This window comes from Erythrobacter sp. HKB08 (assembly GCF_004114695.1).
Taxonomy (GTDB): Bacteria; Pseudomonadota; Alphaproteobacteria; order Sphingomonadales; family Sphingomonadaceae; genus Parerythrobacter_A.
On record NZ_CP035310.1, the window covers coordinates 2326800 to 2551424 of the forward strand.

Annotated in this window: 209 protein-coding genes, 1 tRNA gene and 1 other RNA gene (2 of these 211 running past the window's edge); 113 read left to right on the forward strand and 98 right to left on the reverse strand. The window is 64.4% G+C overall.

Annotated elements, in window-relative coordinates; genetic code table 11:
- The 6 genes from EO245_RS11270 to EO245_RS11295 form a co-directional block, all read right to left on the reverse strand.
- Positions 1-316, reverse strand: the beginning of a protein-coding gene (locus EO245_RS11270; protein ID WP_128893018.1) for a TIGR02281 family clan AA aspartic protease. The gene continues 362 nt to the left of window position 1, outside the view; 316 of the gene's 678 nt are visible here — the first part of the coding sequence; it begins with the start codon at positions 314-316; its stop codon lies off the left edge, out of view.
- Between the two features lie 48 nt (positions 317-364).
- A complete protein-coding gene (locus tag EO245_RS11275) occupies positions 365-1321 on the reverse strand; it encodes an NAD(P)/FAD-dependent oxidoreductase (RefSeq protein ID WP_199798651.1) in 957 nt (318 codons plus the stop codon).
- Between the two features lie 31 nt (positions 1322-1352).
- On the reverse strand, positions 1353-2339 hold the full coding sequence (gene egtD / locus EO245_RS11280) for an L-histidine N(alpha)-methyltransferase (RefSeq protein WP_128893019.1): 987 nt from the start codon (positions 2337-2339) through the stop codon (positions 1353-1355).
- Positions 2336-3571, reverse strand: coding sequence for an ergothioneine biosynthesis protein EgtB (egtB, locus tag EO245_RS11285; protein ID WP_128893554.1), 1236 nt, complete (start codon positions 3569-3571; stop codon positions 2336-2338). The genes egtD and egtB overlap by 4 nt, the downstream gene beginning before the upstream one ends.
- 168 nt (positions 3572-3739) lie before the next feature.
- Positions 3740-5116: a class II 3-deoxy-7-phosphoheptulonate synthase gene (locus EO245_RS11290; protein ID WP_128893020.1), complete on the reverse strand. Its 1377-nt coding sequence runs from the start codon at positions 5114-5116 to the stop codon at positions 3740-3742.
- Between the two features lie 111 nt (positions 5117-5227).
- Positions 5228-8209, reverse strand: coding sequence for a pitrilysin family protein (locus EO245_RS11295; protein WP_128893021.1), 2982 nt, complete (start codon positions 8207-8209; stop codon positions 5228-5230).
- 97 nt (positions 8210-8306) lie between these two features.
- Here EO245_RS11295 and EO245_RS11300 point away from each other — a divergent pair, with 97 nt between their 5' ends.
- The 8 genes from EO245_RS11300 to miaB all read left to right on the forward strand — a co-directional run bounded on the left by EO245_RS11300 (position 8307) and on the right by miaB (position 14075).
- Complete coding sequence (locus EO245_RS11300) at positions 8307-8885, forward strand: NifU family protein (RefSeq protein WP_128893022.1); 579 nt, start codon at positions 8307-8309, stop codon at positions 8883-8885.
- Positions 8886-8925: 40 nt separating this feature from the next.
- Positions 8926-9534, forward strand: coding sequence for a malonic semialdehyde reductase (locus EO245_RS11305; protein ID WP_128893023.1), 609 nt, complete (start codon positions 8926-8928; stop codon positions 9532-9534).
- A 76-nt stretch (positions 9535-9610) separates the two neighbouring features.
- Entirely contained in the window at positions 9611-10246 is a 636-nt protein-coding gene (gene tsaB / locus EO245_RS11310; RefSeq protein WP_128893024.1) for a tRNA (adenosine(37)-N6)-threonylcarbamoyltransferase complex dimerization subunit type 1 TsaB, read from the forward strand.
- A complete protein-coding gene (gene rimI, locus EO245_RS11315; protein WP_128893025.1) occupies positions 10243-10683 on the forward strand; it encodes a ribosomal protein S18-alanine N-acetyltransferase in 441 nt (146 codons plus the stop codon). Before tsaB ends, rimI begins: the two co-directional genes overlap by 4 nt.
- Positions 10684-10823: 140 nt before the next feature.
- Positions 10824-11264: a MucR family transcriptional regulator gene (locus EO245_RS11320; RefSeq protein ID WP_128893555.1), complete on the forward strand. Its 441-nt coding sequence runs from the start codon at positions 10824-10826 to the stop codon at positions 11262-11264.
- A 76-nt stretch (positions 11265-11340) separates the two neighbouring features.
- Positions 11341-11775 (forward strand): Fur family transcriptional regulator, encoded by a 435-nt coding sequence (locus EO245_RS11325; protein WP_128893026.1) that lies wholly within the window; start codon positions 11341-11343, stop codon positions 11773-11775.
- Positions 11775-12638 carry a 1-acyl-sn-glycerol-3-phosphate acyltransferase gene (locus tag EO245_RS11330; RefSeq protein WP_128893027.1) on the forward strand — a complete coding sequence of 288 codons (864 nt, stop codon included), beginning with the start codon at positions 11775-11777 and terminating at the stop codon, positions 12636-12638. Before EO245_RS11325 ends, EO245_RS11330 begins: the two co-directional genes overlap by 1 nt.
- A gap of 93 nt (positions 12639-12731) precedes the next feature.
- Positions 12732-14075, forward strand: coding sequence for a tRNA (N6-isopentenyl adenosine(37)-C2)-methylthiotransferase MiaB (miaB, locus tag EO245_RS11335; RefSeq protein WP_128893028.1), 1344 nt, complete (start codon positions 12732-12734; stop codon positions 14073-14075).
- On the opposite strand, the gene EO245_RS11340 is transcribed toward miaB, so the two are convergent.
- The gene (locus EO245_RS11340) at positions 14072-14959 is read right to left on the reverse strand and encodes a hypothetical protein (protein ID WP_128893029.1); all 888 of its coding nucleotides are present in this window, start codon (positions 14957-14959) and stop codon (positions 14072-14074) included. The two genes, miaB and EO245_RS11340, sit on opposite strands and share 4 nt — an antisense overlap.
- 161 nt (positions 14960-15120) lie before the next feature.
- Positions 15121-15726 carry a hypothetical protein gene (locus EO245_RS11345; RefSeq protein ID WP_128893030.1) on the reverse strand — a complete coding sequence of 202 codons (606 nt, stop codon included), beginning with the start codon at positions 15724-15726 and terminating at the stop codon, positions 15121-15123.
- Positions 15727-15880: 154 nt separating this feature from the next.
- Here EO245_RS11345 and EO245_RS11350 point away from each other — a divergent pair, with 154 nt between their 5' ends.
- From EO245_RS11350 to EO245_RS11365, 4 genes are all read left to right on the forward strand, one after another.
- Entirely contained in the window at positions 15881-16909 is a 1029-nt protein-coding gene (locus tag EO245_RS11350; protein ID WP_128893031.1) for a PhoH family protein, read from the forward strand.
- Positions 16910-16915: 6 nt separating this feature from the next.
- Complete coding sequence (gene ybeY / locus EO245_RS11355) at positions 16916-17419, forward strand: rRNA maturation RNase YbeY (RefSeq protein ID WP_128893032.1); 504 nt, start codon at positions 16916-16918, stop codon at positions 17417-17419.
- A gap of 4 nt (positions 17420-17423) precedes the next feature.
- Entirely contained in the window at positions 17424-18347 is a 924-nt protein-coding gene (locus EO245_RS11360; protein WP_128893033.1) for a hemolysin family protein, read from the forward strand.
- A 72-nt stretch (positions 18348-18419) separates the two neighbouring features.
- Positions 18420-19304: a LysR substrate-binding domain-containing protein gene (locus tag EO245_RS11365; protein ID WP_128893034.1), complete on the forward strand. Its 885-nt coding sequence runs from the start codon at positions 18420-18422 to the stop codon at positions 19302-19304.
- Here EO245_RS11365 and EO245_RS11370 read toward each other — a convergent pair.
- Complete coding sequence (locus tag EO245_RS11370) at positions 19301-20203, reverse strand: hypothetical protein (RefSeq protein ID WP_128893035.1); 903 nt, start codon at positions 20201-20203, stop codon at positions 19301-19303. The two genes, EO245_RS11365 and EO245_RS11370, sit on opposite strands and share 4 nt — an antisense overlap.
- Before the next feature lie 20 nt (positions 20204-20223).
- Positions 20224-20688 carry a peptidylprolyl isomerase gene (locus EO245_RS11375; protein WP_128893036.1) on the reverse strand — a complete coding sequence of 155 codons (465 nt, stop codon included), beginning with the start codon at positions 20686-20688 and terminating at the stop codon, positions 20224-20226.
- A 119-nt stretch (positions 20689-20807) separates the two neighbouring features.
- On the opposite strand from EO245_RS11375, the gene mgtE reads away from it, so the two are divergent.
- Genes mgtE through EO245_RS11390 form a run of 3 tightly spaced genes read left to right on the forward strand, consistent with a single transcriptional unit; the run spans position 20808 to position 22982 of the window.
- Complete coding sequence (gene mgtE, locus EO245_RS11380; RefSeq protein WP_370246184.1) at positions 20808-22250, forward strand: magnesium transporter; 1443 nt, start codon at positions 20808-20810, stop codon at positions 22248-22250.
- Between the two features lie 32 nt (positions 22251-22282).
- A complete protein-coding gene (locus tag EO245_RS11385; protein WP_128893038.1) occupies positions 22283-22684 on the forward strand; it encodes a DUF1489 family protein in 402 nt (133 codons plus the stop codon).
- Positions 22685-22736: 52 nt separating this feature from the next.
- The gene (locus EO245_RS11390; protein WP_128893039.1) at positions 22737-22982 is read left to right on the forward strand and encodes a hypothetical protein; all 246 of its coding nucleotides are present in this window, start codon (positions 22737-22739) and stop codon (positions 22980-22982) included.
- On the opposite strand, the gene EO245_RS11395 is transcribed toward EO245_RS11390, so the two are convergent.
- The 4 genes from EO245_RS11395 to EO245_RS11410 are packed head-to-tail and all read right to left on the reverse strand — an operon-like array spanning position 22979 to position 26656.
- Entirely contained in the window at positions 22979-23788 is an 810-nt protein-coding gene (locus tag EO245_RS11395) for an SDR family oxidoreductase (RefSeq protein ID WP_128893040.1), read from the reverse strand. The two genes, EO245_RS11390 and EO245_RS11395, sit on opposite strands and share 4 nt — an antisense overlap.
- Positions 23785-24474: a DsbA family oxidoreductase gene (locus EO245_RS11400; protein WP_234026887.1), complete on the reverse strand. Its 690-nt coding sequence runs from the start codon at positions 24472-24474 to the stop codon at positions 23785-23787. Before EO245_RS11400 ends, EO245_RS11395 begins: the two co-directional genes overlap by 4 nt.
- Positions 24471-25349, reverse strand: a complete 879-nt coding sequence (gene nudC, locus EO245_RS11405; RefSeq protein WP_234026888.1) for an NAD(+) diphosphatase — start codon at positions 25347-25349, stop codon at positions 24471-24473. The genes EO245_RS11400 and nudC overlap by 4 nt, the downstream gene beginning before the upstream one ends.
- 2 nt (positions 25350-25351) lie before the next feature.
- A complete protein-coding gene (locus tag EO245_RS11410; RefSeq protein WP_128893041.1) occupies positions 25352-26656 on the reverse strand; it encodes a serine hydrolase in 1305 nt (434 codons plus the stop codon).
- 105 nt (positions 26657-26761) lie between these two features.
- Here EO245_RS11410 and EO245_RS11415 point away from each other — a divergent pair, with 105 nt between their 5' ends.
- Complete coding sequence (locus tag EO245_RS11415; RefSeq protein WP_128893042.1) at positions 26762-26983, forward strand: hypothetical protein; 222 nt, start codon at positions 26762-26764, stop codon at positions 26981-26983.
- On the opposite strand, the gene EO245_RS11420 is transcribed toward EO245_RS11415, so the two are convergent.
- Entirely contained in the window at positions 26980-28011 is a 1032-nt protein-coding gene (locus EO245_RS11420; protein ID WP_128893043.1) for an A/G-specific adenine glycosylase, read from the reverse strand. The genes EO245_RS11415 and EO245_RS11420 overlap by 4 nt on opposite strands.
- A gap of 29 nt (positions 28012-28040) precedes the next feature.
- On the opposite strand from EO245_RS11420, the gene EO245_RS11425 reads away from it, so the two are divergent.
- The 5 genes from EO245_RS11425 to EO245_RS11445 all read left to right on the forward strand — a co-directional run bounded on the left by EO245_RS11425 (position 28041) and on the right by EO245_RS11445 (position 34436).
- Positions 28041-28709 (forward strand): DUF721 domain-containing protein, encoded by a 669-nt coding sequence (locus EO245_RS11425; protein ID WP_128893044.1) that lies wholly within the window; start codon positions 28041-28043, stop codon positions 28707-28709.
- An 8-nt stretch (positions 28710-28717) separates the two neighbouring features.
- Complete coding sequence (locus EO245_RS11430) at positions 28718-29395, forward strand: thioredoxin domain-containing protein (RefSeq protein WP_164931312.1); 678 nt, start codon at positions 28718-28720, stop codon at positions 29393-29395.
- A gap of 111 nt (positions 29396-29506) precedes the next feature.
- Positions 29507-30253: a thioredoxin domain-containing protein gene (locus EO245_RS11435; RefSeq protein ID WP_128893046.1), complete on the forward strand. Its 747-nt coding sequence runs from the start codon at positions 29507-29509 to the stop codon at positions 30251-30253.
- 30 nt (positions 30254-30283) lie between these two features.
- Positions 30284-33709, forward strand: coding sequence for a chromosome segregation protein SMC (gene smc, locus EO245_RS11440; protein WP_128893047.1), 3426 nt, complete (start codon positions 30284-30286; stop codon positions 33707-33709).
- Positions 33696-34436, forward strand: coding sequence for a class I SAM-dependent methyltransferase (locus EO245_RS11445; protein WP_128893048.1), 741 nt, complete (start codon positions 33696-33698; stop codon positions 34434-34436). Before smc ends, EO245_RS11445 begins: the two co-directional genes overlap by 14 nt.
- On the opposite strand, the gene EO245_RS11450 is transcribed toward EO245_RS11445, so the two are convergent.
- The 5 genes from EO245_RS11450 to rpmF all read right to left on the reverse strand — a co-directional run bounded on the left by EO245_RS11450 (position 34433) and on the right by rpmF (position 37593).
- The gene (locus EO245_RS11450) at positions 34433-34939 is read right to left on the reverse strand and encodes a MerR family transcriptional regulator (RefSeq protein ID WP_128893049.1); all 507 of its coding nucleotides are present in this window, start codon (positions 34937-34939) and stop codon (positions 34433-34435) included. The genes EO245_RS11445 and EO245_RS11450 overlap by 4 nt on opposite strands.
- A gap of 17 nt (positions 34940-34956) precedes the next feature.
- Positions 34957-35256, reverse strand: a complete 300-nt coding sequence (locus EO245_RS11455; protein WP_128893050.1) for an integration host factor subunit alpha — start codon at positions 35254-35256, stop codon at positions 34957-34959.
- 95 nt (positions 35257-35351) lie between these two features.
- Entirely contained in the window at positions 35352-36317 is a 966-nt protein-coding gene (locus tag EO245_RS11460; protein WP_128893051.1) for a beta-ketoacyl-ACP synthase III, read from the reverse strand.
- Positions 36314-37384, reverse strand: coding sequence for a phosphate acyltransferase PlsX (gene plsX, locus EO245_RS11465; RefSeq protein ID WP_128893052.1), 1071 nt, complete (start codon positions 37382-37384; stop codon positions 36314-36316). The genes EO245_RS11460 and plsX overlap by 4 nt, the downstream gene beginning before the upstream one ends.
- A 29-nt stretch (positions 37385-37413) precedes the next feature.
- Positions 37414-37593, reverse strand: a complete 180-nt coding sequence (gene rpmF / locus EO245_RS11470; protein WP_128893053.1) for a 50S ribosomal protein L32 — start codon at positions 37591-37593, stop codon at positions 37414-37416.
- Between the two features lie 216 nt (positions 37594-37809).
- Between rpmF and EO245_RS11475 the strand changes: the two genes are divergently transcribed.
- Positions 37810-38205 (forward strand): MAPEG family protein, encoded by a 396-nt coding sequence (locus EO245_RS11475; RefSeq protein ID WP_128893054.1) that lies wholly within the window; start codon positions 37810-37812, stop codon positions 38203-38205.
- Here the strand turns inward: EO245_RS11475 and EO245_RS11480 are convergent.
- Complete coding sequence (locus EO245_RS11480; protein WP_128893558.1) at positions 38202-38843, reverse strand: MBL fold metallo-hydrolase; 642 nt, start codon at positions 38841-38843, stop codon at positions 38202-38204. The two genes, EO245_RS11475 and EO245_RS11480, sit on opposite strands and share 4 nt — an antisense overlap.
- Before the next feature lie 67 nt (positions 38844-38910).
- Positions 38911-39384: a helix-turn-helix transcriptional regulator gene (locus EO245_RS11485; protein WP_370246156.1), complete on the reverse strand. Its 474-nt coding sequence runs from the start codon at positions 39382-39384 to the stop codon at positions 38911-38913.
- A 314-nt stretch (positions 39385-39698) separates the two neighbouring features.
- On the opposite strand from EO245_RS11485, the gene EO245_RS11490 reads away from it, so the two are divergent.
- A complete protein-coding gene (locus EO245_RS11490; RefSeq protein ID WP_128893056.1) occupies positions 39699-39887 on the forward strand; it encodes a hypothetical protein in 189 nt (62 codons plus the stop codon).
- Complete coding sequence (locus tag EO245_RS11495; RefSeq protein WP_128893057.1) at positions 39877-40242, forward strand: hypothetical protein; 366 nt, start codon at positions 39877-39879, stop codon at positions 40240-40242. Before EO245_RS11490 ends, EO245_RS11495 begins: the two co-directional genes overlap by 11 nt.
- Here EO245_RS11495 and EO245_RS11500 read toward each other — a convergent pair.
- The 3 genes from EO245_RS11500 to EO245_RS11510 all read right to left on the reverse strand — a co-directional run bounded on the left by EO245_RS11500 (position 40239) and on the right by EO245_RS11510 (position 44430).
- Entirely contained in the window at positions 40239-41672 is a 1434-nt protein-coding gene (locus EO245_RS11500; protein WP_128893058.1) for an aldehyde dehydrogenase family protein, read from the reverse strand. The genes EO245_RS11495 and EO245_RS11500 overlap by 4 nt on opposite strands.
- A 25-nt stretch (positions 41673-41697) precedes the next feature.
- Positions 41698-43353, reverse strand: coding sequence for an acetolactate synthase large subunit (locus EO245_RS11505; protein ID WP_199798652.1), 1656 nt, complete (start codon positions 43351-43353; stop codon positions 41698-41700).
- A 138-nt stretch (positions 43354-43491) separates the two neighbouring features.
- Positions 43492-44430: a D-2-hydroxyacid dehydrogenase gene (locus tag EO245_RS11510; RefSeq protein ID WP_128893060.1), complete on the reverse strand. Its 939-nt coding sequence runs from the start codon at positions 44428-44430 to the stop codon at positions 43492-43494.
- 67 nt (positions 44431-44497) lie between these two features.
- On the opposite strand from EO245_RS11510, the gene EO245_RS11515 reads away from it, so the two are divergent.
- On the forward strand, positions 44498-45091 hold the full coding sequence (locus tag EO245_RS11515) for a 2OG-Fe(II) oxygenase (RefSeq protein ID WP_128893061.1): 594 nt from the start codon (positions 44498-44500) through the stop codon (positions 45089-45091).
- Here the strand turns inward: EO245_RS11515 and cysS are convergent.
- From cysS to EO245_RS11560, 9 genes are all read right to left on the reverse strand, one after another.
- Positions 45088-46536 (reverse strand): cysteine--tRNA ligase, encoded by a 1449-nt coding sequence (gene cysS / locus EO245_RS11520; protein WP_128893062.1) that lies wholly within the window; start codon positions 46534-46536, stop codon positions 45088-45090. The genes EO245_RS11515 and cysS overlap by 4 nt on opposite strands.
- A gap of 48 nt (positions 46537-46584) precedes the next feature.
- On the reverse strand, positions 46585-54489 hold the full coding sequence (locus EO245_RS11525) for a hypothetical protein (RefSeq protein ID WP_128893063.1): 7905 nt from the start codon (positions 54487-54489) through the stop codon (positions 46585-46587).
- Between the two features lie 31 nt (positions 54490-54520).
- Entirely contained in the window at positions 54521-56329 is a 1809-nt protein-coding gene (locus EO245_RS11530; RefSeq protein WP_164931313.1) for a ShlB/FhaC/HecB family hemolysin secretion/activation protein, read from the reverse strand.
- A 17-nt stretch (positions 56330-56346) separates the two neighbouring features.
- Positions 56347-59481 (reverse strand): CHAT domain-containing protein, encoded by a 3135-nt coding sequence (locus tag EO245_RS11535; RefSeq protein WP_128893065.1) that lies wholly within the window; start codon positions 59479-59481, stop codon positions 56347-56349.
- A 158-nt stretch (positions 59482-59639) separates the two neighbouring features.
- Complete coding sequence (locus tag EO245_RS11540; protein WP_128893559.1) at positions 59640-60320, reverse strand: nitroreductase; 681 nt, start codon at positions 60318-60320, stop codon at positions 59640-59642.
- Positions 60321-60322: 2 nt separating this feature from the next.
- Positions 60323-60745, reverse strand: a complete 423-nt coding sequence (locus tag EO245_RS11545) for a GNAT family N-acetyltransferase (protein ID WP_164931314.1) — start codon at positions 60743-60745, stop codon at positions 60323-60325.
- Positions 60746-60752: 7 nt separating this feature from the next.
- Positions 60753-62573, reverse strand: a complete 1821-nt coding sequence (cobT, locus tag EO245_RS11550; protein ID WP_128893067.1) for a cobaltochelatase subunit CobT — start codon at positions 62571-62573, stop codon at positions 60753-60755.
- A gap of 9 nt (positions 62574-62582) precedes the next feature.
- Positions 62583-63236, reverse strand: a complete 654-nt coding sequence (gene fsa / locus EO245_RS11555; protein WP_128893068.1) for a fructose-6-phosphate aldolase — start codon at positions 63234-63236, stop codon at positions 62583-62585.
- A gap of 78 nt (positions 63237-63314) precedes the next feature.
- Positions 63315-64007 (reverse strand): DUF4197 domain-containing protein, encoded by a 693-nt coding sequence (locus EO245_RS11560; RefSeq protein WP_128893069.1) that lies wholly within the window; start codon positions 64005-64007, stop codon positions 63315-63317.
- Between the two features lie 57 nt (positions 64008-64064).
- Between EO245_RS11560 and EO245_RS11565 the strand changes: the two genes are divergently transcribed.
- The 4 genes from EO245_RS11565 (at position 64065) to EO245_RS11580 (ending at position 70214) form a co-directional block, all read left to right on the forward strand.
- The gene (locus EO245_RS11565; RefSeq protein WP_128893070.1) at positions 64065-66230 is read left to right on the forward strand and encodes a primosomal protein N'; all 2166 of its coding nucleotides are present in this window, start codon (positions 64065-64067) and stop codon (positions 66228-66230) included.
- Between the two features lie 68 nt (positions 66231-66298).
- Positions 66299-67909, forward strand: coding sequence for a hypothetical protein (locus EO245_RS11570; RefSeq protein WP_128893071.1), 1611 nt, complete (start codon positions 66299-66301; stop codon positions 67907-67909).
- Between the two features lie 86 nt (positions 67910-67995).
- On the forward strand, positions 67996-68631 hold the full coding sequence (locus tag EO245_RS11575) for a glutathione S-transferase family protein (protein ID WP_128893072.1): 636 nt from the start codon (positions 67996-67998) through the stop codon (positions 68629-68631).
- 14 nt (positions 68632-68645) lie between these two features.
- On the forward strand, positions 68646-70214 hold the full coding sequence (locus EO245_RS11580; protein ID WP_128893073.1) for a cryptochrome/photolyase family protein: 1569 nt from the start codon (positions 68646-68648) through the stop codon (positions 70212-70214).
- A gap of 9 nt (positions 70215-70223) precedes the next feature.
- Here EO245_RS11580 and EO245_RS11585 read toward each other — a convergent pair whose 3' ends face one another.
- Both EO245_RS11585 and ada read right to left on the reverse strand, forming a co-directional pair.
- Positions 70224-71126 (reverse strand): CPBP family intramembrane glutamic endopeptidase, encoded by a 903-nt coding sequence (locus EO245_RS11585; protein WP_128893074.1) that lies wholly within the window; start codon positions 71124-71126, stop codon positions 70224-70226.
- A gap of 48 nt (positions 71127-71174) precedes the next feature.
- Positions 71175-72218: a bifunctional DNA-binding transcriptional regulator/O6-methylguanine-DNA methyltransferase Ada gene (ada, locus tag EO245_RS11590; RefSeq protein ID WP_128893075.1), complete on the reverse strand. Its 1044-nt coding sequence runs from the start codon at positions 72216-72218 to the stop codon at positions 71175-71177.
- Positions 72219-72324: 106 nt separating this feature from the next.
- On the opposite strand from ada, the gene EO245_RS11595 reads away from it, so the two are divergent.
- Positions 72325-73914 carry a serine protease gene (locus EO245_RS11595; protein WP_128893076.1) on the forward strand — a complete coding sequence of 530 codons (1590 nt, stop codon included), beginning with the start codon at positions 72325-72327 and terminating at the stop codon, positions 73912-73914.
- A gap of 9 nt (positions 73915-73923) precedes the next feature.
- Here the strand turns inward: EO245_RS11595 and EO245_RS11600 are convergent, their stop codons facing one another.
- The gene (locus tag EO245_RS11600; protein WP_128893077.1) at positions 73924-74751 is read right to left on the reverse strand and encodes a TauD/TfdA family dioxygenase; all 828 of its coding nucleotides are present in this window, start codon (positions 74749-74751) and stop codon (positions 73924-73926) included.
- A gap of 207 nt (positions 74752-74958) precedes the next feature.
- On the opposite strand from EO245_RS11600, the gene EO245_RS11605 reads away from it, so the two are divergent.
- The 5 genes from EO245_RS11605 to EO245_RS11625 are packed head-to-tail and all read left to right on the forward strand — an operon-like array spanning position 74959 to position 79724.
- On the forward strand, positions 74959-75513 hold the full coding sequence (locus tag EO245_RS11605; protein ID WP_128893078.1) for a F0F1 ATP synthase subunit delta: 555 nt from the start codon (positions 74959-74961) through the stop codon (positions 75511-75513).
- A gap of 3 nt (positions 75514-75516) precedes the next feature.
- On the forward strand, positions 75517-77046 hold the full coding sequence (atpA, locus tag EO245_RS11610; protein ID WP_128893560.1) for a F0F1 ATP synthase subunit alpha: 1530 nt from the start codon (positions 75517-75519) through the stop codon (positions 77044-77046).
- Between the two features lie 28 nt (positions 77047-77074).
- A complete protein-coding gene (locus tag EO245_RS11615) occupies positions 77075-77947 on the forward strand; it encodes a F0F1 ATP synthase subunit gamma (RefSeq protein ID WP_128893079.1) in 873 nt (290 codons plus the stop codon).
- Between the two features lie 55 nt (positions 77948-78002).
- Entirely contained in the window at positions 78003-79460 is a 1458-nt protein-coding gene (gene atpD, locus EO245_RS11620; RefSeq protein WP_128893080.1) for a F0F1 ATP synthase subunit beta, read from the forward strand.
- 6 nt (positions 79461-79466) lie between these two features.
- Positions 79467-79724, forward strand: coding sequence for an ATP synthase F1 subunit epsilon (locus EO245_RS11625; protein WP_128893081.1), 258 nt, complete (start codon positions 79467-79469; stop codon positions 79722-79724).
- A 78-nt stretch (positions 79725-79802) separates the two neighbouring features.
- Here EO245_RS11625 and EO245_RS11630 read toward each other — a convergent pair whose 3' ends face one another.
- The gene (locus EO245_RS11630; protein ID WP_128893082.1) at positions 79803-80150 is read right to left on the reverse strand and encodes a PilZ domain-containing protein; all 348 of its coding nucleotides are present in this window, start codon (positions 80148-80150) and stop codon (positions 79803-79805) included.
- A 282-nt stretch (positions 80151-80432) separates the two neighbouring features.
- On the opposite strand from EO245_RS11630, the gene EO245_RS11635 reads away from it, so the two are divergent.
- Positions 80433-80675, forward strand: a complete 243-nt coding sequence (locus EO245_RS11635) for a DUF1153 domain-containing protein (RefSeq protein WP_128893083.1) — start codon at positions 80433-80435, stop codon at positions 80673-80675.
- Positions 80676-80738: 63 nt separating this feature from the next.
- Here the strand turns inward: EO245_RS11635 and EO245_RS11640 are convergent, their stop codons facing one another.
- Entirely contained in the window at positions 80739-80987 is a 249-nt protein-coding gene (locus EO245_RS11640; RefSeq protein WP_370246157.1) for an HNH endonuclease, read from the reverse strand.
- A 100-nt stretch (positions 80988-81087) separates the two neighbouring features.
- On the opposite strand from EO245_RS11640, the gene EO245_RS11645 reads away from it, so the two are divergent.
- A complete protein-coding gene (locus EO245_RS11645; RefSeq protein WP_128893085.1) occupies positions 81088-81798 on the forward strand; it encodes a glutathione S-transferase family protein in 711 nt (236 codons plus the stop codon).
- Between the two features lie 7 nt (positions 81799-81805).
- Here EO245_RS11645 and glmU read toward each other — a convergent pair whose 3' ends face one another.
- Positions 81806-83164 carry a bifunctional UDP-N-acetylglucosamine diphosphorylase/glucosamine-1-phosphate N-acetyltransferase GlmU gene (glmU, locus tag EO245_RS11650; RefSeq protein WP_128893561.1) on the reverse strand — a complete coding sequence of 453 codons (1359 nt, stop codon included), beginning with the start codon at positions 83162-83164 and terminating at the stop codon, positions 81806-81808.
- 60 nt (positions 83165-83224) lie between these two features.
- Here glmU and EO245_RS11655 point away from each other — a divergent pair, with 60 nt between their 5' ends.
- From EO245_RS11655 to EO245_RS11670, 4 genes are all read left to right on the forward strand, one after another.
- Positions 83225-83908 (forward strand): HAD hydrolase-like protein, encoded by a 684-nt coding sequence (locus EO245_RS11655; protein WP_128893086.1) that lies wholly within the window; start codon positions 83225-83227, stop codon positions 83906-83908.
- 130 nt (positions 83909-84038) lie between these two features.
- Positions 84039-84971, forward strand: a complete 933-nt coding sequence (locus tag EO245_RS11660; protein WP_128893087.1) for an SDR family NAD(P)-dependent oxidoreductase — start codon at positions 84039-84041, stop codon at positions 84969-84971.
- 70 nt (positions 84972-85041) lie between these two features.
- On the forward strand, positions 85042-86124 hold the full coding sequence (locus tag EO245_RS11665; RefSeq protein WP_128893088.1) for a hypothetical protein: 1083 nt from the start codon (positions 85042-85044) through the stop codon (positions 86122-86124).
- A 139-nt stretch (positions 86125-86263) separates the two neighbouring features.
- Positions 86264-86947 (forward strand): DUF4328 domain-containing protein, encoded by a 684-nt coding sequence (locus EO245_RS11670; RefSeq protein ID WP_128893089.1) that lies wholly within the window; start codon positions 86264-86266, stop codon positions 86945-86947.
- A gap of 3 nt (positions 86948-86950) precedes the next feature.
- On the opposite strand, the gene EO245_RS11675 is transcribed toward EO245_RS11670, so the two are convergent.
- Genes EO245_RS11675 through EO245_RS11690 form a run of 4 tightly spaced genes read right to left on the reverse strand, consistent with a single transcriptional unit; the run spans position 86951 to position 89949 of the window.
- Positions 86951-87316, reverse strand: a complete 366-nt coding sequence (locus EO245_RS11675) for a DUF2794 domain-containing protein (RefSeq protein ID WP_164931316.1) — start codon at positions 87314-87316, stop codon at positions 86951-86953.
- On the reverse strand, positions 87316-88017 hold the full coding sequence (epsC, locus tag EO245_RS11680; RefSeq protein ID WP_128893090.1) for a serine O-acetyltransferase EpsC: 702 nt from the start codon (positions 88015-88017) through the stop codon (positions 87316-87318). Before epsC ends, EO245_RS11675 begins: the two co-directional genes overlap by 1 nt.
- Before the next feature lie 26 nt (positions 88018-88043).
- Complete coding sequence (locus EO245_RS11685) at positions 88044-88655, reverse strand: ATPase (RefSeq protein WP_128893091.1); 612 nt, start codon at positions 88653-88655, stop codon at positions 88044-88046.
- A gap of 10 nt (positions 88656-88665) precedes the next feature.
- Complete coding sequence (locus EO245_RS11690; RefSeq protein WP_234026889.1) at positions 88666-89949, reverse strand: heavy-metal-associated domain-containing protein; 1284 nt, start codon at positions 89947-89949, stop codon at positions 88666-88668.
- Positions 89950-90020: 71 nt separating this feature from the next.
- On the opposite strand from EO245_RS11690, the gene purM reads away from it, so the two are divergent.
- Genes purM through EO245_RS11705 form a run of 3 tightly spaced genes read left to right on the forward strand, consistent with a single transcriptional unit; the run spans position 90021 to position 92655 of the window.
- The gene (gene purM / locus EO245_RS11695; protein ID WP_128893092.1) at positions 90021-91124 is read left to right on the forward strand and encodes a phosphoribosylformylglycinamidine cyclo-ligase; all 1104 of its coding nucleotides are present in this window, start codon (positions 90021-90023) and stop codon (positions 91122-91124) included.
- Positions 91117-92082: a phosphoribosylglycinamide formyltransferase gene (purN, locus tag EO245_RS11700; RefSeq protein ID WP_128893093.1), complete on the forward strand. Its 966-nt coding sequence runs from the start codon at positions 91117-91119 to the stop codon at positions 92080-92082. The genes purM and purN overlap by 8 nt, the downstream gene beginning before the upstream one ends.
- Positions 92083-92097: 15 nt before the next feature.
- Complete coding sequence (locus tag EO245_RS11705) at positions 92098-92655, forward strand: hypothetical protein (protein ID WP_128893094.1); 558 nt, start codon at positions 92098-92100, stop codon at positions 92653-92655.
- A gap of 25 nt (positions 92656-92680) precedes the next feature.
- Here EO245_RS11705 and EO245_RS11710 read toward each other — a convergent pair whose 3' ends face one another.
- The 7 genes from EO245_RS11710 to EO245_RS11740 all read right to left on the reverse strand — a co-directional run bounded on the left by EO245_RS11710 (position 92681) and on the right by EO245_RS11740 (position 96656).
- Complete coding sequence (locus tag EO245_RS11710; protein WP_164931317.1) at positions 92681-93055, reverse strand: nuclear transport factor 2 family protein; 375 nt, start codon at positions 93053-93055, stop codon at positions 92681-92683.
- A gap of 33 nt (positions 93056-93088) precedes the next feature.
- The gene (locus EO245_RS11715) at positions 93089-93478 is read right to left on the reverse strand and encodes a nuclear transport factor 2 family protein (RefSeq protein ID WP_128893096.1); all 390 of its coding nucleotides are present in this window, start codon (positions 93476-93478) and stop codon (positions 93089-93091) included.
- A 65-nt stretch (positions 93479-93543) separates the two neighbouring features.
- Entirely contained in the window at positions 93544-93966 is a 423-nt protein-coding gene (gene ndk / locus EO245_RS11720) for a nucleoside-diphosphate kinase (RefSeq protein WP_128893097.1), read from the reverse strand.
- Between the two features lie 74 nt (positions 93967-94040).
- Complete coding sequence (locus EO245_RS11725; RefSeq protein ID WP_128893098.1) at positions 94041-94541, reverse strand: hypothetical protein; 501 nt, start codon at positions 94539-94541, stop codon at positions 94041-94043.
- Between the two features lie 55 nt (positions 94542-94596).
- Complete coding sequence (locus tag EO245_RS11730; RefSeq protein WP_128893099.1) at positions 94597-95025, reverse strand: DNA polymerase III subunit chi; 429 nt, start codon at positions 95023-95025, stop codon at positions 94597-94599.
- Positions 95022-95168, reverse strand: coding sequence for a DUF2256 domain-containing protein (locus EO245_RS11735; protein ID WP_128893564.1), 147 nt, complete (start codon positions 95166-95168; stop codon positions 95022-95024). Before EO245_RS11735 ends, EO245_RS11730 begins: the two co-directional genes overlap by 4 nt.
- A gap of 30 nt (positions 95169-95198) precedes the next feature.
- On the reverse strand, positions 95199-96656 hold the full coding sequence (locus EO245_RS11740) for a leucyl aminopeptidase (protein ID WP_128893100.1): 1458 nt from the start codon (positions 96654-96656) through the stop codon (positions 95199-95201).
- Positions 96657-96789: 133 nt separating this feature from the next.
- Between EO245_RS11740 and EO245_RS11745 the strand changes: the two genes are divergently transcribed.
- From EO245_RS11745 to rsmA, 4 genes are all read left to right on the forward strand, one after another.
- The gene (locus tag EO245_RS11745; RefSeq protein WP_234026890.1) at positions 96790-99033 is read left to right on the forward strand and encodes an LPS-assembly protein LptD; all 2244 of its coding nucleotides are present in this window, start codon (positions 96790-96792) and stop codon (positions 99031-99033) included.
- 125 nt (positions 99034-99158) lie between these two features.
- Complete coding sequence (locus EO245_RS11750; RefSeq protein ID WP_199798653.1) at positions 99159-100553, forward strand: peptidylprolyl isomerase; 1395 nt, start codon at positions 99159-99161, stop codon at positions 100551-100553.
- Positions 100550-101581, forward strand: a complete 1032-nt coding sequence (gene pdxA, locus EO245_RS11755) for a 4-hydroxythreonine-4-phosphate dehydrogenase PdxA (protein WP_234026891.1) — start codon at positions 100550-100552, stop codon at positions 101579-101581. The genes EO245_RS11750 and pdxA overlap by 4 nt, the downstream gene beginning before the upstream one ends.
- Positions 101574-102395 carry a 16S rRNA (adenine(1518)-N(6)/adenine(1519)-N(6))-dimethyltransferase RsmA gene (gene rsmA, locus EO245_RS11760; RefSeq protein WP_128893103.1) on the forward strand — a complete coding sequence of 274 codons (822 nt, stop codon included), beginning with the start codon at positions 101574-101576 and terminating at the stop codon, positions 102393-102395. Before pdxA ends, rsmA begins: the two co-directional genes overlap by 8 nt.
- Here the strand turns inward: rsmA and EO245_RS11765 are convergent.
- From EO245_RS11765 to EO245_RS11775, 3 genes are all read right to left on the reverse strand, one after another.
- Positions 102388-103185, reverse strand: coding sequence for a DUF2189 domain-containing protein (locus tag EO245_RS11765; protein ID WP_128893104.1), 798 nt, complete (start codon positions 103183-103185; stop codon positions 102388-102390). The two genes, rsmA and EO245_RS11765, sit on opposite strands and share 8 nt — an antisense overlap.
- A gap of 54 nt (positions 103186-103239) precedes the next feature.
- Positions 103240-103770: a hypothetical protein gene (locus EO245_RS11770; protein WP_128893105.1), complete on the reverse strand. Its 531-nt coding sequence runs from the start codon at positions 103768-103770 to the stop codon at positions 103240-103242.
- A gap of 76 nt (positions 103771-103846) precedes the next feature.
- A complete protein-coding gene (locus EO245_RS11775) occupies positions 103847-105946 on the reverse strand; it encodes a malate synthase G (protein WP_128893106.1) in 2100 nt (699 codons plus the stop codon).
- 175 nt (positions 105947-106121) lie between these two features.
- Here EO245_RS11775 and EO245_RS11780 point away from each other — a divergent pair, with 175 nt between their 5' ends.
- From EO245_RS11780 to EO245_RS11795, 4 genes are all read left to right on the forward strand, one after another.
- Positions 106122-107330, forward strand: coding sequence for a hydrolase (locus EO245_RS11780; RefSeq protein ID WP_128893107.1), 1209 nt, complete (start codon positions 106122-106124; stop codon positions 107328-107330).
- Entirely contained in the window at positions 107327-108343 is a 1017-nt protein-coding gene (locus tag EO245_RS11785) for an arginine N-succinyltransferase (RefSeq protein ID WP_128893108.1), read from the forward strand. The genes EO245_RS11780 and EO245_RS11785 overlap by 4 nt, the downstream gene beginning before the upstream one ends.
- Positions 108340-109593 carry an N-succinylarginine dihydrolase gene (locus EO245_RS11790; RefSeq protein WP_128893109.1) on the forward strand — a complete coding sequence of 418 codons (1254 nt, stop codon included), beginning with the start codon at positions 108340-108342 and terminating at the stop codon, positions 109591-109593. The genes EO245_RS11785 and EO245_RS11790 overlap by 4 nt, the downstream gene beginning before the upstream one ends.
- Positions 109594-109712: 119 nt before the next feature.
- On the forward strand, positions 109713-109958 hold the full coding sequence (locus EO245_RS11795) for a hypothetical protein (protein WP_128893110.1): 246 nt from the start codon (positions 109713-109715) through the stop codon (positions 109956-109958).
- Positions 109959-110110: 152 nt separating this feature from the next.
- On the opposite strand, the gene ssrA is transcribed toward EO245_RS11795, so the two are convergent.
- Positions 110111-110456: a transfer-messenger RNA gene (gene ssrA / locus EO245_RS11800) on the reverse strand.
- A gap of 12 nt (positions 110457-110468) precedes the next feature.
- Positions 110469-110933, reverse strand: coding sequence for a large conductance mechanosensitive channel protein MscL (gene mscL, locus EO245_RS11805; protein WP_128893111.1), 465 nt, complete (start codon positions 110931-110933; stop codon positions 110469-110471).
- A 167-nt stretch (positions 110934-111100) separates the two neighbouring features.
- Between mscL and EO245_RS11810 the strand changes: the two genes are divergently transcribed.
- Genes EO245_RS11810 through EO245_RS11830 form a run of 5 tightly spaced genes read left to right on the forward strand, consistent with a single transcriptional unit; the run spans position 111101 to position 114630 of the window.
- Positions 111101-111724 (forward strand): LemA family protein, encoded by a 624-nt coding sequence (locus tag EO245_RS11810; protein ID WP_128893112.1) that lies wholly within the window; start codon positions 111101-111103, stop codon positions 111722-111724.
- A 53-nt stretch (positions 111725-111777) separates the two neighbouring features.
- Entirely contained in the window at positions 111778-112608 is an 831-nt protein-coding gene (locus EO245_RS11815) for a YgcG family protein (RefSeq protein ID WP_128893113.1), read from the forward strand.
- Positions 112609-113286: a TPM domain-containing protein gene (locus EO245_RS11820; RefSeq protein ID WP_128893114.1), complete on the forward strand. Its 678-nt coding sequence runs from the start codon at positions 112609-112611 to the stop codon at positions 113284-113286.
- An 11-nt stretch (positions 113287-113297) separates the two neighbouring features.
- Positions 113298-113843, forward strand: coding sequence for an NUDIX hydrolase (locus EO245_RS11825; RefSeq protein ID WP_128893115.1), 546 nt, complete (start codon positions 113298-113300; stop codon positions 113841-113843).
- Positions 113844-113847: 4 nt separating this feature from the next.
- On the forward strand, positions 113848-114630 hold the full coding sequence (locus EO245_RS11830) for an SDR family oxidoreductase (RefSeq protein ID WP_128893116.1): 783 nt from the start codon (positions 113848-113850) through the stop codon (positions 114628-114630).
- 110 nt (positions 114631-114740) lie between these two features.
- On the opposite strand, the gene EO245_RS11835 is transcribed toward EO245_RS11830, so the two are convergent.
- From EO245_RS11835 to EO245_RS11840, 3 genes are read right to left on the reverse strand one after another with little or no spacing between them, the layout of a single operon-like run.
- Positions 114741-114956, reverse strand: a complete 216-nt coding sequence (locus EO245_RS11835) for a PspC domain-containing protein (RefSeq protein ID WP_128893117.1) — start codon at positions 114954-114956, stop codon at positions 114741-114743.
- Complete coding sequence (locus tag EO245_RS13550; protein WP_255416942.1) at positions 114953-115084, reverse strand: hypothetical protein; 132 nt, start codon at positions 115082-115084, stop codon at positions 114953-114955. The genes EO245_RS11835 and EO245_RS13550 overlap by 4 nt, the downstream gene beginning before the upstream one ends.
- 38 nt (positions 115085-115122) lie before the next feature.
- Positions 115123-115254 carry a recombination protein F gene (locus tag EO245_RS11840; protein WP_128893118.1) on the reverse strand — a complete coding sequence of 44 codons (132 nt, stop codon included), beginning with the start codon at positions 115252-115254 and terminating at the stop codon, positions 115123-115125.
- Between the two features lie 230 nt (positions 115255-115484).
- Here EO245_RS11840 and recF point away from each other — a divergent pair, with 230 nt between their 5' ends.
- Entirely contained in the window at positions 115485-116570 is a 1086-nt protein-coding gene (gene recF / locus EO245_RS11845; RefSeq protein WP_128893119.1) for a DNA replication/repair protein RecF, read from the forward strand.
- On the opposite strand, the gene EO245_RS11850 is transcribed toward recF, so the two are convergent.
- Positions 116571-117260: an arylesterase gene (locus EO245_RS11850; RefSeq protein ID WP_128893120.1), complete on the reverse strand. Its 690-nt coding sequence runs from the start codon at positions 117258-117260 to the stop codon at positions 116571-116573. It lies immediately after the preceding gene.
- Positions 117261-117307: 47 nt separating this feature from the next.
- Here EO245_RS11850 and EO245_RS11855 point away from each other — a divergent pair, with 47 nt between their 5' ends.
- Together EO245_RS11855 and EO245_RS11860 are read left to right on the forward strand one after the other, a co-directional pair.
- Positions 117308-117997 (forward strand): ABC transporter ATP-binding protein, encoded by a 690-nt coding sequence (locus EO245_RS11855; RefSeq protein WP_128893121.1) that lies wholly within the window; start codon positions 117308-117310, stop codon positions 117995-117997.
- A complete protein-coding gene (locus EO245_RS11860; protein ID WP_128893122.1) occupies positions 117994-120513 on the forward strand; it encodes an ABC transporter permease in 2520 nt (839 codons plus the stop codon). Before EO245_RS11855 ends, EO245_RS11860 begins: the two co-directional genes overlap by 4 nt.
- 4 nt (positions 120514-120517) lie before the next feature.
- On the opposite strand, the gene EO245_RS11865 is transcribed toward EO245_RS11860, so the two are convergent.
- The 5 genes from EO245_RS11865 to EO245_RS11885 form a co-directional block, all read right to left on the reverse strand.
- A complete protein-coding gene (locus EO245_RS11865; protein ID WP_128893123.1) occupies positions 120518-120940 on the reverse strand; it encodes a DUF805 domain-containing protein in 423 nt (140 codons plus the stop codon).
- A gap of 91 nt (positions 120941-121031) precedes the next feature.
- A complete protein-coding gene (locus EO245_RS11870; RefSeq protein ID WP_164931319.1) occupies positions 121032-121502 on the reverse strand; it encodes a DUF805 domain-containing protein in 471 nt (156 codons plus the stop codon).
- A 58-nt stretch (positions 121503-121560) separates the two neighbouring features.
- A complete protein-coding gene (locus EO245_RS11875; RefSeq protein WP_128893125.1) occupies positions 121561-122037 on the reverse strand; it encodes an RDD family protein in 477 nt (158 codons plus the stop codon).
- 128 nt (positions 122038-122165) lie between these two features.
- Positions 122166-122615 carry an RDD family protein gene (locus EO245_RS11880; RefSeq protein WP_128893126.1) on the reverse strand — a complete coding sequence of 150 codons (450 nt, stop codon included), beginning with the start codon at positions 122613-122615 and terminating at the stop codon, positions 122166-122168.
- 115 nt (positions 122616-122730) lie between these two features.
- A complete protein-coding gene (locus tag EO245_RS11885) occupies positions 122731-125394 on the reverse strand; it encodes a TonB-dependent receptor (RefSeq protein ID WP_128893127.1) in 2664 nt (887 codons plus the stop codon).
- A 245-nt stretch (positions 125395-125639) separates the two neighbouring features.
- Here EO245_RS11885 and typA point away from each other — a divergent pair, with 245 nt between their 5' ends.
- Positions 125640-127460, forward strand: coding sequence for a translational GTPase TypA (typA, locus tag EO245_RS11890; protein ID WP_128893128.1), 1821 nt, complete (start codon positions 125640-125642; stop codon positions 127458-127460).
- Positions 127461-127546: 86 nt separating this feature from the next.
- Positions 127547-127918, forward strand: coding sequence for a response regulator (locus EO245_RS11895; protein ID WP_128893129.1), 372 nt, complete (start codon positions 127547-127549; stop codon positions 127916-127918).
- Here the strand turns inward: EO245_RS11895 and EO245_RS11900 are convergent.
- Together EO245_RS11900 and EO245_RS13565 are read right to left on the reverse strand one after the other, a co-directional pair.
- The gene (locus EO245_RS11900) at positions 127906-131319 is read right to left on the reverse strand and encodes a CheR family methyltransferase (protein ID WP_128893130.1); all 3414 of its coding nucleotides are present in this window, start codon (positions 131317-131319) and stop codon (positions 127906-127908) included. The two genes, EO245_RS11895 and EO245_RS11900, sit on opposite strands and share 13 nt — an antisense overlap.
- Positions 131320-131336: 17 nt before the next feature.
- Positions 131337-132026, reverse strand: coding sequence for a PAS domain-containing protein (locus tag EO245_RS13565; protein WP_128893131.1), 690 nt, complete (start codon positions 132024-132026; stop codon positions 131337-131339).
- Here EO245_RS13565 and putP point away from each other — a divergent pair.
- The 4 genes from putP (at position 132002) to EO245_RS11925 (ending at position 136382) form a co-directional block, all read left to right on the forward strand.
- Positions 132002-133471 (forward strand): sodium/proline symporter PutP, encoded by a 1470-nt coding sequence (gene putP / locus EO245_RS11910; RefSeq protein ID WP_128893132.1) that lies wholly within the window; start codon positions 132002-132004, stop codon positions 133469-133471. The two genes, EO245_RS13565 and putP, sit on opposite strands and share 25 nt — an antisense overlap.
- A gap of 10 nt (positions 133472-133481) precedes the next feature.
- Positions 133482-135272 carry a gamma-glutamyltransferase gene (gene ggt / locus EO245_RS11915; protein WP_128893133.1) on the forward strand — a complete coding sequence of 597 codons (1791 nt, stop codon included), beginning with the start codon at positions 133482-133484 and terminating at the stop codon, positions 135270-135272.
- A 12-nt stretch (positions 135273-135284) separates the two neighbouring features.
- Positions 135285-135653 carry a VOC family protein gene (locus EO245_RS11920; protein ID WP_128893134.1) on the forward strand — a complete coding sequence of 123 codons (369 nt, stop codon included), beginning with the start codon at positions 135285-135287 and terminating at the stop codon, positions 135651-135653.
- Positions 135654-135719: 66 nt separating this feature from the next.
- Positions 135720-136382 carry an extensin family protein gene (locus EO245_RS11925; RefSeq protein WP_128893135.1) on the forward strand — a complete coding sequence of 221 codons (663 nt, stop codon included), beginning with the start codon at positions 135720-135722 and terminating at the stop codon, positions 136380-136382.
- On the opposite strand, the gene EO245_RS11930 is transcribed toward EO245_RS11925, so the two are convergent.
- The 6 genes from EO245_RS11930 to EO245_RS11955 all read right to left on the reverse strand — a co-directional run bounded on the left by EO245_RS11930 (position 136379) and on the right by EO245_RS11955 (position 142006).
- The gene (locus EO245_RS11930) at positions 136379-136999 is read right to left on the reverse strand and encodes a response regulator transcription factor (protein ID WP_128893136.1); all 621 of its coding nucleotides are present in this window, start codon (positions 136997-136999) and stop codon (positions 136379-136381) included. The genes EO245_RS11925 and EO245_RS11930 overlap by 4 nt on opposite strands.
- A gap of 164 nt (positions 137000-137163) precedes the next feature.
- Positions 137164-137907, reverse strand: a complete 744-nt coding sequence (locus tag EO245_RS11935) for a proteasome-type protease (RefSeq protein ID WP_128893137.1) — start codon at positions 137905-137907, stop codon at positions 137164-137166.
- A gap of 52 nt (positions 137908-137959) precedes the next feature.
- A complete protein-coding gene (locus tag EO245_RS11940; RefSeq protein WP_128893138.1) occupies positions 137960-138775 on the reverse strand; it encodes a transglutaminase family protein in 816 nt (271 codons plus the stop codon).
- Between the two features lie 3 nt (positions 138776-138778).
- A complete protein-coding gene (locus tag EO245_RS11945; protein WP_128893139.1) occupies positions 138779-139723 on the reverse strand; it encodes an alpha-E domain-containing protein in 945 nt (314 codons plus the stop codon).
- A gap of 16 nt (positions 139724-139739) precedes the next feature.
- Complete coding sequence (locus EO245_RS11950) at positions 139740-141167, reverse strand: circularly permuted type 2 ATP-grasp protein (protein WP_128893140.1); 1428 nt, start codon at positions 141165-141167, stop codon at positions 139740-139742.
- Between the two features lie 65 nt (positions 141168-141232).
- Complete coding sequence (locus EO245_RS11955) at positions 141233-142006, reverse strand: alpha/beta fold hydrolase (protein ID WP_128893141.1); 774 nt, start codon at positions 142004-142006, stop codon at positions 141233-141235.
- Positions 142007-142113: 107 nt separating this feature from the next.
- Between EO245_RS11955 and uvrB the strand changes: the two genes are divergently transcribed.
- Together uvrB and EO245_RS11965 are read left to right on the forward strand one after the other, a co-directional pair.
- Positions 142114-144309 carry an excinuclease ABC subunit UvrB gene (uvrB, locus tag EO245_RS11960; protein ID WP_128893142.1) on the forward strand — a complete coding sequence of 732 codons (2196 nt, stop codon included), beginning with the start codon at positions 142114-142116 and terminating at the stop codon, positions 144307-144309.
- A gap of 101 nt (positions 144310-144410) precedes the next feature.
- Entirely contained in the window at positions 144411-144935 is a 525-nt protein-coding gene (locus tag EO245_RS11965; protein ID WP_128893143.1) for a hypothetical protein, read from the forward strand.
- Here the strand turns inward: EO245_RS11965 and EO245_RS11970 are convergent.
- Together EO245_RS11970 and EO245_RS11975 are read right to left on the reverse strand one after the other, a co-directional pair.
- On the reverse strand, positions 144862-146973 hold the full coding sequence (locus EO245_RS11970; RefSeq protein ID WP_128893144.1) for a protein-disulfide reductase DsbD: 2112 nt from the start codon (positions 146971-146973) through the stop codon (positions 144862-144864). The two genes, EO245_RS11965 and EO245_RS11970, sit on opposite strands and share 74 nt — an antisense overlap.
- 49 nt (positions 146974-147022) lie before the next feature.
- Positions 147023-148162, reverse strand: a complete 1140-nt coding sequence (locus tag EO245_RS11975; protein ID WP_164931320.1) for a nucleotidyltransferase family protein — start codon at positions 148160-148162, stop codon at positions 147023-147025.
- Positions 148163-148298: 136 nt separating this feature from the next.
- Here EO245_RS11975 and EO245_RS11980 point away from each other — a divergent pair, with 136 nt between their 5' ends.
- The 8 genes from EO245_RS11980 (at position 148299) to EO245_RS12005 (ending at position 154721) form a co-directional block, all read left to right on the forward strand.
- The gene (locus EO245_RS11980) at positions 148299-149117 is read left to right on the forward strand and encodes a sulfotransferase (RefSeq protein WP_128893146.1); all 819 of its coding nucleotides are present in this window, start codon (positions 148299-148301) and stop codon (positions 149115-149117) included.
- A 43-nt stretch (positions 149118-149160) separates the two neighbouring features.
- Entirely contained in the window at positions 149161-149760 is a 600-nt protein-coding gene (locus EO245_RS11985) for an aspartyl/asparaginyl beta-hydroxylase domain-containing protein (RefSeq protein WP_128893147.1), read from the forward strand.
- Positions 149747-150673, forward strand: coding sequence for a hypothetical protein (locus EO245_RS13415; protein WP_164931321.1), 927 nt, complete (start codon positions 149747-149749; stop codon positions 150671-150673). The genes EO245_RS11985 and EO245_RS13415 overlap by 14 nt, the downstream gene beginning before the upstream one ends.
- Positions 150670-151527 (forward strand): sulfotransferase domain-containing protein, encoded by an 858-nt coding sequence (locus EO245_RS13420; protein WP_164931322.1) that lies wholly within the window; start codon positions 150670-150672, stop codon positions 151525-151527. The genes EO245_RS13415 and EO245_RS13420 overlap by 4 nt, the downstream gene beginning before the upstream one ends.
- Before the next feature lie 52 nt (positions 151528-151579).
- Positions 151580-151867, forward strand: coding sequence for a PqqD family protein (locus EO245_RS11995; protein WP_164931323.1), 288 nt, complete (start codon positions 151580-151582; stop codon positions 151865-151867).
- Positions 151868-151960: 93 nt separating this feature from the next.
- On the forward strand, positions 151961-152092 hold the full coding sequence (locus EO245_RS13555) for a hypothetical protein (RefSeq protein WP_255416943.1): 132 nt from the start codon (positions 151961-151963) through the stop codon (positions 152090-152092).
- A gap of 118 nt (positions 152093-152210) precedes the next feature.
- On the forward strand, positions 152211-153839 hold the full coding sequence (locus tag EO245_RS12000; RefSeq protein WP_234027015.1) for an asparagine synthetase B: 1629 nt from the start codon (positions 152211-152213) through the stop codon (positions 153837-153839).
- A 3-nt stretch (positions 153840-153842) separates the two neighbouring features.
- Complete coding sequence (locus tag EO245_RS12005; RefSeq protein ID WP_128893151.1) at positions 153843-154721, forward strand: glycosyltransferase; 879 nt, start codon at positions 153843-153845, stop codon at positions 154719-154721.
- Here the strand turns inward: EO245_RS12005 and EO245_RS12010 are convergent.
- A complete protein-coding gene (locus EO245_RS12010; RefSeq protein ID WP_128893152.1) occupies positions 154718-157936 on the reverse strand; it encodes an FG-GAP-like repeat-containing protein in 3219 nt (1072 codons plus the stop codon). The two genes, EO245_RS12005 and EO245_RS12010, sit on opposite strands and share 4 nt — an antisense overlap.
- 145 nt (positions 157937-158081) lie before the next feature.
- On the opposite strand from EO245_RS12010, the gene EO245_RS12015 reads away from it, so the two are divergent.
- On the forward strand, positions 158082-159296 hold the full coding sequence (locus tag EO245_RS12015; RefSeq protein ID WP_128893153.1) for an FAD-dependent monooxygenase: 1215 nt from the start codon (positions 158082-158084) through the stop codon (positions 159294-159296).
- 14 nt (positions 159297-159310) lie between these two features.
- Here EO245_RS12015 and EO245_RS12020 read toward each other — a convergent pair whose 3' ends face one another.
- The 3 genes from EO245_RS12020 to hemC are packed head-to-tail and all read right to left on the reverse strand — an operon-like array spanning position 159311 to position 161899.
- Positions 159311-160243, reverse strand: coding sequence for a hypothetical protein (locus EO245_RS12020; RefSeq protein ID WP_128893154.1), 933 nt, complete (start codon positions 160241-160243; stop codon positions 159311-159313).
- Positions 160244-160289: 46 nt separating this feature from the next.
- Positions 160290-160976: a uroporphyrinogen-III synthase gene (locus EO245_RS12025; RefSeq protein WP_128893155.1), complete on the reverse strand. Its 687-nt coding sequence runs from the start codon at positions 160974-160976 to the stop codon at positions 160290-160292.
- Positions 160973-161899, reverse strand: coding sequence for a hydroxymethylbilane synthase (gene hemC / locus EO245_RS12030; RefSeq protein WP_128893156.1), 927 nt, complete (start codon positions 161897-161899; stop codon positions 160973-160975). The genes EO245_RS12025 and hemC overlap by 4 nt, the downstream gene beginning before the upstream one ends.
- A gap of 43 nt (positions 161900-161942) precedes the next feature.
- Between hemC and tsaD the strand changes: the two genes are divergently transcribed.
- From tsaD to EO245_RS12090, 12 genes are all read left to right on the forward strand, one after another.
- Positions 161943-162977: a tRNA (adenosine(37)-N6)-threonylcarbamoyltransferase complex transferase subunit TsaD gene (tsaD, locus tag EO245_RS12035; protein WP_128893157.1), complete on the forward strand. Its 1035-nt coding sequence runs from the start codon at positions 161943-161945 to the stop codon at positions 162975-162977.
- An 11-nt stretch (positions 162978-162988) separates the two neighbouring features.
- Entirely contained in the window at positions 162989-163966 is a 978-nt protein-coding gene (locus tag EO245_RS12040) for an NAD(P)H-dependent glycerol-3-phosphate dehydrogenase (protein WP_128893158.1), read from the forward strand.
- Positions 163967-163973: 7 nt separating this feature from the next.
- A complete protein-coding gene (locus EO245_RS12045) occupies positions 163974-165464 on the forward strand; it encodes a lipopolysaccharide biosynthesis protein (RefSeq protein ID WP_128893159.1) in 1491 nt (496 codons plus the stop codon).
- Between the two features lie 88 nt (positions 165465-165552).
- Entirely contained in the window at positions 165553-167280 is a 1728-nt protein-coding gene (locus tag EO245_RS12050) for a VWA domain-containing protein (RefSeq protein WP_128893160.1), read from the forward strand.
- 55 nt (positions 167281-167335) lie between these two features.
- A complete protein-coding gene (locus EO245_RS12055; protein WP_128893161.1) occupies positions 167336-168079 on the forward strand; it encodes an OmpA family protein in 744 nt (247 codons plus the stop codon).
- 112 nt (positions 168080-168191) lie between these two features.
- Positions 168192-168683 carry a hypothetical protein gene (locus EO245_RS12060; protein WP_128893162.1) on the forward strand — a complete coding sequence of 164 codons (492 nt, stop codon included), beginning with the start codon at positions 168192-168194 and terminating at the stop codon, positions 168681-168683.
- Between the two features lie 69 nt (positions 168684-168752).
- The gene (locus EO245_RS12065) at positions 168753-169106 is read left to right on the forward strand and encodes a response regulator (protein ID WP_128893163.1); all 354 of its coding nucleotides are present in this window, start codon (positions 168753-168755) and stop codon (positions 169104-169106) included.
- Between the two features lie 98 nt (positions 169107-169204).
- Positions 169205-171142, forward strand: coding sequence for an acetate--CoA ligase (gene acs / locus EO245_RS12070; RefSeq protein ID WP_128893164.1), 1938 nt, complete (start codon positions 169205-169207; stop codon positions 171140-171142).
- Between the two features lie 10 nt (positions 171143-171152).
- Entirely contained in the window at positions 171153-171596 is a 444-nt protein-coding gene (locus tag EO245_RS12075; RefSeq protein WP_164931324.1) for a lasso peptide biosynthesis B2 protein, read from the forward strand.
- 74 nt (positions 171597-171670) lie between these two features.
- A complete protein-coding gene (locus EO245_RS12080) occupies positions 171671-172846 on the forward strand; it encodes an acyl-CoA dehydrogenase (RefSeq protein ID WP_128893566.1) in 1176 nt (391 codons plus the stop codon).
- Complete coding sequence (maiA, locus tag EO245_RS12085; protein ID WP_128893166.1) at positions 172846-173493, forward strand: maleylacetoacetate isomerase; 648 nt, start codon at positions 172846-172848, stop codon at positions 173491-173493. The genes EO245_RS12080 and maiA overlap by 1 nt, the downstream gene beginning before the upstream one ends.
- Complete coding sequence (locus tag EO245_RS12090) at positions 173490-174500, forward strand: fumarylacetoacetate hydrolase family protein (protein WP_128893167.1); 1011 nt, start codon at positions 173490-173492, stop codon at positions 174498-174500. The genes maiA and EO245_RS12090 overlap by 4 nt, the downstream gene beginning before the upstream one ends.
- Positions 174501-174568: 68 nt before the next feature.
- Here the strand turns inward: EO245_RS12090 and EO245_RS12095 are convergent, their stop codons facing one another.
- Positions 174569-175237 (reverse strand): OmpW family protein, encoded by a 669-nt coding sequence (locus EO245_RS12095; RefSeq protein ID WP_128893168.1) that lies wholly within the window; start codon positions 175235-175237, stop codon positions 174569-174571.
- 163 nt (positions 175238-175400) lie between these two features.
- Between EO245_RS12095 and EO245_RS12100 the strand changes: the two genes are divergently transcribed.
- Genes EO245_RS12100 through hemN form a run of 11 tightly spaced genes read left to right on the forward strand, consistent with a single transcriptional unit; the run spans position 175401 to position 185463 of the window.
- Complete coding sequence (locus EO245_RS12100; RefSeq protein WP_128893169.1) at positions 175401-176189, forward strand: helix-turn-helix domain-containing protein; 789 nt, start codon at positions 175401-175403, stop codon at positions 176187-176189.
- Positions 176189-177838, forward strand: a complete 1650-nt coding sequence (ccoN, locus tag EO245_RS12105) for a cytochrome-c oxidase, cbb3-type subunit I (RefSeq protein WP_128893170.1) — start codon at positions 176189-176191, stop codon at positions 177836-177838. The genes EO245_RS12100 and ccoN overlap by 1 nt, the downstream gene beginning before the upstream one ends.
- A 24-nt stretch (positions 177839-177862) precedes the next feature.
- Positions 177863-178609, forward strand: coding sequence for a cytochrome-c oxidase, cbb3-type subunit II (gene ccoO / locus EO245_RS12110; protein WP_128893171.1), 747 nt, complete (start codon positions 177863-177865; stop codon positions 178607-178609).
- Complete coding sequence (locus EO245_RS12115; RefSeq protein ID WP_128893172.1) at positions 178606-178770, forward strand: cbb3-type cytochrome c oxidase subunit 3; 165 nt, start codon at positions 178606-178608, stop codon at positions 178768-178770. The genes ccoO and EO245_RS12115 overlap by 4 nt, the downstream gene beginning before the upstream one ends.
- A complete protein-coding gene (gene ccoP / locus EO245_RS12120; RefSeq protein ID WP_128893173.1) occupies positions 178760-179695 on the forward strand; it encodes a cytochrome-c oxidase, cbb3-type subunit III in 936 nt (311 codons plus the stop codon). The genes EO245_RS12115 and ccoP overlap by 11 nt, the downstream gene beginning before the upstream one ends.
- Positions 179682-181199, forward strand: a complete 1518-nt coding sequence (gene ccoG, locus EO245_RS12125; RefSeq protein WP_128893174.1) for a cytochrome c oxidase accessory protein CcoG — start codon at positions 179682-179684, stop codon at positions 181197-181199. Before ccoP ends, ccoG begins: the two co-directional genes overlap by 14 nt.
- Entirely contained in the window at positions 181196-181645 is a 450-nt protein-coding gene (locus tag EO245_RS12130; RefSeq protein ID WP_234026892.1) for a FixH family protein, read from the forward strand. Before ccoG ends, EO245_RS12130 begins: the two co-directional genes overlap by 4 nt.
- On the forward strand, positions 181642-183765 hold the full coding sequence (locus EO245_RS12135) for a heavy metal translocating P-type ATPase (RefSeq protein ID WP_255416944.1): 2124 nt from the start codon (positions 181642-181644) through the stop codon (positions 183763-183765). Before EO245_RS12130 ends, EO245_RS12135 begins: the two co-directional genes overlap by 4 nt.
- Positions 183762-183914 (forward strand): cbb3-type cytochrome oxidase assembly protein CcoS, encoded by a 153-nt coding sequence (gene ccoS, locus EO245_RS12140; RefSeq protein WP_128893176.1) that lies wholly within the window; start codon positions 183762-183764, stop codon positions 183912-183914. The genes EO245_RS12135 and ccoS overlap by 4 nt, the downstream gene beginning before the upstream one ends.
- The gene (locus EO245_RS12145; protein WP_128893177.1) at positions 183911-184141 is read left to right on the forward strand and encodes a hypothetical protein; all 231 of its coding nucleotides are present in this window, start codon (positions 183911-183913) and stop codon (positions 184139-184141) included. The genes ccoS and EO245_RS12145 overlap by 4 nt, the downstream gene beginning before the upstream one ends.
- An 8-nt stretch (positions 184142-184149) precedes the next feature.
- On the forward strand, positions 184150-185463 hold the full coding sequence (gene hemN / locus EO245_RS12150) for an oxygen-independent coproporphyrinogen III oxidase (RefSeq protein ID WP_128893178.1): 1314 nt from the start codon (positions 184150-184152) through the stop codon (positions 185461-185463).
- A gap of 75 nt (positions 185464-185538) precedes the next feature.
- Here the strand turns inward: hemN and EO245_RS12155 are convergent, their stop codons facing one another.
- On the reverse strand, positions 185539-185889 hold the full coding sequence (locus EO245_RS12155; protein ID WP_128893179.1) for a hypothetical protein: 351 nt from the start codon (positions 185887-185889) through the stop codon (positions 185539-185541).
- A 327-nt stretch (positions 185890-186216) separates the two neighbouring features.
- On the opposite strand from EO245_RS12155, the gene EO245_RS12160 reads away from it, so the two are divergent.
- Entirely contained in the window at positions 186217-187800 is a 1584-nt protein-coding gene (locus EO245_RS12160; RefSeq protein ID WP_128893180.1) for a hypothetical protein, read from the forward strand.
- Positions 187801-187913: 113 nt separating this feature from the next.
- Positions 187914-190601 (forward strand): TonB-dependent receptor domain-containing protein, encoded by a 2688-nt coding sequence (locus EO245_RS12165; RefSeq protein WP_128893181.1) that lies wholly within the window; start codon positions 187914-187916, stop codon positions 190599-190601.
- 82 nt (positions 190602-190683) lie between these two features.
- On the opposite strand, the gene EO245_RS12170 is transcribed toward EO245_RS12165, so the two are convergent.
- Both EO245_RS12170 and EO245_RS12175 read right to left on the reverse strand, forming a co-directional pair.
- On the reverse strand, positions 190684-191358 hold the full coding sequence (locus tag EO245_RS12170; protein ID WP_128893182.1) for a response regulator transcription factor: 675 nt from the start codon (positions 191356-191358) through the stop codon (positions 190684-190686).
- A 163-nt stretch (positions 191359-191521) separates the two neighbouring features.
- The gene (locus EO245_RS12175; protein WP_128893183.1) at positions 191522-194491 is read right to left on the reverse strand and encodes a TonB-dependent receptor domain-containing protein; all 2970 of its coding nucleotides are present in this window, start codon (positions 194489-194491) and stop codon (positions 191522-191524) included.
- 295 nt (positions 194492-194786) lie between these two features.
- On the opposite strand from EO245_RS12175, the gene EO245_RS12180 reads away from it, so the two are divergent.
- Positions 194787-196460, forward strand: coding sequence for a carboxylesterase/lipase family protein (locus EO245_RS12180; protein ID WP_234026893.1), 1674 nt, complete (start codon positions 194787-194789; stop codon positions 196458-196460).
- A gap of 6 nt (positions 196461-196466) precedes the next feature.
- Here the strand turns inward: EO245_RS12180 and EO245_RS12185 are convergent, their stop codons facing one another.
- The 3 genes from EO245_RS12185 to EO245_RS12195 form a co-directional block, all read right to left on the reverse strand.
- Positions 196467-197759: an MFS transporter gene (locus tag EO245_RS12185; protein WP_128893184.1), complete on the reverse strand. Its 1293-nt coding sequence runs from the start codon at positions 197757-197759 to the stop codon at positions 196467-196469.
- Between the two features lie 77 nt (positions 197760-197836).
- The gene (locus EO245_RS12190; protein WP_128893185.1) at positions 197837-199873 is read right to left on the reverse strand and encodes a 3-hydroxyacyl-CoA dehydrogenase NAD-binding domain-containing protein; all 2037 of its coding nucleotides are present in this window, start codon (positions 199871-199873) and stop codon (positions 197837-197839) included.
- A gap of 11 nt (positions 199874-199884) precedes the next feature.
- Positions 199885-201120 (reverse strand): serine hydrolase, encoded by a 1236-nt coding sequence (locus EO245_RS12195; protein WP_128893186.1) that lies wholly within the window; start codon positions 201118-201120, stop codon positions 199885-199887.
- Positions 201121-201311: 191 nt separating this feature from the next.
- On the opposite strand from EO245_RS12195, the gene EO245_RS12200 reads away from it, so the two are divergent.
- Positions 201312-203075, forward strand: a complete 1764-nt coding sequence (locus EO245_RS12200; protein WP_128893187.1) for a class I adenylate-forming enzyme family protein — start codon at positions 201312-201314, stop codon at positions 203073-203075.
- Between the two features lie 25 nt (positions 203076-203100).
- Entirely contained in the window at positions 203101-204336 is a 1236-nt protein-coding gene (locus EO245_RS12205; RefSeq protein WP_128893188.1) for a TetR/AcrR family transcriptional regulator, read from the forward strand.
- Between the two features lies 1 nt (position 204337).
- Here EO245_RS12205 and EO245_RS12210 read toward each other — a convergent pair whose 3' ends face one another.
- From EO245_RS12210 to EO245_RS12235, 6 genes are all read right to left on the reverse strand, one after another.
- On the reverse strand, positions 204338-205510 hold the full coding sequence (locus EO245_RS12210; RefSeq protein WP_234026894.1) for an MFS transporter: 1173 nt from the start codon (positions 205508-205510) through the stop codon (positions 204338-204340).
- 131 nt (positions 205511-205641) lie between these two features.
- Positions 205642-206712: an acyl-CoA dehydrogenase family protein gene (locus tag EO245_RS12215; protein ID WP_128893190.1), complete on the reverse strand. Its 1071-nt coding sequence runs from the start codon at positions 206710-206712 to the stop codon at positions 205642-205644.
- A gap of 15 nt (positions 206713-206727) precedes the next feature.
- Positions 206728-207939, reverse strand: a complete 1212-nt coding sequence (locus EO245_RS12220) for an acyl-CoA dehydrogenase family protein (RefSeq protein ID WP_128893191.1) — start codon at positions 207937-207939, stop codon at positions 206728-206730.
- A 12-nt stretch (positions 207940-207951) separates the two neighbouring features.
- Positions 207952-209478 carry an MFS transporter gene (locus EO245_RS12225; RefSeq protein ID WP_128893192.1) on the reverse strand — a complete coding sequence of 509 codons (1527 nt, stop codon included), beginning with the start codon at positions 209476-209478 and terminating at the stop codon, positions 207952-207954.
- Positions 209475-210779, reverse strand: coding sequence for an acyl-CoA dehydrogenase family protein (locus EO245_RS12230; RefSeq protein ID WP_128893193.1), 1305 nt, complete (start codon positions 210777-210779; stop codon positions 209475-209477). The genes EO245_RS12225 and EO245_RS12230 overlap by 4 nt, the downstream gene beginning before the upstream one ends.
- A gap of 146 nt (positions 210780-210925) precedes the next feature.
- Positions 210926-211366, reverse strand: coding sequence for a hypothetical protein (locus EO245_RS12235; protein WP_128893194.1), 441 nt, complete (start codon positions 211364-211366; stop codon positions 210926-210928).
- A gap of 141 nt (positions 211367-211507) precedes the next feature.
- On the opposite strand from EO245_RS12235, the gene EO245_RS12240 reads away from it, so the two are divergent.
- Genes EO245_RS12240 through EO245_RS12260 form a run of 5 tightly spaced genes read left to right on the forward strand, consistent with a single transcriptional unit; the run spans position 211508 to position 216625 of the window.
- Entirely contained in the window at positions 211508-212998 is a 1491-nt protein-coding gene (locus EO245_RS12240; protein WP_128893195.1) for a hypothetical protein, read from the forward strand.
- Positions 212999-213049: 51 nt separating this feature from the next.
- Complete coding sequence (locus EO245_RS12245; protein WP_128893196.1) at positions 213050-213433, forward strand: hypothetical protein; 384 nt, start codon at positions 213050-213052, stop codon at positions 213431-213433.
- Between the two features lie 2 nt (positions 213434-213435).
- Positions 213436-213888, forward strand: coding sequence for a hypothetical protein (locus tag EO245_RS12250; protein ID WP_128893197.1), 453 nt, complete (start codon positions 213436-213438; stop codon positions 213886-213888).
- Between the two features lie 33 nt (positions 213889-213921).
- Positions 213922-215256 (forward strand): serine hydrolase, encoded by a 1335-nt coding sequence (locus EO245_RS12255; protein WP_128893569.1) that lies wholly within the window; start codon positions 213922-213924, stop codon positions 215254-215256.
- 10 nt (positions 215257-215266) lie between these two features.
- Positions 215267-216625: a mechanosensitive ion channel family protein gene (locus EO245_RS12260; protein ID WP_164931325.1), complete on the forward strand. Its 1359-nt coding sequence runs from the start codon at positions 215267-215269 to the stop codon at positions 216623-216625.
- Positions 216626-216648: 23 nt separating this feature from the next.
- Here EO245_RS12260 and EO245_RS12265 read toward each other — a convergent pair whose 3' ends face one another.
- Positions 216649-218265, reverse strand: coding sequence for an NAD(P)/FAD-dependent oxidoreductase (locus EO245_RS12265; protein ID WP_128893199.1), 1617 nt, complete (start codon positions 218263-218265; stop codon positions 216649-216651).
- Positions 218262-219449 carry an aromatic ring-hydroxylating dioxygenase subunit alpha gene (locus EO245_RS12270; RefSeq protein ID WP_128893200.1) on the reverse strand — a complete coding sequence of 396 codons (1188 nt, stop codon included), beginning with the start codon at positions 219447-219449 and terminating at the stop codon, positions 218262-218264. The genes EO245_RS12265 and EO245_RS12270 overlap by 4 nt, the downstream gene beginning before the upstream one ends.
- 36 nt (positions 219450-219485) lie before the next feature.
- Between EO245_RS12270 and EO245_RS12275 the strand changes: the two genes are divergently transcribed.
- Entirely contained in the window at positions 219486-220085 is a 600-nt protein-coding gene (locus tag EO245_RS12275; RefSeq protein ID WP_128893201.1) for a TetR family transcriptional regulator C-terminal domain-containing protein, read from the forward strand.
- Here EO245_RS12275 and EO245_RS12280 read toward each other — a convergent pair.
- The 3 genes from EO245_RS12280 to EO245_RS12290 form a co-directional block, all read right to left on the reverse strand.
- Entirely contained in the window at positions 220065-221384 is a 1320-nt protein-coding gene (locus EO245_RS12280; RefSeq protein ID WP_255416945.1) for an APC family permease, read from the reverse strand. The genes EO245_RS12275 and EO245_RS12280 overlap by 21 nt on opposite strands.
- A 191-nt stretch (positions 221385-221575) precedes the next feature.
- Positions 221576-222346 carry an SDR family NAD(P)-dependent oxidoreductase gene (locus EO245_RS12285; RefSeq protein WP_234026895.1) on the reverse strand — a complete coding sequence of 257 codons (771 nt, stop codon included), beginning with the start codon at positions 222344-222346 and terminating at the stop codon, positions 221576-221578.
- A 272-nt stretch (positions 222347-222618) separates the two neighbouring features.
- Positions 222619-222708, reverse strand: a tRNA-Ser gene (locus EO245_RS12290).
- A 158-nt stretch (positions 222709-222866) separates the two neighbouring features.
- On the opposite strand from EO245_RS12290, the gene hspQ reads away from it, so the two are divergent.
- A complete protein-coding gene (hspQ, locus tag EO245_RS12295; protein ID WP_128893203.1) occupies positions 222867-223247 on the forward strand; it encodes a heat shock protein HspQ in 381 nt (126 codons plus the stop codon).
- A 16-nt stretch (positions 223248-223263) separates the two neighbouring features.
- Here hspQ and EO245_RS12300 read toward each other — a convergent pair whose 3' ends face one another.
- On the reverse strand, positions 223264-224169 hold the full coding sequence (locus EO245_RS12300; protein ID WP_234026896.1) for an ABC transporter permease: 906 nt from the start codon (positions 224167-224169) through the stop codon (positions 223264-223266).
- Between the two features lie 85 nt (positions 224170-224254).
- Between EO245_RS12300 and EO245_RS12305 the strand changes: the two genes are divergently transcribed.
- Positions 224255-224625, forward strand: the 5' portion of a protein-coding gene (locus EO245_RS12305) for a GcrA family cell cycle regulator (protein WP_128893204.1). Its footprint extends 319 nt past the window's final position; only the first 371 of its 690 coding nucleotides appear in the window; it begins with the start codon at positions 224255-224257; its stop codon lies off the right edge, out of view.

The following is a 224625-nucleotide window of genomic DNA, read 5'->3' on the forward strand; positions in this document are numbered from 1 at the left end:
AGAAATGCCCGTCGCGCGCCATCGGGATGCGCGTTTCCCCGCCCTCGACCACCTGTTCGGGCAGGCCAACCTGCGGAACGGCCATTTCGAGGCGCGGGTCGAAGCGCGACAGTTGCAGCACGACGAGGATCAGGATGCCGCCGAGCACCATAGTGCTCGCACCGCGGATGAAGCGGCCGAACGCCATGTCGCGCCCGGCCATGATCGCACCGACCCAGCCGACGAGGACTGCGGCAATCGTGGCGATCAGCAGGCCCGATCGCGGCACTTCCGCGATGACGCCCGAGACGGCCTCGATGATCTGCGATTCATCCATGCAGGCAATATAGGGAGCGGCCCCCTGCCCGTCCATGAACCGCACGCATCAGCGAGTGCCGAGGATGGCCCGCGCGAGCGAAAGGCCCGATTTGAAGGCGCCCTCGACCCGCGCCTGCACCAGCCAGTCGCCGCATACGCCGAGGCGCTCGCCTGCATCCCACAGGCACGGCGCATCGCCGACCGGATCGGCCTGCGCATAGCGCCAGCGGTGGGCGGCAAGGTGATCGGGCTCCACCGGCGCGATACCCGCGAACTCGAAGAAGTCTGCAAGGACGAGCCGCGCGGCTTCCTCCTGCTCGCATTCGAGGATTTCGCGCGAGCGGTCGGGCGAGGCATGCACGACCCAGCTCTCGCTGCCATCGCGCCCCGGTTTTGCGCCGTTGCGCGCGGCCCAGCCGATCGGTCCGGTCTTGCTGCGCAGCGTGTCGCTTTCGATCGCGAGCGCTTGCGGGAAGTGCGCCATGATCGCCCAGCACGGGTCCGACTGCGATCCGGCGGCGAGCGTAGCGTGATGAGGCGCGGCGCTCTCCAGCAGCACGGCGGCCTGCTCGGCAGGGATGGCGCAGATGATGGTCCGCGCGTGCAGCACGTCGCTCTCCGTATGCAGGGTCCAGTCATTATCGCCGCGTTCGATCCTCTCGATGCGCGTGCCCCATTGGACGTCGAGGTCGTCCGCCATCGCCCTGATCGGCGCGTTCATGCCCGGCGTGCCGACCCAGGCCTCGTCCCCGGCGGCCGGCCAGCGCGCGACGACGCCCGCCTGCTCCCAAGCCTCGACCGCCGCGAGAAAATCGGGATCACGCGCGGTGAAGTATTGCGCGCCGTGATCGAAGCGCAGGGTCTCGCCGCCCACTTCCGCGCGACGTGTCGCCATGCGTCCGCCGGGCCCGCGTCCCTTGTCGAAGACCACGGGCGCATGTCCGGCGCAGGCGAGTTCGGTTGCACAGGCGAGGCCGGCCATGCCGCCGCCGATGATGGCAATGTCTATCGATTTTCCGTCCATGCCGCGCCAACGCGCGCGCAAAGGGAAGGTTTCAGGGCGCGCTGCGCGGAATGGTCGCCTCGGCCAGGATGAGCGAGAACAGCCCCCTGTTGTCAAGCCAGCGCTCTACCGGGGTCCAGCCCCCGGCGAGCAGCAGAGCATTCCCGCTGCGCTTGCCGAACTTGTGGCTGTTCTCCGTGTGGATCGTCTCGCCCGCCTCCATCGTGAAGCTGCGTCCGGCGACCTCGAACGCGATATCTTCGAGAGCTACGAGATGCATTTCGATGCGCGCGAAGTCGTCGTTCCAGCGCGCCTCGTGGCGCAGTTTCTCGACCGGGATAGTACCGTCGAGCTCGCGATTGATCCGCCGCGCGAGGTTGAGATTGAACTCGGCGGTCACGCCTTTCGCATCGTCATACGCCGCTTCGAGCACGGCGCGGTCCTTGATCAGGTCCATGCCGATCAGCAGCATCGAACCCTCGCCCAGCGTCTCGCGCATGGTGCGCAGCAGGTCGACCGCGGTGCGCGGAACCATGTTGCCGATGGTCGAGCCGGGGAAGAAGCCGAGCTTGGGCATGTCCGCCACTTCCGACGGCAATTCGACCCGGCGCATGAAATCCGCCTCGACCGGATGGACCGGCAGGCCCGGAAACTTGGCGGAGAGGTCGGCTGCCGCCGAGCGAAGGAAGTCGCCCGAAATGTCGAGCGGGACATAAGCCGCAGGCTCGATGCATTTCAGCAGCAGCGGCGTCTTGACCGAGGATCCGCTGCCGAATTCGACCACCGCGCGGCCACGGCCGATGGCGCTCGCAAAATCGGCGCAGCGATCGCGCAGGATCTCTGTCTCGGCGCGGGTCGGGTAATATTCCTCCACCTGCGTAATGTCCTCGAACAGCTGCGACCCGGCATCGTCGTAGAGCCAGCGTGCGGGGATCGCTTTCTGCGGCTCGGACAGCCCTTCCAGCACGTCGGCGCGGAAGGCCCGGTCGACACCGTCGGCATCGAGGTCGACAAGGGCGAGACCCTTCTTGGAATTCATCGAATATCCTTCGCGAGCCGCAGTCCGGTGAACTGCCAGCGCTGGTGGGGGTAGAAGAAATTGCGGTAGCTCGGGCGCGAATGGCCGCGCACGGTCGAGCAGCTTGCGCCGCGCAGGACGAACTGCCCGCTCATGAACTTGCCGTTGTATTCGCCCACCGCGCCCTCGGCGATCCGGAAGCGAGGGTACGGCAGGTAGGCCGAGCGGGTGAATTGCCAGCAATCGCCGAACAGCCCTCCGCCGCCTTCGGGCAGCAGGTGGAGCGTGTCGGCCAGCTGGTTGCCGCCGGCCGGATCGTGCGCGGGTTCGGGGCTGTCGCCCTGTCCGCGCGCGACGGCTTCCCATTCGAATTCGGTCGGCAGGCGCATACCCGCCCAGCTCGCATAGGCATCGGCCTCGAAATAGGAGATGTGGGTGACCGGCGCGTGCGGATCGCGCTCTACCCAGCCGTAGTGGCTGAACTGCTCGCCCTCGTGCCAGTAGAGCGGCGCCGAGATGCCCTCGCGCTGGACCCAGGTCCAGCCGTCGGACAGCCAGTGGCGCGGTTCGCTATAGCCGCCATCGTCGATGAATTCCTGCCACTCGCCATTGGTCACCAGCCGGTCGGCGAGCGCGAAAGGCTCGAGCAGCACGCGGTGGCGCGGACCTTCGTTGTCGTAGGCAAAGCCCTCGCCCGAATGGCCGATCATGGCGATGCCGCCGGGATGCTCGTGCCAGCCCAAGGCGCGCCCGTGCGAGGCGCTTGCAACCCGCTCCTCGAACATCGCCGGGCCGAGCGGGTTCTGGAAGAGGGCGTGCTTGATATCGGTCAGCAGCAGTTCCTGGTGCTGCTGTTCGTGCGCAATGCCGAGCTCGATCAGTTCGGCAAGCGCGGGATCGTCCAGCAGCGCTTCCATCGCATCGTCCACCACGGCGCGCCATTCAAGAATCGCATCGACGGTGGGACGCGAAAGCATCCCGCGTGAGAAGCGGGCAATGCGCGATCCTTCCGCCTCGTAATAGCTGTTGAACAGGAACGGCCACTGCTCGTCATGCAGCGCGTAACCGCCCGCATGGTCGCGCAGCAGGAAAGTCTCGAAGAACCAGTTGGTATGGCCGAGGTGCCATTTCGCGGGCGATGCGTCCTCCATCGACTGGATGGTCGCATCGGCATCCGACAGCGGCGCAAGCAGCGCTTCGGTCAGCGCACGCGTCGCGCGATAGCGATCGGCAAGCGAGCCGCCGCGCGGCATCGGCAATTCGGCAGTGGCAGTCGGCACGCTCGATCTCCCTGTCGCGTCCGGCCACGCCAACATGGCGTAATCACAAGTCTTTTTAAAGACCCGCTACCGGAAACGGTCCCAGGAGAATGATACGCGGCCCGGCAGGCGCGGTTCCGCGCCGCCCTGCCTGCGCAATCGTCAGGCGGCCTGTGCCTGCTGCTCCTTCGCTGCGAGTTGCAGCATTTCGGCGATGGCGAAGGCCAGCTCGATCGACTGCGCGGCGTTGAGGCGCGGGTCGCAATGGGTGTGATAGCGATCGCCCAGCGCGTCGTGGCTGATCGCCACCGCGCCGCCGACGCATTCGGTCACGTCCTGCCCGGTCATTTCGAGGTGGATGCCGCCCGGATGCGTGCCTTCCGCGCGGTGTACGTCGAAGAAGCCGCGCACCTCGTTCATGATCCGATCGAAGGGACGAGTCTTGTAGCCGGAATTCGACTTGATCACGTTGCCGTGCATCGGGTCGCAGCTCCACACCACCGGGTGGCCTTCGCGGGTCACGGCGCGAACCAGCGGCGGCAGGCCCTGTTCGACCTTGTCGTCGCCGAAGCGCGCGATCAGCGTGATCCGCCCCGCTTCGCGCGAAGGGTTGAGCGTGTCGAGCAGCTTGAGCAGCACGTCGGGATCGAGGCTCGGCCCGCATTTCACGCCGAGCGGATTGATGATGCCGCGCGCGAATTCGATATGCGCGCTGCCTTCAAAGCGGGTGCGGTCGCCGATCCAGATCATGTGGCCGCTGGTATCGACCCACTGCCCGCTGTTGAGCGAATCCTCGCGGGTCAGCGCCTGCTCGTAAGGAAGCAGCAGCCCTTCGTGGCTGGTGTAGAAGCTCGTGCCCTGCAATTGCGGGACGGTCGCCGGATCGACGCCGCACGCTTCCATGAAGTCGAGCGCTTCGCTGATACGGTCGGCGGTTTCCGCGAACTTGTCCGCCCACGGCGAACGGCCCATGAAGTCGAGCGTCCACTGGTGCACCTGGCGCAGGTTCGCATAGCCGCCGCCGGCGAAGGCGCGCAGCAGGTTGAGCGTCGCGGCAGCCTGCGAATAGGCCTTCACCATCCGCTCCGGATCGTTGCGGCGCTGCGCCGGATCGAACTCGATGCCGTTCACATTGTCGCCGAAGTAGCTCGGCAGCGTTACATCGCCCTGCGTTTCGGTGTCCGAGCTGCGCGGCTTGGCGAACTGGCCGGCCATGCGCCCGACCTTCACCACCGGCAGCTTGCCCGCGAAGGTCAGCACGACGGCCATCTGCAGGATGACGCGGAAGGTGTCGCGGATGTTGTTCGGGTGGAATTCGGCGAAGCTTTCCGCGCAGTCGCCGCCCTGCAGCAGGAACGCCTTGCCCGCCGCGACTTCGGCGAGGTCGCGCTTCAGCGCGCGCGCTTCGCCTGCGAAGACCAGCGGCGGATAGGAGGCAAGCGTCGCTTCCGCAGCGGCCAGCGCCGCCGCATCGTCATAGGACGGCAGGTGCCGTGCCTCGAACGATTTCCAGCTATCGGGTTGCCAATTATTTGCCACGTCTTCGCCTTAACTTGTCTGCGGGGCGCGCAGATACGCCCTCATGGGTAGAAGAGCAAACGCCGCGCCTGCGCGCAAGGACAGGAATGGTTCGGTCGCGCCAAGCGTGGCTTAGCGCCCGAGCAGCCCGTCCACACCGCCCGTCGGCTGCGATGCGAGCTCCTGCCCCTGCGGGATGACCGCGATCTTGAGCCCCTCGCCGCTGCCGAAATAGCGTTCCGCGAGAGCCCGCATCCTTTCCGGCGTGGTCCGGGTATAGTCGCCGAGCAGCGTGCGCACGGCAGGCACGCGGCGCGGATCGTCGGTCGAACCTTCCAGCTGGTAGAGCCAGAAAGTATTGCCGGTCGATGCGCGGCGGATCGCCTGGTCGAGCGGGCTGGTCACGCGCGCCAGCTCGTCCGCTCCGGGCGGGTTCGTGGCGAGATCGCGCGCGATCGCCTCGGCCGCCTCGAAGAAGATCGGCACGTCCTTGGGCTGCAGCTGCGCGATGGCGGTGATCGAGCCGCCCGCCTCGATCTCGGTCGGCCAGCGCGAGCCCACCTGCGGCGAATAGCTCGCCCCCGCCCGTTCGCGCATCGCGTCGATCAGGCGGTTGTTGAACAGGTTCACGAGGATTTCGAGCTGGCGGGATTCCTGCACGCGGGCGAAGCCGCCACCGGTCTCCCATGCCACGACGGCTGCCGCCTGGTTGTCGTCACCGCGATGGGTGAGGATGACCGGCTCGCCCGTCTCGTCGGGGAAGCTCGGCACCTTCGCTGCCATGTCCGCAGGAATTTCGACGCGCGGCGGAAGCGCGCCGATGGTGCGCTTGAGCGCTTTGAGCGCCTCTTCCTTGTCGAACTCGCCGAAGATCAGCACTTCGACATCGCCCTGCGCGAGCAGCGGCTCCCACACTTCGCGGAAACCTTCGGGTGTCGCCGCCTCGATTTCGGCCAGCGACGGCGCGGCGAAACGGCGGTCGCGGTCGTTGAGGATGAATTCGAGGTCGCGGCCGAGCACGCCGCCCGGGCTCGTTTCCATGCTTTCATAGCTCAGGCGCTGGGCAGCCTTGCCGCGCAGCACCGGATTGGGATCCCAGCCCGGCATCGCAAGCTTGCCTGCAAACAGGTAGAGCTGGTCGGCAAGGTCGGCAGCGCGCGTCTGGGCGGACAGGGTGAAGACGGCATCGTCAATCCCGAATTCGAGACCCATGCGCCGACCGGTGGTGATCCGGTCTAGCTCTTCCTGCCCCAGTTCGCCGATGCCCGAACTGACCAGCGCCTGCTGGCCGAGCGCGATATAGACGGCATCGTCCTGCTCGAATGCGCGGTAGCCTGCGCCGAAGCGCATCTTGACCGCCACGCGGCCCGGTTCGGCATCGTTCGACCACAGGATCGCGCTGGCGCCGTTGGAAAACTCGACCCGCTCGATACCCGGATCGATTTCCGGCAGGCCGATCGACTGGCGCGAGACGACCTCGCCCGGCTCGCCGATCGGCGGGAGCTCGTCGAAGGAAATGGACTTGGCGGCCAGCCGCGCATTGGGATCGGCGGCGACTTCGCTCGCGAGCGCCAGCTTGAGATCGCCCGCTTCCGCCTCGCCGATGGCCGGCGTGACGTAGAAGCCGCGCGTCACCTCGCCCTCGAACAGGCCCTTGGTGCGCTCGAACACGGCTTCCGGCGTGATCTTGGCGGTCATCCCGCGGAACACCTCGAGCACGGTTTCCGGCGCAGCGACGGTCTCGCGAATGTCGACCGCGTTGACGATGTCGTCGGCGAGGCGCGAACCCGCCTGGACGGCGCGCTGTTCGACACTGCTGACGAAGATCGCTTCGAACTCGGCAACTTCGCGGTCGATCTCTTCCTGCGTCGGCGGGGTCGCGAGCGCATCGGCGATCACTCCGCGCACGTCGCGCATGGCAGTTTGCCAGTCGTTGTCGAGCGGCGCGAAGGAAACGAAGGTCGCATCGGCCGAGCGGCTCACGTCGTCCTGCTGGACCTGTGCGTAGAGGAACGAGCCCCCGGCGCGCGCACGCGCTTCGAGGCGGCGGTTGATGATCGCCTGGGCAAGCGAATCCATCAGCAGGCCCTCGTTATAAACGATGGTGTCCTGCACCTGCCGCCACGGGCGCATGATGGCATAGGTCATTGTGCGCGGCAGGTCGGGTTCGACCACGACGACCGTCTCGCCCACCGGCGGGTCGCCTGCGGCACCTACCGGTGCGACCGGATCACCGAAATCGGGAGCCGGTACCGGCTCGCCCTTGCCTTGCCAGTCGCCGAAATACTTCTCGACCAGCGAGGCAAAGATCGTCGGCGGGGCATCGCCTGCGACGACGATCACGGTGTTTTCAGGGCGATACCAGCGTTCGTGGAATGCCTGCATCGCTTCCGCACTTGCGCCGAGCAGCGTTTCCTCGCGCCCGATCGGCAGGCGCGATGCAAGGCGCTGGCCGGCGAACAGCGTCTCGCGCGATTTCTCCGCGACCCGCAGCGGCGCGCCGCCGCGCTCGCGCTTTTCGGCGAGCACGATGGGGACTTCCGCCTTGAGGTTGGCTTCCGAGAGGACCGGTTCGCGGATCATGCCCGAAAGCAACTTGAAGCTTTCCTCCAGCGATTCCGGCGTCGCGCCGGGCAGGTCGAGCTTGTAGACCGTGTGCGTCGGGCTGGTTTCGGCATTGGTGTCGCTGCCGAAGGTCGCGCCGAGACGCTGCCACGTCGGGATCGCCTCCGAAACGCCGAGATACTTGCTCTCGCGGAAAGACAGGTGCTCGAGGAGATGCGCGAAGCCCTGCTCGCTGTCCGTTTCGTGGAGCGAGCCGGCATCGATGCGGATACGGATCGAGACCTGTCCCGGCGGCACGCCATTGTCGCGCACGGCATAGCGCAGCCCGTTGTCCATCTCGCCGAACAGCCATTCGCGGTCGCGCGGGACATCGCTGCCCTCGTAGATCCACGGCGTTTCCTCGCCCGTCTGCAGCGCCTTGGGCGCGGGCAGCGGCTCGGCCTGCTGCGTGGGAAGCGGGGCAACGTTCTGCGCCTGCAGGCTGGTGGCGAGCAGGGTGATTGCGGCGAAAGCGGAAATACGCCGGATGGCGCGCGGTTTGACTGTCATGGGGCAAATATAGTGCGCCGAGGTCTGAAGGGATAGTGAATGCCACAAAAGCAATGCGCGCTTGCCCCTCCGCCCCGCGCTACCTAGATGCGCTGCCATGTTCATCGAGACCGAAACCACCCCGAACCCCGCCGCGCTCAAATTCCTGCCCGGCCGCCAGGTCATGCCCTCGGGCACGCGCGAATTCGCGACCCCCGAAGATGGCGAGGCGAGCCCGCTGGCGCAGGCGATTTTCGATACCGGCGAAGTGGTCAACGTCTTCTTCGGCGGTGATTTCGTCAGCGTGACTGCCGCACCGGGCGTTAGCTGGACCGACCTCAAGCCGCAGGTCGTCGCTATCCTGCTCGACCATTTCGTATCCGAGGCCCCGCTGTTCGCCGGTGGCACCGCCGCAGGCATTTCCGTTCCGGCCGAAGACGATCTGATGGTCGAGGAAAACCCGGACGATGCGGATATCGTCGCGCAGATCAACGAACTGCTCGAAACCCGCGTGCGCCCGGCAGTCGCGGGCGACGGCGGCGATATCGCCTATCGCGGCTTCAAGGACGGCATCGTCTACCTGACGCTCCAGGGCGCATGCTCGGGCTGCCCCTCCTCCACCGCGACGCTCAAGCACGGCATCGAAGGCCTGCTGAAACATTATGTGCCCGAGGTCGTTGAAGTCCGCGCAGCCTGAATTTCCCGCTTCGACTTCAACACCCAGACAAGGGACCCACATGACCAAGCAATTCCACGACACCGTCCTGTCGGCCGACGCACTCGACCAGATTTTCCGCGAAGCGCGCAGCTACAACGACTGGCTCGACAAGGAAGTGTCGGACGACCAGATCCGCCAGATCTACGAATTGCTCAAGATGGCCCCGACCTCCGCCAACATGCAGCCTGCGCGCATCGTGTGGGTGAAATCGGACGAGGCGAAGGCGAAGCTCCTCGACTGCGTGTCGGAAGGCAATCACGACAAGGTGAAGGCCGCGCCGGTCACCGCGATCATCGGCTACGACATCGACTTCCACGAGGAGCTGCCCTGGCTCTTCCCGCACACCGATGCGAAAAGCTGGTTCGAGGGCGACGAGGAAGGCCGCAAGGAAGGCGCGTTTCGCAATTCCTCGCTGCAGGGTGCCTACCTGATGCTCGCCGCCCGCTCCATCGGCCTCGACTGCGGTCCGATGTCGGGCTTCGACAACGAAAAGGTCGACAAGGTCTTCTTCGGCGACCAGCCGCGCCACCGGAGCAACTTCATCTGCTCGATCGGCTACGGCGATGTCGAAAGCATTTTCGAGCGCAGCCCGCGGCCCGACTTCGAAAAGTTCAACCGCATCGCCTGACCCGTCTTGAACCGCTCGCGGGCCGATGGCATCGCGAGCGGCATGACTAGGTCACGCCCTGCAGGAACGCGCTGACATGCGCACGCTCGCGATAGATTGCGCGACGGAGGCCTGTTCGGTCGCCCTGTTCGAGGACGGCAGGCTGCTGGCCAACCGTCACGAAGTGCTCGGGCGCGGTCATGCCGAGCGGCTGGTCCCGATGATTGCCGAATTGCCCGAGAAGGGACGCGCCGACCGAATCCTCGTCTCGCGCGGCCCCGGCAGCTTTACCGGCGTGCGAATCGGTATCGCCACTGCGAGGGCGCTGGCTTTCGCATGGAAGGCCGAGTGCCTCGGCTACCCCACCCTCGCCCTTGTCGCGGCGCAGAGCTGGCAGCCCCAGCCGCGCCCGGTCACCGTGTGCATGCACGGCGGGCACGGCGAATGGTTCGTGCAGAATTTCGGCGCGGACATGCTGCCCGAGGACACGGTCTCCTCGCTGGCTCCGGAAGCGGCGAGAGAAGCTTGCCGGCACAAGGCCATCGCGGGCAACCGCGCGGACCAGCTCGCCGCGCTGTTCGGCGAAGGGTCGGACCGCATAGCGATCGACATGCTTCCCGACGCGCGTCATTCGCACTTGCTGCGCGATGAGCATCTTACGACAGAGGTCGGCGCGATTTACGGCCGAGCGCCGGACGCGAAGCCGGCGGCTGCTGCAGGACAGGCGCGATGATCGACGATCTAGACCGGATCATGGCGATCATGGAAACCGCCTTCGACCCGCAATGGGGGGAGGCATGGACCCGCGCCCAGGTGGCAGGCTCGCTCTCGCTTCCCACCACCTATTACTACTTCGTGCGGGCAAACGAAGAAGAAGAACCGGTCGGCTTCGCCCTGGTAAGGGCCGCACCCGGCGAAGAAGAACTCCTGCTTATAGCCGTCCAGCCGGAATTTCGCGGCGCAGGATTGGCGAAGCGATTGCTCGAACAATTTACCGAAGCAGCACGAGAGCGCGGGGCGGAGCGTATTTTCTTGGAAATGCGGGAAAACAACCCGGCAGAGAAACTTTATCGCACCTTCGGGTTCGAAACCATTGGTCGGCGACCGAAGTATTACTCAAAACCCGACGGTAGCAGGATCGACGCAATTACCTTCGGACTCTGTATTTAAAGTAAATATTTTCCTACGACTTATCCACTTCAGGCAAAAGCGATGCCGGTTGCCCCTTGCAACTGTTGTATAAATGCGTCATGGATGGGACCCATGGGGGACTAGAAAAATCTGGCCTCCATTTGGATGAGGACACCGCTATGGAAAATATCGAACACGATATGGCGGAAACGCTTATTACATTGACGTCGGATATTGTCGCTGCGCACGTCAGCAACAATGACGTCGATGTAGACGCGGTTCCGTCACTGATTACCAATGTGTACGAAGCGCTTTCGGGTCTCGGGAAGGGCCAGAAAGAAGAAGAGGATCCGCCTGAACCGGCCGTTTCTATTCGCGCCTCGATCAAGCCGGACTACATCGTCTGTCTCGAAGACGGCAAGAAGCTGAAAATGCTCAAGCGCTATCTCCGGACCAATTACGACATGAGCCCGGAAGAATATCGCGCGCGTTGGAACCTGCCCGCCGACTACCCGATGGTGGCACCCAACTACGCCGAGAAGCGTCGCGAACTCGCGAAGAAGATCGGCCTGGGCCGCAAGCCCGGCCAGAAACGCGGACGTCGCAAGAAGGCCGCATAAATAGCTTCGCTTCAACTTGAGAAGAACGCCCCGCGCCTCTAAGGCAGCGGGGCGTTTTCATTTTGCGAGGATCATCTTGGAACAGCGGATCGACCTGGAACAGCTTTGTGCCGAGCGTGGCCTGCGGATTACCGAGCAGCGCCGCGTAATCGCGAAAGTCCTGTCCGAAAGCGACGATCACCCGGATGTGGAGATGCTCCACGAACGTGCATCCAAGATCGATCCGAAGATCTCGATCGCGACGGTCTATCGCACCGTCCGCCTGTTCGAGGAGGCCGGCATTCTCGACCGCCACGATTTCGGCGACGGCCGCGCCCGCTACGAAGCGGCACCCGAGGCGCATCACGACCACCTTATCGACGTCGAAAGCGGCAATGTCGTCGAATTCGTCGATCCCGAACTCGAAGCATTGCAGAAGCAGATCGCCGAGAAGCTCGGCTATCGCCTCGTCGACCACCGGATGGAGCTTTACGGCGTGAAGCTCGACCGGAAGAGCGACAAGAACGGCTGATGTCGCCCGAACTGCGCGAGGCGGCAGCGCGCGGTGAACTCACCCCGCTCACCTTTACCGAGAGGCTGCGCTTCTTCGTCCGCGTGCTCGGGCTGATCGGCCTGCTGGTCGTCTTCGTCCCGCTGCATTACCTCTACCGCGTCTTCGCCTACGGCTCGCCCTTCCCGATGCTGTTCCTGCGCTATGCCGGACGCATCGCCGGAGCGCGCGTGACCAAGATCGGCGTGCCGCTGCGCAAGGACGTGTTCTTCATCGCCAACCACATTTCGTGGATCGACATTCTGACACTGGCAGGCGCGAGCGGAACGGCCTTTGTCGCCAAGCACGAATTGTCGCAGGTCCCCGTGATCAACTGGCTGTGCAGACTCAACCGCACGGTCTTCGTGAAGCGCGAGAACCGCCTTGGCGTCGCCGAGCAGATCAATGCCCTGCGCGAGGCGCTCGACGACAATTGGTCGGTCACCGTCTTCCCCGAAGGCACGACGACCGACGGCCAGTCGCTCCTGCCGTTCAAGACCAGCATGCTGAGCGTGCTCGAACCGCCGCCCAAGGACGTGCTCGTCCAGCCGGTGCTGATCGACTACGGCGAGGTGGGCGAGGAACTGGGCTGGATCGGCGATGAAAGCGGCCTCAACAATGCGCGCCGCGTGCTTGGTCGCAAGGGCACGTTCGAGTTGAAGCTGCATTTCCTCGAGCCGTTCAGCCCGGAAGAATTCGTCGGCCGCAAGGCTATAGGTGCACGCGCCCGTGCCGCGATCGAAGCGGCCCTGCTCACCGCGCTCGGCAAGCCGCTGCGCGAGTTCAAGCACGATGTCGTGCCGGTGCGCTACGCCGCGCCCAAGGGGCCGACCCCGATCGAGTAGTCGAACGCGGACGTTCCCGCCTCGTCGCGACTGGTTCACCATTCAACCGCCGCGTTGAAATGCGCCCACGATTGGCCTAAAGGCGCGAGCCTCATGAAACCGACCGCATCCCCCAAGACCTACCGGGTCAAGAGCTTCGGCTGCCAGATGAACGTCTATGACGGCGAGCGCATGGCCGAACTGCTTGCCGAAAAGGGCATCACGCCCGCTCCCGAAGGCGAGGATGCGGACCTCGTCGTGCTCAACACCTGCCACATCCGCGAAAAGGCGGCGGAGAAGGTCTATTCCGACATCGGCCGGCTGGTGAAGGCGGGCGACGAGCGCGGGCAGAAGCCGCTGATCGCCGTCGCAGGCTGCGTCGCACAGGCCGAGGGCGAGGAAATCATGGCGCGCGCGCCGGCAGTGTCGATGGTCGTCGGCCCGCAAGCCTACCACCGCCTGCCCGACATGCTCGACAAGGCGGTGCGCGGCGAGCGCGCGACCGATACCGACATGCCGCCGATCGCGAAGTTCGACGCCCTGCCGGAGCGTCGCAAGATCGGCCCTACCGCATTCCTCACCGTGCAGGAAGGGTGCGACAAGTTCTGCACCTATTGCGTGGTGCCCTACACCCGCGGCGCGGAAATCTCGCGTCCCTTCAGCGACCTCGTGACCGAAGCGCACAAGCTGGTCGAAGCGGGCGCGCGCGAGATCACCCTGCTGGGCCAGAACGTCAGCGCATGGAGCGGCGAGAACGAGACCGGTCACACGGTCGGCCTTGCCGGGCTTATCCGCACGCTCGCCAGGATCGATGGGCTGGAGCGAATTCGCTACACTACTTCGCACCCGGCCGACATGGACGACGACCTGATCGCCGCCCATGGCGATACGCCCAAGCTGATGCCCTATCTCCACTTGCCGGTGCAGTCGGGCAACGACCGCGTGCTGAGGGCGATGAACCGCAGTCACACGGCGGAAAGCTATCTCCGCCTGCTCGAACGCTTCCGCGCTGCGCGGCCCGACCTCGCGCTATCGGGAGACTTCATCGTCGGCTTCCCGGGCGAGACCGAGGCGGAGTTCGAGGATACGCTGAAGATCGTCGACGAGGTCCGCTACGCACAGGCATTCAGCTTCAAGTATTCGCCCCGCCCCGGCACGCCCGCCGCCTCGATGGACGGCCAGGTCGCGAAAGAGGTGATGGACGAGCGCCTGCAGCGCCTGCAGGCCGCGCTCAACCGCGACCAGCTTGCCTTCAACGAGGCGAGTGTCGGGAAGACCTGCACCGTGCTGGTCGAGCGCAAGGGCAAGCACCCGGGCCAGTGGCTCGGGAAGACGCCGTGGCTGCAGAGTGCATGGTTCGAAGCCGACGTCGCGATCGGCGACCTGGTCGAAGTCGAACTGCTCGAAGCCGGGCCGAACTCGCTGGCCGCCCGGCTGCGCGAGCCCGTTACCGCCTAGTCCTCGGAAATTTCGGGGACTTCTTCGGCATATTTGTAGCGGCGCACCGCGGCGGAGATGATTTCTCCGTCGAGGCTGTTCGCCGGAAGCTCGTAGAGCGCGGCAAGATAGGACCGGTCGAATTCGGTCAGCCCTTCAGGCGCGAAGCCGGGGCCGAAAAGCTCGAGGATCGTCGGGACGCCAGCCGGATTGCTCGAAATCTCGTCGGTCGTCGAAGCGAGGATGCGCACCGTCGCGTAATCGGCCAGCTGGCGGAAGGTCTTTTCCTTCAGCTCGCCGGTCTCGACCAGCACCACCGCACCCGCCATGTCGACCCGCAGCTGGTTGCGCCGCGAGGCCTTCTCGACCCGGTTGATGAGATCGTTGATCGAACCGCCCGGACGCGATCCGGGGATCGAGGTGCCGTCGATGTTTCGCACATCGAACAGGTGCCATGCGCGTACCGCGCTCGAACCTTTGTAGATCCGGTCGATCTGGTAATCGAGCAGCCCTTCGAAGAGCCACTTTTCGTCCTTGCGCAGCTTGTCGACCGTGCTGTCGACGCCGTTGAGCACGCCGACGAATGCATTGGGGCTGCACCCTTCCTCCGCCACGTCCACGCCGCGGATGAGGGAAATGTTCTCAGCGATACGGTCCTCGACCAGTTCCGCCATCTCGGCGGGCATGCCCGACACCTTGACGCAGACCGGCGCATTGAAACGAGCGACCGGCTTGCCGGCCCGCGAAGGACGCACGACTGCCCGGCCAAGCGCTTCGACCGCCGGCGGGTCGATCTTGCCGGTCACGACGATCGCCTCTTCGGTCTCGGGTTCGGCATCCTGTGCCGCAACGGTGAACGGAGTGGCGAGAAGCGCGACGGCTGCCAGCGATTTCAGTGATTTCATAGACATGCGACGACCCAAGGGAATTGGCGCGGCATAACAAGCCGCGTCCGACCTAAGACAAAATGCGTTCGACGAACGGTGTAGCAGCGGGAATATTGCGCCTTGCTGACACCGCCCGGCAGTGAATTCTTCAGCGAGCGAGCAAGTTGCGACGGCTCGACTTATTCCGCGGGCGTATCCTTCGGCTCTTCCTCGGGCGTGGCGACGCTGAAGACAGGTTCTTCCGAAATCAGCACCTCGCCGCCTGCGTCGACCATCTCGGCCGGAGCGACCGTGGGGTTCGAGGGATAGGCCTCGCCATCGAAGGCCAGCTTCGCGATGCCGGAAACGCCGCCCCCGCCGCCGATTTCGACGGTCAGGTCTTTCCAGCCGCCAGTTTCGCTTTCGAGCACGGTGATCGGCGTGCGCGAGACCGAGATATCGCCGACCTTGCGCCACATCGGCCCGGCCGGGGTCAGCACCAGCGTATTGCACCCGCCGCTTCCGCACAGCATCGGCGAGACGACGTGGACGATCGCTTCCTGCGCTCCGTCACCGTCAAGATCGTAGAGCGCGAGGGCGTAGCGCAGTTCGCCCATGTCGGGATATTCCTGCAGGAGGAAGTGACGGATGTCCTCTTCCGCCGCGGCAAACTCGGCGGTTCGCTCCGCATCGGCTGCCGCAACCGTTTCGGCCACATCGTCGGCGGCGCTATCCGCGGCCGGTTCTGCAGTGTCTCCGCAAGCCACCAGACCGAGTACTGCCAGAGATACGAACACGTGCTTCATCACCATACTCCCGCTTTATTTACCGCGATTTGCCGATGCTATGTCGAAGCCGGATGCGTTACAAGCGAATGACTATCCACCGCCTTGATGGGCACCCTTTCTTGCTTCCGGCGCGTTCTGTCCTAGATTCCGACTCGCAACACGAAGGAGCTGCATGGGACGCAAACCCACTCGCGCAACGCCGGCGCTCAGTCCGCCGCCCTCCCCGACCAGGGAAATCCGCCGCGCGCAACTCGACATGAGTTTCGAGGACCAATCGCTCCTCGTCCCCCTGTTCGGCGAGTTCGACGCCAATCTCGTGCAGGTCGAAAACCGCCTCGGTGTCTTCATATCCGCACGCGGCGACAAGCTGCACATCGAAGGGCCGGAAGATTCCGTCGCACGGGCACGCGACGTGCTCCAGACGATGTATGACCGGCTCGCCATGGGGCAGGATCTCGATGCGGGCGCGATAGAATCGCTCATTGCCATGTCGAACGAGCCGACCTTGGACGGCATCGTTACCGGCGAGCCCGAGACGCCCCCGATCATGATCCGCACGCGGCGCAAGACCATCGTGCCGCGCAGCGCGACGCAGGCGAGCTACATGCGCCAGCTCAGCCGCGACGACATCATCTTCGCGCTCGGCCCGGCGGGCACCGGCAAGACCTATGTCGCGGTCGCCCAGGCGGTCAGCCAGCTGATCACGGGCAGCGTGCAGCGTCTCATCCTCAGCCGCCCTGCGGTCGAGGCGGGCGAGCGGCTCGGCTTCCTGCCCGGCGACATGAAGGAGAAGGTCGATCCCTATCTCCGCCCGCTCTACGACGCGCTCTACGACTGCATGCCGCCCGAACAGGTCGATCGCCGGATCGCCAGCGGCGAGATCGAGATCGCGCCCATCGCCTTCATGCGCGGCCGCACGCTGGCCGACGCCTTCGTCATCCTCGACGAGGCGCAGAACACCACGCGCGAGCAGATGAAGATGTTCCTCACCCGCTTCGGCCAGAACAGCCGGATGGTGGTGTGCGGCGACCCCAAGCAGGTCGACATCCCGGGCGGCAACAGCCAGTCGGGCCTCGCCGATGCCGTCGGAAGGCTCGAAGGCGTCGACGGAATCGCCGTCACCCGCTTCACCGCCGCCGACGTGGTCCGCCACCCGATCGTGGGACGGATCGTCGAAGCTTACGAGGGCAAGGCGGAGTAGGCCTTTTTGGAACTCGACATCGCCATCGAAGACTGGCCTTCCGGTGATTGGGAGGCCCTTGCCGAGCGTGCCGCACAGGCGGCGAGCGAGGTCGAGCCGCTGCTCGCCAACGCGCGCCTTTCCGCCAGCATGCTGTTCACCACCGACGAGGAGGTGCACGCGCTCAACCGCGAATGGCGCGGGCGCGACAAGCCGACGAATGTCCTGTCCTTCCCGATGCTTGAGCGCGAAAGCTTGCAGGTTCTCGAAGAGGATGGCCCGCCCGAAATGCTCGGCGATATCGCCCTGGCGCATGAAACCTGCGCCCGCGAGGCGGCCGAGAAAGGCATCGCGCTGGATCAGCACGCAACCCACCTAATCGTTCACGGCCTGCTCCATCTCGCCGGGCACGACCACGTCGATTCCGACGAACAGGCCGAAGCAATGGAGGCGCTCGAAATCAGGGCGCTTGCAAAACTGGGTATCCCGGACCCATATGGGGACCGCGACCTTCAGGAGGAACCACACTAGGGCCATGCCCGACACCGACCAGACCGCCGGAGAGGCGGAGAGTAGCAGCGGCCTGCTGGGCGCTGTCAGACGACTTCTCGATCCGCGGGGGCACGAACGCTCGCTGCGCGAACAGCTCGAAGACGCAATCGACGAGCACGAGGACGAGAACCCCGAAAGCGAGGAAACGCCGAACGGCAATGGCGACCTGTCGCCGGTCGAGCGGCAGATGCTGCGCAACCTGCTGCATTTCAGCGAGCACGATGCCGACGACGTCGCGATCCCGCGCGGGGAAATCGTCGCGGTGGAAGCGAGCGTCAGCTGGGACCAGCTGGTCGAGACTTTCTCCGAAAACGGTCATTCGCGCATGCCGGTCTACCGCGACCAGCTCGACGACGTGATCGGCATGATCCACATCAAGGACGTCTTCACCTTCCTCGCGAACGGCAAGGAACCGCCGGCCGACTGGACGGTGCTGATGCGCCAGCCGCTTTACGTGCCGCAGGCGCGCGGCGCGCTCGACGTGCTGGCCGACATGCGCTCGCGCCGCACCCACCTCGCCATCGTGCTCGACGAGTTTTCCGGGACCGACGGGATTATCACCATCGAGGACCTCGTCGAGGAAATCGTCGGCGAGATCGAGGACGAGCATGACGACCTGCCCGAAGAACTGATCTCGCCCATCGGCGAAGGCATGTGGGACTGCGATGCCCGCGCCGAGCTCGACGATGTGGCCGAACGGATCGACCCGCGCCTCGCCGAAGTCGAGGAATCGGTCGATACGCTGGGCGGCCTGACTTTCGTGCTCGCCGAACAGATTCCGCCGATCGGAACGGTGGTCGAACACCCCAGCGGATGGCGGATCGAGGTCCTTTCTGCGGACAAGACCCGGGTAAAAAGGCTCCGTTTGCACGAGCCGGTTGCATCCAACGAGGCAATTGGCGAGTAGCTTCCCTACCCGCTTCGATTTTTTGCAACCATCCGGCGGGACGGGCGTTGTGCCCGAAACGAGAGGATTGTCATGGCTACCCGTCGTCTTCCGCCCCTCCGCGCGCTGGAAGCTTTCATGCGAACCGTCCGCCTCGGCTCCGCCCGCGCGGCGGCCGAAGAGCTCGGGCTGAGCCCGTCGGCCCTGTCGCGCCGGATTGCCAATCTCGAAGAGTTCACCGGCAAGAAGCTGTTCACCCGCGCCAAGCAGTCGATGCGCCTGACCGACGAAGGCCAGGCATTCCACGACGCTGTCGCGCCGCATCTCGAAGCGCTGGCGACCGCGATCGAGAACCAGTCGGAGAATCTCTCGCTGCTGCGGCTGCGTCTCGGCGTGCTGCCGCTGTTCGGCAGCCAGCGCCTGTTCCCGCGCCTGTCCGAACTGCGCGAGCGGCATCCGCTGCTGCATATCGATATCGATACCGGCCCGCATCTCGAAGACCGTGTCGGCGACACGCTCGATGCCGCGATCATCCTGTCACGCGGCCCGTCTAGCGGCGTGCATGCCGTGCGGCTCGACCACAACATGGTCCGCGCGATCTGCAATACGGCAACGGCAGAAAAGCTCGGCGACACGCCGGACAAGGACAATCTCGGCAAGCAGACCTTCCTGATCCACAACGAGCTTCCGGAAAGCTTCCAGGCATGGAAGCGCGAACTGGGCCTCGAACAGCTCGAACCGGCTGCGATCGACCATTACGATTCAGGCCAGCTGATGCTCGAAGCGGCTGCGCAAGGCCTCGGCATCGCGATCATGCATGACGACCACATGAAGCGCGCTGCCGACAGCCGTCTCGCGACGCTCTACGATGCGGAAGTCGAAAGCCCCTATAGCTACTGGTTCGTATGCAAGCCGCAGGCGCTCGAAGCGCGCCCGGTACGCCTCTTCCACGACTGGCTGGTGCGCGCCGGGCTCTAGCTTTTTACGCGCGGTGAGTGGGTGCAAACCGCGCCGCGCTCGCCGCCGAGACCGGGGTGCGCCTTGTCGGGCGCGCCGCATTCGACCTCGGGCTTTGCGATCGCATTGGGCGCGACGAGTGCCAGCGCCTCGGCGTCCTCGTAAGCGGCAATCCAGGTCAGGCAGTCGGCGAGGCTGCGGATACCGTGCTTCTCGCCCGCCCCTGCGCTCGGACGGCAATTGATGATGACGCTGTCGGCGGCCGACGCAGTGCTGTAGCGCCGCAGGATGCGCAGGAATTCGCCATATTCGGCGATTGCCATGCGGTTTTCCGCATTCGTCGCAGGATCGCCCTGGAACAGCGGCGAGGTGTTGAAGGCGTAGGAGCGAACGCTCGCATCCTCGATCGACAATTGCGTCGCCAGCGCCCCGCCGAGCGAATGGCCGGTCAACTCGATCGGCACGTCCTCTTGTCCCGCCCGCGCAAGCTCCCCGCGTTCGACCGCCAGCACCTTGCGCGCCAGTTCGATCTGGCTGGTGCCGAAAGAACCCGAGAAGATGTCCTTGCGCGAACCGAAGTCGGTCCCGCGAAAGGCGATGATCCGGGCGAGCAGCTTGCCCTTGCGCCCGCCGTCCATCTCGAAATGATCATAGACGTGGTATGCGAGGCCGGTTTCCTCGTCGTTGGCATTCTCGCGCCGCTCGAAACCCGGCGGCAGTTCGGTGTACGTATCCTCGTCGTCATACGCGTTGCTCGAAAGCATGGCGTAGGGATAGGCGACGACGGCCGCCTCGCGCACGAAATCGCACCACCCGCCCGGCTCGGTCATGCACGGGCTGCGGCTTTGCGAAATATCGGGAATGGGGGTGATGCAGCCGCCCAGCGAAAGGGCAAGGGCGGCTGCAGCAAGGCGCTTCATCGTGCGTGAAGCCGTTTCGCTCAGGAAACGGTTGCCTTGGTGATCGTGCCCGGGTTTGCCGGCGGCTCGCCCTTGGGCAGCGCGTCGACATGCTCCATGCCGCTCTCGACCTGGCCCCAGACGGTGTATTGGCCGTCGAGGAAGTGGGCATCGTCGAAGCAGATGAAGAACTGGCTGTTGGCGCTGTCGGGAACCTGGGTGCGGGCCATCGAGCAGGTGCCGCGGCTATGCGGTTCTGCGTTGAATTCGGCCTTGAGGTCCGGCTTGTCGCTGCCGCCCATGCCGGTGCCGGTCGGATCGCCGCCCTGCGCCATGAAGCCCGGGATCACGCGGTGGAAAACAACGCCGTCGTAAAAGCCTTCCTTGGCGAGCGTCGTGATGCGCTCGACATGGCCCGGCGCGAGGTCCGGGCGCAGCTTGATGACGACATCGCCGCCCTTTCCGTCTCCGCAATCGAGGGTGAGGGTCAGCTTGCTGTCAGCCATGAAATCAATCTCCTGTTGAATATGCGCCCCCGTATAGGGATTGCGCCGTCAAAGTCACCCCGCAGCGCGTCTGGCGGCTTGCTTTTCGACGTGGCCGCCCTAGAGCGGCGTTCATGGGGATGGACACGCGCCAGGACGAAGAACTGATGCTGGCCGATGCGCCGGCTGACGAAGGCGTTCGCCCCGACGACCGCATCGACGACGAGCGTCTCGACGAGGAAAACACCCTCAAGGCAGACTTCGTCCGTCAGGTGCGCGATGCCCTCGACGATGGCGACGACGGCGCGGTCTACGACCTCGTCGAACCACTCCACCCGGCCGATATCGCCGACCTCGTCGAATTGTTCGAGCGCGACGACCGCGCGCGCTTCGCCGCGGCGATAACCGACCTGATGAGCTCGGAAGTGATTGCCGAGCTCAACGACTTCGTGCGCGAGGACATGATGGAGGCGCTGCCCGCAGACGCAGTCGCCGCCATCGCCGAACAGCTCGAAACCGACGACGCCGTCCAGCTGATCGAAGACCTCGACGAGCCGGACCAGCAGGCGGTCCTCGCCGAGCTCGACGACGAAGACCGCGTCGCGATCGAAAGCGCGCTCGCCTATCCCGAAGAAACCGCCGGCCGCCTGATGAGCCGCGAGTTCGTCGCGGTGCCGGAACACCTAACGGTCGGCGACCTGATCGACTACCTGCGCGAACGCGGCGATGTCGGCAGCGAGTTCTTCGAAGTCTTCGTGGTCGACCACAAGCATCACCCGGTCGGCACCTGCGCGCTCGCATGGATCCTCACGACGCCGCGCAACATCGCGCTGACCGACGTGATGAAGCGCGACCAGACCCTGATCCCGGTCATGCTCGACCAGGAAGAGGTCGCGCTGATGTTCCAGAAATACGGCCTGATCTCCGCCGCCGTAGTGGACGAAAGCGGCCGTCTCGTCGGGCAGATGACAGTGGACGACGTGGTCCACATCATTTCCGAAGAGGCGCAGGAAGACGCCATGCTCCTGTCCGGTGCGGGCGAAGGCGACATCAACGAGCCGATCCGCGAGGCCTATGGCGCGCGCGTTCGCTGGTTGATCGCCAACCTCGGCACCGCGCTGGTCGGCAGTGCCATCATCGCCATGTTCGGCGCCGCGATCGAGAAACTCGTGGCTCTCGCCGTGCTCATGCCGATCGTCGCGAGCATCGGCGGCAATGCCGGCACGCAGACCATGGCGGTCGCCGTGCGCGCAATCGCGATGAACCAGCTGACCGAGGCGAACACGACCCGCATCCTGTGGCGCGAACTGCGCGTCGCGGTGCTCAACGGCGCGACCGTCGCCGTGCTGATCGGCATCGGCACCGCATTGGTCTTCACCCCCATGCTCGGCGCAGTGATCGCGCTGGCGATGATCATCAACATCGTTACCGCAGGGCTTGCCGGCGTGCTCGTCCCGGTGATCTTCGAGCGGCTGAAGCAGGACCCGGCGGTCGCGAGCAGCGTGTTCGTGACCATGATCACCGACTCGATGGGCTTCTTCGCCTTCCTCGGCCTCGCAGTCGCGGCCGGCCTCGCGGGTTGAGCCATTCGCGATAATCCCTATGTCTCTCGCCGATGGCCGAGAGACGCCCCCTCAATCTGACCAAGATCGCTTTCGGCGCGCGGAGCTATGGCGATATCGAGAACTGGTATGCCGCCCGGCGCAGCCCGCACCTGACGACGCGCTATCGCCCGACGCGGTGGAAGGAATGCATCGGCGGTTCGCTGTTCTGGATACACCAGCACAATCTCGTCGCGCGCAGCCCGATCCTCGGTTTCAGCGAGACGGCCGACGGGCGCTGGTCGATCGACCTCGAACCGCGCCTCATCCGCGTGATGCCCGTCCCCAAGCGCGCCCACCAGGGCTGGCGCTATCTCAAGGGCGAACCGCCGCGCGACCTCGAGGACGGCGAGGATATCGGCGACGTCATGCCGGGGCGTCTTGCGGGCAAGTTGCAGAAATTGGGGCTGATTTAGCCGGAACAAGCAGGGTGCCCTGCCCGTTTCTCCTGATGAAAGGAGATTGTTTATGCCCGAGCGTCAATCGCTCCACCCCGACAACGAACTGATCGAGGAACTGACCGAGGAAAAGACCCCCTCGTTCCAGGGTTCCGCCGATGGCGAGGTCAATCGCCGCGTCGGCAAGCGCGCCGAACTCAACGCCGCGACGAACCCCGACAATCGCGAGCCGACCGTCGGCTCCGACAATCCTGAACAGGATGCGATGAAGGGTCCCAAGACCATGCTCGCAATCAAGCAGGGCGAAGCGAACTAGCCTTCCGCTTTCTGCAATGCGGCGATCACCGTCCGCACATCATGCGCGTCGTCGCCCTCGTGGCGCGGCGCGTATTTTTCGTAGGAAGCCATCAATTCGCCGATCCGCTCCGCAATGCGAACGGCGTTGTAGGAGTGGCTGACCACGAACCGTTCACGCGCTAGGATCTGTGGAACGACGATCTTCGCATAGTCGCCGACTTCCATGCCGAACTGCATGAAGCGTTCCGGGCCGAGCGGAGTGAACACCCAGCCGGGAATGATGAGGCCCGCGTGGACATGGTCCGGCAGGTCGCAGCGCAGCGCCTCGGTCAGTCCGAGAACCGCGTGCTTGGCAGCGATATAGGCGGGCGAGCCGTCCATCGCGCAGAAGAAGCTATTTTCGCTGCCCGTGTTGTAGATCGCGCTCGGGCCGTCCTGTTCGACCAATCGTTTCGCGAAGGCGCGGCAGCCGTTCCAGACGCCCCAGAAATTGATATCGAAATGCGCGCGAGCGTCTTCTGCGGACATCTCCCATACGGGGCCGCGCGGCCCGCCGACACCGGCATTGTTGAGGACCAGGTCGACCTGTCCGAATTGCTCGAATGCCTGATCGGCCAGTGCTTCGACTGCCTCGCTGTCCGACACATCGACACGCCGGATCGTCGCGCTTTCGCCCAGCGCCTTTGCAGCTTCGGCCAGAGCGTCTTCGTTGCGATCTGCGATCAGCAACGGGATACCGCGACCGGCAAGCTCTTTGGCGATGGCAAGGCCGATCCCGCTTGCGCCGCCGGTGACGACGGCATTGCGGGGCGACCAGTCGCTCAAGCCGCCGTCCTCTCGGCCACGCGGCGCAGCACGTTGACGTAGCTTTCCGGGGGCTGCGCGCCGGGAATCATGAACTTCTCCTCGATCACCATCGCGGGCACGCCCATGATGTTGTTCTCCCGCGCGACGAACTGGTCGAGCCGCACACGCTCGGCGATCGCCTCGTCCTCGAAAGCCTCGACCGCCTGTGCAGGGTCGATCCCGATTTCCCCGGCAATGGCGAGAAGTTCATCCTGCTCCCCGATCGGGCGGCGATCGTTGAAATGCGCCTTGAACAGCGCGAGTTTCAGCTCGGTCTGCTTCTCCGCCCCGTGCTTCGCGTGGACCCAGGCGAGCAGCCGGTGCGCGTCGAAGGTGTTCCACATCATTGCCGCCGGTGCGGGTTCCTCGCCCTCGTAATCGAGCGAAACCTTCGCCGCTTTGGCCGCCATGCGCATCTGGCCCTGCACGCCCTTCGATTCCTCGATCGTGCGGCCATACTTGCGCGCGATGTGCGCGGTGCGCTCCTCACCCTCGGCGGGCATGTCGGGATTGAGTTCGAAAGCGTGCCAGCGGATGTCCGCCTCGATCTCGCCCTCGAGCTCGGCAAGGCCCTGCTGCAAATTGCCCCAGCCGACGAGGCACCAGGGACACATCACGTCGGACCAGATGTCGATCGAGAGTTTGCGCGGCATAGCGTCGGTCATTGTTCCAGCCACCAGTTTAGCAAATGGTTTGCGATTGCCTGCTTCGGCGGCGTGTTCATCGGAGCGTCGGGCGCGCCTTCCATCGAGGCCCGCACCTCGTCGCGGGTGAACCAGCGCGCGTCGGCCAGCTCGGTTTCGTCGAGCGTGATTTCCGGGGCAATGGCATAGGCATGGCAGCCGAGCATCAATTGCGAGGGGAACGGCCACGGCTGGCTCGCGATGTAACGCGCATCGCGCACGGTTATCCCGACTTCCTCCAGCACTTCGCGCGCCACGCCCTCCTCGATGCTCTCGCCCGGTTCGACGAAACCGGCCAGCGCGGAATAGGCGCGTTCGGGCCAGCCCTTGCCCCGTCCGAGGAGCAGCTTGCCGTCATGCTCCACCAGCATGATCGTAACCGGGTCGGTGCGCGGGAAATGCTGCGTGCCACAGGCAGTGCAATTGCGCTGCCAGCCGCCCTTGGCGATCTGCGTCCCGCTGCCGCACTGGGCGCAGAACCGGTGCCGCGCGTGCCAGTCGGTAATGCTGCGCGCTTCGCCATAGATCGCGAGATCGTCGGGCGCGAGTGCCTGCATCAGGCCCCACAGCCGCGGGTTCGCCATGCGCGGGCTGGCATCGCCCTGCGGCGGAACGGCGGCAAAGCAGGGCTTGCCGTCATCCAGGCCTAGGAACACCAGCTCGGCATCTTCCGGCGCATCGGCCAGCGTGCCCCAGACCAGGCCGTTGGTGTCGTCGAGTTCGGGCATCAGTCCCTCGAGCTTGAGGAACTTCGCCCGCCAGTTCATCATCCCGGCAAGCGCATCGGGATCGGCACGCAGGTTGTCCGCGCGGTCGAGCCGCGATCCGGTGAAAGCGAGCGGAGCTTTCCCCGCCATGCTCAACCCTCGGCCCTGAGGGCGAGATCCTTCATCACGATATCGGGGAAGCCCCGCTGGATGGGATAGGCATCGGACGGCATGTATTGCGTGTAATTGGCTGCGCGCAGCCCGCTCGCCATGTCGATGAAACCGGCGGTGCCTGCCGCGCCGCCCCAGCCGAATGCAGTGCCCTGCACGCGGCCGCCCGCGCCGAACAGCTGGCCCTCGACCCATGTGCCCTTGAGATCGGCACCTTCGGGCAGCAGGTTGGAGGTCGCCATTTTCACGGCCGCTTCACCCATGACGCGGTTGCCGTCGATCATCCCCTTGCCAACCAGCATGCGCAGGAAGCGGTCGTAGTCGTTCGGGCTGGAGACGAGACCCGCCCCGCCGAAGGGGAAGCCCGGCTCGTCGAGGTAGATCGAGCTTGCCGCCGGATCGATCGGGAACAGCGTGCCGTTGACCACGCCGTAGTTGGTCGTGAAGCGCGAAACTTCGCTTTCCGGCACGCGGAACCAGGTGCTCTCCATCCCGCAGGGCTTGAACAGGCGCTCGTGCAGGAACTTGTCGAACGGCATGCCCGAGGCGACCTCGATCACGCGGCCAAGCACGTCGAGACCGACCGAGTAGCTCCATTTAGTGCCCGGCTGGTAGACCAGCGGCATGGAAGCGATGCCGTCGGCGAACTTCTCGAGGCTGTCGGTCGGCGTGCCGCGGCCCATGCCGGGGATCGGGATGCGGCTGACCTGTCCGGGGATCAGGCCCTTTTCCTCGTAAGCCTTCTGGATCGGGCCACGCTGGATAATGCCGTAGCCGAGGCCCGCCGTGTGCGTCATCAGCATGCGCGCGGTGATTTGCGTCTTCGCCGGCTCGAGGTTTTCCGGACCGATGCTGCCGTCGTATTCCTTCTGGACCATCATCTCGCCGAAAGCCGGGATGAAGTCGGCGATCGGCTGGTCGAGGCCGAGCTTGCCGTCTTCGACCAGCATCATGGCGGCCACGCCGGTGATGGGCTTGGTCTGCGAATAGATGCGATAGAGGCTATCGCCATCCGCAGCAGTCGCCCCGCCCTTGGCCAGCGTGCCACGCGCGATCACGTCGGCATTGTTCTGCCCGAAGCCCATGATCGCGACCATGTTGGCGACCTTGCCGCTCGAAACATATTCCTCGACCGTCGACATCACATTCGGCCAGTGGCCCGCATGGGCAAATGCCGCACGGCCGAACGGGAGCGAGGAAAGCGCCGCGCCTGCGCCCAGCATCGCGGTCCCGCGCAGGAGAGTGCGCCGCGAAAGCACGGGGTCGGTGAAGCTGCGATAAGCCATGTCAGGTCCTCTTTCGAAATCTTGTTTGCGCATCGTGTGCTTCATGAGCCGGAGCGGGTCAATCACCTGCTTGAATGCTCGTTGTGTATTACCCATATAAGACACATGCTGAACATTCTTTCCTTCCTGATCGGCCTCGTCGCCCTGATCCTCGCCATCCCATCCGCCATCCCGCTGCTCGGCTGGGGCAACTGGATCGTCCTGCCCATCGCCGTGCTCGGCGCTGGCATCGGGGCGCTCTCGTCCAGCAACGGCGGGCGCAACTTCTGCTTCTTCGTATTCATCGTGGCGGTGATCCGTCTGTGGATCGGCGGCGGGCTGCTTTAACCGGCAGCGAGGACGAGCCGGGCTGCCTTGGCAAACAGGGTCGGTAGCCCGGCCTCCTCGATTCTTTCGAGCGGCCACCATTCGCCTTCGACAGCCGGGTCGGCGCCTTCGGTTCTGAGGACCGAGAGCTCCAGGTCGAAATGGGTGAAGGAGTGGCGCACCAGCCCCGCATTCTCCCAGTCCCCCTCGACCGGACGCGATGCCGAGCCATCTCCCTTCGCGCTCCAGCCATCGTCGGGTAGCGACCGCATCCCGCCGAGCATCCCGGTTCCGGGCCTTTTGACCAGCCACACGGCGTTATCCCGCTCGATCCAGTAGGCTTCGCCCCTGCGTAGCGGCTTCGCCTTCTTCGGCGGTTTGACCGGATAGCGCGCGGAATCGCCCTCTGCCCGCGCATCGCAATCGTTCGCGAGCGGGCACAGCAGGCACTTCGGGTCCCGAGCTGTGCAGATCGAGGAACCGAGGTCCATCATCGCCTGTGCGAAATCGCCTGCGCGTTCGTGCGGCGTGATGAGTTCCGCTTTCTCGCGGATCGCCTTGCGCGCCTTGGGTAGCGGCTCGGAAATGGCGAACAATCGCGCGACCACCCGCTCGACATTGGCATCGACCACCACGGCCCGTTCACCGAAAGCGATCGCGGCGATCGCGGCGGCAGTATAGGCGCCGAGGCCCGGTAGCTCGCGCAGCTCTGCCTCGGTGCGCGGGAAGCTGCCACGCTCCGCCAGCACTTTTGCAGCCTTCACCAGGTTGCGCGCCCGCGAGTAATATCCGAGGCCGGCCCAGGCAGCCATCACCTCCTCCTCCGGCGCGGCGGCGAGTGCGTGCACGTCCACCCAGGTCGAAGTGAACTTCGCGAAATAGGGCTTCACCGCCGCGACCGTGGTCTGCTGGAGCATTACTTCCGACAGCCACACGTGATAGGGATCGGGCGCCGGATCGCCGGGCTGCGCACGCCAGGGCAGGTCGCGCGCATGGCGGTCGTACCAGTCGAGGAGATCGCGGGAGATGTCGGCAGCGCTGGCAGTCACGCCGCGCCTATGGCATGGGCTTTGGCGCAATGGAACGGGACGCAGACCAGAAGAAGGGCTCCAAGGCCTCAAGTAGCGAAGCGGTAGGCCGCGAGAAACAACGCAAGGCCTCAAGCAGCGAAGCGGTAGGCCGCGAGAAACAAAGCAACGCCTCAAGTAGCGAAGCGGTAGGCCGCGAAAAACAACGCAAGGCCTCCTCGAAGGTCAGGCCCTATGAGCGGCCGCGCGGCGGGGCTGCGAAGCCGATTTCGGAACTCATGCCGCAGATCGGGCGAACCGCCTTCCGTCGCTTCGGTTTCGTCCAGTCGAGCGTGGTCACCCGCTGGCCCGAAATCGTCGGCGAGACCCACGCGATGGTCTGCTCGCCCGAAGCCATCCGCTTCCCGCCCGGCGAGAAGTCGGAAGGCATCCTCCAGCTTGTCGTGACCCCGGCCCATGCGCCGCTCATCCAGCACATCATCCCGGAGATTATCGAGCGGGTGAACCGCTTCTTCGGCTACAACGCCGTCTCGCGGGTCAAGATACGGCAAGGCGCGGTTAAGAAGCCAAGTGCTGAAAAGCCCAAGGCGCCTCCCTCGCTCATGCCGATACCGATGGAATTGGGGGACAGCTTGCGCGATATAGGCGACCCGGAACTGCGCACCGTGCTCGAATCGCTCGCGCGCAGCCTTGGTGGGAAAGAAGACGAGAAGGAATGACTCGGTCGATGAAACGCCTGCGTACGCTGAAGATTGCCACCATGATGGCGGCGGCGACTTTCGGAATCGCCTCCAGCTCGCCGTGGCACGCGACGATTTCGCAAAGCGACCGCGCGACCACGGTCGGCAACCCGGAAGCCGAGGTCCGGCTGACGAGCTTCGTCAGCTACACTTGCCCGCATTGCGCGACCTTCACCATCCAGGGCGAACCGGCACTGCAGCTCGCCTATATCGGCTCCGGCAAGCTGAAGATGGAAGTGCGCCCGGTGATCCGCAACCCGATCGACCTCGTGGCGACCATGCTCGTCCAGTGCGGCGATACGGACAAGTTCGTGCGCAACCACACCATGTTCATGACCACGCAGCGCAGCTGGCTGCCGATCGCCCAGCGCGCGACGCAGGTGCAGGTCGCCCGTTGGATGGTCGCCGACAAATCCGCCGCACGGCGCGCCATCGCCAACGACTTCGGATTCTACGGCCTGATGGAATCGCGCGGCTACACTCGCCCGACGATCGATCGCTGCCTTGCCGACCAGGCGCTCGCCGACCGGCTGGAGGCGAATTCGCAGGCCGATTTCGAGCAATTCGGCGTCCGCAGCACGCCCAGCTTCGCTATCGACGGCGAACGGCTAGACGGCGTGCACGGCTGGCCCGAGCTCGAAACAGCCTTGAAAACGCGTTTCTAGGCCACAAGCCTAGGGAGAAGCTGTGGAAAGCCTCCCAAATGGCTCCGCCTCTCCTTCACCACCCCCGGATCATCCGATAGCTTCGAACAATTGACCCAAGGATCAGGATTCATGACGACACTGCGCCGCATTGCCTTCACCGCCCTCGCCGCTCCCCTCGCCCTCGCGCTCGCCGCATGTGGCTCGAACGGGGAAGACGAAGTTGCCGAAGGCGATCCGATCGATCCGATCGCCGCGCCCGAAGGCACGCAGTGGACCGACACGGTCACGATCACCGAATACGACGGCTACATGCTCGGTAACCCCGATGCGCCGATCAAGGTCGTCGAATATGCCTCGCTCACCTGCCCGGCCTGTGCGGCCTTCGCCGCGAACGGCGCGGAACAGCTGAAGAGCGAATATGTCAATTCGGGCCGCGTCAGCTTCGAACTGCGCAACCAGATCCACGGCCCGCACGACCTCGCGCTGGCGACGCTGGCACGCTGCGGCACGAAGGAAGCCTTCCACCCGCTGGCCGACCAGGTGTGGACGAACCTCGAAAGCGTGCTGACCCCGATTATCGAGAACAGCGGCGCGGTCGAACAGGCGCTGACGCTGCCGCCCGAACAGCGGCTGGTGCAGGTCGCGCAGATCGGCAACTACTTCGATTTCTTCGCCGCTCGCGGGCTCAGCGCCGACCAGGCGCGCCAGTGCCTTGCCGACGAGGCCGCCTACACCAAGATCGCAGAGAACTCCGCGAACCAGTCGCGTGAGTTCGGGGTCGAAGGGACGCCGACCTTCTTCATCAACGGCAGGAAGGTCGATGCGAATAGCTGGACCTCGATCGAGCCGCTGATCCAGGCCGCTGGCGCCCGGTAAGCCGGGCGCGGAGGGGGAACGGGACCGGCGATGCTCATCAAGAAGCTCAAGTTAAGCGGCTTCAAGAGCTTCGTCGAACCTGCCGAACTGCGCATCGAACCGGGCCTGACGGGCGTCGTCGGGCCTAACGGTTGCGGCAAGTCCAACCTGCTCGAGGCAATCCGCTGGGTGATGGGCGAGAACTCGCCCAAGTCCATGCGCTCGGGCGGGATGGAAGACGTGATCTTCGCAGGGACCGAACAGCGCCCGCCGCGCGATTTTGCCGAAGTCGTCCTCCATGCAGAGGACGACTACGGCGAGGAACTGAACGTCACTCGCAGGATCGAACGCGGTGCGGGCAGCGCCTACCGCGTCAACGGGAACGACGTGCGGGCGAAGGACGTCGCGCTGACCTTTGCCGATGCCGCGACCGGTGCGCACAGCCCCGCACTCGTCAGCCAGGGCAAGATCGCACAGGTCATTGCGGCAAAGCCGGTCGAGCGGCGCCAGATGCTTGAGGAAGCAGCCGGCATCGCCGGCCTCCATGTTCGCCGCAAGGACGCCGAGAGCAAGCTGCGCCAGACCGAGGCGAACCTGGCCCGGCTCGAAGACCTCATGGCGGGGCTAGATAGCCAGATGGCCTCGTTGCGCCGCCAGGCGAAGCAGGCGGAACGCTACACCAAGCTCACCGAACAGATCACCACGGCCGAGGCGCGGCTGCTGTTTGCCCGATGGCGCGATGCCGCCGCCGCTGCCGAAGCCGCGCGCGCCGAAGCCAAGCAGGCCGAAGACGCGGTTACTAAGGCCAAGCAGGCGAGCGACGAGGCGCAGAAGGCCCAGCACGCCGCCGCGAAGGCGCTCGCCGACGCACGCGAGGAAATGCAGGACCGGCGTGACGATTCGACCGCGCACGGCCACCGCATGGCGGCGCTCACCAGCCAGCTCGAAGCCGCCGAACAGCGCCTTGCCGACCTCGACCGCCAGAAACAGCGTCTCGAGGAAGATCGCGGCGAGGCGGACCGGCTGACCAAGGATGCGGCCGAGGCGCTTGCTCGCCTCGAACGCGAGCTTTCCGCCAACGCCAGGACCCTCGAGGCGGACGAGCAGCGCCGCCCTGCCCTTGCCGCGGCCGTAGAGGATGCCGAACGCGCCAGCCGCGCTGCCGAACTGGCGCTGGCCAAGGCAACCGCGGATCATGCGGGCGTCGAGGCCGAGTGGCGCGTCGCCGAGGCAGAGATTTCGCAAGCCGACACCCGCCTCCAAAGGCTCGACGCCGAAAAGGCGCGGCTCGCGAACCAGCGCGAGGAACTGTCGGCGCAGGGCGATCCCGAAAAGCGCGTCGAGGAGGCGCGGCGAGCCAGCGAGGATGCGGGCAAGGCTCTCGGCGAAATCCGCGAGAAACTTGCTTCGATGCAGGCGAAGAAGTCCGACCTGCAGGCTGCACGCGACGAGGCCGGCGATGCGCTCGCCACCGCCCGCGCCGAGCTTGCCGGTGTCGAACGCGAATACCAGGCGCTGGTCCGCGACCGCGATGCGCGCGAGAAGCAGCGCGCCGCGCGGCAAGGCAAGCCGGTCGCACTCGACGAGCTTCGCGCCGAGCCGGGTTACGAGCGCGCGCTAGCCGCCGTCCTCGGCCGCGATGGCAAGACGCCGCTCGGCGCTCCCGAAGGCGATGCGGAAGGACGCTACTGGACCGGGAGCCAGGCGCCCTCGCCCGTGTCCGACAGCCTTGCCGACCATGTGACCGCCTGCCCCTCGCAATTGGCCGCGCGCCTCGCGCTGGTCCATGTCGCCGAAAGCGACGATGGGCGTACGCTCGCGCCGGGCGAATGGCTCGTTACGAAGGCAGGCCACCTGCGCCGGTGGGACGGCTTCGTGGCACGCGGCGAAGGGGCTGCCGAAGCGGCGCGGCTCGAAGCGGAGAACCGCCTCGCCCAGCTGGAGAAGCAACTGCCCGCCCTGCGCGATGCCGCAAAGGCCGCCGAAAAGCGCCAGTCCTCGGCCCAAGAAGACCTGTCGCAGCTCCAGCGCGACCTCGTCGCGATCGAGCGCGGCGTATCCGAGGCATCGGAGGCCGAACGCCTTGCCTTGCGCGAACTCGACCAGGCCGAAGCTGCGCGCGAGCGCCTTGCCGCCCGTCTCGAGGAACTGGCCCGCTCGGAACAGGACCTCGCCGAACAGCGCAAGCAAGCGGAGGCAGACAAGCAGTCGGCGATCGAAAAGCGCGATGCCCTGCCCGACCCGGAAGCCGGTCGCGCCTCGCTCGAAGCCACACAGGCGAAGAACGATGCCGCGCGCTCGGCCATGCAGGCGGCAACCGCGAACCTCGCCGGACACGACCAGGCGCTCGCCGTGGCACGCGAACGCGTCGCCGCGCAGCGCAGCGACAAGGCGAACTGGGAAGCGCGCTCGAGCGAGGCGGCCCGCCGCCTGTCGGACATGGCCCGCCGGTTCGAGGAAATCGAGGAAGAGCGCGCCGTCTTCGCGGCCAAGCCGGAAGGTCTGATGCGCGAGATCGAACAGGGCGACACCGTGCGCGAGAGGCTCGGCAAGGAACTTGCCGCCGCCGAAGCGGTGGTCGCGCAGGCGCAGCAGGCCTCGGACGCGGCCGACCGCGCATTTGGCGAAGCCAACGAGGCGCTGGCCACTGCGCGCGAGAGCCGCGCAGGGCTCGCCGCCCGGGCCGAGAACGAGGAAGCGCGCCGCAGCGAGATGGCCCGCGTTTCGGGCGAGCGTTTCCAGTGCCCGCCGCCGATGCTGGCCGAGAAATTCGCATTCGACCCCGAAACGATCCGCAATGCGGGCCTCGAGGGCGAGGAGCTGGAAAAGCTCAACGCCAGCCGCGAGCGGATCGGACCGGTCAACCTCGTCGCAGCCGAAGAGCTGTCGCGGATCGAGGAAGAACACGGCTCCAGCGCCGCCGAGCAAGCCGAACTTGCCGAAGCGGTCAACCGGCTGCGCGGCAGCATCGGCAGCCTCAATCGCGAAGGCCGCGAGCGGCTGAAAGCGGCTTTCGAGCAGGTCAACGAACACTTCCAGCGCCTGTTCAAGCAGCTCTTCCAGGGCGGCCAGGCGCATCTCGCGCTGATCGATAGCGACGACGTGCTCGAAGCCGGGCTTGAGATTTTCGCCCAGCCGCCGGGCAAGCGCCTCCAGTCGCTGACGCTGCTGTCGGGCGGCGAACAGGCACTGACCGCCATCGCGCTGATCTTCGCGCTGTTCCTCACCAACCCGGCGCCGATCTGCGTGCTCGACGAGGTCGACGCGCCGCTCGACGATGCCAATATCGACCGTTTCTGCGACCTGCTCGACGCGATGACGCGCGAGACCAGCACCCGCTACCTGATTGTCACACACAATGCAGTGACGATGAGCCGCATGCACCGGCTGTTCGGCGTGACCATGATCGAGAAGGGCGTCAGCCGCCTCGTCAGCGTCGACCTGGGTGCGGCGGAGGAACTGCTTGCCGCCGAGTGACGTCCCGCAGGACATTTACGATCCTGCCTATGTGAAAGGCGTGTTCGACCGGTGTTCGGGAAAATACATCGCCTTTTCCTACGTCTGTTCGATGGGCTTTACCGAGCGTTGGCGCAGGCAATGCGTTGCCATGCTCGATCTGCCCGATGGCCCGGTGAGCGGCTACGACCTGATGGCAGGAACCGGGGAAGCGTGGCCGCACCTGCTCGAACGTTTCCCGCAGGTCGATTCCATCGTCGCGGTCGATATCTCCTCGGGCATGCACAAGCGCGCTGTGGAGCGCCTCCACGCCATGCGGGCGGAGAAGATCGAATTCATCGAAGACGATGTGCTCGAAAGCAGGCTGCCAGCCGACAGCGCCGACTTCGTCCTGTCGACATTCGGCATCAAGACATTCGACCGCAGCCAGCACGCGCGTCTCGCCGCGCTTACCGCTCGTGTTCTGAAGCCGGGTGGGCAGTTCGCCTATATCGAGGCTTCCGATCCGAAAGGCTGGATCCTTCGCCCGCTTTACCTGCTGCACCTCAAATTCGTGCTGCCGCTGGTCGAGAGATTGTTCCTGCAAGGCGCGCGGGATTTTTCGATGATCGGCACTTACAGCACCAATTTCGGCGATGCGCGCGGCTTTGCGGAGGATCTCGCGGCGCAAGGCCTCGAAGTCGAGTTCCGGCGGTTCTTTTTTGGGTGCGCCAGCGGGGTTTGCGGCCGCAAGCCTGCCGGCGATTAGCTTTCGAGCGCTGCGGCCAGTTTCGCGCGGATGTCCTTCAGCTTCGCGACGACTTCGGGTGACGACGTGTCGGCGTCTGCTGCGTCACGCGTATCGGCAACCGAAGTGGCCGGTTCGCTCGGTTTGCCGAAGAAATCGGACAGTCCGCCGTCTTGTGCGACCGGCGCATCGACCACCGGGGCCGGGGCCGGTTCCACAGGCTCTTTCGCCTGCGTTACGGGAGCTGCGTCGGTAACTGCGTCGGCGCTGCCGTCCTCGATGACCTGGCGCGCGCCTTTCAGCGTGTAGCCTTGCCGATTGACCAGCCGGTCGATCGTTTCGACGAGTTCGACGTCTTCGGAACGATAGTAGCGCCGTCCGCCGCTGCGCTTGAGCGGCTGGAGCATAGGGAACTGCTGCTCCCAATAGCGCAGCACATGGGTCTTGATATCGAGCGCCTTGCTGACTTCCCCGATGGTGCGCAGCGCACCGTCGTCCTTACCGTCGTCGAACTCCGCGCTCATCTATGTCCCCTCGGCAATCAGCCCTTGGCGATTTTTTCCTTGAGGAGCTGACTAGCACGGAACGTCATCACCCGGCGCGGGGTAATCGGGACTTCTACACCGGTTTTCGGGTTGCGGCCGATGCGCTCCTTCTTGTCGCGCAGGACGAAACTGCCGAATCCGGAAATCTTGACGTTCTCGCCGCCTTCGAGCGCATTGCCCATGTGGTCGAGAATCGACTCGACCAGATCGAGCGACTCGGCGCGCGAAAAGCCCATTTTTCTATTGATGGTTTCGGCCAGATCCGCGCGGGTCAGCGTACTCATCGAACGCGTCATGTTCCCACTCCCTTTCGACGCGACCCGAAAGATGAGGCAAGCCTATCAAAATTTGTCTAATTTGCAATGGGATGGCGGCTTTTCACCAACAATTGCTAGATTCGGGCGAGCGAAGCCCCCCAGGTGAAGCCGCCGCCCATGGCTTCGAACATCACCAGATCGCCGCGCTTGATGCGCCCGTCGCGCATGCCGGCATCGAATGCGAGGGGTACCGAAGCGGCCGAAGTGTTGGCGTGCCGGTCGACCGTGACGATGACCTTTTCCGCCGGCAGCCCGAGCTTGCGAGCGGTTGCATCGAGGATGCGGGCATTGGCCTGGTGCGGAACGACCCAGTCAATATCGGCCGGCTCCATGCCCACCGCATCGAGCGTTTCGCCGAGAACATCTGCAAGGTTTACAACGGCATGACGGAAGACCTCGCGGCCCTTCATGCGCAGCTTGCCGACCGTCCCGGTAGTCGAAGGACCGCCGTCGACATAGAGCAATTCCTTGTGCTCCCCGTCGGCGTGCAGCCTGGTTGCGAGGATGCCGGGTCCGTCCTCTTCGCAGTCCTGCGCCTCGAGAACGATAGCGCCCGCACCGTCGCCGAACAGGACGCATGTGGTCCGGTCGTCCCAGTCGAGGATGCGGCTGAAGGTTTCCGCGCCGATCACCAGCGCCTTTTTCGCCATGCCGGTGCGAAGCATCGAATCGGCAGTACCCAGCGCGTAGAGGAAGCCCGAGCACACCGCATGGACATCGAAAGCGATGCCGCCGCGGCAACCCAGCGCCTTCTGCACCTGAGTCGCGCTTGCGGGGAAAGTGTGGTCGGGCGTTGCCGTGGCCAGGATGATGAGGTCGATATCGGCCGCCTCGATACCCGCCATCGCCAGCGCGTTGCGTGCCGCAGCGGTAGCGAGCGTCGAGGTCGTCTCACCCTCGCCCGCGATATAGCGCTGGCGGATACCCGTGCGCTCGACGATCCATTCGTCGCTGGTGTCGATTTGCTCGGCAAGCTCGGCGTTGGTTACCGCGCGCTCCGGCAGGGCCGAGCCGCTTCCGCGAATGACCGAGCGGATCACGCGCTTGCCCCGGCCTCTTCACCGGCGTCTGCAGACGCTGCGGCGACGGCCTTCTGGAGCTCTTCCATATCGGCAGTGATGCGCTGGGTCAGTTCGTTTTCGAGCAGGCGGGCCGCGACGGCAACGGCATTGGCGACACCGGCGGCATTCGCGCTGCCGTGGCTCTTCACGACGACCCCGTTGAGGCCGAGGAAGACCGCGCCATTGTGATTGTTCGGGTCGAGATGGTGCTTCAGCAGCTCTGTCGCCGGGCGCGACACGAGGAAGCCGATCTTCGAGCGCAGCGAGCTGGTGAAGGCGCTGCGCAGCAGGTCGGTCACGAAGCGCGCCGTGCCCTCGATCGCTTTCAGCGCGATATTGCCCGAAAAGCCGTCCGTTACAACAACGTCGACTTCACCGCGGTTGATCTTGTCGCTCTCGACGAAGCCGTCGAAGCGCATTTCGAGGCCGGTCGCTTCCTGCAGCTGGGCCGCTGCATCGCGCAGCGCCTCGGTACCCTTGATTTCCTCGGTACCGATGTTGAGCAGGCGCACGCGCGGACGGTCGAAACCTGTCAGGATGCGCGAATAGGCCGCGCCCATGATCGCGAACTGGACGAGGTTGCGCGCATCGGCCTCGGTATTGGCGCCGAGGTCGAGCATGATGACATCGTGTTCCTCGAGCGTCGGCATGACCGCGGCGAGCGCGGGCCGGTCGATCCCGGGCATGGTGCGCAGCGCGAGCTTGCTCATCGCCATCAGCGCGCCGGTATTGCCAGCGCTGACCGCGGCACCGGCATCGCCCTGCTTCACCGCGTTGACGGCAAGGCCCATCGACGTCGTCTTGGCACGGCGGATCGCGCGGCTCGGCAGCTCGTCGCCGCCGATCACGTCGTCGCAATGCAGGATTTCGGAAGCCCCGCGCATGTTGGGATGATCGTCGAGCGCCTTCTTGATGCGCGTCTCGTCACCAACGAGCAGGAACTTGAATCGATCATGGCGCCGCCGGGCTTCGGCAGCGCCATCGATCATGACGCGCACACCTTCATCACCGCCCATCGCATCGACAGCGATACGCGGCAGGCTCATGCGCTTAATCTCCGTTTATCGGCTGACGGTCAGAGACCGACGGCGATGACTTCGCGGCCGTTATAGTGACCGCAGTGCGGGCACAGATTGTGCGGGCGCTTGAGTTCGCCGCAGTTCGAGCACTCGTGGAATGCTTCCGGCTTCAGCGAATCGTGTGCACGGCGGTTGCCGCGACGGTGAGGCGTAACTTTTCTCTTAGGGACAGCCATTGCGGCACCTGTTCCTTAAATCGATCAACTCGTTGCGTAAGCCGCCCTAGGCGAAGCCTGACCGGCGCACAAGGGCGCGCGACATGATGGCTCGACCATGACGGTGAAGGCGCGCGCTATAGCGATTTCTCGCGTGCATGCAAGCCTTCCTCGAAGCCGATTGCCTCCTACCGCGCCGTGGCTTAGCACATGCGCCACCAACCGGGGGAGGAATTCATGCTGCTACCAGTAACGCTCTGCGCCGCCGCAGCGGCCGCGATCATCAACATCTGGCTGTCGATCCGCGTCGGCCAGTATCGCCAGAAGTACAAGGTGATTCACGGCGACGACGGTGGCGGCCCGCTGACCCGCCGGATGCGCGCACAGCTCAACTTCGTCGAGAACACCGCCTTCGTGCTGGTCCTCGTCGCGGCGATCGAGATTTCCGGCAAGGGCGGCGACTGGTGGCTCGCCGCGGTGGCCGGCATCTACATGCTCGCCCGCGTCGCGCACGGTATCGGCATGGATGCGGAGACCGGCACGAAACCGCGCATGTTCGGCGTGTTGGTGACGATGCTCACGCAGCTCGGCCTAGCGGTCGTTGCAGTACTGATCGCCGCGCGAGTGCTCTAGCTTAGCGCGTAGTCGCTCACGAAGGCGTTGGTCTTGCGCTCCTGGCCGAAGGTGCTGACCGGGCCGTGGCCGGGAATGAAGGTGATGTCCTCGCCCAGCGGCCAGAGCTTCTTCGTGATCGAATCGATCAGGTCCTGGTGATTGCCCATAGGGAAGTCGGTGCGCCCGATGCTCCCCTGGAACAGCACGTCGCCGACGATGGCGAACTTGCTCGGCCCATGGACGAAGACCACGTGGCCGGGCGTATGGCCCGGGCAATGGATCACGTCGAGTTCGAGCTCGCCGACGGTGACCTTGTCGCCGTCCTCCAGCCAGCGGTCGGGCTCGAACACCTGCCCGTTCACGCCGTAGCGCGCACCGTCCTCGTCGAGGCGCGAGATCCAGAAGCGGTCGGCCTCGTGCGGCCCCTCGATCGGTACGCCGAGTTCCTTGGCGAGGATGCCGCTTTCACCGCAGTGGTCGATATGACCGTGGGTGATGAGGATCTTCTCGATCTCCACCCCGGCCTTCTCGATCCCGGCGCGCAGCTTGGGCAGGTCGCCGCCCGGATCGATCAGCGCGCCCTTCATCGTCTTGGTGCACCAGATCAACGAGCAGTTCTGCTGCAACGGCGTCACCGGAAGGATGGCGGCTTTCATGGCGGGCTGTTTCGGCGTGTCGGTCATGGAGCGTGATGTGGCTTCTCGCGGCGGACAGTGCAAGGCGTCAAAGCCGTCCGCTCTTCCAAACGACGCGGCCGACGATCTCTATATCCTGTGCGTTCACTTCGAGCGGCGGATAAGCGAGGTTCTGGCTGAGCAGCGAGTAACGCCCCCCACCCTGCGCGGCGACACGTTTGACGAGCAGCGTGTCCTCCAGACGCACGACATGGATCCCGTCGCGGAAGGGCTGCGGCGAATGATCGACCAGCACCTCGTCGCCGGCGCGTAGCAGCGGCTCCATCGAATCGCCTTCGACCGTGATCGCCGACAGGTGCGAGCCGTCGAGGCCCTGTTCGCGCAGCCAGCGCTGCGAGAAGCGGAAGTTGTCGAACGGGCGCTCCTCCCCGCCGAACGCACCCGGCCCGGCAGATGCCGAGAGCGACAGGCGCGGCACGTCGACCCAGCCGCTGTCCAACGGCACTTTCCCGGGCGCCGTATAGGATTTTTCCTCCGGCCCGCCGAGTTCCGATTCGGGCACACCGAAGAAATCCGCGAGGACGCGGCGATCGCGCTCTTCCAGCTTCCTCGGACTGCCTTTCTTGATAAACTGTTGGAGATATGTTGGATTTCTGCCGATCATCTCGGACAGGCGGGCGAGGCTACTGCCCCTCTCCTGGGTCAATTCAAGCAAGCGGTCACGTGGGTTCGACATAGGGTCCTCATCGTCGATTTTTTCCTATGTAACCGATGTATTTTTCCTAGACAAGTAGGATTTCTCCCATCACGACTCGGGTCATCGGGCGACTCGGACAGCATTCGGGACGCCCGCCATTCCAGCAAAAAGGGAGTCGCATGCTCATCCGATCGATCGAGAAATTCCTGCGCCAAACGGGAATGCCGGCCACCAAGTTTGGCCGCCTCGCCACCCACGATCCACGGTTCGTCCTCGACCTGCGCAATGGCCGCATCCCGCGCGCCGGGACGCAGGCACGGGTCGGGACTTTCATGGACAGCTACCGGGGAGAGCACCATGTCGGCTGAAGCGCTGGTTTCCGTCCCCAAAGCCCCGGCCCGCCCGCGTCGCCGTACCGCGGCCGACCGCCTGCGCTGCGCGATACTGCAGCTTGCAGGCGGGCGCGGCGAGGTCATGCAGCATGACGAGCGCAGCTGGGCGAGCGTCACCTTCAGCGGCTCGCGCCATGCGCTGCGACTGGTGTTCGAGGGAGAAGAGGCCGTGGAAGCGGGCGAGGCGTTGGTGGCCGCCCTGCCCGACCACGAATTCACCCTGCCCGGTCACCTGGTCGCCGATGCGACGATTAGCGCCGTCGAGCACACGCTCGTGCCCGAGCCGCGCATGCTGGTGGAATGCGAAGTGCTGCTGCTCGAAGAGGCCTAGGTCCGCCTGACGACGAGATTCCGGATTTCGGTCATGTCTTCCATGGCAAAGCGAATACCCTCGCGGCCGATTCCGGAATCTTTCACTCCGCCGTACGGCATGTTGTCCACGCGGTAGCTCGGCACGTCGTTGATCACGATGCCGCCGACTTCGAGCCGGTCCCATGCATCGAACATCTTGAAAAGGTCGCGGGTGAAGATCCCCGCCTGAAGGCCGAACATCGAGCGGTTCACCTCGTCGAGCGCATCGTCGAAGTCGGAGAACTTCTGCAGGATCGCGAGCGGCCCGAATGCCTCCTCGTTTAGCGCGGCAGCATCGCGGTGGACGTTCTCCAGCAGCGTCGCCTCGAGCATATTGCCCTCGCGCTTGCCGCCGCACAGCAGGCTCGCCCCGCCCTCGACCGCCTCGTCGATCCAGCCCTTCAGGCGCTTCGCTTCGCCTTCGGAAATCATCGGACCGATGAAGGTGTCGCGGTTCTTCGGATCGCCGGCCACGAGCGACTTGGTCTTCTCGACCAGCATCTCCTTGAAGCGGTCGTAGACGCTTTCGTGGATGATGATCCGCTGCACCCCGATGCAGCTTTGGCCCGATTGGTAGAACGCGCCGAAGATGACCCGCTCCAGCGCGTCATCGAGATCGGCATCCTGGTCGATGATCACCGCGGCGTTGCCGCCGAGTTCGAGGACGATCTTCTTCTTCCCGCAGCGCGCCTTCAGGTCCCAGCCCACGCCCGGCGAACCGGTGAAGCTCAGCAGTTTCAGCCGCTCGTCGACGGTGAACAGGTCGGCCCCGTCGCGGCTTGCAGGCAGGACCGAGAAGGCACCCTTTGGCATATCCGTCTCGGCCAGGATTTCGCCCATGATGATCGTGCCGAGCGGGGTCTTGGACGCAGGCTTGATGATGAACGGGCAACCGACCGCAATCGCCGGCGCTATCTTGTGCGCGGCAAGGTTGAGCGGGAAGTTGAACGGCGAGATGAAGCTGCACGGCCCGATCGGATAGCGCTTCCAGATCGCCTGGTAGCCCTTCGCGCGCTCGGAAATGTCGAGCGGCATCGCCTCGCCATACATGCGTACCGATTCTTCGGCCGCAATGCGGAAGGTGTCGATCAGACGGGTGACCTCCCCCTCGCTGTCCTTGATCGGCTTGCCCGCCTCGACGCACAGCGCATAACTGAGCTCGTCGAAGCGCTCCTCGAACCGGTCGACACAGTGCTGCAGTACCGCCTGCCGCTCATAGCTCGCCATGCGCGCCATCGGTTCGGTCGCCTCGACCGCGCCGACGATCGCCTGGTCGATGATGTCGGGCGTGGCGAGCGCGGTGCGGAACGCGACCTCGTTGGTGAACTTGTCGGTCACTTCGAGATCGGTGTTCGGCTGCGCGGCCTCGTTGTTCAGGTAGAGCGGGTACGTGTCCTTGAGCTTGACCATTTGTGTCTCCGTTTCCTGAACAAGCTCAGAGCTTTGCGCTCAGTTCCTTGATTTCGTGATTGAGGATGCTGTCGTTCTCCGAATAGTCGACCGGGCAGTCGATCAGGTGCACCCCGTCGGTGGAAAGGCAGGTCGCCAGCACTTCCTTCAGGTGGTCGGCGCTTTCGACCCGGTGCCCCTTGGCGCCATAGCTTTCGGCATATTGCACGAAATCCGGGTTGCCGTAGGTCAGGCCCCAGTCCTTGAAGCCCATGTTCGCCTGCTTCCAGCGGATCATCCCGTAGGCATCGTCGCGCAGGATCAGCACGGTGACGTTGAGGCCGAGGCGCACCGCGGTTTCCATCTCCTGGCTGTTCATCATGAAACCGCCGTCGCCGCAGATCGCCATGACCTTGCGCTCGGGATAGAGCATCGCGCTCATCATCGCGCTCGGCAGGCCCGCGCCCATCGTCGCCAGCGCATTGTCGAGCAGCACGGTGTTCGGAAGGTAGGCGGTGTAATTGCGCGCGAACCAGATCTTGTAGACCCCGTTGTCGAGGCAGATGATCCCGTCTTCCGGCATCGCGCCGCGCACCTGCTGGACGAGATGCGGCGGGAAGATCGGGAAGCGGGCATCGTCCATCAGCGGCTGCGCATGCTTTTCTTCCGCGCGGCGATACTCGAGCATGTGGTCGAACTCCCACTTGCCCTGCTTCACGATGTCTTCCTTTATCTGCCAGATGGCATTGGCGATGTCGCCGATGACCTCAATCTGCGGGAAATAGACCGGGTCGACCTCTGCCGTTCGGTTCGAGATATGGACCACGGTCGCGCCGTTCGGCTTCATGAAGAAGGGCGGCTTTTCGATCACGTCATGGCCGATGTTGAGGATGCAGTCGGAATCCTCGATCGCGCGGTGGCAGAAATCGCCCGCCGACAGCGCCGCGCATCCGAGGAACAGCGGGTGGCGTTCGTCGAGCACGCCCTTGCCCATCTGCGTCGTGACGAAGGGAATGCCGGTCTTCTCGATGAACTGGTAGAGCATGCGCCCGGTCATCTTGCGGTTCGCGCCCGCGCCGATGACGAGGACCGGCGACTTCGCCTTCTCCAGCGCCTCGACAGCCAGCCGGACGGCTTTCGGCTCGGCAGAGGGACGGCGCGCCACCGAGCGCGGGATCGGCTCGGCATCGGTCATTTCCTCGGCGATATCCTCGGGGAATTCGAGATGGACCGCGCCGGGCTTTTCCTCTTCGGCAAGGCGGAAGGCCTCGCGCACGCGGCTCGGGATATTGTCGCCCGCATGCAGCTGGTAGGCGTATTTCGTGATCGGTCCCATCATGTCGACCACGTCGAGGATCTGGAAGCGGCCCTGCTTCGATTTCTTGATCGGCTTCTGGCCGGTGATCATCATCATCGGCATGCCGCCGAGCTGGGCATAGGCGCCTGCGGTAACGAAGTTCGTCGCGCCCGGGCCGAGCGTCGCGATGCACACGCCGGTCTTGCCGGTGTGCCGCCCGTAGGTCGCCGCCATAAAGCCCGCGCCCTGTTCGTGCCGGGTCAGGATCAGTTCGATCTTGTCGGAATTCGAGAGGCTTTCGAGGAAGTCGAGGTTCTCCTCGCCGGGCACGCCGAAAATATACTCGACGCCCTCTGCCTCGAGGCACTCGATAAACAGGTCTGATGCTTTTTTCTTGTCGGCCATCGCCAGTCCCCCCTCGTGGGCAGCGTGCTGGAGCTGCCCTGCTTCGTCAGGCGCGACCGTCGACGGCTCGGTTTCCCTGCCGCTCTATATGCTTGGCCTAACAAATGAGGGGCGCGGAGTCACCGCCTTTGATGGCGGTCAGTAGCCCCGCCGGGGATCGAACACCGGATGCAATTCGCCGCCTTCGAGATAGGCCTTGAGATTGGTGACGAAGCGCTCTGCCGAGCGGCGGAACATCGAGTTCTGCGCACGGCCCGACAGGTGCATGGTGATATGCGCGTTCTCGAGGCCCCACAGCGGGTGCTCGGAAGGCAGTGGTTCCGGCTCGGTCACGTCGAGCAGCGCGCCGCCGATGGCCTTCGCTTCCAGCGCCGACACCAGCGCCGGCTGATCGACCACCGCGCCGCGCGCGACATTCACCAGCACCGCGCTGTCCTTCATCGCGGCGAGTTCGTCGGCGCCAATCATTGCGTCGGTTTCCGGCGTCGCAGGCACGGCGAGGATGACCCAGTCGAACTCGCCGAGGCGCGTACGCCATTCGTCCGGGCCGAGCGCACCGTCGGCTGCAGAGCGCCGGACCGGCACGACCTCCACCCCGAAGGCTTCGAGGCGCGGCTTCACCTGCTGGCCGATCGCACCATAGCCGAGCAGCAGCGCGCGCGTGCCGGGCAGTTCGATCTTGCCGGGACTGTCGAGCAGCCATTCCTTGCGGTCCTGCGCGCGCACGACTTCGCGGTAGTTTTTGGCGTATGCGAGGATCATCATCGCGACATATTCGGCGATGGCGATGGCATTGATCCCCGCGCCGTTGGTGATCAGCACCTTGCGTTCGAGCAGCAGGTCGAGCGGCAGGAAATCGAGCCCGGCATAGATGGAATTGAGCCACTTGAGATTCTCGGCCCGCTTCACCGCCTCGATCATCGGCCCTTTCTGGTCGAGGTCGAACCAGCCGATTTCCGCCTGCGGGGCAAGCTCGTGCAGCTCGTCGACCGAGCTGTAGAACCTAGCGTCGACACCTTCGGGCAGGTGCGGTTCGAGAAGCGGGCGAACGAGTGCGCTCAATACGGCTGTCGGCATGTCTGTCTGTGTCCTCTCTTTGCGCGCCACTTGACCGAATGCATGGCGCGACCGCAAGGCTAAAACCATGCTGCCGCGCTATTCGATCATCGACGGCTTCCTCGGCGAAAGCGCTGCGGGCGAATTGCTGGAGCTTGCCCTGGCGAGCGAACATGCTGCCGAGCCGGCTGCCGTGACTGCGAAGTCAGGATATGCGATCGACGCCTCGTATCGCAGTGCGCTTTCGCTCCCGATCGACTTGACCGAAAATGCGAGCCCCTTCCGCGAGGCGATCGACCGCAGGATGCGCGAGATATTCGATAGTGTCGGTATTCGCGCGTTCGAAAACCCGGTGTTCGAACTCGAATGCGTCGCGCACCGCGACGGCGGCAAGTTCGCCGAGCATATCGACACGCTGACGGACAGTTCTCGCGGCAAGAGCGACCGTATCGTCAGTGCGGTCTACTACTTCCACCGCGAACCGCGCGGCTTCACCGGCGGCCAGCTTGCCCTCCACGGGATAGGCTCGAAGGAGCGCGTGAAGATCGAGCCCGTCCACGACCGGCTGGCAATCTTCCCGTCCTTCGCCCCGCACGAGGTCAGGCCGGTTTCGGTCCCCGGCAACGCCTTCGCCGACGCGCGCTTCTCGATCAATTGCTGGATCAGGCGCCCCCGCGCCTAGCCCAGCTTCCACTCCCAGCCGAGCGGGTCGCCGTCCATTACCTCGACGCCCTTGGCGGAGAGCTCGTCGCGGATGGCGTCGCTGGTGGCGAAGTCCTTTGCCATGCGCGCTTCCTTGCGGCGCAGCAGCTCGGCTTCGATTTCTTCCTCGGTAATCTGCGCGTTTTTCGGACGAATACGCAGGTCCTTGCGCGAAAGGCCGAACAGGTCGAGGCCGAGGACGCTGTCCATCCGTTCGATAGCCGCGCGCTTGATGCCGGCATCGACCTTCTTGACCGCGAGCGCGTCTTCCAGTGCGGTCAGCGCGATCGGCGTGTTGAGATCATCGGCCATCGCATCGGCGAATTTCTCGAGCGCCGGTGCGAACTTGGGATGGTCGGTTTTCGGGGCGGCTGGCGCATGCAGACGCTCGACCGCCATGACAATGCGCTTGAGGCGGGTCAGCGCGGCTTCGAGCCCGTCCCACGAGAACTCCAGCTCGCTACGGTAATGCGCCTGCAGGCACATCATGCGGTAGGCGAGCGGGTGGTAGCCCTTGTCGATCAGCAGCTGGAGGCGAAGGAACTCGCCCGCGCTCTTCGACATCTTCCCCGATCGTTCGACGAGGAAGTTGTTGTGCATCCAGATCTTCGCGCCTGAATGCGTCGCCACGTCCAGCCCGCCACAGCCGCAGAACGCCTGGTTCTGGGCGATTTCGTTCGGGTGGTGAATCTCGCGGTGATCGATCCCGCCGGTGTGGATGTCGAACGGGAAGCCGAGCAGCTTCTCGCCCATGACCGAGCATTCGAGGTGCCAGCCGGGTGCGCCCTTGCCCCACGGGCTGTCCCATTCCATTTGCCGCTTCTCGCCCGCCGGGGTCTTGCGCCAGATGGCGAAGTCGGCGGCGTTGCGCTTGCCTTCGACATCGCCGATGCGGCTTTCACCCTCGTCGGTTTGCGCACGCGCCAGCCGCCCGTAATCCTCGACCGTCGAGACGTCGAAATAGAGCCCGCTTTCAAGCTCGTAGCAATGCTTGTCGGCAATGCTCTTCGCGAACTCGATCATCTCGTCGATGTAATCGGTCGCGACCGACCACTTGGCCGGCTCGCGGATGTTGAGCGCCTTCACGTCGGCCCAGTAAGCCTCGGTATAGTGGCGCGCGATGTCCCAGATCGATTGCGCCTTCTGCGCCGCCATCTTCTCCATCTTGTCCTCGCCCGCATCGGCATCGTCGGTCAGGTGGCCGACATCGGTGATGTTGATGATGTGGGTGAGCTTGTAGCCCTTCCAGCTCAGCGTACGGCCGAGGATATCGGCGAAGACATAGGCACGCATGTTGCCGATATGCGGGTAGTTGTAGACCGTCGGCCCGCAGGTATAGACGCGCGCCTCGCCGGGATGGACGGGCTCGAACGTCTCGAGACTGCGGGTCAGGCTGTTGAACAGCTTGAGAGGCGTATCACTCATGGCTGCGCGCCTTGCACATGGCCGGGGTGAGCGGTCAAGCGGGCAATGCTATTCGGACGGCCCGGTTTCGCAGGGTTCGCCGTCGGCAGGATCGCACTCCGGCTCGAAACTCCACAGGTCCTCGTTGCCTGCCCCCGTCACCGGTTCGTCGATCAGCGGATCGTCGGCAGTCAGCGGGTTTTCGCGCAATTCGACCAGCATGGTGTCGAAGAAGCCCTGCCCCGACTTGTCGTTGCCGTCGGGCTTGCCGTTCTCGCGGTCGATTTCCTCGCGGGTCGGGAAGTCGTTGTCGTCGGTGATGATGCTGATGACGCAGAGCGACGGGCGCGCGATGAGGCAGCCGTTGATCGTCGAGCGGCCCGATGCGGTCACGTCGTCGAGATTGACCAGCTCCAGCGCGTCGATCCCCGTCTGGCCCGCGACGATGCCGTTGATCACGATATCGATCACGGGACCGAACACGAACACCTCGTCGGCAACGAAACCGCGGCGATCGTCGAAGGCAATGCCGTCGCCCGTGTTCTGGATAAACAGCGCATTGTCGACGCTGAAGCCGATCGTCCCGGCCTGAAAGAAGCCGTCGGGGCGGGAATTGCCCTCGCTGTCGCCGAGCCTCAGGTTGATCTGGTCGAGCGAGGCGCCGGCGATGTCGCTTCGGGCGCTGCTGCTGATCGCCTCGATCTGGAAGGCGCTCATGTCGAGGACCCCGGTGAAGGCGGAGTTGGCATCGAACAGGCCGATGTTGCCGGACAGGAAATCGACCGTGATGAGGTTCGATGCACCGATGAAGACGCCCGTATCGGACGTGGCATCCGATACGCCGAGGCTGCCGATCACATCGATGTCGCCGCCGATGATCGAAAGCGTTCCGGACTGCCCGATATTGCCGTCGGTCGCGCTCGTGCCCGCGCCTGCGATGACCGAAAGATCGTCGATGGTGACGAAGCCGTCGAGGTCGCCTGCATCGACGGTCACATCCCCGCCGGAGAAGATGCGGGAGAATTCGTCGCCGTCGAGCTCGTAGCCCGAACTGCCTCCGCTCCCGCCGAGCGTGACGTCGCTCGCAAGCGGGAGAAGGGTGATTGCGTCCGTCCGGTCGCTTTCGCCCAGCGCGCCGGCCGAACCGATGGTGATGTCCGAGGAGATCACGTCGATCAGGACGCCGCTTGCGAGTGCCTGCAATTCGACCAGGCCGCCTGCATCGATCTGCAGATTGCCGGCCACACTGACGAGGCTGTTCACGACGACGTCCACCGCAGCACCGATCAGGATGTTGCCGCCGCTGGTGGTCACCTGCTGCGTACCCTGGAAGCCCGATGGCGGGGCGGAGTCCAGCGTGAGGACGTCGTTGACGAATGTGCTGCCACCCGTGCTCACGAGACGGATATCGCCCGGTGCGCTTGCCCCCTGCACGTCGAGATTACCGCTCGTCTCGATATCGATGGTCGAAACGCTCGCGTCCGCCGTGACGGCAAGGTCATGCGTCGAGCGCAGGAATATGCTCTCGCCAAAGACCTGCAGCACGTCGTCGAGCAGGATATCGGTCGCGACCGAGACCGGGCCGGCGCTGGAAGTGAGGAAGCCGGCCCCGCTGGTCAGCGTGCCGATATCGATGCCCTGGTCGCCCGAGATCGAGACGAATTGCGGGCCTCCCGTCCCGGTCACGACATCAGCCACGGTCACCGTGCCGCCCGAGGTCACGTCCACGAAATTCCCCGCATCGAGCGTCGTCGCATCGACATCGCCCGTGGTGAAGATCGAAATCGCATCGCCCGCGACCACATCGACCATCGCGATGCTTCCGTTGATCGAGAACAGGAAGACATTGGTCCCCGCATCGATCCCGCCTGTGCCGGTAATTGCGCCGTCGGCGAAGATGTCGACAATTCCGTCTGTGCCGATGTTGTCGAAGGTGAAAGTGCCACCGCTGCTTGCACTGAAATTGCCGAGAACGTCGACCAGCGCGACCGCGATGTCGCCTGCCGCGCTCAGCGCCAGGCTGTTGCCCGGCACCGAAGTCGCGCCGACCAGCGTGTCGCCCGATAGCGTGATGCTGCCGTCGCTCGCGGTCATGCTGCTTGCGCCGTCACCCGCGGTGGTCGTGCCGCCGGAAATATTGCCGTTGCCCTGCCGCGTGTTGGGCGTGATCTGCGCGAGCAAGGTGATCGTCTCGCCCGCTGACAGGCTGACATAGTCGATCTGGCTGCCGGTCACATCGACCAGCCCCCCGGCCGAGGAATTGCCGAGATCGACGATGTCGTCGACCGAAATCACGATATCGCCGCCGGTGATGATCGAATTGAGCCCGGTCGTGAAATCGTCGCCGCCGGTTGCGAAAAGGCTGCCGGTCGCCTCGAGATGATCGACCGTAATGCTGTCCAGCGCGGAAAGCGTGACGTCGCCGTCCGCGATCAGGTTGAGCACATCGAGCGTGCCCGCATCGGCTGCAATATCGACGTCTCCGCCCGACAGCACTTCGTCCACCACGAGCACGCCGGACTGGAGCGAAACGTCCCCGGCCGCGTCCACCTGGACCCCGGTCATCAGGCCGCCAGCACTGAATTCGGCGGTGGAGCCAACAAGGTTGGCATCCTCCGCCGCGAACACGATCGAGCCAAGCTGGCCAGCAAGTGCCGGATCGAGGACGAGCGAGAAGGTATCGATCCCCGCGCCGCTGGTGCTCGCGGTATCGAACGAAACCGCGCCGCTGGCATCGATGGTGATGTCGTCGCCAGCGCCAAGGTCGCCCAGCGTCACGTCGCCGAGTGCGGCGACCGCGATATCCTCGCCGGCTGCCAGCGTTCCGCTGGAGGAGACATTGCCAGCGGCCAGCAGGGCGATGCTCGCAGCGCTCGGCACGCCTGCGCCGGTCGCTGCCGATCCGATCGACAGGTCGCGTCCGGCAGAGAGCAGGATGTCGCCGCCATCGGTCGTAACGGCTCCCACGACGATGTCGCCGGTCGCCCCGCCCGCGATCAGGCTGATACCCGCGCCCACGCCGGTGGTCGTCACGTCGCCGGGGCCGACATTGGCGCCGATCACGCCGTCCGCCGTCCGCAAGGCGATGCCGCTTGCCGACAGGAGGCTGTCGAACAGGATATCCGTCCCGCTCAGCAGGCTGATGATATTGGCCGACCCGTCGCCGATCGCAATGGAGGAGCCGGTGATCGAAAGGGTCCCGCCCGCGTCGAGGTCGCCGCCGGTCACCGCATCTCCCGCGATCAGCGTAATGTCACCGCCCGCGATCAGGTCGAGAAGATCGATGGTCGAAAGGGAATCGGCGTCGATATTGCCGCTCGCATCGATCGTCCCGAAGACGACCGAACCGCCGTCGAGCTGAACATTGGTCGCAGTGTCCGCGAAATCGAGCTGCGCAAGGCCGCCCGCGCTCAAATTGATGTCGGTCCCCGGAACCACCACCGTCCCGAGGATGATGTCGCCGCCCGCCGACACGTTGAAATTGCCGGTACCGACCGACACGGCGTCGACCACCATGCTGCCGGGCAGCGAGAAGAAGCCTTCCGGCGCGCCGCCTGCGCCCGCTGCACTGGTGATTTCGCCGCCTGCAGTGATCGAGGTGGCGAAGACGTCCTGCCCGACCGTAATCCCGACATCGCCGGTGCTCGCGATATCGGCAGTGCCAAGCAGGCTGCCGGCCGCGTCGATCACCACCAGCCCGCTCGAAATCGCCGCGTCGAACAGGTTCACATCGCCCGCGAGGCTCGTCGCGCTGAACAGGTTCGCCGCGTTGAGCGTCGTCGCGATGCCGTTGGTGCCCATGACGATATCGTCGCGGGTGGTGATCAGGATCTCGTTCGCATCGACCGTGCCCTGCTCGATGATGAGCTGGATCGTGTCATTGTTGCTCGCCTGGCCGATCTCGATGATGTTGTCCGCGACGATATTGCCGACGCAGATATTGCCTTCGAGGCAGGAGGCGGAGAGCAGCCCCGCATCGTCCGACTGTGCGAGGCCGGCATTGGGCGCATCGTTGATGTCGAGCGCGATCGAGCTGGCGATGAAGCTGCCGTCGAGGCCGTCGATCGCGTTCGCCTCGGCAATGATCGCGCTGCCCGTCGCATCGAGCGTTCCATCGACGACCAGCGAGGCGATCGGCGTCGCGGGAACCGAAATGAGGAGCGGAGCAAGCGCGCCGGCCTGCAGGTCGAGCACGGCGGAAGCGTTGAAGGGATCGGCCGGATTGGGCGCAATCGCCGGATTACGCGCCGCGATCAGCGTCGCGCCGGTTTCGACGATGATGTCGTCGCCGGTCTGGACCAGCAGGTATTCGTCCGCAGCGGTGGTCGAGCCGGTGGCAAAGACCGCGTTCCCACCCGAACGGACTTCGATGGCGGCAAAGCTGTCGACCGTGCCCGTAATGGTCGCCACGGCGGTATCGTAACTGCCCGAAAGAGCCGACTGGAAGCCTGCATCGATGAAGATGCCCGCCCCGTTGAACGGCCCCTGCGGACCGGTGGCGATGGCATCGCGGATAGTGACGTTTCCGGCGGCCTGGGCAACGATCTGCGCTTCTGCGCGAAGGTCATCGGCGTCGATATTGCCGCCCGAGATCAGGAATATCTCGCCAGCTGAGACGATGGCGCCGGGCTGGAGATCGATATTGCCGCTCGCATTGGCGAATAGCGTGAGGCCAGTATCGACCGATTCCAGCCCTGCACCATTATTGGTGTGGGTGGCTACGATGTTGCCGCCAGCGGTTAGGTTCGCGGAACCGCCAACGACGAACTGCCCGTCGCCGTCGAAATCGAACACGATGTCCCCGCCGACATTGGCGCTCGCATTGTTGAGGACGGTGATCGGGCCGGAACTGCTCTCGATGGTCAGCGACGGAGTGCCCGGCGTGGTCAGCGTGCCGGTCGCGTTGACGATCAGGTCGACCATGGTGATCAGGCCCGCAGGGTCCGCCGAGCCGTCGACGATGGTGATCGAGCCGCCAGCCGTCGAGCCGACGACCGTGCCGCCGCCCGCAAGCCCCGATGCGTTGATCGTGACGGTGCCGAGGGTCAGCACACCCGGACTGCCGTCGAGCGTCTGGATAAGCGGGGTGCCGCCATTACCTGCGCCGCCATTGCCGTCGGGTGCGCGGCCGAGATCGCCGCCCTGGCCGCCGAACCCGCCGAACCCGTTTGCATCGAGCTCGACGATCGGGGCGATTATGGTCCCGCCCGTCGCGATGATGGTCGGCGAGCCGCCGGTACCCGAACCGCCATCGCCCCCGAGCCCGGTGAACCCGCCGAGATCGATGCTGGTCCCGCCGCCAACGCCTCCGGTCCCGCCCGATCCGGTGGCTCCAAGCACGAAATTCAGGTCCGCCGTGGGAAGCAGGGTCACGGTCGCGCCGCTGCCGACCTCGATGCTAGTCGTGCCGCCGAAGCCGTCGCCGCCTGCGCCGCCATTGCCCGCCACGCCGCCAGCGGCATTGCCTGCGCCGTTGCCGGCCGCTCCGCCGAACCCGTTCGCGCTGAGCACCATGGTCTGCGGATCGACCGAGAAAGTCGCACCCGGTCCCGAGATTGCGAGGGCTGCCGTGCCGCCCGTTCCCGATCCGCCAGCACCGCCGTCGCCGCTCGCCAAGGTCGCATCGCCTGCACCGCCGTCCGTGCCCGCACCGCCGACCCCGTCAGCCTCGATGAAGATATCGGCAATTGCGCCGAGCAGCGGCCCGGTCCCCTGAACCTCGAACCGCGCAGAGCCCGCAGTGGCATTGCCGCCCGCGCCGCCATTGCCGAATTGCCCTGCAAGCCCGCCCGTTCCGCCGGTCGCATTCGCGGAAATCGACAGGTCGACGAGGTTCGGCAGGTCCACCGTGCTGACGAAGCTGATGTCACCGCCCGTCGCACTACCGCCCGCCTGGCCGGACTGTCCTGCCACGCCGTCGCCGCCGTCGCCGCCAGAGGCATTGGCCGCAAGGTCGATCAATGTCGCAGCCAGCGATGCGTTGTTGGTGAAGTCGATCGATCCCGCCTGCGCATCATAGCTCTCGCCCGCATTGGCGAGGAAGCCGTCGGTCGCACTTGCCGAGACATCGATCTGGATATCCGACGAAGCGACGATCCCGTCGGCGAAGTTGAGCACGATCGAGCCGCCGAACGCATCATTGCCTGTCTCGGGCAATGCACCTTCACCGTTGGGGTCGATCGCCGCATCGGCCGAAGCGTCGAGCGAAATCGATCCGCCGACGAAGACGCGGCTGTTCGCGCCGGTCACGTTGAAAGTGATGTCGCCGGCCGTCGCAGTTCCCGACTGGGCGAGACCGAATCCCGACTGCGCACCAGCGTTGACGACGAAATTGTTGGTCGCCACGATCTCGCCGCCCTGCGACACGTCGATATTGACCGTCCCGCCGACACCGTCGCCGCCAATGCCGCCCGCATTCAAGTCGCTTGCGCCGACACCCCGCGCCGACACCGTAAGTGTGCCGTTCACCAGCAACCCGCTGACGGCGCTGTCGTTGTCGCGCCCTGCATCGTCGACCGTGATGTTGACCGTCCCGCCGACACCGTTCGCCCCCGCGCCGAGCAGCATGGAACCGAAAGCGATGATGCTTGCCCCGCCGGTCGCCGCGACGTCGAGCGACTGTTCGCCGATGGCGATGAAATCGACCGGGTTGTTGAGGCTGCCGATCGCCAGAGTGCTGTTCTGGCCGTCGACCTTGAGCGAAAGACCGCCGCTCGCCTGCGCTACGCCGAGGGAATCGATCTGCGTGTTGCCGAACTCGATATTGCCCGTCGCATCAGCACCGTTGCTCTCGGCAGAGAGAATGACGACACCGTTCAGCACATTGGCCGCCGTCGGTTCGTCGTATCCGATGTTGCCGCCGACCAGCATGGTGATGAAATCGTCCTTGCCGACCGCGTTCATCGATATGGCGCGCAGCGTGTCAGTCGCCCCGCTCGGGCCGGAGGTCGTGCCGGTGTGGACGATACCGTTGGCATCTTCCGTGCCGACGGTGACGGTCATGTCGAACAGCGTGCCCGACACCGTCAGCTGGCCCTGCTCGGCCGCCGTATAGCTGATGTTGCCGTTCGCCCGGACCGTTCCCGCCTGCTCGATGCGCGGTGCCCACATGGCGACGTAGTTTTCGGCATCGATCGTCGCGCCGGTGCCAATCAGGATCGAGCTGTCCGGCTGCGACACGCCGAGGAAATTGAGCTGCGTCCCCGCGCTGTCGATCTGCGCGATGTCGCTCGTCGTGAGGACAAGGCTGCCGACATTGAACGCGGCGTTGTCGGTCAACAGGATGCCGCCCGGGCTGTAGAACCACACCGTCCCGCCGATCGGCCCCGCATCGACGAGGCGGCTGGTCACCGTCCCTTCGAACGCGATGCCGCGATATTCGCCGAAGGTGTCGGGCGCGGAGAAAATCCGGTTGAGGATCGTGTACTCGCCCTGCAGCCCGACGAATTCGAGCTCGGTACCCGCAGGCAGGAAATTGACCCAGCTGTCGGTCGTCGCGAGGGTATCGGTGTCGAAGGTCGTCCAGTTGACCACCGCTTCCTGCGTATTGACCTGGACCTGGTCCTTGGTCGCACTGCGACTGAAAGTCACGTTCCCGGCAACGACCGTGGGGGTGCCCTGCGCCGAAACGGTGCCGTCCTGACGAGCCGCCACGACCGGCGCTGCATCGAGCGTAACGACACTACCGGCCGAGCTGGCCATGATCTGGTGCTGGTCCCCGCTCGGGGCGCTGGGCGGCAAGCCACCGGGCTGCGGCACACCGGGAGCGCCGGAAGGCGGGAGGCTCGGCTGGCCGACGGGAATCGCAGGCTCGAGCATCATCGGTGCAGCGCGCTCGCCGACCTGCGCGTGGGCGGGCGATGCGGTGAAGGCCGCTGCGGCGACGACCGCCGCCAGTGCCGACGAGGTGCCCAGCAGCGATCGCTTGAAGCTGCTTCCAGCCGTTCTGCCCGCCTGTGAGACCGTCGTCATCATATTCTCCCTTCGCGCAGCATCGCCGGTCCCGTCAGCGGGACCACGGTGCGAGCTGCACTGTGAGGTTGATCAGGAACCGAACGTCGCCGCGCTCGAACTGAAATGGGGACCGCTCGAGCGGCACCGCGCCGAGCGCTTCGATGTAGACCCGGTTGCCGATATTCGCCCTCAGGCCGCCGCCGGCTGAGCTGATCGTCTGCGGATCGCCTGCGATGTTCTTGCTGCTCACCGCCATGACGTCGAAGAAGGCGAAGGGTTGGAAGGCATTGCCGCCCGGCGTTTGCGGAATGAGCGAGCCGTAGGCGACCTCGACGCTGCCGCCATATCCGCTGTCGCCGATGACCGAGCCCGGATCGAAGCCGCGCCCGGCCGTGTAGTTGCCGCCCGAAACCTGCTCGAAACTGAGCAGTGCGTCGGGCGAATACTGGAAGCGCGGCGCGAGCGTGAAAGCCAGCAGAGGGTTCGGCCGGTAGTCGAGCCGTGCTTCGCCGCGGATCAGGAAGCCGGTCGGATCGCCATCGAGCCGCGAGATCGGATTGCGCGAAGGATCGGCGCAGGCGATGAAGAAATCGCCGCACGGCTTGCTCGCGCCCAGCAAGTCGATCCCCTGCCGCACTTCGAGCGCGCCGGCAAAACCGAACCTAGGCTCAAGGCCGGAATAACCGCCCGCCCCGCCGATGCTCGCCTCGTCGACCTTGTTGTATTCGAGCCGCGCGAAGACCACGCGCAGGTCGTCCTCGCTCAGCGGGACTCCGGCGAAATCGGTCTGCTGCTCGATCAGGTCGAAACCGAATGTGCCGAGGAGGCTCGAGGCCTGCGAGCGCGCGAACGGATAGCGGGCATAGGCGGTTGCGATGAAGGTCTCGGATTCGAAGGCATTCGGCCCCGGCACATCGGGCTGCGACCAGGCGGCGGTTACGCCTGCGCCAAGGGTCAGCCCCTCGCCGCCGACCCTGAACTCGTGGCTGCCCTGGATAACGACCTGCTCGCTCGGATTGGCGGTCGCATATCCGCTGATCACGGTCTGGTCGCCCATGCCGGTCAGCCCGTTGAACTGCATACGGAGCAACCCGCCGAAGCGCCCGACGGCCTTGGAACCGTAGTTCTGGATGTTGGCATCCGCGACGAACGGCGTGTGGGTGACGTTGAAAATGCCGACGACATCGCCCGGCTGCGCCCCGGCCGCGCGGTCGGCAGGCTGGAGGACCATCCGCACGTCGAGCCCGGGAATGTCGCGCGCGAGCAGCAGGTAGCGCTCGGCATCGTCGATCCGGAAGACCGGCTGGCCGGTCAGCTTGTCGATATAGCGCTGGAGATGCCGCGCCGACTTGCCCGCTTCGCCGCGGACCTGCACTTCGGTCAGGCGGGCGAGAATGGCATCGAAGCGGACGACCCCGTCCTCGATCTGCTGGACCGGGACCTGCACCGCGGCGAGATAACCCGCATCGCGCAGCAGGCGCGCCGCATTGTCGCGAATGTCGCAAATCGCGCCAACCTGCAGCTCCTGCCCGATCAGGTCGGAATAGGCAGGCGCGACGATTGCGGGGTCTACCGCCTCGAGGCCGGTGAACTGCGCACCGGCGAAAGTGAAACGGACATCGGCGAACTGCTCGCTCGCCAAGGGGCACGGTGCACGTTGGGCCTCGCCCTCGACCACGACTGCCTCGCCCTGCGCGGTGAGCCGGTCTTCGAGCCGCTCGCGCTGGATTTCCTCGCGCGTGGTCGGCGCCGGCTGGGCCTGCGCCTGCGCGAGCGCAGGGTAGAATGCGGCGGCGACAAGAAGTGACGCGGCAAATGCCTTTCGCCCATTGTGGAGCATCGTGCTGGGTCCAGTTCTCATCTGCTCGCTTGTCCTGGTCATTGTGCGAGCACCGCCTCTCCGTCCGCATTGCCTGCCGCAGCGGCGTCGGCCGTCTGGGCGGGCCCGCGCGATAGTAGCAGCCGTGTCGCATCGCCGATGATTGCGAAGCCGCCCCAGTAGTAGGGGTGCGAAGTCACCGCATCGTCCATCAGCAGCTGCTGCGACTGGCGCAGCGCGGTGCCTACATCGGCCTGGCGCGCACGGCTGAACATGCCGGTCATCAGGCGCTCGGTCGCTTCGTAGTCGTCCGGCGCGGGCCAGTGGCTCGCCATGACCGAGCGGCTGCCAGCGCCGACGAAGCTGCGCACCAGCCCGTCGAGCGAGGTGCCGCCGCCGGTTGTAAGGCCCGCCGCCCGGGTTGCCTCGATGCTCGCCTCGCCCGCCGTGTCGCAGGCCGAGAGGATCACGATGTCCGCATCGAGATCGAGGTCGAAGATTTCCTCGAAAGTGAGGAGCCCGTCGGACTCGCCTTCTCCGAAAGACGTCAGCAGCGCGGGCCGTGCCGGGCATTCGGGACGCGGCGGCGCGACGAGGCCGTGGGTCGCGAAATGCAGCACGCGGAACTCGTCGAGATCGTCCTTCTGCTTGACCACCGTGTCGGAGAAACGCTGGCCGGTGATGATCTCGCTCTGCCCCTCGCCCACGATCTGTCGCGCCACGACCAGCTCGTCGTCGTCGATCGGCTGGTTCCACAATTGCGCGTTCCAGCCGCAATCGTCGCTGCCGTCGACATAGGCCGCACGGATGCTCGAACCGCGCGTATCGCCGATCGGCGCGTTCTCGCCCATGCCGAGATATTCGCGGCCCGCACTGGACCCGCCGACACGCCGTGCATCGACGAAGGACTGGGCGGAGACGGCCGTGCTGACGATCCGGTCGCGCCCGAACCAGGCGATGCCGCGGAAGTCGAACGGATCGCCCCCCGCCTCGACCCGCGCATTGTAGGTCGCGATGGAGCCGTCGTCGGTCACGAGGATGTCGAGCGGCAGCCGCAGCAGCGCACCGTCGGGTTCGAATATCAGGTGATCGACCCCGGCCAGTTCGGCTGCCAGTGGCTCGAACAGCACGCCGTAAAGCTCGCGCGCATAGTCGAGGTCGTAGGGATAGGTGTTGTACTGCCCACCCTCGTAGAGCGAGATCGAGGCGCGCAGCATGTCGACGAGGAAATCGAGATCCGCCTCCGTCGCATCGAGCTTGAAAGCACGCGCGGTATCGCGATCGGTGAAGAACATGAACGCGTCGCCGCCGATGAGCGAGAGGCGCGCATAGCCTTCGCCCGGGCGCAGCGCCTCGCGAAAGGCCGACAGTTCGAGCGCGCGCGGGGCGACGACGCGGTATTGCGGGAAATCGTTGAGCCGCACCTGCGTCTGCTGCTGCAATTGCTCGAGCCGGTCGATCTGCGCGGCAAGCTCTTCCTGCTGCTGCATGGTCGCCGCCGCCTGCTCTGCGCGGGCGAGGCGATTGTAGCGGATGCGCAGCCGCTCGATATCGCGCCCGAGGTCGAGCGACTGGCGGAACAGCCGCGCGCCTTCGTCCGAATTGGCACTCAATTCGCGCGCGAGGACGGCCTGCGTTTCCGCGACACCGGGGCGCAGCAGCACCTGCAGGGCGCGGAACAACTCGGACGCGGCCTGCGGATCGCCATCCACCTGCTCGGCGAGCTTCTCGTAATAGGGATTGAGCTGGTTGGCGAAGCCGAGGACCGCGTTCCGCTTGCCGACCGAGCGGTCGATCACGTCGCGATAGAGCGCCATCGCCTCCGCTTCGCGCCCCTGCCTCAGGAGGAAGGCAGCCAGCCGCGCCTCCGCACTGCTGACCGCGCGGCGCTCGGGATACTGGATTTCGAGGATTTCGAGCCCGTTGCGCAGCAGCGTTTCCGCCGTGCCCGTGTCGCCCCTTTGCTCTGCGAGAATGGCGAGTTCGCCCAGCACCTGCGCACGCATCCGGGCGATCGAGGTCACCCGCCCGTCGCGCACCGCGATGGCGCGGGAATAGGCATCGAGGAAATCGCGCCGCGCGCCTTCCGCATCGCCGAGGATGCGCTTGCCCGTGCCGCGCAATTGCAGCGCCTGCGCATCGATAATCTCCGCCCGCTCCTCGGGCGTCAGCTTCAGCTCGTCGACGAAGCCGAGCAGCTGCGCCGAACCGCCCGTCCGGTTGAGCCGCGAGGACAGCGGGACGGTGATCTGGAGACCACCTTCCAGTTCGTCCATGCCCGCACTCGATGCCGCAAGATCGCGGCTTACGCGGTCGACGGCCTCGAAATAGAAACCCTGGTTGAGGAGATGGAAAGCCTCGAAATTGCGCTGCAGCCGCCCCGCCACCGGATCGCCCGCGGTCAGTTCCTTCGCCTGCGAGAATAGCCGGTTCGCCTCGGAAAACTGGCCGAGATTGCTCTTCTGGAGCGCGCGGTTGATGAGGAACTCGCCGGGATTGATCGTTGCGTCGGCCTCGGCCTCGAGGCGCTCCTGCAAGGTTTCGAAATAGGCGGCAGCCTCGGCATATTCCCCGCCTAAGTTGCGGCGATAGCCTTCCCATAGGGCCTGCTCGGGCTCGAGCGTGCCGGCCTGCACCCGGGCGAAGGATAGCGGATCGACGACCGAAGTGGTCGCAATGTCGATCGTCCCCTCGGCAATGCGGTTGTCGACGACCGATTGCAGCGTGAGCAGCGTCGCATCGTCATAAACCGAGAAGCCGCGAGCGACATAGCGCATGCCGTCCGTGTCGAGCGTGAAGACGGAGTAGGTCAGGCCCGATGCGGTGTGGCGGCACTCCGCGCGGCGCAGCCCGCTCAGCCCGGCGCGGCTGGCGGAGGTAGCTGCCGGGCATTCGGCGACATCCTCGCTTGCCGAGGCAGCGAGCGTGACCGGATCGGAGACGGGCGTGCGATAAGCGAACACTTCCGCCACCGGACGGTTGGAATCGCGGCACACGACTGCCCAGCGGCGATCGAACATGGTCTGCTTGGATGGATTGTCGACGCTGCGATCCTGCACCTGGCACAGGACGCCGTTGGTATCGCCGATCGGGAAGCTGTCGCGCACGAGCACGTCCTGCCCCTGCCCCAGAGCGGTCTGCGGCAATGCCGTACCCGCCAGTAGTAATGCCGTGATTGCCGCGCCAGCTCGCATGACGAAGGCTTCCCTCCCCTCCGAACAGGGCCGGGAGAAGTCCCCGCCCTATCCATGCGACCTGATTTTCCTGTTCTTTTCTTCGGCGACCCTAGCGAGTGGCGCGAGTCGCCACTAGGAAATTTTGGACATTCGCCGAAATTCGGCAAATCAATGGGTTAACCGTCCGAAAAGCCTTCCCAGCGGACAACTTCGTCGAGGCTCGCGCGGGCCACGTCGAAGGTGTTGACCGGTGCATCCGGGTCGCGGTGACCGATTGCCATGCCGCAGAAGAAGGTGTGGTCGTCGGGAATGTCGACCACTTCGCGCACCTGCGGGCTGTAGGCGGCCCAAGCCTCCTGCGCGCAGCTGTCGAGCCCTTCCTCGCGCAGCAGCAGCATGATCGTCTGCAGCCACATGCCGATGTCGGACCACTGCGGCGGGCCCATGTATTTGGGCGTGTGGACCAGCATCAGCACCGGCGCACCGAAGGCGCGGAAGTTGTTGGCGAACCACATCAGCCGCTTCGCCTTGTCCTCGCGCGCAATGCCGAGTGCCTTGTACATATCCTCGCCGATACCGAAGCGGCGATCCTCGTAGATGCCATCGAGCTCGGGCGGATAGATGTGATACTCCGGCTTCATCGCCGCGCGGCCCTTGGGAAACTCCTGCGCGACCCGGTCGAACAACGCCTGCATCGGCTCGCCCGTGAGCATGATCGCGTTCCAAGGCTGGACATTGCCGCCCGAAGGCGAACGCTGTGCCTTCTCCAGCACGCGGGTAAGCACCTCGCGATCGACCGGCTGGTCGGTGAATGCGCGGACGGAACGGCGGGTCTGGACGGCTTCGGTTACGTTCATACTCATTCCCATTCGAAAACGACCACACCGCGCTCGGAGTGACCGGAAAAGCTGCGATAAAAGGCTTTCGCCTGTTCGTCATCGCCTTCGGCAGCGAGCCAGACGGGCCATAGTCCCTCCGCCTTGCCGAAATCGATGACGGTTTGCATCAGCCGGGTTGCGACACCTTTGCGGCGGTGGTCGGCATGCGTAGCCAGTTCATTCACGAAGAGGTGCGGGTTCTTGTCCGGATGCAGGATCTTGCTGGCGCTGACGAAGCCAATCGGCTGGACATCCTTGAAAGCGAACCAGATGAATTCGCGGTCACTCGAGAGGAAGTCTTGCGACTGATCGAGTTTCGGCGGGAAATCGAAAAGGCCTTCTGCCGACATCAGCAAGGCGAGATCGTCCGCCTGAAGCATCCTGATATCGAAACGATCGATCAATTGTGGATCACTCCACCTCGAAAAGTGCGGCCAGCTGCTCGATGATCGTGCCGCCCAATTGCTCGACATCCATGATCGTCACCGAGCGCTTGTAGTAGCGGGTCACGTCGTGGCCGATGCCGATGGCGGCGAGCTGTACCGGCGAGGCTTTCTCGATCCACTCGATCACGCGGCGCAGGTGCTGTTCGAGGTAGCCGGCGTTGTTCACGCTGAGCGTGCTGTCGTCGACCGGCGCGCCGTCGGAGATGACCATCAGGATGCGGCGGTCTTCCGAGCGGGCGAGCAGGCGCTCGTGCGCCCAGAGCAGCGCCTCGCCGTCGATGTTTTCCTTAAGCAGCCCCTCGCGCATCATCAGGCCGAGGTTGCGGCGCGCGCGGCGCCACGGTTCGTCGGCCTTCTTGTAGACGATGTGGCGCAAATCGTTGAGGCGGCCCGGATGCGGCGGCTTGCCATCGGCGAGCCAGGCCTCGCGGCTCTGCCCGCCCTTCCATGCGCGGGTGGTGAAGCCAAGGATCTCGGTCTTCACGCCGCAACGCTCCAGCGTGCGGGCGAGGATATCGGCACTGATCGCGGCGATGCTGATCGGGCGGCCACGCATCGAGCCGGAATTGTCGATCAGCAGGGTGACGATCGTGTCCTTGAACTCGGTATCGCGCTCGACCTTGTAGCTCAGCGAATGGCCCGGGCTGATGACCACGCGGGCGAGGCGCGCCGCGTCGAGCATGCCTTCTTCCTGGTCGAAATCCCAGCTGCGGTTCTGCTGCGCCATGAGGCGGCGCTGCAGGCGGTTGGCGAGCTTGGTGACGACCGATTGCAGGCCGGTCAGCTGGCTGTCGAGATAGGCGCGCAGCCGGTCCAGCTCCTCGCTGTCACACAGCTCGGGCGCTTCGATTACCTCGTCGAAGCGGTCGGTGAAATACTTGTATTCGAAGTCGTTCGGAATGTCGGTCCACGGGCGGTTCGGGCGGACCGGCAGCATGCCGTCGTCGCCTTCCTCGCCGACCTCGCCGTCGGACATTTCATCGGAGGATTCGAGCTCGGTCTCGGCCTCGCCGTCGCTCTCGCCTTCCTCCATCTCGCCGGCCATTTCGGTGGCCTGCGGATCGCCCTGGGCGCTGTCCTCGTCCTGGTCGTCCTCGTCCTGCTGTTCCTCGCCCTCGTCCTCGTCGCCGTCATCATCGTCCGATGCGCCGTCTTCCTCGGGGCGGGTGAGCTCGAGATGCTGCAACATGTCGAGCGCAAGCGACTGGAAAGCCTCCTGGTTGTCGATCGACAGGGCGAGCGCTTCGAAGTCGCCGCCGGTGCGCGCCTCGATGAACTCGCGCACCATGTCGACGCCCGCGCGGGCCTTTGCCGGGATTTCCGCACCAGTCAGCTCCTCGCGCAGCATCAGGCCGAGCGCGCTCTGCAGCGGCACCTCGTTCTCGCCCTGCGCGCGGCTGATCGGATCGGACGCGGTACGCAGTTCGACCGCGGCATCAAGGTTCTCGCGCATGCCGCTGAAATTGTTCGCCCCGAGCGCTTCGTAGCGAACCTGCTCGATCGCATCGTACACCGCCCGCGCGACCGGCTCTGCCGGGGCATTGCGGACATGCAGCGCTTCGTTGTGATGGCGCAGCTTGAGGGCGAAGCTGTCGGCAAACCCGCGCGCCTCGCTCGCCTGTTCGGGTGGCAGGCTGCGGCCCGGCAGCGGCACGCGGAAGTTCTTGCCCGAAGCGCTGGGCGCATCGGCGCTCCACGCGACCTCGACTTCCGGCTCACGCGAAATGGCGCGCGCCGTACCGGTCAGCGCGCGCTTGAAGCGGTCGAGGGGAGTTTCGTCGGCCAAGTCGCTAGATCAGATAATGCTCTGCCCGGTCGCTTCCCAGTCCTTGAGGAAGCCCTCGATGCCCTTGTCGGTCAGCACGTGGTTGAACAGCTGCTTGATGACCTTGGGCGGCGCGGTCATCACGTCGGCACCGATCAGCGCGCTTTCGAGCACATGCGTCGTATGGCGCACCGAAGCGACGAGGATTTCGGTCTCGAATAGGTAGTTGTCGTAGATCTGGCGAATGTCGCGGATGAGGTCCATGCCGTTGGTGCCGTTGTCGTCGTGACGGCCGACGAAAGGCGAGATGAAGGTCGCGCCCGCCTTCGCTGCGAGCAGCGCCTGGTTCGCGCTGAAGCACAGGGTCACATTGACCATGGTGCCATCGTCGGTCAGCGCCTTGCAGGTCTTGAGGCCGTCGATCGTCAGCGGAACCTTGATGCAGACGTTGTCCGCGATCTTGCGCAGGACTTCGGCCTCTTTCATCATCGTCTCATGATCGAGCGCGACGACTTCCGCGCTGACCGGACCATCGGTGATGCCGCAGATTTCCTTCGTCACTTCCATGAAGTCGCGGCCCGACTTCGCGATGAGCGAGGGGTTGGTGGTAACGCCGTCGAGCAGGCCGGTCGCGGCCAGTTCCTTGATGTCGTCGATTTCGGCGGTGTCGGCGAAGAATTTCATCGGTTGCGGTCTCCGGAAGAATGCGATTCCCCGGTGCTCTAACGAAGCGTGGGCGCAGCCGCTAGCCCCGCCTGTGCACTAGAGGCGCGAGCCGACCCCGAAGACGCCGATAATCAGCGGGTCGTTGGTCGCGCGCGGATTGCGGCGGATTTCCGCTTCCTCGAAGCCGATCTCGGTCCAGATCGCATCGTTGATCGAGTTCGAGAAGCGGGTCGCGACGCCCGGCACGTCGACACCGGAGAGGCGCGCGATGGCATCGCCGATGACCGGGTCGCGCGCGATGCGGATCGCATCGCCCAGTTCGGGGACCATGGCTTCGACCAGCGTATTGCCCATCTCGCCGCGCAGGAACGCGGTCGCAGCGGTCGGGCCGCCGTTCACCAGTCGCTCGGCCGCTTCGAAACCGACGACGCGCACGGCATCGGCGACCAGGGGTGCCGCTCGCTCCGCACCTTCGATGGCGAGATCGGCGAAGGCATCTTCAAGCCGCGACTTGAACAGGGTCGAAGTGAGGATCGAGGCGAGGATATCACCGCGCGTGCCGAGGATATTGCCGAGCCCGATGCGCCCGACCTGGTCGTCCCAATAGCCGCCGGGCGCGGTAAGGCGGGCGAAAGCGCGCTCGCTCGAAAGCAGGAGCAGCCGGCGAATGGCATCGGTCAGGCCGTAACCGGGAAGTCCCGCACACCCCGACAACAGGATCGCGCCGGTTGCGGCGCTGCCGCCGAGGAATGCGCGGCGTCCGATCGCATTGCTGAAATTATCGGTCATTGAAGGCTCTCCTTGCTTGCGACACAGACGCGCAAAACCCCATATTGATCCGCGAACATGAACCGCGTCCGTCTCCTTGTCTTCAACGCAGCACTCGGCCCGCTTGACTATCGTGTCCCTGACGGCATGACGGTCGAGCCGGGCTCGGTCGTCGTTGCGCCGCTCGGGCCGCGGCAGATCATCGGCATCGTCTGGGAGGAAGAACGCCTGCCTACCGAACCGGTGCCCGACAGCAAGCTGCGCCCGCTGCTCGAGGTGCTCCCCGTGCCGCCGATCAGGTCCGAACTGCGCCGCCTGATCGAATGGACTGCGGACTATTACTGCGCACCGCTGACCGCAGTTGCGCGCATGGTCATCTCCTCCGGCGGGGCGCTGCGCGGGCCGGCTACCATTACCGAGTACCGGTTGTCGGGCGGGATGCCGGAGCGCATGACGCCCAAGCGCGAACTGGCGATGGCTGCGCTCGAAGGGGAACAAGCGACCATTCGCGAGCTTGCAGAGATCGCGGGCGTATCGGACGCGGTGCTGCGCGGGCTGGTCAACCAGGGCGCGCTGGAGCCGGTGGTGGTCGACTGCGACCGCCCCTACCCCCGCGCCAATGCGGGCCACGCGACAGTCGACCTCAGCGAAGAACAGCAGGCGGTATCCGCCCGTCTGGTCGAGGCGGTCGAGGCGGAGGAGTTCGCGCCCTTCCTGCTCGACGGGGTGACCGGCTCGGGCAAGACCGAAACCTATTTCGAGCCGATGGCAGCTGCGCTCAGGGCCGACCGGCAGGTGCTCGTCCTGCTGCCTGAAATCGCGCTGACGGAGAATTTCCTGCGCCGTTTCGAAGAGCGTTTCGGCGCGCCGCCGATCGTGTGGCATTCCTCGCTGAAATCGACCGAGCGTCGCCGTGCGTGGCGCGCGATTGCGAGCGGCGAGGCGCAGGTCGTGGTCGGCGCGCGCTCGGCGCTGTTCCTGCCCTATGCCAATCTCGGCCTGATCGTCGTCGACGAGGCGCACGAGATCAGCTTCAAGCAGGACGACGGCGTGCGCTACAATGCGCGCGATGTTGCAGTCATGCGCGCCCGGTTCGAGAAGATCCCCGTCGTCCTCGCCAGTGCGACGCCGGCGCTCGAAAGCCTACAAATGGCCGAGAGCGGTATCTACGAAAAGCTCGACCTGCCGAGCCGCTACGGCGGGGCGACGCTGCCGGAAATACGCCTGCTCAACCTGACCGAGGAACCGCCAGAAAAAGGCCGCTGGCTCGCGCCCGAACTCGCGCGCGAACTCTTCGCCCGTCTCGAACGGGGCGAGCAGTCGCTGCTGTTCCTCAACCGCCGGGGCTATGCGCCGCTGACCTTGTGCCGCAACTGCGGCTACCGCTTCGAATGCTCCAACTGCAGCGCGTGGCTGGTCGAACACCGCTTCAGCCAGCGCCTCGCCTGCCACCATTGCGGCCACGAAGAGCGCGTCCCCGAAGCGTGCCCGGAATGCGCCGAGCCCGATTGCCTCGTCGCCTGCGGACCCGGCGTCGAGCGGATTGCGGACGAGGTGGCAGAGATCATGCCCGAAGCGCGCGTCGCCGTGGTCACCTCCGACACGCTCAACAGCCCGGAAAAAGCGGCCGCATTCGTCGCGCAGGCGGAAGCGAAGGCGATCGACGTGATCGTCGGCACCCAGCTCGTGACCAAGGGTTTCCACTTCCCCGAGCTGACACTGGTCGGCGTGGTCGATGCGGACCTCGGCCTCGAGGGCGGCGACCTGCGCGCGGCAGAGCGCACGTACCAGCAGGTCGCACAAGTCGCCGGTCGCGCGGGACGCGGGGCGAAGCCCGGCACGGTCCTCATCCAGACCCGCCATCCCGATGCACCGGTGATCGAGGCGCTGGCGGCAGGCGACCGCGACGCCTTTTACGAGGCGGAAACCGAAGCCCGGCGTCATGCAGGCGCGCCGCCGTTCGGTCGCTGGGCGGCGATCATCGTCTCGAGCGAAGACGAGAACGAGGCGCGCGAGGCCGCCCGCATGATCGGCGGCACCCAGCCCCGGGTGAAGGACATCGCGATCCTCGGCCCGGCGCCTGCTCCGATGTCGCTCTTGCGCGGGCGCTACCGCTACCGGCTGCTGATAAACGCACGCCGCAGCGCACAGGTGCAGGACGTGATCCGCGACTGGCTCGGCAAGCTCGAATTCCCGCGCGGCGTGCGCGTGAGCGTCGATATCGATCCCTACAGTTTCGTTTGAGGCGCTCGCCTCTTGAAATATTGCCCCGTCTTTGCGAGCATTTCGGCCGAATCGTAGGGGTCGAAATCATGAATTCAATTCGCAGACTATTTTCCGCACTTGCGGCAGCGCTCACGCTCGTCGCAATGCCTGCCAGTGCGCAGGAGTGGTATCGGGCGGATACCGACAATTTCATTATCCTGAGCAGTGGCAGCGAAGAGAATATTCGCGAATGGGCACTGAAGCTGGAACGCTTCGATGCGCTCATGCGGCTGCGCTACCGTATCCCGAGCGATCCGTCGCCCAACCGGCTGACGGTCTACGTCCTCGGCGATTCCCGCGACGTGATGGAATCGCTGACCGGCGGCAAGCAGGGTTCGGTCGCCGGCTACTATTCGAGCCAGCTCGACGGCAGCTACGCGGTCACGCAGCGCACCATCGCGCGGCGCGGCGAGCTGAGCGGCCAGGAAGTGCTGTTTCACGAATACGGCCACCACTTCATGTATCGCTATTTCCCCTTCGCCTATCCGGGCTGGTACCGTGAAGGTTTCGCGGAATATTACGCGACCACCGAGTTCGACGAAGATGGCAACTGGAACTACGGCAAGCCGCCGATCTATCGCGGCAGCACGCTGACCGGCATCGACCGCCAGATCTCCTTCAAGAAGATGCTGACGACGCCGCAGGCCGAGCTGGACGACTTCGAGTCCTACCAGGTCTACACCCGCGGTTGGCTGCTCGTTCACATGCTGCATTCCGATCCGGAGCGCGGCCGCCAGCTGAACGACTTCCTGATCCGCGTCGGCAATGGCGAAGATCGCAAGGCGGCAGCCGAGGCAGCCTTCGGCGACCTCGACGAACTCGACCGTGAAGCGCGCCGCTACATGGGCAAGAGCCCGACCTACATCCGTGGCCGCGAGCCGATCGAATACACGGGTCGTTTCGACGTCGTGAAGCTGGATTCGATCGATTCCCGTTTTGAGGAACTGCGTCTCGCCAACCGTCGCACCCGCTTCCGCGAGGAAACGCGCGACAAGCTGCGCGCGCTTGCCGAGGAAGCACCGGGCCGCATCCACATCTGGAACGAGCTGGCGGATGCCGAACACATGGTCGCGCATAGCGAACAGTGGAAGGAATCGCGCCGTGCGGCCCGCGCTGTCGATCGCAACGTGAAGAACGAGGACATCGAACGCGGTCCGGTCAATCTCAACGCGGCCATCGCAGCAGTCGACCGGGCGCTCGAGATCGATCCGGAAAACTACCGTGCGAACGCGCTCAAGGCCGAGTTCTTGATGGATGTCGCACGCGACAACGACCAGCCGAGCCTGTGGGCGGAAGGCCGCGCGCATGCGATCACCGCCAACCGCGTGCGTCCGGACGATCCCTTCCCGCTCTCGCTGTTCTACGACAGCTATGCCGAGGCGGGTGAAGAGATCCCGGATATGGCGCGCTCCGCCCTCGCCCGTGCATTCGAACTCGCGCCGGAATCGGAAGAGCTGCGCGTCGACTACGCGCTCGACCTTGCCCTTCAGGGTAGGACCGACACGGCCGTCGACGTCGTCGAATTCCTGCTCGCTTCGCCGCACAGCGAAGATCGCGGCAAGCTCGCGCTGCAGCAGATCGAGGCGATCAAGAACGGCGCAACCTTCCTCGAAGCCAGCGAAATGAAGCTGGACGACGAGGAAGAGGAAGACGCGTAACAGCGAACACCTCTTAAACGGGGATGACGAGAGGGGGTATGGCGGCTAGCTGTACCCCCTCTTTCCATTAATGGAGTTGTCTCGTCATGCTCACCGTCCACCACCTTCGCCTGTCGCAGTCCGAACGCATCGTCTGGCTGTGCGAGGAAATGGGCATCGAGTACGACCTCAAGCTCTACAACCGGCGGACCGACAACAACCTCGCGCCCGACGAGTACAAGGCGCTCCACCCGATGGGCATCGCACCGGTCATCACCGATGGCGATTTCGTGCTCGGCGAAAGCGGCGCGATCATCGACTGGATCGTCGCGAAATACGGCGATCATGGCCTGGTCCCGGGCAAGGACCATCCCGACTTTGCCGATCACCTCTTCTTCTACCACTGGGCCAACGCGACCTTCATGACCAACGGCATGATGGCACTCGTCGCGAGCCGGATGGTGGAAGGCGGCGAAATGCCCCCCTTCGTCGCGGATCGCATGGCGAAGAGCTGGGCGATCGTCGAGCAGCGCCTTGGCGAGGCCGAGTATTTCGGCGGCTCGCAGCTCACTACGGCAGACATCATGATGGGCTTCCAGCTGACCACCAGCCGCGCGATGAGCGGCATGGGCATCGAGGGCATGCCGAACCTGCAGGCCTATCTCAGACGCATCGGCGAGCGCCCGGCCTACCAGCGCGCCATGGCCAAGGCGGAACCGGGCATGGAGCCTAAGCTCGACTAGTGCGTTGGAGGCGCATGGCCTCCAGCGACAACCCGATCCTCGCCCCCATTCTCGGCGACCAGCTGACCCGCACGCTCGCGAGCCTGCGCGGCCGGGCCAAGGACGACACCGTCATCCTGATGATGGAGGTGTGGGACGAGGCGACCTACGTCAAACACCACAAGCAAAAGATCGTGCTGATCTTCTCGGCCATGCGGCATTTCGCGAGTGAATTGCGCGATGCCGGCTGGACGGTCGACTACATCCAGCTTGGTGACGAGGACAATTCCGGCAGCTTCACCGGCGAAGTTGCTCGCGCCGTCGAACGCCACGATCCGCGCGCGATCCACGTGGTCGAGGCAGGCGAATGGCGCGTGCAGCAGGCGATCGACGAGTGGCCCGACAAGTTCGACTGCGAAGTCGAAATCCTGCCCGACGACCGCTTCCTGTGCTCGAAGGCCGAGTTCCGCGACTGGGCACAGGATCGCAAGACGCTGCGGATGGAGAACTTCTACCGCGAGATGCGCAAGAAGACCGGCCTGCTGATGGACGACGGCAAGCCCGAAGGCGGGGAGTGGAACTACGACAGCGAGAACCGCAAGCCGCCCAAGGAAGGGCTCGAAGCGCCCGAGCGCCCGCTGTTCGAACCGGACGAAATCACGCGCGAGGTCATCGAACTGGTCGAGAGCCGCTTCGGCGACCACTTCGGCAGCCTCGACAATTTCGGCTGGCCCGTCACCCGTGACGAGGCGGAGAAGGCAGCCGATGCATTCTTTGCCGAGCGGATCGAGAAGTTCGGTCCCTACCAGGACGCGATGGTCCACGGTCAGGACGACCTGTTCCACTCGATGCTCTCGACCAGCATCAATCTCGGCCTGCTCGACCCGCTGGAGCTGTGTGAGCGTGCGGAGCAGGCCTATAAGGACGGCAAGGCACCAATCAATTCGGTCGAGGGTTTCATCCGCCAGCTGATCGGCTGGCGCGAATATGTTCGCGGGTTCTACTGGCATTTCATGCCGGGGCTGGAGAGCGACAACAAGCTTAACGCCCAGCGCGGCCTGCCCGAGTTCTACTGGACCGGCGAAACCGACATGCGCTGCCTCGCCGACTGCATCCGCTCGACCCGCGACAATGCCCACGCGCATCACATCCAGCGGCTCATGGTTCTCGGCAATTTCGCGCTGCTTGCGGGCATCAATCCGCGCGAGGTGCAGGACTGGTATCTCGTCGTCTATGCCGATGCCTACCAGTGGGTCGAACTACCCAATGTGAGCGCGATGATCCTCTATGCCGACGGCGGCAAGCTCGCGACCAAGCCCTATGCGGCGAGCGGCAACTACATCAACAAGATGAGCAATTACTGCGGCGACTGCGTGTACTCGGTAAGCAAGAAGACCGGCGAAGGCGCCTGCCCGTTCAACGCGCTCTACTGGCACTTCATGGACCGTCACCGCGACCGGCTGGAATCGAACCACCGCATCGGGCGGATCTATTCGACCTGGGACCGGATGGACGAGGCCAAGAAGCAGGAATATCGCGACAGCGCCGAAGCGTTCCTCGACACGCTCACTCCGGCAGATTCGAGCTGGGCGCGGACTGACTGACCGAGCAGGTCAGGCCTGCGCCTGCTTCGACCACATCGGCGTGATCCACTTGCCTTCCTTGCGGGCCTGCCAGACCATCCAGACACCTGCAGTCGTCGCAACGACCAGCGCGATGACCGAAGCCTCGAGCCCGAATGCGCCGCCCGACAGCCAGTCCGGCCCGCTCAGCCGCGCATCGACCAGCCCTTGGAAGCTGTAGCCCGATACCGGCACGCCCCAGATGAAGCCCTGCGTTACGTTCCAGCCCGCGTGGATACCCACGGCGAGCCACAGCGAGCGGGTCAGCATGTATGCGCCGCCAAGCAGGATGCCTGCCTCGATCGCAATGGCGATGGAGGAAAACAGCGTCGCATTGTCGTTCGCGGCATGGCCGAAACCGAACAGCAGCGAGCTGATTGCCAGCGCGACCCAGCTCCCGGCGAATTCCTCGAGCCAGCGGAAGATGATGCCGCGCAGCAGCAGTTCCTCGATCAGCCCGGCCGAAACGCCGGTCAGCATGACGATCTGCACGAAGTCGGAGAAGCCGCCCTGTCCGGTCACGCGGTAGGCCCCGGCAACCGCGGCGATGCCGACCACGGTGGTGAAAATGGCAGCCCCGACACCGAAGCCCAGCGCCGTATCGGTCAGAGAGCCTGCGACCGGCAGATCGTCCTGCTTGCGCCGCCCGAGCCGCCGGATGACGAGCTTGTAGATCGCAATCGCGGCAGCGACCGTCACGACGGTGCGGATAGTCACGTCGATATTCGGGTCGAGCGTTTCGGGAAGCAGGCTCAGCGACACCCCACACAGCGCGAGAACGCCAAGCAGCAGCACGGTTGCGACCACCATCGCGGTCAGCGGGAATTCCCATACCTTGCGCCACAATGGTCGCTTCGCTGCGGTTGTGGCTGCGGTTGCGATTTCGTCGGTCATTGCCCCTCCATTGTCAGCTGCGGGAGAGGCCGCAATTCGCGAGCCGTGTCAATCGGCTTTGGCGCGTTCCCTGCGCAGCAATTCGGCTTTGATATCGCTGCCGTAGGCGTAGCCGCCGATGGAACCGTCGCTGCGCACCACGCGGTGGCAGGGAATGAGCACAGCGACATTGTTCGCGCCGTTCGCGCTGCCGGCTGCGCGGGTCGCCTTGGGCTTGCCGACTGCGGCGGCGAGCTGCGCGTAGGAGCGGGTCTCCCCCGCCGGGATTTCGCGCAGTGCCTGCCACACGGCTTCCTGGAACGCGGTGCCCTTCACATCGAGCGGGATGTCCTGTCCGGTGCCCGGCTGCTCGACCGCATCGACCACACGCTGGAGCAGCGAGGAAAACGCCTCGCCGCCCTCGACCAGTTCGGCATTGGGAAAACGTGCGCGAAGCTCGGCCTCGTCCTCGTCGAACGAGAGGCGGCACACGCCCTTCTCTGTCGCCGCGACCAGCATCGCGCCGATCGAGGTGTCGACGACCGCCCAGTGGATCGTCACCCCGGCCCCGCCCTTGCTCCAAGCAGAAGCGCTCATCCCCTGGTCCTTTCGCTGGTCATAGAAACGCGAGGGCGCCGAATAGCCCGCCTCGTAGATTGCGCCGGCCACGCTCTCGCCCTTGCTCAGCGCCTTGCCCGCCCGCTCGCGCCGCAGCGCGCGCTGGTAGGCGGCAGGAGAGAGGCCGACGGCGCGTTTGAAGACCCGCTGGAAATGCGCCGCGGAATAGCCGGTCAGCGCCGCCAGCTTGTCGAGCGAGACGCCCTCCTCGCTCCGCTGGAGCAGGGCGAGTGCATCGCGCACCGCGCATTCCTCGCGCGATTGCTGGTCCGGGGCGCAGCGCTTGCAGGCGCGCAAGCCCGCCGCCTCGGCTGCATCACAGTCCGCATAGAAGCGCACGTTCTCGCGCTTGGGAGCACGCGCCGGGCAGCTCGGGCGGCAATAGATTCCGGTCGAATGGACGCCGGTCACGAACACCCCGTCGAACCGCCGGTCCTTGGCGAGCGCGATCTGCCAGCGCTGGTCGTCGGTCAGTGGGTTTGCCGTGTCCGTCATCGTCTTGCTCCCGAGCCCGTGTCAGTCAGCCCCGTCTAATGCAAACCTTATGGTGCCGCGTCCCGAAGCTTGCGGTCAATGTCGCAAGCGGCATAGAACACCGCCGATGGTTCGCATTCTCTCTGCGCTGCTGGCGCTTCTCGCCCTTTCCCTGCCGCTCACCGCCAAGGCGGACCCGGCGGATATCGACGCGGCTGCGCGCGGCGTCGTGCGCGTCGTCATCATCGGCTCCGATGGCGACGAAGTCTATCCGATCAGCCACGGCAGCGGCTTCGCGGTCACGCCGACCAAGATCGTCACCAACGCCCATGTCGTGCGCGAAGCCTTGCAGGACGACACGCTGCGCATCGGCGTCGTCCCGAGCGAGGGCGACGATGCGACCTATGCCCGCCCGATCTCCGTCAGCCCCAAGAACGACCTCGCCCTGATCGAGATCACCGGCGACCTGCGCCTCCCGCCGCTGACCCTGTCGAGCAACGGTAATGGCGACAGCGGCGAAGTGTCGGCTGTCGGCTACCCTATGAATGTCGACCGGGCGCAGGGCCTCGATATCGAGGACATCTTCAATTCGCAGCCGCCGGTGAAGTCGCGCGGCTTCCTGTCGGGACGCAGGCCCAGCCGCCAGTTCGACACCATCCTCCACACCGCCCCGATCGCGCGCGGCAATTCGGGCGGCCCGCTGCTCGACGGATGCGGCCGGGTGCTCGGGGTCAACAGCTTCGGCGCGGATTCGGGCGGGTCGGACGCGGAGTTCTTCTTCGCCGTCTCGATGCGCGAGGTCATTCCCTTCCTCAATGCGAACGAGGTCGATGCGCGGGTGAACGAACTGCCGTGCCGCAGCCTTGCCGACCTCGACGAGGCGGAACGCGCGCGCATCGAAAGCGAGCAGGCCGCCGCCCGCGCGGAAATGAGCGCCCGCAACGAAGAACGCCGCGAAAAGCGCGAGCGCGCGCAGCTCGAAGCCGAACTGGAAGTGCAGTCGGAGCGCGAGAACGCGATGCTCCTGACCTTCGTCCTGCTGGCGATCTTCACCGTCGCGGCATTCTTCGCCTGGCAAGGCTGGCAGAAGCGCGCGGCCTTCGAAGCAGCAGAGAATGGCGAGGAAGAAGAGAGCAATCCCGGCGAGCGGCAATTGATGATTGCCGGTACGATCGCCGTTATCGCGCTGGTCGCCGCACTGGCGCTGTGGTTCACGCGGCCCGGCATCGACGCGATCGATCGCAAGGTCGCCGCCGCGATGGCCGAGGATGAAGGTGACGGAGAGGACGGAACCACCCAGGTCGCGTCGAGCGACAACGGCACGCTGATCTGCACGCTCGACGTCACCCGCAGCCGGATCGTCGGCGCGCCGGATCGCGAACTGGAATTCGACTGGGATGAAAGCGGCTGCGTCAATGGCCGAACGCAATACGGCTTCGCCGCCGGTGACTGGAGCCGCGTCTTCGTCCCGAACCAGGAGGACGCGGTCTCGGTCAACATCTACGACCCCGACACGCGCAGCTTCCGGACCGACCGCTACCTGCTGGGCCGCAACGCGATGGTCGCAGCGCGCGAGGCCCGCGGCCAGTACACCCCGCCCACCTGCGAGGAACAGGGTGCAGCCTCCAAGCTGGGCGACCTGCAGGGCGCGGTGATTTCGCTACTTCCCGAAGCGCCGAATGAACGGCTGGTCTATCGCTGCGAACCCAAAGGCTAGGGCGGCGCGCTAGGCCGCCAGTGCTTCCCCGCTCAGGGTGATGCGGTGCATCTCGCGACGGTGGCCCTGGTAGTCGTTGACCGCATTGTGCCACGTCGTCCGGTTGTCCCAGATGGCGACCGTGCCGGGCTTCCATTCCAGGCGGCACTGGTTGTCGTCGGTCAGCGCTGCAGCGAACAGCTTCTCGAGCAGCGGCATGCTTTCCTCGCGCGTCTTGCCGACGAAATTGATCGTGAAAGCCTTGTTCACATAGAGCAGCTTGCGGCCGGTATGCGGGTGGCGGATCACGACCGGATGCACTGCGCCGGTCTTCAGATCGTGCCCGCGTAGCTCGCGGCCCATGTCCGTCTGCGCGTAGAGACCGTCGGCCTTATATATATGGTCAGCGGTGTGGAACGCCTCCAGCCCTTCGATCTCCGCCTTCACCTCGTCGGACAGGGCATCATAGGCTGCACCCATGTGGGCCCACATCGTATCGCCCCCGCTCGGCGGGAGCTCGCGCGCGACGAGGACCGAGCCCATCGCCGGGATCTGGTCGTAGGAATGGTCGGTGTGCCAGTCGCCGCCGATATTGGTTTTCTGGTCGGCTTCCTTCTTCACCACCGCGATTTCCTGGAAATCCTGTTGCAGCGGGAAATAGTTGTTGATGTCGATCCCGCCCCAGCGCTTGCCGAAGCGGATGTGATCCTCCGGCGAGAACTCCTGGTCGCGGAATACGGCGACCCCATGCTCGTAGATTGCCTGCTTGACCGCTTCCATCTCCTCGTCGGAGCAAGTGGCAAGCTGAATCCCGGAAATCTCGACCCCGCATTTGGGGGCCATCGGCGTCATCTTCATGTGTCCTCTCCCCAGCCGATCTGCGCGGCTGTTGGCTCCAGTCTAATCCAACCGGCGAAAGAGTCCAAGAATCCGAGAGCGAGTCGGGTTGCCAATGCGCGGGGCCGATGCTAGGCGCGCGCCAGCTTTGCCGGGGTGACTCAAACTCATCCGGAACGGCGGGGCAAAAGCATCGTTATTTTCCGGACCCTAGAGGACGAGAGACGCGTGGAGATTTCCGCCGGTATTCAGGCTAGCCTGGCAGGGCGCTATGCCTCGGCATTGTTCGACCTTGCCTCCGAGAACGGCACGGTCACCGCTGTCGAATCGGATCTCGACAAGCTGGATGCAGCGCTCGCCGAATCGGCCGAGCTGCGCGCAGCCACGACCAACCCCGAACTGAGCCGCAAGGCGCAGGGGTCGGCCATGGCAGGCGTCGCGACGCATCTCGGCCTGAGCGAGCTGACCAAGAACTTCCTCGGCGTTCTGTCGCAGAACCGCCGCCTGTCGCACCTTGGCGACATCATCCGCGCATTCCGCACCATCGCCGCTGCACAGCGCGGCGAAGTGACGGCCGAAGTCACCAGCGCCCACGCGCTGACCGACGAACAGCTCGCGACGCTCAAGCAGAAGCTGACGCAGCGCGAAGGCCGCACGGTGAAACTGCAATCCAAGGTCGACCCCGATCTGCTGGGCGGCCTCGTCGTAACCATTGGATCGAAGCGCATCGACGGCTCGATCCGCACCCGTTTGAATTCCCTCGCGAACGCGATGAAAGGCTAAATGATGGAAATCCGCGCCGCAGAAATCTCCAAGGTCATCAAGGACCAGATCGCCGGTTTCGGCACCGAAGCCGAAGTCAGCGAAGTCGGCTCCGTTCTCTCGGTGGGTGACGGCATCGCCCGCATCCACGGCCTCGACAAGGTCCAGGCCGGTGAGATGGTCGAATTCGCCAACGGTGTTCAGGGCATGGCCCTCAACCTCGAAGCCGACAACGTCGGTGTCGTGATCTTCGGCTCGGACGCCGAGATCAAGGAAGGCGACAGCGTCAAGCGCACCGAGACCATCGTGGACGTCCCCGTCGGCAAGGGCCTGCTCGGCCGCGTCGTCGACGCACTGGGCAACCCGATCGACGGCAAGGGCCCGATCGAAACGACCGAGCGTCGCCGCGTCGAAGTCAAGGCTCCGGGCATCATCCCGCGTGAGTCGGTTTCGGAGCCGGTGCAGTCGGGCCTCAAGGCGATCGACGCGCTCGTTCCCGTCGGCCGTGGCCAGCGCGAACTCATCATCGGCGACCGCCAGACCGGTAAGTCGGCTGTCGCGATCGATACCTTCATCAACCAGAAGGAAGCGAACGCAGGCGACGACGAGAGCAAGAAGCTCTACTGCGTCTATGTCGCCGTCGGCCAGAAGCGTTCGACCGTCGCGCAGATCGTCAAGAGCCTCGAAGAAAACGGCGCGATGGAATACTCCATCGTCGTCGCCGCTACCGCTTCGGAGCCCGCTCCGCTGCAGTACCTCGCGCCCTACACCGGCTGCGCGATGGGCGAATTCTTCCGCGACAACGGCATGCACGCCGTCATCTGCTACGACGACCTTTCCAAGCAGGCCGTCGCCTACCGCCAGATGTCGCTGCTGCTGCGTCGTCCTCCGGGCCGCGAAGCTTACCCGGGCGACGTCTTCTACCTGCACAGCCGCCTGCTCGAGCGCGCGGCGAAGATGAACGGCGACAACGGCGGCGGCTCGCTGACCGCACTCCCGATCATCGAAACGCAGGCGGGTGACGTCTCGGCCTACATTCCGACCAACGTGATCTCGATCACCGACGGCCAGATCTTCCTCGAAACCGACCTGTTCTACCAGGGCATCCGTCCGGCGATTAACGTCGGCCTGTCGGTCAGCCGCGTCGGCGGTGCCGCACAGACCAAGGCGATGAAGAAGGTCTCGGGCTCGATGAAGCTCGACCTCGCGCAGTACCGCGAGATGGCCGCCTTCGCCCAGTTCGGTTCGGACCTCGACCCTGCAACGCAGAAGCTGCTCAACCGCGGTGCGCGCCTGACCGAGCTGCTCAAGCAGCCGCAGTTCTCGCCGATGCCGTTCGAAGAGCAGACCGTGTCGATCTTCGCGGGTACCAACGGCTACATCGACAGCGTCGATGTGAACCGCGTGACCGAATACGAAGCCGCCATGCTGAGCTTCATGCGCAACGAACACGCCGACGTGCTCAAGGAAATCCGCGACACCGGCAAGTTCGAGGACGACACCAAGGCCAAGGTCGTCGCTGCACTCGACGCTTTCGCCAAGCAGTTCGCCTGAGACCCAAGAGAGTAGCTAGGGAGCCGTCATGGCCTCGCTGAAAGAACTCAAGGGCCGGATCAACTCGGTCAAATCGACCCAGAAGATCACCAAGGCCAAGCAGATGGTCGCTGCGGCCAAGCTGCGCCGTGCGCAGGCCAATGCCGAAGCCGCCCGCCCCTATGCCGAGCGCCTTGGCGCCGTCATGGGCTCGCTGGCGGCCAAGGTCGGCGGCAGCGACAGCGCGCCCAAGCTCATGGCCGGTACCGGCTCGAACCAGCGCCACCTGCTGGTCGTGGTCAACACCGACAAGGGCCTGTGCGGCGGTCTCAACTCGAACATCGTCAAGGAAGCCAAGCTCCAGGCGAAGAAGCTGATCGCTGAAGGCAAGGACGTGCAGTTCTTCCTCGTCGGCAAGAAGGGCCGCGCGCCGATCAAGCGCGAGTTCGAAAGCCGCATCGGCAAGCAGTTCGACACCAGCGCGGTGAAGAACCTCGACTATGCGACCGCCGAAGAGATCGCCGACGAACTCATCGCGATGTTCGACGACGGCAAGTTCGACGTCGCGCATCTCGTCTTCCCGATCTTCCAGTCGGCGCTGGTCCAGAATCCGACCACGCAGCAGCTGATCCCCGTCCCTGCCCCGGAAAATGCCGAGAGCACCGACGCGGTCGTCGAATACGAGCCGGGCGAAGAGGAAATCCTCGAGGAACTGGCTCCGCGTTACGTCAAGACGCAGATCTTCGGTGCATTGCTCGAGCGTGAAGCGTCCGAGCAGGGTGCGTCGATGACCGCGATGGACAACGCCACGCGCAACGCCGGCGACCTGATCAACAAGCTGACCATCCAGTACAACCGCAGCCGCCAGGCCGCGATCACCACCGAACTCATCGAAATCATCGCTGGTGCGGAAGCACTGTAGCGACAACCAGAAACTGGGCGCAGAAGCGCTCTAAGGCAAAGGCAAGGAAACGAACATGGCCACCGCCCCCGTCCTCAACCAGACCACCAACGGCACCATCAGCCAGGTCATCGGCGCTGTCGTCGACGTGACCTTCGAAGGCGAACTGCCGGCAATTCTTACCGCGCTCGAAACGAAGAACGGCGAAAACACGCTCGTTCTCGAAGTCGCGCAGCACCTCGGCGAGAACACCGTCCGCACCATCGCGATGGATGCGACCGAAGGTCTCGTCCGCGGCCAGGAAGTGGTCAACACCGGTTCGCAGATCTCGGTCCCGGTCGGCCCCAAGACGCTCGGCCGCATCATGAACGTCGTCGGCGAAGCGATCGACGAGCGTGGCCCGATCGGCGCGGACATGACCGCACCGATCCACGCGGAAGCCCCGCTGTTCGTCGACCAGTCGACCGAAGCCAGCATTCTCGTCACCGGCATCAAGGTGATCGACCTTCTCGCGCCTTATGCGAAGGGTGGTAAGATCGGCCTGTTCGGCGGCGCAGGCGTCGGCAAGACCGTTCTCATCCAGGAACTCATCAACAACATCGCGAAGGGCCACGGTGGTGTGTCCGTCTTCGCCGGTGTCGGTGAGCGTACCCGTGAAGGTAACGACCTCTACCACGAGTTCCTCGACGCAGGCGTTATCGCCAAGGACGCCGACGGCAACGCCACCTCGGAAGGTTCCAAGGTTGCACTCGTCTTCGGCCAGATGAACGAGCCTCCGGGCGCGCGTGCACGCGTCGCTCTCTCGGGCCTGACCATGGCTGAATATTTCCGCGACCAGGAAGGCCAGGACGTCCTGTTCTTCGTCGACAACATCTTCCGCTTCACCCAGGCGGGTTCGGAAGTGTCGGCACTCCTCGGCCGTATTCCTTCGGCAGTGGGCTACCAGCCGACCCTGTCGACCGACATGGGTAACCTGCAGGAACGCATTACCTCGACCACCAAGGGTTCGATTACCTCGGTCCAGGCCATCTACGTTCCCGCGGACGACCTTACCGACCCGGCACCGGCAACCTCGTTCGCCCACTTGGACGCAACGACCACGCTGTCGCGCGCCATTTCGGAGCTCGGCATCTACCCGGCGGTCGACCCGCTGGACTCGACCAGCCGGGTCCTCGAGCCGCGCGTCGTCGGCACCGAGCACTACGAGACTGCTCGCCGCGTCCAGGAAATCCTGCAGAAGTACAAGTCGCTGCAGGACATCATCGCCATTCTCGGCATGGACGAGCTGAGCGAGGAAGATAAGCTGACCGTGGCCCGTGCCCGCAAGATCCAGCGCTTCCTGTCGCAGCCGTTCCACGTGGCCGAGGTCTTCACCAACATCCCGGGCGAGTTCGTCCAGCTCGAAGACACGATCAAGTCGTTCAAGGCTGTCGTCGACGGCGAATACGACCACCTGCCGGAAGCAGCCTTCTACATGGTCGGCGGCATCGACCAGGCGGTCGCCAAGGCCAAGAAGCTCGCCGAGGAAGCGTAAGAACCGATGGCTCTCCACTTCGAACTCGTCACGCCGGCCAAGCTGGTCCGTTCGGAAGACGTCCACATGGTGGTCGTCCCCGGCACGGAAGGCGAATTCGGCGTGCTGGAGGGCCATGCGCCCTTCATGTCGACGATCCGCGACGGTGCGGTGCAGGTCTACAAGACCGAAGGCTCCGCCCCCGAGACGATCGAAGTCCGCGGCGGCTTTGCCGAAGTCGGCGAAAACGGCCTGACGGTGCTCGCGGAGCACGTCGAAGCCTGATCCGGGCTCACATAGCTGATAAAGAAAAGGGCGGCCCCACGGGTCGCCCTTTTTCGTTCGGCAGCAGTCTTCGGAAGTCTAGGCGGCCTTCGCGTCCTGACCCGCCTGCGCGTCCCTCAACGCGCCGAGCAGCTGCTCGGCACCGTCGTATTCGTGCAGGGTAAAATCCTTCACCGAGGGATGAAGCTGCCGGCGGAATTCGAGGCCGAGCCAACCGTCCGCGCTCCAGCGGACATGGGCGACCGCGCTCGCCAGGCCGCACAAGCGCACCAGCACGGCTTCACCGTCGCCGAGGTCCATGTTCGGAGCCTGGAGCAATACGCCGTCGATAGAAATATCGACCAGCATCACGGAATGCACCTTCCCGCGAGCGAACAGCTCTACCGGAACATGCGTCTCATCTCTTTTCTGGCTGCGTCGTTCCAACGATCTTCACCCACAATCCAATTGCCGAATTGCGCCCGTGAAGCCGTGCTAACGCTCACAAGTTAACAACTTGCCTCCATTCCATTAACTGTCCGAGGTATACGCAGCTCGAAGCCCGCCAAGCATCTGGAATACGGTCGTTTCGCGCGAATTCGCTCAACTCGTCGAAGCTCTTGCACCGCTCGGATGCTTAATGGCGTATCGACCATGCCCGTTAGGTCGAAATTAAGTCTCGAAAGCCAGTTTTTCCGCCACAGGGGGCTGAAAACGGAGCGAGAAACGATGCCATATCCCCCACATGAAAATATCGCCTCGCGCATCAAGCGCGCCGGGCTTCCCGAAAGCTACGATGTCCACTGGTCCAAGACGCGCAAGGAAGAAGTCGTGCGCGCCGTTCGCGACCAGCTGATCACTTTCGATGAGGCCCGCTGGCGGTACCTGCTCAGCCGCTCGGAATTCGAGAGCTGGGAACGAGAGGTCGCAAGGAAAAAGACAACCGAAGGTAAAGACCTCGAACTGACCTGAGCCGCTGGTCCCGGCTCACCAAACGTCATTTCGGCTGGTCTTCTACCCGCAAGCCGTCCGGCTTCACCGCCTTCCCTTGCCCCCTGTTCGGGTCGGTGCGTGAAAGTCGGGCGGCTTGTCCTTCACCCAGTCGACGAATTTCGCCAGCGCCTCGTTCTCGAGCAAGGGCGCCCGGTCGCCATCGAGCCTGGCAAGCTGGGCATTGGTGAAATTGGCATGGATCGCCTTGTGGCAGATCGGATGCACAGGGACGGTATCGCGCCCCTTCTTCGATTTCGGAACGACGTGATGATGCTGCACCCTGCGACCCAACGGGCGGTGGCACAACCAACAGGCTTGAATTTCCTTCAAGGCGCCAGACCTAGCTAATCCCGACAAATTGCGTAAGCTCCCAAAGCGAGGGGAGGACGCGATGGCGAAGCTCAAGGCCTACCATTTACCGGGGCGATGGGGATTGCCAACGGTCAGTCCGTTCTGCCTCAAGCTCGACGCCTTTCTTCGCATGACAGGGATCGAGCACGATTCCATCACGGCAGCGACGCCTTTCGGAGGACCGAAGAAAAAGGCCCCATGGATCGAATACGGCGGCCGGATCATCGGCGATTCCACCCTGATTATCGACTTCCTCAAGGAAGAATACGAGGTCGATCCCGATGCGCACCTGACCCCGCAACAAAAAGCGACATCCGTCACCATCCAGCGACTGATCGAAGAAAACCTCTACTGGGCGATGGTCTACGATCGCTGGCGCAGAGATGAGAACTGGCCGATCCTGAAGTCATCGGTCCTTGGCGACATACCGGCGCCGTTGCGAACCGTCCTGGCACCCTATGCCCGTCGTGCGGTCCGCAAGCAGCTCGAAGGGCATGGACTGGGCCTGCACAATCCCGAGGACATCGAAGCAATCGCGCGCAAGGATATAGATGCCTTGGCTGCCTTGCTCGGCGAAGGCCCGTGGTTCTTCGGCGCCAAGCCGAGCATGGCCGATGCCACGGTCTATTCGCTACTCGCAAATATCCTCTGGGTGCCCTTCGTCAGCCCGATGAAAGCGATGATCGAAGGCCACCCGAACCTGGTCTCATGGCTCGAACGCTTCAAGGCGGAGTATTTCGCGAAAGGCTGAAGAAGCCTCAGCCCTTCTTCTCCGCCGCCTTCTTCTTTTTCATCGCATCGTGGAAGCGGTCGGCCCAGCCCGGCTTCACCAGCTGTTCCGCGCGCACCATGCGAAGTTCGCCATCGGCCACGTCGCGGCTCACCGCGCTGCCTGCTGCGACGATCGCGTCCGCGCCGATCTTGACCGGGGCAATGAGCGCGCTGTTGGAGCCGATGAATGCGCGCGGGCCGATCTCGGTCTTGTACTTGAAGTAGCCGTCGTAATTGCAGGTGATCGTGCCGGCGCCGATATTGGCCCCTGCCCCGACCGTCGCATCTCCGAGATAGGTCAGGTGATTGGCCTTCGCGCCCTCGCCCAGCACGGCCTTCTTCATTTCGACGAAATTGCCGACCTTGGAACCGCGCTCCATTACCGCGCCGGGGCGCAGGCGGGCGTATGGGCCGACTTCGCAGCCTTCACCCACGCTCGCTCCCTCGAGGTGGCTGAAAGCGCGGATTTTCGCGCCATCGGCGACTTTGACGCCGGGGCCGAACACGACGTGCGGCTCGATCGTCACGTCGCGGCCGATCTCGGTGTCGTAACTGAAGAAGACGGTTTCAGGCGCCTTGAGCGTGGCGCCTTCGGCCATGGCTTCCTCGCGGCGGTATTCCTGCCACTGCGCCTCGGCCTGCGCGAGTTCGGCGCGGCTGTTGATACCGGCAACCTCGTCAGGATCGTCGGTCGTCACGGCTGCACAAGTGCGCCCGTCGGCAATCGCGATATTGACGATGTCCGGGAGGTAATACTCTCCCTGCGCATTGTCGTTGCCCACGCGGTCGAGCAGCGCCCATAGATCCGCCGCCTTGGCCGCCATCAGGCCGGAATTGCACAGGCGGCAGGCGCGCTCGTCGTCGCTCGCATCCTTGAATTCGACCATCTTGGAGATGCGCCCGGCATCGTCGGCAATCACCCGGCCATAGGCGAGCGCATCGTCCGGCTCGAAGGCGAGGACCACTGCAGCCGGCTCGTCGCCCTCGTGCAGCCGGTCGAGCATTGCCTGCATGGTCTGGGGGCGCACGAAAGGCACGTCGCCATACATGATCAGCACATCGCCCGAGAACTGGCCCAGCGGCCCCTGCGCCTGCTGCACTGCATGTCCGGTGCCAAGCTGCGGCTCCTGCAGGCAGGTGCTCGCCCGTTCGCCCAGCGCTTCTTCCAGCTGTTCGCGCCCCGCGCCGACCACGACGACCTTGTGCGCGGGCGAGAGTGCATCGACCGAGGCCATCAGGTGGTCGATCATCGCCCGGCCCGCGATCGGGTGCAGCACCTTGTGCAGGTCGGACTTCATGCGGGTGCCCTTGCCCGCGGCGAGGATGACGGCTGCGAATTCTCTCATGCTCACGCCCTTGGCAGCAAACTGTTGCAGTTTCCATAGCAAGCGGGCAGTCCGCCCGACATGGCCGATTTTTCCTTCGACGCCATCGGGTTCGACCTCGACGGCACGCTTCTCGACACTTTCCGCGATCTCGGATGCGCGGTGAACCACGCGCTCGAACTGGGCGGTTTCGATCCCGTCCCGGTCGACAGCAGCAAGGACCTGATCGGCGGCGGGGCGAAGATCATGCTGGCCCGCGCGGTCGACCAGCAGGGCGGCATGCCGGAAGACGAGTTCCGCAAGCTCTACAAGGCGATGCTGGCCTATTATTCGGAGAACAACGCGGTCCATTCGCGCCCCTTCGACGGCGCGCTCGAAACGCTCGACATGCTCGCCTCGCGCGGGGTCACCATGGCGGTCGTGACCAACAAGTTCGAAGAATTCGCCACCTCGATCCTCGCCCAGGTCGGGATTGCCGATCGCTTCGTGACGATCATCGGCGGCAACAGCCTCGGCAAGGGGGCGGACGGCAAGTATCTCGCCAAGCCCGCTCCCGATCCGGTGATCGAGGCGCAGAAGCGTTGCGGCGGCGGGCGCTTCGCCTTCGTCGGCGACAGCACTTACGACGTTGCCGCCGCGCGCGGGGCCCAGGTGCCGGTCGTGGTCGCGGCTTACGGCTATTGCGACAAGCCGCCGCACGAGCTCGGCGGGGATGCAGTGATCGATTCGCTGCCGGGCCTCATTCCTGCCCTCGAAGGCCTGTAAGCGGCGGGCTGCCCCTACGGCATGGCGCGATGCCATGCATACGGTTGCAAGGCGCGCAGGAAAGTGCCAACCCGCCCTCACATTTACGTCAACGTAAGGCCGCAGGCGGCCACATCAGGAGGACACCTTCATGAGCATCGACTTCAAGGACAAGGTAGCCATCGTCACCGGCGCTGGCGGCGGTCTGGGCCGTGAGTATGCACTCGAACTCGGTCGCCGCGGCGCAAAGGTCGTCGTCAACGACCTCGGCGGTTCGCGCGACGGCACCGGCACTTCGGACATGGCCGCGCAGGTCGTCGAGGAAATCGAAAAGGCCGGCGGCGAAGCGATCGCCAACGGCGCATCGGTCACCGAATACGACCAGATGGAAAAGATGGTCGCCGACGCCAAGCAGAAGTGGGGCGGCGTTCACATCCTGATCAACAACGCGGGCGTCCTGCGCGACAAGACCTTCGCCAAGATGGAACCGGCCGACTTCGAATTCGTCGTCAAGGTCCACCTGACCGGTTCGGCCATGGCCACAAAGGCGTGCTGGGAAACCATGCGCGAGCAGGCCTATGGCCGTATCCTTATGACCGCATCCTCGACCGGCCTGTTCGGCAACTTCGGCCAGGCAAACTACGGCGCGGCAAAGCTCGGCCTCGCAGGCCTGACCAAGACGCTCCAGCTCGAAGGCGCGAAGTACAACATCAAGGTCAACACGCTCTCGCCGGTCGCCGGCACGCGCATGACCGAAGATCTCTTCCCGGAAGAGGCCTTCAAGCTGTTCGATCCGGTGAACGTCGTTCCGGCCGCACTCTTCCTCGTCAGCGAAGATGCGCCGACCAATGCGATCGTCGGTGCCGGTGCAGGCGGCTACCACAGCGCATGGACTGTCATGAACGACGCCGTCTGGCTGCCGGAAGACCAGCGCACGGTCGAAGGTTTCGCCGAGAACTGGGACAAGATCTCCGACTTCTCGAACCTGATCGCCCCGCAGAGCGGCAGCGAGCAGTCGGGCTCGATCCTCAAGGCGATGCAGAAGGTGCTCGGCGACTCGGTTCCGACCAGCACCCGTGGGTAATCCACATACTGTATTGACACACTAACACACTGGGCGTACCCCGACCCTTCCACAGGGGAGGAGTACGCCCATGTATACAGAAGACGACCTGCGCACTGCGGTCGCGACCGGAGCGATCACCGCCGAAGCGGCAGATGCGCTGCGCAATTCGGTCCGCGTCTCGCGCGAGGCGCCTGCCGGCGATGAAGAACATTTCCGGCTGATCAACAGTTTCAACGACATTTTCGTCACCATCGCCGCAATCCTGCTGCTCGTCGCGATGGCGGGTATCGGTCAGGCGATCACGCCCAACCTCAACGGCCCGCCGCCCTTCTCGGGGCTGCTCGTGGCAGGCGCCGCCTGGGGCATGGCGGAATTCTTCACTCGCAAGCGCCGCATGGCCCTGCCCAGCATCGTCCTGCTGCTCGCTTTCGTCGGCGGGGTTTTCGTCACCCAGCTCGGCACGATCGTGATGCTGTTCGAAGGCGACAATTTCGGCAACGAGAATGCCCGGCTCGCAGGCCTCCTGCTGTCGGCTTCCGCGCTGATCACGGCGGGTGCCGCCTGGCTGCACTGGCGCCGCTTCATGGTGCCGATCACCATCGCCGCCGGTGCCGGCGCAGTCGCCGTCACCGTCATCGCGCTGGTCGTGACTGCCATCGGCCCCAAGCAGATCGACAATCCGCAGGACATCGTGATGCCGCTGGTCTTCATCCTCGGCCTCGCGATCTTCGGCTTCGCGATGCGCTGGGACACGAGCGACCGCGAGCGCCAGACGCGCCGCAGCGACGTGGCCTTCTGGCTGCACCTGCTCGCCGCGCCGATGATCGCGCATCCGATCTTCCACACGCTCGGCGTGACGGAAGGCAGCACGATCGGCTTCGGCGGGGCTTTCGCAGTGCTCGGCGTCTATGTGCTGTTCGGCATCATCGCCCTTGCGATCGACCGCCGCGCGCTGCTGGTCTCTGCCCTCGCCTATGTGCTGGTGGCGCTGACCTTCCTGTTCGACCGCTTCGGTGCCGTCGAGCTGAACGTCGCGCTGACCGCACTGGTCATCGGCTCCGCCCTGCTCATGCTGAGCGCTTTCTGGAGCCCGATCCGCCGTGTGGTCGTGCACCAGCTGCCCGAGACGCTGCAGGCCCGCCTGCCGATCTCCGCACCCCTGAGCGCCTGATCCACAGGCCAAGCGCCGGGTATTGACCCGGTTCGAGACCCCCGCGCATAACGCGCGGGGGTTTTCCTTTGGGGGTCGCAATCATGAAAATCGAAGCACTCGCCCTGCGCGCCGCGCAGTCGCTTCAAAGCAACGCGCCATGCTGATGCGTTCCAGCCGCGGGCTGGCCATGCTCGCCTTCCGTTCGCGCCTCGTGCAGATCGCTGGCTGGGCATTCATCGCCGCCTCGCTCGTGCAGCTCGCGGTGACGGCCTACATCATGTTCCGGCCCCCGCCGCCGATCATCGTTACGGCCGGTGGCGGTAGTCCGGAGCCCAATTGGATGGTGTTCCTGCCCGGCATCGTCGGATTGGTATGGTTGGCAAGCGCCATGTTCCTCTCGATCTCACTGCTTATCTGGATCTACCGCGCGCATTCGAACCTGTCGGAACAAGGCGTCGAGATGGACTATGGCGCAGGATGGGCTGTGGGCAGCTACTTCATCCCCTTCGTCAATCTCGTCGTGCCTTTCCGCGCCATGCGGGAACTGCACAATCGCAGCCAGGGCGAGATCCCCGAACACGCGCATTCCGGTGTCGAGGACGTCGCGGCGTGGTGGACGGCCTATCTCGTCGCCATCGCGGTGCAAACCGCGCTGATCTTCAAGCTGTTCGTCAATGTCTTCACGAATCTCATCCTCTACACGCCGGTGTGGATGGAGTTCGCGATGGGGGGATTTGCCACGCTTCTGCTGGCCGGCGCGACGTTCCTGCTGCTTAAGCTGGTCAGGTCGATCACCGCCGCGCAATCGGATTCGATGCACGTCGGCGCGACCTTCGAATAGCGCCTAGTCGTCGACCGCCTTCACGAGGCGCCGCTCCATCGGGGCGAGCACATTGAGCAAGTCGTGGCCGCGTTTCAGCACCTGGCCGTGCTCGCCGAACAGCGTCCACATGCCCTGCCGGTTGCGCAGCGCAGGCCGCTTCTCGACGCGGGCCTGCGGGCGCTCGGCCGTGCGGCGGAAGGCCGCGAACGTGGCGCAATCCTTGGTGAAATCCATCGCGTAGTCGCGCCATTCGCCGGCGGCGACCATGCGGCCGTATAAATCGAGAATGCGCTGGAGTTCCTCGCGGTCGAAACCGACCTGCCCGGCCTTGCCGCCGGGAAAGGGAACGACCGTACCGAGCGGCGAGCCGCCCATTCCTGACGCCATCAGCTATCCGTCCCGCTTTTCTTGACCGGCTCGGACGAGGATTTGAGAGCCTCGACCTCGGCGCGCAACCGGGCGAGCTCCGCCTCAACGCCTTCGAGCTTGCGATTGCTCGACGCGATCTGGTCCTCGCACGGTTCGTCGCACGGCGTTCCGTAGGGAATGAACTCGCGGATCCATTCCTCTGCAGGAACAAGCGTGGAGCGGGCCTTGAGGCCGATCATCGTGGCGCCTTCCGGCACTTCGTCGGTCACTACGGCATTGGCACCGATGCGTGCGCGCTTGCCCACCGTGATAGGCCCGATGACCTGTGCGCCCGAGCCGATGATGACATTGTCGCCGATGGTCGGGTGACGCTTGCCGCCGATGCCGCTGGTTGGATTGGTCCCGCCCAAGGTGACGCATTGGTAGATCGTTACGTCGTCGCCGATCTCGGCAGTCTCGCCGATGACGGTGAAACCGTGGTCGATGAAGAAACGCTTCCCGATCTTCGCGCCCGGATGGATGTCGATCGCGGTCAGGAAGCGGGAAATGTGGTTGATCAGCCGCGCGAGGAAATAGAGCTTCGCTTCGAACAGCCAGTGCGCGATGCGGTGAAAGCCGAGCGCCCAGACTCCCGGATAGAGCATCACTTCCCAGCGCGATCGCGGCGCGGGATCGCGGGCGCGGACCGAGTCCAGATAGGCCTTCAGCCGTGCAAACATGGGGTTATCCTCCCATTTTCGGCCGCCTAGAGCAAGCGACCCTGTTCCGGACCCTGCAATGCATCCAGCGCATCGCGCCAGACGGAAAGCGTTGCCGGCACCTTTCGTTCGAGGCTCAGCCGGTCGATTATCGCCACGAGGCGCTCGATATCGGCGAAGCTGCGCGAGGTGCGCGGTACGAGATAGGTAAGTGCCCCTTCGCCGAGCGCAAGACCGCGCTGTGCCGCATGGCTTTCAATCAGTTCGGCGATCATGTCGTCGTCGGGTGCGCCGATTTCGAGCGGCAGCGCCGCGCCGAGGCGGCTCCTGAGGTCGGGAAGCGCAATATTCCAGCTGTCCTCGCCCTTAATCAGCAGCAGCGGCGTACCGTCCTCCTGGGCGCGGTTCCAGCGGTGGAACAGCGCCGTCTCGTCTTGCAGGTGCGCATCGTCGATCGTCTCGCCCGCCCCTTGCGCGGCGAACCACTTTCCCAGCAGCGATTTTCCCGAGCGCGCCGGTCCGCCGAGGATCGCGGTGCGGAACGGCCAGTTCGCCGGATCGCGCAGCGCCTCGACGACCGCGATATTCGCATTGCCGACGACGATACGGCCCGGGTCGGAATCGGACTGGAATTCGAGCGGCAGGACGATCTGCGTCATCGCAGGAGGCCTATCGGCTGATGGCGAGCGCGTTGCTGCCCTGGTTGACCGTGAAGCCCCTGCCACGCAGCGCCGCGGCCAGTTCGGCTAGCGAACCGCCATAGCTCACGCGCATCACCGAGGTTCCGCCGATCGCGAGGCTGCTCGTCGCCGCACCGCGCACGCCGGGGGTCGCCCGGACCGCGGCGAGCGTTGCATCGATCGCGCCCGCATCGGGACTGGCGAACTGCACAACGTAGGAGTTGACCACCGCAACCGTCGGCGCCGGGGTCGGGGTAGCGGTACCGTTCACGCCCTCGCCCGTGCCTTCACCCGCAGCTGCCTCGCGAGCCGCGCGTTCACGTGCTTCGACCGCTCGGCCGAGTTCGATAAGGCGCTGGAGCGTCGGATCGGTATCCTGCAACGAGACACTGAGCGTCGTATCGGGCTTGAGCTTCCCTTCGGACAGCGCATTGCCGAACATCGTATCGAACCGCGCCACCGCCTGCTCGAGCATGGCCGGAAGCTGCTGCTGGCTTGCCGCGGTCAGCGTGAAGCTGCCGAGATAGGTGTTATCGGGGCCGTAACGGCCGGTAAACGTCCCGTCGATCGGACCGCCGGGATAGCGATAGCTGAGCCGCGCAATCGGTACGAGGACATCGGCAGCCTCGAATTCGTCGAGCACGTTGCGCCACCACAGGCGGCTGCGCCGGCCGGTCTGGCCGTAGGTGACAAGCAGGGAATCGCCATTGGCACCCGACGGGCGGACATAGTCGATCCGGCTCGATCCCGGATTGAACTCGGCCCAGGCGCGCTGCCAGGGATTGCGCTGCTCGTAGACCATCTGCGTGCCGCCGCTGATCGTCACGGGCACGAGCAGCATGGGGGCGGAACGCGCGCGCTGGGATTCGCCGCCGAGATAGCGCCCGGCGCGCGTACGGTCGAAGATCACCCCGAGCCTGGCGATATAGCGCCGCGGCCCGATGCGTTCCTGCTCGATCACTACTGCCGAAACGAGACCGGAAAGCTGGTTGTCCGGAAGCGAAGGCCCATCGAGCTTTTCCCAGGCAAGCTTCTGCGCCTCGCGCCAGCCTTTTTCCCGCGCGTCCTGCGCGTTGTCGCCCTTCACATTCACTTCGATGCCGGTCACTTCGTAGTCGCTGCTGCTGGCGACCGGGGCGATGCCGCGCGGACCCTCGATCTGTGCGACCAGCCGGGTGCTCGCCCAGACCAACATGATGAGGACGACAAGGCCTACACTCGCAAGAGCGAGGAGGCGGCGCGGGCGGGTCGAGAGGGCGGGAAAAAGTGTCATCGGGGAAAACTCGCAGCCTTTTGCCGAATGAAACATGGAAATCCAAGCGGGAAAGACTATTGCCTGTGCGCATGTCAGGGGACACGTCGCAGGAAAGCTACACCTACGAAGGTGCAGGCGTCTCGATCGAGGCGGGCAATGCGCTCGTCAAGGCGATCGGACCGCTGGTGAAGGCAACCGCCCGCCCGGGCGCGGATAGCGAGATTGGCGGCTTCGGCGGCTTCTTCGATCCGAAGGCAGCCGGCTACAGCGATCCGCTGCTCGTCGCGGCCAATGACGGTGTCGGCACCAAGCTCAAGCTCGCGATCGATTACGACCGGCACGACACGGTCGGCATCGATCTCGTCGCGATGTGCGTCAACGACCTGATCGTGCAGGGCGCAGAGCCGCTGTTTTTCCTCGATTATTTTGCAACCGGCAAGCTGGAGAACGGCGTCGCCGAGCGCGTCATCGCGGGCATCGCCGGGGGCTGCAAGGATGCAGGCTGCGCGCTGATCGGTGGCGAGACTGCGGAGATGCCGGGCATGTATGCCGAGGGCGATTACGACCTGGCAGGCTTCTGCGTCGGCGCGGTCGAGCGCGGCGAGCAGCTGACCGGCGAGAAGGTTGCGCCCGGCATGGTACTCGTCGGCCTTGCCTCTTCGGGCGTCCATTCGAACGGCTATTCGCTCGTGCGCAGGCTCGCGGCGGACAAGGGCTGGAAACTCGATCGCCCGGCCATATTCGATTCGGAGCGCCTGCTGATCGACGCTCTGATCGAACCGACCCGCATTTACGTGAAGAGACTGCTTCCGCTGATCCGCGAAGGGCGGATCGCTGCGCTGGCGCACATCACCGGCGGCGGACTGCTCGAGAACATCCCGCGCGTTCTTCCCAAGGGCAGCCATGCCCGCGTCGATGCCGACAGCTGGGAACAGCCGCGGCTGATGGCGTTCCTGCAGGCGCAGGGGAATATCGAGCCTGCCGAAATGGCGCGCACCTTCAATTGCGGCGTCGGCATGGTGCTGGCGGTCGAGGAAGCCGAGGCAGACGGGGTCATGGCGGCACTGAAGGAAGCGGGCGAGACCGCCTTCGTCATCGGCCGGATCGAGGAAGGCGAGCGCGGTTGCACCGTCTCCGGCTCGACAGGCACGTGGTCGGCGAAAGACGACTGGGAAGCGACCCACCTTGCCTGAGAAGGCGAAAGTCGCCGTCTTCATATCGGGCAAGGGCACGAACATGGCCGCCCTGCTCTACGCCAGCCGCGCCGATAGCTGCCCTTACGAAATCGTCCTCGTCGCGGCCAACGATCCCGACGCCGAAGGACTGAAACTCGCAGCGGCTGAAGGCGTCGCGACCTTCGCATTGTCGCATCGCGGAATGGCGCGCGCAGCACATGATGCCGCGATGGAGGAGGCCGCACTCGGCGCCGGGGCGGATTATATCGTCCTTGCCGGCTACATGCGCATCCTCGACAGCGCTTTCGTGAAGCGCTGGGCTGGCCGGATGCTCAACATCCACCCATCGCTCCTGCCGAAATATCCCGGTCTCGACACGCACAAACGCGCGATCGAGGCGGGAGACAGTCATGGCGGTGCGACGGTGCACCTGGTGACGGAGGAGCTCGACGCCGGGCAGGCGCTCGGCCGGATCGAGGTTGCCATCTGGCCGGGCGATACGCCGGAAAAGCTCGCCAATCGGGTGCGGGTTGCCGAACACCAGCTCTACCCGCGGGTGCTCGCCGAATACGTCTCGCGCGGGAACGATCCCGACCATTTGCTCGCCAAGGTGCGCGAACTCGCCCTCGTCCTGCCCGAAACGCATGAGCGCGAAAGCCACGGCTCGCCCGGCTGGCGGGCGGGAAGCGAGAAGTCGGGCAAGTATTTCGCCTATTTCAACGACCAGCACCACGGCAGCGAACATATCGCGCTGCTGGTCAAGACCTCGGGCATGGACGAGCTGCTCGACCTCGTCGAGAATCGGCCGGACGCGTATTTCAAGCCGGCCTATTATGGCGCTTCGGGATGGATCGGGGTGATCCTCAACCGCCCCGGTGTCGACTGGAGCCATGTCGCAGAATGGCTCGAGCGCAGCTGGCGGCAGGTCGCCCCGAAGAAGGCGACGAAACTGCTCGATGCGGCGGACGAGTTTTAGGGGGACGAGCGAGCGATGGAGAATCTTCTGGGATGGCTGGGGGTCGCCGGATCGATCGTCGTCACACTGGTCGGCGTTTATTTCCGCTATCACCGCTACCAGACCGAAGCGCGCCGAAGCCGTGACGTCGCGGCCTGGGCGGACGATGCGATCGATACGCTGGTCACCGTGGAGGTCTGCGCGAAAGCCCCTTGCCCGCTACCCGAGGACGAGCGCGCCAAGCTGCTCGCAAAGGCCTATGTTTCCGCCAGCGTGCTGACCGAACAGGGGCGGCTGTTCTTCCCCAATGTCGACGGCGATGCCTATGTGAAGAGCGGCCGGACCTACCAGGGACGCAGGCCCAAGCTGCTCGATCCGCTGGTCGTCGCGCACAAGGCGGCGCGCCGGATGCTCGAGAAGCCGGAGGAGCCGACGACCGACCTGCTCGCCCTGCTCGTCGCGCAGCGCAAGGACTTCATGAGCCACGTGCAGGTCGAGATCGGAAGGCGGCGGGCGAACGCGAAGGATTCGCGGCTAGGCGGAATGACTGCCGATCTCGACGAGATGATAGCACAGGCCAAGTCGCAGGCCTGAGCGGGCCTGCACTGCTCCGAAAAAGTCAGTCGGCGGCAGCCGAGGAACTGTAGCCCATGAGCAATGCGAAGGGCACGGGCTCGGCGCGCGTATAGTTCTGCCACTCGCACACGCGGTCCTCCCGGACCACGACGCGCCAATGGGTATCGCGTGCCATTTCCGGCTCGTCGGTCTCGATGCGCCCGCGCACATATACCTCGACCCCTTGCTCGGAGATCGTTTCGACATGGATGGTGAAGCGCGGCACCAGCTCGGTGAAACGGTCGTATACCTCGAGGAAATCGTCGCGGCCGGCAATCACGCCTTCCCCGCTGTCGATGAACCGGAAATCATCGGTAATCGAACTGTCGACCAGCTCGACATCACCGGCATTGAAACCGCTGATCAGGCGGCGGGCCACCTGCTTTCGGGAGGGGCCGAACAACGCCATGCTTCAGCAGACCGCTTCCGGCATGAGAAAGCGGGCGAAGGCGGGCGGATCGGATGCGCGATGCGACTGGTATTCGGCGAGCTTGCCGTTCCGCACGCGGAAGCGCCACAGGCACTGCGCGTTGAGACGCGGATCGCGCGAAGAGCAACGCCCCCTGATCAGGACATTCTCACCCGCTTGCGTCATCGATGAGGGCTGGATTGCGAAGGCAATGTCCATTTCGAACATGCGGCGCATGGCTTCGACACAGGACGAGTAGCCGGAGATGCTATCTCCGCGACTGTCCGTGTAGACGACATCGTTCGCCAGCAAGCTCTCAATCGTATCGAGGTCTTCTGCCTCGATCGCGGCCAAAAACCGACTCGCGACGGCCTTGGGATTGGCCCCGCGCATGAGGCTTGCCTAACACGCGGGGCCGAGTCGGTCCAAAAATTAATCTGGATCAGATTTCGCGTTGATTATCCAACGATTTCATCTTCGTCGAAGAAGAAGTCGATCTCGATCTTCGCGTTCTCGTCGCTGTCCGAACCGTGGACCGTGTTGGCCTCGATCGATTCGGCAAAGGTCTTGCGGATCGTGCCTTCGGCAGCGTCGGCCGGGTTGGTCGCGCCCATGATGTCGCGGTTGCGCTTCACGGCGTCTTCGCCTTCGAGAACCTGCACGACAACCGGGCCGGACATCATGAATTCGACGAGCTCACCGAAGAAGGGGCGTTCCTTGTGGACCGCGTAGAAGCCTTCGGCCTGTTCCTTGGTCATGTGGATGCGCTTGGAAGCGACGACGCGAAGGCCGGCGTCTTCGAGCATCTTGGTGACCGCGCCGGTCAGGTTGCGACGGGTGGCATCGGGCTTGATGATCGAAAAGGTGCGGGTAACCGCCATGGGGTATTCCTTAGATTGGTTGGGGAGAATTCTTGCGGCGCGCCTCTACCCCCGGGAGGCGCGCGGCGCAAGCGTCAGCCGCCAGTGCCGATCATCAATTGCCCCTGCGTCTTGCCGTCCGGGCCGGGCACGGTGCTGAACGAGAAAGTGCGCTCGCCCGCGCCCTTGCCGCCGATGATCTTCGAATTGTCCGTCGTCAGGCTCATTTCGATGGAGATGTCCGCGCCCTCGGCAGCCTTGCGATAGAAGGCGATCAGCTCGTCTGGCGATGCATCGCTTACGAAGGTGAGCAGCGCACCGCGTTCGCCCGCCTGGTCGAAAGTCGTCGAGCTCACCACCTGTGCGCCAGGGTAGAGCTTGAAGCCGAGCGGAAGATCGACCCTCGCATCGGCCCCGGTGCGCATGGTCGCGGTGCCTTCATCGGTCGTTATGGTTGCCGTGGTCGAACCATCGTCCGAGCTTGCGCCGCTGTAGGCGACGGTTTCGCCATCTTCGGTCTCGACCGTTACGCTGTCGTCCGACCCGCACGCGGAAAGCACGGCCATTGCCGAGAGTGAAAGAACGAATATGCGCATGGAATTCCTCCCTTTGGAGCCAGGATAGGTCAGGACCGTGCCGGGCGACAAGCGATCAGGCAGCCTTCACCCAGCGCGCGCCGTCCTGCTTCCAGAAATTACGCTCCTGCCCGTCCATCTCGCGCCACAGGCTGCGGGCCTGTTCGATCGTGCTGTCGTCGAACAGCAGGAAGGCGCGATCGAACTGCCGAGCTTCCTCGCGCCACTTCCCGTCGGCGAACAGGATCATCCGCGCCTCGTTTGCAGCGTCGCACGTTGCGGACAGAAGGATGGGCTGGCGTTCGGCATGGGCCGCATCGGCGCGGCCATTGGCGAGGAACTCGGGCGGGTGGGCAGCCCACAGCGCCTCTTCGACCCTGTCGAGCTGCCCCGCCTCGTCGGACACGACCAGCAGCCTGCCGCCGCTGTCGACGACCTTGCCTGCCAGCAATGCAGTGACCTTCTCGACCGGGTCGCGGCTCAGCTGGTAGAAGTCGACCCTCATGCCTCACCCTTCCCCTTGTTGCGCCGGCATTTTTCGGAGCAATAGCGGACGTTCTCCCAGTCCCGCTCCCACTTCTTTCGCCAGGTGAAGGGCAGCCCGCAGGTCTCGCAGATCTTGCTCGGCAAGTCCGACTTGCGTCGCATCCGCGCCACGAACAGCCCTTCCCCTTTCGATCAGTTTTCGATGGTGTTGCGGACCAGCTGGTCCATCAGGCGAACGCCATAACCGGTCGCGCCCTTGCCCCAGGTGTGACCCGGCTTCTCCGACCAGACCATGCCTGCGATGTCGCAGTGCGCCCAAGGCGTGTCGTCCATGATGAAGCGCTTGAGGAACTGCGCCGCGGTGATCGAACCCGCCTCGCGCGGGCCGATGTTCTTCATGTCCGAGATCGGGGAATCGATCAGCTTGTCGTAGGCCGGGCCGAGCGGCATGCGCCACAGCTTGTCGCCCGTCTGGCGGCCTGCTGCGAGCAGGTCTTCGGCCAGCGTGTCGTCATTGGCGAACATGCCGCCGTGCTCATTGCCGAGCGCGATGAGCATGGCACCGGTCAGCGTCGCGAAATCGACGATGCGCGCAGGCGAATACTCGGTCTGCACCCAGTGCAGCGCGTCGCACAGCACGAGGCGGCCTTCGGCATCGGTGTTGAGCACTTCGATCGTCTGGCCCGACATCGAGGTAACGATGTCGCCCGGACGCTGCGCCTTGCCGTCGGGCATGTTCTCGACGAGGCCGACGACGCCGACGATATTCGCCTTGGCCTTGCGCTTGACCAGTGCGAGCATTGCGCCCGCTACTGCGCCTGCGCCGCCCATGTCCCACTTCATGTCCCACATGCCGGGCCCCGGCTTGATCGAGATGCCGCCGGTGTCGAAAGTCACGCCCTTGCCGACGAAGGCGATGGGCTTTTCGTCGCCGCCGCCGTTCCACTCGATCGCGAGAAGGCGCGAAGGCTGCTCGCTGCCCTGCCCGACGCCGAGCAGCGCGCCCATGCCGAGTTCTTCCATCGCGTCCTCGTCGAGCACGACGAGCTTCGCGCCAGTGCCATCGAAACGCTTCTCGCAGCGTTCGACGAAGCTGACCGGATAGACCTTGTTAGCCGGTTCGGCGACGAGTTCGCGGGTGAAATCGATACCCTCGGCAAGCGCGGCGTAGTTCGCCCACTCGGCCTCGGTCCCGTCGGGGGCGCCGACCACGGTCACGCTTTCGAGCGTCACCTTCTGCTCGTCCTTCATGCGCGTGCGATAGATGTCGTAGCGCCAGCTGCGCAGGCGCAGGCCGAGCAGCGCGGCGCAGGCTTCGATATGGTCGAGGCCGCTACCGGACAGGTCGAGCACGATCTCCTTCGCGCCGCTGGTCAGGTAACTGGCCGCCAGCGCAGCACCGGCCTTTTCCAGATTCGCATGACGCGCATCGACGCCCGGCTCGCCTGCACCTGCCAGTGCAACGCGCACCGTCTTGCCGCCGCGTTCCACGAAACTGTCGAAGAACTGGCCCGGCTTGCCCTCGAAACGGGCGACGCTGGCACCTTCGTCGATCGAGGCTTCGAGACCGGAAGGCATCTTGCCCTTGTCGACAATATGCGCCACGAGCCGCGCGTCCGAAGGCCGGGTATCGGTGAAATTGATCTGCATGGGTGCTCCAGAAAAACCTGCTGTTACGCGGCGTTCGCCTTCGGGCGGCGAGCCGCTTGTCGCGATTGCGATTAGGCGCGGGTGGTGCGATAGGCAAGCCATGCACCCGGCGCGTCCTGCCTCCATTCATTGCATGAGCCGCCGGGCGGTTCCCCGTCTCGGCGGGATGGCGCTGGTCGCGCTGGCATGGACCCTGCCCGCCGCTGCCGCCGCGCAGGAGGTCGAGGCGGCCGAGCCGCAACCGGTCGAAGAGGTTTCGCAGGAAAGCGCTCGCCAGATCGCGTTCGAGGCTGACAACCTCGCTTACGATTCGGAACGCGACATCGTCATCGCCAGCGGCAATGTCATCCTGCGTAGCGAAGACCAGTCGGTCCGCGCAGACGAGGTCGTGTGGGACAGGCCCGCCGGCACGATCACCGCGACCGGCAATGTGCGCGCGGTCGATGAAGCCGGCAACCAGCTTTACACCCAGAGCGTCGTGCTCAACGACCGCTTCGAGGCAGGTGCGATGGAAGACCTGCTGCTCGCGCTGCGCGAAGGCGGCCGGCTGGCCGCACGCGGCGGCGAGCGCGGCGAAGACGGCACGATCGAACTCAACAACGCAGTCTACAGCGCCTGCGCGGTGGCCGACGAGGACGGCTGCGACAAGGACCCGAGCTGGCGTATCACTGCCGAGCGCGTGACCTACGATCCGCAGGACAACCGCGTCCGCTTCCGAGGCGCCTATCTCGAGCTGTTCGGTGCGCGCATCCTGCCGCTGCCCGGCCTAACCGTCAGGACCGACGGCAAAGCGGTGTCCGGCTTCCTCGTTCCCGACCTGCGCGTCTCGGAATCGAACGGCGTGGAGGTCTCGGGCAGCTACTACGTCCGGGTCGCCGAGAACCAGGACCTGGAAGTCACCGGTTACCTCTTTACCGAAGCTCCGCCGATGGTGTCCGCGAAATGGCGCCACCTCGCAGCCGAAGGCGCCTACCAGATTACCGGCTACGCGACGCAGAGCCGCCGTATTTCCGACTTCACCGGTGTCCCGACGAGCGAGAGCGATCCGCGCGGCTATGTCTTCGCCAACGGCAAGTTCCAGTTCACGCCGGAATGGAGCATCACCGGCTCGCTGCGCCTCGCCAGCGACCGTACCTTCCTTCGCCGCTATGACATCAGCCGTGACGACCGCCTGCGCTCGATGGTCGATGCGGAACGGATCGACGACGATTCCTATCTCTCGATTGCCGGCTGGGCGACGCAGACGCTGCGCCTCAACCAGCCGCAGGGACAGGTGCCTTTCGTCCTTCCGGTGATCGACTACCGCCACCGCTTCGACGACCCGCTCGGGCTTGGCGGCAATGTCCAGCTGCAGGCCAATTCGCTCGCGCTGTTCCGTGACGAGGGGCAAGACACGCAGCGCGCTTTCGCGAGCGCACGGTGGGATCTGAAGCGTCTCACCAACCTCGGCCAGGTCATTACACTAACCGGGCTGGTGCGCGGCGACGTCTATCACAGCGACGAGAACTTCCTGACGCAGACCGCGATCTATCGCGGCAACCCGGGTTGGCAGACGCGCGGCGTCGCAGTTGCAGCGGTCGACATGCAGTGGCCCTTCGTGGGCGAGGCATTCGGCGGCACGCAGGTCTTCACCCCGCGCGTCCAGTTCGTCGCGAGCCCGCCGATCCGCAATCTTGCCGTGCCGAACGAAGATGCGCGCGCGATCGATCTCGAGGATTCGAACCTCTTCGCGCTCAACCGCTTCCCCGGATATGACCGGGTCGAGGACGGGGCGCGCATCACCTACGGCTTCGACTGGGAGCTGCAGCGTCCAGGGCTGCGTGTGCGCACCACGCTCGGCCAGTCCTACCGGCTCGACAAGGACCAGGACATTCTCGTCGACGGGACAGGGCTTTCGGAACGCGTGTCGGACTTCGTCGGCCGAACCGAAGTTCGCTATCGCGATTTCCTCAAGCTCACCCACCGCTACCGGCTCGACAAGGACAGTTTCTCGATCCGCCGCAACGAGTTCGACGCAGCGGTCGGCTCGAAAAGCACCTATGCCGAGATCGGCTACCTGCGGCTCAACCGCGATATCGCCGCCGGCATCGAGGATTTGCAGGACCGCGAGGAATTGCGCGTCGCGACCCGCGTGGCTTTCGCCCGCTACTGGTCGGTATTCGGGTCGGGCGTGTTCAACCTCACCGACCGCGACGAGGATCCGCTGCTCACTTCGGACGGTTTCGAGCCGATCCGCACGCGCCTCGGCGTCGCCTATCAGGACGACTGCCTCGAGATGGGGCTGACCTGGCGCCGCGACTATATCACCGCAGGCGACGCGCAGCGCGGCGATACCTTCCAGCTCTATTTCGCCATCCGTAATTTCGGCTTCCGCTGAGCCTTCGCAGCGTTTGCCCACATTGCGCATTTGACCCAAACACTCAGCTTGCGTTAAGCCGCGCTCCTACAGGGCGAACTGCTAATTCGGCGCGTCGAAACGCGCGAGAGACGGAAACCAAAATCGTGATCGACCAATTCGTTACCAAGCTTCTTGGCGGGCTTGCCGCCGCTTCCCTCGCTGCCACGCCGGTAGCCGCTGCCGCGCAGGATGCGCAGGCGGCACAGGATGCGCAGGCCGCTGCTGCCGCGCAGCAGGAAGTTCGCGTCGGTCCTTACGGCATTCCGGCCGCAGCCGTGCTTGCCAAGCTCGAAGACGAGAACAACCGTTCGCCCATCGCCGTCGTGAACGGCCGGGTCATCACCGGTACCGACCTCGCCCAGCGCGTCGCGCTGCTGGTTTCGACCTCGGGCGGTGAGCTGAGCCCGCAGGAACTGGTACAGGTCCGCATGCAGGTCCTGACCAACCTGATCGACGAGGTTCTCCAGATCCAGGCCGCAACCGCGCAGGAAATGGTGGTCGAGGAAGCGATGGTCCAACAGCGCTACGCCGAGGTCGCGCAGCGCAATTTCGCTTCGAGCCCGGACCCGGTCGGCTCGATGGACAGGCAGCTCGAGCAATTCGGCTCGTCGGCCATCTCGCTCAAGCAGCAGATTCGCGGCGAGATCGCCTGGCAGAGCCTGCTTCGCCGCAATGTCGTGCCGTTCATCAACGTCTCGGCCGAAGAAGCGCGCGAGCGCCTCGAACAGCTCGAAGCGACGCGTGGCACCGACGAATACCGCATCGGTGAAATCTACCTGAGCGCCACGCCCGAAACGCGCGAAGCGGTAGCGCGCAACGCCAATGCCATCGTGCAGCAGATCCAGCAGGGCGGCAGCTTCGTCGCCTATGCCCGCCAGTTCTCCGAAGCCTCGACGCGCGAGGTCGGCGGCGATCTCGGCTGGGTGCAGCTGAACCGCCTGCCGAATGAGATGTCGGAGCTGGTCAGCCAGATGCAGGTCGGCCAGCTTGTCGGCCCGGTCGAGATCCCGGGCGGCTTCAACATCATCCTGCTGATCGACAAGCGCCAGGTACTCTCGGCCGATCCGCGCGATGCACGCCTCGGCCTGAAGCAGATCTCGATCGAGATCCCCGCAGGTGCGACGGAAGAACAGGCTGCGCAGCAGATCCAGCAGTTCACCTCGACGATCCAGTCCGCCGGTGGCTGTGCCGCAGTCGACGATGTCGCTGCGCAGATCGGCGCAGAGGTCGTACCGAACAGCGCCGTCCCCGCCCGCACGCTTCCGGGCCAGCTGCAGCAGGCCGTGCTCAACATGCAGGTCGGCCAGATCACGCAGCCCTTCGGCTCGCTCGAAGAAGGCGTCCGCGTCCTCATGCTGTGCAGCCGCGAAATGCCGCAGGCCGGCGCGCAGCAGTCGGTCGAGGACATTCGCCAGGAAATCGAGAACGAGCGCATCGAAAAGCGCGCTCAGGCGTTCCTGCGCGACCTGCGCAACGACGCCGACATCCGGTATAATTGAGCGCGCGGTCCGACAGCCTGCCGCCCATCGCCCTCTCGCTGGGTGATCCGGCGGGCGTCGGTCCTGAGCTGATCGCCTGTGCCTGGGCGGATCGCTCGACGCAGCGCCTCGATCCCTTCTTCCTAGAGGCAAATCCGGCGATAATCCGCGAAGCCGCCGCCATGCGCGGTGTGGATTGCCCGGTGGTGCGCATATCCGATCCGGCGGAGGCGGGCGCCGCATTCGGCGAGGGCCTGCCCGTAATCGAGACCGACAATGGCGATTACCGCCCCGGCAATCCCGACCGCGAGGGCGCCGTCGCGGCGCTGCATTCGCTCGACAGTGCCATCGCCCATACACTTGCGGGTCGGGCGAGCGCCGTCGTCACAGCGCCTGTCGCCAAGGCCGAACTCGCCTCGGTCGGTTTCCCGACCCCGGGCCAGACCGAATATCTCGCGCTAAAATGCGATGTCATGGTGCAGGACACCGCGATGATGCTTGCCGGGCCGACGCTGCGCACCGTGCCGCTGACGATCCATGTCGCCATCGCCGATGTTCCCAAGCGCCTGTCGGTCGAGCTCATCGTCCGCAGAGCGCGCGTCGTGGCCCGTGCATTGCAGCGCGATTTCGGTCTTGAGCGCCCCCGCCTCGCGGTCGCAGGTCTCAATCCGCATGCGGGCGAGAACGGCGCTTTCGGGGACGAGGAAGCGCGCATTATCGAGCCTGCCATTCGCACCCTTCGCGAAGACGGTTTCGATGTGACCGGCCCGCACGCCGCCGATGCGCTGTTCACGCCGCATAGCCGCGACGGGTTCGATGTGGCGCTATGCATGTATCACGACCAGGCACTCATCCCGATCAAGGCGCTCGATTTCGACCAAGGGGTCAATGTGACGCTCGGCCTGCCGATCATCCGCACCAGTCCCGATCACGGGACCGCCTTCGATATCGCGGGCGAGCGCAAGGCCGATCCCGGCGCGATGATCGCCGCGATCCGCATGGCCGGCGATTGCGCCCGCCGCCGCGCCGGACACCGCGTCGATGGCTGACCTCCCCCCGCTGCGCGAAGTCATCGCCAAGCATGGTCTGAGCGCATCCAAGGCGCTGGGGCAGAACTTCCTGTTCGACGCGCAATTGCTCGAGCGGATCGCCGCCATTCCCGGCGATCTCGACGACAAGCCGGTGCTCGAGGTCGGTCCCGGCCCCGGCGGCCTGACGCGCGCGCTGCTCCAGGCGGGCGCGAGGGTAAGCGCAATCGAGATGGACCGCCGCTGCCTGCCCGCGCTTGCCGAATTGTCCGAGGCGTTTCCCGGGCAGCTCACCGTGATCGAGGGCGATGCGATGAAGCTCGACCACGGCGAGATCATGGGGGGAGAGCCGTTCGCTGTGCTGTCCAACCTTCCCTACAATGTCGGCACGGCGCTGTTCGTGCGCTGGCTGTCGGGCGAGGACTGGCCGCCGCAGTGGACCTCGCTCACCCTCATGTTCCAGCGCGAGGTGGCCGAACGCATCGTCGCGCAGCCGGGAACGAGCGCATATGGCCGCCTTGCGGTGCTTGCCCAGTGGCGCGCGCAGGCGAAGCTCGCGATGAAGGTGCATCGCAGCGCCTTCACCCCGCCGCCCAAGGTCATGAGCGCCATCGTCCATGTCACGCCGGGAGATGCTCCCGAGGGCGTCTCCGCTCGCGTCCTCGAACGGCTGACCGAGGCCGCCTTCGGCCAGCGCCGCAAGATGCTGCGCCAGAGCCTCAAGAGCGTGCCGGGCGCGGTCGAGGCGCTTGCCGGCATCGGGATCGAGGAGACGCGCCGCGCCGAAACCGTCTCGGTCGCGGAATTCGTCGCGCTGGCCCGCTTGCTCAGCTAGCCGCGCCTGCCGTCACGGTTCGGCGATAGAGGTGCCATGTCGCATGGCCGAGGACCGGCAGGACGACGAGCAGGCCGAGAAACGCCGGGACCATCGCGACGAACAGCGCAATCGCGATGATTGCCGCCCAGACCAGCAGCACGAAGCGATTGTCGCGGATCGCCTTGAGGCTCGCGAAGATGGCCGAGAGGAAGTCGGTCTCGCGATCGACCAGCATCGGCAGGCTCATCACGGTAATCGCGTAAAAGGCGAGCGCCATCAGCCCGCCGACAATTGATCCGACCGCGAGCATCGCAAGTCCCGCATCTGTCGCGAGCATCTCGATCGATTCCGATCCCACGCCGGATTCCGCCATGAAGATCGCGAAGATGCCGTGCGCGACGATCATCCAGAAGCTGAAGGCGACGAAGACGATCCCGCCCATCAACATGATCTGCTGGTCACCGTGTCCCTTGAGGGCTCCGAGAACCGCGCCCCAGCCAATCGGCAGGCCGGCCTCGCGTCGGCGGCTGACCTCGTACAGGCCGACCGCGGTGAACGGTGCGATCAGCGGGAAGCCGGCAGTCGCAGGGATGAGCCATTCGGCCTGCCCCCATTCGACCAGCGCGAAGTAGAGGAATATCCCGGTGCCGACATAGATGGCGGCGAAGAACAGCCCGTAGATCGGGTGCGCCCTGAAATCGGCGAAACCGGCCGCCAGGGCCCCGCCCAAATCGCCGAGGCGCAGGTCGCTTGCGACCTCCACCGGCGGCGGTTCAACGTGCTGATCGATCCCTGTCGTCGTAACCATGGCTCTCCCCTTCCATGACGCGAGGGGACAGCTTGATACAAACCTGCCGCGCGATCAACTCGCCATCTGGCCCGGAGGCGCAGCAGTGACCATCATCGCGGCGATGCGCGGCGAATGTTCGGCCGCCCATTCCATCGCTTCGCGGTAGAGAATGATGTCGATCTCGCCGAGCTTCTCCATGCGGATCGCGACCGGGTCGCCCCACAGTGCCCATTTGGTCGAGACGAGATGCATCTCCTCGAACGGCAGGAAGAGCTTGGGCGACCCGATATCGAACGGCTTCATTATGGCGAGGCCGATCCCGCTGGGCAGGACGCTTACCCGAATCGGCGGATAGACATTCTGCCGGCGGTTCGAATGCATCCCCCAGCGTATGCCACGCTCCGCAATAGCCGCCGCGCCGAACAGCTTGCTCGGATTGTTCTGCGCGCGGAAGCCGGTGCCGTAATGCACGGCTGCCTTGCGCCACATGATGAGGTGGATCGACATCACCATGTAGAGGCAGCCAAACAGCACGCTCGCGCCGATGATCGACGCGGTCGTCAGCCAGACGAGTTCACGAAAGAAGGAAACTACCTGCTCCATACCGCCGGAATAGCAGCAGAAATTGAAGATTTCCTTCCGCTCGGCCGAGGCGCGTCAGCATCGCCCCTACCTAAGCTCAGCTCGCCTTCTTCTCCAGTCGCCACTGGTGCAGCAGCGGTTCGGTGTAACCGCTCGGCTGCTCGACGCCCTTGAAGACGAGGTCGCATGCCGCCTTGAAAGCGAGGCTCGTATCCCAATTGCCCGCCATCGGTTCGTAGAGCGGATCGCCCGCGTTCTGTTCGTCGACCTTGGCGGCCATGCGTTTGAGGCTGTCCATCACCTGCTCCTCGGTCGCGATGCCGTGGAGCAGCCAGTTGGCCATGTGCTGGCTCGAGATGCGCAGGGTCGCGCGGTCTTCCATCAGGCCTACGTCGTTGATGTCGGGCACCTTTGAGCAGCCAACGCCCTGGTCGATCCAGCGCACGACGTAGCCGAGCAGGCCCTGCGCGTTGTTGTCCAGTTCCTCGCGCACTTCCTCTTCCGACCAGTTGGGGCGGTCGGCGAGCGGGATGGTCAGCAGCGGTTCGAGGCCCGGCGTCTCGCCAAGGCCCTTCTGCACCGCGAAGACGTCTTCCTCGTGGTAGTGGAGCGCATGGAGCGTCGCGGCGGTCGGCGAGGGAACCCAGGCGGTGTTCGCGCCCGAGCGCAGGTGACCGATCTTCTCGATCATCATCTTGCCCATCAGGTCGGGCGCGGGCCACATGCCCTTGCCGATCTGCGCCCGGCCAGACAGGCCGCAGGCCATGCCGATCCCGACATTGCGCTTTTCATAGGCATCGAGCCACGCGCTCGACTTCATGTCCGCCTTGCGGATCATCGGACCCGCCTGCATCGAGGTGTGGATCTCGTCGCCGGTGCGGTCGAGGAAGCCGGTGTTGATGAAGACGATGCGGTCCTTCACCGCGTGGATGCATGCGGCGAGGTTCGCGCTGGTGCGGCGTTCCTCGTCCATCACGCCGACCTTGATCGTGTGACGCTTGAGGCCGAGCAGGTCTTCCACCGCGTCGAAAAGGTCGTTGGTGAAGGCGCATTCCTCCGGCCCGTGCATCTTCGGCTTCACGATATAGATGCTGCCGAATTTCGAGTTGCCGTATTTCGCATGGCCTTCGACATCGAGCGCGGAGATCGTGCTGGTGAAGACCGCGTCCATGATGCCTTCGGGAACCTCGCTGCCATCGGGAAGCAGAATCGCCGGGTTGGTCATCAGGTGGCCGACATTGCGCACGAACAGCAGGCTGCGGCCCATCAGCGCGTGCTGGTTGCCATCGCCATCCCGGTACAGCTTGTCGTCATTGAGGGAGCGGGTCATCAGTGCCCCGCCCTTCTCGAACGTGTCTTCGAGGTCGCCGCGGATCAGGCCGAGCCAGTTGGTGTAGGCAAGCGTTTTGTCCTCGCCATCGACTGCCGCGACCGAATCCTCGCAGTCGCAGATCGTGGTCAGCGCCGCTTCGACCATGATGTCGGCGATGCCCGCCTTGTCGGTCTTGCCGACCGGGTGCTCGCGGTCGAACACGACTTCGATGTGCAGGCCATTGTTGCGGAACAGCAGGCCTTTTGGCGTGTGACCGACCCACTGGCTTTCGTCCTGCAGTTTGCCGTCATGCTCGTCGGCGATGTCGGCCCAGCTCTGGTCGACCAAGGGGAGTGCCTCGTCGAGGAACCGGCGTCCGCGTGCGATCACCGCCGCGCCGCGTTCCTCGTCATAGCCGCCGGGCCGCGCGGGCGGCGCATCGAGGGCGTCGGTCCCGTAGAACGCGTCGTACAGGCTTCCCCAGCGCGCATTGGCGGCATTGAGCAGGAAGCGTGCGTTGAGGATCGGCACGACCAGCTGCGGGCCTGCCATGGTGGCGATTTCCGGATCGACGTTCTGGGTGCCGATGGTGAAGGTTTCCGGCTCCGGCACGAGGTAGCCGATCTCGTCGAGGAAGGCGCGGTATTCCGCTGCGTTGTGGTCCTTGCCGCGGCGTTCCTTGTGCCAGGCGTCGATCTTCGCCTGCAGCTCGTCCCGCTTGGCGAGAAGCGCTCGATTGCGCGGCGCGAAATCCGCGAGGAGATCGGCAAAGCCTTGCCAGAAGGCATCGGCATCGCGGCCCAGCGTGCCCAGCACCTGCTTTTCGAGAAGGTCGACGAGGCCGGGATAGATCTTCAGTCCGGCACGGGTCGTGTAGTCGCTCATGTGTCCTCGCTCATGTCTGGCCGCCGACGCGTGCCGGCAGCGGATTCGTAGTAGCAAATCCCGGGGAGGACGAGGCGCGATATGGCGGGGCCCGCCAGCGATTGCAACGACTTTGCCCCGATCTGTCGCTTCGCCCCTTTGAAACCCACCGCCCCATCGCTAGAGACCGTTGCAGATGAAACTTGATGCCGACCAGCAAGCCTTGATCGAACCGATCGACCAGGACGCGATGCTCGCCCATGCGCGCGAGTGGAGCGCGGTGAACACCGGCACGGCCAATCTCGACGGGCTGGCCAAAATGGCGGGCATGCTCGCCGACGCTTTCTCCGCGCTTCCGGGCGAGATCGAACTGGTCGATCCCGCTCCGGTCACGGCAATCGATGCCGACGGGCGCGAAGTGAACCGGCAGTTCGGCCAGCACATGGTCCTGCGCGTGCGTCCCGAAGCCTCGCGCCGCCTGCTCTTCACCGGCCATATGGATACGGTGTTCCCGAAAGAGCACGTCTTCCAGGACCAGACCTTCCTCGAAGACGATATCCTCAACGGCCCGGGCCTTGCCGACATGAAGGGCGGGATCGCAGTCATCCTCCATGCTCTCAAGGCGTTCGAGCAGAGCGATGTCGCGAGCCGCAGCGGCTATGACGTGATGATCAATTCGGACGAGGAAACGGGCTCGCTCGCCTCCGCGCCGCTGATCGAACAATTGGCGCAAGGCAAATACGCCGCGCTGACCTACGAACCCTCCGCCCTGCCTGACGGCACGCTTGCCCATGCACGCGGCGGAAGCGGGAACTACTCGCTCACCATCACCGGCAAATCCGCCCATGCAGGGCGCAATCCGCAGGACGGACGCAATGCGATCGTCGCAGCGGCTGCCCTGACGCTCGGGCTGAAAGAGCTCCAGAATGCGGAGTGTCCGGTCAACCCGGCGAAAATCGAAGGGGGCGCGGCCAACAATGTCGTGCCCGACCACGCCGTGCTACGCTTCAACATCCGGCCCAAGAGCCCGGATGCGGCAGAGGCGTTCGAGGCAGGGCTTGCCGGTCTCATCGGCGACGTCCAGCAGGCGCACGAGGTTTCGATCCACCGCCATGGCGGCATTACCCGCCCGCCAAAGCCTGTCGATCGCCGTGCGCAGAAACTCTTCGACCTCGTGCGCGACTGCGGCGCCTCGCTCGGCCAGACAATCGGCTGGCAATCGACCGGCGGCGTGTGCGACGGCAACAATATCGCGGCGACCGGCGTGCCGGTAGTCGACACCATGGGCGTGCGTGGCGGCAAGATCCACTCGCCCGACGAATTCATGATCGTATCATCTCTGTCCGAGCGGGCGGCCCTGTCCGCGCTCGTGCTGCAGAAAATTGCCTTGGGGGACCCGCTTTGAGTTTTCGCCTGCGAGCCGCGCGCTCCGACGACCTTGAACCGCTTTACGAGATGGCCAAGCTGACCGGCGGCGGGTTCACCAACCTGCCCCCGGACCGCAAGGCGCTGACCGAAAAGCTCGACCGCGCCGCCAAGGCGTTCGGCCGGACAGAGGAAACGCTGGGCGACGACCAGTTCGTCCTCGTCCTCGAAAACACCGAAACCGGGGCGGTTCGCGGGACGTGCCAGCTGTTCACGCAGGTCGGCCAGCAGTGGCCGTTCTATTCCTATCGCCTCAGCACGATCACCCAGTACTCGCAGGAACTCGACCGGACGGTGCGGGCCGAAATCCTCAGCCTGGTGACAGACCTGGAAGGTTGCAGCGAGGTCGGCGGGTTGTTCCTCCATCCGAACGAACGAGCGGGCGGACTCGGCCTCTTGCTGGCGCGCAGCCGCTACCTGTTCATCGCCATGCACCGCGCGCGATTTGCCGATCGGATCCTCGCCGAACTGCGCGGCATCATCGATGACCGCGGCGGCTCGCCCTTCTGGGATGGCGTTGCCGGGCGCTTCTTCGGCATGAGCTTCCAGGAAGCGGACTATTTCAACGCGATCAACGGCAACCAGTTCATCGCTGACCTGATGCCCAAGCACCCGGTCTATGTCGCAATGCTCGACGACGATGCGCGCGACGTGATTGGCCTGCCGCACCCGACGGGGCGCGCTGCCATGCGCATGCTCGAGAACGAGGGCTTCGCCTACGAAGGCTATGTCGACATCTTCGACGGCGGTCCGACGATGCTTGCGCGGACCGACAATGTGGCGAGCGTCAAGAACGCCAAGCACGCCGCGATCGAGGGGATCGACTGCACGGGCGGCGAGCGTGCGCTGCTCGCGACCGGGCAACTGACCACCTTCCGCGCCTGCTACGGCGAGCGCTGCGTGAACGCCGACGGCTCGGTCACGATCGACGCCAAGGCGGCCGAAATCCTCGACGTCCAGCCGGGCGATATCGTGTGGAGCGTGGCGCGATGAGCAAGCTCGTCGAGATCAATTTCGACGGCATCGTCGGGCCTTCGCACAATTACGCGGGCCTCAGCCTCGGAAATATCGCGAGCGTCAGTCACAAGGGCGACCCTTCCTACCCGCGCGCTGCGGCGTTGCAGGGGATCGGGAAGATGCGTGGCAACATGGGCCGCGGCCTTGCACAGGGTTTCCTCCTGCCTTTGCCCCGCCCCAATGAAGAGACGCTGCGGCGGCTCGCGGTCGATGCAACCGCCAACCGCGCGCTGCTCGCAGCCGCCTGGTCGGCAAGTTCGATGTGGACCGCCAATGCGGCCACCGTCAGCCCCGCTCCCGACACGGCTGACGGGCGCTGCCACCTGACGCCCGCCAACCTCGTCACCATGGTCCACCGCGCACAGGAATGGCGCGACACCAAGGCGCAGCTCGACATCGCTTTTGGCGACAGCAAGCATTTCGCGGTGCACGATGCCGTGCCGCCGAGCTTCGGCGACGAGGGCGCGGCCAATCACATGCGTTTTTGCGAGGGACATGACGCCAAGGGCGTCGAGGTCTTCGTTTACGGTCGTCCCAGCGGCAAATTCCCTGCGCGCCAACACGAACAGGCCAGCCGCGCGGTTGCCCGCCTGCATGGGCTCGATCCCGAACGCTGCCTGTTCATCGAGCAGAACCCGCTCGCGATCGAAGCCGGTGCCTTCCACAACGATGTCGTCTCGGTCGCCAACGAGCGCGTGCTCTTCACGCACGAGGAAGCTTTTGCCGACCAGCAGGGTGCCTACGACGCCATCCGCGACGCTTTCCCCGCCCTCGAAGTGGTCGAAGTGCCTTCGAGCGCGGTGAGCCTCGCCGAAGCGATCAAGACCTACCTCTTCAACGCCCAGCTGCTGACCCTGCCGAGCGGTGAAATGGCGCTGGTCGTCCCGGAAGAATGTCGCGAGAGCGCAGCCGTGTGGAGCTGGTGCGAAGGCATGCTCGCCTCGAACGGTCCGATCCGCCATGTCATCCCCGTCGACGTTCGGCAGAGCATGGCCAATGGTGGCGGCCCTGCCTGCCTGCGCCTGCGCGTCGTGGCCGATCCGGCGACCGTCGATCCGCGCTTCCTGCTCGACGATGCCAAGGCCGAGCGACTCGAAGACGTCATCGCCGAGCACTGGCCCGAGCAGATCGACCCGTCCGACATTGGTTCGGAACCGCTTGCACGCTCGGTACGTAATGCCCGTAGCAAGCTGTTGGAAATGCTCGATTTGCGAGAACTGGGTTAACGCGCTCGACACGGCGTCGGCATCGTTTACACTCCGAGCAGCATTAACCACTGCCAGGCGCGGCAATCCGCAACTGGCACGCCCCTTGCGGGGGAAGAGGTTAACGGAAAGGAGTGCTCGTGCTGAAAAAGATCGGAAGGCTGTTCGTCATCAAGACGCGCTTCGAAGCTTTCGTGATCATCTATGCGCTCGCCCTGGGTGCGACGGCGCGCGGCTCGCAGTATCTCACCGAATATCCGGGTTTCGGCGGCAAGCTCCTGTTCCTCGCCACCACGGGCGCGGTATTCCTCGCCGGTGCGAAGATCCTCGATTGCCTGCGCTACGAGCGCAAGGAACGCGAGGCGGAAGAGGCCGAACAGGCCTGATAATTCAACACAATTTGTCGAAGGTGGGGGTTTCTGTTGCTAGCTACCCCAGCCCATGACCTGCGGGGCGAGGACCGTCGCGCACCGGGCGGCGCTAGCGCTCTCATTGAGAAGAAGGTGGGGGTTTCTGTTGCTAGCTACCCCCGGAGCCCCGGAATCCGCTTCTGTTGCCCGGTGGGTCCAACCGCGCTTTAGCTTTGTAAATTCAGGCCGTTAGGCCATAAAATTACGCTGCGAGAGCGAGTGCTTCGTTATCGTTGGCACTTGTGTGTTGTGAACAGTTTTACGGGGTACTCAGCCCGGGCGAAAACGATGTCTTTCAACACACGTCGATCCTGGTTCGGCCCCGTCAGAACACCCGGATTTCCGGAGATTTTGGTGGAGCCGCCGGGTACTGCCCCCGGGTCCGTTGCGTCTATTACACACCGCAATTTATCGCCATAGCCCGCAAAAAACGGGCGAGACCTATATAGGCCCCGCCCGCTTAATGTGAAGTGTATGTGTGGCGCCTCAGCCCATCGGGCCGTTCTTCGGTGCCCCGGGCGCTCCGCCCTTCAGTGCATCGCGAATTTCGGTCAGTAGCTCGATCTCGGTCGGGCCGGACGGGGCTTCTTCCTTCTTCTCCTCGAACTGCGCCGTTGCCTTCTTGGCGTAACGCACGAGCAGGAAGATGATGAAGGCGAGGATCACGAAATTGATCAGCGCGGTGACGAATGCGCCGTAGCCGATCATGGCCGCACCGGCTTCCTTGAGCGCCGCGTAGTCGCTGGTCGAGCCTTCGTAGCCTTCCGGCACGCTCAGCAGGATGAAGTACTGGCTGAAGTCCGCCCCGCCGAAAATCCAGCCGACGATGGGCATGATCAGATCGTCCGTCATCGAGCCGACGATGGTGGCGAATGCGCCGCCGATGATGACCGCGACGGCCAGTTCCATGACATTGCCCTTGGCAATGAATTCCTTGAATTCCGAAAGCATCTCAGTCCCTCCGCTGCGACCCGGTGGATGGCGAATTTTGCACGCCGCCAACGGCTTGCCAACCCGCCAATTGCTTGAATATCCACAAGGGTGTGCTATATGAGCAATACAGAACCACTCGCGCCCGATGCCCCCAAGCATCGCGGCCGTTTCTCAAGGGGATTTCGATGAATTTCGCTGCTCTTCGCCGCTGGGCGCTTGTCGCCTTCGCTTCGCTCGGGCTCGCCGGCTGCGGTATCAACTCGGTTCCGACCAAGGAAGAAGCTGCCAAGGCGCAGTGGGGTAATGTCGAAAGCGCGCTGCAGCGCCGCGCGGACCTCATCCCGAACCTCGTCTCGGTGGTCGAGGCTGCCGCGATTTCGGAGCGTGACATCCTCCAGGGCGTCGTCGATGCGCGTGCGCGCGCCACGGCGATCAACATCACGACCGACGATCTGTCCGACCCGGACGAGTTCCAGAAGTTCAGCCAGGCGCAGAACCAGCTGACCCAGGCGCTCGGCCAGCTTCGCACTGTCATCGAGAACTACCCGCAGCTGCAAAGTCAGCCGCGCTTCGCGGACCTGATGGTCGCGCTCGACGAGAGCGAGAACCTGATCAACACCGAACGCCTGCGCTACAACGAGAAGGCGCAGGATTATAACACAGAGATCCGCACCTTCCCGTCCTCGATCGGCGCGAACATCATTCACGGTGCCGAACGTCTCGAGTATTTCGAGGCCGAGGAAAGCGCCAGGGACGCGCCCGATGTCGACATGAGCGGCATCACCGGCACCGACAGCGCAGGCGAGTGATCGCCGCACACCCAGCGAAAGCCGTAATCGCATGGCGGGCAGCGCTGTCCGCCATGCTCCTTGCGCTGGCGCTCCTTGCCGCGCCCGCTTTCGCGCAGGACTATCCGCCGCGCCCAGAAGGGCCGATCTACGACAGCGCCGAGATGCTTTCGCCCCAGGCGGAGGCAGAGCTCGACGCGCGGCTGCGCGAGTACAATGCGCGCACCGGGCGCGCGATCGTGGTCGCGACGATCCCGAGCCTCAACGGCGCCAATCTCGAACAATATGCGACGGGGCTGTTTGTCGACTGGGGCATCGGCGGGGCCGAGCGCGACCAAGGCCTGCTGCTGCTGGTCGCACGCGATGACCGCAAGCTGAGGATCGAGGTCGGCTACGGCCTGCATCCCTATTTCGGCGGTATCATGTCGGGCCGCGTCATTCGCGAAACGATCACGCCGCAATTCAAGGCTGGCAATTTCGATGCCGGGATCACCCAGGGCGTCGACCGGATCATCGAGCATTTGGACAAGTCGCCCGAAGATGCGCAGGCGATCGAAGAGGCGGCGGCTGCGGCCGAGGCCAATCGCACCGTTCGCGAAGGCGGTTTCCCGATCGGCGCGCTGTTCTGGTTCGGCTTCCTGTTCTTCTTCTTCATCCTGCCGATGTTTCGAGCGGGCCGACGCAGCCGGCGCTATCGCCGCAGCGGCGTCGGCGACGTGGTCGGCGACATCATCCTGTGGGAAGTCGGCAAGGGCATCGCTCGCTCGCTTAGCGACGGCGACGACTGGGGCAGCGGTGGTTTCGGCGGCTTCGGAGGAGGCGGAGGCGGCTTCTCCGGTGGCGGCGGTTTCGGTGGTTTCGGCGGCGGCATGTCCGGCGGCGGCGGTGCGAGCGGGAGCTGGTAGATGGGACGCTATCTCGACGAAAAGGGGCACGAGACCGTCACCCAGGCGGTGCGCGATGCCGAACTGACTACCTCCGGCGAAATCGTGACTGTCCTCGCCGACAGGTCCGATGGCTATTCCGACATCGTCCTTGCCTGGTGCGCGCTTGCGGCCTTCACCGCGATGAGCGTTTTCGCGATCTGGCCCGACGTCCTGATCGGCTGGGCCGACCAGCTGACCGGCGACTGGGGAACCGAATGGTCCATTGCCGAGGTCATATCAATGGTGCTGACCGTTGGCGTCGCCACCTTCGGCATCGTCTGGCTCGTCCTGCGTATCGATGCGCTGCGCTTCCGCACCATTCCCGGTCCGGTGAAGTCGGACCGCGTGCGCGAACGTGCGGTCAAGCATTTCAAGGTCGGCGCTGAACGCCGCACGCATGGCCGCACCGGCATCCTCATTTACCTCTCGATGCGGGAACACCGTGCGGAGATCGTTGCCGACGAACCCATCGCGGTGAAGGTCGATGCGGAAGTCTGGGGCAATGCCATGGCCGATATGCTCGTCGAAATCCGCAAGGGGTGCATCGCTGAAGGCCTCGCCGCAGGCGTGCGCGATGTGGGCGAAGTGCTCTCGCAGCATTTTCCGCGGGCAGAAGATGACGAGAACGAGTTGCCCGACCGCCTCATCGAAGTCTAACACCCCCAGCCATGAGCACGAGCGACGCCGATCTGCCGGAAGAAATCGTCTGGCAGGGCAACTTCATCACCGCCAAGAAGCGCGGTAAGTGGGAATATGCGGGGCGCGCTCGCGGCATCAGGGCAGCGGCGATCATCGCGATCGACGATGAAGGCTGCGTGCTGCTGGTAGAACAATACCGCGTCCCCCTCGGCCGCGTCTGCCTCGAGGTGCCGGCTGGCCTGATCGGCGACGACGATGGCATGGAAGACGAAAGCGCGGAGACCGCGGCAATCCGCGAGCTGGAAGAAGAAACCGGCTACACCGCCGCGCGGATGGAAAATCTTGGCGACTTCTATTCCAGCCCCGGCATGGTGAGCGAGAGCTTCACCCTGCTTCGTGCCCGCGACTTAACCAAGGTCGGCGAAGGCGGCGGCACGGATAGCGAAGACATTACCGTTCACCGGGTCAAGCTCGACCACCTGCCGCAATTCGTTGCGGCATGGCGCGCAAGAGGCCATGCAGTGGACGTAAGGATCGCCATGCTGATGGCGGCAGGATTTATCGGAGAGGAATGAGAATATGGCAGGACGGGTAGCGGGCAAGCTGGCACTGGTAACGGGCGCGGCGCAGGGACTGGGCGCCGCCCATGCAACCTTGCTCGCGAAGGAAGGTGCGCGTGTCCTGTGCACCGACATCAACGGAAACGGTGCCGCCAATACGGCTGAGGCGATCAACAACGCCTTCGGGGCCGGCACCGCCTATTCGATGGAGCACGACGTCACCAACGCGGGCCAGTGGGCCGATGCGGTCGACATGGCGCGCGAGAAGATCGGCGGGCTCAACGTGCTGGTGAACAACGCCGGCATCGGTGTCGGCGGCAATATCGAAACCTGCAAGTTCGAAGACTGGAAGCGCTGCTTCGCCGTCAATGTCGATTCGATCTTCCATGGCTGCCAGAAGGCCCTGCCGCTGATGCGCGAGCATGCGCCCGGTTCGATCGTCAATATCTCGAGCATCGCAGGCCTCATCGCGAGCGACACCATGCCGGCCTACAACTCGTCGAAGGCAGCGGTGTGGATGCTGACCAAGTCGATTGCGCTGCACTGTGCGAAGAACAACATGGGCATCCGCTGCAACTCGGTTCACCCGACCTTCGTCGATACGCCGATCCTCGACGGGACGGCGAAGAACCACAATCTCGACAAGGGCGTGCTGATGGAGAAGCTGGCGCGGCAGATCCCGCTGAAGTTCGTCGGCGAGCCGAACGACATCGCCAATGCGGTGCTTTATCTCGCAAGCGATGAAAGCCGTTTCATGACCGGCGCCGAGCTCAAGCTCGATGGCGGCATCTCGGCAATGTAAGGCCGGGGCGGAACCCGGATACAAGAGAGGGGCCGATTGGCCCCTCCCGGTTTTCCATTTCTGAAGGCGCGGCTGGCCCGAAAACCGGGACAGCTGTCAGGTGCCGCGTCTTAGTCTGCGATCAGGCCGATCGCGCCGTAAATGACGGCCGCGGTGCCGAAGCTGACCAGTGCGCCGATCACGAAGCCCACGCGGACCAGGGTTGCGTCGATGCCGGTGTAGTTGGCGATACCGCCGCAAACACCCCAGATTTTCGCATCGGTGCGGTCGAGGCGGAAGCCCTTGCTGGGCGGGCCGCCGATCGGGTCGTGCTTGATAACGCTCATGCCATCACTCCCGGCAGGACTGCGCCGCCATTTGCGGGTGCGATTGCTGCGGCCATGAAGACGGCCGAGACGAAGATCGAGACAGCTGCAGCGAAGAACTGGTTGCTGACATTCTCGAAGCTGAACATTTGAATATACCTTTCTAGTTGAATTGCGTTGTGTGAGATCAGGCCATCACGACCGGAAGGACTGCACCCTGGTTGGCCGGTGCGATCGCGACTGCGAAAACGAAGGCCGAAACTGCGAGCGAGCTAACCGCTGCAAGGATGCGGCCGCTGAGATCGTTGAGCGTAAACATATTTCAAATTCCCCTTTCAAAGTTTCGCCGGAGGACCGTTCCTGCCGACGCCCAACACTTTGCAGGGAGCGTGCCAAACTCGAAAAATGGCGGAATTCAGCCGTTTTTAACCACTTCGCCATGATTTCGAATATTAACGATTACTGAATGTTGGGAAAATTCCCCAACTCTTGGAAGTGACTGTTTCGGCTGGTTTCCCGCCTGCGCCGTGGCTAGGAGGATCGACGCTCATGGCGCTCGACCGCATCAACCTTTCCAGCTTCCGCAACCATGCCGAAACCGCGCTTGATGGTGCGCGACGGTTCAACCTGCTGGTGGGCGAAAACGGCGCAGGGAAGACCAATGTGCTCGAAGCGATCTCGCTGTTCGCGCCTGGCCGCGGGTTGCGACGCGCGGCATTGGCCGAAATGGCATCGTCGGGTGGTGCCGGCGGTTTCTCGGTCGGCGCGACGCTCGATCCGCTCGATGGGGAGGAGCCAGTCAGGCTCGGCACCTATACCGATGCAGCCCAGCCGGGCCGCAGGCGCGTGCGCGTCAACGGCAGCGAGACCAGCGCCATCTCGCTTGGCGAGTGGCTCGCGATTGGCTGGCTCACGCCGGCAATGGACCGGTTGTTCATGGATAGCGCAGGCGGCAGGCGCCGCTTCCTCGACCGGCTGGCCCTTGCCATTCGCCCCGACCATGCCCGCCATGCCTCGCGCTACGAGAACGCCCTGCGCGAGCGCAATCGCCTCCTGTCGGACGAAAGCGCGCCCGATCCGGCATGGCTCGACGGGATCGAAGCCCAGATGGTCGAGCATGGGGGCGAACTTATTGCCGGACGACTTTCCACCATCATCCGGCTGAAAAAGGCAATCGCCGAGCTGCCCGAAGAGCCTTTCGCGCGTCCGGAACTAACCTATTCCGCGGGCGGACCTGAAACGCCGGGAGAATTTCGCGAGGCCTTGCGCAGCGGCCGCTCGCGCGATCGTGCAGCCGGGCGCACCCTCACCGGCCCTCACCGCGATGACCTGCTCGTTTCGATGGCTGGCAAGGACATGCCCGCCGCCAATTGTTCGACCGGCGAGCAGAAGGCGATGCTGATTGCGATCATCCTCGCCCATGCAGAGCTCGCGGCCGCCGGCCGGCCCAATGTTCTGCTGCTCGACGAGGTCGCAGCCCATCTCGATCCGTTACGCCGCAAGGCGCTGTTCGACCGCCTGCGTGCGAGCGGCGCGCAGGTCTGGCTCACTGGCACCGAGCTCGCGCCATTCGCCGATATCCGCGAAGAAGCCGCGATCTGGCAGGTCGAAGGCGGCGCGGTCCGCCGCCTCTAGTCAGTTCGCTTCGGGCAGCGCCTCGATCACCTCGTCGACCGTGCCTGCCACCAGCTCCTCGATCCCGCTCGGTGTCGGGTGGATGCGGTCGGACTGGAACAGCTCGGGCTGCGTGTAGATCTCCTCGAGGAAGAAGGGATAGAGGTCCGCGCCGAATTCCTTCGCAAGCTCGGGATAGAGATTGTCGAATTCACCCTGGAACTCGCCGAAATTCGGCGGTGCGCGCATGCCCATGATCAGGACCGGGATTTCCCGCCGCTTCAATTCCGCCAGCATGGCCGAGAGATTTTCGCGCGTCTGGTCCGGGTTCAGCCCGCGCAGCAAATCGTTGCCGCCGAGCTCGAGAATGAACAGGTCCGGCTTTTGCGCCTGCGCATCGAGCGTGAAGTTGAGCCGCTGCAGGCCCGCCTGGGTCGTGTCGCCCGACACGCCCGCATTGGTCACCCGCGCATTGACGCCGCGCGCGCGCAGGGCCGCCTCCAGCTTGGAGGGATAGCTGTCCGCCTTGTCGACATTGTAGCCGGCGAACAGGCTGTTCCCGAAGGCGAGGATATTGCGCTGCGGCCCCATGACGGGCTGCGCGAGCGGGCGATCTATCTCGCTCTCTTCGCCGGGTGCTGGTGCAGGGGCTTCGCTGCCGCAGGCGGCCAGGAGAAGCGCGGGAACAATCGACAAATGGCTAAGTTTCATCTGCGAGCCTCCTTGCTCGTCCCCTTCCCCTATGCAATCGGCAGTCTGTGACAAGCCCCCAGACCATTATCGCTCGCAATCTCACGCTCACTCTCGGCCAGGACAGCGCTCCGGTCGAAATCCTGCGCGGGATCGATCTCGACGTCTCCGATGGCGAGGTTCTCGCCCTGCTCGGCCCCTCCGGCTCGGGCAAGAGCTCGCTCATGGCAGTTCTCTCCGGCCTCGAACGGGCGACAGGCGGTTCGCTGACCGTCGCGGGACAAGATTTCACCGCGATGGACGAGGACGACCTCGCCCGCGCGCGCCGCGGACATATCGGGATTGTGCTGCAAGCATTCCACCTGCTGCCGACGATGACCGCGCTCGAAAACGTCGCGACCCCGATGGAGCTTTCGGGCGACCCCGGCGCGCAGGACCGCGCGCGCGCAGAACTCGAAGCGGTGGGCCTCGGCCACCGGCTCGATCACTACCCTACCCAGCTTTCGGGCGGCGAGCAGCAGCGCGTCGCCATCGCCCGCGCCATCGCGCCGCGCCCCTCGCTGATTTTCGCCGACGAACCGACGGGCAATCTCGACGTCTCGACCGGCCACGACATCATCGAGCTGCTGTTCAACCGTCGGCGCGAGACCGGCGCTACCCTCCTCGTCATCACGCATGACAACGAGTTGGCCGAACGCTGTGGTCGCATCGTGACCATCGCCGACGGCAAGATCGCGAGCGATACGGCAGCGAAATGAGCGCGGCGCTTCCCTGGTCGACCGCTTGGCGGATCGCGCGGCGCGATCTCAACGCCCGCTTCAAGGGCCTACGGCTGCTGCTCGTGTGCCTGTTCCTCGGCACCGGGGCGCTCGCTGCAATCGGGACGCTGACCGGCGCCATCGAGCGCGAGCTTGCCAATCGCGGGCAGGAACTGCTCGGCGGCGACCTGGAAATTGAGGTCTGGCAGCGCGATCTCAATCCCGACGAACAGGCGGCGCTCGCAGCCTATGGCGAGATTTCCGGCGGGACACGCCTGCAAGCCATGGCGAGCGCGGGCGACAACGCCGCGCCCGTCGGCCTCAAAGCGATCGACGGAAACTGGCCGCTCTACGGCGAATTCACGCTCAAGGACGGTCGGAGCGCAGGCGCCCCGGCTGAGGGCAGCGCATGGCTCGACCAAGGGGCGATGGACCGGCTCGGCATTGAGGTCGGCGAGACCTTCCGCGTCGGCACGCAGACGCTCACCGCAGCGGGTGTCATCGAGAACGAGCCCGACAAGCTGAGCGAGGGATTCTCCCTCGGCCCGACGGTGCTCGTCGCAGAGAGTTTCCCGCAGGCTGCCGGCCTCATCGCACCGGGCTCGATGTACCAGAGCAAGTATCGCGTCGCCTTCAACGGCGCGCGCGATCCCGAGGTCGTCGAGGAAGAACTGACCGAACAGTTCCCCAATTCCGGGTTCGATTTCCGCACCCGCGACCGCGCCTCGCCCGGTGCCGACCGCTTCGTCGGGCGCATGGGCGAGTTCCTGACGCTCGTCGGCCTCGCCGCGCTGGTTATCGCGGGTATCGGCATCGGCGGCGGCGTCTCGTCCTACCTAGAGGCGCGCCGCACGAGCATTGCGACGCTGAAAGTCCTCGGCGCTTCGAGCAAGGACATCGCGCGCATCTATGCACTGCAGATCGGTGCTGCGGCGCTCGCGGGCAGCCTGCTCGGCCTGCTCACCGGCATGCTCGTGACACCGCTTCTGGCGACTGCCCTCGACGGGCTTCTCCCGGTCGAGAGGGGCTTCGTCTTCGAGCCTTCCGCACTGCTGCTCGCTGCAGGCTACGGGCTGCTGGTTGCGCTGGTCTTCGCTGCGACGCCCATCCTGCGCGCACGGCGCTATCCCGCCATGGCACTGATGCGGGCGCGCATCGTCCCTCTCGCCCGTGACGGTCGCGCGCTAATGTGGGTGCTGGGAGGCTTGATCGGTATCGTCGCCCTCGCCCTGCTCACTTCGCGCCAGCCCATGCTGTCGGGCGCCTTCCTCGGCGGCGCGGCAGCGATGCTGCTGCTGCTTGCCCTCCTCGGCTGGGGGATCCGCAAGCTTGCCGGCGCGCTGCCGACGCCGAAGAACCCGCTGGTGCGCGCCGCGCTCGCCAATCTGCATCGCCCCGGCGCCTCGACAGGGGCGCTGGTGACCGCGCTCGGCTTCGGCCTCAGTGCGTTCGTCCTGCTCGCCGCAATACAGTCGAGCATCAATGGCAATATCGAAAGCCGGGTGCCTCAGGAGGCACCGGATTACTTCGTGCTCGATATCCCGCAGGACAGGGTCGAGCAGTTCGAAGGTCTGGTCCGGGCCGAGGATCCCGACGCGATGGTTCGAGCGATCCCTGCCCTTCGCGGCGCAATCCTCGCCTATGGTGCGGAAGAGAACCCGACCCGCGTGGCGGACCTCGAGGAAATCCCGGAAGGCGCCTGGGCGCTGCGCGGCGAGCGCGGCCTGACCTATGCCGAGGAAGTCCCGCAGGGCAATTCCATCGTCGAAGGGCAATGGTGGGGCCCGATGTACGAGGGCGAACCGCTCGTTTCGGTCGACATCGAATTTGCCGAGACGATCGGTCTCGAAGTCGGTGACATTCTGACAGTCGGGGTTCTCGGGGTGGAACGGACCGCGCGCGTCGCGAACCTGCGCCAGATCGACTGGGAGAGCATGGGCTTCAACTACGTGCTGGTCTTCAGCCCGAATGCCCTGCGCGATGCCCCGCACAACTTCGCCGCGACCATCGAGCTGACCGAGGGCACGCCGACCGGGCCGCTCCTCCGCGGTCTTGTGCAGGCGCTGCCATCGGCCTCGGTTATCGAGATCGGCGGCGTGCTCGAACAGGCCCGCACCATCCTGACGCAGGTTGGCGTTGCAACCTTTGCGGCCGCGTCGGTCGCCGTCCTTGCAGGGCTAGCCGTCCTCATCGGAGCCATCGCGGCTGCGCGCGCCGCGCGGACCTACGACACGGTCGTCCTACGCGTCCTCGGAGCGAGCCGCAGGCAGGTCCTGCTGATGCAGCTGGCCGAATACGGGCTGCTTGCGCTTGTGCTCGCCGGCGTCGCGCTCGCCATCGGGACCGGGCTCGGCTGGCTGGTCATCACCCAGCTGTTCGAGTTCGACTGGCTGCCCGACTGGGGCGAGATTCTTGCCGTTCTCGGTGCCGGTCTGCTGTTCGTGCTGGTCTTCGCACTCGCCGGCTCACTCCCGCTCCTGAGAGCGAAACCGGCGCAGGCGCTTCGCGCGCTTTAACGGCTCAGGAAAATACGCCCGTACCGTACTGGTCCTGCGGGTCCGGGCCGTAGCGATTGTCGCCCTTGGTTCCCGGCAGGCACATGAAGACTAGTACGATGAAGCCGCCGATGATCGGCACGAAGCGCACGAACCAGAACCAGCCCGACCTGTCCTGGTCGTGATAGCGACGCACTTCCACCGCGATCGCGGGGACGAGGCTTGCGAGGACGAACACGAAAATCCCGAGCGTCGCGATGTAGAACAGCGCGCCTGCATCGGTATCGGGGTTGAACGACGGGTCGAAGGCCCCGCTGATCCCCATCATCGCATAGCCGATGGCGATGACACCCACGAAGAACAGCATGAACCACCAGTATTCCGAGCGGGTGGAGCGCCCCTTGAAGTCGGCGTAGCGCTTGTACGGCAGGAACATCTTTTCGAGCATCGAACCCCTCCATTGCGATTGGATGGAGGTGGGATATTGTCGCCTGGCCGGTGCCGGTATGCCCTAAGTCTGGCAGGAGCGCTGCTGGCGCCTAGCTGAAAATGTCGCCGAGGTTCTCGCCATAGACGGGCGGGCCATAGGCATTCTCGCCCTGCTGCGGAGGCAGGCTCATCACGACCATATAGGCGATCCAGGCCAGCAGGCTGAGCAGGAAGACCGCGAAGACGCAAATGATCGCAAGCCAGCCCGGCGCGCCGAAATCCTGAAAACGGCGCCATGTCAGCGCGAGACCGGGCACGAAATTGGCGAGAAAAACGGCCAGTACGGGTAGGAATACCAACAGCACACCGGGTCCGGCGCTTGCCTCGTTACCCGTCCGGTCGATTGCTGCGATCGCGCCGATGGTTATCGCCATGGCGAGGAAATACTGCAGCGTCAGGAAGAGGCTGTAGAACCAGAACTCGCGGCGGCTCGAGCGTCCGCTGAAATCGGCAAAGCGCTTGTATGGCAAAGTCATCCACGCGAAGATTGCCGTCTTCGGCGGTACGTCCTGGTTGTTCACTTTAAGACCCGAAATCTGGAAGCGGGGTTGCAGAGCAAGTCCCCGCCCCTTTGTTTGTTCAACTGAAGACGGCTGGATCGGCCGCGACGTCACCCGGCCTGCCATGTACCACCAGCGTGGAGGCGAGCATGTCGTGCAGGCCCTGCTTGCGGTCGGTGAAGGCGACCATGATGTAGCCGATGTACATGATCAGGCCCGACAGGATCTTGCCGAAATAGCGACCCGTCGCGCGCCCGAAGCTCAGGCGCCCGCCATGTTCGTCGGTCACGATGATGCCGACCGCCATCTTGCCGAGCGTGGCCTGCTTTTCCGAACTCTCCATCAGCGCGAAATACAGCCACTGCCCGCCGAAGATCAGCAGGTACATGATAACGACCCCGACACCTGCCGCGGCATCGGACGGTCCGCCCGGATCCGATGCAAGACCGATCGCCCCGCCCATCACGAACAGGATGATGAGCATGACGAACGTCAGCAGAATGCTGTCGATCAGATACGCCCCCGTGCGTATCCAGAAACCTGCGTAATTATCCATGTGACCCCCGTAAGTTACGTCCCGCCATATGCATGCATCGAAATGATGAAATGGCAAGCAAAAGGGGGCCCTCCCGAAGAAAGGCCCCCAAATAAAAGCGGAAATATCCGCGTTTTAGCTTGCCCGGATCAGCTGAATACAGCCGGGTCCGAAGTCTCGCCCGGCTGGCCCTTGAGAACCAGCGTTCCGGCGATCATGTCGTGCAGGCCCTGCTTGCGCTCGGTGAACGCAACCATGATGAAGCCGATCAGCAGGATCAGTGCAGACAGGATCTTCGCGAAATAGCGGCCGATAGCGCGGCCGATGCTGAGACGGCGCCCTTCGACGTCGGTCACGACCAGGCCCATGGCCATCTTGCCGACGGTCGCCTGCTTGGCCGAGCTTTCCATGCCGGCGAAATAGGCAACGCCGATCGCGATGCTGATGATGTTGAGCAGAGTGCTCGCACCCGTCTGCGGCGCTTCAGGGTCGAACATGTTGACCCCGAGGATCATCGCAATGACGTATTGCACGATACCGATAATAATCGCGTCGATGATATAAGCGACGACGCGGATCCAAAATCCCCCATAAACCATGAAATAGTCCCTCCACTGCTGGTGCTAGGGAACCTAACGCCATCTCGGCGGAGGGTAAAACGAAAAAGGGCCCCGCTTTCGCGGAGCCCCCTTCTTTTTAGTCAATCCGTTCGGATCAGAACTTGAAACGAACCGTGCCGCCGTAGGTGCGCGGTGCGTTCGGATAGCCCGAGATCGTCTGCGACTGGGCGACACCCGGGAAGATCGTCGTCAGGTAACGATCGTTCGTCAGGTTGCGGCCCCACAGGCTGACTTCCAGACCCATGTCGAGAGCCAGGGTGAGCGATGCGTTCACCTGGTTCACTTCGCGGCTGTAGAGGCGCGCGATTTCACGTGCCGGCGCGAACGGATCGGCCAGCGACGTGTCGATGAAGTCCGGCAGACCGTCGAGGATCTGCGTGTCGCTCTCGTGGTAGTAGTCCACGCGGCCGATCAGGCGGTTGCCCGAGTAGCCGAACTCGTGGGTGTAGGTAGCCGAGGTCGCGATCGTCCATTCCGGGATACCCGCCGGGCGGAGGCCCGAAAGGTCACCCACGGCCGAACCCGGGAAGCTGTCGTACTTCGCGTCGAGGTACGTCGTCGCGAAGGTGAAGACGAGCGGGTCGGCCGGCGAGATCGTTGCGTCGAATTCGAAACCGCGGGTCGACTGCGAACCGGCGTTGGCGAGTGCAAAGCCCGTGCCGGTGAAGGCGAAGGACTGGAAGCCCTCGATCGTCTGGTCGAACAGCGCAAGGTTGAACGACAGGCCCGGGAAGTTCGCCTTCAGGCCGAGCTCGAACACTTCGGCTTCTTCCGGACCCGCGAAGCGCGAACCGGTCGAGAGGTTCGGCACGGCAAGGCCGGCATCGCGGATCGGCGAGGACGGCGCGAGGATCGTGCTGCCGAACGGACCCGGGATGAAATCGCCGAAGGCCGGACGCGAATCGCGCGACAGGTTGACCGACGATGCCTTGAAGCCCGTGGCGTAGGTGAAATAGGCATTCACCCGGTCCGACAGGTCGGCCGACGCGCGCAGCGTGTAGCTGAAGTCGTCGTCGCGGGTCTGGCCCGGTTCGACGGCATTCGGCAACGCGAGGAACGGCGGCTGGAACTGCAGGGCCTGCAGGCCGAGCAGCGGGTTCAGCTGCGGGTTCGTCGCGGCGGCAGCTATCTGCTGGAAGATCGGAGCGGTCTGCGGATTGGTCGCGAAACCATTGATGACGGCAGGCGTCACCTGGCTCGGCGGGATTTGCAGAGCGCCGGCGATCTGGCCGACGATCACGGCATCGACGACGTTGATATTCGCCAGCGGGTCGAAGCTCGCCTGCGAAAGAGCGAAGTCCTTCTTGTCGTCGGTGTAGTTGAAGCCGCCGGTCAGCGTCAGCCAATCGGTCACTTCGAGGTCCACCGTGCCGAAGACCGACCACGACTGGTTGTCGAGGGTGAAGACTTCGGTGGTCAGCGGGCCGGGTGCGAAGATCGAGTTCTGCGGCAGGCCGAGACCGAATTCGACACCGGAAAGCGTACCCGGCGTGCCGGCACCGGCGAGCAGGTCGAAGAACAGGCGCGAGTCCGAACCGGTGGTCAGGCCCGAGTTCTGCTCGATCGATTCATCGAAGAAGAAACCGCCAAGCAGGAAGTTGAACGGACCGTCGAAGTCCGAGGTCAGGCGAACTTCCTGGGTGAAGGTGTCGACCGCCTGGTCGCGCAGTTCATTGACGATGTCGGCGCTGGTGAAGTCGACGTCCTGCTGGTTGAACGAACGCAGTTCGCGGTAGGCCGTGATCGAGGTCAGCGTGAATGCGCCGAATTCGATGTCGCCCTGGATCGAGCCACCGTAGTTCTCGATCTCGTTTTCCGGCAGGATGTTGAGGAAAGCGCGGTCGTCGAAGATGTCTTCGTTGCCCACTGCACCGCCGACGGCGAAGACCAGCGGCGAGGTCGGGCCGAAGCGGACGTTGCCGACGTAGCAGCAAAGCTCGTCGATCTTCGAATAATCGCCGATCGCACGGATCTTGACCGGGCCGCCGTTGTCGAACAGCAGCTGGCCGCGCACCGAGTAACGGTCGCGCTCGTTGATGTCTTCGCCGAGATTGACGACGTCGACATAACCGTCGCGCTTGTTGAGGTTGCCGTCGACCGAGAAGGCGAGGCTGTCGCTAAGCGGGCCGGTCACATCGCCCTTGAGGACGATCTGGTTGTAGTTGCCGTAGGTCGCCGAGACAGAGCCGCCGAACTGGAACTGCGGTTCGCGGGTGACGACCGAAATGACACCGGCCGAAGCGTTCTTGCCGAACAGCGTCGACTGCGGGCCGCGCAGGACTTCGACGCGGGCGACGTTGGCGATGTCGGCGATCTGGCCGGCCGAACGCGAACGGAACACGCCGTCGATGAAGACACCGACCGACGGCTCGATGCCGAAGTTGTTGGCGCCGTTACCGAAGCCGCGAATGATGAAAGTGGTGTTGGCCGAGCTCTGCAGCTGGCTGACGCGCAGCGACGGCGAGACGGTCTGCAGGTCGATAAGGTCGCGGATTTCCGCGCGCTCGAGCGTTTCGCCGGTGGTCACGCTGACCGAAACCGGGGTTTCCTGCAGCGTCTGTTCGCGCTTGGTCGCGGTGACGATGATCGCGTTGCTGGTGTCGAACTCTTCGTTCTCTTCGACGACCGTGTCGGTCGCGGTGTCGGGTTGGCCGTCCTGAGCGGCAGCAACGCTGGGCATGCCGAAGCCGACGGCAGCGAGGCCGACGAGCATCGCATAGCGCGACGAGCCGGTGAATCCGGTAACAGTCTTTTTCATGGAGTACTCAATCCTCTTCCATGCGGCCGCGTATTGAAGGGAGGAGAGGGCGACCGCTTGGGTGCGCGAATAAAATGCCCTTTTCGCTCATACAAGCAATTTACTGCGTGTTTTCGGGTGATTGAGCGGTGTGTTGCTACTGCGTCACACCTCGCCACGCTTGCCCTAGCGGAAAGGCTCGGCTAGGGGCGCCGCGATATTGCGCTGCACAATGCGCGCACCCCCTTATCGAGAGCTCGAATACGATGTCCGCAGACCTGCGCAACGTGGCGATCATCGCCCACGTCGACCATGGCAAGACCACCCTTGTCGACCAGCTTTTCCGCCAGTCCGGCACGTTCCGCGAGAACCAGCGGATCGACGAGCGCGCGATGGATTCCAACGACCTGGAAAAAGAGCGCGGGATCACGATTCTCGCCAAGTGCACCAGCGTCGAATGGAACGGCACGCGGATCAACATCGTCGACACCCCGGGCCACGCCGACTTCGGCGCCGAGGTCGAGCGCATCCTCTCCATGGTCGACGGCGTCATCCTGCTGGTCGACAGCGCTGAAGGCGCGATGCCGCAGACCAAGTTCGTGACTGGCAAGGCGCTTGCCCTCGGCCTGCGCCCGATCGTCGTCGTCAACAAGATCGACCGTCCGGACGGCCGTCCGCAGGAAGTCCTCGACGAAGTCTTCGACCTGTTCGTTTCGCTCGACGCGGACGACGACCAGCTCGATTTCCCGGTGCTCTATGCCTCGGGCCGCGACGGCTATGCGGGCGAGGAAGACAGCGTGCGTGAAGGCGACCTCAACCCGCTCTTCCAGCGCATCGTCGACCACGTGCCGCCCCCCGGCCTCGACACCACCGGCAAGTTCACCTTCCTTGCCACTCTGCTCGACCGCGACAACTTCATGGGCCGCGTGCTGACCGGCCGCGTCCAGTCGGGCACGATCAAGATCAACGACCCGATCCACGCGCTCGACCGCGACGGCAAGGTCATCGAGACGGGCCGCGCGACCAAGCTGATGAGCTTCCGCGGCCTCGAGCGCGTTCCGGTGGAAAGCGCACAGGCGGGCGACATCATCGCGCTCGCGGGTCTCGAGAAGGCAACCGTCGCCAACACGCTGGCCGATCCGTCGGTCACCACCCCGATCGAAGCCCAGCCGATCGATCCGCCGACGCTCGCCATGCGCTTCAGCGTCAACGACAGCCCGCTCGCCGGGCGCGAGGGCAGCAAGGTTACGAGCCGCCTCATCCGCGACCGCCTGTTCCGTGAAGCGGAAACCAATGTCGCCATCCGCATCACCGAGAGCGCCGACAAGGACAGCTTCGAAGTGGCGGGCCGCGGCGAATTGCAGCTCGGCGTCCTCATCGAGACGATGCGCCGCGAAGGCTTCGAGCTGGGCATCAGCCGTCCGCGCGTGCTCTATCGCGAGGAAGACGGCCAGCGCATGGAGCCGTACGAGACCGTCGTGATCGATGTCGACGACGAACACTCGGGCACGGTCGTGGAGAAGATGCAGCGCCGCAAGGCCGAGCTTACCGAGATGCGCCCCTCGGGCATGGGCAAGACCCGCATCACCTTCAGCGCCCCCTCGCGCGGCCTCATCGGCTACCACGGCGAGTTCCTGTCCGACACGCGCGGCACGGGCATCATGAACCGCCTGTTCGAGAAGTACGGCCCCTACAAGGGCCCGATCGAAGGCCGCATCAACGGCGTGCTGATCTCCAATGCCAGCGGCGAAGCGACCGCCTATGCGCTCTTCGCCCTCGAAGACCGCGGCGAGCTGTTCATCGGCGGCGGCGCGAAGATCTACGAAGGCATGATCATCGGCGAGAACGCCAAGCCGGAAGACCTCGAGGTCAACCCGCTCAAGTCGAAGCAGCTGACCAACTTCCGTTCGAGCGGCAAGGACGATGCGATCAAGCTGACTCCGCCCCGCGTCATGACGCTGGAGCAGGCGATCGCCTACATCGACGACGACGAAATGGTTGAAGTCACGCCGGAAAGCATTCGCCTGCGCAAGGCGATCCTCTGCCCGCACGAGCGCAAGAAGGCGAAGCGCAAGTCGGCGGAATAATCCCGCCGAAGGACACCGCCGGCAAAATCGGTTCGTCTTCAGGAACCTACTCTTTTCTCGCCAGTTTGGCGTGCAAGGAGTTCTGCATGGCGGATGTCATGATCGTGGACGACGAGGCCCTCGTGCTTCTCGACCTAACGGTGACAATCGAAGAAATGGGCCACGATGTTGTGTGCGACAGCACCAATATCGAGGACGCTTTCGCGTGCATGGAACAGGGCGTGCCGGACGTGGCATTGCTCGATATCGACGTTGGCGGGACCCCGGTGTGGCCGCTGGCGCGCGAGGTGAAGAACCGCGGTTGCCCGATCATCTTCATCAGCGCCAACCGGAACCACCAGGAACTCAGGGGCGAGTTCGCCGACAGCCGCTATATCGACAAGCCGGCCTCGCCCTCAGACATTTCCAGCGCGCTCGATTGCGCGCTTTCCGCGAGCAGCCGTCGTCAGTCCGCCTGAGCGAGCGGGAACGTGAGCTTCATGCAATAGGTGTCGTCGGCCTGGTCGGTCGTCATCGTCCCGTTCAGCTGCCGCGTCGCCGTGCTGACGAGCCGGGTGCCGAAACCAGCCTTGTTCTGGCTCTCGTCGACATCGGCGCGGCCCTTTTCAGCCCAGTCCAGCACGATCGAATCGCCGCTCTGTGACCACTCGACTTCGAGCTTGCCGTTCTCGTTCGCGAAGGCGCCATACTTGGTCGAATTCGTCGCCCATTCGTGAAGGATCAGGGCGAGCGAGGTGATCTGGCTGTTCGGGATGACTACGCTATCGCCCTTAAGATCGACCGTCTGGGACGACTTGCTCGGTAGGACAACGGTCTCGATCAGGCTTCTCAGGCTCACCGTCCCCCCGTCACCATCCGCGCCGCTGGTGGTCAGCGAATGCGAACGGCCGAGCGCGAATATGCGGCCGCGCAATTGTTCGGCGAAGTCCTGGATGTCATCGGCATCGCGCGCAGCGATCGAGACCATCGCGCTGATGACCGAAAACAGGTTCTTCACCCGGTGGTTCATTTCGCGGATCATCAGCTCGCGCTGTTCGAGGGCACTGCGTTCGGCGCTGATGTCGAAGGTCACACCGATGAATTTGCGAATACCGTATGCCTCGATCAGGCGGCCGAGCCCGTGCAGCCAGCGCAGGCCGCCATCGTCGAGAGGTACGCGGAAGACTTCGTCGAAATCACGTTCGCCGTCCATCGCCCTGCGAAGAGATAGGTTGACCCGATCACGATCCTCGGGCGGAAGCGCTGCGAGGATCGGCTCCATCCGGTCGCCCGCATCGTCGTCCTTGATATTGAGAAGCGTGCGTTCCATCTCGTCGAGAACGGTAATATCGGTCGCCGGCTCGTATTCCCAAACGCCGATCTTCGCCACGTCGAGTGCAAGGCGCAGGCGTTCCCGCTCCTGCTTCAAATCGCGTTCCAGCGACAGTGCTTCCGTCACATTGGTGAAGACGAGTGTCGCGCCGTCGATCTTGTCGTCCAGCTGACGATAGGGAACCGCGCGCAACATATATTCGGCTTGGTCCTTCACCAACGTGACCCGTGCGTTCTGATTTTCGCCACGCCGAGACGCCCTGGCGGCGACCTCGATGTATTCGCCACCCGCCAACTGGTTCGGCAGGTCGCCCAGCATCTCTCCGATATGCGTTTGATCGACCTGGAACAGCTCGGTCGCCGCTTCGGTATAGCTGCGCAGGCGCAAGTCGCCATCGACGACAAGCACCGGAAGCTGTGTGCTGTCGAAGAAGTTCTTGAGGTCGGCATTCGCGACGGTGAGCTGGTCGACCTTGTTTTTCAGCTCGTCGTTGACCGTGGTCAGCTCCTCATTGGTGGACTGGAGCTCCTCGTTCATCGACATCATTTCTTCGTTGGAGCTTTTCAGCTCCTCGTTGGTCGTCTCGAGTTCCTCGATCGTACTGCGAAGCCGGTGGCGGGTGGCCTGCAGTTCCTCTTCCAGGAACTGGGTCTGGCCATCCTCCATGTCGAACTCGTCAAAATCGGTCTCGCCGACTTCGAGTGGGCTGGTATCCTCGATGACGAGGAGGAAAGAACCCTCCTCCAGCGGCTCGCAAATCACGCGAGCACCGAGGGTGCCGAAATCCGTGCGGATCTGCACGTCGTTCGCCCCGGCGCGGCGCTGGCTTTGCGAGACCTTGCGGATCAGCGGTGCAATCAGTTCGCGCAGGCCCGGACGCGCCAGTGACGGAACATGCACATTACGCTCGAGGCGCTCGGGGAAGTCGAGGTAGCGACCTGCCGCCCCCCAGCGCTCAAGAAGCATGCCCTCCTTGTCGACGAGAAGCGAGACCGGTGCATAGCGCCGCGCAACGAGTTGGAGTGCCATGATCTCGGCGCTGTTCGCGCGCGGACGGCGCTCCTCCCCGGCGGGTGCACCCAGCCGCTTGTGAGGCTTGCGTGTATCGCCGGCCAGTTGCAGCGAATACCGGCTCTGGACATCCTTGCGGCGAAAGATGCGCGAAGTCTGGTCGATGACTTCGAACAAGTCTTCGAAGCGTCCTATCGCTTCGGATGAGCCAAGGAACAGGCGACCATCGTCGCCGAGCGAGAAATGGAACAGCGGTATAATCGACTTTTGCAGCGACTCGTTGAAATAGATCAGGACGTTGCGGCAGGAAATCAGGTCGATTTTCGAGAACGGCGGATCGCGCACGACATTGTGCTGGCTGAAACGGACCATGTCGCGAATGTGCGCAGCAATGGTGAAGCGATCAGTCCCGCCGACCGTGTAATGGTCGCGCATCGGTATCGGGATATCTTCCAGCGCCGCCAGCGGGTAGGTGGCGGACCGCGCGATCTCGAGCATCTTTTCGTCGATGTCGGTCGCGAAAATCTGGACATAGGGGTTCTTGCGCTGGCGCCGCGCCGCCGCCGCGAAGAGCATGGCGATCGTGTAGGCTTCCTCGCCGCTCGAACAGCCGGGCACCCAAACGCGCAGTTCGTCCTGATCTTTCGATTGGGCGACGAGGGGCTCGATCACCAGTTCGTTGAGGGCTTCGAACTGCTCGCGGTCACGGAAAAATCGCGTCACATTGATCAGCAAATCCTGGAACAGGGCGCTGCACTCGCTCTCGTCTTCCCGCAGGCGTGAGAGGTAATCAGCAGGCCTGTCGACCCCGAGCAGCTGCATTCGCCGCGCTATACGCCTGAGCAAAGTCGATTTCTTGTAGCGCGAAAAGTCGTGGCCGCTCGTGTCCCTCACGATGCTGCAAAGATCTTCGAGATGGTCGGTCAGTTCACCTGACTCGTTGAGAAAATTTTCGTGTAACGGTGCGCGCTCGAAAAAGCTCTTCAGCGCATCGATCATCTCCGCCGGGCTTGCGATCACGTCGACCAGTCCGGTGGAAATGGCGGCCGTCGGCATGCCGTCGTAAGCCGCGCTTTCCGGGTCCTGCGCGATGCACAGCCCGCCATGCTCCTTGATCGCGCGCAGGCCCCGGCTCCCGTCGGCACCGGTGCCCGACAGGATGACGCAGGCGGCATTGCCGTCACGGTCTTCCGCCAGGCTCTCGAAGAAATCGTCGATCGGACGGCGCATCCCGCGCGGGTCCTTGAACTCGGTCAGTTCGAGCGAGCCGTCTTCAAGCGCAAGGCCGTGGCCGGGCGGGATGACATAGACGTGGTCGGGAACGACCTTCTCGCCGCCGGTCGCCTGCGAGACGGGCATGCTGGTGTAGCGCTCGATCAGCTGGGCCATGAGGGATTCGTGCGTCGGGTCGAGATGCTGGACCACGACGAAGGCCATGCCGGTCTTGCCCTTGTGGCCGCCGAACAGCGAACGGATCGCCTCCAGCCCGCCCGCAGACGCACCTATCCCGATGATCGGGAACCCCTCCCCCGACATGTCGCTCGCTCCCCTATTCATTCCATGCGCGCTTGCGCGATGATCGAATGACTCGAAGCCAAGGCCTCGAAGCTGCCTAATACAGTCCAATTGTGCTCGGTTATCAAGAGGTTCAGTTGCCGCAGGTCAGCCTGGAGCGCGCGATCGTACAAATCGCCCCTCTCCGGAGCCTTCAGGTCCACGGCGAATTGCGAGCCCAGGACGAGCGAGACTTCACCGTTCCGCGTGAGTTTCGACATGTAAACGAGATTGAGAAACCGGTCTCCATCCTTGGTGACGTTGGGAATGAGGAACTTCCCGTCCTTGGCCTTCTCGTCGGTCAGGAAATTTCTCATCCGTTCGCGCACCGGGCCCGCTCCGCCCTCGGGCTGGAGAAAGCGGCAGTTGCGTCCGAGGATTTCTTCCGGCTCGTAACCGGAAAGTTTGCAGAAGGCCTCGTTCACCCCGACCAGCGGGCAATCGTCGCTGGTGAAGTCGGCAATCGACAGCGACACGCCGCTGCGCTGGAGCAGCGCGCCAAGTGCTTCAGGCAGGACGGTTTGATCGAAATACCGAGTCACGATCGGGAAAGTTAGCCGCTCGGTGCGACACTCGCAAAACCAATCGGATATGCGCCGGAAGCCGGGCCTAAATCCCTGCATGATGTGGCCACGAGCCGTGCAGCCTGTTACCCGCCTGCGCCATGCAAACAGGAACACTGATTTCACTCGCGCTCTATTTCATCCTGATGCTCGGCATCGGGCTCTATGCCTGGCGCAAGTCGACCGAGGATAGCGAAGGCTACCTGCTCGGCGGGCGCAATCTCCACCCCGCGGTCGCGGCGCTGTCGGCCGGTGCGTCGGACATGTCGGGCTGGCTCCTCCTCGGCCTGCCGGGCGCTCTTTATGCCGCAGGTCTCGTCGAGGCATGGATCGGCATCGGCCTGTTCATCGGCGCGCTGGTCAACTGGATCGTCGTCGCCCCGCGCCTTCGCGAGCAGACGGTGACCTACGGCAATGCGCTCACCATCCCGGAATTCCTCGCGAACCGCTTTCCCAGCCGGGCCGTCGCTCTGCGCGTCGTGTCGGCCATCGTCATCGTCGTGTTCTTCTCTGTCTATACGGCAGCCGGTCTGGTCGGCGGCGGCAAGCTGTTCGAGACGAGTTTCGCGCCGATGGTCGCCGGTTGGGGCGATCCCTACATGGCCGGCCTCTGGATCACGGCGGGCGTCGTCCTTGCCTACACCATGGTCGGCGGCTTCCTCGCCGTCAGCCTGACCGATTTCGTCCAGGGCTGCATCATGGTCGTCGCGCTGGTGCTGATGCCGCTGTTGGTCATGTTCGGCGAAGGCGGCGCTTCGGGCGAGAGCATCGCAGCCGTACCGCAGCAAGGGTTCCTGAGCCTGACCTACGGTCTGACCGCGATCGGCTTCCTGAGCGCGGTGACGTGGGGCCTCGGCTATTTCGGCCAGCCGCACATCATCGTGCGCTTCATGGCGATCAAGAACGTCGAGGCGGTGAAGACTGCGCGCAACATCGGCATGGCGTGGATGGGTGTCGCGCTGCTCGGCGCGCTCGGTGTCGGCCTTGCCGGACGCGCCTATGTCGAGCGCAACGGCATCGTGGTGGACGACCCGGAAACAATCTTCATCGTGCTTGCCGATCTGCTGTTCCACCCGCTCATCACCGGCTTCCTGCTCGCCGCCCTGCTCGCCGCGATCATGAGCACGATCTCCTCGCAGCTGCTCGTCGCCTCGAGCTCGCTGACCGAGGATTTCTACCGCCTGTTCCTGCGCAAGAACTGCTCTGAGCGCGAGGCGGTAAACGTCGGCCGGATCTGCGTACTGCTGGTCGCGCTCGGCGCCATTGCCATCGCATCCGATCCGGACAGCCAGGTTCTTGGCCTCGTGTCCAATGCATGGGCCGGCTTCGGCGCGGCATTCGGCCCGCTTATTATCCTCTCGCTCACTTGGGACCGGATGACCGGCTCGGGCGCGCTGGCGGGGCTCGTGGTCGGCGCGGGAACGGTCATGGCGTGGATTGCATTGGGCTGGAATGGGGAGTTCCTCGGCGGTCCGGGCGTCTACGAAATCATTCCGGGCTTCATTGCTGCATGGCTTGCGATTGTGCTTGTGAGCCGCTTTACCGCAGAGGATACGCCCGCAGAGGCTTGAGGAGACCGATATGCGCTTGATCGCCGCCGCACTTTTGCTAGCCGGCACTGCCCTTCCTGCAACCGCGCAGGACAGCACCAGCGAGGAGGCGATCGGTCCGTCCGAGACGATCGGCGCGGGTGGCAGGCCCATCGGCAAGGACTGGGCGCGCAGTCCCGTCATCGCGCAGCACGGCATGGCCGCGACCGCGCACCCGCTGGCGACGCAGATCGCGCTCGACATCCTCAAGGGCGGCGGCAACGCGGTCGACGCGGCGATTGCGGCCAATGCGGCGCTCGGCCTGATGGAGCCGACCGGAAACGGGATCGGCGGCGACCTGTTCGCGATCATCTACGATCCCAAGACCGACAAGCTTTACGGCATCAACGGTTCGGGCCGCTCTCCCAAGGGCCAGACGCTCGAGCAGCTGAAGGAAAAGCTGGGCGATGCGGACGCCCTGCCCCCGGTCGGCCCGCTGCCGGTCACGATCCCCGGCACGGTCGATGCATGGTTCGAGATGAGCGAACGCTTCGGCTCCAAGCCGATGAGCGAAGTGCTCGTCCCGACCGTGCGCTATGCCCGCGAGGGCCATCCGGTCGCGCCGGTCATCGCGATGTATCTCGACCGGTCCCTGCGCGCCTACACCGCCAATGAGGAGCGCTACGGTTTCGATTTCTCGAACGCGCGTGCGACGTGGTTTGCGGACGGCGCGCCCGAGGCCGGGGAAATTTTCAAGAACCCCGACCTTGCGAACACGCTCGAAACTATCGGCGAACAGGGCCGCGACGCGTTCTACAAGGGCGATCTTGCCGAGGTGATGGTCGACTACCTGCAGCGACAGGGCTCGGCCTTCTCGCTGGAGGATTTCGCCGCTCACGAGAGCGAGTGGGTCGAACCGGCCTGCGTCAGCTATCGCAAGGGCTACGAGCTGTGCGAACTGCCGCCCAACACGCAGGGCTTCGCGGCGCTGCAGATGGTCAACATCCTCAAGAACATTGACCTCGCGCAGTGGGACCGCGGCTCGCCGGAAGTCATCCACTACATCACCGAAGCAAAGCGCCTCGCCTATGCCGATGTCGCGCGCTTCTATGCCGATCCCGACTTCGCGCCCCTTCCCATGGAGCTGCTGAGCGAGGAATATGGCCGCGAGCGTTTCGCGCTGATCGATCCGGCCAGGGCAACGCCCGAATTCGGACCGGGCGAACCGAAGCTCGAAGGTCCGGGCGATACGACCTACCTCACCGTTGCCGATAAGGACGGGCTGATGGTCAGCCTGATCCAGTCGAACTATCGCGGCATGGGAGGCGGGCTGACGCCCGACGGCCTCGGCTTCATGTTCCAGGATCGCGGCGAGCTCTTCAGCCTCGATCCGGCGCATCCCAACGCCTACGAACCGGGCAAGCGGCCCTTTCACACGATCATCCCCGCCTTCGTGAAGAAGGACGGCAAGCCGTATATGACGCTCGGCCTGATGGGCGGCGGCATGCAGCCGCAGGGTCATGTGCAGGTGCTGATCAACATCGTCGACTACGGCATGAACCTGCAGGAAGCGGGGGACGCGGCGCGCATCAACCATGACGGCGGCCGCCAGCCGACCGAGGCCCTCACCGGCCCCTCGGCCGATCCGCTCGGCACGCTGTTCGTCGAGCCGGGCATTCCGGCAGCGACAATCGAAAAGCTGCGCGCGATGGGCCACAAGGTCGAGGTGATCGACAACGGCATCATGTTCGGCGGCTACCAGGCGATCGCGCGCGATCCGGAAACCGGCGTCATGACCGGCGCGACCGAAATGCGGAAGGACGGCCAGGCGCAGGGCTTCTGACAGGAGGGTAAGATGGCGAAAGTTACCGGGCTCGGCGGGGTCTTCTATGTTGTGAAGGACCCCGAGGCGACGCGCGCCTGGTATCGCGACACCCTCGGCATCGATGGCGACTACGGGCCGCAATTGAACTGGTCGGAAGAAACCGGCGACAAGCCCTACTCGCTTATCAGCCACTTCAAGGACGACCAGTACCTCAAGCCCGGCAAGGGCAGCTTCATGATCAACCTGCGCGTCGACGATCTCGACGGCATGGTGGACCAGCTGAAGAGCAAGGGTGTCGAAGTCCTCGACAGCGTCGACGAGGGTTACGGGAAATTCGCGTGGATCCTCGATCCCGACGGGGTGAAAATCGAGCTGTGGGAGCAGGTCGAAGCACCCTGACCGAGCGGTCAGGCAACGCGCGGCGTTAGGACGAAATTAACCATCTTCCTGTCATGGCTTGCAGCCATGGGACGGAACATCGCCATTCTTCTTTCCTGCCTTGCGCTCGGCGCATGCAACCTGTTGCCCGAAGAGCGTCAGGCGACCGCGCCGCAGCGAGTGGTGACGAAGCCGATCGCCGCCTCGCCCGCGACGCGCCAGTGCCTGTCGGAACTGGGCCAGACGGGTGCACGCTTTTCGGCCCAGCCCGACAAATATTTCGGTGCCGGCTGCTCGACGCTCAATGCGGTGACGATCGATCGGCTCGCAGGTGACAGCAACGCCTTCGGCCTGTCGAACATGGGACCGGTGACCTGCCCCACGGCAAACGCTCTCGCCGGCTGGGCGCGTTTCGGCGTCGATCGTGCCGCGCGCCAGATCCTGGGCAGCCCGCTCGAGCGGATCGAGACTTATGGCAGCTATTCCTGCCGCAATGTCGCCGGCTCCTCGCGCCGTTCCGCCCACGCAACGGCGGAGGCGATCGACGTGGCCGGCTTCGTGCTGGCAGACGGTCGCCGGATCAGCGTGAAGCAGGACTGGAACGGCGCAAACGCGAATGAACGCCGCTTCCTGCGCGTCGTCCAGCAGAGTGCCTGCAAGCGCTTCGGGACTGTGCTCGGTCCGGATTACAACGCGGCGCACGAGGATCACTTCCATCTCGAAGCGACCGGCGGCGGTTACTGTCGCTAGGCCGCCTGCGAGGGCGTGATCCGCGCCTCTATCGACAGCCTGACAGCTTCGGCAGCATGTTTTGCGCCCAGCTTGGCCATCATGTTCGCCCGGTGAATTTCGACGGTGCGGGGACTGATATCGAGCTCGCGCGCAATCGCCTTGTTGCTGCGACCGAGCGAGAGCCATTCGAGCACTTCCCGCTCGCGATTGGACAGGCTCGATATCCGGTTGCGCGCGTCGAACATCTTGCGCCGCTCGCCTTCGAGTTCGGGCGCTTCGCGCGCAATCCGTTCCATCGCCTTTTTGAACTTCGCGAGGTCGAGCGGCATGCGAAGGTAATCGATCGCCCCGGCTTTCATCGCATTGACCGTCTCCGAGGTTCGCGGGTTCTCCGCAATGGCTACGATGGGGAGCCACACATTCGACTTTTCGAGACGGGCTATGAGCAGGGCGATCCCGCCGCCTGCCGGATTGTCCAGGGCTATGATGACCCCCTGGTCGGGCCTGCATGCGGCGAGTTCGGCGAAGTCGGAATAGACTTCCGCGTGATAGCCGAGGTTGAATGCGATCCTCGCCAGTTCGGCCCTGAGGCGGGTCGATGGATCGAGGAAGTGTATCCTGAAGGGCGTATCCATGGCCGGAAGTCTGGCGCAATACGCAACCGCGCTAAATCCGTAGTAATACTCATAATGGAGTATTATCGCCTTGGTTATACTCGCTAATTACGCGATTGCGCCAATCCCGCGACACCGAAGTCGATCTAACTTCACTTAACACGGGAAGTGTTACGACGGGAAATTCAGCCTTGGTAGAAACTGTAGTCCGGCAAGGAATGAAATGCCGACTTCAGCGCATCGCCCCAACTGGACGAAATAGCCTGGAAATACTCGTCGTCATGCGAGATTCGGCGCGTGTGGGTCGGCGCATAATCATCCCGTTCGATGACCATGAGATCCAGCGGAAGGCCGACCGAAAGGTTCGCCTTGAGCGTGGAATCGAACGACACCATCAGCAGCTTGACCGCATCCTCGAAGCTCATGCTGCGATCGTAGCCGCGGATGATGATCGGGCGTCCGTATTTCGTCTCGCCGATCTGGAAGAAGGGCGTGTCGAGGCTCGCTTCGATGAAGTTGCCTTCGGGGTAGATCATGAAGAGGCGCGGCTCCATCCCGGCGATCTGCCCGGCGAGGATGATGGAGGCGGTGAAGCGGCCCTTGCCGTTGCTACCATTGACCTTTTGCCGCTCTTCGATGGTGGACTGCAGCAGCTTGCCGATCTCGCTCGCGACCTGGAACATGGTCGGCGCTTCGAGCAGCGAGTTCTGCCGGTCTTCCGGCGTCTTGGTGCGTTCTTCGAGCTGGCTGATGACGGCCTGCGTGGTGGCAAGGTTGCCCGCCGTCATGACGGCAATCATGCGCTCGCCCGGCACCTGCCAGTGGAACATCTTGCGGAACACGGAAATGTTGTCGACGCCCGAATTGGTGCGGGTGTCGCTCATCAGGACGAGCCCCTTATCGAGCATCATGCCGACGCAATAGGTCATAATCCGCGAAATCTCCGTTGCTGGCGGCAGGAATGCAGCCCGTGCGGGCCTCTTACTGATCTATCTGCTGCTGTTCCACTGCGACGTCGACTTCGAGTTCGTCCGCCGAGCTTCCGAAGCTGATGCCGGTGATCGGCGCCGCGTCGCGATAATCGAGCCCGGTCGCCACCCGGACATAGCGCGGATCGGGGCTGATGCCGTTGGAAATATCGAAGCCGACCCAGCCGAGCCCCTCGATATGCGCTTCAGCCCAGGCGTGGGTGGCATGCTGCTCCACCCGGTCGTTCATCATCAAATAGCCGCTGACATAGCGCGCCGGGATACCCGCGAGCCGCGAAAGGCCGATGAAGATATGCGCATGATCCTGGCACACACCGCGCCCGCGCTCGGCTGCTTCCTCGCCGGTGGTGGTGACACCGGTTTCGCCGGTCTTGTACTCGACGCTTTCGGCGATCTTGCGCGACAGCTCGTGCAATTGCGGTAGCGGGTCGGCGCCTTCGAGATCGATCCCTTCGAGCAGCGCCTTCGATGCCGAGCCCGGCTGTGTCAGTTTGGTCTGTCCGCAGAATGCCCAGAGCGGCAGGTGGCCCGAATGCTTGCCGATGACGCCTGCCTTGTCCTCGGTATCCACCAGCCCTTCGCAATTCACCGTTACGACGCTGGCACCGGGTTCAACCGCGATCAGGGTCGTGTGGTTGAAATGCTGGTCGTCGTATTCGAGTTCGAAATGCGCGTTCTCGTAGGTGATCTTCCACTCGACGATCGATTGCCCCTGCGTCTCCTTGGGCGTGAGGCGCAGTCGCTGGAGCGCATGCACAACCGGTTCTGCGAAGCGGTAACGGGTCGAATGGCGGACGGAGAGGCGCATGATCTATCTCAGGAACCGGTAGTCTTCGCCGATGGCGGCGGCGATCTGCGAATTGGTGCGCATGAAGTCGACGAGGAATTCGTGGAGGCCCTGCTCGAACACGGTTTCGATCGTCAGGTTCGCCATGTGCATGTCGGATTCCCGCATCAGCGCGTTGCTCTCGCCTTCCCGGCCGTGAAGCCTCGCGAGCGCGGCAAGCTCGTCGCGCAGGGCCGAATGGCAGAAGGCGAGGCTGCGCGGAAAACGCTCGTCGAGGACGAGGAACTCGACGATAGCGCGCGCGTCGATCTCGCCCGCATTGAGCCAGCGAAACGCACTGTCGCCCGAAACCGAGCGCAGCACGTTTTCCCACTGCCCGCGGTCGAGGCTCGACCCGACATAAGAGAGCGAGGGGAGCAGCAGGTAGTATTTGAGGTCGAGGCTCCGCGCGACGCAGTCCGCCCGCTCGATCAGCGTGCCAGCGCGCGCGAAATGGAAACCCTCGTTTCTCAAGAGCGAGCCATGCATCGCGCCATGTGCCAGCGTGCCCGCCCGGCGAACCAGCGCGACCACCTCGCCCACGCTGCCCTGCCCGACGGGCTTTGCCAGCGCATCGCGTATCGACATCCAGCTTTCGTTGACGACTTCCCAAAGCTCGCTGGTGATCGCGCTGCGAACCGCACGGGCGTTGGTCCGGGTATCACCCATCATGCGCAAGACACTCGCGGGGTTGTCCGGGTCGCGCAGGATGAAGTTCCATGCCTGGTAGCCCGCGTAGGTCCCGTGCTTCGCCTCGTAGGCATCGCGCAGGCCGAAAGCCTCGATGACCGAGCGCCATTCTTCCTCGGCCGTCGCGAGATCGCGCGTGACCGCCATGCGCAGCCCTGCATCGAGCAGGCGCGCGGTGTTCTCGGCCCGCTCGAGATAACGGAACATCCAGAACAGGCCATGAGCGGTACGGCCTAGCATATGTGCGAGACTCCCCTCATTCCTTCAGCACCCAGGTATCCTTGGTCCCGCCACCCTGGCTCGAATTGACGACCAGCGATCCCTTTTTGAGCGCGACGCGCGTCAGGCCGCCGGGGGTCACGTCGATCCCGTCGGGCGAGACGAGGACGAAGGGGCGCAGATCGACATGGCGCGGGGCGAGGCCTTTCTGCGTGAAGATCGGGCAGGTCGAGAGCGAGAGCGTCGGCTGGGCGATGTAATTGTCCGGCTTCGCCTCCAGCTTCTTGCGGAATTCAGCGATTTCACGCTTCGAAGACGTCGGGCCGATCAGCATGCCGTAGCCGCCCGAACCGTGGACTTCCTTCACCACCAGTTCCTCGAGATTGTCGAGCACATAGGCGAGGCTGTCGGCATCGCTGCAGCGCCATGTTTCGACATTGGGCAGCAGCGGCTTCTCGCCGGTATAGAATTCGACGATTTCCGGCATGAAGCTGTAGATCGCCTTGTCGTCGCAAATGCCTGCACCCGGCGCGTTGGCGATCGTGATTCCGCCTGAGCGATACACGTCCATGATCCCCGGCACGCCGAGGACGCTATCGGGATTGAAAGTCAGCGGATCGAGGAATTCGTCGTCTACCCGGCGGTAGATCACGTCGACCGGCTCATATCCCTTGGTGCAGCGCATCTGCACCCGGCCATCCTTCACGCGAAGGTCGCTGCCCTCGACGAGCTCTGCACCCATCTGGTCGGCGAGGAAGGCATGCTCGAAATAGGCGCTGTTGTAGATGCCGGGCGTGAGCACCGCGACATTGGGCTTGTCCGCGCAGCCCTTCGGGGCGCAAGCGGCAAGGCTGCGGGCGAGGCGGCGGGGATAGTCGGAGACAGTCTCAACGCGCACCTGGCTGAACAGCTCGGGGAACATCGCCATCATGGTTTCGCGATTTTCGAGCATGTAGCTCACGCCCGAAGGCGTGCGGGCGTTGTCTTCCAGCACGAAGAAGTCGTCCGGCCCGGTGCGCACCAGGTCGACGCCGACGATATGGGTGTAGACGCCGCCTGGCGGGGTAAAGCCGACCATCTCCTGCAGCCAGGCCGCATTGCCGCGGAAGAGCCGTTCGGGCACGCGGCCAGCGCGGATGATTTCCTGCCGGTGGTAGAGATCGTAAATGAATGCGTTGAGCGCGCTGACCCGCTGTTCGATCCCGCGCGTCAGCTTGCGCCATTCGGCGGAGGTGATGATCCGCGGGACCATGTCGAAGGGGATAAGGCGTTCTTCCGCCTCTTCCGCGCCGTAGACATTGAAGGTGATGCCGGTCTTGCGGAAGTTCGTCTCCGCGTCCTTGTGCTTGCGCCGTAGCCAGGCAGTTTCCTGGGCCTCCTGCCATTCGCAGTAGCCCTCATACGCCGGACGGATCGAACCGTCTTCGGCATACATCTCGTCAAATGCAGAGACCGGTTCTGCCATATCCTCCCGAAAGCCTGAACTGCGTGCCGACGAACCGCGGCAATGAGCCTATTCAATAGCAAGGCTCAATCCATTTCAAGTTCCTGAAGGATCGCGTTTATGCATTGGTGGGAGAAGGAAAAGCCCATGTGGGTGCAGCGAAGGGCGACAGCGCGGTCGCGCTCGCCGGGCTTGCCGCAAGCACTGCGCGGGCTGACGACACCATCGCGCGGGCTCCAGAAGGCGACCGTCTCGACCGGCGGCTTCTCGTCGATCGGATTCGCGATGGGTGGCTCGTCGACGCGGTGGCCTGCGATAAACTGGTAGGCGCGCCAACCCCAGTTCGCGCGCGGATTGCCAGAGAATGGCGAGCCCATCGTCACCACCTTGGCGACGCAATCGGGGTGCTGCTTGGCAAGCTCGCGTGCGAAAAGTCCGCCGAGGCTCCAACCGACCAGCACGACCTTGCGGTCATACCGTTCGGACAGGTCGCACACCCTCTGCGCGAGACCTTCGAGGTTTTCCTTGCTCGGCCCGAGATTGAACCCGTAGCCCCAGCGCTTCGCCTTGTGGCCCGCCTGCTCGAGCTGTTTCGCTAGATAGCGAAAGCGCAGCGGGTGCGCGCCGAAGCCGGGGATCAGCATGACCGTCTGCGGCGAACTCGCCTGCGGAATATCGAGCGAGCGGAACTGGCGGCGGACCGGCTCGAACACCCAGCCGAATTCGCCGACGAGGTGGCGCAGCTTGGGCTTTTCGGCGGGCTCCTCTTCCGGCTCGCGGGCCAGCGCCAGCCGGCGCGAGAGTTCTTCCGCGCTCAAATGCGGCGTGTCACCGCCGAGAAGAGAAGTCTTGATCGCCATCTATTCGCAACATTGGCTCCAATGAGCGATCATACAAGGCGTTCCCTTAACACCGTCACAACCCGGCGAGCTTGTCGGTCGGGCGATCGAGGCCCATATGGTCCCGCATGGCCGAACTCGTCATTCGCAGAGGACTGGAAGAACCCGATACTTCCGGCGACTTCGTTCCGCACAAGCCCGCGCGTCCCGAAAAGTCGATGGGCGGTCGCAAGTTCGAGCTGGTGTCCGATTACCAGCCGGCAGGCGACCAGCCGCAGGCGATTTCCGAACTGGTGTCGAGCGCGAAGGACGGCGAGCAGACACAGGTGCTGCTCGGCGTGACCGGCTCGGGCAAGACCTTCACCATGGCCAAGGTTATCGAGGAACTGCAGCGCCCCGCGCTGATCCTCGCACCGAACAAGATCCTCGCCGCGCAGCTCTATGGCGAGTTCAAGAGCTTCTTCCCGAACAACGCGGTCGAGTATTTCGTCAGCTACTACGACTACTACCAGCCCGAGGCCTACGTCCCGCGGTCGGACACCTACATCGAGAAGGAAAGCTCGGTGAACGAGGCGATCGACCGGATGCGCCACTCGGCGACGCGCGCCCTGCTTGAGCGCGACGACGTGATCATCGTCGCTTCGGTCTCGTGCCTCTACGGTATCGGTTCGGTCGAGACCTATTCGGCGATGATTTTCGACATCAAGAAGGACGAGACGGTCGACCAGCGCGAGCTGATCCGCAAGCTCGTCGCGCTGCAGTACAAGCGCAACGACGCCGCCTTCCAGCGCGGCTGCTTCCGCGTTCGTGGCGACAATCTCGAGATTTTCCCCTCGCACTACGAGGACATGGCCTGGCGGATCAGCTTCTTCGGCGACGAGATCGAGGAAATCAGCGAATTCGACCCGCTCACCGGCAAGAAGGGCGCAAGCCTCGAAAAGGTGCGCGTTTATGCGAACTCGCACTACGTGACCCCCGGCCCGACGATGAAACAGGCCTCCGAGGCGATCAAGTTCGAGCTGCAGGAACGCCTCAAGGAGTTGAACGAGGAAGGCCGCCTGCTCGAAGCGCAGCGGCTGGAGCAGCGGACCAATTTCGACCTCGAAATGATCGCCGCGACCGGCTCATGCGCGGGCATCGAGAATTACAGCCGCTTCCTCACCGGCCGCCTGCCGGGCGAGCCGCCGCCCACGCTGTTCGAATATCTGCCAGAAAACGCACTGCTGTTCGTCGACGAGAGCCACCAGACCGTGCCGCAGATCGGTGCGATGGCGCGCGGGGACCATCGCCGCAAGCTGACGCTCGCCGAATACGGGTTCCGCCTGCCGTCCTGCATCGACAACCGCCCGCTGAGGTTCAACGAGTGGGACGCGATGCGCCCGCAGACTTTTGCCGTATCGGCGACCCCCGGCGGCTGGGAAATGGAGCAGACTGGCGGCGTCTTTGCCGAGCAGGTCATCCGTCCTACCGGGCTGATCGACCCCCCGGTCGAAATCCGCCCGGTAGAGGACCAGGTCCAGGACTGCATCGAGGAATGCAAGAAGACCGCCGCCAAGGGCTACCGCACGCTCGTCACCACGCTGACCAAGCGAATGGCGGAAGACCTCACCGAGTTCATGCACGAAGCGGGCGTGAAGGTGCGATACATGCACTCCGACGTGGAGACGCTGGAGCGTATCGAACTGATCCGCGACCTGCGCCTCGGCGTCTACGACGTGCTGGTCGGCATCAACCTGCTGCGCGAAGGGCTCGACATTCCCGAATGCGGCCTTGTGTGCATCCTCGATGCCGACAAGGAAGGTTTCCTGCGTTCGGAAACCTCGCTCATCCAGACCATCGGCCGCGCCGCACGCAACGTCGATGGCCGCGTGATCCTCTATGCCGACCGGGTGACCGGCAGCATGGAACGCGCGATGGCGGAGACCGAACGCCGCCGCGAGAAGCAGCGCGCATACAACGAAGAACACGGCATCACGCCGCAAACGATCAAGCGCCAGATCGCCGACATCGTCGCGCATACCGCCGCGCAGGACGGCGTCACCGTCGATACGGGCGACGACGAGCGCAACAACCTCGTCGGCCACAACCTGCGCGCCTATATCGAGGACCTCGAGAAGCGCATGCGCGCCGCTGCCGCCGATCTCGAGTTCGAGGAAGCCGGGCGCCTGCGCGACGAGATCCGCCGCCTTGAAAACGATGAGCTTGGCCTGCCCGAAGGTGAGCACAAGGCGCCGCGCGTCGGGCGCAGCGATGCCGGACGGCCCGGCACACGCAAGACCCGCTACGGCAAGACGCGCTACAAGCGGATGGGCGGGAAGCCGTAAGCGGCGCGGCGAAACCGTCGATTACTCGGCCTGACGGTTAGACACGAGGCACGGCGCGGGAATATTGCCCTTCGACAATGCGAATTCGCCAGTCCCTCTCCGTGATCCTGCCGGGCTTGCTGCTCGCGGCGTGCCAGCCGCCAGCGACCGACGATTCCGCCGACCGCGGCGCCATGATCGGTCCGGAAGAAGGGATGGTCGATCCGATCGACTCGCCGGATGTCGAAGGCGCCATCTGGAGCCCGACGAGCGAGCCCGGGCGCTTGCTCTATGGCAAGCCGGGGCAGACCCCGCTGGCTGCACTCCAATGCCGGACCGAAGACGGCGTGCGCACCATAGAAATCACGCGCTTCGTCATCACCGACAAGGACGCCAAGGCGATCCAGGTATTGATCGGCAACGGCCATTCCGAGCGGCTTCCGATCGAGGCGGTGTGGAACGGGCGAGCGTGGATCTGGCAGGCAACCTGGCCGGGCACCACGAGCGATCTTGAATCGCTCACCGGTCCGCGCGAGGTTGAATGGACGATCCCCGGCGCGGGGAGCCTGATCCTCAATCCGAGCCCGCTTCCGGGGCGCCTGATCGCGCGCTGTCGCGGGCTTTCTCTACCAGCATCGATGCCGTGAGGACCTGCGGCAAGGTTTCCGCCCCCGCGCCCGGCTCGTACCACAGGTAGAGCGGCACGCCCGCAGCGCCCTGGTCGGCAAGGAATTCGGCAATCTCGGCATCGCGCCGCGTCCAGTCGCCGCGCATGGCGATGACGTCTGCCTGTTCAAAGGCCTCGCGGGTCGCCTCGCGTTCGATCGCGACGCTTTCGTTGACCTTGCAGGTCAGGCACCAGTCGGCGGTGAACCAGACGAAGACTGGTCGTCCGCTGGCCCTCGCCTCGGCCAGCGCGGCATCGCTGAATTCGACCGGGTCGTGGATCGACTCGGCCGCTTCGGCCTTGCTGCTCTCGAAGCTCGCGGGAAGCGCGAAGGCGGCGAAGATCGCGAAAGGCGCGACCACCAGCCAGAATGCCGGCCATGCCAGCTTGCCGCGAGCTTGCAGCTTGCCGACGATGACCAGCGCGAGGAGCAGGCCGAAGACCAGCACCATCGTCATCAGTCCGAAGCCCTGCCCGCCGACGCGTGCGACGAGCCAGACGAGTGCCAGCGCGGTCAGCCCCATCGGTACCGCCATCAACCGCCGGAAGCGCTCCATCCACGGGCCCGGGCGCGGCAGGCGCTCGCGCAAGGCGGGAATGAAGGCGATGGCAAGGAAGGGCAGCGCGATGCCCAGGCCGAGCGCTGCGAAGAGCGCGATCGCATAGGGCACCGGCAGGACCAGCGCAGCACCAAGCGCTGCTGCCATGAACGGCCCCGTGCACGGCGTTGCGACGAAAGCTGCAAGAAGGCCGGTCGCAAAGGCGCTGGAGGGCTCTCCCGCCTTCGCGATGGAGATGTTCGGCAGTGCGAAGACGCCCGCGAGGTTCGCGGTAATGGCAACCGCAAGCAACAGCAGCGCGACGACGACCGACGGCTCCTGCAACTGGAACGCCCAGCCGACCTGTTCGCCCCCGGCGCGCAACAGCAAGAGTAACCCGCCGAGTGCAAGGCAGGCGAGGATCACACCCGCCGCATAGGCCAGCCCCTCCCGGCGCGCCTGGCTCGCGCTTTCGCCAACCCTTGCAAGCGTCAAGGCCTTGAGACTGAGGATCGGGAACACGCAGGGCAGGATGTTGAGCAGCAATCCGCCGCCCAGCGCGGCGAGCAGCAGCCAGCCCAGTCCCGGCATGTCGCTGCTCATAGGCCCGAAGCGCTTGCCGAGTTGTGGCACCTCGCCCGGAACCGCGGCAAACGTGACCCCCTCGCCTTCGCGAAAGGAGAGGATACCGCCCAGCTCGTCGGGCAGCGCAGCGCCTTCCTGCAACGGTATTTCCGCAACCAGCAGGTCGCCCTCGCGGTAATAGGTCTGGACCGCCGCGTACCGGACGAGAGCCGTGTTCTCGATGAAGACATGCGGATCGGTGACCTCGAGCGAGGCGGGCATTGGAAATGCGATACGCAGCGCTCCGCGGCCCTGCGCGAAACTGGCCTCGCTATCGAGCAACGGCGGGATCGCTCCCTGCCATCCGGCGAAGCGACTGTCACCTTCTCCCGTCCCGCCAACGGCGATCGCCAGTTCGAGCCGGTCGCGCTCGGGGACACAGATGATGTCTGTGCAGGCGAGCCACTGCGCATCGAGCGCGATCCGCGCGACGGAACCTGTTTCGGCATCTGCCGGCACGCTGACGGGTATCAGGACCGCGTATTCGCCCTTGAATACGTGGTTCATCAGCCCGGAAATTTCGAGCCTCGTCGGCACCGGATAGCGCGGTTCGCCCGCCTGCCAGCCTCCCGGAAGCTCCCAGTCGAGTTCCATGCCGTACCCCGCATCGCCGGGGTTCTTCCAGTAGCCGTGCCATCCCTCGTCGGGCCGGAAACGGATCGCGAGCAGCAGCTCCTCACCCGGCTGCACAGGCCCTTCGGCAACGAGCGCGGCTTCGATGTTCGGTTCGGGCGACGGCTGGCCGATCGGCTGCGCAAGGCCGCCATGGGACGACAGCAGCAGCGCGGCGGCCGCGAGCAGTGAAGCTATCCAGATGGGAAGATGGCGCAGGTTCGGCATCGCTCTTTCGGCCATGCGATGTAGATAGGCCGCGTGCAAGGTGCAACGCCGCGGTTTCGCGCGCTCAGGATCGCCTTCCGGTCAGGGTCAGCAGCGGAGTGATCAAGGCAAGCATCGGCAGGCCGCGCTTCGGGAGGGAAACCTGTCCGATATCCGTAGCGCGCGCGAATTCGCGAAGCAGAGCCGAGCGGCGGTAGCCCTTCCGGCTCACGAGCATCAGGCTGTGCCGCACGCGGGCGGTGATGTAGCCGAGCGCATCGGGCTTTACCCCGCCCTCAGGAATGTCGGCAGCGATCAACTCTCTTGCGAGGTCCGCAAGCCGGATCGCTTGCTTTCGCCGTGCCAATGCTTCGAACGCCGGTGGCATCTCGGTGTCGAGCAATTCTCGCGACAGCCTGAAGGCGGCTCCGGCGAGGTCGTCCAGTCCGTGACGCTCGATCGCCGAGGCGCATGCGCTCACCTGATCCTGCGAGAGACCGGAAATGATCCGGTCGATATCGACCAGCCACTTGAGCCGCTGCCAACCATGCTTCGCACCGTGAACCAGCAGGTACGCGAAGTGCTCGGGCAAATGCAGGATTGGCGGAGACGAGGACGCATCGACATGCTCGCGCCAGTTCTCGTCCAGTGCCGGGAGGAAATTCGGGTTCTGGACCGTGCGCCAATGCAGGTCGAGCTGGGCGCCGTCGGCCCTGCGGATGTAGGAGCACGCCGAATGCAACCGCATGAAATGCGCGCGCCGTGTACCCTCGAGCGGGAAGCGCGGGTGGTAGCGCTCGAACCCCATGTCCTGCAGTACGAGGTCCGCCGCGTCGAAATCCGCGCGGTCGATCAGTATGTCGAGATCGATCATCTCGCGCAGCGATGGCCGCTCGTAGTGACGCTGGGCGACAATCACGCCCTTGAGCGTCACCCACCTGATTTCGCGGACTTCGAAGCGCCGGGCCAAATCTTGGAGGATGCTCCTGGTAAGGAGAAACCGCGCCGAATTGTTCATTTCCTGCTGCTGCAGGCGCTCGAGCAACGCGTCCGGCAGGATGCCGCTTGCTGCTGCGCCGTGCCCGACAAGCGCGCCGACCCGGTGACGGTTCACAAGTGCTTCGAACCGGTCCCAATCGATCCCGCCGCGCGCGATATCCTGAGGGGAACGAGCCGGATTGCGCGCGAGGAATGCGAGGAGGAGATCGAACTCTACCTCGCTCATGGTCGCGCCGCCTGATCGATTCTTCCCCATCTCCAAGGGCCTGCTTGTGGGACGCCGGGCAATCTGGCAAGCCCCGACGCACGCAACGGGGTCGGGCTCGGCGTGCTGCCGCCCAAGGGGATGAAATCCAGCGAGAATGACTAGCGGTATCGCGCAAATCGAGCGGGTCGCGGCGAGCGTGAAGACGCACCTGTTCCTGCTCTGCCCGAACAATAGCGGCTCGACCTATCTGTCGCGCGCGATTGCGCAGTCGCGCCATGTTTGGTCGCTCGAAAAGGAGGGGCAGCACGTCTTCGGGTTTGCCGGCCCTCATACGCTGGATTCGAAATGGCCGCTGATCTGGGCTTCGAGTGATGAAGCACTCGCAGTCTTTGCCGACAGTTCCGCTTTCGACTGGGAACGATCGCGCAAGGCGTGGTACTTCCGGGCGACCGCGAAAACGGACGATGCATCGGTCTTCCACACCAAGGCCCCGCCGTTTCTCCTGCATGCGCGCGATCTGAGCGAGACTTTCGAAAATGCGCGCTTTGTCCTGATGGTGCGCGACCCTTACGCGGCTCTCGAAGGCATCTTGCGGCGAAAGCAGCGGCACAAGACCATCAGTCGCAATCTGGACTTGGCAGAAGCGGGTGCGCGCCACCTGCTCAAATGCCTCGAAGTCCAGCGCGCGAATATCGACCTGCTGGGCGAGGCGGCTATCGCCTTCACCTACGAGGAGTTGTGTGCAGGCCCGGAAGAGATGGCACGACGCATCGAAGCACTCGTGCCGGCGCTCGACGATCTCGACCTCAGCCAGCGGCTCAGCATTAAGGGCACCTATGACGAACCGCTCCGCAACATGAACGAAGAGCAGATCGCGCGTCTTTCGCCCGAAGAGATATCCGCCGCGACCCGCGTCTTCGAGAAGGGACGCGAGCATCTCGAATTCTTCGGTTACGCACTGCGCACGGCTTGACCGTTTCGCGGCGGCTGATACCTCACCGGACAAGGGAGGGAACGTGGTACCCAAAGTCGAAAAACCGCACACGGTCAGACATCTCGGACCGGTCGCCTACGAGCCGCTGCGCCGTGCAGTAGCGCGCATTTCCGAAGCGACCTGGCAGGCCGAGGACGCGCACAAGGAAAACGACTTCGAAGTCTTCCACCATACGCGCCACATCATCTTCCGCTTCATCGAGAACAACCGCGACCCGGAAAGCTTCTATGCGACGCCCGCATGGGACGCGTGGAAGGGCCTCTTGGAACCGGTCATGCGCGAAGCCATCGCGCCCTACGGATTTGCCAGCCCCCGATTTCCAAAGGCTATGCTCGCGCGGCTACAGGCCGGCCACCGGATCGACCCGCATTACGACGGGGCGGGGTCGAACCTTCGCGCGCACAAGATCCACGTGCCACTGGTCACCAATCCGGAAGCCGTATTCCTCGTGCGCGACGAGCGTGTCCATCTCGAAGCCGGCAACGCCTACGAGGTGAACAATATCGTCAGCCACGGCGGCGAGAATCTCGGCGAGGAAGATCGCATCCACCTGATCTTCGAGGTGTATAATGCCGATTCGGGCGGGCGCACGACAGACCGGGGCGTGCATGCCGAAGTATAGGATTTACGGCTTTACCCTGTCTTCCGACATTCCCCTTCCCGCCATCCCGGAATTCACCGGCGAGGCGGAAGCGGACGCATTCATTCGTGCGGCTTCGATCGAGGAGACCCCCGGGTTCGAGACGAGCTTCCGCAATTGGGAGGCGGAACCCGGCCGCTTCTTCGCCACCTTCTTCGAAACCGGTCGTTTCCGCGTCTCCAATGGCGACACGATCGAATACGACCGCTTTGCCGAGGCCGACGACAGCCAGGTCGTCTCCATCCTGCTCGGCACCTGCATGGCAGCGCTCCTCATGCAGCGCGGGATACTCCCGATCCATTCATGCTCGGTCCTGACCGACAAGGGCGCGGTTCTGGTGATGGGCATGTCTGGTGCGGGCAAGTCGACCATGCTCGGCGGCCTGCTGTCGCTCGGACTGCCGATGGTGGCGGACGATGTCACCGGCCTGATACTGTCCGACGCCGGGCTGCCGCAGGCCCTGCCCGCCTTTCCGGCGACGCGGCTATGGGCGGATTCGCTCAAGCGGCTCGGCCACGAAAGCGACGGCTTGCCGCAGGTGCGCAGCGACCTTGCGAAATACTACCGGCCGGTCGAGGAATTCCACGACCGGGTCACGCCCATCCGCGCGATTGTCTATCTGCAGGCGACCAATGCCGAGGAGGAAGAATTCTCCCGGATCGACCCGGCGCTCGGCGTCGAATGCCTGTCGCGCTTCATCCATCGCAAGAATTTCATCGATGGTATGAAGCTGCGCCCATGGGCCTTCCGCACGGTGGCCAATACAGTTGGGCAAGTGCCGATGTTCCACCTGAAGAGATCCGCGCATTGGATCGATCCGGGCGAACTCGCACGCCGCATGATCGACGGGATCGAACGGGCAGAAGCCGAAAGCGCCGCCCAGGAACCGGCATGACCGCGCAGCTCGGCCCGGGACGCTCGATCGTCTGGCTCGCCTCCTATCCGAAATCGGGCAGCACCTGGGTCCGCGCCCTGCTGACCGCCTGCCTGTTTCCCGACGAGCCGCTAGATTTGAGCGCGCTGGTCGGCGGGCCGATCGTGTTTGACCGATCGCTGCTCGACGATCATGCCGCGATCGATTCTGCCGACCTGACATTGGACGCGTTGCTACCCTACCAGTCGGCATTCCACCGCGCCTTCGCCGCCGAGGGTGATGGCCCAGTTCTCGTGAAAACGCACAGCGCCTTCCGCCGGGCGAGCGACGGGACTGCCCTCTTCCCCAAGCAGGCGAGCGCGGGTGCCATCCTCATCGTGCGGAACCCGCTCGATATCGTGGCATCCTACGCGCATCACGAAGGCAAGACCGCGGACGCCATTATCGAGCGCATGGCGGACGAAGAAGCCCGGCAGGACGAATGGCCGGACAAGACAAGCAAGGCCGTCCCGCAATTGCTCGGCAGCTGGTCGACCAATGTCACCTCTTGGCTCGACCAGGACGAGATACCGCTCCTGTTGGTGCGCTACGAAGACCTGCTTTCCGACCCTGCGGGGCAACTCGATCGCATTACCTCGTTCTGCGGTCTATCGATCGATCTTGAGAAACAGGGCGCGGCCACTGATGCAGCCTCTTTCGAACGGCTGAAAAAGGCCGAAGACGATGCCGGCTTTTCGGAGAAGCCGCGTGCTGGAAAGGCGTTCTTTCGTAAGGGTCGAACCGGAGGCAGCACGCGCGAACTGAACGAGGCGCAAAACCGGCGCATTCTGGAGGATCATGGAGCAGCCATGCGCCGGCTGGGATATTCGGGTTGAAGCGCCCCCCGACCACTTGCGCAAGACAATCAACGATGGAAGAAACCCGCACATGAACGACAAGACCATCAAGGCCGATACGATCGCCACCCGAAACGAGAATGTCCTGTTCAGCGAAGTAGCCGACGGCATCTCGCTGATGGATATCGAGAGCGGCAAATATTTCCATTTCGAATCGACCGGCGCGCGCATCTGGCTCAAGCTCGATCCGGGCCGCAGAATCTCGGATCTTTGCGAAAGCCTTCAAGAGGAATTCGAGGTCGAGCCGGAGCAATGTCGCGCAGATACAATCGAATTTGTGTCCGAATTATATGGTCTTGGCCTCGTTGAGGTCGCTTGAGTCCGATTGCGTTCCAGAATTTTGCCGTGGTTGCACAACCGGTTAATTCGGGTATAGGCATTGTTCACAAGTTAGTTTCTTTGGGGAGAAATTATGAAAACCGACAAGCAGAAAGGCCGCGCGCCCTGGCAAAAGCCGGCTGTCCGTTCGATCACGCCGGTCAAGCGCACCGCCGCTGGCGCAGTAAGCCGGACGGTTGAAGACGCCTTCTACAACCCTTCCTGATCCGCCGTTTCGGACCGCGTCCGTCTACGGGCGCTGAGGAAATTCGAAGAAGGCCCAAGGCGTTTTTGCCGTGGGCCTTTTTTCTTGCCGCTTGCCCATGAAATCGATCACTTCACTCATGCCTTTGCAAGGCAGGTTCGCGCGCAACAGCGACCCTTCAGGGCAACTGGAAGTCCTAGCCGACTCCTGCCTTCGGGACCGGGCTGCTCTGGCGCAGGCGCTCGGTATACCGCCTGACGAGAGCGATGCCGGACTGATCCTCGGAGCCTACAGGCGGTGGGGCGCGGACCTATGTCGTCACCTCCAGGGTGAGTTTGCCTTCGCGATCCTCGATCGCGGTCAGGGAAGCGTGCTTCTGGGCCGCGACCACATGGGTTTTCGCACGCTCTTCTACACGCAGGACGGCGAAAGCCTGCTGATCGCGAACGAGCCAGGCAGTCTCGTCGCTTCAAGCAATGCGCCTCAGTTCGACGAGGCCTATGCCGTGATGCAACTACTCGGCGGCCGCCGGGTCGAAGCGCACAGGACATTCTGGAAAGGTATCGAGCGCCTTCCCGCCGGCCATCATCTGCTCATGCGAGACGGCAATTGGACGCGCGAGCAGTGGTGGAAACCATTCGAGCAGGTCGCTCGAAGAGACGGCCAGGAAGCGGAGCTGGTCGAACAGGGGCGGGAATTGCTCCAGAGAGCTATCGCGGACAGCATACCGGCGCAGGGTCGGGTCGGCATTCACGTGACCGGGGGTCTCGATAGCTCAGCAATCCTCGTCATCGGCGATGCGCTCGTCAGGCAAAGCGGGCGGCAGGTTACGGGCTATGCATGGCAGGGGCCTTCGGAAACGGAAGAAGGCCCGCGCATCGCTGCAGCTGCGGCCCTGGTCGAGATGGATCTGCGCATTCCGGATCTTTCCGACCGGGAGTTCGCGGATCTCTGGCGCAGCGACTGGTCTGTCGCGCCATCGCAATGGAACCTGATGCATGAGCTGCCCGTCCAGCGGGATGCCGGCCAAAACGGCATCTCGACCATCCTGTCGGGCTGGGGCGGCGACGAGGCGATCAGCTTCAATGGCCGCGGAATCCATGCCGAATATCTCGCACAGCTCAAGCTCGCCGATCTCGCCGCCCTCTCCCCGCATAGTGGCATCAAGGGGCTCGCCAGTTCGCTGCGCGCGGCCTTGAGCGAGTTGCGCGAAGGCCGGCGGAACGAGCTTGGGGTAGCCCCCGGCACCTTCCTCACCAGCGACGCATTGGCGCAGGTGGATATCCAGCCTGGTCCTGTCATCGACTATAGCAGCTGCCGCACGGCCATGCGCTCCATCCTCGACACCGGGGCGACCAGCGCCAGGATCGAGGACTGGGCAATCTCGGGCCACGAGCACGGTGTTCGTTACCGCTACCCGATGCTCGACCGGCGGGTGATGGAATTCGCCTACAGCCTGCCGGGCGAGCTCTTCCGCCAAGGCCCTACGCGGCGCTGGTTTTTTCGCGAAATGATGAAGGGTATCCTGCCCGAAAACATCCGCTGCGAAACCTCCAAACGGGAGAGACTGCGCACCACGGCCCTCGAGCGGAGGCTGCAGCAATTCTACCGCGGCATAGCGGAGGAGGTCGAGGACCGGCGCAGCAGCCTGGCGCGCGCGCATTTCTTCGACATGGACAGGCTGATCGCCGCGCTAAGGAACCCGCCGGGGATAGGCGAACCGCAGTTCGGGCACTTGCGCCGGGCAATCCAGTTCCTGGATATCTGAGCGATGACCGGCAGGAGCGCCCCTATCGATCTCTTCACCGTCACCTCCCGGGACTTCGTGCCCGGAACGCAGGTCATGCTGGAGAGCTTCCTCCAGCAAAACGACTGGTTCGACGGCCGGATCGTCCTCTTGCATGACGACCTAGACGAGACGACCCAGCACGACTTCGGCAGGCTTTTCGCAGGTCTCGAATGTCGCACGCCCGCACCTGACCTGTGCGAGCGCGTCGACAGGCTGGTCGCTCAATTCCCAAAGCTGTCAGGTCGAAAGCGGCGCTTCTATTCGCTCGACCTGTTCGGCGGCGACACCGGCGCAGCTGCGCTTTTCATCGACAGCGATATGATGTTTCGTGGGTCGGTCGAAAGGGCGCTCGTGTCAGGCGCCCGGATCGCAGCCTGCGGGGACCGGGCGCTTCTGTCCGGCAACACGCGGGACAGCGAAAGCCTCGCGGAGGTCCCTGTGTCTCGGGAGGTCTCGGAATTCCGAAGCTTCAATGCCGGCTTCATGCTGGTCGCTCCCGAGCTTCGCACGAGCAAGGCCCGCGAAGCCGTCCTCGGGCATCTCGATCCGGTACGCTGGGCGCGGATTAGCAGCGACCATACCGATCAGGCGGTCCTCAATTCGTGCTTCGGCCAAGAAGTCCATATCCTCGACCCGACATACAATTTGATGCTCGGTCACGTGGAGCGAATCGCCGTAGAGCATCGCATTCCCGCACGCGAGGCGATCGGCCTGCATTTCAACGGCCCGGCCAAGCCCTGGCTATTGGGCGAACAAGTCGAGGCCATGTCACGCAACGCCGACTACGCCTTCGGGCTTGCACAGTGGCACGGCGCCTATCGCCGCTTCCTTGCTCGCAGGGAAGCTGGACCGACGGGCTAACGGCTTCGGCGAACGATGATTTCGCTGTTCGGGGCGAACTCGCCGTCGATGCTGGTCTTGGCCCCGTCACGCCAGGTTACCTCGATCTTCGCGACGCGGGACGCCTTACCGAGGCCGAAGTGTGCCACGGGATCGATCCCGGTCGCGAACCCGCCGCTCTGCCGGATATCGCGTGCACGGGAAATGCCGTCGTCGGTTGTCACGACGATGCGCGCTCCGATCGCGTCCCGGTTGCCGATATCGTCCTGCAGGCGAACCCACAGCGCGCCGCCAGCCGGTGCGTCGTTGCGATGGATAATCGGCTGCGTCACCGCCGAGGTACGGATCACGTCCACATCGCCATCGCGATCGTAATCGATCAACGCATAAGTGGTCGAAGGCACCGTGTCGGACAGGCCGAACCGGTCCTGTGCCTGTACGAAGCCCGCTCCACCCCTGTTGCGATAGTATGTGTTGGGCGTCGTATTGCGATGATAGGCCATCCCCGTCGCAACGAAAATGTCCTGCCAACCGTCCTGGTCAAGATCGACGAAGCGCGAATTCCAGCTCCAGCCCGGCTTCGCCACATCGAAACGAGTAGTCTCGTCGAGGAAGCCAGAGCCAGCTGTGCGCTTGAAGAAGATATTCCGCGCGTTGATGCCGCCGACGTAATCCTGCTCCTCCATGACCTTCTCGGCATTCGGGAATCGGGGTCTTGCCGCGACCTCACACATTTCCTTCCACTCTGCGCCGTAGGGCACGAGACGATAGCATTCGGACGTTTCCCCGAGGAAACTTGCCCGAAAACTCAGGCTGCGCGCCGCACACACCCAGCGGTAGAGCGAGTCCTGGATTTCGTCGCAGCGAGAATAGAGCGAGTGGGCTAGGTTGGCGCTGAGACTCCTGTTTCTAAGACTGAGGAAGCATTCCCGGCTGTCTCCGGCCTGCATTTCCGCCATTCCGCAATAGCTCATTTCCGGCTCGACCGATTCCACGCGCCAACGCGACCATGCGATCTGTGCGACGTAAAATTCATCGATCAGGTCATTGTCGATGTCACCCATGTCGAGGCTCATCGAAGTGCGCGTCAGGTAGGGAACGATCCCGTCGGACTTGCGCGCCAGACGGAACTTGCGCTCGCCCTGGTTGAGATAAATCTTGTCTGCGGTGGAAACGTCGTCGCCGATAATCAAGTCGGGTCGACCATCGCCATCGATATCGGTGATCAACGACGCAAGGCTTTCGCCCGGCACACCGTCGAGCATTTGCGGCGTGAAGCTGCCGCCCTCGTTCCAGAAGATGCGGTCCTGCGATGAAAGCAGATAGGGGTTGCCGTTGTTTGCCGTGGTCCCGATGGTCCAGTTCGCAGCGAGTATATCGATATCGCCGTCGCCATCGAGGTCGGCGAAGCCGGGCGCTCCCACGAGCCCGGCATCGCCATTCGGCAGGTCGGTACGGTCGTTCCAGTCGAAGCGGCCATCGCGGTTCCACAGTATGTGGGTCCCCCGCATGTAGGACGACACGAAAAGGTCGGGTCGCCGGTCACCATTGAGGTCGCTCAGCATGATTGTCCCGATGAACTGTTCTGCCAACGGGCCGAGCATGATCGGCACCTCCTGGAAACGTCCACCGATGTTGCGGAAATAGGCGAGCCCCCCTGTCGCGGGTGTACGCGACATGAGAATGTCTACCCAGCCGTCGCCGTCCGTATCTCCCGATGCGAGGCCCCAGAAGAAGGTATATGGCTCGAGCACTTCGTATCCCGCAGACTGCGGACGAAGGTCGAGTCCCACTTCCGAACCGAGCAGCCGGCTGAAGCCGATGTCGGCCCCGGCGCTCGGTGTATTCACCGGTGCTGCCTCGACCACGGAGACGGTGCCTGGTCCTTCGTTCGCGACCGTTGCTGCAACGGGGCGGTAGGTTATCTCGGGGATTCCGGCCTCATCGAGCGGTGCCAGGCTAGGCTGGCCCGGCGCTCGCTCCATCTGTGTGGTCGGCATCGAGCTGAGGAAGGCGATATTCGCGTCATGCCGCTCCTCGATGATGGATTTGTCGATCCAGTTCGCCGCAACGCCCAGCACTACCGCCAGCGCCGCGAGCGACCCCATCATCGCAGCGGATATTCGCCAGGATATGGCTCGCCCGACAATCATAAACGAATAGACGCTGTAGCAGCCGAGCGCGAACAGCAGCGGCATGACATAGCGCACCGGCCAACCCGCGTTGATGAGAATGACTGCGAGAATGACGTCAAAGGCAATCGGTACCGGCAGGAAGATCGCCACCACGGCAATGAGCGTCATTGCGACCAGAATCATGGGGACAGACGTCGGAACACCGATAACCCGGCGGAATTCCTGGAAATCGAAGAAAGTGATGAGGATCGCGCCGAGCGCGCCTGCCAGCAGCATCAGCGGCACGGTGACCGCGATGATGAATACGAGGTTCCGGCCGAAGGTCCGGGCCAGCCAGACGAAGGCCTTGGGCCAGCTGTCGACGTCGGACGCGGGCACCGGCAGGGGACGCAGCGCCTCGAGCTTGCGCGCGATCCAGCCGCGGCGATCGTCGACCTGGCCCTGCATCTTCGCGATCGCATCGTCTTCCAGACCCTTGGGATGGAAAATCCGCGTGAGGATCGGCACGCCGATGAGTACGAAAGCCAGCGCGCCGACCAGCTTGAGCGTCGCGAGATGCAATGGAAGCAGCGCGAAGGACATGCTCACCACGATCACGTTGAGCGTCGGCGAGGCGATCAGCGCGCTCAGCGTCGTCTCGAGCCGCATTCCGGCACTGTGAAGGCCGCGCGCAATCGGCGCAGCGCAGTTGACGCACACGCCCAGCGGAGTTCCGATGGCCGCGCCCAGCGCCGCATTGGCGAAACGGTTATTGAATCCGCGGCGCTCTATCAGCCCGAGCAACGTCAACGCGCAGGCAGCGAAGAGCACGCCGAAGGTCATGCCCTTCCAGTTGGTGTAGATCCAGTTGACCGTGTTTACGGTCAGTTCCCAGGCGAAGCTGCTGTTCGGCACCCATTCGAGTATTTCGTCGAAAGCGATACCGCTCATATTGGTATCGCCGCCCATCGCAGCCTTTTCGTTCAGCGCCGGATAGCGCGACTGGGTCCAGAAATAGGTCGCGATCGCAGCCGTCAGCAGGACCGATAGAACGATCCGCCGATCACGCAGCAGGTTTACGAAAACGTTGTCCGGCCGGTCGGCCGCAGCGGCAGTTGCCATCTATTCCCCTCACGCCGCGCATGCTGGCGACGCCATCACATATGTCCCGTTAGGCGAAGGTCTAAGGATGCGACGCGCGGGCCGCAACAGCAATTGCAAACAGCAGGCTTGTCAGTCGGGCTCGCGCAACTCTAGGACGCTTTTCATGGATGAAAAACGCGATCTGTTGATCCTCGGTGGCGGTCTCGTCGGCATGACGCTTGCCCTCGCCGCTGCGCGCAAGGGCATTTCCAGCCACGTAGTAGACCGGGCCGATCCGGCCGAACTGACTGCAGAAGGGTTCGACGGCCGCGCTTCGGCCATTTCGACGGCAAGTTGGAACCTGTTCACGAATATCGGCCTTGCCGACCGGCTCGAGCCGCACGGCTGCGGCATCGCCTCGATCGCGGTGACCGACCAGATGAAGCCGGGCGAGATCGACTTCACGCCCGAACCGCACGAAGGGACGCTGGGCCGCATGTTCGCCAACCGCGAACTGCGCCTCGCCCTGTTCGAAGCGGCCAGCGACGAACCGCTGATCGCCTGGCATTCGAAGGCGGAGATCGTCGGGCGCCAGCGCGGCGAGCACGGCGTCTCGGCACGGCTTGCGGACGGCCGCGAGCTCAACGCATCGCTGATGATCGGCGCGGAGGGTCGCGGCTCGCCCACGCGCGAGGATGCAGGCATCTCGATCGCCAAGTGGGACTATAGCCACCGCGCGATCATCACGGGGCTCGTCCACGAAAAGCCGCACGGCAATGTCGCGTGGGAAATCTTCTATCCGGCCGGCCCCTTCGCTCTGCTCCCCATGCTCGATGGCGAGAATGGCGAGCACCGCAGCGCGCTCGTCTGGACGGTCGACGAGAAGGATGCGGCGGGAACGCTGAAACTTTCCGATCGCGCGTTCCTTGCCGAGGTCGAGAAGCGCATGGGCGGGCTGTTCGGTGAAATCCGTTCGGTCGGCGCGCGTTCGTCCTATCCGCTCGGCTTCCACCATACCGCGCGCATCACGGGCGAACGGCTCGCGCTGGTCGGCGATGCGGCGCATGGCATCCACCCCATCGCGGGCCAGGGCCTGAACCTCGGCCTGCGCGATGTGGGGGCCTTGGTCGAAGTGCTGGCAGACGGCATGCGTCTCGGCCTCGATCCGGGCGATGCGCAGTTGCTGACGCGCTACGAGAACTGGCGCGGGCTCGATTCCTTCATGGTCGCGCTCGCGACCGACGGCCTCACCCGCCTGTTCGGCATTCCCGGCAAGACGGCATCGGCCATCCGCCGTTTCGGCATGGCCGGCGTGCAGCGCATTCCGGTGCTGAAGACGTGGTTCATGGACGAGGCACGCGGCGTCACGGGCGACATGCCCGAGCTACTCTCCGGCTGAGGCCGAACCTTGACCTAGTTGTTGACGGTTTCCGCGCCGGGGCCGGGTTGTTCGACCCGCTGCCCTTCCCGGTCGCGCAGGCGCGTCGGTTCGAGCACCGCCGAGGTCTCGATAAGGTCGAGCGCGCGCTGCGTCGAAGCAAAGCGCTTGGCATCGGCAATCCATTCCTCCGCGCTGTCCGCGCCGGGCATGTTCTGCACTTCCTCGATCGCAGCGCTCACACGCCCGCTTTCGAGGAACAGGCGCGCACGTTCGATCCGGCGCTCGGGCTGCGGCGACGGAGCGGTCTCGCGGCGCACGGTGAAGATATCGCTCAGCTCGCGCCGGAAACGCTCGAAGGTGAAATCCTCGCTCGTGTTGCGCAGCTGCGGGGCCAGCCCGTCGAGCCGAGCGATCAGCTGGTCGAGCGTGATCGGATCGCGTGAATTCTCGATGATCGTGGCCACTGCATTGGGCAGCGCATCACCGAAACGCAGGCGCAGCTGGTCGGCGAGATAGCCGAGTTCGGCCCCGCGCTCGATGGAGCGGCGGGCGGCGAAGGCGATCAACAAGCCCTCGGCCCGCGCGGCATTACCGGATGCGGCCTGTGCCTGGAGATCGAGCCGGGCAAGACGCTGTTCGGCAGCCGCAAGGCGCTGTTCGAGGCCGCCCTGCTGCTCGGCCACGCGCTCGACCGCTTCGGTCGCCTGTTCGGCAGCACGAACGGTCGCTTCGGAAGCGGTCGGGCTCGGCGTCGGGCTTGCTCCGGGCGTGGGAGACGCGGTCAGCGCAGCGCTGGGCGCTTCCTCTTCGACCTGCACCGCCTCTTCATCGGAGGAAAGCGGACCGCCGTCGCGCCATGAGAAATAGCCCACGATCAGCGCCCCGAGCAGGAAGGCGCTCAAAGCGACGCCGAGAATAGCCTGTATGGAGCCGCTTTTGCGGCGCTTGCGATTGATACTGTCCATCCCGTTCCGTTCTACGACCCGTCATGCGCCATTTTCGGCGCTATTTTCAGCCGTTGTTGCACAGGTCGCGTGCCAAAGCCAACAGGCTCGCATCGTCAGGGGTCGGGGCAATGGCGACCTTTCCCCAGGCGGGACCGGCCAATTCGGCGACCCGTGGGCCAATCACGGCGAGCTTCAGCCGCGCCCTGTCGATCCCGAGCCGGTCGAATTCCTGTCCGAGCTGTTCGAGCGCGCGGCCCGAGTGGATCAGGCACACGCCCCCTTCGCGAAGGTCACCAGCCGTCGACTGGTCGAGCGGCTGCGGCGCGCTGCGATAGACCACGACCTCGGCGACCGAGATGTGACCGGGAATATCGAGATCGACGCGGTCCTCGCCGCTGAGGCGCAGTAGGCGGATTGGCTTCTTGGGGAGGTTGTCGAGCAGCGCTTGCAGTCCGCCCCTGCCCGTCAATTCGACCTCGAAACCGCGATCCCTTGCGGCAGCCGCAGTGGCTTCACCTACGGCGAGAACGGGTAATTGGGTGAGCTGGTCCAGTTGCGAACCGCCGTGCCGAAACGCATTCGCACTGCCCGCAAGTATCGCATCGAAGCCCTTGGAATCGCCGCATTCCCAAGCGACCGGCTCGATGCGAAACAGCGGCTGCCCTGTCATCGCAAGGCCCAGAGCCTTGCCGCGTTCGATGGTATCCGAAAAGCCCGGTTCGGGGCGGAAGACGAAGACCGGCTCGCTCATTGCTGGCCGTCGAACAGCTTCCGGATCGCGGGCGGGCTCTTGTCGAGCAAATCCTGCGCAAAAGCGTGCATTGCCGCGAAATCGCCTGCTGCGACGTCGATTTCGCCAGCCTGCCTTTCCCGCCCGTCGGCGCTGAAGATGGCCGCGCGCAGGTGGAAGCTATCACCCCTCTTCTCGCTCAGGACGGCAATCGGGCTGTGGCAGGTGCCGCCCAGACCTTCGAGCAAGGCGCGCTCGAGCATGACTGCGTCGAACGTCTGCCCATGGTTCACCGCATCGAGCAGGGCGATCGTCGCCCCGTCGTCGAAGCGGCATTCAAGCCCGATCGCGCCCTGGGCCGGAGCGGGAAGCCATGTCTCGCTATCCAGCGCAATGCCCACGCTCATACCGAGCCGCGAGAGGCCCGCGGCGGCGAGGAAGGTCGCATCCGCCTCGCCCGCATCGAGCTTGCCGAGACGGGTCGCGACATTGCCGCGCATGCCGACGATTTCGCAATCGGGCCTCGCGTGCAGCAACTGCGCCGCGCGGCGCGGCGCGCTGGTCCCGACGCGCGAGCCGGGGGCCAGCGAGGCGAGGCTCTCGGCGCCGATCAGCACATCGCGCACGTCCTCGCGCGGCAGCATGGCGGCAATGCGCAGTTCATCGGTACGCAGCGTCTCTACATCCTTCATCGAATGGACCGATACGTCGATGCGTCCTTCTGCGAGCCACGCGTCCAGTTCCTTGGTCCACAAGGCTTTTCCGCCGATTTCGGCGAGCGGCTGATCCTGGATCTTGTCGCCGCTCGCGACGACCTTGACCAGCTCGACCTGCGCCTTCGACCAGCCATGCGCCGCGCACAGGCGGTCGCGGGCTTCCTCGGCCTGGGCCAGGGCGAGCGGTGACTGGCGCGTGCCAAGCCGTAGTTTCACATCCGTGCTCATGCGGCGCTTGCCCTAGCGAGGCATCTGGTTCAGGGGAAGCGCCATGGCCATCGTTCTCGGCATTGAATCGAGCTGCGACGAGACTGCCGCTGCACTGGTGACAGCCCAAGGCGAAATCGTTGCACAACGGATTGCATCGCAGGATGCCGAGCACGCGCCCTATGGAGGGGTCGTGCCGGAGATTGCCGCGCGCGCCCATGCCGACCGCCTCGCCCCGATGATCGAGGCGGTGATGCAGGACGCGGGTCTCGAACTTTCCGACCTCGACGCGATTGCCGCCACGGCCGGGCCGGGCCTGATCGGCGGGGTCATGGTCGGCCTCGTCAGCGCGAAGGCTCTCGCGATGGCGGGCGATGTGCCGCTGATCGCGATCAACCATCTCGAAGGGCATGCGCTTTCCCCGCGCCTTGCCGATCGCGACCTCGAATTTCCCTATGCCCTGCTGCTCGTATCCGGCGGGCATTGCCAGATCCTGCGGGTCGACGGTGTCGGCCAATACCGCCGCCTAGCAACGACTATCGACGATGCGCTGGGCGAGGCATTCGACAAGACTGCCAAGATACTCGGCCTCGGTTATCCGGGCGGTCCGGCAGTCGAAAAACTGGCGCTGGAAGGCGATGCCGCCGCCGTACCGCTCCCCCGCCCGCTCGTCGGCAGCGGGGAGCCGCATTTCTCCTTCGCCGGGCTCAAGAGCGCGGTGCTGCGCGCCAAGGAAAGCGGGCAATATGCCGACGCCGATATCGCCGCGAGTTTCCAGCAGGCGGCAATCGACTGCATCGAAGATCGCCTGCGCGTATCGCTCGACGCGATGGGCGAAGTCGGCTCGCTCGTCGTTGCGGGCGGCGTGGCGGCCAATCGTTCGGTGCGCGCAAGCCTTGAAGCGCTGGCGGAAGCACACGGAATGCGTTTCGTCGCACCGCCGCTTGCGCTGTGCACCGACAATGCCGCAATGATCGCCTGGGCGGGCGTGGAACGGCTGGGTTCGGGCCAGTCGGACCCGCTCGACGTGGCTGCGCGACCGCGCTGGCCGCTCGATCCGGATGCCGAGCCGGTGCGCGGCGCGGGTTACAAGGCCTGAGGGGGGCATAGATGGCCGTAATCGGAGTTCTCGGCGCTGGTGCATGGGGCACGGCCCTTGCACAGATGCTCGCCAGCGATGGCCGCGATGTGCTGCTGTGGGCGCGCGAGCCCGAAGTGGTCGAGCAGGTCAATTCCGGCCACCGCAACGAGCTTTTCCTGCCGAGCGCGGAGCTTGCACCGACGATCCGGGCAACCGGCGACCTGTCGGACTTGGGCAGCATCGATATCCTCCTGGCGGTTACCCCTGCGCAGCATCTCGGCGCGGTTCTCACCTCCCTGCCCTCGCAGCCGCGCGACCTCGTGCTTTGCAGCAAGGGGATCGAGGCATCGAGCGGCCAGATGATGAACGAGGTCGCAGCCGAAGCCTCGCCCGACAGCGCCATCGCCATCCTTTCTGGTCCGACATTCGCGCACGAAGTTGCCGCGGGCCTGCCGACTGCCGTCACCCTCGCCTGCAGCGGCGGCGAGGAGCAGTGGGCGCGGCTTTCGCCCGAAATCGCCCGGCCGCAGTTCCGCCCTTACTATTCCGACGACGTGGTCGGTGCGGAGATCGGCGGTGCAGTGAAGAACGTCCTCGCGATCGCCTGCGGCGTGGTCGACGGGCTGAATCTCGGCCAGAACGCTCGCGCTGCCCTGATTGCTCGCGGCTATGCGGAAATGCAGCGCTTCGGCGACGCGCTGGGCGCGCAGCGCGAAACGCTTGCGGGGCTGTGCGGGCTCGGCGACCTCGTCCTGACATGCTCGTCGACGTCGAGCCGCAACTTCTCGCTCGGCAAGGCACTGGGCGAAGGGCAATCGGCCGAAGCGCTGATGGCGGATCGCCGCACAGTGGCGGAAGGCGCGCACACGGCGCCGGTACTCCTCAAACTCGCGCAGCAGCACGAGATCGCCATGCCGATCGTCGAAGCGGTCAACGAACTCCTGTCAGGCTCCAACGCGCAGTCGGTCGTCTCCGGCCTGCTGTCCCGGCCGTTGAGGGCCGAATAGGCGGATCATGGCGGCCGAAGGAACCAACCAGGGCGATATCGAAGCGCTTGCCAAGGGTGGACGGACCAATGTGTTCGGCTTTCTCCTGCGCCTCGCCGCGCGCCTGCCGTTCCTGTTCATTGCCGGTCGCCTTTACGGGGCCGACGCGCTCGGCCGCTTCGCTTCCGCGCTTGTCGTGGTCGAGCTGGTAGCGCTCATCTGCTCGCTCGGCGAGAAACGCGGCCTTGCCCAGCGGCTGACCGACCGAGACGACGATCCGGCCAATGTCGTGTTCGACGGCCTGCTGCTCGCGCTGATCTTTTCAGGGCTAGCCGCGGTATTCTTCTGGTTCGTGCCCGCGCCGCTGTTTCCGGCGGGCGAGTACGACTACCTCGACAAGTTCATCGTCCTCGCGATCCCCGGTTACGCGCTGACGGAGATCGTGCTCGCCGCGCAGGCCTATCGCTACGACATCGCGACCACCGTCCGCGCACGCGCCGTGGTGGAGCCGTGGTCGATCTCGATCCTCGCCGGCGTGTTCTTCTACTGGATCCCGGGAAGTGGGCTCGAGATGGCCTATCTCGCGTCGATCTACGCCGGATTGCTGACGGGGCTGTGGACCTTCCTGCGCACCTACGGCCTGCCCACTGCATGGAAGCCGGACCCGCTCGCAATGGCGCGCCAGACCTGGCGGGCGCTGCCCCTGGCGACAGCGGATGCGGTCGAGTGGGGCACGCGCCGCGTCGACATCTTCATCCTCGGCCTGTTCGCGGCGCCGGCTGCGGTCGGCGTCTATTACATCGCCCAGCAGGTCGCGAGCCTGCCGCAGAAGCTCAAGACCAGCTTCGAGCCGATCCTCGGCCCGGTCATCACGCGCAACCTGAAGGAAGGCAACAAGAAGGCGATTGCCGAGCAGCTGTGCCTCGTCGGCTTCTGGATCATCGCGGCGCAGGCCGGAATTGCGCTGGCGCTGGGCGTGCCGGGCGAGGCGGTGATGGGTCTCGTCGGTCCGAACTTCGTCGGTGGTACGGGTGCGCTGGCTTTCCTGCTTGCGGCAGAGGTCATTGCGGCGACCGCGGTCGTGTCGGAAGCGGCGCTGGTCTATGTTGCGCGGGTCCGCAATTTGTGGATCTCGATCGCGACCATCGCATTCCAGGGCGCGCTGACCGTCGGCCTCATCCTCTTGGTGGAATCGCTCGGCTATGGCGAGCCGTACAAGGCGGCAGCAGCGGCGCTTGCCCTTGCCATCGCGCTCGGCACGGCATCGCTGGTCAAGGCATGGCTGATTTCGCGCATCCTCGGCCACACGGTCAACAACTGGCGCTGGGCGCTGGTCTGGGCGTCCGGTCCCGCGATCGTCGTCGGCTTCGCGGCAACGCAGCTTCCCGAGTGGGCCGAGCTGATCTTCGGCATCCCGGCGATCCTGTTCGTTTACGGCTGGGTCATCTGGCACAAGGGCTTTGGCCCGGAAGAGCGGATGCTGTTCAAGAAAAGCATGGGCGGCCCGGAAGAAGGCTAGCTTCCTGAACGAACAGGAACTTAGCGTTCAGTAGGCATTAACTGCGCCAACTCGACCTTTTGCATGGGACTGCAAAGGGAGTGAGGCAATGCAGGCATCGCGTCTGGTTTTCGCTATTTCGATGGTCGCGCTGGTATCGGGCTGCGCAACACAAGAGACGCAGGACGTCGCATCGACCAAAGGCCAACCCGAAGCCTACGCCCCGCCGCCCGCGCCTACCCCGCCACCCAACAGGGTGGTCGTTACCGGATCGCGCATCCAGAACGGAGCCGCGCGCACCGCGCTCGCGCCGACCCAGGGCTTCGTCCAGGCCGACGCTGCTGAAGCCACTGCCGCCGATCCCGACAGCCCGAGTGCCATGCCCGGATATCGCTATTTCCCGCCGGTATTCGTCGCCACCGATCCAGGCCGCGAACAGTATGACGGCGAAGAAGTCTCGCCGGTCAGGATCGCCACGGCCGAGCCGGTTTCCACCTTCTCGGTCGATGTCGATACCGGTGCCTATGCCAATACCCGCCGATTCCTGACGCAGGGCCAGATGCCTCCGCGCGCAGCTGTGCGGACCGAGGAACTGATCAACTACTTCCGCTACGACTACGCGCTTCCCGACAGCCGGGAGATGCCGTTCAGCGTCTCGACCGACATGGCGGTGACGCCGTGGAACCCGGAGACCCGGCTGATGCGGATCGGGCTGCGCGGATACGAAATGCCGGAAGACAGCCGCCCGCCGGCGAACCTCGTCTTCCTGCTCGACGTATCGGGCTCGATGAACAGTCCCGACAAGCTGCCCCTGGTACGCACCGCCATGCGCGGTCTCGTCAACCAGCTGGGCAAACGCGACCGTGTCTCCATCGTCGTCTATGCCGGAGCAGCCGGCCTCGTCCTCGATGCGACGAGCAACCCGTCCGAAATCAAGAACGCGATCGACGATCTGCGCGCGGGCGGCTCGACCGCTGGCGGCGCCGGTATCGAACTCGCCTACCGCGTTGCCGAAGCGAACCGGATCGACGGCGGGGTCAACCGCGTGATCCTCGCGACCGACGGGGACTTCAACGTAGGTGTGTCCGACCGCGACCGCCTCGTCGAACTGATCGAGGAAAAGCGCGAGACCGGAATCACGCTGACCACGCTCGGCTTCGGCACGGGCAACTACAATGAAGCGCTGATGGAGCAGCTCGCCAATCACGGAAACGGCAATTACGCCTACATCGACAGCGCGCTCGAGGCTCGCAAGGTGCTCGGCGAGGAGATGGGCGCAACGCTCTTCACCATTGCCAAGGACGTGAAGATCCAGGTCGAGTTCAATCCCGCCGTCGTCAGCCAGTATCGCCTGATCGGCTATGAGAACCGTGCGCTGCGCGAAGAGGACTTCAGCAATGACGCGGTCGATGCAGGCGATATCGGAGCCGGTCACCAGGTCACCGCGATCTACGAAATCGTCCCTGCCGGTTCGACCGGATGGATCGAGAAGCGCCGCTACGAGGACGCCGTGCCGCAGACGGCCTTTGACAAGGCGGAGGAAGCCGCCTTCGTGAAGCTGCGCTACAAGCTGCCGGACGGAGAGAAATCGCGCCTCGTCCAGAGCGCTATTCCTGCCTCGATGCTGCGGGACGCCCGTGCGCCGAAGGGCGACTTCGCCTTCGCCGTCGCGGTTGCCGCCTTCGGGCAGAAGCTGCGCGACGACAAGCTGATGGGCGAGTTCGACTACGACGACATCGTGCGCATGTCCGGCGGCCAGAAAGACTTCTACCGCCAGGAATTCCGCAAGCTGGTCGGCGTGGCGGAGGGAATGGACGCCGTTCGCAAAGGCGGCTGACGAAAGCGGGCAAACCCCTCTTTTCGCATGCGTCCGGCATGGCTAAAGCACCGCCATGTCCGTCCGGCCTTCACTCGCGATCATCATCGGCGCCATCGTTTGCGCGGTTGCCGCGCTGGGTTCCGCGCGCTCATCCCAGGACGCGTTGGCGCAGCGCCTGGCACAAGGTGCCGCAGCCGCCTTGGAGGAAGCCGGGACACCGGTTGTGGAAGCCGACTTCGGTTTGGGCGAAGGCAAATCGCCGACCCGCCATCCCATCCTGCGCGGCGGCGAAGAGTTGACCGAACAGGACCGCGCCAAGGCAGCGCGCGCCGTTGCCCGCGTTCGCGGCGTCGGCGGTGTCGTCTGGAGCGACGGCACGATCCAGGCGGAGAGCGACGAGGAAGTTTTCGCCCCGACCCATTGCCAGGACGATGTCGAAGCGCTGCTGCGCGCCCGCACGATCCGCTTCGAGGAATCCTCCGCCGAGATCGAGGCCGCCAGCCGCGAGCTGGTCGACGAGGTCGCGACCGCGCTGCGCCCCTGCCTCGGCAGCATCATCGCGGTCACCGGCCACACCGACGCATCCGGCCCTGAGCCGGGCAATATCGCCCTGTCGCTCGACCGCGCCCGGGCCGTTCGCGAGGCACTGGTGAGCCGGGGCATCCCGCGCGACGGCCTGCGCGCTCGCGGTGTCGGATCGAGCGAGCCGGTCGAAGGCCTCGACCCGTCGGACCCGGCCAACCGCCGTATCGAATTTTCCGTCATTTCGACGGTTCCGCTCACCCCGACACCTGTCGACACGCCGGGAGCACGCTGATGCCGATCTGGTTCGAAGTCGTTGTGCTCGCCCTGCTCGCCTATGCGGCGGGCCTTGCGATCGGGTGGGGCCTGTGGGGCCGTGACGACGAGACACGAGGAGACTGATACCCATGCCCGAACTGCTCGAAACCTATTGGCCGGTGCTAGTCGCCGCGCTCGTTATCGGGATCGTCATTGCCTGGTACATCTTCGTCGCCTCGCGCCGTACGCGGGTCGAGACGGACAAGACCGACGTGCTCGACGAGGGCAAGGGCCCGGCGGCGCGCAACCAGGCACTGATCGACGCGGCACCCGCCGCTTCGACGCCGCCGCAGCCGGTTGCCGAACCCTCTCCGGTACCTGTACCGGCGGCAAGCACCGACGACGGGGACGACCTCACCCGCATCAAGGGCGTCGGCCCCAAGCTGCGGGATTTGCTGGCGACGCTCGGCGTAACCCGGTTCGAGCAGATTGCGGGTTGGAGCGATGCGGACATCGCCGAAATCGACGCCAAGCTGGGCCGTTTCGAAGGCCGCATCGAGCGCGACAACTGGGTCGCCCAGGCCAAGTTCCTCGCTGCCGGCGACACGCAGGGTTACGAGAGCCAGTTCGGCCGGATGTAGCTTGCCGGAACGAAATCGCGTTTCGCCCATTTCATTTCTCAGGGACGCCGAGGGATGAAGGGGAGAGCCATGTCGATTCCACGCGTACTCGTCGCAGAAGACGAGTTCATTGTTGCCCACGATCTTTGCGATACCGTGTCCGAAGCGGGTTTCGCGATCGAGGGTCCGCACCCGAACATTTCGTCTGCCATGCTGGCGCTTCAGAAGCACCGGCCCGACCTCGCCATCCTCGACGTGCAGCTCGATGACGGGGACGTTTTCCCGCTGGCTGAAAAGCTCATGGCGGAGAATGTGCCGATCATCTTCCACTCGGGCAATTACTCGGCGGAGGAAATGAAGCAGCGTTATCCCGATGCGATCGCCTGCTCGAAACCCTGCCCGCCGAACGAGATCATCGACAAGGTCCAGCAGGCCCTCGCCTGACCCCGACCAAGCGTCGCGATTTTCGCTCAGGTCGCATCTGGCCTGATCTCCTGCTCTGCTCTATCCCCTTCGCAAAACATGCGAGATGGGAGAATCTGATGAGCGACGCTTTGTTTCCGGTCCCTGAAGAATGGGCGCGCGGCGCGCTGGTCGATGCCGAGCGTTACGCCGAGAAATACCGCCGTTCGATCTCAGACATCGACGCATTCTGGCGCGAGGAAGCGGCGCGGATCGACTGGATCCAGCCGTTCGAGACGGTCAAGGACACGTCCTACGACAAGGACGACTTTCACATCCGCTGGTTCGAAGGCGGCAAGCTCAACATCTGCGCCAACGCGCTCGACCGCCACCTTGCCGAAAATAGCGACAGGGTCGCCATCCTGTGGGAGCCGGATGATCCCTCCACCCCTTCACGCAAGCTGACCTATGCCGACCTCCACCGCGAGGTTTGCCGGTTCGCCAATGCCCTGCGCGCCAATGGCGTGAAGAAGGGCGACCGCGTCACCATCTACCTGCCCATGGTCCCCGAAGCCGCGATCGCCATGCTCGCCTGCGCGCGGATCGGGGCGATCCACTCGGTAGTATTTGCCGGTTTCTCGCCAGAAGCGCTGTCCGGCAGGATCGATGATTGCAAATCCGATATCGTCATCACCGCCGATGAAGGCCTGCGCGGCGGCAAGACGGTTCCGCTCAAAGCCAATGTCGATGCGGCGCTCGAGAAAGTGCCGGTCAGCCGCGTCATCGTGCTGCGCCACACGCAGGCCGACGTCGCGATGGAGGATGGCCGCGACATCTGGTGGAGCGATGCCGTCGCCGATCAGTCCGACGAGTGCGAGCCGGAAGTGATGGATGCTGAAGACCCGCTCTTCATCCTCTACACCAGCGGTTCGACCGGCAAGCCCAAGGGCGTGATGCACACCACCGGCGGCTATGCCGTGTGGACCAGCATGACGCACCAGTACGTCTTCGACTACCGCCCGGGCCAGGTCTACTGGTGCGCGGCTGACGTCGGCTGGGTCACCGGCCACAGCTACGTCGTCTACGGGCCGCTGCTCAATGGTGCGACGCAGGTGATGTTCGAAGGCGTGCCGAACTTCCCCGACCATTCGCGCTTCTGGCAGGTGGTCGACAAATACGAGGTCGAGATTTTCTACGCCGCCCCGACCGCCCTGCGCGCCCTGATGCGCGAAGGCGACGAGTGGGTGACGAAGACCAGCCGCAAGTCGCTACGCCTGCTCGGCTCGGTCGGCGAGCCGATCAATCCCGAGGCGTGGGACTGGTATCACCGCGTCGTCGGCGAGCGGCGCTGCCCGATCGTCGATACCTGGTGGCAGACCGAAACCGGCGGCGCGATGATTACGCCGCTGCCCGGTGCGACCGATCTCAAGCCCGGCAGTGCATCCAAGCCGATGTTCGGGGTGCAGCCAGCCGTGCTCGATCCGGAAAGCGGCAAGATGCTGGAGGGAGCGACTTCGGGCGCGCTCGTCATCACCGATAGCTGGCCGGGACAGATGCGCACCGTCTATGGCGACCACCAGCGCTTCTTCGATACCTATTTCAGCCAGTATCCCGGTTACTATTTCACCGGCGACGGCTGCCGCCGCGACGAGGATGGCTATTACTGGATCACCGGCCGCATCGACGACGTGATCAATGTCTCCGGCCACCGCATGGGCACCGCCGAGGTCGAAAGCGCTCTGGTCGAGCATCCTTCCGTTGCCGAAGCTGCCGTCGTTGGCATGCCGCACGATGTGAAGGGACAGGGCATCTACGCCTATGTCACGACCAATGCCGGGACCGAGGATACAGACGAACTGCGCAAGGAACTGGTGCAGTGGGTCCGCAAGGAAATCGGCCCGATCGCCACGCCGGACGTGCTGCAATTCGCGCCTGGCCTGCCAAAGACTCGTTCCGGCAAGATCATGCGCCGCATCCTGCGCAAGATTGCAGAGAACGACACCGGCAATCTCGGCGATACCTCGACGCTGGCCGATCCTTCGGTAGTCGATGACCTGCTCGCCAACCGCCCGAAGTAGCCACGCTGCCATGCCCAAGCTGAAAACCATGGCCTCCATGCCGCGCGCCGAGTGGGCGGGCTATGCGGAGGCGATGGCTTGCCTGCTGTGGGCGCGGCTGCTGGTGCTCCTCGTGCCGCTCAAGCATTGGCGCAAACACATCGCCGACGGGATCGAGGCGAAAGGGACTTTGGAGCCGTTGGACGAGAGCGAGCGCGAGGCGGTGAAGCTGGTCGCCCGCTCGATATCACGGGCAGTTCGCAACACTCCGGTCGAACTCATCTGCCTGCCGCAGGCGCTTGCAGCGCGCTGGATGCTCGCCCGGCGCGGGGTTGCGACGCAGCTTTACCTCGGCACACGGATGGCGGCGGAAGAGGACCGCGAATTCCACGCCTGGCTCAAGGCCGGGCGGACATGGGTGACCGGCCACTGCGACGAGGAAAATTTCGTCACTTTCGAGCGTCGCACTGCCTGACGAATGGTTGCCCTCAGCCCCGCAAATGGGCATTGGGCGGGCAAACGATAACGCAGGAGAATACCGTGGCCGGAATGGTGCCGTTCAATTGGGAAGATCCCTTCGACCTGGAATCCCAGCTTACCGAAGACGAGCGGATGATTCGCGACACCGCGCATGCCTTCGCGCAGAGCGAATTGCAGACCCGCGTGCAGGATGCATTCCGTCATGAAGTCGACGCGCCCGAGCTGTTCCCGCTGTTCGGACAGGCCGGTCTCCTCGGCGCAACGGTGCCGGAAGAATATGGCGGTGCAGGCGCCAGCTATGTCGCCTACGGCCTGATCGCGCGCGAGATCGAGCGGGTCGACAGCGGCTATCGCTCGATGGCCTCGGTCCAGTCGAGCCTCGTGATGTATCCGATCCATGCCTACGGCTCGGAAGAACAGCGCCGCAAGTACCTCCCCGGCCTTGCCAGCGGCGAGCTGATCGGCTGCTTCGGCCTTACCGAACCCGACGCAGGCTCCGACCCGGCCGGAATGAAGACCCATGCCAAGAAGGACGGCGACGGTTACGTCCTCAACGGGTCGAAGACCTGGATCTCGAACTCGCCTTTCGCGGATGTTTTCGTCGTTTGGGCGAAGAGCGAGGAGCATGGCGGCGGCATTCGCGGCTTCGTTCTCGAAAAGGGCATGAAGGGCCTTTCCGCCCCCAAGATCGAAGGCAAGGTCAGCCTCCGCGCCTCGACAACCGGCATGATCGTGATGGACGATGTGAAGGTCGGCGCGGATGCGCTGCTGCCCAATGTCCAGGGTCTCAAGGGGCCGTTCGGTTGCCTCAACCGCGCGCGCTACGGCATCAGCTGGGGCGCGATGGGCGCGGCGGAATTCTGCCTCCACGCCGCGCGCCAGTACGGCCTCGACCGTCACCAGTTCGGCGTGCCGCTCGCTAGCAAGCAGCTCTACCAGCTCAAGCTCGCCAACATGATGAGCGAAATCGCACTCGGCCTGCAGGGATCCCTGCGCGTCGGTCGCCTGATGGACGAGGGCCGCTTCGCCCCGGACATGATCTCGATCGTGAAGCGCAACAACGTGGGCAAGGCGCTCGAAATCGCCCGCCACGCGCGCGACATGCACGGCGGCAACGGCATCAGCGACGAATACCAGGTCATCCGCCACATGGTGAACCTCGAGACGGTCAACACCTACGAGGGCACGCATGACGTCCATGCGCTGATCCTCGGACGCGCGGTGACCGGCATCTCGGCCTTCTGATGAAGCTTTACGGCTACTACCGCAGCTCGACGAGCTTCCGCCTGCGCATCGCGCTCGAACTCAAGGGGCTGGAATACGAGAATATTCCGGTCAACCTGCTGCAGTCCGAGCAGAAGGCGAAGGACTTCACCAGCCGCAACGCTTTCGGCAGCGTGCCGATGCTCGAAGCGGACGGGCGCGACCGGGCGCAATCGATGGCGCTCATCGAGTGGCTCGACGAAGCCTACCCAGAGCCTGCACTGCTGCCGACGGATATCGAAGACCGCTACACCGCGCGCGAACTGGCCTATGCCATCGCGACCGAGCTGCACGCGCCGCTAAACCTGCCGATCCTCAAGTACCTCGGCAGCGAATACGGCAAGTCGCAGGAAGAGATCGGCGAATGGTACCGCCACTGGCTCGCCCGCACGCTCGACCCGCTGGAGAAGCGGCTGGAGCAGGTCGGCAGCGGCGATTTCCTGTTCGACGGGCCCGGCTTCTTCGAGGTCTGCCTGCTGCCGCAGATGTACAACGCGCGCCGCTTCTCATTCGACTTTTCAGACAAGCCGCGCATGGAGCGGATCGAGCGGGCCTGCCTTGCCCTGCCCGCCTTCCAGCGCGCCCACCCCGATAACCAGCCGGACAACCCCGAAAGGACGGCCCAATGAAACTCGCATCGCTCAACGATGGAACCCGCGACGGCAAGCTCGTCGTCGTGTCCAAGGACATCACCCGCTACTGCGCGGCGGACAATATCGCGCCGACCATGCAATATGCGCTCGACAACTGGGACGAGGTCGCGCCGAAACTCGACGCGCTCTACCGCGATGTCGAGCACCAGACGGTCCCTTGCGAGCGTTTCCACGAACGCGAGGCGCACTCCCCGCTGCCGCGCGCCTACCAGTGGGCCGACGGCTCGGCCTACATCAATCACGTCGAACTGGTGCGCAAGGCGCGCGGTGCCGAGGTGCCGGAGAGCTTCTACCACGACCCGCTGATGTACCAGGGCGGCAGCGACGATTTCCTGCCCCCGCGCGGTGACATTCCGCTCAAGGACACTGCATGGGGCTGCGACATGGAAGGCGAGATCGCCTGCATCACCGACGATGTGCCGATGGGCACCTCGCCCGAAGATGCGGCCGGTCACATCAAGCTGCTGATGCTCGTCAACGACGTCTCGCTTCGCGGCCTCATCCCGGGCGAACTCGCAAAGGGCTTCGGCTTCTTCCAGTCCAAGCCCGCCACCGCTTTCTCGCCCGTTGCCGTCACGCCTGACGAGCTGGGCGATGCCTGGCAGAACAGCGTCATCGCCCACCCGCTCAAGGTCGATTACAACGGCGAGCCGTTCGGCCGCGCGGAAGTGGCGGAGGATGCGACCTTCAACCTCGCCGATCTGGTCTCGCATGCGGCCAAGACCCGCAACCTCGGCGCGGGCGCGATCATCGGGTCGGGTACGATCTCGAACAAGGGCGAAGACGGCGGCCCCGGCAAGCCGGTCAGCGAAGGCGGCGCAGGCTACAGCTGCATCGCGGAAATCCGCATGATCGAGACGATCTACGACGGCGAGCCCAAGACCCGTTTCATGGCACCGGGCGATACCGTGCGCATCTGGATGGACGACGAACACGGCCATTCGATCTTCGGTGCGATCGAACAGAAGGTCGTCCAGGCCTGATCATCGCGAGGGCATGAAAAAAGGGCGCGGGGGTCTCGCTCCCCGCGCCCTTTTGCTTGCGTCAGGCCTCAAAAACGGAGGGAAAGGCCCGCGCTCACAACCCAAGGGTCGATCTTGTGTTCGGTCTCGATGGCGAGCGTATTGCCGGCAAACCAGCGCGCAGTCGTGTCGACGAAATAGCGCTTGGCATCGATGCTGAAGCCGAGGCCGTTCTCGTTGAGCGGCACGTCGACGCCCGCCTGCACGGCAAGGCCCAGCTCGTTGGACATGTCGAAGTCGGTCACTCCGAGCGGCAGGGTGGCAGCACCCGGCTGTTCGTCGATCCAGATGAAATAGGTCGGACCTGCGCCGACGTAGGGCTTGATGCCGCCGGCATCGAAATGGAGCTTGGCGGTCACCGTAGCCGGAATGACCTTGGCATCGGACACCAGCTCGGCGCCCGGCAGGCCGGTCGTGCCGTCGACATCGTGCTGCGTGACGCAGCAGATCGTCTCGATCGAGAAGTTGTCGGTGACGAAGTATTCGATCGCGACCGTGGGGACGATATTGTCATTCGCCTTGGTCTGCGTGTTCGCGGGCAGGCCGACGATGTCGGTGCGCACATCGGTGATCTTGCCGTCAGGCAGGACCCCGGTGACGAACAGTTTCGCCTGGAAATCACCGGCTTCGGCACGCGCGGCCGCCGGGGCCGACAGCATGGCGACGGCTGCGATCGCAGTCGAAAGATACAGTTTCATCTCATGTCTTCCCAGCGCCGCAGCGGTCACACTGTGTGACCCAGGGTGATTGCGGCGTCGGAGCCTGAATGGCGGATTCGCAAAGGCCGTTCATTGATCCGCGTCAAAGACAGCAAAGCTTTTCCGGACCATCTGCATCCCATCGAGCCAGGGGCAGGAGGCCATGGGAACACGCAGCGCATTCGAAACATTCATGCGGTCGGCATTCGGCCTCGAGCCGGGGTGTCGGCTGGGCGCCGCGCTTGAACCGCTGTCCCGGACCTGCCCGATCGAGAAGGGCCAGACCGCCGATCTCGACCGTTCGATCGACCTCATTGCCTACATCGCGGGCGGTTCGACCAAGCTGGTCGCGAAGGCCTCCGACAACCGCGAGCAGATCGTCGCCTTCCACTTCGGCGGCGACCTCGTCTCGATCCCGAAAGAGGCGCTCCACAGCTATCGCCTGACGGGCCTGGAAGCGGGGGAACTGCTCTATTTCCCGGCTCGCGAATTCTTCGACCAGACGGCTTCCGAAGCGAGCGTCGCGCGCGCGCTTCACGACCGTTTGCGCACGGCGCTGCATCGTTGCCGCGACAAGGCGGTTGGGCTCGGTCGCAAGACCGCGCAGGAGCGTCTGGCCGATTTCCTCCTCATCATGTGCGAGCGCGTGGGCGTTCATTCAGGCCGTGCCTGCCGGCTCGACCTGCCCATGTCGCGCAAGGACATCGGCGACTCGCTCGGCCTCACGATCGAGACGGTCAGCCGCCAGCTCGGCGTGCTGCGCGAAGTGGGGCTGATCGAGACGCAGGGCCGCTCCGGTATCCTCATTCGCAACCTCGACGAACTGGCGGCGATCGCCGGCCATTTCGCGGGCGATGCACCCGAAAAGGCGAAAGCCTCAAGATTTGACGCAGATCAATGCAGCGGTTCCGCCCGGGGCCTAGCGACGACCTCGACAGGAGGGTCATACTGATGGAAGCGGTACTCGGCCGGATCGGCCTCTGGTTTCTGATTTTGCTGGCGGCGATTGCAGCCATGCTGGGCGCGGCGGACAGCGGGTTCGCGGCGCATATGGTCATTATCGCGCTGCTCGCGCTCGTGATGATCGTCTTGAGCGCCAACCGGTACGATCCGGTCGCCAAGGCGCAGAGCATCCTCGGCATGCCGCCGGGGCCTTCGCGTTATGACGACGATCCCATCCGCTGGGGCGTCATCGCGACGATGTTCTGGGGCCTCGCCGGCCTACTCGCCGGCGTATTCATCGCGCTCCAGTTGACCTTCCCGCAGCTCAATTTCGAGCCCTACCTCAACTTCGGACGCCTGCGCCCGCTGCATACTTCGGCAGTGATCTTCGCATTCGGCGGGAACGCGCTGCTCGCAACGAGCTACTACGTCGTCCAGCGCACCTGCCGCACGACACTCGCGTTTCCCAAGCTCGCCCGCTTCGTCTTCTGGGGCTACCAGCTGTTCATCGTGCTGGCGGCGACCGGCTACCTGCTCGGCATCACCCAGTCGAAGGAATATGCGGAGCCCGAGTGGTACGTCGACCTGTGGCTGACGATCGTGTGGGTGAGCTACCTGATCGTCTTCGTCGGCACGATCCTGCGCCGTCACGAACCGCATATCTACGTCGCCAACTGGTTCTACCTCGCCTTCATCGTCACCGTGGCGATGCTGCACGTGGTCAACAACCTGGCGATGCCGGTCAGCCTGCTCGGTTCGCGCAGCTACTCCGCTTTCGCCGGGGTTCAGGATGCGCTGACGCAGTGGTGGTACGGCCATAACGCGGTCGGCTTCTTCCTCACCGCGGGCTTCCTCGCGATGATGTACTACTTCGTGCCGAAACAGGCCGAGCGACCGATCTACAGCTATCGCCTGTCGATCATCCACTTCTGGTCGCTGATCTTCCTCTACATCTGGGCAGGTCCGCACCACCTTCACTACACGGCCCTGCCGGACTGGGCGCAGACGCTCGGCATGGTGTTCTCGATCATGCTGTGGATGCCCAGCTGGGGCGGCATGATCAACGGCCTGATGACGCTCAACGGCGCATGGGACAAGGTCCGCACCGACCCGATCATCCGCATGATGGTCCTCGCGCTCGCCTTCTACGGGATGAGCACCTTCGAAGGCCCGATGCTGTCGATCAAGTCGGTCAACAGCCTGTCACACTACACCGACTGGACCATCGGCCACGTCCACTCCGGCGCACTTGGCTGGAACGGCATGATCACCTTCGCCTGCGTCTACTTCCTCGTGCCCCGCCTGTGGAAGCGCGAGCGGCTGTACTCGGTGCGGATGATCAACTGGCACTTCTGGCTCGCGACGCTCGGCATCGTTTTCTACGCCGCCAGCATGTGGGTCGCAGGCGTGACCCAGGGCCTGATGTGGCGCGAATACGGGGCCGACGGATACCTGGTGAACAGCTTCGTCGATACGGTCGCGGCGCTGCACCCGATGTATCTCGCCCGTGCCTTCGGCGGCCTGCTCTACCTCTCGGGCGCGGTCATCATGACCTACAACATCTGGATGACCATCGCCGGCAAGCTGCGCGATGAAGCTCCGATGGGCGTCTCCACCTACGACGAAGCGGCCGACCGTCCGCTCGCTCCGGCAGAATAAGCGCGAAAGGCAGGATTGCTTCCCATGAGCATGACGGAAAAGCACAAGAAGCTTGAACGCAACGTCACCCTGCTGGGTGCAGCGACACTGGTCACCGTTGCCATCGGCGGCGTGGTCGAAATCGCCCCGCTGTTCTGGATCGACAACACGATCGAGGAAGTCGAAGGCGTGCGGCCCTACAGCCCGCTCGAGCAGGCCGGGCGCGACATCTACATCCGTGAGGGGTGCTACACCTGTCACAGCCAGATGATCCGCCCGTTCCGAGACGAGGTCGAACGCTACGGCCATTACAGCCTCGCGGCGGAAAGCATGTACGACCACCCGTTCCAGTGGGGATCGAAGCGCACCGGGCCCGACCTGGCGCGCGTCGGCGGGCGCTATTCGGATGAATGGCACGTGCAGCACCTCGAGAACCCGCAGGCGGTCGTGCCCGAGAGCATCATGCCGCAATACGGCTTCCTCAAGGACAACGAGCTCAAGGTGAAGGACGCCGGCGCAATGCTGACCGCCCTTCGCCGCGTGGGCGTGCCCTATTCCGACGAGGATATCGAGCAGGCCAATAGCGACCTCATCGCCCAGGCCGACCCCGATCTCGACGCGGGCAACCTGGAGGAACGCTATCCGAAGGCGCAGATCCGCGACTTCGACGGCAATCCCAACAAGGTCAGCGAGATGGATGCCCTGCTCGCCTATCTCCAGATGCTCGGCACGCTGGTCGATGTAAACAGCGCCGCGGCACAGGAAGAACTCGCCGAGGAGAAGGGCCGATGACCTTCTATGACGCATTCCGCCACTTCGCCGACAGCTACGGGCTGGCGCTGATTTTCACGCTCTACCTCGTGCTGTGCGGCTGGGCGTTCCTGCCCGGCTCGCACAAGCGCAACCACTCGGCAGCCAATTCGATCTTCGAGGACCAAGACCATGGCGAATAAGACCGACGACAAGCGGATCGACCAGCCGACGGGCACCGAATTCGTCGGCCACGAATGGGACGGCATCGAGGAGCTCAACACGCCCCTGCCGCGCTGGTGGCTGTGGACCTTCTACGCGACCATCCTGTTCTCGGTCGGCTATGTCGTGGCCTACCCCGCCTGGCCGATGATCGAGAAGGGCACCGAGGGGATGCTCGGCTGGTCCAGCCGCGGCGAGCTCGCCAAGGAAATGGATGCCGCCGACATGGCGCGCCAGTCTTTCAAGGAGCAGCTGGCGGCGATCGACGTGGTCAAGCTGCGCGACAATCCGGAACTGTTCCAGCAGGCCGCAGCGGGCGGACAGGCCGCTTTTCGCGTGAACTGCATCCAGTGTCACGGCTCGGGCGGCGCGGGCAACCAGCGTCTCGGCTATCCGAACCTCAACGACGATGCCTGGATCTGGGGCGGTACGCTGGAGGACATCCACTACACGATCAGCCACGGTATCCGGCAGCCGGTGGACAATGAGGAACGCCAGAGCGTCATGCCGCCGTTCGCCGGCGCATTCGACAGCGGCCAGCTGAATTCGCTCGTCGACCATGTCCTGTCGCTCAGCGGCAAGGCGCAGTCCAATCCGGTCGGAGCGCAGCTCTATGCCGACAACTGCGTCGCCTGCCACGGTGCGCAGGGCCAGGGCGATACGGCTCAGGGTGCACCGCGCCTCAATGACGCGATCTGGCTGCGCGGCGGCACGCGCGACGACATCAAGGCGCAGATCCTTAATCCGAAGATGGGCGCCATGCCCGCCTGGCAGGATCGCCTCGACGCGCCGACGATCAAGATGCTGACCGCCTATGTCTATTCGCTCGGGGGAGGCGAAGAGCCGGCTGCAGAGCCGATCATGTCCACCGAAAACCCCGAGGTAGCGGACGATGCCGCCGAATGACGAGACCCTGTCGAGTGCAGTAGCGGAGCCCGAGGCGGCGACCCAGCGGCACACGCCGCAGGAGCCGCCTCGCCAGCACCTGCCGGAAAAGCTCTACGAAGCGCGCAAGCAGGTCCACAACAAGCGGATCGACGGGCCATTCCGCCGCTTCAAGTGGTTCGTCATGATCGTCACGCTGGCGATCTACTACATGACGCCGTGGCTGCGCTGGGATCGCGGCCCCTATGCGCCGGACCAGGCGGTTCTGGTCGATCTGGCCAACCGCCGTTTTTACATGTTCGGCATCGAGATCTGGCCGCACGAATTCTATTTCGTCGCCGGCCTGCTCATCATGGCGGGAATCGGGCTGTTCCTCGTCACCAGCGCCGTCGGGCGCGCATGGTGCGGCTATGCCTGCCCGCAGACCGTCTGGACCGACGTGTTCCAGCATATCGACCGCCTCGTCGATGGCGACCGCAATGCGCGCTACCGGCTCGACAAGGCGCCGTGGGGCCCGGGCAAGATCGCCCGGCGCGGCTTCAAATGGTCGATCTACCTGCTGATCAGCTTCGTCACCGGCGGCGCATGGATTCTCTATTTCGCCGACGCACCGACGCTCTTTCGTGACTTCTTCGCATTCGAGGCCGCGCCGGTCGCCTATGCGACGGTCGCGATCCTGACCGCGACGACCTTCATCTTCGGCGGCTTCATGCGCGAGCAGGTTTGCATCTACATGTGCCCCTGGCCGCGCATCCAGACTGCGATGCTCGACGAGAAGTCGCTCATCGTCACTTACAAGGACTGGCGCGGCGAACCGCGCGGCAGCGTCAAGAAGGCGGAAAAGAACCCCGGCCAGTTCGGCGACTGCATCGACTGCATGCAATGCGTCCAGGTCTGTCCGACGGGGATCGATATTCGCGAAGGCCCGCAAATCGGCTGCATCACCTGCGCGCTGTGCATCGATGCCTGCGACAAGATCATGAAGGACATCGGTCGCCCGCGCGGGCTGATCGACTATGCAACGCTGGAGGATTGCGAGCGCGAAGCGGCGGGCGGCGAAGCGCGGCCTCCGTGGAAGGCGCTGTTGCATGTCCGCACGCTGATTTATTTCGCCGTCTGGGGCGGTATCGGCGCGGCGCTGTTGTTCGCGCTCGGCGTGCGCTCGCACACCGACCTCACCGTCTCGCCCGACCGCAACCCGCCCTACATGCTGATGAGCGACGGTTCGATCCGCAATTCCTACACGCTCAAGCTGCGCAACATGGAAAGCCGCCCGCGCGACATGGCGGTATCTGTTGCCGGACTGCCGAATGGTGTATTCTGGACCGACACGATCGACCGCGGCGAAGCGGCAGCGCGCCAGACGATCACCGTCCCGGCAGACGCGACGCGCACGGTGCGCGCCTATGTGATGGCCCCGTCGGACAGCGCGGCACAGAATTTCACCTTCACCCTCACCTCGCTCGACGAGCAGGCGGAGAGCGACACGGTCGAAACCCGCTTCACCACCCCGGGAGAGCAATGATGCAACGCGAATTTACCGGCAGGCACATGGCCATGGTGATGGTCGGCGGCTTTTCCATCGTGGTCGGGGTCAATTTCGCCATGGCGGCAGCCGCGACCAACGGCTTCGGCGGGGTGATCGTGAAGAACTCCTACGTCGCGAGCCAGAAGTACAACGGCTGGCTCGAGGAAGCCCGCGAGCAGGAAGCGCTCGGCTGGTCGGCAGAAGTTGCGCGAGTCGAAGGCGGCCAGCTCTCCGCACTGACCGAAGGCGTGCCCGCAGGTGCCGAAGTGCGCGCCGAGCTGCGCCGACCGATCGGCAAGCCGGAAATGACCAATGTGACGCTCGTCGAAACGGGCAAAGGCAGCTTCTCGAGCGCAGAGGCCATCCCGGGCGGTCGCTGGATCGTGCGCCTGCACATCGGGGCGGGAAGCGACGACTGGGCGCGGGAATACCGCATCCCGTGACCGCGCACGTAACTCTCGACCCCGCATCGGGCACCTCTCTGGTCGACACGCGACTGACTGTGCCCGGCATGCGCTGCGCAGGGTGCATTGCGAAGATCGAACGCGGCCTGTCGGAAATGCACGGGGTCGAGGCGGCACGGGTCAATTTCTCCGCCAAGCGGGTCGCGGTTCGCCATGACCCGGCAATCGGCGAGGACGAGTTGGTCGACGCGCTGCTGCACCTTGGCTTCGAAGCGCAAGCGGTATCGGAGAACCCGCTTGCCGAAGACCAGGGCGAGACGAAGAAGCTGATCCGCGCCCTCGCCGTCGCAGGCTTCGGCATGATGAACATCATGCTGCTGTCGGTCAGCGTGTGGTCGGGTGCGGGCGGCGTCACGAAAGAGATGTTCCACTGGCTTTCCGCCGTGATCGCCATTCCGGTGGTCGCCTATAGCGGGCAGCCGTTCTTCTCCTCCGCCCTGATGGCGCTGCGCTATCGCCGCACCAACATGGACGTGCCGATTTCCATCGGCGTGCTCCTCGCAACCGCGCTTAGCGTCTACGAGACGCTCACGGCAGGCGAACATGCCTATTTCGACGGTGCGGTCATGCTGCTGTTCTTCCTGCTCGCCGGCCGGACGCTCGATGCCTCGATGCGCAGCCGCACGCGTGCCGGCATCGGCGCACTGCTCGGGCGCATGGGGAGAAGCGCCGGGATCATCCAGCCCGACGGCTCGATCAAGCGGGTCGAGGCGGCCGATATCCAGCCCGGCATGGTCATGCTCGTCGCGGCGGGAGAAGCGCTCGCAGCGGACGGGCGCGTGATCGAGGGCGCAAGTTCGATCGACAATGCCATGCTGACCGGCGAAAGCGCGCCGGATGCGGTCGAGATCGGGGACATGGTCCATGCCGGCGCGATCAACCTGCTCAATCCCGTGCGGGTCGAAGTGACGGCGGCATCGGGCGATACCGTCATCGCGGAGATCGCGCGGCTGATGGACGAGGCGGGCCAGTCGCGCAGCCGCTACGTGCGCATCGCCGACCGCGTTTCGCGCCTCTACGCGCCTGCCGTGCATTCGCTGTCGGCGCTGGCCTTTGCCGGGTGGATGATCGCCGGGGCCGGCTGGCACCAGTCGCTCATCATCGCTATCGCCGTGCTCATAATCACCTGCCCATGTGCATTGGGCCTTGCGGTTCCTGCGGCGCAGGTGGTCGCAAGCAATGCCCTCCTCAAGCGGGGGCTGCTGGTGAAAGACGGCAGCGCGCTCGAACGGCTGGCCGAGGTCGACACAGTCGTCTTCGACAAGACCGGCACTCTGACGCTCGGGGAACCGCGCGCAGACCTTGGTGGCCTGTCGAGCGAGGATCGCGCGATCGCCTATGCGCTGGCCCAGACCAGCCGCCATCCGCTGAGCCGCGGCCTCGCCCGCACGCTGGCCGCAGCCGGCGTCACGCCCGCCGACCTTTCCGATGTGTCGGAAACCGGCGGCAAGGGTGTCAGCGGCAGGTTGGGCGAGATGCCGGTAAGCCTCGAGAGGCCTCTCACTGCCCAGGCCACCATGGCCGTCGACCTCGTTGTCGGCGAGCGGCGCAGCACCATCGGTTTCAGCGACCCGCTGCGCCCCGATGCGGCCGAGGCACTGAGCAAGCTCGGCGTCATGGGGCTTTCCTCGCAGATCATGTCTGGCGACAGCAGCCGCGCGGTCGAAAAGGTGGCGGACGAACTTGGCCTCGAATGGGCCGGTGCGCAGAACCCTGCAGAGAAACTGGAACGGCTCGAGGGGATGAAATCCGGCGGGCACAAACCGCTGATGGTCGGGGATGGCCTGAACGACGGCCCTGCCCTTGCCGCCGCCCACGCCTCGATCGCCCCCGGCACGGCCAGCGATGCAAGCCAGCAAGCGGCCGATGCGGTCTTCGTCGGCGACCGCCTCATGCCTGTCGCCATGTCGATCAAGGTTGCACGCCGAACGATGGACATCGTGCGCCAGAACTTCGCCTTCGCGGTGATCTACAACGTCTGCGCAATCCCCCTCGCTTTGTTCGGGATGGTCACGCCGATGGTCGCGGCCATCGCCATGTCGATGAGCTCGATCATCGTGGTCGGCAATTCGCTACGCCTTGCAGGAGCTGCCAAATGAGCGTCCTTGCCTACCTGATCCCCATCGCGCTCGGCATGGGCGCGGCTGGCCTTGCCTTCTTCTTCTGGGCCATGCGCGACGGCCAGTTCGAGGATCTCGACGGCGCCGCCAACCGCATCCTGATCGACGACGAGGACATGGAAGGATGATCGGCAAGCTCGCCGCGATCGCCGTCCTTGCGCCGCTCGTCCTGCCGACCCAGCCGGTAGAGGCATCGGGCCTTGTAGCCGAGCTGTGCGGTGGCGGTTCGATCGTACTGCCGATCGATCTTCCGGCTGACGAACCTGCGCCGTGCAACGAAAAAGCGTGCCACGCGGCGCAATGCCGCAAGAAATTTGATCCAGCGCAAGGACGCACTGCCGACCCGCTCGCATAAGCCCTCGCATGTGGCCTTATCATCCCGACCTGCTCGCGACGCCCGTCCCGCGTTACACCAGCTATCCCACCGCAGCCGAGTTCGACGCGATCGATCCAGCTGCCTATCGTAACGCGCTGGAAGACGTGTCGGGCGACGTTTCGCTCTACGTCCACATCCCGTTTTGCGAGAAAATCTGTTTCTACTGCGGCTGCAATACCGGCGCGGCGGGGCGCAGCCAGCGCCTGCAGAGCTATCTCACCGCGCTGCATCGCGAAATCGCGACCGTTGCGCAGCTTCTCCCGTCCTCGACGCGGGTCAGCCGCATCTCGTTCGGCGGAGGCAGCCCCAATGCGATTGCGAGCGACGATTTTGTAGGCCTCGTCGATACGCTCGCAGCGCATTTCGCGCTCGCCGACCCGGTAATTTCGACCGAACTCGACCCACGCGGAATGACCGAGGAATGGCGCGATGCCCTCGCACAGGTCGGGGTGACGCGCGCGAGCATGGGCGTGCAGACTTTCGCCCCACATTGCCAGGAAGCGATCGGCCGGGTGCAGGATGAGGAACTGATCGTCCGCAGCACCGACTGGCTGCGCGAGGCAGGCGTGACCTCGCTCAATTTCGATCTCATGTACGGCCTGCCGGGACAGAGCGAAGACAACCTGATGGACAGCCTGCACCGCACACGCGTGCTCGGTGCGGACCGGGTGGCGCTGTTCGGCTACGCCCATGTCCCCCACATCGTGCCCCGCCAGCGTGTCATCGACGATAGCCAGCTGCCCGGACAGGAAGAGCGCTTCGCAATGGCGGCGGCCGGCTACCGCTATTTCTGCACCCACGGCTATGTTCCGGTCGGCTTCGACCATTTCGCCAAGCCGGGCGGCGATCCGCTGGCCCATGCCGCGCTCGAAGGCCGGGTGAAGCGCAACTTCCAGGGGTTCACCGACGACGATGCGCCGGTTCTCATCGGGCTCGGCAGTTCAGCGATCAGCAGTTTTCCCGGCCTGCTGGTGCAGAACGAGAAGAACTCGGGCCGTTATCGCATGCTCGCAAGCGAAGGGCTGCTGGCCGGCAATCGCGGCATCGCCCGGTCGGCCGACGATCGCTATCGCGGCGCCGTGATCGAGCAATTGCTGTGCCAGGGCCGCGCGCGGATCGGTTCGCGGCTCGCGGCCGAATGCAGCGGGGCGCTCGCTCCTTTCATCGAACGCGGGCTCGCTTCGCTCGACGAAGAATGGGTGACGCTTCTGCCCGAGGGCCTGCCCTATGCGCGCACGATCGCGGCGTTGTTCGATCCGTACCGGAGGCAATCCGGCAGGCGCTTCAGTTCTGCGGTCTAGATTTCGCGACCCGGGCGTTCCTGCACCCTGAGCCAAGCGATTGAAGCGAACCCGAAAGGCCCCCGCGCCTGATCGTTAGCGGGCAGCCATCCGCTCGGAGCCGAACGAGCCGTTGTCGAGCATCTTGAGCGCGAGCCGTGCCAGATGCCGCGAATCCTTCCACTCGCCTTCCGAAGTCTCGAGCGACATCCGGTCCTCGCACTCCATCGCGGCAGTGAAGAGCTTGCGCGCCTCCTCGGTCCGGCCCTGCCTTGCATGCGCGATACCGAGGTTGATCAGCCGCGCCGGATCGCTCTTCTCGAGCGTTTCGTTGCCTTCGATAGTCTGGATAGCCGCGGCATCGCGCCCGTCCATCAACTCGTCATAGCCGACCTGGGTCGCTGCGGGCGTCATCAGCGCGACTGCTGCCAAGGATGCGATCATCATTCCAACTCTCCCAAACGTAGGGACAGAATGTGATCGCGAGAGCTCGACTGCAACAAAAATGAAACATTGTCATTTAAATGTAACTTTCGCGCGTCGTATCCCGTCTTTTCAATGATTTAGACTGTAACATTTCGCAGCGCCTTCCGAGTGCGAGACGTCATGTTTGTCAGCCTTCGGTCATCTTTCGACATAAACGCACAAACTGTCTCGGGATCGTAATCCTGCAACGAAAGAGTCTCGCACCGGTCATAGCGCCCCTCTCGCGCACTCAATCGCGCCCTTTTTGATTTCAATCCGATTTCTCGGTTTTTGAGGGGACCGCTCGCTGTGAAAACTATCCATCGTTCACTCGTTCTTGGTGCAAGCGCGCTGGCACTGGCCAGCTGCGGCGCCGATGAAATTGCTTCGCCCGGCACGGGCGGCAACATCACGATCAACAACCCCGCCCCGTCGCCCACTCCGAGCCCGACGCCGACCAGCAGCGCTCAGGCAACTGCGGCGGCCGACTGTCCGTTCGTTTCGGACCCGCAGGGCCTCACCAATCGCGGCACGATCAGCGGCCCGACGGGCTCCTACCGCCTCTGCCAGCTTCCGGCGCGCTTCAACCGCTCCTCGCAGCTGCAGTTCACCGACGCTTCGAACGCGGTCATCTACCTGATCGACGGCCAGGTCGATGTCGGCACCGACGGTGGCCCGGCAGCCGACGGCTCGGACGGTCTTACCGACACCAATGTTACCCTGACGATCGAGCCGGGCGTCATCCTCGCCGGTCTCGACGGTTCGTACCTGAACGTGAACCGCGGCAACCAGATTCAGGCCAACGGAACCGCCGCCCGCCCGATCATCTTCACCAGCCAGCAGAACATTCGCGGCGAGAATGACGAGAACTCCTCGGGCGACTGGGGCGGCCTCATCATCAACGGCCGCGCCCCGATCACCGACTGTCTTTCGAACACCGCGACGCCGGGCAGCGTGAACTGCGAGCGCGAAGTCGAAGGCACCACCACCCCGCCGCGTTACGGCGGCAACGTGCCGACCGACAGTTCGGGCAGCGTCCGTTTCGTCCAGCTGCGTTACTCGGGCACGGTCCTATCCAACGGTGACGAGCTGCAGGCCCTGACCACCGGTGGTGTCGGCTCGGGTACGACCTTCGAGAACATCATGTCGTACAACAGTGCGGACGACGGCGTCGAATTCTTCGGCGGCGTGGTCAACATGAAAGGCCTCGTCGTGGTCGGCGCAGAAGACGACTCGATCGACACCGACACCGGCGTGAAGGCTACCCTTCAGTACGTCGTGGCGGCACAGCGTCCGAACGTCGGCGACACGATCATCGAGGCCGACTCCTCAAACACGCTCGAAGAGAACACCCCGCGCCAGAACACGCTGATTTCGAACGCGACCTTCATCCAGCGCAAGAACGACGACCAGGTCGTCCGCATTCGCGGCCGTGCCGACTACTCGCTGTTCAACACGATCATCGTCGACGCTTCGTCGAACGGTACGCCGTGCCTGCGCGTCGACACGATCGAGACGCTGACCCGCGCTGCCAATGCCGGCCTCGACGAAGCCGGTCCGGTTCGATTCGAATCGGTCGTGCTCGACTGCGGCACCCCGTTCCGCGACGGTAGCGGCACGACCGCTGCAGGCGTCCAGGCACAGTTCGATGCCGGTTCGAACACCAACTCGAACTACACCAACACGCTGACGATGACCTACCTGCCCGGCTCGAACGAGCAGGCGCTGGTCGCCTTCGATCCGACGAGCATCTCCAGCTACTTCGACAACGCCGGCTTCGTCGGTGCTGCGGGCGCGAACGATACGCGCTTCGAAGGCTGGACCTGCGACTCCACGACGATCGCGTTCGGCAACAACAGCGGCGATTGCGGCTCGCTGCCGGTCTACTCCTGATCGCAAACCCGGGGGAGGCTGGCCCGTTTCCGGGTCGGCCTCCCCTCGCACATCTGCCGGTGACGCATCGGCAGGACACGAAATTTCGGACCTAGATAGAGGGGTCTTTCAGAATGAAGACTGGCAAGCAGTTGGCGGGGCTGCTCCTGCTTTCGACGGCTCTCACCTTCCCGGGCATTGCATATGCGCAGGATGAGCAGCCGGAAGAAACGCAAGAGGAAACGGCTGCACCTGACGAGGAGATCGAGGCGGAAGAGGATTTCGACCAGCCGGAGATTTCCATCCCGGGCGGCGCGATCGTCGTCACCGGTCGCCGCAATCGCGATGTGACCCGCAGTTCCCCGCAGGTCGTCTCGGTTCTCTCGACCGAAGACATCGCGCGTGCAGGCGATGGCGACATCGCAGGCGCGCTCAGCCGTACCACCGGCCTTTCGGTCGTCGGCAATGGCAACGTCTTCGTTCGCGGCCTTGGCGACCGCTACTCGCTCGCGCTCCTGAACGGCCTGCCGCTGCCTTCGCCGCAGCCGCTTAGCCGCGTCGTCCCACTAGACATCTTCCCGACGAACATCATCGCATCCTCGTTGGTCCAGAAGACCTACTCGGCAAACTTCCCGGGCGAATTCGGCGGCGGCGTCATCAACCTGACGACCCGTGCGGTTCCCGAGGAAAGCTTCCTCAAGATCAGCGCCGGGATCAGCGGCGACACGATTACGACCTTCAGCAACGGCCTCGACTATTACGGGTCGGATTACGACTGGTCCGGCTTCGACGATGGCACGCGCGACGTGCCCCCTGCGCTCCAGGCCTTCTTCGACAGCGGCCTGCGCATCGGCGACCTGTCGACTGCCGAACAGGGCAACATCGTCAAGCAGCTGGGCAATCCCAATCTCGTGCTCCTCCAGAAAGTCGACGACATCCGTCCGAACTTCTCGGGCGGGATTACCGCCGGCACCGCCTTCGACGTCGGCGCCGATGGCCGTCTCGGCATCGTTGCGACCGCATCGCTCAGCAACAAGCTGCGCACCAAGGTTATCACCTCGCAGAACCCGTTCACCACGGACCTGCAGCTCGACCGCGATTCGAAGAACTTCGTCACCGACAACCGCATTCTCGCCAACGCGATGCTCGGTTTCGGCCTCGAGATCGGCGACCACCAGTTCCGCTGGACCAACCTGTTCATCCGCGACACACTCAAGCAAAGCGGTCTTGGCTTTGGCGAGCTGCTGCTCGATGGCGACAGCCTGATCACCCAGAACACCGGCTGGTACGAGCGCCAGCTCCTCGACACGCAGCTGGTGAGCGAGCTCGAGTTCGGTGACCTCTCGATCGACCTGCGCGGCGGCTTCGCCCAGACGCAGCGCGAGGCGCCCTACGAATACGAGTTCGTCTATGTCCGGACCAACCAGTCCAACCAGGACACGGGCGATATCTACATCAACATGCTCGACCGCCAGCGCGGCAGCGCGTCGGTCGCCTTCTCCGAGCTCCAGGAAGACCTGTGGTACGGCGGCATCGACGTCAGCTATCCGCTGACCGACTGGCTCACCACGACGGTCGGCTATGCCTACACCGACACGAGCCGCCTGTCGGAACGCCGCCTGTTCCTGATCGACGGCGACAATATCCCGCCGGGCGTGGGCGCACTGCGCCCCGACCTGCTGCTGGGCGACGCGGTCATCGAATATTTCGGCATCGGGCTGACCGAGCCGACACAGACCGATCCGGCTTTCCAGGCGGACCTCGAAATCCACGCGGCTTATGTCAAGGCGTTCATCGAACCGGCATTCGGGATCAGTCTCGACCTGGGCGTACGCTACGAGGATGCGACACAGTCGGTCGCGACGGTCCAGCGCTTCGATAATCCGTTCGTTTCGCTCGCCAATACGCTGATCGCCAACGATTACTTCCTGCCCGGCGCGACGCTGACGTGGGAAGCGACCGATGCGCTCCAGCTGCGTGCCAGTGCCTCGAAGACGATCGCCCGCCCGCAGTTCCGCGAGCTGATCTTCCAGCCGTTCACCGATCCGGACAACCAGCGCCAGTACATCGGCAACCCTGCCCTGCAGGACTCCAAGCTGTTCAACGCGGAAGCGCGCGCCGAATACTACTTCGGGCGTGGCAACCGCGTCTCGCTCGCCGGTTTCTACAAGGAAATCGAAAACCCGATCGAACCCTATGTCTCGATCGGTGCGGACACGAGCTTCACGACCCGCTTCGCAAATGCGCCGACGGCAGAGCTCTACGGTGCCGAGCTGGAGTTCCAGTACACCCAGCCTCTGGCAGATTGGGGCGGCCGCGGCTGGCTCGAGACGAAACAGATCATCTTCGTCACCAACTACACCTACACCCAGTCGGAGCTGAAGGTTGCAGCCGGCGACACCACGCGGATCTTCACCGCCGGTGTCGGCGCGCTGGAAACCGATGCGACGCTGTTCTTCGATGATGGCGACCCGCTCACCGGGCAGTCCGACCATCTCGTCAACCTCCAGCTCGGCTTCGAGGACGAGGACGAGGACAGGCTGCAGCAGTTCACCTTCCTCATGTCCTATGCGAGCGAGCGCGTGACCCGCCGCGGTACGGCCGGCCTCCCCGACATTGTCGGGGATCCGGGCTTCAACCTCGACTTCGTCGCACGCCAGGGCGTGAAAATCGCCAAGGTTCCGCTCGAATTGAAGTTCGAAGCCCGCAACATCTTCGGGCGCGGCAATTTCGAGTTCCAGCAGGTCGATACGAATCGCATCGAGATCAACACATACGACGTCGGAACAACCTTCAGCTTCTCGGTCTCCGCCGAGTTCTGATGCACTCCGGCAACCGCCCAAAAGAAAGGGGCCGCTCTCGCAAGAGGGCGGCCCTTCTTCTTTGGTCCGACGAGTTTCGTGCTCAGGGCAGGTCGAAAACGTAGCCCATCGAGCGGATCGTGCGCAGCGGATTGCCGCCACCTGCATCGCGGATGGCACGGCGCAAACGCCCGATCCAGACATCGACCGTGCGTTCGTCGATGCTCACTTCGCTTTTGCCCAGCCCCGCGATCAAATCCTCGCGCGAGAGCACGCGGTTCGGGTTCTCGGCGAGGAAGCGCAGCAGGCGGAATTCATTGGGCCTGAGGTCGATCGGCGCGCCCGCCCAGCAGGCACGCAGGGCAGGCATGTCTATGACGAGGTCGCCCTGTACGAAACGGCTCCCGACGCTGTGGCCGGACTGGCCGGACTGCAATGCAAGAACCCGGTCGAGCACTTCGGTACGGCCCACAGGCCCGACCATGTAATCGTCCGCTCCGGCCTTGAGAGCACGGCGGCGGTCTTCCGCGTCGTCCTCGTCGAGGATGAGCGTGACATGCGCTTCGCTGGTGCGCGGATCGGCCCGCAGGCGGCGGCACATTTCCAGCCCTGCAAGATCATCCATCACCCAGTCGACGAAAGCCCATATCGGGCCTTCGATAAGGCGCCGGGGTCCATCCGGTCCGAGCGCGACGAAAACGAACTCGCAGCCGTCGTGCGTAAACGGCTCGAACCCCTCAACTGCACGGTTGGTCATCAGGATATTGACGACAGACATTCGGCAAAGCCCCTTTCTTCGCCGATGCTTTTGCCGCCGTCATATGACCTGTTTGTGACTCCGCGCGAGCTTATCCAATCTCTTTCGGGAACAATCGGTTGCAAAGAGAAAGGCCCGGCGCATCGCTGCACCGGGCCTTCCCGAAGTCATATCGCTTTTCGCCTTAGAAGCGGGTGCGCAGACCCAGGCGATAGTTGCGACCGATGGCGTTGCCGATGAACGGGTTGTAGCCCAGCGGCAGCTGCGCTTCGGCAGGTTCTGCATCGGTGAAGTTCTCGACCGATGCCTGCAGCTGCGTTTCGAAACCGCCCAGGTCGAGGTCGATCGTCAGCGCGATGTCGTGCTGCGTGTAGGAACCGCTGTCGACACCGAAGTCCGTCGGGCCCTGCGATGTCGAGAAGCAGGGGTTACGGTTGATACAGCGATCGTCGGTCACGCCGTCGATGTGCACGATCGAGTAACGCAGGTTGAACATGTCGTAGGCGAGGTTGACGAAACCGTTGGCACGCCATTCCGGAACCGTGTTCGGGTCGCGGAAGTAGTTGCCGAAGCCGATTGCGTCGTAAGCCTCTTCGACGACGACACCCTGGAGTTCGAAGTCGTCGAACTCGTAGTCGAGGTTCCAGACCGCGTTACCGCCGAAGCTCAGGTCGACCATGTCGCCAAGCGGCATGTTGACCGTCAGCGCGAAGTCGAGGCCGGCGATCTTCACATCGGGGCCGTTGACCCAGTCGGTACGAACGCGGCTGATGTCGAGACCGGTCGTCGTGCCCTGGATACACTGGTTGTTGCTGAAGGTAACCAGGTTGACCAGCGGGCTCGAACAGTCGACCGGCGCTGCGCCCGTCGTCTGGCCGTTACCGACGAAGCTGGCGATCGCATCGCCCGGCGTCGTGGTGATCCGGTCCTCGAGATCGATCGACCAGTAGTCGACGCTGAAGGTCAGGTCGCCTGCACCCAGCGGCACGTTGAAGATACCGCCGATGTTGTAGGTGAAGGCGCTTTCCGGGCCGAGGTCGGTCGGGTTGCCGAAGATGTCGAGCGACTTGTAGTTGCCGCCCGCAGCCGTGAAGCCCTGCAGCGCGGTGACCGAAATCGGTGCCACCTGCGAGGGGATCGGACCGCGGAAGGTCGTGCCGACCGAACCGCGCAGGGTGAACCAGTCGGTCGCCTCGAAGCGGAACGAGCCCTTCGGGTTGACCGTCGAGCCGACTGCACCGCCGTAATCTTCGAAGCGGATGGCCGCCTGCACTTCCAGCCTGTCGGTGACCGGCAGCTGGAGTTCGCCGAAGATTGCGTAGACGTTCTGGCTGACATCGACCGGTCGCGAGCCGCCGAGGAAGATGAACGGTCCGACGCCCTCGGTCGTGGTACCGACGCAGCTCTGGTCGCCCTCGATGAAGCACGGGTTGATGTTGAGGTTCGATTCGTCCTGGACCGGACGGCTATTGAAGTTGGTGTCGCGGTACTGCGCACCGATCGCGAATGCCACCGGGCCGCCGCCCAGTTCAAAGCCGGTTTCGCCGGAGAGGACCATGTCGAACACGACCTGCGATTCCTCTTCGACCGTGCCGTTGGGAACCTGCAGCCAGCGGACCAACTCTTCGCTGTTTTCCGCACCCGGTACGTAGAACGGGTTGGAAAGACCGAGCGCCGGGTTGGACGGGCCAGCGTTCACGAAGGGGTTGAACCAGAGACAGCCATTGGCCCCTGCGGTGGTACCCGTACAGTTCGGACCGCCGAAGCCGTTGAGCGCTGCCTGCAGGCGGCTACCCACGATGCCCGGCGCCCATGCGGTACGGTCGGAATCCCAGAAGGTACCGTCGATATCGAGGGTCAGTGTGTCGCTCAGCTCGATGTCGAAGCCGCCGCTTACGCGGAACGCTTCGTTGCTGGCAAAGCCAGTACCCGAACCGCGCTCGGGATCGAGCGGGTTGCCGAGATAGCCGAAGGGACGGAACAGCACGTTGGTGACGCGCACGATCGGCGAAGTCGCCGTGCTGGCCGGAAGACCCTGCTGGGCAAGGAATGCGGATACGCCCGGGTTGTTCGGCGAAGTGGTGAAGGCCGAAAGGAAGCCCGAACCGTTCGGTCCCTGCGTCGGCGGGAAAGCCGGCGAGTAGTTGAGCGATTCAAGGTCGCTGCGAGCATAGAGCGCATCGGCCGTGAAGGTCACCTTGTCCGACAGATCGGCGGTGAACTGGGCGAAGACCTGGTAGCGGTCCTCGTCCTCGACGATGTTGTCGTAGGGAATGTAGGTGAAGCGGCAGATGCCGCCGTCCTGGAAACCGCCGAGGTCGTTACATCCGCGATCCGGGCGCGTCTGGGTGCTGAGGCCGGTCGGGGTGAGATAGGTCACAGCGACCAGGCCCGGTGTCGAAAGCGCCGAATAGGCCGACGGGTTCGTGGCGTAATCGAGCTGCGTGAAGTCGCGTGCGGTCGTCGCGAGTTCGGAACGGTGCTGCCAGCCCGCGCCGACCACGATGTTCGCCGCGCCAGCCTCGATACCGGCCAGCGCGCTGACCGAATAGTCGTCGTCCGAGCCGTCGATGAAGGTGTAGTCCGCCTGCAGCTCGACGCCGGTGAAGCGATTGCGCGTGATGAAGTTGGCAACACCCGCGATCGCGTCGGAACCGTAGGTCGTGCCTGCGCCGTCCTTCAGGATTTCGACGCGCTCGAGCGCGAAGAGCGGGATCAGCTGCGTGTCGACGAAGCCGGCACCCGGAGTGAGGATGGTGCGCTTGCCGTTGAGCAGCACGAGGGTGCGCTGCGGGCCGAGCCCGCGAAGGTTGATCGAGCCGACGCCCTGGAAGCCCTGCGCGGCGGTCGAGAACTGGTTGGTATCGCCGAGGACGGCACCGACCGAGGGAAGTTCCTTGATGAATTCGAGCGGGCTGTCGACGCCCTGCTTGGCCAGGTCCTCGCTGGTGAACACATCCACGGGAAGCGCCGCATCTTCCGGCGTGCCGCGGATCAGCGACCCGGTAACGACGATCTGGCGGTTGTTAATCGGCTCGTCCGCGGCGGCATCCGCCGAGGCATTTTCCTGCGCCATGGCAGGGTTGGCCAGAGCCAGACCTGCTACAAGTGCAGGCACGGCACAGCCGTAGCGCAGAACGCTGATCGCTTTCATCAATCCTCTCCCACTTTTGGCCGCTCTATCGGCGGCATACCCAGTAATCGAATTACTGCGTGTGAAAGGACCTTGCTGTCAAGGCGCTATCCACGCATCTTTTGAACAGAGCGCCCCGCATGCGACCAAAAAACCACAGGTTTCCCGCTTCTCGAAATTCGGGAATTCGTAGCGGAATGCGGCCCGGCGGCGCCGATAGCGGGGCGAACACCTTCGAATTGGCAGCCTGCACGCGCAACCAGCGTCGACGCTTGCCCGACCGCCATCATACCTGATATTCGAATTTTCGCCGCTAATGGATCGAGTCCCGATTTATCGCGCTCCGGTCCGCAACCGCGGCAAGCAGGAATTGGGGAGAGACATGATGAAGGCCGAGCTTTTCGCTGCAACGATTTTGGTCGGTTCGACGATTGCGACGGCTCCAGCCGCCCTTGCCGATGCGCCCGGAGCGACCCCGGTGGTCGAAACGGAAGCCGGCAAGGTCCAGGGGCTGGAGGACGACGGTGTCGATGCATATCTCGGCATTCGCTATGCATCCCCGCCCGTCGGAGACCTGCGTTTCCAGCCGCCGATCCCCGCCGATGAGTGGCAGGGAATTGCCGATGCCACCGGCCACGGCGCGCCCTGCATGCAGCTCTACACGCCGAGCGGTCCCAATACGACAGAGCTGACGCGCCAGATCCAGGGCATCTTCCCGACCGGCACCGAAGAGAAGATCGACAACGAGGACTGCCTGTTCCTCAATGTATGGACGCCCGATGCGAGCAGCGGGAGCCGGCCGGTGATGGTCTGGTTTCATGGCGGCGGATACGCCTACGGCTCGGGCAGTTGGCCTGCCTATGACGGGCGCAACCTGGCCGAGAAAGGCGATGTCGTCGTCGTGACGGTGAACCATCGCCTCAACGCTTTCGGCTATCTCAATCTCGCCGAGGCGTTCGGCGATGAGTTCGACGCGTCGGGCAATGTCGGCAATCTCGACCTCGTGCGCTCGCTCGAATGGGTGCGCGACAACATTGCCAATTTCGGCGGCGACCCCAACAATGTGACGATCATGGGCGAGTCCGGCGGCGGCTCGAAGGTGAGCCATTTGATGGCGATGCCTTTGGCGGACGGGCTGTTCCACAAGGCGATCGTCCAGTCAGGCCCCGGCGTGACCAGCGGCAAACCGGAGGAAGCTGCCGAGTATGCCGCGAAAATTCTCGAGGCTGCCGGCATCGAGACGGTCGAGCAGTTGCAGGCCTATCCGGCGGAAGACCTGCTCCTCGCCGTCCGGCGCGCGACACCTGCCGGTAGCGGTTTCGGGCGCGGACCGAGCCTTGGGCCGATTGCCGACGGGACGATCCTGCCGCGCGATCCCTTCCTGCCCGCAGCGCCGGAACAGTCGCGCGATGTGCCGCTGATGATCGGCTACAACAAGGACGAGATGACGCTCTTCCTTGCCTCGCAGCCGTGGTTCGGACGGATCGACGATGCGCAACTCGACGGCATGGCGGCGATGATGGGCGACGGCGCGAAGGAAGCGGTTGCCGCATACCGCGCAATGTACCCGGACTACTCGCCGACCCATATCGCGAGCGCGGCCATGGGCGGGCGTTTCGTGCGCGGCACCTACATTCTCGCCGACCAGCAGAGCCGCACCGCCGAAGCGCCGGTCTATGTCTATCGCCTGACCTGGGAAACGCCGGTCGCCGGAGGCTTGCTCAAGTCGCCGCACACGCTCGATATCCCGCTGATGTTCGACAATGCAGAGGAATCCGCGGCCCTTGTCGGCACCGGCGAGGATGCGGCGACCATGGCCGAGATGATGAGCGATGCCTGGATTGCCTTCGCGAAAACGGGCACGCCCTCCAGCGCCCTGCTTCCCGAGTGGACGCCCTACACTGCCGATAGCCGGATGGTCATGGAGCTCGATGTCGAGCCGCGCATGGTCGACGATCCGGAAGCGAGCATCCGGACCATCGGCCAGTAGCGCGGATCAGGCAGCGGCCTGCTTGCGCAGCGCGACGCTCGCACGCCAATAGGCGAAGATCGCGAGCGGCGTGAACGAGGCGATGATCAACAGCGCATAGCGCAGCGACTGCTCGCCATAGGCAGGCTCGAGCATGTCGGAGAAGACGCCGACCATGGTCGGGCCGATGCCGAGACCAATCAGGTTGATGATCAGCAACGTCACTGCCGCCCAGACTGCGCGCATCTTGAGCGGCGCGAGCGTCTGGATCATGGCGAAGGTCGGTCCGAGGTAGCAGGACTGGAAAAGCACGGCGATGAAGTACATGCCGACCGCCATCCACGCGCCCTCGACCCAATAGAAGGCGAGCAGGAAGGGCAGCGCCAGCAGCTTGAGCCCGGCAATCATCAGCGGCTGCGCCTGCATCCCGTATCGCTCCGACAGGCGGTTGGCGAGCCAGCCGCTACCGAGCCCGCTCGCAACGCCCGCAAGGGCGAGCAACGGTGCGACGATATTGCCGACCTGCAGCGTATTCAGCCCGAATAAGCGGATCAGGTAGGACGGCGTCCAGCCGGTAAGCGCGTAGCCGATCATCGAGGTCAGCGTGACGCCCGCGACGAGCCAAACGGCAGCCCGGTTCGCGAAAATGGTGCGGAAACCGTCCCATACCGATGGCTGGTCCTCGCTCTCGACCGCGCCGGGCTCCGCCTTGCGCATCGGTTCGGTGGCGAAGAGCTTGACGATGACGGCGAGTATCACGCCGGGAAGGCCGATCGCGATGAACGCGGTCCGCCAGTCGAAGAAGTAAGTCAGGTTACCGCCGAAAATCTGTCCGGCCGCAGCGCCAAGCGTGACGCCGAGCGAATAGATCGAAAGCGCGAGCGCGCGCTTTTCCGCAGGGTACAGGTCGGCGATGATCGAGTGGCTCGGCGGGCTCGACCCGGCCTCGCCAATCCCGACACCGATGCGCGCCAAGAGGAGCTGGATGAAGTTCGTCGCGAGCCCGCAGGCCGCCGTCATCGCGCTCCACGTCGCCAGCGCTGCCGAGATGATGTTCACGCGGTTCATCCGGTCGGCCAATGCCGCAACCGGGATGCCCAGCGTCGCATAGAAGATGGCGAAGGCGAAGCCCGACAGCAGGCCGAGCTGCGTGTCGGTCAGCAGCAGGTCCGCCTTGATGTCCTCCAGCAGGATCGCGAGGATCTGCCGGTCCATGTAGCTGAAGAAATAGGTCACGGTGAGCAGGAACAGCGTCACCTGCCGTGCGCGCGGAGAAACCTCCTGGTGGGTTCCGGGCACGGTGGCCGATTGTGTGGTCATTAGTCTCTCCCGCGGGCTCCGGCTGTCTTCACCGGATGCCCGCCCAATCCTTCAGCTTCGTCGGCTCAGGCCGTTCGTCAGTTGAACGTCTCGCCGGCATCGGCCTTGCGGCGCAGGTAATCGCTCACCTCGAGCCCGTGCTTTTCGAGCCCCTCGACCACAGTGTCCAGTCCGATCGTATCGGCCCAGAACATCGGTCCGCCGGTATAGAGCGGCCAGCCGTAGCCGTTGATCCACACGACATCGATATCGCTCGCGCGCTGGGCCATGCCCTCGTCGAGGATTTTCGCGCCCTCGTTGACCATCGGGTAGAGCAGGCGCTCGCGGATTTCGTCCTTCGAGATTTCGCGCGGCGTCTTGCCCTCCTTCGCGGCGAAGTCGGCGATGATCTGCTTCACCTCGTCCGACGGCGTGCGATTGCGCGCTTCATCGTAGTCGTAGAAGCCCTTGCCGTTCTTCTGGCCGAACCTCTCGGCCGCACACAGCGCCTCGCGCACGGTGGTCACCTTGCTCGGGTCGCGGTGCCAACCGATGTCGATCCCGGCGAGATCGGCCATCTGGAACGGCCCCATCGGGAAGCCGAACTCAAGCAGCACGTCGTCGACGTCCCAGTAATTCGCGCCTTCCATGATCAGCGCATTGGCCTGCTCCTGCCGCTTGGACAGCATGCGGTTGCCGATGAAGCCCGGGCAGACGCCCGAAACGGCCGCGACCTTGCCGATTTTCTTGGACAGCTTCATCACCGTCGCGAGGACATCGTCACGCGTTTTTGCACCGCGCACGACTTCCAGCAGCTTCATGACGTTCGCCGGCGAGAAGAAGTGCATGCCGACGACATAGCCAGGCCGCTTGGTCGCCGTGGCGATCTCGTCGATATCGAGATAGCTGGTGTTCGACGCGAGGATCGCGCCGTCCTTCACCGTCTCGTCCAGCGTGGCGAAGACCTGCTTCTTCACGTCCATGTTCTCGTACACGGCCTCGATCACGAGATCGCAGTCGGCAAGGTCGGCATAGTCGAGCGTCGGGGTCAGCAGGCCCATCGCCTGGTCGACCTGCTCCATGCTCATCCGGCCCTTCTTCGCCGTGCGCTCGTAATTCTTGCGCATGACGCCGGTGCCGCGATCGAGCGCTTCCTGCTTCATTTCGAGGATGGTCACCGGGATGCCGGCAGACAGGAAGTTCATCGCGATCCCGCCACCCATGGTGCCTGCACCGATGATGCCGACCTTCTTGATCGGGATGAGCGGCGTATCGGCGGGCACATCGTCGATCTTGTTCGCCGCGCGTTCGGCGAAGAAGTAGTGGCGCATGGCCTTTGACTGCGTGCCTTCCATCAGCTTCAGGAATAGCTCGCGCTCGCGCTTCACGCCTTCGGCGTAAGGCAGTTCGCCAGCCGCCTTGACGGATTCGATCGCCGCATTGGGCGCGTCGAAACCGCGCATCCGGCGGCCGTGCTTGGCGCGAAATTCGTCGAACAGTCCGGGGTTCTTCACACCGTCCTGGTTGGCCGTTCCTTCCGATGCACGCGGGACCGGCTGGCCGATCTTCGACTTGGCGAAGGCAATCGCGTCCGCTTCGAGGCTGTCTTCGCCGACGATTTCATCGACCAGCCCGATGGCCTTGGCCTTGCTCGCAGGGATCGGGTTGCCGACCGCGACGAGCGGTAGAGCGGCCTCGGCACCAACAAGGCGCGGGAGGCGCTGCGTACCTGCGGCGCCCGGGATCAGGCCGAGCTTGACTTCGGGCAGGCCCAGCTTCGCGCTCGGCACGGCGACGCGGTAGTGGCAGGCAAGCGCGACTTCGCACCCGCCGCCGAGCGCGGTCCCGTGGATCGCGGCGACGACCGGCTTGTCGCTCGCTTCCATCTTGTCGAGCGCTTCGGGCAGGCTCGGGCCCTGCGGCGGCTTGCCGAATTCGGTGATGTCGGCACCTGCGAAGAAGGTGCGTCCGTCGCAGCGAATGACGACGGCTTCCACGCTGTCGTCGCCAAGCGCTTCTTCGATACCGTCGGCAAGACCCTGCCGCACGGCCTGGCCGAGTGCGTTGACCGGCGGATTGTCGGAAATGATCACCAGCACGTTGTCGTGGCGCTCGGTGCGAATGGGGGAGGTCATGGTTTGCTCCTTCAGGCGTAGCTGTCTGTGAGGGCCGAATAGATCAGCGTCTTGAGCTGTCGGCGGATGGGATAGGTCGAGGACGGATAGACCTGCGTCATGAAGGTCATGGTGATCCGCTCGAGAGGATCGACGAAGAAGGCGGTCGAATAGGCACCGCCCCAGTAGAACTCGCCCATGCTCGAAGGCATCAGCGTCTTCGCCGGATCGATGACCATGGCAAAGCCGAGGCCGAAACCGGTCCCGGCATTGTTGGCCTCGGAAAACAGGCTGCTCGACATTTCGGTCAGGTCGCGATTGTCGGGCAGGTGGTTGGTCCGCATCAGGCGAACCGTCTTGGGGCTGAGGATGCGTGCACCGTCGAGCTCGCCGCCGTTCAGCAGCATGCTCGTGAAGCGGTCGTAATCTGCAATCGTGCCGACGAGCCCGCCGCCACCGCTGTCGAACGTGCCCGGCTGGTTCAGCTTGCTCGTCGCGCCCGCATTGATCATGCGCGGCGCATCGCCCGGACGATAGGCATAGGCATCGACGAGGCGGTGCGATTGCCCCTCCGCGACACCGAAGCGCGTATCCTTCATGCCAAGCGGATCGAAGATGTGCTTCTCGAAATACTCGCCGAGCCGCATCCCGCTGATCCGCTCCACCGCGATGCCGAGGACGTCGGTCGAGACCGAGTAGTTCCACCCCTGCCCCGGTGCGAATTCGAGCGGCAGCTTCGACAGCTTGGCCACGAATTCGTCGGAATCGAGATGGTCGCGCGCGAAGTCGAAATTGAACTCGCGGTAGACCGCATCAATGTTGTTGCGGTTCTGCAGGCCGTAGGTGAGGCCCGACATATGCGTCAGCAGGTCGACGAAGCGGATCGGATGCGCAGGCGCTCCCGGAGCGAAGGGAATCGAACCGCCGCCGCCGGCATAGACCTTGAGGTCGGCGAATTCGGGAAAGACCTTGGTGACCGGCTCTTCCAGCGCGACCTTGCACTGCTCGACCAGCTGCATGAAGGCGACCGAGGTCACCGGCTTGGTCATGCTGGCGATGCGGAACAGCGCATCGTCGGTCAGCTCGCGGCCATCGTCGCCCATCTTGCCGAGCTTGGTGTAATGCACCGGCTTGCCGTCACGGCAGACCACCAGCTGCGCATTCGGGAGGCGGCCGCTGTCGATATATGTCTCGGCGAGGAAGGGGGCAATTCGCCCGAGCCGTTCGCTATCGAAACCCAGGTCGCCTGCATCTGCCAGTTCGAACATTCTCTCTCCCTACCCCGTTGACCGCGGCATACTTCGTTTTCTGAAGCGCCTTGATATACAATTTTGCGCCCGTGCAAACCCTCATACCTGTCTTTCAGATTCTCGCAGACACGCTTGCCTCCGGCTTGCGTGCCGCATAGTCTCCGAGACAAGATTCGCGTCAGGCGGACAAGGGAAGAGGATGACTGTGCATGGGCGATGCCGCAACCGCATCGAAGGGTGAAACGTCGCTTGCGTCGGCGATCGGCTGGACCGCGCCGGATGGCTGGCCGGCAATCAGCCGGGACGAATGCAGGGACCGCCTGACCGCACCGGGCCAGCGCTTCGAAATGGAAACGGTCGACATCCGCGGCGTGCCGACGCGCGTCTGGAAGAACGCCCCGCCGAACCTGCGCGCACTCGCCATGGTCGGGCGGATGTACGGCCCGCGCGAGTTCCTCGTCTACGAAGACGAGCGTGTCACATACGACGGCTGGTTCCGGGCGGTCGCAGCGCTCGCGAAGGAGTTGCAGGCGCGCGGCATCGCGAAGGGCGACCGGGTTGCGCTTGCCATGCGCAACCTGCCCGAATGGCCGGTCGCATTCTTCGCGGCGACCACTATCGGAGCGATCTGCGTTCCGCTCAATGCGTGGTGGACCGGGCCGGAGCTCGCCTATGGACTTTCGAATTCCGGCACCAAACTGCTGATCTGCGACCACGAACGGTGGGAGCGCATTTCCCCACATCGCGGAGAATGCCCTGCCCTCGAGACCGTCTTCGTCTCGCGCGCTCCCGAAGCACTCGAAAGGGCCGAGCGGCTCGAAGACATTATCGGCGCGCCGGGCGATTTCGGGAGCCTGCCGGAAAGCGACTTGCCCGAGGTCGAAATCGCCCCCGATGACGATGCCACCATCTTCTACACCAGCGGCACGACCGGCAATCCGAAGGGCGCGCTGGGGACGCACCGCAACCTGTGCACCAATATCCTGTCGAGCGGCTACAACGCCGCCTGCGCGGTTCTTCGGCGCGGCGAGGAAATTCCCGAGCCGCAACCCAAGGCCGGCCTCACCGTTATCCCGCTGTTCCACGTCACTGCCTGCTCCGCCGGGCTAATGGGCAACATCGCAGCGGGCAACAAGCTCGTCTTCATGCACAAGTGGGACCCGCTGCGCGCTTTCGAGATCATCGAGCGCGAGAAGATCAATGTGACAGGCGGCGTCCCGACCATCGCGTGGCAGCTGATCGAGCACCCGGAACGCAAGAATTACGACCTCTCGAGCCTAGAGGCGATCGCCTATGGCGGGGCGCCGAGTGCACCTGACCTCGTGCGCAAGATCCGCGACATCTTCGGCGCGCTGCCCGGCAACGGCTGGGGCATGACCGAAACCATGGCGACGGTGACGGGCCATTCGAGCGAGGACTATCTCAACCGCCCCGACAGCTGCGGCCCGCCGGTCGCCGTCGCCGACCTCAAGATCATGAACGAAGACGGCACCGAGGAGCTTCCCGTCGGTGAAGTCGGCGAGCTCTGGGCGCGCGGCCCGATGGTCGTCAAAGGTTACTGGAACAACCCGGAAGCGACCGAGGCGACCTTCGTCGATGGCTGGGTGAAGACCGGCGACCTCGCCCGGCTCGACGAGGAAGGCTTCTGCTATATCGTCGACCGCGCCAAGGACATGATCATCCGCGGCGGCGAGAACATCTATTCCTCGGAAGTCGAGAACGTCCTCTACGATCACCCCGCAGTCACCGATGCGGCGCTGATCGGGTTGCCGCATACCCAGCTTGGCGAAGTGCCCGCAGCGGTGGTGCATCTCGCGCCCGGAGAGAACGCAAGTGAGGAAGAATTGCGCGCCTGGGTTGCCGAGCGGCTCGCAAAGTTCAAGGTACCGGAACGCATCGTCTTCACGAAGGAGACCCTGCCCCGAAACGCCAACGGGAAGATATTGAAGAAAGACCTCGCCACGCTCTTTTGAGCGAAGGCGCGGCCGGAGGGACTGGATGGCCGGCAAGAGCGCAGAGACGAAACGCTTCGGCGAACGCCGCGACGCGATCATCCATGCCGCCTCCGCCCTGATCAACGAAGTCGGGGTCCAGGCCACCACCCTGTCGGAAGTCGCCCGCGCGATCGGGCTGAACGCGACCAGCATCACCTATTACTTCGCGCGCAAGGAACAGCTTGTCGTCGCGGTGTACGAAGAAACGCTCTCGCTGATGGAGCGGATCGCGCGCGATGCCCTCGCCGAGAAGGATCCTGCCGCACGGCTTCGGCGCTTCCTCGCCGAACATATCGCGCTGCGCCACCGCATCCGCTCGGGCGAGCGCGGGTTGATCACCGCCCTGTCGGAAATCCGCTCGCTCGATCCGGAAAAGCAGGCGCCGCTGCTCTCCCACTACCGCACGGTCGTCGAGACGATCGGCAGCTTCTTCGGCGATTCCGACGACGCGGAAATCCGCGCCCTCTATCTGGCGCGGGCCCACGTTCTGATGGAAGCGATCATGTGGTGGCCGGTCTGGTCGCTGCGCTACTCGACGCGCGACTTCGCCCGGATCGAAGAGCGCATGTTCGACATTCTCGCCTACGGCCTGCCGGCCAGCGCCGGAGCGTGGGAGCCGCGCGAACTTTCGGGCGACTGGCGCACGAGCGAGGAGCTCAACCCCGGCCAGAACAGCGCATTCCTGCGGGCTGCGACGGTGATGATCAACCAGCGCGGCTATCGCGGCGCATCGGTCAACCGGATCGCGAAGTCGCTCAACGTGACCAAGGGCAGCTTCTACCACCACCACGAGGCGAAGGACGATCTGGTGCTCGCCTGTTTCGAGCACAGCTACGACCGCCTCTCGCAAGTCCAGATCGTCGGCCGCGACCTCGATGCCGACTACTGGACCCGGCTGACGAGTGTCCTGCATGAACTCGTCGACCTGCAATTCCACGATGCGACGCCGCTGCTGCGCACCACCGCGCTCCAGGCCCTCGAGGCGGAGCACAAGGACGACGTGGTCACGCGCTCGAACCGCCTCGCGCGGCGTTTTGCAGGAATGCTGATCGACGGGGTGGCGGACGGCTCGGTCCGGCCGATCGACCCGCTGATCGCCAGCCAAGTGATCATGTCGACGCTCAACAGCGCCTACGAGGCGCGCCGCTGGGCCGAACGGTTCGACGACCCCGAGATCGCCATCCGCACATACGTCTCGACCCTGTCGCGCGGGCTGTTGGCGGACCCGGAAAAGATCTGACCTACAGCCGGATGTAGTGGCGCGGCTCGCGCACCCGGAACACCAGCACCGCGAGCGCCGCAACGAGCGAGACGAGCGCGATGGAGAACAGCGGCACGAAACCGTAGGCCGCAATCAGCACGCCGACGAGGATCGGCCCGCTCGCCGCGATCGCGCCCTCGACCGTGGTCACGAAGGCAAGCCGCATCGGCGTATCCTCCTGCTCCCCGAATTCGAGCACCATGGTCGTCGATGCCAGCATCCAGCCCGATACGCCCACGCCCATGAAGATGAAGGCGAGATAGACTGGCAGCGCGCTGGTCCCGAACAGGAGGAGAAGCACGCCGATGATCGTGCTGGTAAGCGACAGGACATAGACGATCTTGAAGCCCAGCCGGTCGCCCATCGGCCCCCAGAAGATGTTCGAGAAGGTGTCCGAGGCGAGGAAGACGAAGCTCAGCCCGCCGATCAGCGCGCCGTCCAGTCCGAGAAGCGATCCGGCATAGACCGTCCAGAACGGCGCCGCGACGCGGGCGATGCTCGCGAAGCTTTGCACTACCAGGAAATTGGCGAAATCCTTGTCCTCGATAAGCTGCGGGAATTGCTTCACGCGCTCGAGGAACGGCATCTGCGGGCGCGATACGGGTGCGGCAGGCTCGCGGATCATCGTTTTCAGGACGACCAGTCCCGCACTCGTCAGGACGAAGGCGAAGAGGAAGGTCGTCGAATAGCCATTGCCCAGCCAGTCGTCGGCAATGAAGTAATTACCCGCGACCCAGGCGAGGATCGCGGCAATCAGCCCTCCGGCGAAATTGCGATAGCCCTGCAATCGCCCGCGCTTGGCGATCGGGATGAGCTTGCTGATCAGCATCTGGAAAGCGACGCGCTGGGCGCCGGTAAAGAAACCGAGCAGCAGGAAGCATGCGAAGATCGCGTAGAGCAGCGCATTGCCGGTCAGGAACCAGCCGGCGAGCGCGAGGCCGAGGATCATCAGCCGCATCAGAGAGCCGACGCGGATCGCGTAAGGAAGGATATGGCTGCGATGCTCGATCCGCGCGCCGCTCGCGATCGGGCTGATGGTCGCGCCAAGCTGGAGCAGCGCGGCGCCGACGCCGACAGCCGCCGTGCTACCCGTCAGGAGCAGCAGGTAGGCCGGGATGATCGTCGGGGCATAGATGAGGCGGAAGCCCGTCATGCCGAGCACGCCGTGAATGAAATTCGCGCGAAAATTGCGCGGCAGGTTTTCTTCTACGAAACGCGCGTGGTCAGCCAGCGCCCGTTGCTGGGCGCTGGCTGCCGTTTCGCCTTGTCCGGGCTCGCCCGAACTCAATAGCCACCGATGCGCGCGAAGCGGTCGCGCAGGTATGAGGTGCTGCCCCACGCATTCTCGAGGATGCGTGCGCGCTTGAGATAGAAGCCGACGTCATATTCGTCGGTCATCCCGATCCCGCCATGCAGCTGGATACCCTCGCGGCTCATGGTGTGGAGCACCCGGTTCGCTTCCGCCTTGGCGATGGAGGCGGCACGCGCAACCCCGAAGCCGCTGTCGAGTGCCTGCAGTCCACCTTCGACTGCCGAGCGCATCATCGCAAGGTCGCCGAACAGGTCCGCCATACGGTGCTGGAGCGCCTGGAACGTCGCCAGCACCTGGTTGAACTGCACGCGCTGCTTCAGGTAGTCGAGCGTTGTGTCGAACACGGCCTGCGCCATGCCGAGCATCTCGGCCGCCGTCAGGATACGCGCACGGTCGAGAACGTCTTCGAGCAGGCCGTCCCCGCCGCCTTCGAGCTTGTCGGCACCGGCACCTTCGAACGTGACTTCGGCATGGCTGCGCTGGTCGGTCATCTTGCGGGTCGAAAGCGACACGCCCTCGCCCTTCTCGACCAGATAGAGCCCGTCCTTCGCCGCGACGACGAACAGGTCGGCCCCGTGCGCTTCGTGAACGAAGGCCTTTGTGCCGCTCAGCTTGCCGCCGCTCACGCTGGTTTCGATTGTCTCGGGCGCATGGCGCGGCCCTTCGTCGACCGCCAGCGTCGCGACCATCTCGCCGCTTGCAAGCCTGGGCAGGTACTTCGCCTTCTGCTCATCGCTGCCGCCGAGAATGATGGCGGATGCCGCGACGGTCGTCGCGACCAGCGGGCTTGCCGTCAGCGTCTTGCCCAGCTCCTCGACGACGAGGCCGGCCGAAAGCCAGCCGAAGTCGGAACCGCCGTGCTCTTCGGGCACGATGACGCCGGTCCAGCCCATATCGGCCATCTTGCCGTATGCGCCCTCGTCATAGGCTTTCGGATCGCCGCTCGCGCGGACCTTGCGGAATTCGGTGACCGGGCTTTCATTGCTCGCCCAGTCGCGCGCCATGTCGCGCAGCATTTCCTGTTCTTCAGTGAGAACTGCCATTGTTCGCGCTCCCTCTTACTGGTGGTCGAGCATGCCAAGCACGCGCTTGGCGATGATGTTGTTCTGGATTTCGGTCGAGCCGCCGTAGATCGTGGTCGCCTTGCCGAAGAGCCAGCCACGCGTGCCCGCAAGCTCTGCATCGGAGAAGCCCTCGCCCTCCCAGCCGAGCGCCTGGTAGCCCATGATCTCGATCAGCATCTCGGCCCTCTCCTGGCCGAGCTTCGTGCCGAGTTTCTTGAGCACCGAGGCGATATCGGACACGCCGCCAGCCGCCTTCGATTCCTCGGTCGCGCGGCGCGCGGTGAGGAGGAAGGAGTTCCAGCGGATTTCGAAGTCCGCGATCCGGTCGCGCATCACCTTGTCGGCCAGCTCGCCATCCTCGCCCACCTCGAGGTGCTTCTTCGCGATGTCGGACATGCTCGCCCCCATCAGGCGCGCCATGGCTCCGCCACCCGACAGGTTGGTCCGCTCGTGCTGGAGCAGGCGCTTGCCGATGGTCCAGCCCTGCCCTTCTTCGCCGACGAGGTTCTCCTTCGGCACCTTCACGTCGGTGAAGAAGGTCTCGCAGAACGGGCTCATGCCGCTGATCATCTGGATCGGGCGCACTTCGACGCCGGGCGTATCCATGTCGATCAGCAGGAAGCTGATGCCCTTGTGCTTGTCGCTGCGGTCGGTGCGCACGAGGCAGAAGCACTTGTCCGCCCATTGCCCGCCGCTCGTCCAGGTCTTCTGCCCGTTGACGAGGTAGTGGTCGCCCTTGTCCTCGGCCATGGTCTGGAGGTTCGCAAGGTCGGAGCCGGCATTGGGTTCCGAATAGCCCTGGCACCAGCGGATCTCGCCGCGGCAGATCGGCGGGATATGCTCCTTCTTCTGCTCCTCGCTGCCGTATTCGAGCAGCGTGGGGCCGAACATCATCACGCCCATGCCGCCGATCGGGTTGAATGCGCCGACCTTCGCCATTTCCTCGTTGAGGATGCGCGCCTGTTTGCGCGACAGGCCGCCACCGCCGTATTCCTTCGGCCAGGTCGGCGTGCCCCATCCGCGGCTGCCCATCGCCTTGCGCCACTTGGCTTGCGCGTCGTTTTCGTTGGTCGGGCCTTCCACGCTGGCGAGCGCATTGCTCTTGCCTTTCAGTTCGGGCGGGAAGTTTTCGGCGAGGAACTGCTTCACCTCCTCGCGGAAGGCAGCCTCCTCGCTCTGCGTGTCGATCTCTGCTTGGGTAGCCAAGGCTCTCTCCTCTTATCGCGCGGGCCCGCCGAGCGGTGCGTCGCGTTGCTGTTGCTCGCGGGCTTCGGCCTCCCGGGCCCGCAAGATTTCGATGTTTCTCTCGTGCCGTTCGCGCGTGATCGGATAGAACAGCAGGATCAGCGCGCCGACCGTCCAGAGTGTGATCGAGGTCGGTATGTAATGGATCAGCAGGCTGTCGACCACGTCTTCGGAAATGGTCGCCGGGTCCGCCTTTTCCGGAAACTGCGATAGCGCCAGGACCTGCCCGGCCACGAACAGGCCGAGCGCGTTGGAGCATTGCTGCATGAAGCTCGAAGCGGAAAAGAACGTGCCTGCCGTATGCCGCCCCGTTTCGACCGCGCTGTCTTCGACCACGTCGGCGAGCATGGAGCTGGTATTGATCAGCGAGATCGCGACCATCGCACCGTAAACCGCGCCGATGACGAACAGAGTCGGCACCAGCAGCTTGTCGCCCGGCACGAAGAACATGTCGAACAGGCTGAGCAGCAGCGGGGTGAGGCCGATCGAGACGCCGAGGACCGCAAAGATCATCGAACTCTTGCGCTTGCCGAGCCAGTTGGAAAAGCGCGGCGCGAGCGGCGCTGCCAGCGTCGCCGCGACGAAGCTGTCGAGCGTGAGCAAGGCAAGCTGCGTCGTGTTGAGCTGGAAGAGATAGGTCCCGAAATAGAGTGTCGTCGCGCTGTAAAGCCCGATGGCGGTATATTTGAACACGCCGAAGCCGAAGATCGCGAGGAACCCGCGATTGCCGAATGCCGCGAACATCTCTTTTAAATGACCCATCATGGTCATCTTCGGCCCGTCCGTCGCTGCGTCGGCCTGCCGCATGTAGGGGATGCGGCTCTTGGTGCCGAAAGCGCAGACCAGAATGGCGATAAAGATCAGGATCGCGCCGAGCGTTGCGAAATTTACGTAACTTTCCGGGTTCAGCTGACCGCGCGGATATTCCTCGCTCTCGATGAAGATGAAGGCGAGCGAGAAGGAGGTGAAGCCGAAGGCGCCTGCGTAGCCGAACCAGTAGCGCAGCGAGAACAGCTTGGTCCGCTCCGCGTAAACGTCGGTCAGTTCGGGCGCCATTGCCGAGGCGTTGATCTCGAATGCGCTGATCGCGGCCCGCGTTGCCGCCGCGAAAGCGAAGATCCACAAGCCCAGCTGCACATGGCTCAACCCGTCGGGCGGAAACCATGTCAGGAAGAAGAAGATCGTGGTCGGCACGGCCGCGGCGAGCATGAAGGGATGGCGCCTGCCCCAGCGCGAGCGCGTCACATCGGCCCAGCGGCCGAGGAACGGGTCGACGATCGCATCGACCAGCAGCGTCATGGCCAGCGCGGTCCCGACGATTGCTGCAGGAACGCCGACGACCTGGTTGAAATAGAGCAAAAGGTAGCTCGAGAAAGCCGCGCTCTTGATGCCATTGGCCATCGCGCCGAAGCCGTAGCTGACTTTCGTCCCGGTCCTTAGCGGCGGAATCCCCGATTGCGCCTGCGATCCGCCGTCGGCGACGGCTGCTTCACCGCTCATGCGGCAGCCTCCGCCGCGTCGGCAATTTCCTCAACCGGATCGTACATCGCCCGGGCTGCATCGCGGCGATGGAGCAGCGAGTATTCTGGGAACATGGGGTCGTCGACCTCGCGGTATGCCCGCAGGTGCTGCTTCGCGACGGTGACCTTGTGCACCTCGGTCGGTCCGTCGGCGATACCCATGACCATCGAAGCGATCAGGTTACCGACGAATGGCATCTCGTTCGAGACCCCGAGCGAGCCATGGATGTGGATGCAGCGCGAGGCGATGTCGTGATAGACCTTCGGCATCAGCGCCTTGATCGCGGCGATATCCTTCCGGACCTTCCGGTAATCCTGGTACTTGTCGATCATCCAGGCGGTCTTGAGGACGAAGAGCTTGAATTGCTCGAGCTCGATATAGCTGTCGGCGATCTGCATCTGCACCGCCTGGTAGTCGCTGATCGCCCCGGTCCGCGTCTTGCGGCTGACGGCACGCCGGCTCATCGCGTCGAGCAGGCGCTTGCAGCTGCCGACCGTGCGCATCGCGTGATGTACCCGCCCACCGCCGAGCCGGGTCTGCGAAATCGCGAAGGCACCGCCCTGTTCGCCCAGCAGGTGATCGGCCGGAACGCGCACGTCGGTATAGCGAACGTAGCTCTCCGAGCCGCTTTCCTGCCCGTAGACGCCGACATTGCGGATGATTTCGACACCGGGCGTATCGACCGGCACGATGAACATGCTCATCCGCTGGTGACGCTGCGCCTCGGGATCGGTGACCGCCATCACGATCAGGAAGTCGGCCCATTTGCCATTGGTCGAGAACCACTTCTCGCCATTGATCTTCCAGTGATTGCCGTCGAGCTCTGCTCTGGTGACGAAATTGGTCGGGTCGGAGCCGCCTTGCGGCTCGGTCATGGAAAAGGCGGAAACGATCTCGTTGTCGAGCAGCGGCTTTAGATACCGCTCCTTCTGTTCGGGAGTGCCATAGTGCGCGATGATCTCCGCATTTCCGGTATCGGGCGCCTGGCAACCGAACACGATCGGGGCGAAGGTCGCGCCGCCGAGAATCTCGTTCATCAGCCCCAGCTTGACCTGGCCGTAGCCCTGCCCGCCCAGCTCCGGACCGAGGTGGCAGGCCCACAGGCCCTTGGCCTTAACCTCCTCCTGCAAAGGGCGGACAAGCGCGTTTCGCCGCGGATTCTTCACATCGTAGGGGTGAATGCCGAGCATGCCGAGCGGCTCGACCTTCTCGCGCACGAAGCCTTCCATCCAGTCGAGCTTCTCCTGAAACTCGGGATCGGTTTCGAAATCCCATGCCATCGACTCTCTCCCTTCGCGGCACTTTTGAGCCGAGCATACCCGTCTTTCGAAAGAGGGCAAGAAGATGGAGAGGTCAGGTCGGTTGCGCCGATGCCGCGCCACCAGTCACGACGCCTTTGGTTTTGCCGTTAGCGCAAGGATGCGGGCTAGCTGCCCGCTCTCGCCAGATTGATACCCTCGGCGATGCTGGAGATGTATTTCATCGACAATTCGGTCATCGGGCGCAGGTCCTCTGCCCCTCGTTCGCCCATCTTCCAGTGGCCGTTTTCGTCACGCGCGATCCACTTCTTCGCTTCCATCTTGGCAATCTTGCGGCGCACCGTCTCGCGCGGAATGCCGGTCACCTGGGCAATGGAGAGGGTGTTCAGCGGCTTCCGGAAATCGATGTCGCGCCGCTTGAGCAACTCCGAGTAGCTGAAGGAGTATGGCAGCTGGTCCTTGGGGAGGATCGCCGCCCCGACGACCGCGAGGATCAGGGTGGAATCGAGGTCCCCGTCGAAGGCTTCCCTCAGTTCGCTCAGGAGGGCGATCATGCCTTCGACATGGCGGGGCCACAGGATGGAGAAATGCTCTTCGGCGATGTTCACGGCGACGTCCTTTTTCCAACTGGATGTTAGCGCTCTCAGCGCGATGCCCATTTTGGGTAATCGCACTATGGCCAAAACTGCAAGCGCCAGCAATCAGTGAGGAAACGGGTCGCTGATTCCACCTATTGGGGAGTTGGCTTTATGCAGTTGGAAGCTGTCTTGTCGGCAAAAGCTGGCGGCATTCGCCTGTTACGAGGCGTACCGCTTGCGGCAGGGCTACTAGCCGCTTCGATCATCACTGCTCCCGCAGCCTTCGCCCAAGAGGAACCCGCCACGCAGGGCGCAGACCAGGAAACCAGCGACACCCAGATCAAGTTCACTCTCGAAGGCGGCATCAACGCTGTCGCCGAGGAGAACCTCTATTGGAACCTCGCCGACCGCTTCGCGCCTTCGGCCAATTTCGATTCCGATACTCAGTGGCTGGAATTCTATGCGAAGCCGGGCGTCGAACTGACCCACAATCTTGGCGGCGACAGCGAGCTCTACGGCGGCTTTTCCGTAGTCGCTTCCGCCACTCTCGGCACCGATGCCTTCGACAAGTCGGACACCGGCCGGGTCACGATGGAAGAAGCCTATCTCGGCATTCGCACCGGTTCGATCGAAACGGGCCAGTTCGACCTCTCCATCGGCGCGCAGGAACTGAAGCTCGGCACAGGGATGCTGGTTTCCAACGGCGCATCCAACGGTTTCGAGCGCGGCGCGGTCAAGCTGGGGCCGCGCAAGGCGTGGGAGCGGACCATTATCGCCCGGTTCCGCAAGCAGGGCCTGACCACCACCGCATTCTTCATCGATCCCAACGAGCTCGCATCGAACGACACCAAGACACAGAGCGTGGGCGGTGACATCCGCTACGATTTGGGACGAGGCGATTTCGTCGGGGTTTCCTACGTCAACGTGCTCCAGTCGGGCGCACCCTATCCGCAGGCCGCGCCCGGCGGTATCGGCCCGCCCAACTTCCTCGATGGAGGTCGCGACGGCCTGAACGCCATTTCGTTCTACAGCCTGATCCATCCGGCAAGGGAGGCAGCACCCGGATTCTATATCGGCCTCGACGGGGCCTATCAGTGGAACGGCCGGCTCGACCTCGATGCCTGGGGCGGGCGCCTCAAGGTCGGCCACGCGTGGAACGACAAGCCCTGGCGCCCGGACCTGTTCTATTCCTACCAGACCTTCTCAGGCGACGATCCCGATACGCCGGAACTCGAGCGTTTCGACCCGCTGCACTACGAAGGCTCTCCGGCAAGCTGGGCCACCGGTTCGAAAGCCGCGCTGGTCTTCATCAACTCGAACGTCCAGTCGCACCAGCTGACCCTGCGCACGATGCCGAGCCCGCGCGACTTCCTGACTTTCAGGGCCGCGCATATCCGGGTGAACGAGCTGCGCAGCCCGATCCAGTTCGGGCAGGCGACGCGCCTGGAAATCTCGGACGACCTGGGCAGCGTTATTTCCGGGGTCACGGCGAACCACCTCGCCGACGATTTCTTCGTCGAATACACCCGCGTCCTCACCCCCAACATCTTCCTGACCGGCGGCTTCAGCATCTCGGTACCCGGCAAGGGGATCGAAAACGCCTTCGGCGGCGATGCGCCGGCCTGGACCGGAGGATTCGTTAACGTCGTCATGAATTTCTGAGCCGGCCCGACGGGCCTCGTGGACACAGTTCAAATGCAAGGAGTCGAAGTGATGAAAAAGCTTGTAATCCGCTCTCTGGCCGCTGGCGCACTGGCCGCAAGCGCCGTCGGTTTGACCCCGGTCGTTGCTCAGGAAAACGACGAGGAAGCCCTGAGCGAGGAAGAGCAGGTCGATAACGGCCTGAAGAACTTCGGCTATATCGCCGGCCTTTCCCGCAATTGCGTGGCCGAGAACCAGCAGGTCGCGTTCGAGCGCGACGTGCTGGAAGTGCATGCCTCGATCAGCCGCCTGCTGGGCGTCGACCGCGCTTTCCTGTTCTCCGCCGCATTCGGCTACGGCACGAGTGTCGCCATCGAGCAGGAGAACTGCGCGGAGGTACTGCGCCAGTATGAGAGCCGGACCAACAAGTTCCGCGGCGCAGCGAAGGAGGATTGATCATGCATGGCAAGATCCTGGTCCTGCTGGGTGCAGCGACAGTCCTCACCGGCATGCCTTCCGAAGTCCAGGCGCAGAGCTGGGAAGTGCGCCGCGAGATCCGCGAAGCCAATCGCGAGGTCAATCGCGAACGCCGCGAAGCGGACGCCCGAATCCGGCGCTGTGACGACCGCGAATGCGTCGAACGCGAATATCGCAGGGCGAACCGCGAGGTCGCGCGCGAGCGGCGCGAGGCCCGGCGCGAAGTGAGCCGCGAAATCCGCGAGGATTATTACGATCGCTTCTATCGCGGGAACGGCCGCTGGTGGCGCGACGGGCGATACTGGAACCGCAACGACTACCTGCGTCGCTACTACAAGCGGCAGGACAACGACGGGGCCGACGTCCTCAAGGGCGTACTCATCGGTGCCGCCGTGGTCGGCGTGATTGCGGCGGTGACCGACGACGACGACTGATTTCCTTACACAGGGAGTAACTTCATGCGCTTCATGTCCAAATTGTCTTCGGCTGCCCTCTCGCTGGCGCTTGCAGCCGCAGTCTCCGTTCCGGCGAATGCGCAGGAGCGCCAGGCGCCTCTCTCGGCCGAGGAATCCGATCCGCGCGTCATGGGCTGGATGGTCGGCTCGCCGCCGCCGGAGGACAAGATCATCACCCAGCCGGACTCGGTCTATTTCAGCTTTCCGCGGCTGAGGTGGAGCGTATGCCACCTGCGCGAATTCCTCCCGACGGAAGAAATCAGTCGCGGGCTGGGTGCGCCGGTTCCCCTCTCCTACCTGCCGCCCGATCAACTCGGCGAGTATGCGCAGGAAATCGACGCGCTGACCTTCACGCCGATGAACTCGGACGCGCAGATGACCTGGGAGGAATCGCTCGGCGCCAACTACACCGACGGGCTGCTGATCATGCACAAGGGCCGCGTGGTGTACGAGAAGTACTCCGGCTGCCTGACCGAGGAAGGCAAGCACGCGGCGATGTCGATGACCAAATCGCTCACCGGCCTGCTGGCGCAAATCCTCGTCACCGAGGGCGACCTCGACGAGACGGCGCGCGTGATCGACATCATCCCGGAAATCGAAGGCAGCGCCTTCGCTTCGGCCACGGTGCGAGAAGTGATGGATATGACCACCGGGGTCAAATATTCGGAGAACTACGCTGATCCGAACGCAGACATCTGGGTCTATTCGCGCGCGGCAAGCCCGCTTCCGAAGCCCGAAGGCTACACCGGGCCGAACGGCTATTGGGAATATCTCCAGCAGGTCCAGCCCGAGGGCCGGCATGGCGATGAATTCCACTACAAGACGATCAATTCGGACATGCTGGGCTGGATCATCACCCGCGTGACCGGCAAGTCGGTGACAGAGCTGGCATCCGAACGGCTGTGGTCCAAGATGGGCGCAGAACAGGCCGCCTACCAGACGGTCGACGGCAAGGGCGTGCCTTTCGCGGGCGGCGGCCTGACTGCCAGCCTGCGGGATCTCGGCCGGCTCGGCCAGCTGATGCTCGACGAAGGCGTGATCAACGGCAAGCGCCTGTTCCCCGCCGAAGTCGCGCAGCGCATCCGGCAGGGCGGCGATCCGTCGAAGTTCGCCGGTTTCCCGACGATCCCGAACGGCAGCTATACGAGCCAGTGGTGGGTGTTCCACAACGACCACGGCGCCTACGCGGCGCGCGGCGTACACGGCCAGACGATCTACGTCGACCCGACCGCGGAAATGGTCCTCGTCCGCTTCGCGTCCTTCCCGACGGCTGCGAACGGCAGGATCGATCCGACCTCGCTGCCGGCATACCAGGCCGTGGCCGAATACCTGATGGCGAAGGATTGAGGCGGGCCTCGTGGCGAACCAGGCGATATCGGTAACGAGACTGGCTGCATTCTGGCTGGCGGCTCTACTGACATTCGCCTTGGCGTTCGCCGCGCAGGCACAGGAGCCGGAGGCTGAACAGCAGGGGCCTGAAGCCGTCGAGGCAGAGGCCCCTGCCCAGCCGGCGGAAACCGGACTGGTGGCACTAGCAAGCTCTCCCGACACGTCAGTCGCCGAGCTGTCTCACCTGCTGGTGCCGTTGACGACTGATGAACTGGCCCAAGTCAGCGAAGTCTGGTTCGAGCTCGTCCGCGACAAGACGGAAGCGATCGCACGGGCCCAGGCGGAGCGGGTGAGCAGCGCCAATCCCGACGATCCTGAACGGATCAGCGCGATCGTCAGCCTTGTCGAGCAACGTGCGCGCCTGCTTGAAAAATATACGCTCGTGATCGACTCGCTCGAGCGCAAGGGAGGGGACGCCGAGCTAGTCCAGAAACTGCGCTCCTACCGGCAAGGCATCCTTTACGAGGAAACCGCGCTTGCCAGTACGAGGGCGCTGTTCGGCTCCTTCATCGAATGGCTGGGAAGGCCGGATGGCGGGATCGCCCTGCTGCAACGCATTTTCATCGCGTTCCTGGCGCTCGCGCTGATCGTCCTCGCGGCCCGGATCGCACGCGGCTTCGTGAAGCTGTGGGTCGGCCGTTTCACCCGCATCTCGAAGCTGCTGCAGGCCTTCATCGTCGGCGCATTCTTCTGGCTGTTCATCCTCGCCGGCATCATCATCGTGCTCGCCTCGATCGATGTCGACATCACGCCGCTGTTCGCGCTTATCGGCGGCGCATCCTTCATCCTCGCCTTCGCGTTCCAGGACACGCTCGGCAACCTGGCCAGCGGGCTGATGATCATGATCAACCAGCCTTTCGACGAGGGAGACTACATCGAGGTCGGCGGTGTCGGCGGGACGGTGAAGAACGTCAGCATGGTCGGCACGACGGTAGCGACGCCCGACAACCGGATCATCGTCGTTCCCAACAAGAACGTCTGGGGCAATGTGATCGTCAATGCGACGGCCAGCGAGACGCGGCGCGTCGACCTGGTCTTCGGCGCATCCTACGACGATCCCATCCAGGAGGTGCTCGACGTGCTGACAGAGCAGGTCGCGGCCCACCCCAAGGTCCTGTCGGACCCGCCGGCCGATATCCGCCCGAACGAACTTGCCGCGAGCTCGGTCAATTTCGTGTGCCGGCCCTGGGTCAAGGCCGAAGACTACTGGGACGTGAAGTGCGACCTGACGCAGCGCGTCAAGGAAGCCTTCGACAAGGCAGGACTATCGATGCCCTACCCGCAACAGGACGTGCATCTGAAAGTCGCGCCCGAGAACTCCGCCTGAGCCGGTCCGTCGGCGTCGCTTGATCAGCTCGAGGCGTTCGTGACGAACCGCCCGAACTTCCCGCCGTCGGCAATCACTTCGCGCGCGCAGTTGTGGCCCGGCGCGCCGGTTACGCCGCCGCCGGGGTGGTTGCCCGCGCCGCACATGTAGAGGCCCTTCACCGGGCCGCGATAGGCGCCGTGGCCGAGGACAGGGCGAGCAGACCACAGCTGGTCGAGGCTCATGTGGCCATGCATGATATCGCCGCCGACGAGCCCGAACTTGTCGTAGAGCCCCTTCGGGCTGAGGATCTGGGTTCCGAGGATCGAGGCTCGGAAACCGGGCGCGTGTTTCTCGACCGTGTCGATGATCGTGTCCGCCGCCGCGCTCTCCTCGTCGTCCCAGCTCCTGCCATCGGGCAGTTCAGGCGCGAATTGCTGGCAGAACAGGCTGGCGACGTGCTGGCCTTCGGGCGCGAGGCTGTCGTCCACCGTGCTCGGGATGAGCATTTCCACGATCGGCGCCTTCGACCAGCCATGCGTCTTCGCGTCGAGGAAGGCCTTGTCCATATAGTCCAGCGTCGGGGCGATGATGATGCCGCTCTGGTGGTGCTCGCCCGGCTCGGGCAGCGCGGTGAAGCGCGGCAGCTCGCTCAGCGCGACATTCATGCGGAATGTCCCGCCGCCCGCCTTGAAGCCGCGCATCCGGCGACGGAAATCCTCCGGCTGGTGGCTCTCGTCGAGCATCTTTCCGTAGAGCAGTTTTGGCCCGACATTGGCGATGACGCGATTTGCAGCGACTTCCTCGCCGCTCTCCAGCTTCACGCCAGCCACCTTGTCGCCGTCGACCAGTACCTGCGACACGGGGCTTTCGAGGCTGATCTCGACCCCCGCCTGCTCGCAGACCTTGGCCATGATCTGCGTGATCGTACCCATTCCGCCGACGCTGTGGCCCCAGGCGCCCTTCTTGCCGTTCACCTCCCCGAAGACGTGGTGCAGCAGGACATAGGCGCTGCCGGGCGTATCGGGCGAAGCATAGTTGCCGACCACCGCGTCGAAGCCGAAGGCCGCCTTCACCGCTTCGCTTTCGAACCATTGGCCTAGGAAACTGGTGGCGGACTTGGTGAAGAGATCGAGGATGTCGCGCTTCGCCTCGAGGCTCAGCTTCGCCATGCCCCAGCCCTGCGATGCCCCGGCGATCAGCGTGCGCAGCCCCTCGCCGACGTTGGGCGGGCTCTTCAGCGCAAGGTCGCGCAGCACCTCGGCGACACCTTCCAGCGCGTCGTAATAGGCAGGCAGCACCTCTGCATCACGGTCGGAGAACTTGCGGAACTCCGCTTGCGTGCGATCGAGCCCGCCGCCGAGCTTGAGATAGCCGCCGTCTTCCTGCGGCAGGAAGTTCGAGATCGGCCGTTCGATCACGCGGTAGCCGTGATCGTGCAGCTTCATGTCGGCGATGACCTTGGGCTGCAGCAGGCTGACGGTGTAGCTCGCCACTGAATTGCGGAAGCCGGGGTGAAATTCCTCGGTCACCGCCGCACCGCCGACGACATCGCGCCGCTCGACAATGCGCACGCTGAGGCCTGCCTGGGCGAGGTAGAATGCACAGACGAGGCCGTTGTGGCCCGCACCGATGATGACGGCGTCGTATTGCTTGCTCATGCGCGGCTCCATCCGGCGGCGGGTCGATGTTCGAGGCGCGCCTCGGGAATGAGTTCGCGCACGCGTTTGCAGAAATTCTTCAGGCACACTTCCTTGTCGGACAGCGGCCCGATTGAGAAGCTGCGGCTTTCCATGCCCTGCTGTACGCGGGTGATCAGCGCGGTATCCTCCGCATTGACCTGCCGGTTGATGCGCCAGTTAAGATAGCGCGCGGCGCGCATTTCGCGTCGCCATTCGTAGTCGGGGGCGTCGGGCAGGACGTAGCTGATCTCGCGGATCAGGCACTCGGTCGGGCCGACGGGCAGCCACTGCATGAAATCGACCTGGTCGGGATAGATGTCGAACGCGACATTGGGCCAAAGCTTGAAGTAGAGCCAGTGGCGCTGCCGATCCTCGGGCAGGTGCGGCACCGGGGGCAGGATGCGCTGGTACAGGCGCTCGGACCAGTTGTCGGACGCCTTGTCCATCAAATCGCCCCACATCCGGTCGACATGCGGCTCCGCCTCCACGCCGTAGCTCTTGCCGAACAGGCGGGTGAGGCCGGGATGGGCGACGGGGATGTGCAGGCCGTCGGAGTAGTTGTCGCCCACGTTCTTCCAGTTGACCGCGCGCGGGCGCAGGGTGACGCGGCCGAGCGCCTCCAGTTCCGCGAAGCGATATGGCGCGACCATGGTTTGGTAGGGGGCCATCATCTGCGCGACCGAGGGGCCTCCGTCGTCCTTCAGGCGCACGAAGATGAAGCCGTTCCACACCTCGAGGTCCACTCGCGCCAAGCCGGCCTTGCTCTTGTCGAGCTTGGGATAGCTGGCGCTGTCGGGCACGCCGGAGAGCCTTCCGTCGAGTTCGTAGGTCCAGGCGTGATAGGGGCAGACCAGCTTCTTCGCGCAGCCGCTTGCCCCATCGACGATACGCGAGCCGCGATGGCGGCAGACATTGGTGAAAGCATTGAGCGCCCCGTCGCGGGCGCGCACCACGATTACGCTCTCGCCGATGTAGTCGAGCGTGTGCCAGTCCCCGGCGTTCGGAATGTCGCTGACATGGCAGACGACCTGCCAGCTGGGCGCGAAAATGCGCTCCTTCTCGACCGAGAAGAACTCCTCGTCGGAATAGGTCCAGGCCGGCAGGCTCCAGCCATCGAGCGGATCGGGCTGAGAGTTATCATTGCTTTGGGGGCGAGTTGCCACGGCGCGCTCCTTGCTATACGGTCGTATAACAAGGCGATGGAAAGACCGCAATCCACCTTCACCCGGGCCGACCCGGACGAGCGGCGGCAGAGCCTCATCGAGGCGACTGCGCGCGTTCTGGCAGATCGCGGCGCAGCCGGGGTGTCGGTTCGGACGATCTGCGCCGAAGCGGGCGTCTCGCCGGGCTTGCTGCGGCATTATTTCGCAGGCGTGTCCGAAGCGATTGCCGAGGCCTATCGCTGGACCGGGACGAACATCGACACGGCCCTGGCCGCGGCCGTCGAGGCTGCGGGCGACGATCCGCGCGCCCGGCTGCTCGCCTACCTCGCCGCAAGCTTCCGTCCGCCGATCGCCTCGCCCGAATTGCTCGCGAGCTATGTCGCCTTCTGGAGCCTGAGCGGCAGCGATCCTTCCGTCGCTGCGGTGCGCGCGGAAGTTTACGGCGAGTTTCGCTCGGGACTGGAGGAGCTTATCCACGCCCTGCGGCCCGAGCTGGAGGACATGCGCCTCCCCGCCGTTGCGCTGACAGCGCTAATCGACGGGCTGTGGTTGGAACTCTCGCTCGGCAATGCACCCTTCACGGCCGATGAGGCCGAGGCGCTGGCGGAACGCTGGCTAGACGCCCTGCTCGGCTGAGGCCGGCCCGCGCGCATCCTCACGCCGCGCCAGCCACCACAGCGGCAGGCCGGCAACCATCAGCACGAGGCTCCATCCGCTCGCTTCAAGTCCCGCACCCCACAACGTCCAAAGCGCATACAGAGCCCCGACGAGTGCAAATCCGCGCGCCACCCGCATGCGCCATGCCGCCAGGGTGCAGGCGAGGTAGAGCCATAGGGCGGACGAAGTCGAAAGCAGCAGCATGAATTCATAGATACCCTGCATGCTGCGGCTCGAATTGAGCAACAGGCAGGCGGTCGCGACGAGGGAAGACGCGATCAGGGCGCGGCGCGGCGTCCCGCCATCGTCGGTCCGGCCCCACCAGGCGGGCAGCATGCGGCGATCGGCCATGTTGCGCGGCATCTCGCCCTGCATCAGCACCCAGCCATTGATCGCGCCGACGCAGCTGACGATGGCGAAGAGCGATACGAGCGCCGCCGCCTCCGGATTCCAGTAAGTCTCGATGAAGGTAGCCAGCGGCGCGGGCGAGGCGGCGACCAGTGCCTCCGGCAGCATCAGGGCGACCGCGCTGCATACCAGCAGGTAGACCAGCCCGGTCAGCGCCGTCCCCCACATGGTCGCGCGCGGGATATTGACCTGCGGGTTTTCGACCCGCGCTGCAGCAAGGCTCGCGCATTCGAAGCCGAGGAGAGCGAATAGCGTGAGCGCGGCAGCTCCGCGCAGGTCTACCCCGTTGATCTCGCGCATCTCGAAGGGACGTATCTCGCCGCTGCCCGATCCCAGAACCAGTGCAGCGATCACGATAATTGCGATGAGCGGCAACAGCTTGAGCAGCACGGTGACGATCTGGAACCGTCCCGCCGCATGCACGCCGCGCAGGTTGATCAGCGTCATCGCCCACACCAGCGCGATTGCGCTTAGCGCCGGGGCCATGGCGGTTTCGCCGATGGCCGGGATGAACATCGACAGGTAGCTGACGCCAGCCACCGCGATCGATGCGACTGCGGTCCACACCGATACCCAGTACACCCACGAAACGAGAAAGGCCGGCAAGCGTCCGAAGGCCTCGGTCACGAAACCGGCCGGATCGGCGGCCAATGGCCGGCCCTTGGTCAGCGCGGCCAGCACCCAGGCGAGCACCAATGTGCCCGCCGTCGTGACGATCCAGCCGAGCACGGCATTCCAGCCGAACGGTGCGAGGCTGGCAGGCAGCAGGAACACACCCGATCCGATCATGTTGCCCATCACCAGCGCGATCGCGGCATAGAGGCCGAGCTTGCGGCCCGAACCTTTCGCTGGCGCGCTAGTGTCGCTCACGCTCAAACCCGGGCTAGGCGCGAAGCGTCGCAATAGGACGTTGCGCCCGAGTGGCAATCAACGATCTGCAATCTGTCGGTGGCTGGCAGGATCCCCTCCCCTCGCCGCTACAACCCCTCGCGTATCATGCGCCCCGGGTCAGGGATAGTGGCCCTGCAGCCCCGGACAGGAGTACCCGTGCGGCAAGTGCTTCAGAGCGACTGCCCGTCGTCGATGGTCAGCGTAGCTCCGGTCACATAGCGCGAGCGGTCGGATGAGAGGAAAATCACTGCGTCATCGAGCGCATCGATGTCCATGATGCGCCGCCGATGCCAGCCTGCGATCTGGCGTTTCCCGCCCTCGCTGTCGAACCACCCTCCGGTGAGCTCGGTCTGGATATAGCCGGGTTGTATGGTGTTCACATTGATGCCCTGGCGCACCCATTCGCGGGCGAACTGCCGCCCGAGATGCGCAACGGCTGCCTTGCTCGCCGCGTAGGCGGCATCGCCCTGATTGGTCATTTCAGCGGTGATCGAACCGATCAGGATGATCCGCCCCTGCTCGTTCTCGCGCGAACCGGCAGCGATCATCCGGCGGGCACCTTCGCGCGCCGTCAGGTAGACGCCCTTCAGATTGGTATCGAGCACGCGCGAAAGGGCTTCTGCCGAGATGTCGGTCGAACGACCGGGCTCGGTCACACCGGCATTTGCGATGATCGTATCGATGGTCCCGAAGGCCTGCTCGGCCTTGTCGAAAGCATCGGCGGTCGACTGCTCGTCGGTCACGTCCATCGCGACCGCCAGCGCCTCGCCGCCCTGCCCGGAAATCCGCTGTGCCAGGCGCTCGATCCGCTCGACACGCCTTGCCGCAACGACGACCCGCGCGCCGTGACGAGCCAGTGCCAGGGCAAGCTGCTCGCCAATACCCGAGGATGCGCCGGTCACGAGCGCGGTCCTACCTTCAAGGTCGAAACTCAGGGCCAAATCAATCCTCCTTCGTATCGTCGGGTGCCTCTTGCCGACTACGCCCGTTCGGCAGGCGCGTCGAACAGAATCCCTTCCGCTACCAGCCGATCGAACGATGAGCCTGCTTCCACCACGCACCATTCATCATCGCAGAGATAGCCACCCGCTTTCGAAGGAGAGAACGACCCGAAGCGTATCCGGGTCCAGCCTTATCAAATGTTGGGCTTCGGCTACCTGCCCCGCGAGTGTGCGGCGGGCCCTGAAAGGTCGGGCAAGAGGCTAGGAATGAATGGCGGAGAGGGAGGGATTCGAACCCTCGGTACTCTTGCGAGCACAACGGTTTTCGAGACCGCCCCGTTCGACCACTCCGGCACCTCTCCGCAAAAAGAAGCGCGGGTGCAAAAGACACCCGGTCGCATGGGGAGCGGCGCGATTAGCGGAGGGATTGCGGCTTGCCAAGCCCTTTCCTGCACCCAGATGGGGACGGATTTGGCACCCCTATTGTTTCGCAGGTGCAAAACACCATATCCTGCCCGTTATGGATCGCAGCCAGTTCTTTTCCCCGCAGGCGGGACGCACCATCGAGGTGCCGCGTCATGCGCGGGCGCGGTTCGGGATCGGCGATGTGGTCAAGCACCGCATGTTCGACTTCCGCGGGGTGATTTTCGACATCGATCCGGTCTTCGCGAACAGCGAGGAATGGTACGAATCGATTCCCGAGCACATCCGTCCGCATCGCGACCAGCCGTTCTACCACCTGCTCGCCGAGAACGACGAGAGCAGCTACGTCGCCTATGTCAGCCAGCAGAACCTGCTGCCCGACCCGGAAGGCGGTCCGGTCGACCATCCCAATGTCGCGGAACTGTTCGAGCAGTTTGCCAACGGCCGCTACAAGATGCGGCGCTCGCTGACGCATTGATAGCGCCGGGCGCGGCTCAGTCCTTGAGCTTCCAGCCCGACTTCAGGACCTTGTAGACGATCAGCGCCAGCAGAGCGTTGAACACGAGCAGGCCCGCGCCGGCCCAGACGACCGGTTCGGCACCAGGCCCGATATCGCTCTGCCCGATGAAACCGTAGCGGAAGCCGGAAATCACATAGAAGAACGGGTTCAGGCGGCTAACCGCCTCGAACGGACCGGACAGGTTGTCGATCGTGTAGAACGTGCCCGACAGCAGCGCGAGCGGTGCGACGATCAGCGTCGTGACGGCAGCATTGTGGTCGAACTTTTCCGCCCAGATCGAGGTCAGCAGGCCGAAGAGCGACAGCATGGCGGACCCCATCAGGCCGAACCACAGGATCGCCCACGGCGCTGCAAGATGCAGCGTCGCTCCGGGATACAGCACGATTGCCAGCGCGAGCGCACCGCCGACCATGAAAGCGCGCGTGATCGCCGCGCCAACGATGCCGGCCATCAGCTCGCCTTCGGAGAGCGGCGGCATCAATAAATCGATGATGGTGCCCTGGATCTTGCCTGCAAGCAGCGAGAAGCTGGCATTGGCGAAGGCGTTCTGGATCATCGCCATCACGATAAGGCCGGGCGCGATGAAGTCGGCGAAAGGCACGCCGAGGACCGTGCGGTCTCCGCGCCCCAAAGCGACGTCGAAGATGATCAGGAACAGGATCGTGCTGACTGCCGGGCCCCAGATCGTCTGCGTCTGCACCTTGAGAAAACGCCGGACCTCCTTAATATAGAGGCTGAGCAACCCGATGCGGTTTATGCCGGTGAAAATCGGCTCGCCTCGGGGCCGGAACCGGCTTTCCCCGCCGGTCGTTTTCCCGACAAGAGCAACCTCGTCGGTATCCGGGTCGGAATTCATGCTGGTGCGGGCTTGATCGGCCATGGGGGCGCGCCTAGGGCGAATGACTTGTGCTGGCAAGCTGCATCCGTGCAGCGCCCGCAGAAACGAACGATTGGATCAAACACGAATGAGCTGGACCGAAGAACGCATCGCCACCCTCAAGAAGATGTGGGAAGGCGGATCGACCGCGAGCCAGATTGCAGAAGAACTCGGCGGCGTGTCGCGCAACGCGGTGATCGGCAAGGCGCATCGCCTCGGCCTCAAGTCACGTCCTTCGCCGGTGAAGGCGAACGACAAGAAGGCGAAGAAGCCTGCTGCCAAGGCAAAGGCTCCTGCCAAGAAGGCTGCTGCACCCAAGGCGCCTGCCAAGAAGGCTACTCCGGCTGCACCGGCGCGCCCGGCGGCTGAGCCTGCGCCGAAGCCTGCCGCTGCAGGCCCGGCCAACCAGTCGCAACCGCTGCCCAACCCGACGCCCGACCTGCCGAAAATCGTTTCGGT

What these genes read in the sequence shown, in the direction of transcription:
- EO245_RS11275 (WP_199798651.1), bottom strand. Translation starts at nt 1,321, where the DNA reads ATGGACGGAAAATCGATAGACATTGCCATCATCGGCGGCGGCATGGCC.
- egtD (WP_128893019.1), bottom strand. Translation starts at nt 2,339, where the DNA reads ATGAATTCCAAGAAGGGTCTCGCCCTTGTCGACCTCGATGCCGACGGT.
- egtB (WP_128893554.1), bottom strand. Translation starts at nt 3,571, where the DNA reads ATGCCGCGCGGCGGCTCGCTTGCCGATCGCTATCGCGCGACGCGTGCG.
- EO245_RS11295 (WP_128893021.1), bottom strand. Translation starts at nt 8,209, where the DNA reads ATGACAGTCAAACCGCGCGCCATCCGGCGTATTTCCGCTTTCGCCGCA.
- EO245_RS11300 (WP_128893022.1), top strand. Translation starts at nt 8,307, where the DNA reads ATGTTCATCGAGACCGAAACCACCCCGAACCCCGCCGCGCTCAAATTC.
- EO245_RS11305 (WP_128893023.1), top strand. Translation starts at nt 8,926, where the DNA reads ATGACCAAGCAATTCCACGACACCGTCCTGTCGGCCGACGCACTCGAC.
- tsaB (WP_128893024.1), top strand. Translation starts at nt 9,611, where the DNA reads ATGCGCACGCTCGCGATAGATTGCGCGACGGAGGCCTGTTCGGTCGCC.
- rimI (WP_128893025.1), top strand. Translation starts at nt 10,243, where the DNA reads ATGATCGACGATCTAGACCGGATCATGGCGATCATGGAAACCGCCTTC.
- EO245_RS11320 (WP_128893555.1), top strand. Translation starts at nt 10,824, where the DNA reads ATGGAAAATATCGAACACGATATGGCGGAAACGCTTATTACATTGACG.
- EO245_RS11330 (WP_128893027.1), top strand. Translation starts at nt 11,775, where the DNA reads ATGTCGCCCGAACTGCGCGAGGCGGCAGCGCGCGGTGAACTCACCCCG.
- miaB (WP_128893028.1), top strand. Translation starts at nt 12,732, where the DNA reads ATGAAACCGACCGCATCCCCCAAGACCTACCGGGTCAAGAGCTTCGGC.
- EO245_RS11340 (WP_128893029.1), bottom strand. Translation starts at nt 14,959, where the DNA reads ATGAAATCACTGAAATCGCTGGCAGCCGTCGCGCTTCTCGCCACTCCG.
- EO245_RS11345 (WP_128893030.1), bottom strand. Translation starts at nt 15,726, where the DNA reads ATGAAGCACGTGTTCGTATCTCTGGCAGTACTCGGTCTGGTGGCTTGC.
- EO245_RS11350 (WP_128893031.1), top strand. Translation starts at nt 15,881, where the DNA reads ATGGGACGCAAACCCACTCGCGCAACGCCGGCGCTCAGTCCGCCGCCC.
- EO245_RS11360 (WP_128893033.1), top strand. Translation starts at nt 17,424, where the DNA reads ATGCCCGACACCGACCAGACCGCCGGAGAGGCGGAGAGTAGCAGCGGC.
- EO245_RS11365 (WP_128893034.1), top strand. Translation starts at nt 18,420, where the DNA reads ATGGCTACCCGTCGTCTTCCGCCCCTCCGCGCGCTGGAAGCTTTCATG.
- EO245_RS11370 (WP_128893035.1), bottom strand. Translation starts at nt 20,203, where the DNA reads ATGAAGCGCCTTGCTGCAGCCGCCCTTGCCCTTTCGCTGGGCGGCTGC.
- EO245_RS11375 (WP_128893036.1), bottom strand. Translation starts at nt 20,688, where the DNA reads ATGGCTGACAGCAAGCTGACCCTCACCCTCGATTGCGGAGACGGAAAG.
- mgtE (WP_370246184.1), top strand. Translation starts at nt 20,808, where the DNA reads ATGGACACGCGCCAGGACGAAGAACTGATGCTGGCCGATGCGCCGGCT.
- EO245_RS11385 (WP_128893038.1), top strand. Translation starts at nt 22,283, where the DNA reads ATGGCCGAGAGACGCCCCCTCAATCTGACCAAGATCGCTTTCGGCGCG.
- EO245_RS11390 (WP_128893039.1), top strand. Translation starts at nt 22,737, where the DNA reads ATGCCCGAGCGTCAATCGCTCCACCCCGACAACGAACTGATCGAGGAA.
- EO245_RS11400 (WP_234026887.1), bottom strand. Translation starts at nt 24,474, where the DNA reads ATGACCGACGCTATGCCGCGCAAACTCTCGATCGACATCTGGTCCGAC.
- nudC (WP_234026888.1), bottom strand. Translation starts at nt 25,349, where the DNA reads ATGGCGGGGAAAGCTCCGCTCGCTTTCACCGGATCGCGGCTCGACCGC.
- EO245_RS11410 (WP_128893041.1), bottom strand. Translation starts at nt 26,656, where the DNA reads ATGGCTTATCGCAGCTTCACCGACCCCGTGCTTTCGCGGCGCACTCTC.
- EO245_RS11415 (WP_128893042.1), top strand. Translation starts at nt 26,762, where the DNA reads ATGCTGAACATTCTTTCCTTCCTGATCGGCCTCGTCGCCCTGATCCTC.
- EO245_RS11425 (WP_128893044.1), top strand. Translation starts at nt 28,041, where the DNA reads ATGGAACGGGACGCAGACCAGAAGAAGGGCTCCAAGGCCTCAAGTAGC.
- EO245_RS11430 (WP_164931312.1), top strand. Translation starts at nt 28,718, where the DNA reads ATGAAACGCCTGCGTACGCTGAAGATTGCCACCATGATGGCGGCGGCG.
- EO245_RS11435 (WP_128893046.1), top strand. Translation starts at nt 29,507, where the DNA reads ATGACGACACTGCGCCGCATTGCCTTCACCGCCCTCGCCGCTCCCCTC.
- smc (WP_128893047.1), top strand. Translation starts at nt 30,284, where the DNA reads ATGCTCATCAAGAAGCTCAAGTTAAGCGGCTTCAAGAGCTTCGTCGAA.
- EO245_RS11450 (WP_128893049.1), bottom strand. Translation starts at nt 34,939, where the DNA reads ATGAGCGCGGAGTTCGACGACGGTAAGGACGACGGTGCGCTGCGCACC.
- EO245_RS11455 (WP_128893050.1), bottom strand. Translation starts at nt 35,256, where the DNA reads ATGACGCGTTCGATGAGTACGCTGACCCGCGCGGATCTGGCCGAAACC.
- plsX (WP_128893052.1), bottom strand. Translation starts at nt 37,384, where the DNA reads ATGAGCCTGCCGCGTATCGCTGTCGATGCGATGGGCGGTGATGAAGGT.
- rpmF (WP_128893053.1), bottom strand. Translation starts at nt 37,593, where the DNA reads ATGGCTGTCCCTAAGAGAAAAGTTACGCCTCACCGTCGCGGCAACCGC.
- EO245_RS11475 (WP_128893054.1), top strand. Translation starts at nt 37,810, where the DNA reads ATGCTGCTACCAGTAACGCTCTGCGCCGCCGCAGCGGCCGCGATCATC.
- EO245_RS11480 (WP_128893558.1), bottom strand. Translation starts at nt 38,843, where the DNA reads ATGAAAGCCGCCATCCTTCCGGTGACGCCGTTGCAGCAGAACTGCTCG.
- EO245_RS11490 (WP_128893056.1), top strand. Translation starts at nt 39,699, where the DNA reads ATGCTCATCCGATCGATCGAGAAATTCCTGCGCCAAACGGGAATGCCG.
- EO245_RS11495 (WP_128893057.1), top strand. Translation starts at nt 39,877, where the DNA reads ATGTCGGCTGAAGCGCTGGTTTCCGTCCCCAAAGCCCCGGCCCGCCCG.
- EO245_RS11500 (WP_128893058.1), bottom strand. Translation starts at nt 41,672, where the DNA reads ATGGTCAAGCTCAAGGACACGTACCCGCTCTACCTGAACAACGAGGCC.
- EO245_RS11505 (WP_199798652.1), bottom strand. Translation starts at nt 43,353, where the DNA reads ATGGCCGACAAGAAAAAAGCATCAGACCTGTTTATCGAGTGCCTCGAG.
- EO245_RS11510 (WP_128893060.1), bottom strand. Translation starts at nt 44,430, where the DNA reads ATGCCGACAGCCGTATTGAGCGCACTCGTTCGCCCGCTTCTCGAACCG.
- EO245_RS11515 (WP_128893061.1), top strand. Translation starts at nt 44,498, where the DNA reads ATGCTGCCGCGCTATTCGATCATCGACGGCTTCCTCGGCGAAAGCGCT.
- cysS (WP_128893062.1), bottom strand. Translation starts at nt 46,536, where the DNA reads ATGAGTGATACGCCTCTCAAGCTGTTCAACAGCCTGACCCGCAGTCTC.
- EO245_RS11525 (WP_128893063.1), bottom strand. Translation starts at nt 54,489, where the DNA reads ATGATGACGACGGTCTCACAGGCGGGCAGAACGGCTGGAAGCAGCTTC.
- EO245_RS11530 (WP_164931313.1), bottom strand. Translation starts at nt 56,329, where the DNA reads ATGAGAACTGGACCCAGCACGATGCTCCACAATGGGCGAAAGGCATTT.
- EO245_RS11535 (WP_128893065.1), bottom strand. Translation starts at nt 59,481, where the DNA reads ATGCGAGCTGGCGCGGCAATCACGGCATTACTACTGGCGGGTACGGCA.
- EO245_RS11540 (WP_128893559.1), bottom strand. Translation starts at nt 60,320, where the DNA reads ATGAACGTAACCGAAGCCGTCCAGACCCGCCGTTCCGTCCGCGCATTC.
- fsa (WP_128893068.1), bottom strand. Translation starts at nt 63,236, where the DNA reads ATGAAATTCTTCGCCGACACCGCCGAAATCGACGACATCAAGGAACTG.
- EO245_RS11560 (WP_128893069.1), bottom strand. Translation starts at nt 64,007, where the DNA reads ATGACCGATAATTTCAGCAATGCGATCGGACGCCGCGCATTCCTCGGC.
- EO245_RS11565 (WP_128893070.1), top strand. Translation starts at nt 64,065, where the DNA reads ATGAACCGCGTCCGTCTCCTTGTCTTCAACGCAGCACTCGGCCCGCTT.
- EO245_RS11570 (WP_128893071.1), top strand. Translation starts at nt 66,299, where the DNA reads ATGAATTCAATTCGCAGACTATTTTCCGCACTTGCGGCAGCGCTCACG.
- EO245_RS11575 (WP_128893072.1), top strand. Translation starts at nt 67,996, where the DNA reads ATGCTCACCGTCCACCACCTTCGCCTGTCGCAGTCCGAACGCATCGTC.
- EO245_RS11580 (WP_128893073.1), top strand. Translation starts at nt 68,646, where the DNA reads ATGGCCTCCAGCGACAACCCGATCCTCGCCCCCATTCTCGGCGACCAG.
- EO245_RS11585 (WP_128893074.1), bottom strand. Translation starts at nt 71,126, where the DNA reads ATGACCGACGAAATCGCAACCGCAGCCACAACCGCAGCGAAGCGACCA.
- ada (WP_128893075.1), bottom strand. Translation starts at nt 72,218, where the DNA reads ATGACGGACACGGCAAACCCACTGACCGACGACCAGCGCTGGCAGATC.
- EO245_RS11595 (WP_128893076.1), top strand. Translation starts at nt 72,325, where the DNA reads ATGGTTCGCATTCTCTCTGCGCTGCTGGCGCTTCTCGCCCTTTCCCTG.
- EO245_RS11600 (WP_128893077.1), bottom strand. Translation starts at nt 74,751, where the DNA reads ATGAAGATGACGCCGATGGCCCCCAAATGCGGGGTCGAGATTTCCGGG.
- atpA (WP_128893560.1), top strand. Translation starts at nt 75,517, where the DNA reads ATGGAAATCCGCGCCGCAGAAATCTCCAAGGTCATCAAGGACCAGATC.
- EO245_RS11615 (WP_128893079.1), top strand. Translation starts at nt 77,075, where the DNA reads ATGGCCTCGCTGAAAGAACTCAAGGGCCGGATCAACTCGGTCAAATCG.
- atpD (WP_128893080.1), top strand. Translation starts at nt 78,003, where the DNA reads ATGGCCACCGCCCCCGTCCTCAACCAGACCACCAACGGCACCATCAGC.
- EO245_RS11625 (WP_128893081.1), top strand. Translation starts at nt 79,467, where the DNA reads ATGGCTCTCCACTTCGAACTCGTCACGCCGGCCAAGCTGGTCCGTTCG.
- EO245_RS11635 (WP_128893083.1), top strand. Translation starts at nt 80,433, where the DNA reads ATGCCATATCCCCCACATGAAAATATCGCCTCGCGCATCAAGCGCGCC.
- EO245_RS11645 (WP_128893085.1), top strand. Translation starts at nt 81,088, where the DNA reads ATGGCGAAGCTCAAGGCCTACCATTTACCGGGGCGATGGGGATTGCCA.
- glmU (WP_128893561.1), bottom strand. Translation starts at nt 83,164, where the DNA reads ATGAGAGAATTCGCAGCCGTCATCCTCGCCGCGGGCAAGGGCACCCGC.
- EO245_RS11655 (WP_128893086.1), top strand. Translation starts at nt 83,225, where the DNA reads ATGGCCGATTTTTCCTTCGACGCCATCGGGTTCGACCTCGACGGCACG.
- EO245_RS11660 (WP_128893087.1), top strand. Translation starts at nt 84,039, where the DNA reads ATGAGCATCGACTTCAAGGACAAGGTAGCCATCGTCACCGGCGCTGGC.
- EO245_RS11665 (WP_128893088.1), top strand. Translation starts at nt 85,042, where the DNA reads ATGTATACAGAAGACGACCTGCGCACTGCGGTCGCGACCGGAGCGATC.
- EO245_RS11670 (WP_128893089.1), top strand. Translation starts at nt 86,264, where the DNA reads ATGCTGATGCGTTCCAGCCGCGGGCTGGCCATGCTCGCCTTCCGTTCG.
- EO245_RS11675 (WP_164931316.1), bottom strand. Translation starts at nt 87,316, where the DNA reads ATGGCGTCAGGAATGGGCGGCTCGCCGCTCGGTACGGTCGTTCCCTTT.
- epsC (WP_128893090.1), bottom strand. Translation starts at nt 88,017, where the DNA reads ATGTTTGCACGGCTGAAGGCCTATCTGGACTCGGTCCGCGCCCGCGAT.
- EO245_RS11685 (WP_128893091.1), bottom strand. Translation starts at nt 88,655, where the DNA reads ATGACGCAGATCGTCCTGCCGCTCGAATTCCAGTCCGATTCCGACCCG.
- EO245_RS11690 (WP_234026889.1), bottom strand. Translation starts at nt 89,949, where the DNA reads ATGACACTTTTTCCCGCCCTCTCGACCCGCCCGCGCCGCCTCCTCGCT.
- purM (WP_128893092.1), top strand. Translation starts at nt 90,021, where the DNA reads ATGTCAGGGGACACGTCGCAGGAAAGCTACACCTACGAAGGTGCAGGC.
- EO245_RS11705 (WP_128893094.1), top strand. Translation starts at nt 92,098, where the DNA reads ATGGAGAATCTTCTGGGATGGCTGGGGGTCGCCGGATCGATCGTCGTC.
- EO245_RS11715 (WP_128893096.1), bottom strand. Translation starts at nt 93,478, where the DNA reads ATGCGCGGGGCCAATCCCAAGGCCGTCGCGAGTCGGTTTTTGGCCGCG.
- ndk (WP_128893097.1), bottom strand. Translation starts at nt 93,966, where the DNA reads ATGGCGGTTACCCGCACCTTTTCGATCATCAAGCCCGATGCCACCCGT.
- EO245_RS11725 (WP_128893098.1), bottom strand. Translation starts at nt 94,541, where the DNA reads ATGCGCATATTCGTTCTTTCACTCTCGGCAATGGCCGTGCTTTCCGCG.
- EO245_RS11730 (WP_128893099.1), bottom strand. Translation starts at nt 95,025, where the DNA reads ATGAGGGTCGACTTCTACCAGCTGAGCCGCGACCCGGTCGAGAAGGTC.
- EO245_RS11735 (WP_128893564.1), bottom strand. Translation starts at nt 95,168, where the DNA reads ATGCGACGCAAGTCGGACTTGCCGAGCAAGATCTGCGAGACCTGCGGG.
- EO245_RS11740 (WP_128893100.1), bottom strand. Translation starts at nt 96,656, where the DNA reads ATGCAGATCAATTTCACCGATACCCGGCCTTCGGACGCGCGGCTCGTG.
- EO245_RS11745 (WP_234026890.1), top strand. Translation starts at nt 96,790, where the DNA reads ATGAGCCGCCGGGCGGTTCCCCGTCTCGGCGGGATGGCGCTGGTCGCG.
- rsmA (WP_128893103.1), top strand. Translation starts at nt 101,574, where the DNA reads ATGGCTGACCTCCCCCCGCTGCGCGAAGTCATCGCCAAGCATGGTCTG.
- EO245_RS11765 (WP_128893104.1), bottom strand. Translation starts at nt 103,185, where the DNA reads ATGGTTACGACGACAGGGATCGATCAGCACGTTGAACCGCCGCCGGTG.
- EO245_RS11770 (WP_128893105.1), bottom strand. Translation starts at nt 103,770, where the DNA reads ATGGAGCAGGTAGTTTCCTTCTTTCGTGAACTCGTCTGGCTGACGACC.
- EO245_RS11775 (WP_128893106.1), bottom strand. Translation starts at nt 105,946, where the DNA reads ATGAGCGACTACACGACCCGTGCCGGACTGAAGATCTATCCCGGCCTC.
- EO245_RS11780 (WP_128893107.1), top strand. Translation starts at nt 106,122, where the DNA reads ATGAAACTTGATGCCGACCAGCAAGCCTTGATCGAACCGATCGACCAG.
- EO245_RS11790 (WP_128893109.1), top strand. Translation starts at nt 108,340, where the DNA reads ATGAGCAAGCTCGTCGAGATCAATTTCGACGGCATCGTCGGGCCTTCG.
- mscL (WP_128893111.1), bottom strand. Translation starts at nt 110,933, where the DNA reads ATGCTTTCGGAATTCAAGGAATTCATTGCCAAGGGCAATGTCATGGAA.
- EO245_RS11810 (WP_128893112.1), top strand. Translation starts at nt 111,101, where the DNA reads ATGAATTTCGCTGCTCTTCGCCGCTGGGCGCTTGTCGCCTTCGCTTCG.
- EO245_RS11815 (WP_128893113.1), top strand. Translation starts at nt 111,778, where the DNA reads ATGCTCCTTGCGCTGGCGCTCCTTGCCGCGCCCGCTTTCGCGCAGGAC.
- EO245_RS11820 (WP_128893114.1), top strand. Translation starts at nt 112,609, where the DNA reads ATGGGACGCTATCTCGACGAAAAGGGGCACGAGACCGTCACCCAGGCG.
- EO245_RS11825 (WP_128893115.1), top strand. Translation starts at nt 113,298, where the DNA reads ATGAGCACGAGCGACGCCGATCTGCCGGAAGAAATCGTCTGGCAGGGC.
- EO245_RS11830 (WP_128893116.1), top strand. Translation starts at nt 113,848, where the DNA reads ATGGCAGGACGGGTAGCGGGCAAGCTGGCACTGGTAACGGGCGCGGCG.
- EO245_RS11835 (WP_128893117.1), bottom strand. Translation starts at nt 114,956, where the DNA reads ATGAGCGTTATCAAGCACGACCCGATCGGCGGCCCGCCCAGCAAGGGC.
- EO245_RS13550 (WP_255416942.1), bottom strand. Translation starts at nt 115,084, where the DNA reads ATGTTCAGCTTCGAGAATGTCAGCAACCAGTTCTTCGCTGCAGCTGTC.
- EO245_RS11840 (WP_128893118.1), bottom strand. Translation starts at nt 115,254, where the DNA reads ATGTTTACGCTCAACGATCTCAGCGGCCGCATCCTTGCAGCGGTTAGC.
- recF (WP_128893119.1), top strand. Translation starts at nt 115,485, where the DNA reads ATGGCGCTCGACCGCATCAACCTTTCCAGCTTCCGCAACCATGCCGAA.
- EO245_RS11850 (WP_128893120.1), bottom strand. Translation starts at nt 117,260, where the DNA reads ATGAAACTTAGCCATTTGTCGATTGTTCCCGCGCTTCTCCTGGCCGCC.
- EO245_RS11860 (WP_128893122.1), top strand. Translation starts at nt 117,994, where the DNA reads ATGAGCGCGGCGCTTCCCTGGTCGACCGCTTGGCGGATCGCGCGGCGC.
- EO245_RS11865 (WP_128893123.1), bottom strand. Translation starts at nt 120,940, where the DNA reads ATGCTCGAAAAGATGTTCCTGCCGTACAAGCGCTACGCCGACTTCAAG.
- EO245_RS11875 (WP_128893125.1), bottom strand. Translation starts at nt 122,037, where the DNA reads ATGGATAATTACGCAGGTTTCTGGATACGCACGGGGGCGTATCTGATC.
- EO245_RS11880 (WP_128893126.1), bottom strand. Translation starts at nt 122,615, where the DNA reads ATGGTTTATGGGGGATTTTGGATCCGCGTCGTCGCTTATATCATCGAC.
- EO245_RS11885 (WP_128893127.1), bottom strand. Translation starts at nt 125,394, where the DNA reads ATGAAAAAGACTGTTACCGGATTCACCGGCTCGTCGCGCTATGCGATG.
- typA (WP_128893128.1), top strand. Translation starts at nt 125,640, where the DNA reads ATGTCCGCAGACCTGCGCAACGTGGCGATCATCGCCCACGTCGACCAT.
- EO245_RS11895 (WP_128893129.1), top strand. Translation starts at nt 127,547, where the DNA reads ATGGCGGATGTCATGATCGTGGACGACGAGGCCCTCGTGCTTCTCGAC.
- EO245_RS11900 (WP_128893130.1), bottom strand. Translation starts at nt 131,319, where the DNA reads ATGTCGGGGGAGGGGTTCCCGATCATCGGGATAGGTGCGTCTGCGGGC.
- putP (WP_128893132.1), top strand. Translation starts at nt 132,002, where the DNA reads ATGCAAACAGGAACACTGATTTCACTCGCGCTCTATTTCATCCTGATG.
- ggt (WP_128893133.1), top strand. Translation starts at nt 133,482, where the DNA reads ATGCGCTTGATCGCCGCCGCACTTTTGCTAGCCGGCACTGCCCTTCCT.
- EO245_RS11920 (WP_128893134.1), top strand. Translation starts at nt 135,285, where the DNA reads ATGGCGAAAGTTACCGGGCTCGGCGGGGTCTTCTATGTTGTGAAGGAC.
- EO245_RS11925 (WP_128893135.1), top strand. Translation starts at nt 135,720, where the DNA reads ATGGGACGGAACATCGCCATTCTTCTTTCCTGCCTTGCGCTCGGCGCA.
- EO245_RS11930 (WP_128893136.1), bottom strand. Translation starts at nt 136,999, where the DNA reads ATGGATACGCCCTTCAGGATACACTTCCTCGATCCATCGACCCGCCTC.
- EO245_RS11935 (WP_128893137.1), bottom strand. Translation starts at nt 137,907, where the DNA reads ATGACCTATTGCGTCGGCATGATGCTCGATAAGGGGCTCGTCCTGATG.
- EO245_RS11940 (WP_128893138.1), bottom strand. Translation starts at nt 138,775, where the DNA reads ATGCGCCTCTCCGTCCGCCATTCGACCCGTTACCGCTTCGCAGAACCG.
- EO245_RS11945 (WP_128893139.1), bottom strand. Translation starts at nt 139,723, where the DNA reads ATGCTAGGCCGTACCGCTCATGGCCTGTTCTGGATGTTCCGTTATCTC.
- EO245_RS11950 (WP_128893140.1), bottom strand. Translation starts at nt 141,167, where the DNA reads ATGGCAGAACCGGTCTCTGCATTTGACGAGATGTATGCCGAAGACGGT.
- EO245_RS11955 (WP_128893141.1), bottom strand. Translation starts at nt 142,006, where the DNA reads ATGGCGATCAAGACTTCTCTTCTCGGCGGTGACACGCCGCATTTGAGC.
- uvrB (WP_128893142.1), top strand. Translation starts at nt 142,114, where the DNA reads ATGGCCGAACTCGTCATTCGCAGAGGACTGGAAGAACCCGATACTTCC.
- EO245_RS11970 (WP_128893144.1), bottom strand. Translation starts at nt 146,973, where the DNA reads ATGGCCGAAAGAGCGATGCCGAACCTGCGCCATCTTCCCATCTGGATA.
- EO245_RS11975 (WP_164931320.1), bottom strand. Translation starts at nt 148,162, where the DNA reads ATGAGCGAGGTAGAGTTCGATCTCCTCCTCGCATTCCTCGCGCGCAAT.
- EO245_RS11980 (WP_128893146.1), top strand. Translation starts at nt 148,299, where the DNA reads ATGACTAGCGGTATCGCGCAAATCGAGCGGGTCGCGGCGAGCGTGAAG.
- EO245_RS13415 (WP_164931321.1), top strand. Translation starts at nt 149,747, where the DNA reads ATGCCGAAGTATAGGATTTACGGCTTTACCCTGTCTTCCGACATTCCC.
- EO245_RS13420 (WP_164931322.1), top strand. Translation starts at nt 150,670, where the DNA reads ATGACCGCGCAGCTCGGCCCGGGACGCTCGATCGTCTGGCTCGCCTCC.
- EO245_RS11995 (WP_164931323.1), top strand. Translation starts at nt 151,580, where the DNA reads ATGAACGACAAGACCATCAAGGCCGATACGATCGCCACCCGAAACGAG.
- EO245_RS13555 (WP_255416943.1), top strand. Translation starts at nt 151,961, where the DNA reads ATGAAAACCGACAAGCAGAAAGGCCGCGCGCCCTGGCAAAAGCCGGCT.
- EO245_RS12000 (WP_234027015.1), top strand. Translation starts at nt 152,211, where the DNA reads ATGCCTTTGCAAGGCAGGTTCGCGCGCAACAGCGACCCTTCAGGGCAA.
- EO245_RS12005 (WP_128893151.1), top strand. Translation starts at nt 153,843, where the DNA reads ATGACCGGCAGGAGCGCCCCTATCGATCTCTTCACCGTCACCTCCCGG.
- EO245_RS12010 (WP_128893152.1), bottom strand. Translation starts at nt 157,936, where the DNA reads ATGGCAACTGCCGCTGCGGCCGACCGGCCGGACAACGTTTTCGTAAAC.
- EO245_RS12015 (WP_128893153.1), top strand. Translation starts at nt 158,082, where the DNA reads ATGGATGAAAAACGCGATCTGTTGATCCTCGGTGGCGGTCTCGTCGGC.
- EO245_RS12020 (WP_128893154.1), bottom strand. Translation starts at nt 160,243, where the DNA reads ATGGACAGTATCAATCGCAAGCGCCGCAAAAGCGGCTCCATACAGGCT.
- EO245_RS12025 (WP_128893155.1), bottom strand. Translation starts at nt 160,976, where the DNA reads ATGAGCGAGCCGGTCTTCGTCTTCCGCCCCGAACCGGGCTTTTCGGAT.
- hemC (WP_128893156.1), bottom strand. Translation starts at nt 161,899, where the DNA reads ATGAGCACGGATGTGAAACTACGGCTTGGCACGCGCCAGTCACCGCTC.
- tsaD (WP_128893157.1), top strand. Translation starts at nt 161,943, where the DNA reads ATGGCCATCGTTCTCGGCATTGAATCGAGCTGCGACGAGACTGCCGCT.
- EO245_RS12040 (WP_128893158.1), top strand. Translation starts at nt 162,989, where the DNA reads ATGGCCGTAATCGGAGTTCTCGGCGCTGGTGCATGGGGCACGGCCCTT.
- EO245_RS12045 (WP_128893159.1), top strand. Translation starts at nt 163,974, where the DNA reads ATGGCGGCCGAAGGAACCAACCAGGGCGATATCGAAGCGCTTGCCAAG.
- EO245_RS12050 (WP_128893160.1), top strand. Translation starts at nt 165,553, where the DNA reads ATGCAGGCATCGCGTCTGGTTTTCGCTATTTCGATGGTCGCGCTGGTA.
- EO245_RS12055 (WP_128893161.1), top strand. Translation starts at nt 167,336, where the DNA reads ATGTCCGTCCGGCCTTCACTCGCGATCATCATCGGCGCCATCGTTTGC.
- EO245_RS12060 (WP_128893162.1), top strand. Translation starts at nt 168,192, where the DNA reads ATGCCCGAACTGCTCGAAACCTATTGGCCGGTGCTAGTCGCCGCGCTC.
- EO245_RS12065 (WP_128893163.1), top strand. Translation starts at nt 168,753, where the DNA reads ATGTCGATTCCACGCGTACTCGTCGCAGAAGACGAGTTCATTGTTGCC.
- acs (WP_128893164.1), top strand. Translation starts at nt 169,205, where the DNA reads ATGAGCGACGCTTTGTTTCCGGTCCCTGAAGAATGGGCGCGCGGCGCG.
- EO245_RS12075 (WP_164931324.1), top strand. Translation starts at nt 171,153, where the DNA reads ATGCCCAAGCTGAAAACCATGGCCTCCATGCCGCGCGCCGAGTGGGCG.
- EO245_RS12080 (WP_128893566.1), top strand. Translation starts at nt 171,671, where the DNA reads ATGGTGCCGTTCAATTGGGAAGATCCCTTCGACCTGGAATCCCAGCTT.
- maiA (WP_128893166.1), top strand. Translation starts at nt 172,846, where the DNA reads ATGAAGCTTTACGGCTACTACCGCAGCTCGACGAGCTTCCGCCTGCGC.
- EO245_RS12090 (WP_128893167.1), top strand. Translation starts at nt 173,490, where the DNA reads ATGAAACTCGCATCGCTCAACGATGGAACCCGCGACGGCAAGCTCGTC.
- EO245_RS12095 (WP_128893168.1), bottom strand. Translation starts at nt 175,237, where the DNA reads ATGAAACTGTATCTTTCGACTGCGATCGCAGCCGTCGCCATGCTGTCG.
- EO245_RS12100 (WP_128893169.1), top strand. Translation starts at nt 175,401, where the DNA reads ATGGGAACACGCAGCGCATTCGAAACATTCATGCGGTCGGCATTCGGC.
- ccoN (WP_128893170.1), top strand. Translation starts at nt 176,189, where the DNA reads ATGGAAGCGGTACTCGGCCGGATCGGCCTCTGGTTTCTGATTTTGCTG.
- ccoO (WP_128893171.1), top strand. Translation starts at nt 177,863, where the DNA reads ATGAGCATGACGGAAAAGCACAAGAAGCTTGAACGCAACGTCACCCTG.
- EO245_RS12115 (WP_128893172.1), top strand. Translation starts at nt 178,606, where the DNA reads ATGACCTTCTATGACGCATTCCGCCACTTCGCCGACAGCTACGGGCTG.
- ccoP (WP_128893173.1), top strand. Translation starts at nt 178,760, where the DNA reads ATGGCGAATAAGACCGACGACAAGCGGATCGACCAGCCGACGGGCACC.
- ccoG (WP_128893174.1), top strand. Translation starts at nt 179,682, where the DNA reads ATGCCGCCGAATGACGAGACCCTGTCGAGTGCAGTAGCGGAGCCCGAG.
- EO245_RS12130 (WP_234026892.1), top strand. Translation starts at nt 181,196, where the DNA reads ATGATGCAACGCGAATTTACCGGCAGGCACATGGCCATGGTGATGGTC.
- ccoS (WP_128893176.1), top strand. Translation starts at nt 183,762, where the DNA reads ATGAGCGTCCTTGCCTACCTGATCCCCATCGCGCTCGGCATGGGCGCG.
- EO245_RS12145 (WP_128893177.1), top strand. Translation starts at nt 183,911, where the DNA reads ATGATCGGCAAGCTCGCCGCGATCGCCGTCCTTGCGCCGCTCGTCCTG.
- hemN (WP_128893178.1), top strand. Translation starts at nt 184,150, where the DNA reads ATGTGGCCTTATCATCCCGACCTGCTCGCGACGCCCGTCCCGCGTTAC.
- EO245_RS12155 (WP_128893179.1), bottom strand. Translation starts at nt 185,889, where the DNA reads ATGATGATCGCATCCTTGGCAGCAGTCGCGCTGATGACGCCCGCAGCG.
- EO245_RS12165 (WP_128893181.1), top strand. Translation starts at nt 187,914, where the DNA reads ATGAAGACTGGCAAGCAGTTGGCGGGGCTGCTCCTGCTTTCGACGGCT.
- EO245_RS12170 (WP_128893182.1), bottom strand. Translation starts at nt 191,358, where the DNA reads ATGTCTGTCGTCAATATCCTGATGACCAACCGTGCAGTTGAGGGGTTC.
- EO245_RS12175 (WP_128893183.1), bottom strand. Translation starts at nt 194,491, where the DNA reads ATGAAAGCGATCAGCGTTCTGCGCTACGGCTGTGCCGTGCCTGCACTT.
- EO245_RS12180 (WP_234026893.1), top strand. Translation starts at nt 194,787, where the DNA reads ATGGATCGAGTCCCGATTTATCGCGCTCCGGTCCGCAACCGCGGCAAG.
- EO245_RS12185 (WP_128893184.1), bottom strand. Translation starts at nt 197,759, where the DNA reads ATGACCACACAATCGGCCACCGTGCCCGGAACCCACCAGGAGGTTTCT.
- EO245_RS12190 (WP_128893185.1), bottom strand. Translation starts at nt 199,873, where the DNA reads ATGACCTCCCCCATTCGCACCGAGCGCCACGACAACGTGCTGGTGATC.
- EO245_RS12195 (WP_128893186.1), bottom strand. Translation starts at nt 201,120, where the DNA reads ATGTTCGAACTGGCAGATGCAGGCGACCTGGGTTTCGATAGCGAACGG.
- EO245_RS12200 (WP_128893187.1), top strand. Translation starts at nt 201,312, where the DNA reads ATGGGCGATGCCGCAACCGCATCGAAGGGTGAAACGTCGCTTGCGTCG.
- EO245_RS12205 (WP_128893188.1), top strand. Translation starts at nt 203,101, where the DNA reads ATGGCCGGCAAGAGCGCAGAGACGAAACGCTTCGGCGAACGCCGCGAC.
- EO245_RS12210 (WP_234026894.1), bottom strand. Translation starts at nt 205,510, where the DNA reads ATGACGGGCTTCCGCCTCATCTATGCCCCGACGATCATCCCGGCCTAC.
- EO245_RS12215 (WP_128893190.1), bottom strand. Translation starts at nt 206,712, where the DNA reads ATGGCAGTTCTCACTGAAGAACAGGAAATGCTGCGCGACATGGCGCGC.
- EO245_RS12225 (WP_128893192.1), bottom strand. Translation starts at nt 209,478, where the DNA reads ATGAGCGGTGAAGCAGCCGTCGCCGACGGCGGATCGCAGGCGCAATCG.
- EO245_RS12230 (WP_128893193.1), bottom strand. Translation starts at nt 210,779, where the DNA reads ATGGCATGGGATTTCGAAACCGATCCCGAGTTTCAGGAGAAGCTCGAC.
- EO245_RS12240 (WP_128893195.1), top strand. Translation starts at nt 211,508, where the DNA reads ATGCAGTTGGAAGCTGTCTTGTCGGCAAAAGCTGGCGGCATTCGCCTG.
- EO245_RS12245 (WP_128893196.1), top strand. Translation starts at nt 213,050, where the DNA reads ATGAAAAAGCTTGTAATCCGCTCTCTGGCCGCTGGCGCACTGGCCGCA.
- EO245_RS12250 (WP_128893197.1), top strand. Translation starts at nt 213,436, where the DNA reads ATGCATGGCAAGATCCTGGTCCTGCTGGGTGCAGCGACAGTCCTCACC.
- EO245_RS12255 (WP_128893569.1), top strand. Translation starts at nt 213,922, where the DNA reads ATGTCCAAATTGTCTTCGGCTGCCCTCTCGCTGGCGCTTGCAGCCGCA.
- EO245_RS12265 (WP_128893199.1), bottom strand. Translation starts at nt 218,265, where the DNA reads ATGAGCAAGCAATACGACGCCGTCATCATCGGTGCGGGCCACAACGGC.
- EO245_RS12275 (WP_128893201.1), top strand. Translation starts at nt 219,486, where the DNA reads ATGGAAAGACCGCAATCCACCTTCACCCGGGCCGACCCGGACGAGCGG.
- hspQ (WP_128893203.1), top strand. Translation starts at nt 222,867, where the DNA reads ATGGATCGCAGCCAGTTCTTTTCCCCGCAGGCGGGACGCACCATCGAG.
- EO245_RS12300 (WP_234026896.1), bottom strand. Translation starts at nt 224,169, where the DNA reads ATGGCCGATCAAGCCCGCACCAGCATGAATTCCGACCCGGATACCGAC.